This window comes from Streptomyces sp. NPDC096046, from assembly GCF_040303285.1.
Lineage (GTDB): Bacteria > Actinomycetota > Actinomycetes > Streptomycetales > Streptomycetaceae > Streptomyces.
The window spans coordinates 57,672-223,689 of sequence record NZ_JBEOSZ010000006.1; the positions used below are offsets into that span (position 1 = coordinate 57,672).

Annotated in this window: 147 protein-coding genes, 3 tRNA genes, 5 pseudogenes and 1 riboswitch (1 of these 156 running past the window's edge); of the genes and pseudogenes, 72 read left to right on the forward strand and 83 right to left on the reverse strand. The window is 70.9% G+C overall.

The window, feature by feature from the left end:
• A protein-coding gene (locus ABTX62_RS07465; RefSeq protein ID WP_352115289.1) for a response regulator crosses the window boundary here: on the reverse strand, positions 1–436 show its 5' portion. Its footprint begins 98 nt before the window's first position; only the first 436 of its 534 coding nucleotides appear in the window; its start codon is at positions 434–436; its stop codon lies off the left edge, out of view.
• Positions 437–563: 127 nt separating this feature from the next.
• On the opposite strand from ABTX62_RS07465, the gene ABTX62_RS07470 reads away from it, so the two are divergent.
• Positions 564–635, forward strand: a tRNA-Arg gene (locus ABTX62_RS07470).
• A gap of 35 nt (positions 636–670) precedes the next feature.
• On the opposite strand, the gene ABTX62_RS07475 is transcribed toward ABTX62_RS07470, so the two are convergent.
• Complete coding sequence (locus tag ABTX62_RS07475) at positions 671–1,294, reverse strand: site-specific integrase (RefSeq protein WP_352115290.1); 624 nt, start codon at positions 1,292–1,294, stop codon at positions 671–673.
• Between the two features lie 600 nt (positions 1,295–1,894).
• Here ABTX62_RS07475 and ABTX62_RS07480 point away from each other — a divergent pair.
• Positions 1,895–2,158, forward strand: coding sequence for a CopG family transcriptional regulator (locus tag ABTX62_RS07480; protein WP_352115291.1), 264 nt, complete (start codon positions 1,895–1,897; stop codon positions 2,156–2,158).
• Positions 2,155–2,568, forward strand: a complete 414-nt coding sequence (locus ABTX62_RS07485) for a PIN domain-containing protein (protein WP_352115292.1) — start codon at positions 2,155–2,157, stop codon at positions 2,566–2,568. The genes ABTX62_RS07480 and ABTX62_RS07485 overlap by 4 nt, the downstream gene beginning before the upstream one ends.
• A 261-nt stretch (positions 2,569–2,829) precedes the next feature.
• On the opposite strand, the gene ABTX62_RS07490 is transcribed toward ABTX62_RS07485, so the two are convergent.
• Complete coding sequence (locus tag ABTX62_RS07490; RefSeq protein ID WP_352115293.1) at positions 2,830–2,982, reverse strand: hypothetical protein; 153 nt, start codon at positions 2,980–2,982, stop codon at positions 2,830–2,832.
• 220 nt (positions 2,983–3,202) lie between these two features.
• On the opposite strand from ABTX62_RS07490, the gene ABTX62_RS07495 reads away from it, so the two are divergent.
• On the forward strand, positions 3,203–3,658 hold the full coding sequence (locus ABTX62_RS07495) for an Asp23/Gls24 family envelope stress response protein (RefSeq protein WP_352115294.1): 456 nt from the start codon (positions 3,203–3,205) through the stop codon (positions 3,656–3,658).
• A 381-nt stretch (positions 3,659–4,039) separates the two neighbouring features.
• Here ABTX62_RS07495 and ABTX62_RS07500 read toward each other — a convergent pair whose 3' ends face one another.
• Positions 4,040–4,897, reverse strand: a complete 858-nt coding sequence (locus ABTX62_RS07500; RefSeq protein WP_352115295.1) for an MBL fold metallo-hydrolase — start codon at positions 4,895–4,897, stop codon at positions 4,040–4,042.
• A 101-nt stretch (positions 4,898–4,998) separates the two neighbouring features.
• Positions 4,999–6,018, reverse strand: a complete 1,020-nt coding sequence (gene ku, locus ABTX62_RS07505; RefSeq protein ID WP_502962340.1) for a non-homologous end joining protein Ku — start codon at positions 6,016–6,018, stop codon at positions 4,999–5,001.
• Between the two features lie 63 nt (positions 6,019–6,081).
• On the opposite strand from ku, the gene ligD reads away from it, so the two are divergent.
• Positions 6,082–6,963: a non-homologous end-joining DNA ligase gene (ligD, locus tag ABTX62_RS07510; RefSeq protein WP_352115296.1), complete on the forward strand. Its 882-nt coding sequence runs from the start codon at positions 6,082–6,084 to the stop codon at positions 6,961–6,963.
• A gap of 157 nt (positions 6,964–7,120) precedes the next feature.
• On the opposite strand, the gene ABTX62_RS07515 is transcribed toward ligD, so the two are convergent.
• Entirely contained in the window at positions 7,121–7,924 is an 804-nt protein-coding gene (locus tag ABTX62_RS07515; protein WP_352115297.1) for a nuclease-related domain-containing protein, read from the reverse strand.
• A gap of 119 nt (positions 7,925–8,043) precedes the next feature.
• Here ABTX62_RS07515 and ABTX62_RS07520 point away from each other — a divergent pair, with 119 nt between their 5' ends.
• The 7 genes from ABTX62_RS07520 to ABTX62_RS07550 all read left to right on the forward strand — a co-directional run bounded on the left by ABTX62_RS07520 (position 8,044) and on the right by ABTX62_RS07550 (position 14,766).
• Positions 8,044–8,547: a protein-tyrosine phosphatase family protein gene (locus tag ABTX62_RS07520; protein WP_352115298.1), complete on the forward strand. Its 504-nt coding sequence runs from the start codon at positions 8,044–8,046 to the stop codon at positions 8,545–8,547.
• A gap of 268 nt (positions 8,548–8,815) precedes the next feature.
• The gene (locus ABTX62_RS07525) at positions 8,816–9,550 is read left to right on the forward strand and encodes a hypothetical protein (RefSeq protein WP_352115299.1); all 735 of its coding nucleotides are present in this window, start codon (positions 8,816–8,818) and stop codon (positions 9,548–9,550) included.
• Entirely contained in the window at positions 9,547–10,794 is a 1,248-nt protein-coding gene (locus tag ABTX62_RS07530; protein WP_352115300.1) for an ATP-binding protein, read from the forward strand. Before ABTX62_RS07525 ends, ABTX62_RS07530 begins: the two co-directional genes overlap by 4 nt.
• Before the next feature lie 114 nt (positions 10,795–10,908).
• The gene (locus ABTX62_RS07535) at positions 10,909–11,301 is read left to right on the forward strand and encodes an SH3 domain-containing protein (protein WP_352115301.1); all 393 of its coding nucleotides are present in this window, start codon (positions 10,909–10,911) and stop codon (positions 11,299–11,301) included.
• A gap of 52 nt (positions 11,302–11,353) precedes the next feature.
• On the forward strand, positions 11,354–12,718 hold the full coding sequence (locus ABTX62_RS07540; protein ID WP_352115302.1) for an FtsW/RodA/SpoVE family cell cycle protein: 1,365 nt from the start codon (positions 11,354–11,356) through the stop codon (positions 12,716–12,718).
• Positions 12,715–14,208, forward strand: coding sequence for a penicillin-binding transpeptidase domain-containing protein (locus ABTX62_RS07545; RefSeq protein WP_352115303.1), 1,494 nt, complete (start codon positions 12,715–12,717; stop codon positions 14,206–14,208). Before ABTX62_RS07540 ends, ABTX62_RS07545 begins: the two co-directional genes overlap by 4 nt.
• 45 nt (positions 14,209–14,253) lie before the next feature.
• Positions 14,254–14,766 carry a DUF3291 domain-containing protein gene (locus ABTX62_RS07550; protein ID WP_352115304.1) on the forward strand — a complete coding sequence of 171 codons (513 nt, stop codon included), beginning with the start codon at positions 14,254–14,256 and terminating at the stop codon, positions 14,764–14,766.
• A gap of 41 nt (positions 14,767–14,807) precedes the next feature.
• Here ABTX62_RS07550 and ABTX62_RS07555 read toward each other — a convergent pair whose 3' ends face one another.
• Positions 14,808–15,920, reverse strand: coding sequence for a ferritin-like domain-containing protein (locus tag ABTX62_RS07555; protein WP_352115305.1), 1,113 nt, complete (start codon positions 15,918–15,920; stop codon positions 14,808–14,810).
• 120 nt (positions 15,921–16,040) lie between these two features.
• On the opposite strand from ABTX62_RS07555, the gene ABTX62_RS07560 reads away from it, so the two are divergent.
• From ABTX62_RS07560 to ABTX62_RS07575, 4 genes are all read left to right on the forward strand, one after another.
• Entirely contained in the window at positions 16,041–16,979 is a 939-nt protein-coding gene (locus tag ABTX62_RS07560; protein WP_352115306.1) for an AurF N-oxygenase family protein, read from the forward strand.
• Between the two features lie 436 nt (positions 16,980–17,415).
• Positions 17,416–18,069, forward strand: a complete 654-nt coding sequence (locus ABTX62_RS07565; protein WP_283972365.1) for a TetR/AcrR family transcriptional regulator — start codon at positions 17,416–17,418, stop codon at positions 18,067–18,069.
• Between the two features lie 10 nt (positions 18,070–18,079).
• Positions 18,080–18,403, forward strand: a complete 324-nt coding sequence (locus ABTX62_RS07570) for a DUF8847 domain-containing protein (RefSeq protein ID WP_352115307.1) — start codon at positions 18,080–18,082, stop codon at positions 18,401–18,403.
• 106 nt (positions 18,404–18,509) lie between these two features.
• Positions 18,510–19,745, forward strand: a complete 1,236-nt coding sequence (locus ABTX62_RS07575; protein ID WP_352115308.1) for a C40 family peptidase — start codon at positions 18,510–18,512, stop codon at positions 19,743–19,745.
• Here ABTX62_RS07575 and ABTX62_RS07580 read toward each other — a convergent pair.
• The 5 genes from ABTX62_RS07580 to ABTX62_RS07600 are packed head-to-tail and all read right to left on the reverse strand — an operon-like array spanning position 19,709 to position 25,701.
• Positions 19,709–20,971 carry a styrene monooxygenase/indole monooxygenase family protein gene (locus ABTX62_RS07580; protein WP_352115309.1) on the reverse strand — a complete coding sequence of 421 codons (1,263 nt, stop codon included), beginning with the start codon at positions 20,969–20,971 and terminating at the stop codon, positions 19,709–19,711. The two genes, ABTX62_RS07575 and ABTX62_RS07580, sit on opposite strands and share 37 nt — an antisense overlap.
• Before the next feature lie 12 nt (positions 20,972–20,983).
• Positions 20,984–21,631: a GTP-binding protein gene (locus ABTX62_RS07585; RefSeq protein WP_352115310.1), complete on the reverse strand. Its 648-nt coding sequence runs from the start codon at positions 21,629–21,631 to the stop codon at positions 20,984–20,986.
• Positions 21,612–22,034, reverse strand: a complete 423-nt coding sequence (locus ABTX62_RS07590) for a DUF742 domain-containing protein (RefSeq protein WP_031140611.1) — start codon at positions 22,032–22,034, stop codon at positions 21,612–21,614. Before ABTX62_RS07590 ends, ABTX62_RS07585 begins: the two co-directional genes overlap by 20 nt.
• Complete coding sequence (locus ABTX62_RS07595; RefSeq protein WP_352115311.1) at positions 22,031–22,555, reverse strand: roadblock/LC7 domain-containing protein; 525 nt, start codon at positions 22,553–22,555, stop codon at positions 22,031–22,033. The genes ABTX62_RS07590 and ABTX62_RS07595 overlap by 4 nt, the downstream gene beginning before the upstream one ends.
• Positions 22,552–25,701 (reverse strand): sensor histidine kinase, encoded by a 3,150-nt coding sequence (locus ABTX62_RS07600; RefSeq protein WP_352115312.1) that lies wholly within the window; start codon positions 25,699–25,701, stop codon positions 22,552–22,554. The genes ABTX62_RS07595 and ABTX62_RS07600 overlap by 4 nt, the downstream gene beginning before the upstream one ends.
• 368 nt (positions 25,702–26,069) lie before the next feature.
• Between ABTX62_RS07600 and ABTX62_RS07605 the strand changes: the two genes are divergently transcribed.
• The gene (locus ABTX62_RS07605) at positions 26,070–26,855 is read left to right on the forward strand and encodes a protein phosphatase 2C domain-containing protein (RefSeq protein WP_352115313.1); all 786 of its coding nucleotides are present in this window, start codon (positions 26,070–26,072) and stop codon (positions 26,853–26,855) included.
• Positions 26,856–26,878: 23 nt separating this feature from the next.
• Here the strand turns inward: ABTX62_RS07605 and ABTX62_RS07610 are convergent, their stop codons facing one another.
• Both ABTX62_RS07610 and lon read right to left on the reverse strand, forming a co-directional pair.
• On the reverse strand, positions 26,879–27,370 hold the full coding sequence (locus tag ABTX62_RS07610) for a MarR family winged helix-turn-helix transcriptional regulator (protein WP_352115314.1): 492 nt from the start codon (positions 27,368–27,370) through the stop codon (positions 26,879–26,881).
• Positions 27,371–27,570: 200 nt separating this feature from the next.
• The gene (lon, locus tag ABTX62_RS07615) at positions 27,571–30,045 is read right to left on the reverse strand and encodes an endopeptidase La (RefSeq protein ID WP_352115315.1); all 2,475 of its coding nucleotides are present in this window, start codon (positions 30,043–30,045) and stop codon (positions 27,571–27,573) included.
• A gap of 178 nt (positions 30,046–30,223) precedes the next feature.
• On the opposite strand from lon, the gene ABTX62_RS07620 reads away from it, so the two are divergent.
• The gene (locus ABTX62_RS07620) at positions 30,224–30,883 is read left to right on the forward strand and encodes a GNAT family N-acetyltransferase (protein WP_352115316.1); all 660 of its coding nucleotides are present in this window, start codon (positions 30,224–30,226) and stop codon (positions 30,881–30,883) included.
• A 37-nt stretch (positions 30,884–30,920) separates the two neighbouring features.
• On the opposite strand, the gene ABTX62_RS07625 is transcribed toward ABTX62_RS07620, so the two are convergent.
• On the reverse strand, positions 30,921–31,721 hold the full coding sequence (locus ABTX62_RS07625; RefSeq protein ID WP_352115317.1) for a rhomboid-like protein: 801 nt from the start codon (positions 31,719–31,721) through the stop codon (positions 30,921–30,923).
• Positions 31,722–31,914: 193 nt separating this feature from the next.
• Here ABTX62_RS07625 and ABTX62_RS07630 point away from each other — a divergent pair, with 193 nt between their 5' ends.
• From ABTX62_RS07630 to ABTX62_RS07650, 5 genes are all read left to right on the forward strand, one after another.
• Complete coding sequence (locus ABTX62_RS07630; protein ID WP_352115318.1) at positions 31,915–32,592, forward strand: spermidine synthase family protein; 678 nt, start codon at positions 31,915–31,917, stop codon at positions 32,590–32,592.
• A 136-nt stretch (positions 32,593–32,728) separates the two neighbouring features.
• The gene (locus ABTX62_RS07635; protein ID WP_221758607.1) at positions 32,729–33,469 is read left to right on the forward strand and encodes a response regulator transcription factor; all 741 of its coding nucleotides are present in this window, start codon (positions 32,729–32,731) and stop codon (positions 33,467–33,469) included.
• Positions 33,466–34,578: a sensor histidine kinase gene (locus ABTX62_RS07640; RefSeq protein ID WP_352115319.1), complete on the forward strand. Its 1,113-nt coding sequence runs from the start codon at positions 33,466–33,468 to the stop codon at positions 34,576–34,578. The genes ABTX62_RS07635 and ABTX62_RS07640 overlap by 4 nt, the downstream gene beginning before the upstream one ends.
• 281 nt (positions 34,579–34,859) lie before the next feature.
• Positions 34,860–38,723, forward strand: a complete 3,864-nt coding sequence (locus ABTX62_RS07645) for a multifunctional oxoglutarate decarboxylase/oxoglutarate dehydrogenase thiamine pyrophosphate-binding subunit/dihydrolipoyllysine-residue succinyltransferase subunit (protein ID WP_352115320.1) — start codon at positions 34,860–34,862, stop codon at positions 38,721–38,723.
• Between the two features lie 86 nt (positions 38,724–38,809).
• On the forward strand, positions 38,810–38,989 hold the full coding sequence (locus ABTX62_RS07650) for a DUF6104 family protein (RefSeq protein WP_003992906.1): 180 nt from the start codon (positions 38,810–38,812) through the stop codon (positions 38,987–38,989).
• 298 nt (positions 38,990–39,287) lie between these two features.
• On the opposite strand, the gene ABTX62_RS07655 is transcribed toward ABTX62_RS07650, so the two are convergent.
• Positions 39,288–40,118, reverse strand: coding sequence for a hypothetical protein (locus ABTX62_RS07655; protein WP_352115321.1), 831 nt, complete (start codon positions 40,116–40,118; stop codon positions 39,288–39,290).
• Between the two features lie 149 nt (positions 40,119–40,267).
• Between ABTX62_RS07655 and ABTX62_RS07660 the strand changes: the two genes are divergently transcribed.
• Together ABTX62_RS07660 and ABTX62_RS07665 are read left to right on the forward strand one after the other, a co-directional pair.
• Positions 40,268–41,239: a DUF4097 family beta strand repeat-containing protein gene (locus tag ABTX62_RS07660; protein ID WP_352115322.1), complete on the forward strand. Its 972-nt coding sequence runs from the start codon at positions 40,268–40,270 to the stop codon at positions 41,237–41,239.
• 1 nt (position 41,240) lies between these two features.
• Complete coding sequence (locus ABTX62_RS07665; protein WP_352115323.1) at positions 41,241–42,320, forward strand: PadR family transcriptional regulator; 1,080 nt, start codon at positions 41,241–41,243, stop codon at positions 42,318–42,320.
• A 17-nt stretch (positions 42,321–42,337) separates the two neighbouring features.
• Here ABTX62_RS07665 and ABTX62_RS07670 read toward each other — a convergent pair whose 3' ends face one another.
• The 4 genes from ABTX62_RS07670 to ABTX62_RS07685 all read right to left on the reverse strand — a co-directional run bounded on the left by ABTX62_RS07670 (position 42,338) and on the right by ABTX62_RS07685 (position 45,890).
• Positions 42,338–42,910 (reverse strand): Clp protease N-terminal domain-containing protein, encoded by a 573-nt coding sequence (locus ABTX62_RS07670; RefSeq protein ID WP_352115324.1) that lies wholly within the window; start codon positions 42,908–42,910, stop codon positions 42,338–42,340.
• Positions 42,910–43,119, reverse strand: a complete 210-nt coding sequence (locus ABTX62_RS07675; RefSeq protein ID WP_352115325.1) for an HTH domain-containing protein — start codon at positions 43,117–43,119, stop codon at positions 42,910–42,912. Before ABTX62_RS07675 ends, ABTX62_RS07670 begins: the two co-directional genes overlap by 1 nt.
• A 101-nt stretch (positions 43,120–43,220) precedes the next feature.
• Positions 43,221–44,186 carry a zinc-binding dehydrogenase gene (locus ABTX62_RS07680; RefSeq protein ID WP_352115326.1) on the reverse strand — a complete coding sequence of 322 codons (966 nt, stop codon included), beginning with the start codon at positions 44,184–44,186 and terminating at the stop codon, positions 43,221–43,223.
• Between the two features lie 471 nt (positions 44,187–44,657).
• Entirely contained in the window at positions 44,658–45,890 is a 1,233-nt protein-coding gene (locus ABTX62_RS07685; protein WP_283972345.1) for an NAD(P)-dependent malic enzyme, read from the reverse strand.
• 625 nt (positions 45,891–46,515) lie between these two features.
• On the opposite strand from ABTX62_RS07685, the gene ABTX62_RS07690 reads away from it, so the two are divergent.
• Genes ABTX62_RS07690 through ABTX62_RS07700 form a run of 3 tightly spaced genes read left to right on the forward strand, consistent with a single transcriptional unit; the run spans position 46,516 to position 49,204 of the window.
• A complete protein-coding gene (locus ABTX62_RS07690; RefSeq protein ID WP_352115327.1) occupies positions 46,516–47,466 on the forward strand; it encodes an ABC transporter substrate-binding protein in 951 nt (316 codons plus the stop codon).
• A gap of 32 nt (positions 47,467–47,498) precedes the next feature.
• Entirely contained in the window at positions 47,499–48,446 is a 948-nt protein-coding gene (locus ABTX62_RS07695) for an amino acid ABC transporter permease (RefSeq protein WP_352115328.1), read from the forward strand.
• On the forward strand, positions 48,443–49,204 hold the full coding sequence (locus ABTX62_RS07700) for an amino acid ABC transporter ATP-binding protein (RefSeq protein WP_283972342.1): 762 nt from the start codon (positions 48,443–48,445) through the stop codon (positions 49,202–49,204). Before ABTX62_RS07695 ends, ABTX62_RS07700 begins: the two co-directional genes overlap by 4 nt.
• 65 nt (positions 49,205–49,269) lie before the next feature.
• On the opposite strand, the pseudogene ABTX62_RS07705 reads toward ABTX62_RS07700, so the two are convergent.
• A pseudogene (locus ABTX62_RS07705) lies at positions 49,270–50,072 on the reverse strand (class I SAM-dependent methyltransferase).
• A gap of 89 nt (positions 50,073–50,161) precedes the next feature.
• On the opposite strand from ABTX62_RS07705, the gene ABTX62_RS07710 reads away from it, so the two are divergent.
• Entirely contained in the window at positions 50,162–50,821 is a 660-nt protein-coding gene (locus tag ABTX62_RS07710) for a CGNR zinc finger domain-containing protein (protein ID WP_352115329.1), read from the forward strand.
• A gap of 65 nt (positions 50,822–50,886) precedes the next feature.
• On the opposite strand, the pseudogene sodX reads toward ABTX62_RS07710, so the two are convergent.
• Positions 50,887–51,372: pseudogene (sodX, locus tag ABTX62_RS07715) on the reverse strand (nickel-type superoxide dismutase maturation protease); the annotation flags it as partial.
• On the opposite strand from sodX, the gene sodN reads away from it, so the two are divergent.
• Complete coding sequence (gene sodN / locus ABTX62_RS07720) at positions 51,284–51,679, forward strand: superoxide dismutase, Ni (protein WP_020123534.1); 396 nt, start codon at positions 51,284–51,286, stop codon at positions 51,677–51,679. The pseudogene sodX and the gene sodN overlap by 89 nt on opposite strands.
• A 318-nt stretch (positions 51,680–51,997) precedes the next feature.
• Here the strand turns inward: sodN and ABTX62_RS07725 are convergent, their stop codons facing one another.
• Complete coding sequence (locus tag ABTX62_RS07725) at positions 51,998–53,152, reverse strand: inorganic phosphate transporter (RefSeq protein ID WP_352115330.1); 1,155 nt, start codon at positions 53,150–53,152, stop codon at positions 51,998–52,000.
• Positions 53,153–53,255: 103 nt separating this feature from the next.
• Between ABTX62_RS07725 and ABTX62_RS07730 the strand changes: the two genes are divergently transcribed.
• Positions 53,256–53,990, forward strand: coding sequence for a VOC family protein (locus ABTX62_RS07730; protein ID WP_352115331.1), 735 nt, complete (start codon positions 53,256–53,258; stop codon positions 53,988–53,990).
• Here ABTX62_RS07730 and ABTX62_RS07735 read toward each other — a convergent pair.
• The 5 genes and pseudogenes from ABTX62_RS07735 to ABTX62_RS07760 all read right to left on the reverse strand — a co-directional run bounded on the left by ABTX62_RS07735 (position 53,987) and on the right by ABTX62_RS07760 (position 58,239).
• Positions 53,987–54,223 (reverse strand): hypothetical protein, encoded by a 237-nt coding sequence (locus tag ABTX62_RS07735; RefSeq protein WP_352115332.1) that lies wholly within the window; start codon positions 54,221–54,223, stop codon positions 53,987–53,989. The genes ABTX62_RS07730 and ABTX62_RS07735 overlap by 4 nt on opposite strands.
• A gap of 145 nt (positions 54,224–54,368) precedes the next feature.
• Positions 54,369–54,515, reverse strand: a pseudogene (locus ABTX62_RS07745) (dihydrofolate reductase family protein); the annotation flags it as partial.
• A gap of 57 nt (positions 54,516–54,572) precedes the next feature.
• Positions 54,573–55,187, reverse strand: a complete 615-nt coding sequence (locus ABTX62_RS07750; RefSeq protein ID WP_352115333.1) for a GNAT family N-acetyltransferase — start codon at positions 55,185–55,187, stop codon at positions 54,573–54,575.
• Between the two features lie 364 nt (positions 55,188–55,551).
• On the reverse strand, positions 55,552–56,721 hold the full coding sequence (locus tag ABTX62_RS07755) for a family 2 encapsulin nanocompartment cargo protein polyprenyl transferase (RefSeq protein WP_352115334.1): 1,170 nt from the start codon (positions 56,719–56,721) through the stop codon (positions 55,552–55,554).
• Between the two features lie 111 nt (positions 56,722–56,832).
• On the reverse strand, positions 56,833–58,239 hold the full coding sequence (locus ABTX62_RS07760; protein WP_352115335.1) for a family 2B encapsulin nanocompartment shell protein: 1,407 nt from the start codon (positions 58,237–58,239) through the stop codon (positions 56,833–56,835).
• Between the two features lie 253 nt (positions 58,240–58,492).
• Between ABTX62_RS07760 and ABTX62_RS07765 the strand changes: the two genes are divergently transcribed.
• Positions 58,493–59,401 (forward strand): 1-aminocyclopropane-1-carboxylate deaminase/D-cysteine desulfhydrase, encoded by a 909-nt coding sequence (locus ABTX62_RS07765; RefSeq protein ID WP_352115336.1) that lies wholly within the window; start codon positions 58,493–58,495, stop codon positions 59,399–59,401.
• A 15-nt stretch (positions 59,402–59,416) separates the two neighbouring features.
• Here ABTX62_RS07765 and ABTX62_RS07770 read toward each other — a convergent pair whose 3' ends face one another.
• Positions 59,417–61,015: a Na+/H+ antiporter gene (locus tag ABTX62_RS07770; protein ID WP_352115337.1), complete on the reverse strand. Its 1,599-nt coding sequence runs from the start codon at positions 61,013–61,015 to the stop codon at positions 59,417–59,419.
• Positions 61,016–61,077: 62 nt separating this feature from the next.
• Here ABTX62_RS07770 and ABTX62_RS07775 point away from each other — a divergent pair, with 62 nt between their 5' ends.
• The 3 genes from ABTX62_RS07775 (at position 61,078) to ABTX62_RS07785 (ending at position 63,163) form a co-directional block, all read left to right on the forward strand.
• Positions 61,078–61,338, forward strand: coding sequence for a UBP-type zinc finger domain-containing protein (locus ABTX62_RS07775; RefSeq protein WP_352115338.1), 261 nt, complete (start codon positions 61,078–61,080; stop codon positions 61,336–61,338).
• A 260-nt stretch (positions 61,339–61,598) separates the two neighbouring features.
• Positions 61,599–62,012, forward strand: a complete 414-nt coding sequence (locus tag ABTX62_RS07780; protein ID WP_003992877.1) for an ATP-binding protein — start codon at positions 61,599–61,601, stop codon at positions 62,010–62,012.
• 17 nt (positions 62,013–62,029) lie between these two features.
• A complete protein-coding gene (locus ABTX62_RS07785; protein ID WP_352115339.1) occupies positions 62,030–63,163 on the forward strand; it encodes an RNA polymerase sigma factor SigF in 1,134 nt (377 codons plus the stop codon).
• A 3-nt stretch (positions 63,164–63,166) separates the two neighbouring features.
• Here ABTX62_RS07785 and ABTX62_RS07790 read toward each other — a convergent pair whose 3' ends face one another.
• Positions 63,167–63,616, reverse strand: coding sequence for a hypothetical protein (locus ABTX62_RS07790; RefSeq protein ID WP_352115340.1), 450 nt, complete (start codon positions 63,614–63,616; stop codon positions 63,167–63,169).
• Positions 63,617–63,732: 116 nt separating this feature from the next.
• Here ABTX62_RS07790 and ABTX62_RS07795 point away from each other — a divergent pair, with 116 nt between their 5' ends.
• Complete coding sequence (locus ABTX62_RS07795) at positions 63,733–64,701, forward strand: diacylglycerol/lipid kinase family protein (protein WP_352115341.1); 969 nt, start codon at positions 63,733–63,735, stop codon at positions 64,699–64,701.
• Positions 64,702–65,023: 322 nt separating this feature from the next.
• Positions 65,024–65,281 (forward strand): WhiB family transcriptional regulator, encoded by a 258-nt coding sequence (locus ABTX62_RS07800; RefSeq protein WP_003992873.1) that lies wholly within the window; start codon positions 65,024–65,026, stop codon positions 65,279–65,281.
• Between the two features lie 204 nt (positions 65,282–65,485).
• On the opposite strand, the gene ABTX62_RS07805 is transcribed toward ABTX62_RS07800, so the two are convergent.
• Together ABTX62_RS07805 and ABTX62_RS07810 are read right to left on the reverse strand one after the other, a co-directional pair.
• On the reverse strand, positions 65,486–66,952 hold the full coding sequence (locus tag ABTX62_RS07805; protein WP_283971544.1) for a sensor histidine kinase: 1,467 nt from the start codon (positions 66,950–66,952) through the stop codon (positions 65,486–65,488).
• A gap of 352 nt (positions 66,953–67,304) precedes the next feature.
• Positions 67,305–67,994 carry a TetR/AcrR family transcriptional regulator gene (locus ABTX62_RS07810; protein WP_352115342.1) on the reverse strand — a complete coding sequence of 230 codons (690 nt, stop codon included), beginning with the start codon at positions 67,992–67,994 and terminating at the stop codon, positions 67,305–67,307.
• Between the two features lie 96 nt (positions 67,995–68,090).
• Here ABTX62_RS07810 and ABTX62_RS07815 point away from each other — a divergent pair, with 96 nt between their 5' ends.
• Both ABTX62_RS07815 and nagB read left to right on the forward strand, forming a co-directional pair.
• Entirely contained in the window at positions 68,091–68,843 is a 753-nt protein-coding gene (locus tag ABTX62_RS07815; RefSeq protein ID WP_352115343.1) for an SDR family oxidoreductase, read from the forward strand.
• 609 nt (positions 68,844–69,452) lie between these two features.
• Positions 69,453–70,238: a glucosamine-6-phosphate deaminase gene (gene nagB, locus ABTX62_RS07820; protein WP_352115344.1), complete on the forward strand. Its 786-nt coding sequence runs from the start codon at positions 69,453–69,455 to the stop codon at positions 70,236–70,238.
• An 84-nt stretch (positions 70,239–70,322) separates the two neighbouring features.
• Here the strand turns inward: nagB and ABTX62_RS07825 are convergent, their stop codons facing one another.
• The 6 genes from ABTX62_RS07825 to ABTX62_RS07850 form a co-directional block, all read right to left on the reverse strand.
• A complete protein-coding gene (locus ABTX62_RS07825; protein WP_352115345.1) occupies positions 70,323–70,868 on the reverse strand; it encodes a hypothetical protein in 546 nt (181 codons plus the stop codon).
• On the reverse strand, positions 70,865–71,113 hold the full coding sequence (locus ABTX62_RS07830; protein ID WP_283971521.1) for a helix-turn-helix transcriptional regulator: 249 nt from the start codon (positions 71,111–71,113) through the stop codon (positions 70,865–70,867). The genes ABTX62_RS07825 and ABTX62_RS07830 overlap by 4 nt, the downstream gene beginning before the upstream one ends.
• Before the next feature lie 424 nt (positions 71,114–71,537).
• Positions 71,538–73,094 (reverse strand): glycoside hydrolase family 3 protein, encoded by a 1,557-nt coding sequence (locus ABTX62_RS07835; RefSeq protein WP_352115346.1) that lies wholly within the window; start codon positions 73,092–73,094, stop codon positions 71,538–71,540.
• Positions 73,095–73,103: 9 nt separating this feature from the next.
• Entirely contained in the window at positions 73,104–73,949 is an 846-nt protein-coding gene (locus ABTX62_RS07840) for a carbohydrate ABC transporter permease (RefSeq protein ID WP_352115347.1), read from the reverse strand.
• Positions 73,946–74,935 carry a carbohydrate ABC transporter permease gene (locus tag ABTX62_RS07845; RefSeq protein WP_352115348.1) on the reverse strand — a complete coding sequence of 330 codons (990 nt, stop codon included), beginning with the start codon at positions 74,933–74,935 and terminating at the stop codon, positions 73,946–73,948. The genes ABTX62_RS07840 and ABTX62_RS07845 overlap by 4 nt, the downstream gene beginning before the upstream one ends.
• 88 nt (positions 74,936–75,023) lie before the next feature.
• The gene (locus tag ABTX62_RS07850) at positions 75,024–76,304 is read right to left on the reverse strand and encodes an extracellular solute-binding protein (protein ID WP_352115349.1); all 1,281 of its coding nucleotides are present in this window, start codon (positions 76,302–76,304) and stop codon (positions 75,024–75,026) included.
• Positions 76,305–76,615: 311 nt separating this feature from the next.
• Between ABTX62_RS07850 and ABTX62_RS07855 the strand changes: the two genes are divergently transcribed.
• The 5 genes from ABTX62_RS07855 to ABTX62_RS07875 all read left to right on the forward strand — a co-directional run bounded on the left by ABTX62_RS07855 (position 76,616) and on the right by ABTX62_RS07875 (position 83,189).
• A complete protein-coding gene (locus tag ABTX62_RS07855; RefSeq protein ID WP_283971516.1) occupies positions 76,616–77,380 on the forward strand; it encodes a GntR family transcriptional regulator in 765 nt (254 codons plus the stop codon).
• Positions 77,381–77,537: 157 nt separating this feature from the next.
• On the forward strand, positions 77,538–77,804 hold the full coding sequence (locus ABTX62_RS07860) for a DUF3311 domain-containing protein (RefSeq protein WP_352115350.1): 267 nt from the start codon (positions 77,538–77,540) through the stop codon (positions 77,802–77,804).
• Positions 77,801–79,429, forward strand: coding sequence for a monocarboxylate uptake permease MctP (gene mctP / locus ABTX62_RS07865; RefSeq protein WP_352115351.1), 1,629 nt, complete (start codon positions 77,801–77,803; stop codon positions 79,427–79,429). Before ABTX62_RS07860 ends, mctP begins: the two co-directional genes overlap by 4 nt.
• A 151-nt stretch (positions 79,430–79,580) precedes the next feature.
• A riboswitch (cobalamin riboswitch) is annotated at positions 79,581–79,706 on the forward strand.
• A gap of 124 nt (positions 79,707–79,830) precedes the next feature.
• Positions 79,831–82,182 carry a ribonucleoside-diphosphate reductase subunit alpha gene (locus ABTX62_RS07870; RefSeq protein WP_352115352.1) on the forward strand — a complete coding sequence of 784 codons (2,352 nt, stop codon included), beginning with the start codon at positions 79,831–79,833 and terminating at the stop codon, positions 82,180–82,182.
• Entirely contained in the window at positions 82,182–83,189 is a 1,008-nt protein-coding gene (locus tag ABTX62_RS07875; RefSeq protein ID WP_352115353.1) for a ribonucleotide-diphosphate reductase subunit beta, read from the forward strand. Before ABTX62_RS07870 ends, ABTX62_RS07875 begins: the two co-directional genes overlap by 1 nt.
• Here the strand turns inward: ABTX62_RS07875 and ABTX62_RS07880 are convergent.
• Positions 83,102–83,344, reverse strand: a complete 243-nt coding sequence (locus ABTX62_RS07880; RefSeq protein ID WP_352115354.1) for a hypothetical protein — start codon at positions 83,342–83,344, stop codon at positions 83,102–83,104. The two genes, ABTX62_RS07875 and ABTX62_RS07880, sit on opposite strands and share 88 nt — an antisense overlap.
• Before the next feature lie 94 nt (positions 83,345–83,438).
• Here ABTX62_RS07880 and ABTX62_RS07885 point away from each other — a divergent pair, with 94 nt between their 5' ends.
• The gene (locus tag ABTX62_RS07885; protein WP_352115355.1) at positions 83,439–84,401 is read left to right on the forward strand and encodes a GlxA family transcriptional regulator; all 963 of its coding nucleotides are present in this window, start codon (positions 83,439–83,441) and stop codon (positions 84,399–84,401) included.
• A gap of 12 nt (positions 84,402–84,413) precedes the next feature.
• Here the strand turns inward: ABTX62_RS07885 and ABTX62_RS07890 are convergent, their stop codons facing one another.
• The 10 genes from ABTX62_RS07890 to ABTX62_RS07935 all read right to left on the reverse strand — a co-directional run bounded on the left by ABTX62_RS07890 (position 84,414) and on the right by ABTX62_RS07935 (position 94,554).
• Positions 84,414–85,784 carry a bifunctional albaflavenone monooxygenase/terpene synthase gene (locus ABTX62_RS07890; protein ID WP_352115356.1) on the reverse strand — a complete coding sequence of 457 codons (1,371 nt, stop codon included), beginning with the start codon at positions 85,782–85,784 and terminating at the stop codon, positions 84,414–84,416.
• Complete coding sequence (gene cyc1, locus ABTX62_RS07895) at positions 85,781–86,866, reverse strand: epi-isozizaene synthase (RefSeq protein WP_352115357.1); 1,086 nt, start codon at positions 86,864–86,866, stop codon at positions 85,781–85,783. Before cyc1 ends, ABTX62_RS07890 begins: the two co-directional genes overlap by 4 nt.
• Positions 86,867–87,161: 295 nt before the next feature.
• Complete coding sequence (gene def / locus ABTX62_RS07900; protein WP_352115358.1) at positions 87,162–87,812, reverse strand: peptide deformylase; 651 nt, start codon at positions 87,810–87,812, stop codon at positions 87,162–87,164.
• 132 nt (positions 87,813–87,944) lie between these two features.
• Entirely contained in the window at positions 87,945–88,925 is a 981-nt protein-coding gene (locus ABTX62_RS07905; protein WP_352115426.1) for a tetratricopeptide repeat protein, read from the reverse strand.
• Positions 88,926–89,042: 117 nt separating this feature from the next.
• Positions 89,043–90,290, reverse strand: coding sequence for an HD domain-containing protein (locus tag ABTX62_RS07910; protein ID WP_352115359.1), 1,248 nt, complete (start codon positions 90,288–90,290; stop codon positions 89,043–89,045).
• The gene (locus ABTX62_RS07915) at positions 90,287–91,624 is read right to left on the reverse strand and encodes an HD-GYP domain-containing protein (RefSeq protein WP_352115360.1); all 1,338 of its coding nucleotides are present in this window, start codon (positions 91,622–91,624) and stop codon (positions 90,287–90,289) included. Before ABTX62_RS07915 ends, ABTX62_RS07910 begins: the two co-directional genes overlap by 4 nt.
• A gap of 152 nt (positions 91,625–91,776) precedes the next feature.
• Complete coding sequence (gene rsrA, locus ABTX62_RS07920; RefSeq protein WP_283971504.1) at positions 91,777–92,088, reverse strand: mycothiol system anti-sigma-R factor; 312 nt, start codon at positions 92,086–92,088, stop codon at positions 91,777–91,779.
• Entirely contained in the window at positions 92,085–92,771 is a 687-nt protein-coding gene (gene sigR, locus ABTX62_RS07925) for an RNA polymerase sigma factor SigR (RefSeq protein WP_283971503.1), read from the reverse strand. The genes rsrA and sigR overlap by 4 nt, the downstream gene beginning before the upstream one ends.
• A 256-nt stretch (positions 92,772–93,027) precedes the next feature.
• Complete coding sequence (locus tag ABTX62_RS07930) at positions 93,028–93,702, reverse strand: alpha/beta hydrolase family protein (protein ID WP_352115361.1); 675 nt, start codon at positions 93,700–93,702, stop codon at positions 93,028–93,030.
• 36 nt (positions 93,703–93,738) lie between these two features.
• Positions 93,739–94,554, reverse strand: coding sequence for an SOS response-associated peptidase (locus ABTX62_RS07935; RefSeq protein WP_352115362.1), 816 nt, complete (start codon positions 94,552–94,554; stop codon positions 93,739–93,741).
• 103 nt (positions 94,555–94,657) lie between these two features.
• On the opposite strand from ABTX62_RS07935, the gene ABTX62_RS07940 reads away from it, so the two are divergent.
• From ABTX62_RS07940 to ABTX62_RS07955, 4 genes are all read left to right on the forward strand, one after another.
• On the forward strand, positions 94,658–95,380 hold the full coding sequence (locus ABTX62_RS07940; RefSeq protein WP_352115363.1) for a M50 family metallopeptidase: 723 nt from the start codon (positions 94,658–94,660) through the stop codon (positions 95,378–95,380).
• 111 nt (positions 95,381–95,491) lie between these two features.
• Positions 95,492–96,808 carry a 3-phosphoshikimate 1-carboxyvinyltransferase gene (aroA, locus tag ABTX62_RS07945; RefSeq protein ID WP_352115364.1) on the forward strand — a complete coding sequence of 439 codons (1,317 nt, stop codon included), beginning with the start codon at positions 95,492–95,494 and terminating at the stop codon, positions 96,806–96,808.
• A gap of 17 nt (positions 96,809–96,825) precedes the next feature.
• Positions 96,826–97,836 (forward strand): ribosome small subunit-dependent GTPase A, encoded by a 1,011-nt coding sequence (rsgA, locus tag ABTX62_RS07950; protein WP_352115365.1) that lies wholly within the window; start codon positions 96,826–96,828, stop codon positions 97,834–97,836.
• A 155-nt stretch (positions 97,837–97,991) separates the two neighbouring features.
• Positions 97,992–98,315, forward strand: a complete 324-nt coding sequence (locus tag ABTX62_RS07955) for a DMT family transporter (RefSeq protein WP_283971498.1) — start codon at positions 97,992–97,994, stop codon at positions 98,313–98,315.
• Between the two features lie 7 nt (positions 98,316–98,322).
• On the opposite strand, the gene ABTX62_RS07960 is transcribed toward ABTX62_RS07955, so the two are convergent.
• Positions 98,323–98,931 (reverse strand): TetR/AcrR family transcriptional regulator, encoded by a 609-nt coding sequence (locus tag ABTX62_RS07960; protein ID WP_352115366.1) that lies wholly within the window; start codon positions 98,929–98,931, stop codon positions 98,323–98,325.
• Positions 98,932–99,153: 222 nt separating this feature from the next.
• Positions 99,154–99,385, reverse strand: a pseudogene (locus tag ABTX62_RS07965) (hypothetical protein); the annotation flags it as partial.
• A gap of 221 nt (positions 99,386–99,606) precedes the next feature.
• Between ABTX62_RS07965 and hisN the strand changes: the two are divergent.
• A complete protein-coding gene (gene hisN / locus ABTX62_RS07970) occupies positions 99,607–100,407 on the forward strand; it encodes a histidinol-phosphatase (RefSeq protein WP_283971496.1) in 801 nt (266 codons plus the stop codon).
• 129 nt (positions 100,408–100,536) lie between these two features.
• Positions 100,537–100,929: a CBS domain-containing protein gene (locus ABTX62_RS07975; protein ID WP_352115367.1), complete on the forward strand. Its 393-nt coding sequence runs from the start codon at positions 100,537–100,539 to the stop codon at positions 100,927–100,929.
• A gap of 71 nt (positions 100,930–101,000) precedes the next feature.
• Here ABTX62_RS07975 and ABTX62_RS07980 read toward each other — a convergent pair whose 3' ends face one another.
• Positions 101,001–102,452, reverse strand: coding sequence for a catalase (locus ABTX62_RS07980; protein ID WP_352115368.1), 1,452 nt, complete (start codon positions 102,450–102,452; stop codon positions 101,001–101,003).
• A gap of 145 nt (positions 102,453–102,597) precedes the next feature.
• On the opposite strand from ABTX62_RS07980, the gene ABTX62_RS07985 reads away from it, so the two are divergent.
• Entirely contained in the window at positions 102,598–103,014 is a 417-nt protein-coding gene (locus ABTX62_RS07985) for a Fur family transcriptional regulator (RefSeq protein WP_352115369.1), read from the forward strand.
• A 150-nt stretch (positions 103,015–103,164) separates the two neighbouring features.
• Here ABTX62_RS07985 and ABTX62_RS07990 read toward each other — a convergent pair.
• The 4 genes from ABTX62_RS07990 to ABTX62_RS08005 all read right to left on the reverse strand — a co-directional run bounded on the left by ABTX62_RS07990 (position 103,165) and on the right by ABTX62_RS08005 (position 108,798).
• Positions 103,165–103,238: transfer RNA gene (locus tag ABTX62_RS07990), tRNA-Met, on the reverse strand.
• Between the two features lie 435 nt (positions 103,239–103,673).
• Positions 103,674–105,497: a tetratricopeptide repeat protein gene (locus ABTX62_RS07995; protein ID WP_352115370.1), complete on the reverse strand. Its 1,824-nt coding sequence runs from the start codon at positions 105,495–105,497 to the stop codon at positions 103,674–103,676.
• A gap of 236 nt (positions 105,498–105,733) precedes the next feature.
• Positions 105,734–105,807 (reverse strand) — tRNA-Met (locus ABTX62_RS08000).
• Positions 105,808–105,864: 57 nt separating this feature from the next.
• Positions 105,865–108,798: a UPF0182 family membrane protein gene (locus tag ABTX62_RS08005; protein WP_352115427.1), complete on the reverse strand. Its 2,934-nt coding sequence runs from the start codon at positions 108,796–108,798 to the stop codon at positions 105,865–105,867.
• Positions 108,799–108,961: 163 nt separating this feature from the next.
• On the opposite strand from ABTX62_RS08005, the gene ABTX62_RS08010 reads away from it, so the two are divergent.
• On the forward strand, positions 108,962–109,504 hold the full coding sequence (locus ABTX62_RS08010) for a PPA1309 family protein (RefSeq protein ID WP_283971492.1): 543 nt from the start codon (positions 108,962–108,964) through the stop codon (positions 109,502–109,504).
• A gap of 69 nt (positions 109,505–109,573) precedes the next feature.
• On the opposite strand, the gene ABTX62_RS08015 is transcribed toward ABTX62_RS08010, so the two are convergent.
• The 4 genes from ABTX62_RS08015 to ABTX62_RS08030 all read right to left on the reverse strand — a co-directional run bounded on the left by ABTX62_RS08015 (position 109,574) and on the right by ABTX62_RS08030 (position 112,721).
• Positions 109,574–110,665, reverse strand: coding sequence for a YlbL family protein (locus ABTX62_RS08015; RefSeq protein WP_352115371.1), 1,092 nt, complete (start codon positions 110,663–110,665; stop codon positions 109,574–109,576).
• A gap of 100 nt (positions 110,666–110,765) precedes the next feature.
• Complete coding sequence (locus tag ABTX62_RS08020; RefSeq protein WP_283971490.1) at positions 110,766–110,930, reverse strand: hypothetical protein; 165 nt, start codon at positions 110,928–110,930, stop codon at positions 110,766–110,768.
• A gap of 115 nt (positions 110,931–111,045) precedes the next feature.
• Positions 111,046–111,507: a molybdenum cofactor biosynthesis protein MoaE gene (locus tag ABTX62_RS08025; RefSeq protein ID WP_352115372.1), complete on the reverse strand. Its 462-nt coding sequence runs from the start codon at positions 111,505–111,507 to the stop codon at positions 111,046–111,048.
• A 92-nt stretch (positions 111,508–111,599) separates the two neighbouring features.
• On the reverse strand, positions 111,600–112,721 hold the full coding sequence (locus ABTX62_RS08030) for an SDR family oxidoreductase (protein ID WP_352115373.1): 1,122 nt from the start codon (positions 112,719–112,721) through the stop codon (positions 111,600–111,602).
• Between the two features lie 192 nt (positions 112,722–112,913).
• Here ABTX62_RS08030 and ABTX62_RS08035 point away from each other — a divergent pair, with 192 nt between their 5' ends.
• Entirely contained in the window at positions 112,914–114,374 is a 1,461-nt protein-coding gene (locus ABTX62_RS08035) for a zinc-dependent metalloprotease (protein ID WP_352115374.1), read from the forward strand.
• Positions 114,371–114,898: an NUDIX hydrolase gene (locus tag ABTX62_RS08040; RefSeq protein WP_352115375.1), complete on the forward strand. Its 528-nt coding sequence runs from the start codon at positions 114,371–114,373 to the stop codon at positions 114,896–114,898. The genes ABTX62_RS08035 and ABTX62_RS08040 overlap by 4 nt, the downstream gene beginning before the upstream one ends.
• Positions 114,899–115,074: 176 nt before the next feature.
• Here the strand turns inward: ABTX62_RS08040 and ABTX62_RS08045 are convergent, their stop codons facing one another.
• The 4 genes from ABTX62_RS08045 to ABTX62_RS08060 form a co-directional block, all read right to left on the reverse strand.
• On the reverse strand, positions 115,075–115,830 hold the full coding sequence (locus tag ABTX62_RS08045; protein ID WP_352115376.1) for an AIM24 family protein: 756 nt from the start codon (positions 115,828–115,830) through the stop codon (positions 115,075–115,077).
• A gap of 16 nt (positions 115,831–115,846) precedes the next feature.
• Positions 115,847–116,527: an AIM24 family protein gene (locus ABTX62_RS08050; protein WP_234845832.1), complete on the reverse strand. Its 681-nt coding sequence runs from the start codon at positions 116,525–116,527 to the stop codon at positions 115,847–115,849.
• 11 nt (positions 116,528–116,538) lie between these two features.
• The gene (locus ABTX62_RS08055) at positions 116,539–118,302 is read right to left on the reverse strand and encodes a TerD family protein (RefSeq protein ID WP_352115377.1); all 1,764 of its coding nucleotides are present in this window, start codon (positions 118,300–118,302) and stop codon (positions 116,539–116,541) included.
• Positions 118,303–118,444: 142 nt separating this feature from the next.
• Entirely contained in the window at positions 118,445–119,053 is a 609-nt protein-coding gene (locus ABTX62_RS08060) for a M48 metallopeptidase family protein (RefSeq protein ID WP_352115378.1), read from the reverse strand.
• A 314-nt stretch (positions 119,054–119,367) separates the two neighbouring features.
• Here ABTX62_RS08060 and ABTX62_RS08065 point away from each other — a divergent pair, with 314 nt between their 5' ends.
• Positions 119,368–120,579: a ThiF family adenylyltransferase gene (locus ABTX62_RS08065; RefSeq protein WP_352115379.1), complete on the forward strand. Its 1,212-nt coding sequence runs from the start codon at positions 119,368–119,370 to the stop codon at positions 120,577–120,579.
• A complete protein-coding gene (locus tag ABTX62_RS08070; RefSeq protein ID WP_352115380.1) occupies positions 120,572–121,939 on the forward strand; it encodes an ABC1 kinase family protein in 1,368 nt (455 codons plus the stop codon). Before ABTX62_RS08065 ends, ABTX62_RS08070 begins: the two co-directional genes overlap by 8 nt.
• Positions 121,940–122,177: 238 nt before the next feature.
• Here the strand turns inward: ABTX62_RS08070 and ABTX62_RS08075 are convergent, their stop codons facing one another.
• The 4 genes from ABTX62_RS08075 to ABTX62_RS08090 all read right to left on the reverse strand — a co-directional run bounded on the left by ABTX62_RS08075 (position 122,178) and on the right by ABTX62_RS08090 (position 125,813).
• Positions 122,178–122,501, reverse strand: a complete 324-nt coding sequence (locus tag ABTX62_RS08075; RefSeq protein ID WP_352115381.1) for a putative WhiB-interacting protein — start codon at positions 122,499–122,501, stop codon at positions 122,178–122,180.
• Positions 122,498–122,866 carry a WhiB family transcriptional regulator gene (locus ABTX62_RS08080; RefSeq protein ID WP_283971479.1) on the reverse strand — a complete coding sequence of 123 codons (369 nt, stop codon included), beginning with the start codon at positions 122,864–122,866 and terminating at the stop codon, positions 122,498–122,500. The genes ABTX62_RS08075 and ABTX62_RS08080 overlap by 4 nt, the downstream gene beginning before the upstream one ends.
• Before the next feature lie 173 nt (positions 122,867–123,039).
• On the reverse strand, positions 123,040–123,366 hold the full coding sequence (locus ABTX62_RS08085) for a hypothetical protein (RefSeq protein ID WP_352115382.1): 327 nt from the start codon (positions 123,364–123,366) through the stop codon (positions 123,040–123,042).
• Between the two features lie 164 nt (positions 123,367–123,530).
• Positions 123,531–125,813, reverse strand: a complete 2,283-nt coding sequence (locus ABTX62_RS08090; protein ID WP_352115383.1) for an ATP-dependent DNA helicase UvrD2 — start codon at positions 125,811–125,813, stop codon at positions 123,531–123,533.
• A gap of 96 nt (positions 125,814–125,909) precedes the next feature.
• Here ABTX62_RS08090 and ABTX62_RS08095 point away from each other — a divergent pair, with 96 nt between their 5' ends.
• From ABTX62_RS08095 to ABTX62_RS37865, 5 genes are all read left to right on the forward strand, one after another.
• Positions 125,910–126,167 carry a mycoredoxin gene (locus tag ABTX62_RS08095; RefSeq protein ID WP_352115384.1) on the forward strand — a complete coding sequence of 86 codons (258 nt, stop codon included), beginning with the start codon at positions 125,910–125,912 and terminating at the stop codon, positions 126,165–126,167.
• A 252-nt stretch (positions 126,168–126,419) separates the two neighbouring features.
• Entirely contained in the window at positions 126,420–126,626 is a 207-nt protein-coding gene (locus ABTX62_RS08100; protein WP_352115385.1) for a hypothetical protein, read from the forward strand.
• A complete protein-coding gene (locus ABTX62_RS08105) occupies positions 126,610–127,125 on the forward strand; it encodes a DUF6879 family protein (protein WP_352115386.1) in 516 nt (171 codons plus the stop codon). The genes ABTX62_RS08100 and ABTX62_RS08105 overlap by 17 nt, the downstream gene beginning before the upstream one ends.
• The gene (locus tag ABTX62_RS08110; protein ID WP_352115387.1) at positions 127,122–127,955 is read left to right on the forward strand and encodes a helix-turn-helix domain-containing protein; all 834 of its coding nucleotides are present in this window, start codon (positions 127,122–127,124) and stop codon (positions 127,953–127,955) included. Before ABTX62_RS08105 ends, ABTX62_RS08110 begins: the two co-directional genes overlap by 4 nt.
• Positions 127,956–128,263: 308 nt before the next feature.
• A complete protein-coding gene (locus ABTX62_RS37865) occupies positions 128,264–128,470 on the forward strand; it encodes a DUF7848 domain-containing protein (RefSeq protein ID WP_502997917.1) in 207 nt (68 codons plus the stop codon).
• Positions 128,471–128,697: 227 nt separating this feature from the next.
• Here ABTX62_RS37865 and ABTX62_RS08115 read toward each other — a convergent pair whose 3' ends face one another.
• Both ABTX62_RS08115 and ABTX62_RS08120 read right to left on the reverse strand, forming a co-directional pair.
• Positions 128,698–129,282, reverse strand: a complete 585-nt coding sequence (locus ABTX62_RS08115) for a recombinase family protein (RefSeq protein ID WP_352115388.1) — start codon at positions 129,280–129,282, stop codon at positions 128,698–128,700.
• A 1,258-nt stretch (positions 129,283–130,540) separates the two neighbouring features.
• Positions 130,541–132,244: a recombinase family protein gene (locus tag ABTX62_RS08120; RefSeq protein WP_352115389.1), complete on the reverse strand. Its 1,704-nt coding sequence runs from the start codon at positions 132,242–132,244 to the stop codon at positions 130,541–130,543.
• Between the two features lie 52 nt (positions 132,245–132,296).
• Here ABTX62_RS08120 and ABTX62_RS08125 point away from each other — a divergent pair.
• Positions 132,297–132,389, forward strand: a pseudogene (locus tag ABTX62_RS08125) (NrdH-redoxin); the annotation flags it as partial.
• Between the two features lie 219 nt (positions 132,390–132,608).
• Here the strand turns inward: ABTX62_RS08125 and nudC are convergent.
• From nudC to ABTX62_RS08150, 5 genes are all read right to left on the reverse strand, one after another.
• Entirely contained in the window at positions 132,609–133,553 is a 945-nt protein-coding gene (gene nudC / locus ABTX62_RS08130) for an NAD(+) diphosphatase (RefSeq protein WP_352115390.1), read from the reverse strand.
• 156 nt (positions 133,554–133,709) lie between these two features.
• Positions 133,710–135,113: a dipeptidase gene (locus ABTX62_RS08135; RefSeq protein ID WP_352115391.1), complete on the reverse strand. Its 1,404-nt coding sequence runs from the start codon at positions 135,111–135,113 to the stop codon at positions 133,710–133,712.
• Between the two features lie 10 nt (positions 135,114–135,123).
• Entirely contained in the window at positions 135,124–138,726 is a 3,603-nt protein-coding gene (locus tag ABTX62_RS08140) for an ATP-dependent helicase (RefSeq protein WP_352115392.1), read from the reverse strand.
• 90 nt (positions 138,727–138,816) lie between these two features.
• A complete protein-coding gene (locus ABTX62_RS08145; protein WP_352115393.1) occupies positions 138,817–142,182 on the reverse strand; it encodes an ATP-dependent helicase in 3,366 nt (1,121 codons plus the stop codon).
• 266 nt (positions 142,183–142,448) lie between these two features.
• Entirely contained in the window at positions 142,449–142,838 is a 390-nt protein-coding gene (locus tag ABTX62_RS08150) for an MGMT family protein (RefSeq protein WP_352115394.1), read from the reverse strand.
• 186 nt (positions 142,839–143,024) lie between these two features.
• Between ABTX62_RS08150 and ABTX62_RS08155 the strand changes: the two genes are divergently transcribed.
• The 3 genes from ABTX62_RS08155 to ABTX62_RS08165 all read left to right on the forward strand — a co-directional run bounded on the left by ABTX62_RS08155 (position 143,025) and on the right by ABTX62_RS08165 (position 149,280).
• The gene (locus ABTX62_RS08155; RefSeq protein WP_352115395.1) at positions 143,025–145,754 is read left to right on the forward strand and encodes a lysylphosphatidylglycerol synthase domain-containing protein; all 2,730 of its coding nucleotides are present in this window, start codon (positions 143,025–143,027) and stop codon (positions 145,752–145,754) included.
• Between the two features lie 375 nt (positions 145,755–146,129).
• Positions 146,130–147,677: an alpha/beta hydrolase gene (locus ABTX62_RS08160; protein WP_352115396.1), complete on the forward strand. Its 1,548-nt coding sequence runs from the start codon at positions 146,130–146,132 to the stop codon at positions 147,675–147,677.
• 133 nt (positions 147,678–147,810) lie between these two features.
• Complete coding sequence (locus tag ABTX62_RS08165) at positions 147,811–149,280, forward strand: alpha/beta hydrolase (RefSeq protein ID WP_352115397.1); 1,470 nt, start codon at positions 147,811–147,813, stop codon at positions 149,278–149,280.
• A 71-nt stretch (positions 149,281–149,351) separates the two neighbouring features.
• On the opposite strand, the gene moeZ is transcribed toward ABTX62_RS08165, so the two are convergent.
• The 7 genes from moeZ to ABTX62_RS08200 all read right to left on the reverse strand — a co-directional run bounded on the left by moeZ (position 149,352) and on the right by ABTX62_RS08200 (position 158,668).
• Complete coding sequence (gene moeZ / locus ABTX62_RS08170; RefSeq protein ID WP_352115398.1) at positions 149,352–150,530, reverse strand: adenylyltransferase/sulfurtransferase MoeZ; 1,179 nt, start codon at positions 150,528–150,530, stop codon at positions 149,352–149,354.
• A gap of 63 nt (positions 150,531–150,593) precedes the next feature.
• Positions 150,594–151,343, reverse strand: coding sequence for a spherulation-specific family 4 protein (locus ABTX62_RS08175; RefSeq protein WP_352115399.1), 750 nt, complete (start codon positions 151,341–151,343; stop codon positions 150,594–150,596).
• Positions 151,331–152,290 carry an NAD-dependent epimerase/dehydratase family protein gene (locus tag ABTX62_RS08180; protein WP_352115400.1) on the reverse strand — a complete coding sequence of 320 codons (960 nt, stop codon included), beginning with the start codon at positions 152,288–152,290 and terminating at the stop codon, positions 151,331–151,333. Before ABTX62_RS08180 ends, ABTX62_RS08175 begins: the two co-directional genes overlap by 13 nt.
• A gap of 120 nt (positions 152,291–152,410) precedes the next feature.
• On the reverse strand, positions 152,411–153,757 hold the full coding sequence (locus tag ABTX62_RS08185) for a hypothetical protein (RefSeq protein ID WP_352115401.1): 1,347 nt from the start codon (positions 153,755–153,757) through the stop codon (positions 152,411–152,413).
• The gene (locus ABTX62_RS08190) at positions 153,754–155,466 is read right to left on the reverse strand and encodes a DUF3492 domain-containing protein (RefSeq protein ID WP_352115402.1); all 1,713 of its coding nucleotides are present in this window, start codon (positions 155,464–155,466) and stop codon (positions 153,754–153,756) included. Before ABTX62_RS08190 ends, ABTX62_RS08185 begins: the two co-directional genes overlap by 4 nt.
• A 350-nt stretch (positions 155,467–155,816) precedes the next feature.
• A complete protein-coding gene (locus ABTX62_RS08195) occupies positions 155,817–157,082 on the reverse strand; it encodes a DUF3152 domain-containing protein (protein WP_502997918.1) in 1,266 nt (421 codons plus the stop codon).
• Between the two features lie 539 nt (positions 157,083–157,621).
• Entirely contained in the window at positions 157,622–158,668 is a 1,047-nt protein-coding gene (locus ABTX62_RS08200) for an alpha/beta fold hydrolase (protein WP_352115404.1), read from the reverse strand.
• Between the two features lie 256 nt (positions 158,669–158,924).
• On the opposite strand from ABTX62_RS08200, the gene ABTX62_RS08205 reads away from it, so the two are divergent.
• The 4 genes from ABTX62_RS08205 (at position 158,925) to ABTX62_RS08220 (ending at position 160,863) form a co-directional block, all read left to right on the forward strand.
• Positions 158,925–159,149, forward strand: coding sequence for an Rv3202a family protein (locus tag ABTX62_RS08205; RefSeq protein WP_352115405.1), 225 nt, complete (start codon positions 158,925–158,927; stop codon positions 159,147–159,149).
• A 207-nt stretch (positions 159,150–159,356) separates the two neighbouring features.
• Entirely contained in the window at positions 159,357–160,004 is a 648-nt protein-coding gene (locus ABTX62_RS08210) for a TetR/AcrR family transcriptional regulator (RefSeq protein ID WP_031132394.1), read from the forward strand.
• Positions 160,005–160,139: 135 nt separating this feature from the next.
• The gene (locus ABTX62_RS08215) at positions 160,140–160,367 is read left to right on the forward strand and encodes a DUF3107 domain-containing protein (RefSeq protein WP_030854792.1); all 228 of its coding nucleotides are present in this window, start codon (positions 160,140–160,142) and stop codon (positions 160,365–160,367) included.
• Between the two features lie 226 nt (positions 160,368–160,593).
• Positions 160,594–160,863 carry a hypothetical protein gene (locus ABTX62_RS08220; protein ID WP_352115406.1) on the forward strand — a complete coding sequence of 90 codons (270 nt, stop codon included), beginning with the start codon at positions 160,594–160,596 and terminating at the stop codon, positions 160,861–160,863.
• Between the two features lie 70 nt (positions 160,864–160,933).
• Here ABTX62_RS08220 and ABTX62_RS08225 read toward each other — a convergent pair whose 3' ends face one another.
• Positions 160,934–161,683, reverse strand: a complete 750-nt coding sequence (locus ABTX62_RS08225; RefSeq protein ID WP_352115407.1) for a ferritin-like fold-containing protein — start codon at positions 161,681–161,683, stop codon at positions 160,934–160,936.
• Between the two features lie 475 nt (positions 161,684–162,158).
• Here ABTX62_RS08225 and ABTX62_RS08230 point away from each other — a divergent pair, with 475 nt between their 5' ends.
• Positions 162,159–164,816, forward strand: coding sequence for a DEAD/DEAH box helicase (locus ABTX62_RS08230; RefSeq protein ID WP_352115408.1), 2,658 nt, complete (start codon positions 162,159–162,161; stop codon positions 164,814–164,816).
• 96 nt (positions 164,817–164,912) lie between these two features.
• Positions 164,913–165,785, forward strand: coding sequence for an alpha/beta fold hydrolase (locus ABTX62_RS08235; RefSeq protein ID WP_352115409.1), 873 nt, complete (start codon positions 164,913–164,915; stop codon positions 165,783–165,785).
• Positions 165,786–166,018 lie beyond the last annotated feature (233 nt).

Consider the following 166,018-nt stretch of genomic DNA (forward strand, 5'->3'; position numbering starts at 1 on the left):
GGCCCTCGCTCCGGGCCCGCTCCACCAACAGCAGCACCATGCGGACCAGTTCGGCGGGCTCGAAGGGCTTGGCGAGGAAGGCGTCGACGCCCACTTGGAGACCGGCCTCGACCTCGTGATGGCCACAGGCGCTGACGATGGCGAGGGGCATGTCGCGGGTCCGCGGATCGGCCCGGAGGCGAGCGGCCGTCCGGATCCCGTCCAGCCGGGGCATGACGACGTCGAGGGTCACGACATCGGGCCGCACCTGATGAACGACATCAAGACACTCGGCACCATCGGCCGCGGTCACCACCTCAAGCCCCTCAAGCTCGAGGTTGACCCTGATCAACTGCCGGATGACCTTGTTGTCGTCCACAACAAGCACCCGGCCCGACGCGCCTGGCACAACTCGAGAGTAGGTCGGCCCCGGCCGTCGCGTCCCGGTTTTCCCCACTTCCACCCCGCACGAACGACCCGCACGCCCGCCCCGACCCCCGCGCCCGACAGCGGAAACCCGTTCATGACCACCCCGAGGGAGCTGGTAGTGTTCTACCCGTCGCCGCGAGCAACGCGACGAACACGCCCCCGTAGCTCAGGGGATAGAGCAACGGCCTCCGGAGCCGTGTGCGCAGGTTCGAATCCTGCCGGGGGCACTCCGGATCAAGGCGCTGAACTGCAGAAATGCAGATCAGCGCCTTTCTTGTGCATGCCAAAACCGCAACGGCCAACCTGTTCGTGATCGCCCGACGCCCTGGGCACGCTGACCTGAGGCTTCACGACACCGAATCGGTGAATGCCCATTTGTCCGGCACTTGACGTATCGGGTCATGAGGACCTCAACACTGTTGCCGGCGCGTTCGGCGACCTCGGTGGGATTCGCTCCGGCATTCAGCCAGGTAGGCAGGACCGAGTGGCGGAGGTCGTACGGGCGGGCCGCGAGCGGCGAGTCCGCCACATCGGGCGGGAGGGCAAGGGCACGGGCTTCATGCCAGACCCCGTAGTGGGTGTTGGAGCGTACGATGCCGCCGTGCTCGTTGAAGAACAGCTGTCCGTCCTCCGCAGTGCCGAAGGTCTGGATGCTCTCCCGCCACAGCACCACCAGCTCGGGCGGCAGCGGCACCGGTCGGGTCCCGCCCGGCTGGCGGCTCTTCAGACCGCGCTCGCCGTGGAGACGTCCGGTGTCGGTCCACTTCTTGCCCGCCAGGGGCCGAGTGACGTGCAGGATCGCCCTGCCCCAACCCTCCGTAAGCAGAACGCAGTCCGGCAGGGACACTGCAACCACCTCCGCAGGCCGCAGGCCGGCGTAGTACATGCCAGCGAACGAGCCGGCCAACCGCCGTTCGCGGGAACGCCGGTAGCCACGACGCAGGAGAGAGCGCACAACAGGTAGCGCGCCTGGGTGGGGTTGGCGACTACCCCCGTGGATCGGCCTGCTTTACGGTCTTGGCGAGTCGCCAGTTGATGGGGGGGGGCCACGGGTCGGTGCGGCGTCCGCCCCGCTCGATCGCGTACCGTGCCGCGTTCACGAGGGGCATGCGCTTGTGTCCCTGGGGCTCGGCGGCTGCGATCGTTCCGTCCTGTTTCGGCTACGGGGCTTGCATCACCGCCCGCATGACGACCGGGTAGGTCGGCCAAGGGGCGTGACGTCCACTCCCCCAGCGCGGAGCAAGCCGCACACCGGCGGGCGCCATACGCGGCTCCGGCCGGAGCATGACGAACGCCCAGTCCCGCAGCGCCGGCCGCAGCAACTCGTCATCGGGTCGGCCTCGTACGTTTCGGAGCATCGCCTGGGTGATCGCGCACAGTGCGTCGTCGATCTCGTTGCGGGTTTTCGCCGCGACCTGCGGCCAGCGCGTCTCCAGTAGCCGAGGGCTCCGACCCACAAAGGGGGATGCGAGGTAGGATAAGTGGCATGAGTGAGCCTACCGGCAAGTACTCGATCACTATGCCGCGCGACATCGCCGAAGCCGCCAAGGCCCGCAGCGGCCCCTCCGGGCTGTCCGCCTATGTGGCCGCCGCCGTGGCCCGTCAGATCGAACGCGACAATCTGAACGAGCTCATCCAGGTCGCCGAGGCCGAGCACGGTCCCGTCACGGACGAGGAGATCCAGGCTCTCCGCGACCAGCTGCACCAGGCGCGATCGGAGCAGACACCCGACGGGGCGAACGTCGCGTGACCCGCTCTCCCGCCGTCCCCGGTGGCACCCTCGTCCTGGACAGCGAAGGGCTGGCCAAGGCCGTGCTGCGCGATCGCACAGTCACCGGCTGGCTCGCCCTCGCACGCGCCGACGACCTGCGAGTGATCACCTCTGCGGCAACCCTCGTCGAGGTGGTCCACCCCCGGATCAACCGGCCGGCCCTGGAGTGGACACTGCCCCGCCTTGTCGTCGAACCGGTCACCGAACCCATCGCCCGCCACGCCGCCGCCCTCCTCGCCGACGCCGGCCTGCACGGCCACAAATACGCTGTCGACGCCATGCTCAGCGCCGTCGCCCTCGCCGCCCCCGCCCCAGTCACGATCCTGACCTCCGACCCGGAGGACCTCACCGCCCTCTGCGGTGGAGGCGCCACCGTCATCAAGATTTGACCGGCACCCCGGGGGTCACCGACGAGGATTCGACGGTGTAGCGACGCTCGTGAGATCCATGGCGGGACAGGCCGCATCAGCCCGTACACGGTTCACTCATGCGCATCCACGTTGCACTCGGCGCTGAGCGAGTGCGTCGGGGTGGTCGCGGCGGACGTCGAACCGGACTGGCCAGGCGGTGCCGTCCGGATCACCGGGTGGACCGTAGGGACCCACGCGGCGCATGCCCTCCTGCACGAGGGGACGCGCCGCGGCGTTCGCTCAGGCGCAGAGGTTCCGGCCGTTGCAGTCCCGGAACGCGTCCTTGGTCGCCGGTCCGGCGATCCCGTCGAGCGGGCGTCGGCCGACGGCGAACGCGAGTGCTTCGAGGCCCGCGTGAGCGGGGGCCGCCGCCACGACCCGGCCCGTCCTCACCTCAGTAGCCTCAGGCCCTCGCGACTAGCTTCCACACTGCCTTTCCAACCTGCTTCGGCAGCTTGCCGCCCGTCTGCGGCAGCGTCGCCGTGCTCTCGGCCCCGGGGAGGGTGGCGCCCGCAAAGGAACGCGACGGCACTTTCGCCCCATACGCACCATTGTTCTACCGTGGAAGAGAACGATGCTGCTCATCCCCTCACCGATCATCGAGGTGACGGTCATGACGGAGACCACTCAGCGCAAGAACGAATCTCAGGACGGAGCGGCTGCTCCCGGCGCCCGGGGAAGCACCTCCATCGCGGATCCGGTCGTCGCGAAGATCGCGGGCATGGCGGCCCGGGAGATTCCCGAGGTGCACCACCTCGGTGGCGGCATGTCCAAGGCCTTCGGGGCTGTGCGTCAGCGGGTGCCGGGCGGAGGCGGGGGCGGTGGGGTCACCCAGGGGGTCAAGGTGGAGGTCGGGGAGCGTCAGGCTGCCGTTGATCTCGACTTGGTCGTCGAGTACGGCGCGGCCATCACCGACACCGCCGCCGATGTCCGGACCAACGTCATCAACGCGGTGGAGCGGATGACCGGTCTCGACGTCGTGGAGGTCAACATCGCCGTCGGCGACGTGCATCTGCCGGATGACGAGGAAGAGGACGAGACCGAGCAGGAGGGACGGCGGGTGGCCTGAGCGCTTGAGGGCCGACGGGTGACCGAAGGGCCACCGGGTGACCGGAGCGACCGGAGGGCCAGCGGGCGACAGGAGCGACCGGAGGGCCAGCAGGGGACCGGAGCGCCAGCGGGCGACCGGAGCGACCGGAGGGCCAGCAGGTGACCGGAGCGCCAGCAGGCGACCGGAGCGACCGGAGGGCCAGCAGGGGACGGAGCGCCAGCGGGCGACCGGAGCGACCGGAGGGCCAGCAGGGGACGGAGCGCCAGCGGGCGACCGGAGCGACCGGAGGGCCAGCAGGGGACCGGAGCGCCAGCAGGCGACCGGAGCGACCGGAGGGCCAGCAGGTGACCGGAGGGCCGCGGAAAGCCAGAAGGGCCGGAGGGCGCCGGAAGGCCGGGGTCAGTGGACCTTCGGGGGCTCCCCGGGAGCGCACGGCACGCGGGCGTGTCCGCCGTGGCCGCAGTGGACGACTCGTTCGCCGAGGCCGATGCGATCGGCCTCGGCCAGGAACGCGGACAGGGGTGAGCGCATCACCGTGTAGTCCCCGTAGTGGACGGGCAGCACGAGCCGGGGGGCGAGGCGGCGGGCCAGTTCGGCGCCCTGGCGGCCGTCCATGGTCACGACGAAGCCGCCGGGCAGGCGGGTGCCGCCGAGGTGGAGGACGGCGAGATCGGCGGACGGGAAGCGTTCGGTGATCTCGTCGAGGCCGTCGTACAGGAGCGTGTCGCCCGACAGGTAGAGCCGCATGCGGGGCGGTCCCCCGGCGGGGCCGAACTCCAGCATGCTTCCCATCACCGGCGGCAGCATCCTGCGCAGTAGGGCGTGGCCTGCGTGCCGGCCCGGCAGGGCGGTGATCGTGACCTGGGCTCCGTCCCGCTGGAGGGTGAGCGCCTTCCAGGTGCGCAGTCCCGCCGTGCGGTGGAATCCGTGCACCACCCTCAGGCGGCGGGCCGCGTGCGGTGTGGTCAGGATCGGCACGGTGTGATCCAGGTGCCGGCGTGCACGGCGGTCCCAGTGGTCGCCGTGCAGGTGGGACAGCACGATTCCGTCGAGGCGTGGCAGCTCGTGGACGTCGAGGGCCGGTTCGGTCAGACGGCGGCTCAGCAGGCCGTAGCCGAGGTAGGCGTACTGCCCGCGGTGCAGGAAGTTCGGGTCGGTGAGCAGGGTGAGCGGGCCGTACGACAGCAGCACCGTCGCGTTGCCGATGAAGTGGATGTCGATCGCGTCGTCGGTGTGGTGGTCCGGGCGCTGCGGCATGGTGCCCCTCCGGTCTCCCCCTCCGGTCTCCCCCTGCGGTCTCGCCCGGCGGTGGTGTGCGCCTCTCCCTTCGAGGCGGAGTACCCCGTTGAGCGAGGAGGTCAGGCCGAGCGTTTGCGGGACGCCGACTTCTTCGCCGTCGTCTTCTTCGCGGTGTTCTTCGACGTCGTCTTCTTGGCCGTCCCCTGGCCCGACTTGGCCGTCGACTTCTTCGCCGCCGTGGTCTTCTTGGCCGCCGTCTTCTTCGCGGTGGACGTCGACTTCTTGCCGCCGCTCTCCTTGGGGGCCGCGCGGGCCGTCTTGCGTTGCGGGAGCGACTTGACCTCCGCGTGCTCGCCCTCCTCGCCCCGGGACTCGCGGGCCGCGCGGACGCTGCTCTCCAGGGCCGCCATCAGGTCCAGGACCTTGCCGCCCGTGGCCGGTTCGGGGGACTGAGGCGGGGCCTCACCGGCGGCCTTGGCGGCGATGACCTCCTCCACGGCCTCGCGGTACTCGTCGTGCAGGTCCTCCAGGTCGACTTCGCCGAGGGTGTCCATCAGCGCGTCCGCCAGGTCGAGTTCCTGGTCCCGGATGGTGACGTTGGTGTCGGGGGCCAAGCCCTCGGGGGCGCGGACCTCGTCCGGCCAGAGCAGGCCGTGCATGGCGATGGCCTCGCCGACGACCCTGAGCATGCCCAGGCGTTCCCTGCCGCGCAGGGCGAACTTGGCGATCGCCACCTTGTTGCTGCGCTTCAGCGCCTCGCGCAGCAGGGTGTACGGCTTCGCCGCCGGGGTGCCGCCGGCCTGGAGGTAGTAGGCGGCGTCCATCTGGAGCGGGTCGATCCGGTCGGCCGGGACGAAGGCGACGATCTCGATCGTCTTGGCCGTCGGGAGGGGGAGGCTGGACAGGTCTTCCTCGGTGATCGGGATGATCGTGCCGTCCGCGTCCTCGTAGCCCTTGCCGATCTCCCCCTGGGTGACCTCGCGGTCCTCCAGTTCGCAGAATTTGCGGTAGCGGATGCGACCGCCGTCCTCGGTGTGGATCTGGCGGAAGGAGATCGAGTGGCTCTCGGTCGCGTTGACCAGCTTGATCGGAATGCTGACCAGGCCGAACGAGATGGCGCCGTTCCAAATGGATCTCACGTGCAGCACCCTTCCGGTCACGCTCGGGAGTGTTCGTCACGGTTTGCGTGGGATTCTTATCGTATGGCGCCCATCACAGAGGTGGAGGGGCGACGGCTCCCTCTCAGCAACCTGGAGAAGGTGCTGTATCCCGCCACCGGCTTCACCAAGGGCGAGGTGCTGCACTACTACGCGACCGTCGCCGAGGTCCTGCTGCCCCATCTGCGTGACCGGGCGGTGTCCTTCCTGCGGTACCCGGACGGACCGGACGGGCAGGTGTTCTTCACCAAGAACGTGCCGCCGGGTACGCCCGAGTGGGTCACCACCGCCGAGGTGCCTCGGGTGGAGGGGCCCTCGCGGATGGTCCTGGTGCAGGATCTGCCGAGCCTGATGTGGTCGGCGAACCTCGTCACCGAGTTCCACACCCACCAGTGGCTCGTCGATACGCCGAACGAGGCCGACCGGATCGTCTTCGACCTCGATCCGGGGGCGCCGGCGAGCATCGTGCAGTGCTGCGAGGTGGCGCTCTGGCTGCGGGAACGGCTCGCGCGGGACGGCATCGAGACCTACGCCAAGACCTCCGGCTCGAAGGGGCTGCACCTGCTCGCCGCCGTGCGCGGGTCGTCCTCCGAGCGGGTGTCCGAGTACGCCAAGGCGCTCGCGGTCGAGGCCGAGAAGGCCATGCCCCGGCTCGCGCTCCACCGGATGACCAGGAGCCTGCGGCCCGGGAAGGTCTTCGTCGACTGGAGCCAGAACGCCGCCCGCAAGACGACGGCGACCCCCTACACGCTCCGGGCCCGCGCCGAACCGACCGTCTCGGCGCCGGTGACCTGGGCGGAGATCGAGGAGTGCCACGCGCCGGGGCGGCTGGACTTCCGTGCCGGGGACATCGCCCCGCGGGTGCAGGACTACGGCGACCTGCTCGCTCCGCTGCTGGACGCGGACGCGGCCGGGACCCTGCCGTAGCGGCACAGGCGGTGGGGAGGGGCGCGGCGTCAGCCGGAGACCGGGAGGCCTTGGGGCCAGGGAGCCGCGACCCGCACGGGGCGGCGCCGTGCATCGCCCCGGCGTGGAGGGCGCCTGCGTCACTACGCGGTCGGGCTGCCCGCGTCCCTCTGTTCCCTCACACCCGTGCCCACGTGTTCCGGTCCCGGGCCATGGCGTGCAGGGCCTCCACATCCGCCGGTTTCAGGATCCCGCCCCGGTGGGCCAGTGCCTCCACCTCCGTGGCCGTCAGGACCTGGACCGCTCGTGGGGCGGTCGGGACGGACACCCCCGCCGGATCCACCAGGACGAGTACCGGGCGGACCTCCGCCGTCAGGGCGTAGGAGGCGCGGTCGGCGTCGGTGCGCAGGCGGCGGAGCAGCGGGTCGGGATCGTGGCGGCCCACCGCGATCACGGGGTCGGTGATCCGGACGCGCTGCTTGCGGGCGTAGAGGGTGTGGACGGCGTAGAGGCCGCCGGGGCCGATCAGCAGGTGGTGGATGCGGTCGCCGCCGGGGAGCGGCACGGAGTGCAGGGCGTGCCAGCCCGCGCCGTCGAGGCCGTCCAGGGCGTCGCCGACCGTCTGCTCGGCCGCCAGGGCCCTGCGGCGCGGGTCGGGGCGCAGCCGGTGGTTCGGGCCGGGGTCGCGGTCGAGGGCGACGAGGAGGGCCTCGCCGGGGCGGTTGGGGGCCAGGTCGTCGTCGGGGTGGAGGGCGAGTCGGGCCAGTTCGGCGGGGGTCGGCACGGGGGGCGGTCCCACCGTCACCTGGCCGGTGAGGAAGGGCCTGAGCGCCCGCAGGACCTCGTCCTCGTGGTCCTGGCCCAGCAGGTTCACCCGGGCCGCCTCACGGTCGTACCAGGCGATGTTCCTGCCGTCCGGGAGGCAGACGTAGAGCCACTCCCGGCCGTGCCGCCAGGTCGGTATGACGCGCAGTCCGTTCATGCACCATCACCCCAGTCCATGGGAACAGGCGGGGTGCTGCGGGGGCAAGAAGCCAGTTACCTTTGAGAGGAGTTGGGCCTGCCCGCGGACCCTCGGGCGGTGATGGTGGGGAGGCGCCGTTGCGTGCCCGCAGTAAAGCCGACGTACCCGCTCCGGAGAGCCCCTGGAGCGAGGTCGTCCCAGGGCTCTGGATGGGCGGTCACGAGTTCACGGGGGCCTTGGGGCATCTGGAGTTCGCCGTCGTGCGCGACGAATTCGATCTCGTGCAGACGCTGCTGCGGCTGCCGGGGCACGGGCCGGATCCGGGTGTGCGGCACCATGTGTGGCCCATCCCCGACGGGCCGCTGGACGGGACGCAGCTCGCCGGTGTGATCCGGCTGGCCGAGGCCGCGTGTGAGGCACTGGACGAGGGCCGCAGGGTCCTCGTCCGCTGCTACCACGGGTACAACCGCTCCGGCCTCGTCGTCGCGCACGCGCTGATGCGCCAGGGCAGCTCCGCCGAGGCGGCGATCCGGCTGATCCGGGCCCGCCGGTCGCCCTGGGCGCTGCACAACGACCTGTTCGTCGCGTACCTGAGGGCCGGGCTGGCCACGGCCCGGCTGCTGGAGGAGCTGACCGAGTAAAGCGGACCACACGAGCTCACCGAGCGGCGGCGACCGCGGCGCCGACCGGGACCACACAAGCTCACCGAGCAGCTCGCACCACACGGCCACACGGCCACACGGCCGCGCGGCCGCGCGGCTGCGGCTGCGGCTGCGGCTGTCGCGAACGGTCGCCCTCTCGCGCAAATGGGACTTCCCCGCGAATAAGGTGTACGCGGCCGACGGTCGCGTCCGTCGTGTGTCCGCCCGTGTGTCCGCCGCGTCATCCCCACGAACCGCCAGGAGTGCAGTGCCCCTCACCCGCCCCGGACGGGCCGCCCGTCGCCTCTCCGTCGTCGCCCTCGTGCTGGCCACCGCCGTGGGCTGCGAGGACGCCGGCGGTCTGGAGGGCGCGGGGTCGGCCCCGACGGCGCGGGGGCCTGCCAGGCTCTGGCCGGAGCTGACCCCGGCGTCCAGCCCGGCCTTCGAGATCGGCGAGGTGAACACGGAGGTGGTCGAGGGGGTGAAGGTCCCCGGCGACGACATCCGCCGGGTCGACCCGGTCGCGATCGTCCGGGCCGAGATCGCCGGGAACCCGGGCGACTACGACGGCGACAAGGCGCCCTACCGCGGCACGAGGCGCCAGATGGCCGACTGTGCGAAGGGCCCGGGGCACGGGAAGTGCCCGGTGCTCAGGCCGTACTACCGGGACCTGACCGGCGACGGGCACGACGACCTGACGCTGGGTTTCCCCTTGCTCCCGGGCAGCACGACCGCGGTGCGCGTCTACACCGTCGAGAGGCACCGGCTGGTGCAGGTGATGGCGTGGGAGGACGCGCTCAGCGGTGTCGAGCTGGCCGGGCGTTCCCTGGTCATCCGCTCGCCGTCCGAGGTGGCGGGGTACGAGTACCGCCTGCAGTGGACCTGGGACCGGGACCAGCGGGCCATGCTGCTGACCCACGACGAGATGCTGCGCACCGGTCCGCGCACGCACCCCCCGCGCCGTCCGGCCCCCACCGTCTCCCCCTCGGCGAGTGGCGGATGAGGCCCCTGCTCCCCCCGTGGTCCGGGACGCTCGCCGCGAAGGCCGCCGCCTTCATCACGGTGATGTGCTGCGCTCTCGCGGCGCTGCTCGGCGTCCTGGTCCATGTGCAGGTGACGAACCAGACGGTCGGCCAGGCCCGTGACCAGGCGTTGCAGCGGCTGACGCAGGCGACGGAGCGGTACGAGGCCGGGGACACGCTCCGGCGGGGTGCCGGGGTGGATCCGCCGGGACTGCCCGGTGAGCTGCGGGAGCTGGCGGTGGCGGGGAACCGCGGCACGATGGTCGCCGAGCGCGCGGGGCGCCCCGCGATGTGGGCGGCGGCTCCCGTGGACGGCGGCCGGGCGCTGGCCGTGGCGGTCGACTACTCACAGCAGGCCCGCACGATCGACGGCCTCGACCGGGCGATCGTGTGGTCGTCGGGCCTGGCGATCGGGGTGACGCTGCTGGTCGGGGCGTTCGCGGTGACGCGGGTGACGCGGCGGCTGCACACCACGGCGCTGGTGGCCCGGCGGATCAGCGCGGGCGACCTGGACGCCCGCGTGAACGACCCCCGCTCGGGCCCGCGCACGAAGTCCGGTCCGCCGGACGAGGTGGCCGCGGTCGCCGCCGCGCTGGACTCCATGGCGGCCTCGCTCCAGGGCAAGCTGCTCGCCGAGCAACGGTTCACGGCGGATGTCGCGCATGAGCTGCGCACACCGCTGACCGGCCTGCACGCGGCGGCCGAACTGCTGCCGCCGAGCCGTCCGACGGAGCTGGTCCGGGACCGGGTGGCGGCGCTGCGCACCCTCACCGAGGACCTGCTGGAGATCTCCCGGCTGGACACCGGGCGGGAGCGGGTGGAGCTGGACACCGAGCAGTTGGGGCCGCTGGCCGAGCGTGCGGTGCGGGCGGCGGGGGACGGCACGGAGGTCAGGGTCGTACGGGATGTGGCGGTGGAGACGGACCGGCGGCGGCTGGAGCGGGTGCTGGGCAATCTCGTCGCGAACGCCCACAAGCACGGGCGGGGGCCGGTGGTGGTGACCGTGGACGGGCCGGTGGTGACCGTCCGGGATCACGGGGACGGGTTTCCGGAGTACCTCGTCGCGCACGGGCCACAGCGGTTCCGCACGGAGGGCGGCACGCGGGGGCACGGGCTGGGGCTGACCATCGCGTCGGGGCAGGCCGAGGTGCTGGGGGCGCGGCTGGAGTTCGCGAACGCGCCGGAGGGCGGGGCGGTGGCCACCCTGAGACTGGCGGCGGAGTGAGGGTTCGGGGCACGTCCTCCTATGGCCCAGTGTGAGGGGCGGCGCCCACCGGGCGCTCCTAATGTGGCGATTGGTCAGCTTCGGCCATTCCGCCCCCACATGGAGGTATCTCCCATGTCCCTGCGTTTCCGCATCTGCATAGCCGCTGCCGCCGGACTCCTCGCCGCCGCGGCCGCCGTCACGCCCGCCGCCGCGTACGACGACTGGGACCCGAGCGGCGGCAACGGCAACAGCCACCACGACCCCAGCGGCGGGAACGGGCACCACGACCCGAGCCTCTACAAGGGGGTCGTCACGGCGGACACCCTGGCGCTGCGCAGCGCCCCGAACCGCGGTTCGCAGATCATCCGCTACGCCCACCGGGGGGACGTCGTCAGGATCTACTGCAAGACGGGCGGCGAGACCGTCCAGGGCAATCCGCTCTGGTACCTCCTGGCGGACGGCACCTGGGCCTGGGGCGCGGCCCGGTACATCGACACCGTCGGCCCTGCCCCGCGTCGGTGCTGACAACCTGTCACCCAAAGGCAGATAAGACGCCCGGTTTGGGTAGGTTTCGGATATGAGCAAGGCCGGAATCACCGTGGCGACGGCGGACCCGCCCGCATCCGCCGTCCGCCCCCTCCCCCGGCGCCGGGGCGTCGAACTCGCCCTCATCGTGCTGGCCGTCCTGCTGTCGGTGTACGGCTACTGCGCCGTCGGCCTGGCCCGGCACGGAGCGCTTCCGCCCGGTGCCGCCGGTTACGGCGCCGGGCTCGGCGTGCTGGCGCTGCTGGCCCATCTGGCGGTACGCCTGCGGGCCCCGTACGCCGACCCGCTGCTCCTGCCGATCGGGGTGCTGCTCAACGGGCTCGGCCTGGTGCTGATCTACCGGCTCGACCTGGAGACCCCCGGCGACCGGGCGGCACCGGCCCAGCTGGTGTGGTCGACCCTGGGCGTGGCGCTGTTCATCCTGGTCGTCCTGCTGCTGCGTGACCACCGGGTCCTCCAGCGCTACACGTACGTCTGTGTGGTCACGGCCCTGGTGCTGCTCACCCTGCCGATCCTCTTCCCGGCGGTGAACGGGGCCCGCATCTGGATCCGGATCGCGGGGTTCTCCATCCAGCCGGGCGAGTTCGCGAAGGTGCTGCTGGCGGTGTTCTTCGCCGCGTACCTGGCGGCGAACCGCAACGCCCTCGCCTACACCGGCCGCCGCGTCTGGAAGCTCCAGCTGCCGACCGGCCGCGTGCTCGGCCCGATCGTCGCCGTCTGGCTGGTGAGCGTGGGCGTGCTCATCCTGGAGCGCGACCTCGGCACGTCGCTGCTCTTCTTCGGCCTCTTCGTGGTCCTCCTCTACGTCGCCACCGGACGCACCGGGTGGATCGCGGTCGGCCTGCTGCTGGCCGCGCTCGGCGCGGTCGCCGTCGGCCGGCTGGAGCCGCACGTGCACGGCAGGATCGAGACCTGGCTGCACCCCTTCGCCTCCATCGAAGCGGGCGAGGGCGCGAACCAGCTCGCCCAGTCGCTGTTCGCCTTCGCGGAGGGCGGCGTGCTCGGCACCGGACTCGGACTCGGCCACTCGTTCCTCATCGGCTTCGCCGTGAAGTCGGACTTCATCCTGGCCACCGCAGGCGAGGAACTCGGCCTGGCCGGTCTCTGCGCCGTCTTCCTCCTCTACGCGCTGCTGGTGGAGCGCGGCTTCCGGGCGGGTCTCGACCAGCGCGAGCCCTTCGGCCGGCTGCTCGCGGTGGGCCTCGCCTCACTGGTGGCGTTCCAGGTCTTCGTGATCGCGGGAGGCGTGACCGGACTGATCCCGCTGACCGGCATGGCGATGCCGTTCCTGGCCCAGGGCGGGTCGTCGGTGGTCACCAACTGGGCGATCGTGGCGCTGCTGATGCGGGTGAGCGACTCGGCCCGGCGCAGTCACGACGGGCAGGACGTCCGGTGACGCGGCAGATCCGGCACGCCGGATACTTCTGCGTCCTGCTGCTGGTGGCGCTGCTGCTGAACGCGGCCCGTGTCCAGGTCGTCCAGGCCCCCGCGTACGACCGCAACCCGGCCAACCGGCGTCCCGACATCACGCGCTACGAGCTGCCCCGCGGGGACATCCTGGTCGGCGGGCAACCCGTCACCGGGTCCAGGGACACCCGCGAGCACCTCCGCTACGAACGGACCTACGCCGACGGGCCCCTGTACGCCCCCGTCACCGGCTTCGCCTCGCAGCTGTACGGGACGACTCTGCTGGAGAGCACCGAGGACGGCGTGCTGTCCGGCGCGGACCCGATGCTCGCGCCGTTCCCACTGTGGAACGACTTCACGCGCGCCCGCAACGCCGGCGGGGACGTCGTCACGACGCTCCACCCGGCCGCGCAGCGGGCGGCGTACCAGGGGCTCGCCGGCCGCAAGGGCGCCGTGGCGGCGCTGGAGCCGTCGACCGGCCGGATCCTCGCCCTGGTGTCCGCGCCGTCCTACGACCCGCAGCCGCTGTCCGGCAACGGCTCCGCGGCGGCCGAGGCCTGGACGCGGCTCAACGCCGACAAGGACCGGCCGATGCTCAACCGGGCGGTGCGGCAGACGTATCCGCCGGGCTCGACCTTCAAGGTCGTCACGGCCGCCGCCGCGCTGGACGCCGGTGTGGTCACCGACCTCGAAGCGCCGACCGACTCCCCCGACCCCTACCGGCTGCCCGGGACGCGCACGCGCCTGACGAACGCGTCGACGGGCTGCGCGGACGCTTCCGTGCGGGAGGCCTTCACTTTCTCCTGCAACACGGTGTTCGCCAAGCTCGGTGTGAAGGTGGGGGTCACGGACATGACGGCCACGGCGCACGCCTTCGGCTTCAACAACGGGCAGTTGAGGATTCCCTTCCCGGTGGCCCGGTCCACCTTCGACACCACCCTCGACAGGGCCCAGCTGGCCCTGTCGTCCATCGGCCAGTACAACACCCGCGCCACACCGTTGCAGATGGCGATGGTCGCGGCGGCCGTGGCGAACGGCGGCCAGGTACGGGACCCCTATCTGGTGGAGCGCACGATCCGGCCGGGCGGCGGCACCCTCGCGACGGCCGGCTCGCGGGCGACCCGCCAGGCGATGTACCCGTCCACCGCGGTCCGGCTGCGGGCGATGATGCGGGACGTGGTCGAGAACGGTACCGGGCGCAACGCCGCGATCCGCGGTGCCAAGGTCGGCGGCAAGACCGGCACCGCCCAGCACGGCCTCGGCAACTCCGGTACCCCGTACGCCTGGTTCGTCTCCTGGGCGCAGGGCGACCGGGACCTGGCGCCGCGGGTGGCGGTCGCGGTCGTCGTGGAGGACGCCGAGGCGGACCGCGGGGAGATCAGCGGGGGCGGCGACGCGGCACCGATCGCGCGGGCGGTGATGGAGGCGGTGCTGAAATCCCCTGAGCCGTCCACCGGCTGGCGGCCGACCGGTGGATGAGACGGGGGTGGTGGGAGGAGGATCTCCCGACCTACCGTTCGGTCCATGACTGAGCCCTCCGCCGCGTACGAACTCGCCCAGGTCAACCTCGGTCGCCTCAAGGCCCCGCTGGAATCGCCTCAGTTGAAGGACTTCGTCGACCACCTCGACCCGGTGAACGCGGACGCGGACCGGGCCGACGGTTTCGTCTGGCGACTGCAGGGCGAGGCCGGCGACGACGCCACGGACGTGCCCGTCTTCGGCGACTCCTGGCTGATCATCAACATGTCGGTGTGGCGCGACACGGACGCCCTGACCGCGTACATGTACCAAGGCCGGCACCGGGAGATGCTCGCCCGCCGCCGCGAGTTCTTCGAGCGTGTCCAGGAGGCCATGGTGGCCCTCTGGTGGGTCCCGGTGGGTTACCGCCCCACGGTCGCCGAGGCCGAGTCACGCGTGTTGCACCTGCGCACCCACGGGCCGACGCCGTATGCCTTCACCCTGCGGACGTCGTTCCCGCCCCAGGGGGCGACGCCGCTGATCGGTGAGGTGCCGGAGGGGCTGGGCTGCACGCTCTAGCGGGGCTCACCCGGCGGTTCCGCTCACGCTCCGGCGGGAGCTCACCCGGCGGTTCCGCGCCCCGCGTCGATCGCATCGCGCACCTCGGCGACCCGCTCCCTCTCCTCCGCCGCGAAGCGCTCGGCGTCGAGCTTCTCGGCGATCTCCTCGTCCTGGGACATCAGCAGGTCGAGGCTGGAGTCGCCCATCTCCAGCACGCCCATGTCGACGTAGGCCCGCTGGAGGCGTTCGCCCCACAGGCCGATGTCCTTGACGCAGGGGACGATGCGGCTGAAGAGGAGCTTGCGGAACAGGGTGAGGAACTCGGACTGCTCGCTGTACTCCTCCGCCTCGGCCTTGGGAATGCCGAAGTTCTCCAGGACCTCCACGCCCCGCAGCCGGTCCCGCATGAGGTAACAGCCCTCGATGACGAACTCCTCGCGCTCCCTCAACTCGGCGTCGGTGAGCTGCCGGTAGTAGTCGCGCAGGGCCATCCGCCCGAAGGCGACGTGCCGGGCCTCGTCCTGCATGACGTAGGCGAGGATCTGCTTCGGCAGCGGCTTGTCCGTCGTGTCCCTGATCATGCCGAAGGCAGCGAGCGCGAGTCCCTCGATCAGCACCTGCATGCCCAGGTACGGCATGTCCCAGCGTGCGTCGCGCAGCGTGTCGTCCAGCAGGGACTGGAGGTTGTCGTTGATCGGGTACAGCATCCCGATCTTCTCGTGCAGGAACCGGCCGTAGATCTCGGCGTGCCGGGCCTCGTCCATGGTCTGGGTCGCCGAGTAGAACTTCGCGTCCAGGTCGGGGACCGACTCCACGATCCGCGCGGCGCAGATCATCGCGCCCTGCTCGCCGTGCAGGAACTGGCTGAACTGCCAGGAGGCGTAGTGCCGGCGCAGGTCGCCCTTGTCCTTCTCCGTCAGCTTCGCCCAGTGCCGGGTTCCGTGGAGGGACATCGCCTCGTCCGGGGTCCCGAGCGGATCGCAGGGATCCACCTCCAGCTCCCAGTCGATGCGCTTCTGGCCGTCCCACTGCTTGTCCTTGCCCTTCTGGTAGAGGGCCAGGAGACGGTCGCGGCCGTCGTCGTACTCCCAGGTGAAGCGGGCCGCGCCGCTCGCCGGGACCTGCCGGACGGGCTCTTCCGGTTCCATGGCGTACAGGTCGAAGGTCGGCATGCCCGCAGGCTCACACGAGGTAGACACCGGGTCAACAAGTAGCGCGCAGGGGATTGACGAGCTTACTGACAGGCAGTCTCATAAGAACAACAGTGACGTGTGCACAACGAGGTGGCAGCCATGACGACCCTGACGGAAGCCGACGCGCTCGACGGACTGCGCGATGCCCTCGGCCTGCTGAAGGACCGGGAGCAGGTGGCCCAGCGGCTGCTCGACTCCTCAGCCAAGCACTCCTTCGACCCGGACAAGGAGCTGGACTGGGAGGCGCCCTTGGAGGAGGGCAAGTGGTTCTGGCCGCCGGAGCTGGTGTCCCTCTACGACACCCCGCTGTGGAAGCGGATGGGCGAGGAGCAGCGGATCCTGCTCTCCCAGCACGAGGCGGCGGCCCTGGCCTCCCTGGGCATCTGGTTCGAGATCATCCTGATGCAGCTGCTGGTCCGGCACATCTATGACAAGGCGGCGACGAGCGCGCACGTCCGTTACGCGCTCACCGAGATCGAGGACGAGTGCCGGCACTCCAAGATGTTCGCCCGGCTGATCGCCCGGGGCGACACGCCCTGGTACCCGGTCAGCCGCGCACACCAGCAGCTCGGCCGCCTGTTCAAGACCATCTCCACCACTCCGGGTTCCTTCACGGCGACCCTGCTGGGCGAGGAGGTCCTCGACTGGATGCAGCGGCTGACGTTCCCCGACGAGCGGGTCCAGAGCCTCGTGCGCGGTGTCACCCGCATCCACGTCGTGGAGGAGGCCCGCCACGTGCGTTACGCCCGCGAGGAACTGCGCCGCCAGATGGTGACGGCCCCCAAGTGGTCGCAGGAGTTCACCCGCGTCACCTCCGGCGAGTTCGCCCGTGTCTTCTCCGTGGCCTTCGTGAACCCCGAGGTCTACACGAACGTGGGCCTGGACCAGCGCGAGGCGCTCGCCCAGGTCCGGGCCAGCGGGCACCGTCGAGAGGTCATGCAGAACGGCTCCAAGCGCCTGACCGACTTCCTCGACGACATCGGGGTGCTGCGGGGGGTCGGCCGCCGGTTGTGGAAGTCGTCGGGGCTGCTGGCGTAGCGGGGCGGGCGGCGGGTCGGCCCACTCGGTGGGTCCGGTGGGCGTGCCACCCCGGCAGGACCGGGCGGGCGGCCCACTCGGTGGGTCCGGTGGGCGCCCCACGCCGGCAGGACCGGGCGGGCGGCCCACTCTGCGGGGCCGGCGGGCGCCCCACCCCGGCAGGACCGGGCGGGCGGCCCACTCTGCGGGTCCGGCGGGCGCCCCACCCCGGCAGGACCGGGCGGGGCGTCGTGAGGTCACTGCTCAGGGCCAGGGCGCGGCCGAGCCGACCACCGAGGCGGCCCGGATCACCGCCCCCGGCCTCCCGCACGGGACGCCGGGCGGTGCCAGAGGCCGTGTCGCGCGGCCCCGGCCCTTCACCCGCGAGAAGGCGCTCCGCGCACCCGCCCCGTTCTCCGCTACGCAGCCCCCCGGCCCCCCGATTACCCTGCGGAGCATGACTCCAGCCGCCCCCACCCCCGCCTACCGGCGACTCAGCGTCGAGGAACGCCGCAGTCAGCTGCTCACCTCCGCGTTGGGCCTCTTCGCCCACCGCGCCCCGGAGGAGGTGTCCCTCGACGACGTGGCGGAGGCGGCCGGGGTCTCGCGGCCCCTGGTGTACCGGTACTTCCCGGGCGGCAAGCAGCAGCTCTACGAGGCCGCCCTGCGCTCCGCCGCCGACGAGCTCCAGCACTGCTTCGACGAGCCCCGCGAGGGCCCCCTCCTCCCCCGGCTGTCCCGCGCCCTCGACCGCTACCTCGCCTTCGTCGACGAGCACGACACCGGCTTCAGCGCCCTCCTCCAGGGCGGCAGCGTCGTGGAGACCTCACGCACCACCGCCATCGTCGACGGCGTCCGCCGCGTCGCCGCCGAGCACATCCTCAGCCACCTGGGCGTCACCGGCCCCGGCCCGAGCCTGCGCATGACCATCCGCATGTGGATCACGGCCGTCGAGGCGTGTTCGCTCATCTGGCTCGACGAGGACAAGCGACCCCCCGCCGGGGAGCTGCGCGACTGGCTGGTCGAGCAGTTCATGGCGATGCTGACCGTGACCGCCCGCCGCGACCCGCAGACCGACGCCCTGGTCCGGGCGCTCGCCGAGGATGTCTGACACTGGTCCCGTGAGAAGCGAAGAGACCCCCTTCGAGGGCGGGCCCATGGACGGCAGGGCCCTGCCCGTCCTCCTCGGCATCACCGGCCACCCGCCCAAGACGTACCGCATCCCCGTCCCGGACCCCGACGGCGGGCCGGACACCGTGCTCGTCTACTGCCGTGTCCCCCGGGGCCCGGGCAAGGTGGGCCTGACCAACCGCTGGAAGTACGAGTACGCCCCGGAAGGGGTCCCGCCCCGCCGGCTCAACTGGCCCTGGTCGAAACCGGACACCACACCCCCCGGCAAGCCAGACGCCACGCCGCCCGGCAAGCCGGAGGACGCCGACGGGTGAACCCGTTGCGCCGAACCGCGCACACCCACCGCGCGCACCGCGCGCACACGCCTGATCCTCACGATGTCCGGCGGCACCACGCCGCCCCCGCAACGGAGGTGATGGCATGTCAGGAAAGCTTCTGCGTCTGGTCTGCATCGCGGCGACGGCGGCCGGAACCGTCCTGGCACCCGTCCCGGCCGTGGCCGTGCCCGAGCCGGACACGGAACAGCGCGACATCGCCGGGCTTCTGACGGATCTTCGGTCGCTGTACCGGAAGGCCGAGGAGGCCACCGAGGCCTACAACGCCACCGAGGAGAAACTGAAGAGGCAGCGCGCCGAGACCGACCGTCTGGACCGGGCCCTCGCCCGCGCCCGGCTCTCCCTGCACGACAGCCGGGGCGCGGCCGGCCGGCTGGCCCGGCAGCAGTACCAGAGCAGCACCGCCATCTCCCCGTACGTACGCCTGCTCCTGGCCCGCGACCCGCAGCGCGCGGTCGAGCAGGGCCATGTGATCGGCCGGATCGCACGGGAGCGGGCGGACACCACCGGCCGGCTGACCGGCCACGAGCACAAGGCCCAGGAACTGGCCCGCAAGGCCCGCAAGGCCCTCGACGAGCAGCTCGCCCTCACCGAACGGCGCGGGAAGGAACGGGACGAGGTCCGCTCCCGCCTCCACGACGTCGAGGAAGCGCTCGCCTCCGTCGGCCCCGACCGGCTCACCGCCCTGGCCGAGTTCGAGCGGAACGGCGTCACGAAGGCGCAGGAGAAGTTCATGACGTCCGGCGCGCTCGGCCCCGCCGGGAGCAGCGGCGTCCGCACCCCGTCGGCCGGAGGAGCCCGGGCCGTGCGCTACGCCGTGCGGCAGCTCGGCAAGCCGTACGAGTGGGGCGCCGAGGGCCCGCGGGCGTACGACTGCTCGGGGCTGACCTCGCGGGCCTGGGCCGCGGCAGGGACGCCCATCCCCCGGACCAGCCAGGAGCAGTGGGAGCGGCTCGAGCGGATCCCGCTGGACGAGCTGCGCCCTGGCGACCTGGTGCTGTACTTCCCCGAGGCCACGCACGTCGCGCTGTACCTCGGGGACGGCATGGTCGTCCAGGCGCCCCGTCCCGGCGCGAAGGTGAAGGTGTCACCCATCGCGGCCAACCCGGTCCTGGGCGCGGTACGGCCGGACCCGGACGGGGAGCCCCTGTGGCATTACGAGCCGCCGGAGCTCCCCGAGGGCGCCACGGACGGCTCGGACGAGGGCTATGAGGGCGACGGGAGCGAGGCCGGCGATGCCGCGGGCGATGCCGGCGATACGGGGGACGCGGACGACAAGGGGGACTATGCGGCGCCCGCGCCCGACACCTCGGTCAGGTAGGCCTGCGTCTTCGCCGGGTCGTAGAAGAAGTTCTCGAAGTCGGCCGGGTCGTTGAAGCCGTTGGCGAAGCGGTCGGCGACCGGCTGGATCTCACCGGCGGCGCCGATGAGGTTCAGAATGTGCTCCGGCGGCGGCGCGAGCATCGCATTGGTCCACTTGGTGACGTGCTGGGCGGTGTCCCAGTAGCGGTCGAAGGTGGCCCGCATCCACTCCTCGTCGAACGGCTTGTCGCCGTGCTCGACGATCGCGGAGAGGTACGCGGCGGCGCACTTGGACGCCGAGTTGGAGCCCTGCCCGGTGATCGGGTCGTTGGCGACGACCACGTCGGCGACGCCGAGGACCAGCCCGCCGCCCGGGAGGCGGCCGACGGGGTTGCGGACGGTGGGGGCGTAGCGCCCGGCCAGCGTGCCTCCGGCGTCGGTGAGTTCGACCTTGGTGGCCCGCGCGTACTCCCAGGGGACGTACCGCTCCATGAGTTCCAGGGTCAGGGAGAGGTGCTCCGCGGGGTCCTTCACACCGTTGAAGGCGTCGAGCGGGCCGCCGGGTATGCCCTCCCAGAACAGGATGTCGGCGCGGCCGGAGGTGGTCAGGCAGGGCATGACGAACAGTTCGCCGACGCCCGGGACGAGATTGCAGCGGACCGCTTCGGTGCCGGGGTGCTCGGGACGCGGGCCGAGGCCGTGGACGTACGCCACGGCCAGCGCGCGCTGCGGCTCGCTGTAGGGGGAGCGCTCCGCGTCGCGGCCGAACATCTGGACGAGCTCGCCCTTGCCGGCCGCGACGAGCACCAGGTCGTAGGTGCGGGAGAAGTAGTCGAGGTCGCCGACGGCCGCGCCGTGGATGACGAGCTGGCCGCCGCGCTGGGCGAACGTCTCCATCCAGCCGGCCATCTTCACGCGCTGGTCGACCGACTGGGCGAATCCGTCGAGCTTGCCCAGCCAGTCGATGGCACGGGCGGACGGGCCCTCGGCCCAGGAGCCGGGGGCGGCGACCGAGACGCCGAGTCCTTCGATCTTCGGGGCCTGGGACTCCCAGAAGTTCAGCTGGAGATCGCGCTCGTGCTGGAGTGCCGTGTGGAACATGCACTGCGTGGACATGACCCGGCCGGTGCGGATCTCGTCCGCCGTCCGGTTGGACATCAGGGTGACCTCGTACCCCTGTGACTGGAGGCCGAGGGCGATCTGGAGCCCGGACTGACCGGCTCCGACGACGAGTATCTTCCGCATGCGGGCTGTCCTCTACTCGGGGGTTTCGTCGAGCGCGTGGCCCACGAGGGCCAGGAGGGTCTCGATCACGGAGATCCGGCGACGCGCGTCCATGATCATGACAGGTATGTGTCGCGGGATGGTCAAGGCCTCCCGCACGTCCTCCGGCTCGAACAGCTCGCTGCCGTCGAAGTGGTTGACCGCGACCACGTACGGCAGCCCGGAGCTCTCGAAGTAGTCCAGGACGGGGAAGCAGTCCTTCAGACGGCGGGTGTCGGCCAGGACGACGGCGCCGATCGCGCCGCGCACGATGTCGTCCCACATGAACCAGAACCGCTGCTGGCCCGGCGTGCCGAACAGGTAGAGCACCAGGTCGTCGTCGAGCGTGATGCGCCCGAAGTCCATGGCGACGGTGGTGGTGGTCTTGCCGGGCGTGGCGGTGAGGTCGTCGGTCGCCTCGCTCGCCTCGGTCATCAGCGCCTCGGTCTGCAGGGGCGTGATCTCCGAGACGGCGGTGACCAGGGTGGTCTTGCCGACGCCGAAGCCGCCCGCCACCACGATCTTCGTGGCGATCGGGGCACGGGTGCGGTCCGTCTCCCAGGCGTGCATGCTCTCGCCGGGCTGGACGAACGGGGATGAACCAGATACGCCGTGAGCGGCGTCAGAGACGACGGAGTCCACTCAGCACCCTTTCCAGCAGAGCGCGGTCCGGGCGGCCCGTGCCATGGCCGGTGCCCGTTCCGTACACACGGATCTTTCCCTGGTCCGCGAGGTCGCTCAGGAGCACGCGGACCACGCCGAGCGGCATCTTCAGCAGCGCGGCGATCTCGGCCACCGTACGCATCCGGCGGCACAGTTCGACGATGGCCCGCAGCTCCGGCATGACGCGGGTGGAGAGGTTGCCGTTCGTCAGTTCCCTGCGCTCCTCCGGGGCGTCCAGCGCGGCCGTGCTCGCCACGAACGTCTCCACGAGGAGGACGTGGCCGAACCGGGTGCGGCCGCCGGTGAGCGAGTAGGGGCGGACCCGGGCGGGTTTGCGGTCACCGCCGCGGACCGGGAGGTGGTGCTTGGGCGTACTGCTCATCGGGCACTCCCCGTCGTCTGGGACTCCTCCAGGGATTTGCGGAGTTCGCTGCGGAGTTCGGGCGTCAGCACATGGCCGGCCCGGCCGACGAACAGGGCCATGTGATAGGCCACGACGCTCATGTCGCAGTCCGCGGAGCCGTGGACGCCGAGCAGCGAGCCGTCGCTGATCGACATCACGAACAGGCTGCCCTCGTCCATCGCGATCATCGTGTGCTTGACCCCGCCGAAGTCCATCAGCTTCGCGGCGCCGATGGTGAGGCTGCCGATGCCGGAGACGATGGTGGCCAGGTCGGCGGCGGAGCCGCGCGGCCCGGTGCGCCGGGTCCCGGCGGCGTGCAGGGCCGCCCTCGCCTCCTTGTTGCGGGTGTCGTCGGAGGAGAGCAGGAGCAGTCCGTCGGACGAGACGACAGCGACCGAGAGGATGCCGGGCACCTCCTCGACCAGATTGGTCAGCAGCCAGTGCAGGTTGCGGGCCTCACTGCTCAGTCCGATCAGTCCGAAGGTACTGGGAGCGGTCAACTGCTTGCCTCCTCGACTGTGCCCCCCGTGGCTTCTTCGGATTCAGCTGGTCCTGCGGTGCCGGTGGCCGGCCGCTGGTGCGAGGCCGTCCTCTCGGCGATCTCCGCCTCCACGTCGCGGTAGCCGGCCTGCGCCCCCTGGCGGAAGCCGCCGAGACGGCGGCGCAGGGCATCGGCGTCGACGGAGCCGCTGCGCTGGCGCGGGGCGGTGGTCGATGCGGTGATCTTCGGAGTGCGCTTGGGGAGGCCCTTGTCGGTGACGCGGTCCTCCTCCTCGTCGGGAGCGCGCTCGTGCTCCGGGCTCTCGTCCGCGTCCGCATCACCCTTGCGGGGTGCGTCCTCGGGTGCGAGCGGGCTCCGAGGGCCGGTCCCGCCCTCGGCTGCCGCCGTCTCGCCCCGGGCCGGGTCCGGCGCCCCCTGCTGCGCCGGGATGAGCAGTTCCATCGTGGTTTCCGCGGGGGACTCCACGGGTGCCGCGCTTCCGGCCGGTTCGGCGTCCGCGGCGGGTTCGGCGGGCACCGGTTCGGTGGGTGCCACCGGTTCCGGGGATGCCACCGGTTCCGGGGATGCCACCGGTTCCGCGGGTGCCGTCGTTTCCGCGGGTGCCACCGGTTCCAGGGATGCCACCGGTTCCGCCGGTGCCGTCGGTTCCGCGAGTGCCGCCCGTTCCGCGGGTGCTTGCGGCTCGGCCTGGGCCGCCGGTACGGCCGCCTCGGCCGTTCCCGTCACCGCAGCCGCCTCCGTCGCCTCGGCCGGTTTCCGCTCCCCGGCCGGTTCCGATTCCCCGGCCGGTTCCGATTCCCCGGCCGGTTCCGATTCCCCGGCCGGTTCCGATTCCCCTGGCGGTTCCGGCTCCCCTGCCGGTTCCGGGTGCTGGACGGCACCGGTGCTCTCCGTGGTCTCGTCCCGCTGCACCGCCTTCTCCGCCAGGGCGACCAACGGGTCGTCACCGGCCGTGCGGCCGGGCAGCACGTTGGAGTTGGCCTCGGCGTCGGCACCCGGGAAGGAGAAGGAGTGGGTCGCGCCGGCCGGGGTGCCGGAGGTCGGAACGGCCACGGGCGGGGCGGCGGCGAGGAGCGTGCGGGGCAGGACGACGACCGCCGCGACACCGCCCTGCTTCTGCTCGCGCAGCTGGACGCGCACGCCGTGGCGGTGGGCGAGCCGGGCCACGACGTACAGGCCGAGGCCCAGACCGTCCTCGCCCTCCTGGTCGTACGGCGCCTCGGGGTCGAAGTCGGTGAGGCGGGAGTTGAGGCGCTGCAGCCGTTCCTCGGTCATGCCGATGCCCTCGTCCTGGACGGAGAGCATGACCTCGCCGTTCTCCAGCAGCCAGCCGGAGATCTCGACGGGCAGGTCGGGCGGGGAGAACGAGGTGGCGTTCTCCATGAGTTCGGCCAGCAGATGGGAGAGGTCGTCGGCGGCGAACCCGGCGATGTGCGCGTGCGGTGGCAGCGCGGCGATCCCGACCCGCTCGTACCGCTCGATCTCGCTCACCGCGGCACGTACGACGTCCACCAGCGGCACCGGCCCGGCGGCGTGCTGGACGTGCTCGGTGCCGGCGAGGACCAGGAGGTTCTCGCTGTGCCGGCGCATGACCGTCGCGAAGTGGTCGAGCTTGAACAGCGTGGCGAGCCGGTCCGGGTCCTGCTCGCGTTCCTCCAGGTTCTCGATCACGGCCAGTTGCCGCTCGACCAGGCCGAGGGTGCGCAGCGCGAGGTTGACGAACGTCCCGCCGATGGCCGTGCGCAGCCGCTCCAGCTGGGCGGCGGACTCGGCGAGTTCGCCGCGCAGTTCCTCACGTGCGTCGGCCATCTTCTGGCGCTGGCCGACGAGGTGCTTGCGGTCGGACTCCAGCGTGGTGATGCGCTCGGTGAGGGCGGCCGTGTGCGCGTGCAGGGCGTTGACGGAGCGGACGACCTGGGCGAACTCGTCGTTGCGGCCGGTGAACTTCACCGGCTCCTCGGCCGCCGGGTCGTCGGCCTCGGCGAGGCGCTTGGACCCCAGGCGCAGGACCGCGAGGGGGCGGGTGAGGCTGCGCGCCATGCCCGTGGCGACACCGACGGCGAGCAGCATGAGCGCGCCGAGGACGGCGATGCGGATCTCCAGCGCGGTGACGTCGTCGTCGCGCAGCGCCTCCAGGTCCTTGGTACGCCGGTCGTAGAGGGCCGACTCCACGCCGCGCATCAGGTCCACACGGGCGGACAGGGCCGCGTCGAGCTCCTTGGTGCTGGTGGCGAGGTCGCTGCGGGAGAGTGTCGGCTGGTCGGTCAGGGCGGCGAGGTACTTGTCGGCGGAATTGACCTCGGTGCCGGTGACCGTGGAGTCGAAGGAGGCGCGGGCCGGCTCGGGGGCGATGCCGCGGAAGTCGGCCAGGGCCGCGTCGGAGCGCAGCCGGGCCTGCTGGGCGGCGGCGCTCAGGAGGTCGCGGCGGCGGGTGTCGGCGTCCGAGGAGGTGCTGGTCTCGGTCGGCAGGCCGGTGAGGGGATCGATGACCGTCTGGGTGCTGCTCGGCACGCTGAGCGCGGCGAGCAGCAGCCCGCGGGCCGCGGCGGCCTGCTGGACGGCGGAATCGAGCTCGGCCAGGGCGTAACCGCCGTCACCCGCGCGCGGCGGCGTCTGCTGCGCCAGCCGCTCGGCGAGGCGGTGGAGTTCGGTGATGGTAATGGAGTACGCCTGGTGCGCTTCGAGGGCGCTGCTCTTGCCGGTGAGCGCCGCCCTGCGCACGGCCGCTATGGCGTCGAGGTCCGAGCGGAGCGAAGCGGGGGTGTCGGTGTCGGACCGCAGTTCCTCGACCTGCCGGTCCACCCGGGCGCTGCGCTGTTCGGAGGGCGCCTTGGTCTTGGGGCGCCCGGCCGCGATGTAGGAGGTGACGTCGTCCCGCTCGTCGGCGAGGGAGTGTGCGAGGGTCAGCGCGTCCTGGGTCTGCTCCGCGAGCGTCACCAGTTCCTGGGAGTCGTGGAGTTGTCCGGAGGCGGCCAGGACGGACGGGGTGCCGGCGGCGGCGATGGCCGCGGCGACCACGGCCACGGCGACGATCAGCCGATTGCGTACGTGGGTGGGGCGGCCCTTGCCGGTGGGGGGCGTCGGCTCAGCGCCCTGAACAGGGGCCGTCTGCTTGCCTGTGCGACGAGGCCGCGTCTTCTGCACCGGTGCTCGCATTCCTGATTCGTGAACCCTTGGGCCCGGATGACGCTCCGTCAACTGGTGCGTACTCCCGGTACACTTCCCGACCCTCCCAGCGCCGGTGGGCAGCGCACGCGCATCACCTGACCCGCCACCCGAAGGAGTGAACCTCGGACGGGAGTTGAGGGGCAAGTTCCGCAAGCTTGCGCAGCGGACTTGCGCAGCTCGCTGGTTGGACGACGGGGACGGCCGGTGGCAGTATTCGCCACCACGCCTTCCCGGAACAAATCATTCCAGCCCAAACCCGGCGTCCGGCCTGCGTCGCCGCGTCGGCCTCGCGCCCCTTGTCGGCCCTTTGCGGGCCCTGTGAAGGGCTCGTGCAGACTGGCCGGATGCGAACCGAACTCGCCTCGGAGCCGGGAGACGCCGACCGCCCCAACGAGGACTTCGCCAGTGTCGGACTACCGGCCTCGGGACAGGGCGGTTCGGTCGTCGTCCTGGACGGGGTCACGCCACCGAGGACCGGGACGGGTTGTCTGCATTCCGTCCCCTGGTTCACCGCGCGCCTCGGTGGGGCACTGACCGAACTGACCGTTTCACTCCCGGATGTCCCCCTGGTCGACGCCTTGTCCCGCGCCATCGCGCGTACCTCCGAGGCACACGCCGCAACCTGTGACCTTTCTCACCCCCGGACGCCTCAGGCCACGGTGGTGGCGGCCCGCTGGAATCCGGACACGGTGGAGTACCTGGTCCTGTCGGACTCGGCCCTTCTCCTGGAGTCCCCGGACGGTGGGGTGACGCCCGTCCTCGACGACCGGCTGGCCCTGCTCCCCCGCTCGGCGCTGGCGACGGACGCGCTGGTGGACTCCACGCTCCGCAACAGGGAGGGCGGCTTCTTCACGGCGGCCGCGGACCCTTCGGTGGCCCGCCGAGCGGTGACCGGCACCCTGCCCCGCAGCGAGGTGCGCGCCCTGGCCGCGCTGACGGACGGTGCCACCCGCTGGGTGGAGCGGTTCGAGGAGGGCGACTGGGCGGACTGCTTCCACGTCGTCCGCAAGGAGGGTCCGCAGGTACTGCTGGACCGGGTCCGGGCACGGGAACGGTCGGAGGACGCCGTGACCTCGCCGGGCAGGGGCAAGAGGCACGACGACGCGACCGTGGTGTTCGTCGAGTTCTAGTCGGGTTACAGGGGGTGTCCGGTCTACTTCTCCATGCCGCGGTTGAGCTGGTGCAGCAGTCGGGCCAGTTCGGTGACCTCGCGGGAGTCCCAGCCGGCCAGGCGGCCGGCGTAGCGGGCGCGGCGGGCCTCCCGGACCCGGCGGACGCGGTGGTGGCCCTCCTCGGTGAGGGCGACGAGCCAGGCGCGTCCGTCGGCGGGGTCGGGCTCGCGCGCGACCAGTCCGAGGTCCTCCAGGGCGCGCAGCTGGCGGGACATCGTCGCCTTGCCGACCCCGATGTAGGCGGCGAGCTCGGTGGCCCGCTGCTTTCCGCACTCGTCCAGCCGGACCAGCAGACCGTACGCGGACGACTCCAGGTCGGGGTGGACCTCGCGGGCCATCTCGCCCTGGCTGGCCCGGGCGCGCCGCAGCAGCACGGTCAGCTCGCGCTCCAGCGCCAGGAAGGCGGGCTGATCCACCCCGCTTCCGGCCACACCGGCGTCGCGGTGTCCGTCGTCGTTGCCGCCCTCGTGCACGTCAGCCCCTGCCTCGGTCGTCGCCCGGCCGTGAGAATGCCGGTGATGGGATTTTCCGCCATCTGCCGTGATCACCGCAGTTCGGCAAGTATTCCGCAGGTCAGGGCGCTCCTGTCCACACGGCCACCCCATCGTGAAGGCCCGGGCCTCCCTCACGGGAACCCGGGCCTCCTTCATCCGGCCACGTCCTCCCCCAGTGCCTAAAGCCTGGGAGGTGCCCCCATCGCCGCGACCGGAACCTCCGGCGCCGCCTCGCTCGTCGCGGGCGCGAGCGCCAGTTCCAGGACCTGGCGGACGTCGGTGACGGCGTGGACGTCGAGCTTGTCCAGCACCTCCGCCGGGACGTCGTCCAGGTCGGGTTCGTTGCGCTTGGGAATGATCACCGTGGTGACACCGGCCCGGTGCGCCGCGAGCAGCTTCTGCTTCACACCTCCGATCGGCAGGACCCGCCCGGTCAGCGAGACCTCACCGGTCATCGCCACGTCCGTGCGGACCAGCCGTCCGGACAGCAGCGACGCGAGGGCCGTGGTCATCGTGATGCCGGCGCTCGGGCCGTCCTTGGGGACCGCGCCCGCCGGGAAGTGGATGTGCACGCCCCGGTCCTTCAGGTCCCCCACCGGCAGTTCGAGCTCGGCGCCGTGGGAGCGCAGGAAGCTCAGCGCGATCTGCGCGGACTCCTTCATCACCTCTCCCAGCTGACCGGTCAGGGTCAGTCCGGCCGCGCCCGTCTCCGGATCGGCCAGCGACGCCTCGACGTACAGCACGTCACCACCCGCCCCGGTCACCGCGAGCCCGGTGGCCACGCCCGGCACGGACGTCCGCCGCTCGGCCGGGTTCTGGGCGGACTCGGGCACGTGGTGCGGCCGGCCGATCAGGTCACGCAGGTCCTCGTCCCGGACGGTGAACGGCAGCTCACGCTCGCCCAGTTCGTGCTGGGCCGCGATCTTGCGCAGCAGCCGTGCGACGGACCGCTCCAGGGTGCGGACCCCCGCCTCGCGCGTGTACTCGCCGGCGAGCTTGCGCAGCGCGCCCTCGTCGATGGTCACCTCGTCCTGGTCGAGTCCGGCCCGCTCCAGTTGGCGCGGCAGCAGGTGATCGCGGGCGATGACGACCTTCTCGTCCTCGGTGTAGCCGTCCAGGCGGACGATCTCCATCCGGTCGGCCAGAGCCTCCGGGATCGCCTCCAGGACGTTGGCCGTGGCCAGGAAGACGACGTCCGACAGGTCCAGCTCGACCTCCAGGTAGTGGTCCCGGAAGGTGTGGTTCTGCGCGGGGTCGAGCACTTCCAGGAGGGCGGCGGCCGGGTCGCCCCGGAAGTCGGAGCCCACCTTGTCGATCTCGTCGAGCAGCACGACCGGGTTCATCGACCCGGCCTCCTTGATGGCCCGGACGACCCGGCCCGGCAGGGCGCCGACGTACGTACGCCGGTGACCGCGGATCTCGGCCTCGTCGCGGACGCCGCCGAGGGCGACGCGCACGAACTTGCGGCCCATGGCGTGGGCGACGGACTCGCCCAGGCTGGTCTTGCCGACGCCGGGCGGTCCGACGAGCGCGAGCACGGCACCGCCGCGCCGCCCGCCGACCACGCCCAGACCCCGGTCGTCACGGCGCTTGCGTACCGCCAGGTACTCGGTGATGCGTTCCTTCACGTCCTCCAGTCCGGAGTGCTCGGCGTCCAGGACCGCCTTGGCGCCCCGGATGTCGTAGGCGTCCTCGGTGCGCTCGTTCCACGGCATCTCCAGGACCGTGTCGAGCCAGGTGCGGATCCAGGAGCCCTCGGGCGACTGGTCGGAGGACCGCTCCAGCTTGTCGACCTCCTTGAGGGCGGCCTCGCGGACCTTCCCGGGCAGATCGGCGGCCTCCACGCGGGTGCGGTAGTCGTCGGACTCCTCGCCCTCCTGCTCGCCGTTGAGCTCGCGCAACTCCTTGCGGACGGCTTCCAGCTGGCGCCGCAGCAGGAACTCGCGCTGCTGCTTGTCGACGCCCTCCTGGACGTCCTTGGCGATGGACTCGGCCACGTCCTGCTCGGCGAGGTGGTCGCGCAGTTGCTGCGTGGCGAGCTTGAGCCGGGCCACCGGGTCGGCGGTCTCCAGCAGCTCGACCTTCTGGTCGGTGGTCAGGAACGGCGAGTAGCCGGAGTTGTCGGCGAGCGCCGAGACGTCGTCGATGGCCTGGACCCGGTCGACGACCTGCCAGGCGCCGCGCTTGCGCAGCCATGCGGTGGCGAGGGCCTTGTACTCCTTGACCAGTTCGGCGACCTGCCCGGGATAGGGGTCTCCCCTGTTCGAACGAAGTTGAGAACTTGGGGAAGGCTCCGGCACGGCCTCGTCGACGCTGGTGCCCTCCACCCAGAGGGCGGCGCCGGGGCCGGTCGTCCCCGCACCGATGCGCACCCGGCCCCGGCCCCGGATCAGCGCACCGGGGTCGCCGTCGGCCAGCCGGCCGACCTGCTCGACGGTGCCGAGCACACCGGTGTTCGCGTACGTCCCGTCGATGCGTGGCACCAGGAGTACCCGGGGCTTTCCGGGCGTTGTCCGGGCAGCGGCCTGGGCGGCCTCCACCGCGGCACGGACCTCGGAATCGCTCAGGTCCAGCGGGACCACCATCCCGGGCAGCACGACCTCTCCGTCGAGCGGCAGCACGGGCAGGGTGAGCGGTGTGGACGTCGAAGCCATGATCTCCCCTTCGGCAGTCAAGTTGAGCTATGTCGACTCAATGCTTGGGTGGTGCCGGTTGTTCCCGGCTCGTTGTTCGCTGTCAGCGATCACCCGTGACGCCGGGAGCCGAAGGCCGCGTAAGGTCCCCCCAAGTAAGGGATGACAACATCGCGCACTCATTACGGGGGGGGATGGCATGGACGGAACCGTGCAGGCCTGGGTGAACGGATGGGTCGTGTCGCGCGGGGCCGCTCCACCCCTGGCCGAGCCGTGGGGCTGGACCATCGACATGGGGATGTACGGCCACGTCACACGGCATGTGTTCGGCGCGACGGGCGAGAGCCTCGACGAGACGACCGTCCGCAAGGTGGCCGGCGGGGTGACCGGCCGGGGTGTGTGGCTGAAGGCCTTCCGGGACCCCTCGGTGGTCTCCGGCTGGCTCGACGACACCTGGTGGATCGATCCCGAGCCCGGCTGTCTGATGACGGTCCCCCTGAAGGCGGGCGGCGCTCCGGTCGTCCCCGAGGGCTTCCGGCTGCGCGCGTGGTCGCGCGGTGGGGTGACCCGGCTGATGGTGGCCGCGCCGGACGGGTCGCTGGCGGCCCGCGGACAGGTCACCCCGACGGGCGAGACCGCCGTCGTCGACCAGATCGAGACGGCCCCCGAGCACCGCCGCAAGGGTCTGGGCAGCCTCGTCGTGCGGACGTTGCAGAACGCCGCCGCCCGGCAGGGAGCCCGGACCGGGGTCCTGGCCGACACCCCCGCGGGCCGAGGTCTCTACGAGGCGCTGGGCTGGGAGATGGTGGCCCCGCTGACCAGCGCCAAGCACGGACCGCCGACCTCCGCCCGGGCCTGAGCCGTCGACCTCCGCCCGGGCCTGAAGGGCCTCGCGGTCAGCCCCCGGCCGGGCCGAGGCGCGTCGCGTACCACCGCCGGACCACCGGCCAGGTCGCGATCCCGATACCCAGGGCGATCGGATGCCCCCAGTTCGTCAGCGGGTCGGTGAAGGCGAGCAGGTCCTGGAGCAGCATCCAGCCGAAGCCGGCCAGCAGCGGCAGGCGTGGCCACAGCGGCAGCAGGCCCGCCAGAGCGCCGATACCGGCGGCGACGCCGAAGCTGACGCCGTAGTCGAGGCGGTGCAGGGAGCTGTGGGGCAGATGCCCGGCCAGGACCGCGACGCCCACCGGGACCTCGGTCGCGAGGGTGGCCGACACGTGCCCGAGCAGGAAGACGCCGGCCGTGCGCACGGCCCCGATCCGTCGTTCCAGCGCGGTCAGCACCAGCACGAAGGCGAGGGCGAACGGCGAGGTCACCCCGCCCGCGACCCACAGCGCGCTGCCGATCAGCACCAGTCCCGGCGTGCGCGCCAGGTGCGTCACATCCGTGCTGGAGCCCTGGAGCAGGGCGTGCACCAGAGCCGGGTTCGCGTAGGCGGCGATCAGCGAGGTCAGGCAGAGGGCGAGCGCGTATCCGAAGGTGAACGGCGTCCCGGTGGGAGTGGGCAGCAACCGCCAGGGGCGCGGTGACCGCCGCGGCGCCGCCGCCGCCGGGGTGGCCTCCCACAGCGCCGCGTCCACCGGCTCGCGCGTACTGCGCTGCCGCGGCACCCCGTCCAGCAGCCCGGACACCTCCCGCACGGGCGCACCCGTCGGCGTCGGTGTGACCGTCCCGTGGGGCGGCGCGGCGCGTTCCACGACGGGCGCTCCTTTCCCTCATGTCCTTCATATCCCTCGTGTCCCAGCCTTCGCACCGGGCCCTCCGCTGTCTGTGACCCGCGCCACGCGAGAGCGGATTCACAGCAACCCGAAAGCCTCGCCCCGCGTCCCCTCCCGGGACCACAGCCGAATAGCGAGGCGCCGCACCCTCCTCTCCTGCCAGGATGTCCCCATGCCTACCCCTTACGACATGCCCGATGTACTGGACCGTCGCGAGGGCCCGCACGGTGAGGTGGTGCTGCGGCGGCACGACGATCGACTGGAGATCATCTCCAACGGCTGTTTCCTGATGGACACCTCCGACGGCCGCTCGGAGCGGCGGCTGGTCGACGCGGCACTCGGCGCCCTGGCCGGCCGGGACCGCCCCGACGTCCTGATCGGCGGCCTCGGCGTCGGCTTCTCCCTGGCGCACGCCGCCGCGGACCCGCGCTGGGGCGGGATCACGGTGGTGGAACGCGAGCACGCGATCGTCGAGTGGCACCTCGACGGCCCGCTCTCCGCGATCTCCGCCCAGGCCTTGGCGGACCCTCGCACGACCATCGTCGAAGCCGATCTCGTCGCCCACGTCAATGAGACATCCGACACGTACGACGCCCTGTGCCTCGACATCGACAACGGGCCGGACTGGACCGTCACGGAGGGCAACGGACATCTGTACCGGGAGGCCGGACTGGCAAGCTGCGCAAGGGTGTTGAGACCCGGCGGGGTTCTCGCCGTCTGGTCCGCCCAGCCGTCTGCGGAATTCGAGGAAACTTTGCGGAATGCCGGGTTCCGGCAGGTGCGTACCGAAGAGATCCCGGTTGCCCGGGGCGTTCCGGACGTCGTGCACCTCGCCATCAGCCCTGGATAGCAAAGGTGTACTGACTCCCCGTACGCTGCTCCCCTGACGCCGATCATTCAAGCGTCAATCGCAACCATGCGCAGGCATAGCCAGTCAGAAGGAATCACCCCACTGATTCCGGGAAAGCACACCCCAGGGGCGGGCGATGGAGCAGACACAGACCTCCCACAACGGTTCGGCGACGGCTACTCCGGGCGCACAGCGCCGGGTCCTGGTGGTCGAGGACGACGCGACGATCGTGGACGCCATCGCGACCCGCCTGCGAGCCGAGGGATTCCTCGTGCAAACGGCGGGTGACGGCCCGTCCGCGGTCGACACGGCCGAGGCGTGGCAGCCCGACCTGCTGATCCTCGACATCATGCTGCCCGGCTTCGACGGCCTGGAGGTCTGCCGGCGCGTACAGGCCGCCCGTCCGGTGCCGGTGATGATGCTCACCGCGCGCGACGACGAGACCGACATGCTGGTCGGGCTCGGCGTCGGCGCCGACGACTACATGACCAAGCCGTTCTCGATGCGGGAGCTGGCGGCGCGCGTGCACGTCCTGCTGCGCCGGGTGGAGCGGGCCGCCATCGCGGCGGCCACCCCCCGCTCCGGCATCCTGCGCCTGGGCGAACTGGAGATCGACCACGCCCAGCGCCGGGTCCGGGTGCGCAGCGAGGACGTCCACCTCACGCCCACCGAGTTCGACCTGCTGGTGTGCCTGGCGAACACCCCGCGCGCGGTGCTCTCCCGTGAGCAGTTGCTCGCCGAGGTCTGGGACTGGGCGGACGCCTCCGGCACCCGCACGGTCGACAGCCACATCAAGGCGCTGCGCCGGAAGATCGGCGCCGAGCGGATCCGCACGGTGCACGGCGTGGGTTACGCGCTGGAGACGCCGACGCCATGAGCGGCGGGCCGGCCGGACGGAGAAACCCCGGGGAGCCGGATCCCTGGGGCGGGGTGAGCCCGTTCTCGATCAAGACCAAGCTGGGCGCGCTGGTCGTCATCTCGGTGCTGATCACCACAGGTCTGTCGGTGATCGCGGTGCACACGAAGACGGAACTGCGCTTCATCACGGTCTTCTCGATGATCGCCACGCTTCTCATCACGCAGTTCGTGGCCCATTCACTCACCGCGCCCCTGGACGAGATGACGGCGGTGGCCCGTTCCATCTCGCAGGGCGACTACACCCGCAGGACGCGGGAGAACCGCCGTGACGAGCTGGGCGACCTGGCCGTGACGATCAACGCCATGGCCGACGAGCTGGAGGCCCAGGACAGCCAGCGCAAGGAACTCGTGGCGAATGTCTCGCACGAGCTGCGCACGCCCATCGCGGGCCTGCGCGCGGTGCTGGAGAACATCGTCGACGGCGTCACGCAGGCCGACCCGGAGACGATGCGCACGGCGCTGAAGCAGACCGAGCGGCTCGGGCGGCTGGTGGAGACGCTGCTGGACCTGTCCCGTCTGGACAACGGCGTCGTCCCGCTGAAACAGCGGCGGTTCGAGGTCTGGCCGTATCTGTCCGGTGTGCTGAAGGAGGCCAACATGGTGGCCTCGGTGCGCGCGGGCATCGCCACCGGCTCGGGCAGTCACACCCGTACCGACGTCCATTTGCATCTCGACGTCCATCCGCCCGAGTTGACCGCGCACGCGGACCCGGAACGCATCCACCAGGTCGTCGCCAATCTCATCGACAACGCGGTCAAGCACAGCCCGCCGCACGGCCGGGTGACGGTCAAGGCGCGGCGCGGCCCGCTGCCGGAGTCGCTGGAGCTGGAGGTCCTGGACGAGGGGCCGGGCATTCCGAAGTCCGAGTGGCACCGCGTCTTCGAGCGGTTCAACCGCGGCAGCGCCAAGCGGCCGCAGGGTCCGGGCAGCGACGGTGGCACGGGTCTCGGCCTGGCGATCGCCCGCTGGGCGGTGGACCTGCACGGGGGCCGGATCGGAGTGGCCGAATCCGAGCGTGGTTGCCGGATTCTTGTCACCCTTCCGGGACTGTCATCTCTGCCAAATTGACGTAAAGTTCGAAGCGGAGCCACAAGATCCACGGGCGTCCGCGCTGACAGACACGTGTGATCAGGCACAGGCCCGCGCCATCGGCGCCCGGGGCCGGGCCCCGCCCATCCCTGCTGAAGCGGAACCACGCTTGTTTCCCGCCATTTCAAGGCCCGAAACGCGGTTCCAGATGTGACTTGCACGACGTTGGACGGGCCCGGCCTGACCTTCCCCGTCCGGGGGGCGTAGCCTTGATTCCCGCTGTCCATCATCTTGTGAAGCGGAAGAGGGCGGTTGCCGCCGTGTCGCCACAGTCCCCCAGTAACTCGAGCATCTCGACCGACACCGACCAAGCGGGGAAGAACCCTGCCGCGTCGTTCGGTGCCAACGAGTGGCTCGTCGACGAGATCTATCAGCAGTACCTCCAGGACCCGAATTCGGTAGACCGAGCCTGGTGGGACTTCTTCGCCGACTACAAGCCGGGGGCGGCCGCCGCCTCGGCTCCGGCGGGTACCGCGGCCGCGGGGGCCGCGGGGACCTCCCCCACGCTCGAATCCACTCGCGCGGGGGGACCCCCATCCGCTCAGCCGGCCGCTCCGGCCGCTCCCGCCCAGGCCCCCGCCCCGGCGGCCGAGAAGCCCGCCGCCGCGCCGGCTCCCGCCCCGGCTCCGGCCCCGGCGAAGCCCGCCGCGCAGGCCCCGGCCCAGGCCCCCGCTCCGGCGCAGGCCGCCCCGGCCGCCAAGCCGGCCGCCAAGCCCGCCGCCGCGAAGAAGGCCGAGCCGGCCGCCGAGGCCCCCTCGGGCCCCGAGCAGGTCGTGCTGCGCGGTCCGGCCGCGGCGGTCGCGAAGAACATGAACGCCTCGCTGGAGGTGCCCACGGCCACGTCCGTGCGCGCGGTCCCGGTGAAGCTGCTGTTCGACAACCGCATCGTCATCAACAACCACCTGAAGCGCGCCCGGGGCGGGAAGATCTCCTTCACGCACCTGATCGGCTACGCGATGGTGCAGGCCATCAAGGCCATGCCGTCGATGAACTACTCCTTCACGGAGAAGGACGGCAAGCCGACCCTGGTCAAGCCGGAGCACATCAACTTCGGTCTCGCCATCGACCTGGTCAAGCCCAACGGCGACCGCCAGCTCGTGGTCGCGGGCATCAAGAAGGCCGAGACGCTGAACTTCTTCGAGTTCTGGCAGGCCTACGAGGACATCGTCCGCCGCGCCCGCGACGGCAAGCTCGGCATGGACGACTTCACCGGTGTGACGGTCTCCCTGACCAACCCCGGCGGCCTCGGCACCGTCCACTCCGTGCCGCGCCTGATGCCCGGCCAGTCGGTGATCATGGGCGTCGGCTCCATGGACTACCCGGCGGAGTTCCAGGGCACCTCCCAGGACACGCTGAACAAGCTCGGCATCTCGAAGGTCATGACGCTCACGTCGACCTACGACCACCGGGTGATCCAGGGCGCCGCCTCCGGCGAGTTCCTGCGGATCGTCGCGAACCTCCTCCTCGGGGAGAACGGCTTCTACGACGACGTCTTCGAGGCGCTGCGCATCCCCTACGAGCCGGTCCGCTGGCTCAAGGACATCGACGCGTCGCACGACGACGACGTCACCAAGGCCGCCCGCGTCTTCGAGCTGATCCACTCCTACCGGGTCCGCGGCCACGTCATGGCCGACACCGACCCGCTGGAGTACCAGCAGCGCAAGCACCCCGACCTGGACGTCAACGAGCACGGCCTCACCCTGTGGGACCTGGAGCGCGAATTCGCCGTCGGCGGCTTCGCCGGCAAGTCGATGATGAAGCTGCGCGACATCCTCGGCGTCCTGCGCGACTCGTACTGCCGCACCACCGGCATCGAGTTCATGCACATCCAGGACCCCAAGCAGCGCAAGTGGATCCAGGACCGCGTGGAGCGCCCGCACTCCAAGCCGGAGCGCGAGGAGCAGCTGCGCATCCTGCGCCGGCTGAACGCGGCCGAGGCCTTCGAGACGTTCCTGCAGACGAAGTACGTCGGCCAGAAGCGCTTCTCCCTGGAGGGCGGCGAGTCCGTCATCCCGCTGCTGGACGCCGTTCTGGACTCGGCCGCCGAGTCCCGCCTGGACGAGGTCGTCATCGGCATGGCGCACCGCGGCCGGCTGAACGTCCTCGCCAACATCGTCGGCAAGTCGTACGCCCAGATCTTCCGCGAGTTCGAGGGCAACCTCGACCCGAAGTCGATGCACGGCTCCGGCGACGTGAAGTACCACCTGGGCGCCGAGGGCACCTTCACCGGTCTCGACGGCGAGCAGATCAAGGTCTCCCTGGTCGCGAACCCCTCGCACCTGGAGGCGGTGGACCCGGTCCTGGAGGGCGTCTCGCGCGCCAAGCAGGACATCATCAACAAGGGCGGCACCGACTTCACCGTCCTGCCGGTGGCGATCCACGGCGACGCGGCCTTCGCGGGCCAGGGCGTGGTGGCCGAGACCCTGAACATGTCGCAGCTGCGCGGCTACCGCACCGGCGGCACGGTCCACATCGTCATCAACAACCAGGTCGGCTTCACCGCGGCCCCCGAGTCCTCGCGTTCCTCCATGTACGCGACGGACGTGGCCCGCATGATCGAGGCCCCGATCTTCCACGTGAACGGCGACGACCCGGAGGCCGTGGTCCGCGTCGCGCGGCTCGCCTTCGAGTTCCGCCAGGCGTTCAACAAGGACGTGGTGATCGACCTCATCTGCTACCGCCGCCGCGGTCACAACGAGTCGGACAACCCGGCCTTCACCCAGCCGCTGATGTACGACCTGATCGACAAGAAGCGCTCGGTGCGCAAGCTCTACACCGAGTCCCTCATCGGTCGCGGCGACATCACCCTGGAAGAGGCCGAGCAGGCGCTGCAGGACTACCAGGGCCAGCTGGAGAAGGTCTTCACGGAGGTCCGTGAGGCCACCTCCCAGCCGGCGACGGTCGAGTCCTCGGACCCGCAGGCCGAGTTCCCGGTCGCCGTGAACACCGCGGTGACCACGGAGGTCGTCAAGCGGATCGCCGAGTCCCAGGTCAACATCCCCGACCACATCACCGTCCACCCGCGTCTGCTGCCGCAGTTGCAGCGCCGGGCGGCGATGGTCGAGGACGGCACCATCGACTGGGGCATGGGCGAGACCCTCGCGATCGGCTCCCTGCTGCTGGAGGGCGTCCCGGTCCGCCTGGCGGGCCAGGACTCGCAGCGCGGTACGTTCGGCCAGCGCCACGCGGTCATCATCGACCGCAGCACGGGCGAGGAGTACACGCCGCTGCAGTACCTCTCCGAGGACCAGGCGCGGTTGAACGTCTACAACTCCCTCCTCTCCGAGTACGCCGCGATGGGCTTCGAGTACGGCTACTCGCTGGCGCGCCCCGAGGCGCTCGTGATGTGGGAGGCGCAGTTCGGCGACTTCGTCAACGGCGCGCAGACGGTCGTGGACGAGTTCATCTCGTCGGCCGAGCAGAAGTGGGCCCAGACGTCCGGCGTCGTCCTGCTCCTGCCGCACGGCTACGAGGGCCAGGGCCCGGACCACTCCTCGGCCCGCCCGGAGCGCTTCCTCCAGATGTGCGCCCAGAACAACATGACGGTCGCCATGCCGACGTCTCCGTCGAACTACTTCCACCTCCTGCGGTGGCAGGTGCACAACCCGCACCACAAGCCGCTGGTGGTCTTCACGCCGAAGTCGATGCTGCGCCTGAAGGCGGCGGCGGCCAAGGCCGAGGAGTTCACGACGGGCCAGTTCCAGCCGGTCATCGGCGACGCGTCGGTCGACCCGGCCGCGGTGAAGAAGGTCGTCTTCTGTGCCGGCAAGGTCTACTACGACCTGGAGGCCGAGCGTCAGAAGCGCGGTGTGACGGACACGGCGATCATCCGCATCGAGCGCCTGTACCCGCTGGCGGGTGCCGAGCTCCAGGCGGAGATCAAGAAGTACCCGAACGCCGAGAAGTACCTGTGGGCCCAGGAGGAGCCGGCGAACCAGGGTGCCTGGCCGTTCATCGCGCTCAACCTGATCGACCACCTGGACCTGGCGGTCGGCGCGGACGTCCCGCACGGCGAGCGGCTGCGGCGCATCTCGCGCCCGCACGGCTCGTCCCCGGCGGTGGGTTCCGCGAAGCGGCACCAGGCCGAGCAGGAGCAGCTGGTGCGCGAGGTGTTCGAGGCGTAATCGCCCACCCACGTCCCGTGTGACCGGGCCGCACCCCCGCCTCGGGGGTGCGGCCCGGCCGTTTGCGCGCACCTATCCTTGGGGGCATGTACTTCACGGACCGTGGCATCGAGGAACTGGAGAAGCGGCGCGGCGAGGAGGAAGTCACCTTCGAGTGGCTCGCCGAGCAATTGCGGACGTTCGTCGATCTCAATCCCGACTTCGAGGTTCCGGTGGAGCGGCTGGCGACGTGGCTGGCGCGGCTGGACGACGAGGACGACGAGTAGGACACACACCGCCGCCAAGGCGTGAGGGCGTCGGGCCGTGAGGGCGTCAGGCCGTGAGGGCGTCAGGCCGTGAGGGCGTCAGGCCGTGAGGGCGTCAGGCCGTGAGGGCGTCAGGCCGTGACGGCGTCAGGCCGTGACGGCATCAAGCCGTGACGGCATCAAGCCGTGAGGGCGTCGGTCAGGCGGCTCAGCCGCCAGTCAGGCGGGCCCTCAGGCCGTGTCAGGCGGGCCCTCAGGCCGTCAGTCAGGCGGGCTCCGTCAGCCCGTAAGGGCGTCAGGCGGGCAGGCGGGCGGGCCGTCAGTCCGGCGGGTGCGTGAGGGTGTACGCCAGGCCCAGTGCGCCGTGCGCGAGGAGCAGCACTCCTGCCGCGGTCCAGCCGCCACTGCGCCGCCTCAGGCCCCAAGCGATGAGCGGGAGGCCCACCGCCACCTGGGCGAAGGCCAGGGCGCGGGCCCGCGGGCCACCGGTCCAGGGCATCCAGGGGCCGAGGCGGCTGTGTTCGACGGTGTCGCGTTCCGCGACCGCCTCGCGCCGGTCCGGCCATGCGACGGGCACGGTGTCAGGCCGACGGACGGCGGCCTCCCGGAGTCGGTCGGCGGGTTCGCCGGGGGCGAGTCCGGCGGGCAGGGAGACCCCCACGCGCGCGAGCACCGCGAGCAGGCCGCGCAGGCGGGCGCCGACGTCGGCCGCGGAGTCGGGTTCGGTCAGTCGCCCAAGGTCCTGGACGTCCAGGACGGGGTCGAGGCCCAGGCGTGCCGCGAAGGTGCGCATCGCCTCGTCCTCCCCCACCGGGACGCCGCTCGCGAGCCATACGAAGCCGACCGGGCGGCGGAAGCCGGACGCGAACGTGAATCCCGCGTGCTCGGTGTCCCACCACAGGGCGAGGACGGGCCAGGGCGCGCCGACGGCGAGGGCCGTGGCCCAGCCGGTGACCACCCGGTCGACGGGATCGGCGCCGTCCCGCCAGGGACGGCCCTCGGGGACGAGAGCACTCCACTCGTCGCCCGCGCCGGTGAGTTGCATCGGTTCGCCCAGCAGATGCGCGACGGGGGCGACGGAGCCGGGCGACGCCCGGCACAACAGCAGCGCCCCGGGGGCGGGACCGGTGCGGTCAGCTTCCGTCGACATGCTCATAACGCTAGGACGATTTGCCATACTTTGATGATTTTTGCGCACCCGGCCGTCGCCGGAACGAGTGCCTTGACTTTCCCGCACCGCGATATATCGTGAATACGAGACGACGCGATATGGCGCGTCGAGTCGGGGAGGTCTGCACCATGTCCGAGTGGTCCGTCACGGAACCGAGGAAGCTCACCTTCGACGAGCCCGTGAGCGATCTGCACGTACGGCTCGTCAACGGAACGGTGAACGTGGTGGGCACCGACGAAGGTTCTGCCCGCCTGGAGATCTCCGAGATCGAGGGGCCGCCCCTGGTGGTGACCCAGCAGGACGGCGCCCTCACGGTGGCCTACGAGGACCTGCCGTGGAAGGGCTTCCTCAAGTGGCTGGACCGCAAGGGCTGGTGCCGCAGCGCGACGGTCTCCCTGGCCGTCCCGGCCGGCACCCGGGTGGAGGTAGGGGTGGTCGGCGCGGGTGCCGTGATCTCCGGGGTCCAGGGCCCGTCGGTGGTGAAGGGCGTCACCGGCGACACCACACTGGTCGGCCTCTCCGGCCCGGTCCGCGCCGAAACGGTCTCCGGCGATCTGGAGGCCCAGGACGTGACCGGCGACCTGCGGTTCAAGTCGGTCTCCGGCGACCTCACGGTGGTCGAGGGTTCCGGCCCCTCCGTGCGGGCGGAGTCGGTCAGCGGCTCGATGATCGTCGACCTCGATCCGAACGGTCCGACGGACGTCCGGCTGACCAGCGTCTCGGGCGAGATCGCGATCCGGCTGCCGTACCCGGCGGACGCGGACGTCGAGGCGAACACGGCGAGCGGCTCCGTCTCCAACGCCTTCGACGGACTGCGGGTGCACGGCCAATGGGGCGCCCACAAGATCACGGGCCGCCTGGGCGCGGGCACCGGCAAACTCCGGGCCACCACCGTGTCCGGCTCGATCGCCCTGCTGCGACGCCCGGCCCGGGAGGACGAGGACGAGGAGCCGTGGGACACGCGGCCCGGTGGCAGTGGGTCGGCGGCGGACCCGGCGGACGACCCCCGGAGCGGCTCGGGAGACAATTCCGTCTCCGGCCCCGGAGATGACCCCACCACCGCCCCGGCCGACGGCACGACCGACAAGAAGGTGCTCTGACATGCCCCCCGTCTTCGCCCACGGCCGCCTCCGTCTCTACCTGCTGAAGCTGCTGGACGAGGCCCCCCGCCACGGCTACGAGGTGATCCGCCTCCTCGAAGAGCGCTTCCAGGGGCTGTACGCGCCGTCGGCCGGCACGGTCTACCCCCGCCTGGCGAAGCTGGAGGCCGAGGGCCTGGTCATCCACACCACCGAGGGCGGCCGCAAGGTCTACTCGATCACGGACACGGGCCGGGCCGAACTGGCCGACCGCAGCGGTGAACTGGCCGATCTGGAGCTGGAGATCCGGGAGTCCGTGGCGGAGCTGGCCGCGGAGATCCGGGCCGATGTGCGCGGAGCGGCCGGCGACCTGCGCCGCGAGATGCGCGCGGCGGCGACCGAGGCCCGCCAGGACACCGGTACCAGGACCGACGGCCAGGCGGGTGCCCCGGGCGGTGACTTCTCGCAGCACGGCGACAGGGAGACCTGGCGCATCGCCAAGGAGGAGATGCGCCGCGCCCGGCAGGAGTGGAAGGAACAGGCCCGGCGCGCCAAGGACGAGAGCCGCCGCGCGCGGGAGGACGCCCAGCGCGCCCGCCGCCAGGCGAAGGAGGCCCAGGAACAGGCCCGCGCCCAGGCCCAGGAGCAGGTGCAGCGCATCACCCGCCGCGTCCAGGAGCAGGTGCAGGACCACTTCGCCCGCGGCGACTGGCCGACGGGCCTGCGGGAGGGCCTGAGCGAACTGGTCAAGGAGGCGGGCGAGTTCGGAAAGGACTACGGCAAGGACTTCGGCAAGGACTTCGGCTTCGACTGGACCGGCACCGGCACCGGCACCGGCAAGCCCGCGGAGCCGACCCTTTCATCACCGCCCCCGGAGGACTTCCCGGCCGCTTACGAACCGGCCTGGGCCCACGAGGACGCCGCGGACTCCACCGGCGACCCTGCCCGCGACCTGGACCGCCTCCTCGACCGCTTCCGGGACGACATCCGGGACGCGGCCCGCGACCACGGCGTCTCCCCCGACCAGCTCCGTGACGCCCGCCGCCACCTGTCGACGGCGGCGGCTCACATCGGAGCCCTCCTGCGCACGCAGAAGAAGTAGGCCCCGGGGCGCAGCCCTCAGCCGGCCTTGGCCTCGCCACCACTGCCGTACAGCACCCGCATCAGTGACTCGTACGTCACCCCGTGGTCGGCGAGGACCTCGGCCGGCACATCGGGGCGCAGGGTCAGGGCCAGCAGGATGTGCTCGTCCCCGATGTTCCGGTCCCGCCGGGCGAGTGCGACCCGCAACGAGCGCTCCAGCACGTCCTTGGCGCCCCGGCTGAAGGAGACCCGCCCCGACCACGACCGCTTGTCCCTGCGGTCGCCGGCCAGGGCACCGATCCCGTGCACGTCCTCCACCCGGGCGACGATCTCCTCCACGTCGATCCCCAGCCCGGCCAGCGCATCGGTCTCGGCCTGTGTCAGCCCGGCCCGCCGCCGCGCCTCGAGCAGCGCCTCACGCACTGAGTCCCGCCGCTCACCGAGCCCGAGGGTCGTGAGCGCGAAGGAGCCGCGACTGTCCTCCCGGTCGAGCAGTGCCAGCAGCAGATGCTCCGGCTCCACACACCGTCCGCCCCCGCCGCTCCCCTCCACCTGCTCGTACGCACTCTTCACCACGTCACGGGCGTCCTTCGTGAACCGCTCGAACATCAATGCCTCCCGTACTTCTTGTGCACGGCCTGCCTGCTCACACCGAGTTCGGTGGCGATCTCCTGCCAGGACCAGCCGTGGTTGCGCGCATTGCGCACCTGCACGGCTTCCAACTGCTCCAGCAGCCGGCGCAGCGCGGCGACGGCCCGCAGGCCGACCCGGGGGTCACGGTCACCCGCGCGCTCGGCCAGTTCCGTTGCTTCGGTCATGACGTCAACCTACGTTGACATCGCGTCCACGTCAATCCAAGTTGACACACGTCAACGGCCGGCCCGCTCCGGACCGGCCGTCGACGCACCCTCAGCCGTGCTCACGGGTTCGTCAGCACGACCTTCCCGAACTGTTCACCCGAAGCCAGCCGCTCGAAGCCCTCCCGCGCGCGATCCATGGGCATGACCTCGTCGATGACGGGCCGCACACCGGTGGCCGCACAGAAGGCGAGCAGGTCCTCCAGCTCGTCCTTGGTGCCCATGGTGGACCCGACGACCTTGAGTTCGAGGAAGAAGATCCGGGTCAGCTCGGCGTGCGAGGGCCGGTCGCCGCTGGTGGCACCGGAGATCACCAGCGTGCCGCCGGGCTTCAGCGACTTCACGGAATGCGACCAGGTGGCGGCCCCGACGGTCTCGATCACGGCGTCGACCCGCTGCGGCAGCCGCGCCCCGGACTCCAGCGCCTCCACGGCCCCGAGCTCCACGGCCCGCTTCCGCTTGGCCTCGTCCCGGCTGGTGGCGAAGACCCGGAGACCGGCGGCCCTGCCCAGCACGATGGCAGCCGTGGCGACACCACCGCCGGCGCCCTGCACCAGCACGGAGTCGCCGGGGCGGACACCCGCGTTGGTGAAGAGCATCCGGTACGCGGTCAGCCACGCCGTGGGCAGACAGGCGGCCTCCTCGAAGGAGAGCTCCTTGGGCTTGGGCAGGATGTTCCAGGTCGGCACGGCGACCTGCTCGGCGAAGGTGCCCTGGTAACGCTCCGTGAGGATGGACCGGGGTTCCTTCGGGCCCACCCCGTGCCCGCTCTGTCCGATCACGGAGTGCAGGACGACTTCGTTGCCGTCCTCGTCGATGCCGGCGGCGTCACAGCCGAGGATCATCGGCAGCTTGTCCTCTGCGAGGCCTACGCCACGCAGGGACCAGAGGTCGTGGTGATTGAGGGAGGCGGCCTTGACCGTGACGGTACTCCAGCCGGGACGGGCCTCGGGAGCCGGGCGCTCTCCCAACTCCAGGCCGGACAGCGGCTGGTCGCGGTCGATTCGGGCGGCGTAGACGGCGAACATGACCTTGACGATAGGTTCCGCGAGGGACCGAAGGAACCATCCGGCCCTGTGAGACACGCCCTCTTGCCAGGGACGGGCGGTGTGCTGCCGAGCCGGACCCGGCGCGCACCCGCAGCCGCCGGACGACGCGAGGGGACCTGTCGGGGGGTGTCCGCCCGCAGCGGTTGGCGCGTCAACGCCAGTCAGTCGGCGTGAGACCCCATGGCGCCCTTCCGGGGACGGACACCCCCCCTGTGCGGCCCTGACCCGCCACCGTCGCGCAGGCGCCATGCGCACCCCCACCACCGCGGCACCCGCACCCCACCGCCGGAGGTACCCACACACCACCACCGGAGTCACCGCCGGAACCACCACCGGAGACACCCGCACACCACCCGAACAGCCCCGGCCCCACCCGCACGGCCTCACCCGGAACGCAAAGAAACGGCCCCGCCCGATCCCGGGCGGGGCCACCTCACACCAGCGTCGGCATCAGCGCCGGGCCACACCCTCGGCCCGGGCCGCGGCCGCCACCGCGGCGGTGACCGCCGGAGCGACCCGCTCGTCGAACGGCGACGGGATGACGTAGTCGGCGGCGAGATCGTCCCCGACCACAGCGGCCAGCGCCTCGGCGGCGGCCAGCTTCATCCCCTCGGTGATCCGCGAGGCCCGCACCTGCAGCGCCCCGGCGAAGATCCCGGGGAACGCCAGCACGTTGTTGATCTGGTTCGGGAAGTCCGACCGCCCGGTCGCGACGACCGCCGCGTACTTGTGCGCGACCTCGGGGTGCACCTCGGGGTTCGGGTTCGCCATGGCGAAGACGAACGCGCCCTCGGCCATCGTCGCCACCGCGGACTCCGGGACCGTCCCGCCGGACACGCCGATGAACACATCGGCTCCGTCCAGCGCCGACTCCAGCGACCCGGTGATGCCGGCCTTGTTCGTGAACCCGGCCAGCTCCTGCTTCACCGGCGTGAGGTCATCACGGTCGGCCGACACGACACCCTTGCGGTCGGCCACCGCCACATCCCCGATCCCGGCCTCGACCAGCATCTTCGCGATGGCGACACCGGCCGCGCCGGCGCCGGAGATGACGGCCCGCAGCTCGCCCAGCGCCCGCCCGCTCAGCCGCGCGGCGTTCCGCAGGGCGGCCAGCGTCACCACGGCCGTGCCGTGCTGGTCGTCGTGGAAGACCGGGATGTCCAGCCGCTCCTGCAGCTTGCGCTCCACCTCGAAGCACCGGGGCGCCGAGATGTCCTCCAGGTTGACTCCGCCGAACGACGGCGCGAGCCGCACCACGGTCTCGACGATCTCGTCGACGTCCGTGCAGTTCAGGGCGATGGGAACCGCGTCCACGCCGCCGAACTGCTTGAACAGGATCGCCTTGCCCTCCATCACCGGGAGGGAGGCTTCGGGCCCGATGTCACCGAGCCCCAGCACGGCCGTACCGTCCGTCACGACGGCCACGACCGATGACTTCCACGTGTAGTCGTGCACGAGCTCCGGCTGCTCCGCGATCGCGCTGCACACCTTCGCGACGCCGGGCGTGTACGCCAGGGACAGATCGTCCTTGTCCCGGACCGGCACGGTGGCCTGCACAGCCATCTTGCCGCCGCGGTGCAACGCGAACGCCGGGTCGAAGGAGTCGAGGGGCTCCGCACCGCCCTCGTGATCCGTATCGCCGGTCCTGCTCTCGCTGCGAGGATTGACAATCTCCGCTGCCACTTCGTTTTACCCCTTAAATCTTCATTGGTTTGAGGGTGGCCACTCCTGGTGAGGGGTGGGCGGGCACCGCGTAGACCCATGTCGTGCTTGTACGTGTATACGTACGGGCGCGTACGCGACGGGCGCGCCGCACACGCGCCCTGAGCCCCGGATGAGGGGTGTAAGGACCCTTCTTACCGGACGGACGGCACCGAGGACGAGTCCATAACGCGAAGGTCACATGACGGGGCCTTGACTATTCGTCCAAAATCAGGACAAGACCTGGACAAGCCGGATGCAACCACTCAACCACTGACGAAGGCCGCGGCCCCCGTATCGAAATCCCGGGATTTACCGAAGTTCTTCCGGCTGGAAGGGGTGATTCCCATAGAAGGTCCGGCCGTGATGTACCGGAGTGGTGCGGTTCGGGGGTCGCCCGTTATCCGATTTTGACATGACTGGCCCCCAGAATCGCCCAGTCCGAATGGCAAGATGCCGTAATCACACGAGGTCGCGACACTCGAAGACGTGTGCACTCGTCGACCCGCGGCACTGCCGAGACCTTCGGCGTGCCACGGCCGCGTCGAACTCATCGGCAGCGGCCCGCCCCATCGGCAACTCCACCCATCCGCCGGAGGAACCCACCATGACCGCAAGCTCCACCCGTCGTACGACCGCCGCGCACTCCCGGCTAGCAGCGGTCGGTGCGATCGCGGTCGCAGGCGCGCTGATGCTCACCGGATGCGGTGACCAGACCAAGGACACCGGCTCGAGCGACACCGCGGCCTCGGCCCCGCTCGCCGACAAGCTGCCGAAGGCCATCCGTGACAAGGGTGTCGTCAAGGTCGGCTCCGACATCGCCTACGCCCCGGTCGAATTCAAGGACAGCTCCGGCAAGGTGGTCGGCATCGACCCCGACCTCGCCGCCGCCATGGGCAAGCAGCTCGGGGTCGATTTCCAGTTCGAGAATGGCACCTTCGACACGCTGATCACGGGTCTGCGCTCCAAGCGGTACGACATCGCCATGTCCGCGATGACCGACACCAAGGACCGCCAGGAGGGCATCGACTCCGACACCGGCAAGAAGGTCGGCGAGGGCGTCGACTTCGTGGACTACTTCACCGCCGGTGTCTCGATCTACACCAAGAAGGGCGACGACCAGGGCATCAAGACCTGGTCCGACCTGTGCGGCAAGAAGATCGTGGTGCAGCGCGGCACCGTCTCCGAGGACCTCGCCAAGGCGGAGTCGAAGAAGTGCCCGGCCGGCAAGAAGATCGCCATCGAGCCCTTCGACAACGACCAGCAGGCCCAGACCCGCCTGCGCGCGGGCGGTGCCGACGCCGGCTCGTCCGACTTCCCGGTCGCCGCGTACGCCGTGAAGACCTCGGGCGGCGGCAAGGACTTCCAGCTGGTCGGCGAGCAGGTCGAGGCCGCTCCGTACGGCATCGCGGTCGCCAAGAACCAGACGCAGCTGCGGGACGCCCTCAAGGCCGCTCTCGACGCCATCATCGAGAACGGCGAGTACGAGAAGATCATGAAGAAGTGGGGCGTCACCGAAGGCTCCATCGACGAAGCCACGATCAACGGCGGCAAGTGACCGCGACGCAGCGGCACTGAAAGGCAACACCCGTGACTGTTGACATCGACAAGACGTCGGGGCCGTCCGACACGCCCCCGGCCGGACCGGAGGCCATCAAGGCCATCCCGGTCCGGCACTACGGGCGGTACGTCTCCGCCGTCGTAGCGATCGCCCTGCTGGTCGGGGTCGTGTACGCGTTCTCCCAGGGCAAGATCAACTGGGGCGCGATCCCGGACTACTTCTTCGACGACCGCATCCTGGACGGCGTCGGCAAGACGCTCCTGCTGACCCTCCTGTCCATGGCGATCGGCATCGTCGGCGGCGTCCTGCTCGCCGTGATGCGCCTGTCGAAGAACCCCGTGACCTCGTCGATCGCATGGTTCTACATCTGGTTCTTCCGCGGCACCCCGGTCCTGGTGCAGCTGATCGTCTGGTTCAACCTGGGCCTGGTCTTCGAGTACATCAACCTCGGGCCGTTCTACAAGGACGAGTGGTCGGACTTCATGACCCCGTTCCTGACGGCGCTGCTGGGCCTCGGCCTCAACGAGGCCGCGTACATGGCGGAGATCTGCCGGGCCGGTCTGCTCTCGGTCGACGAGGGCCAGACGGAGGCGTCGCACGCGCTGGGCATGAGCCACACCAAGACGCTGCGCCGGATCGTCATCCCGCAGGCGATGCGCGTGATCGTGCCGCCGACGGGCAACGAGGTCATCAACATGCTGAAGACGACCTCCCTGGTCTCGGTCGTCCAGTATCCGGAGTTGCTCCGTGCCGCTCAGGACATCGGGCAGACTTCCGGCGCCCCGGCCGAGATGCTGTTCCTGGCGGCGGCCTGGTATCTGCTGATGACGTCGATCTTCAGCATCGGCCAGTACTACCTGGAGCGGTACTACGCGCGTGGCTCCAGCCGTTCGCTGCCGGCCACGCCGCTCCAGAAGATCAAGGCGAACGTGCTGTCCCTGTCCAACCGCTCGGCGTCGACGGGAGGCACCGCATGAACGCCATGGTGAAGGCCGAGGGCGTCCACAAGTCCTTCGGTCCCGTAGAGGTCCTCAAGGGCATCGACCTGGAGGTGAAGTCCGGCGAGGTGTTCTGCCTCATCGGCCCCTCCGGCTCCGGCAAGTCGACCTTCCTCCGGTGCATCAACCACCTGGAGAAGATCAACGCCGGGCGCCTGTACGTCGACGGCGATCTGGTCGGTTACCGGCAGAAGGGCGACAAGCTCTACGAGCTGAAGGACAGCGAGGTCGCCGTCAAGCGCCGGGACATCGGCATGGTCTTCCAGCGCTTCAACCTGTTCCCGCACATGACGTCCGTGGAGAACGTCATGGAGGCGCCGGTCCAGGTCAAGGGCGTGAGCAGGGCCAAGGCCCGGGAACGCGCCCTGGAACTGCTGGACCGGGTGGGCCTCGCCGACAAGGCGGGCAACTACCCCTCGCAGCTCTCCGGCGGCCAGCAGCAGCGCGTCGCCATCGCCCGGGCCCTCGCCATGGACCCGAAGCTGATGCTGTTCGACGAGCCGACCTCGGCACTCGACCCGGAGCTGGTCGGTGACGTCCTGGACGTCATGCGCGACCTGGCCGAGTCGGGCATGACGATGATCGTCGTCACCCATGAGATGGGCTTCGCCCGCGAGGTGGGCGACAGCCTGGTCTTCATGGACGGCGGTGTGGTGGTCGAATCCGGTCACCCGCGCGAGGTGCTGACGAACCCGCAGCACGAGCGGACGAAGTCGTTCCTGTCCAAGGTGCTCTGAGGGTACGCACGGCGAGGGGCGGTACGGAATCTCCGTGCCGCCCCCTTCGCGGTCCGTCGCGCGGCCTACTTCATGGCGAGGAGCAGGGTGTCCGAGGGGGAGCACCACACCGGCCTGGCCTCGCCGAACCCCTTTTCGCGCAGCACGCCCGCGTGCCACTGCACCGACGGCATGGCACCGTCGGCGTGGTCGCCGTAGATCTCGTAGCGCCGGGCCGTCGGTCCGGCGAGGACGGGGTCCTTCGCGGCCAGCTGCCACCACTCGGTCCAGCCGAGGATGCCGGATTGCCTGGCCTGTTCCATGCGGGCGTGGCGCTGCGCGCGCTCGGCGGCGTTGATCCGGGGCGTCGTCTCGTCGATCATGTGGTCCGCGTTCATGAAGACCCCGCCGTCGCGGACAAGTCCCGCGACCCGGCCGTACAGCTCCGCGAGAGGTTCCCGGTGCAGCCAGTGCAGGGCCGTCGCGGTCAGGACGGCGTCGTACGCGTCGTGCGGCAGCCGCGCCGGCCAGTCGGGGTCCTTGAGGTCGGCGGTGACCAGGGTGACCCGGTCGTCGCCGGCGAAGGTGCCCTCGGCGATGGCGAGGAGCGCCGGGTCGAGGTCGACTCCGGTGCTGGTGGCGTCCGGGAACCGGGCGAGCAGCCGGGCGGTGATGCTGCCCGTGCCGCAGGCGAGGTCGAGGACGCGCGGGGCGGTGCCCACGACGGCCTCGACCTCCCCCATAGCCCGAAAGGCATGGGGGGACCCCCACCCAGCATGATCCGGAACCGCTCCTCGCGGTCGGGCATGTACCACTCCTGCTGCCGGTCCCAGCTCTCCTGCCAGGCCTGCCAGTCGGCGGCGGTGGTCTGGATGTCCGCGTCCGTCATCGAGCCCCTCCCTCGTAATACCCTGGATACGCCATCAGCTGTTACCAGTGCGCGCTCACGACCCTAAAGCCCTTCCGTAAGGACTACAAGTGGAACTGGCCTATTACTCGGACTACGCCGTGCGTCTCGTCAACACCGAGGAACCGGCCCGGGGCAAGGACGCCCTGACGTCGGTCGAGGCCATCCGCGACCTGTTCGGCGGCCAGCAGTCCGCGGCCCGCCGCGCCACCGACGCGGACGTCACCCGCTTCCGCTCGGTCCGGGCCCGGCTGCGCGCGGTCTTCGAGGCTGCCGACAGCGGCGACGAGCAGCTCGCGGTGGACCTGCTGAACTCGCTGCTGCTGGAGTTCCCGGTCAGCCCGCAGATCTCCGGGCACGACGTCCGCGACGACGACGGCCGCCCCCTGTGGCACATGCACCTGGCCGACCACCCGTCGAACGCCACCGCCGGCTATGCGGCGATCGCGGCGATGGGCCTGGCGTTCCACCTGACCGAGTACGGCGTGGACCGCCTCGGCCTGTGCGAGGCGGCGCCCTGCCGCAACGCCTACCTCGACACCTCCACCAACCGCTCGCGGCGCTACTGCTCCGACCGCTGCGCGACCCGCGCCAACGTGGCGGCCTACCGCGCCCGCAAACGCCTGGAGGCCGCCCGGCCCGACCTGCCCGAGAGGACCGGCCTGGCCGCCGACAGCGCCCAGCCCAGCAGCGCCCACGGCGACCGCCGGTCCGGCCTGCGCGGCCGGTAGCGGAACCGGACCCGCCCCAGGACCAGTTCGTCGGGCACGACGCCGTAGTCGGTGCTGTCGCCACCGGCGTACGCGTTGTCCCCGAGCACCCACCAGCCGCTCTCGCGCCGCTGGGCGACCCGCTTGACGACCAGCAGGTCCTGCTGGAAGGGGTGCCGCAGCACGACGACGTCCCCGGGCCTGACCCTGGCCCCGTAGTGCACCAGGAGCCGGTCCCCGTGGTGCAGCGTGGGCACCATGGACGGCCCGGTCACCTCGGCCAGCCCGAAGGGCGGGGCCTGCCTCCCCCGCTCGGACTCCTGCGACAGCTCCGGCATCACCCGGCACCTCCCCGGTTCTTCGTCCACCAGTCTCAGTCTCGCCCCGGACTTTTGTCCTAAGCCCATGGGGGCACCCGCCAAAAGCCGTCCCTCACGGAGTAATGTCCCCTGTGAGAAGACGATCACGAGGAAGGAATGCTCCATGCTTTCCCGCCTGTTTGCCCCCAAGGTCAAGGTCAGTGCGCACTGCGACCTTCCCTGCGGTGTGTACGACCCCGCCCAGGCCCGCATCGAGGCGGAGTCGGTGAAGGCCGTGCAGGAGAAGATGGCCGCCAACGACGACCCGCACTTCCAGGCGCGCGCCACCGTCATCAAGGAGCAGCGCGCCGAGCTCGCCAAGCACCACGTCTCGGTGCTGTGGAGCGACTACTTCAAGCCCCCGCACTTCGAGAAGTACCCGGAGCTGCACCAGCTGGTCAACGACGCCCTGAAGGCCCTCTCGGCCGCCAAGGCGTCGACCGACCCGGCCACCGGCCAGAAGGCGCTGGACTACATCGCCCAGATCGACAAGATCTTCTGGGAGACCAAGAAGGCTTGACCGCCTTCGTACGACGCGGGGGCCCGACCGAGAACCGGCCGGGCCCCTTCGTCGTGGCGCCCCCTGAGGGACGATCGGGTATGCCCCGTATGCCGACGCCACCACGGCCGTGCGGGCGAGAAGGCCCAGGGCGGCCTGGTCGAGACCGGGGACGGACGCGCCCGCCCCGCTCTGTTCGCGGCCGCCCTCCAGCCGGGCGAGGCCGAGGACGCCCAGCGCGAGGACGACTGACGGCCCCGGTGGCGGTAACTTCCACGCTCACCGAGGCCACCCGGCCGGATGCGGTCCGGTGCCGACGCGGGTCCGGCTCCCCGTCCCTCAGGCGGCCGTGCCGACCTTGGCCGGCGGCTCGATGCCGATACCGACTTCGTGCGCGTCGTTGACGTTGCGCGCGTGCACCGGGTTGCGGCGCGAGATGACCACGATGCCCGCGGCGAGGGCCGCGCCCACCAGCGCGACGACCGCCGTGCCGGTGTCCCCGCCGTGCTGCACGACCGCGGCGGCCAGGCCGCCGACCAGTGCGGCGGCGGGCAGGGTGACCGCCCAGGCGATCGCCATCCGGCCCGCCACGCCCCAGCGGACCTCCGCGAGCCTGCGGCCGAGCCCCGCGCCCAGGATGCTGCCCGAGGCCACCTGGGTGGTGGACAGGGCGAAGCCGAGATGGGCGGAGGTCAGGATGACGGTCGTGGAGGCCGTCTCGGCCGCGAAGCCCTGGGGCGACTGGATCTCGGTGAGGCCCTTGCCCATGGTGCGGATGATCCGCCAGCCGCCCAGACAGGTGCCGAGGCCGATGGCCAGGCCGGCGGACGCGATGACCCACAGGGGCGGTCCCGCGTCGTGGCCGAGCGCGCCGGCCGAGATCAGGGTGAGGGTGATGACGCCCATGGTCTTCTGCGCGTCGTTGGTGCCGTGGGCGAGGGAGACCAGCGAGGCGGAGGCGATCTGGCCGATGCGGAAGCCCCGGGTGACGGAGTCCTCGCGGGCGCGGCCGGTGAGGCGGTAGGCGAGGCAGGTGGCGAGCAGCGCGGCGACACCGGCCACCACCGGCGAGGCCACCGCCGGCACCAGCACCTTCTCGACGACCTTGCCGACGTCGACGCCGTGGCTGCCCGCCCCGACCCACACGGCCCCGATCAGCCCACCGAACAGGGCGTGCGAGGAGCTTGAGGGCAGCCCGACCAGCCAGGTCAGCAGATTCCACAGGATCGCGCCGACGAGCCCCGCGAAGATCAGGCCCGGGGAGACGAGGGTGTCGTCCACGATGCCGCCGGAGACGGTCCTGGCGACCTCCGTGGACAGGAAGGCACCGACGACGTTGAGGACACCGCTGATCAGGACCGCCGTACGGGGAGCGAGCGCGCCGGTGGCGATGGACGTGGCCATCGCGTTCGCCGTGTCGTGGAATCCGTTGGTGAAGTCGAAGGCGAGTGCCGTGACGATGACGACCGCCACGAGGAACGTGATGTGGTCCATCCCTGCATGCAAACAAGCGGGGACCGATGCACGGGGAACGGTGCGCGACGGCTGATCAGGGTTCACGCGGGTGGCCGTGGCGCGCGCCCTCTACGATCCGCCCATGAGGATCAGCTGGACGTACGCCTTCATCGACCGCCCGCGTGAGGCCTTCGGCGCCGCCTGCGCGTTCTGGACGGCGGTCACGGACACCCGACTGTCCGAACTGCGCGGAGAGCACGACGAGTTCGTCACCCTGCTGCCCGACGGCGCCGACGCATGCGCGAAGATACAGGCGGTCGGGCCGCTTTCCGGCGGCGCGCACATCGACTTCTGTGTGGACGACGTACCGGAGTTCGCCGCCGCGGCGGTACGGCTCGGCGCGAGTGTCGTGGCGGACCTCGGTTCCCTCGTCGTGCTGCGTTCGCCGGCCGGGCAGTTGTTCTGCGCGGATCCCTGGCGCGGGCAGTCGTCGCGCCCGGGCGTGGTGCGGGGCAGCCGGCTCGACCAGGTGTGTGTGGACATCGCGCCCTCGGCCTTCGACGCCGAGGTCGCCTTCTGGAGCACGCTGCTCGTCGGCTGGGAGTCGCTGCCGGGCTCCCTGCCCGAGTTCCACGTGGTCAAGCCGCCGCCCGGCCTGCCGGTCCGTCTGCTCCTGCAACGGCTCGACGAGGAACGTCCGGCCTCCGCCCACCTCGACCTCGCCTGCGCGGACGTCACGGCGACGCGGGCGCGGCACGAGGAACTCGGAGCCGCCGCCGTGTCCGCCTTCCCCGGCTGGACGGTGATGCGTGACCCGGCGGGCGGCATGTACTGCCTGACCAGCAGGAATCCGGTGACGGGCGGGCTGGACGGCTAGCGGGCCCCGAAGGTGCCGTAGGCGCAGGCGACGGCCAGGCCCTCACCCCTTATCGGACAGGGCGGCAGGTCCCGTGGCCCGTCGGGGTCCGCGTTCTCCCAGACGTACGGCCCCCCGGGCTTCGTGGAGTCCTGCATCCACAGCGTCAGCGCGCCCGCGACCGCCACGACCAGCAGCCACACGATCACCGCCATGCGCCACACCCTGCCGCGGCGCTTCCCCGGTCCGCCCATGCCGCCCACGCTAGTCGATCAACCGTGCGACCCGGGACCGGAGTAGCGCTGCTCGGGCGTGCTGAGGGTCCGGTCGGCCACCGACTCGTACGCGGCCCGGTCGGCTGCGGGCTCACCGGCGCGCTCCAGGAGATGCCCTCGTACGGCCGGAGCCGAACATCGGCATGCCCGAGCCGTACATCATGGGGGAGGTCTGAACGATGATCTCGTCGATCTCGTCGAGCGGTTCACCGGCGACCTTCGAACCGCCGCACAGGTGGATGCCGAACTCGTTGTTCTCCGCCTTCAGTTCGGGACCGGCCCGACGAGACCCGAGACCCCAGGCGCGTGGGCCTGCCGTTTGGAGCAGCTACTCGGGCCGGTGCGGTCCGGGCTCGCGCCACATGGGCCACATCGCCGGGCCGTCGGGGAGGTCGAGGGCCGGGCCGGCCGGCTTGAACCCGAGGCGCTCGTACAGCTTGCGGCTGCGGGCGCTGCTGGCCTCCAGGTAAGCGGGCAGACTCTCGCGGTCGCAGCGGTCGAGGACGTCCTCGATGAGCGCGGTGCCGAGGCCCTCGCCCTGGCGGCCGGGGGCCACGCCGATCATCCACAGGTACTCGTGCGCCCGCCCGGTGGGATGGACGGCGGCCGTCAGCCGGCCGATCATCTCGATGCGCTCGTTCTCCGGGTCGACGGCCTCCCGCACCTGGGCCGGGCCTTCGTCCTCTGCGTCACCGTCGTGGTCCTCACCCGCGGGCACGGAAAGCCACAATGCGCAGGCCGAGCCGTCCGTGGTGACGTCGATGCGGCCGGCCGCGAGCACGATGTCGGTGAAAGCGGCCATCAGGCCGGGGTGTTTGGCACGGCGGTCCTCCGCCCCGGGGAAGACCCAGCCACTCACGGGGTCGTCCTGGAACGCCTCGTCCAGAAGCCGGACGATCAGCTCCCTGTCCCCGTCGCCCGCTGTCCGGATGGCCACGCCCATGTCCCGCCCCTTCGCTCGTCCCGACGGGCGTCGATCGTAAGGCGGTTGACCCAGGCGCATCGGTACGCGCAGGATCTTGGCGGGATTCGATCGAACGTTTGCCCAAACTCGACCGGTACGAGAAGCAGGCGGGCCCCGCACACCGTGGGGCAGTGCGGGACCCGCCGACCGGAGGCCGGTGACCGTGCGGGGTCAGGACCCGCACGGCCCCGGCACTCCGGGGTTCTTCGCCCTTCGGTCGCCCGAAGGCCGTCACATGCTGCCGCTCAACGGCCGGCCACCGCCTGCCGCCGCCCGGCAACTGGTCGCCCCGGCCATCACCGGCGCCCTTCGGCCGCTGCCGCCCGAACGGCGCCGCCGGTCGTCAACTGGTGCGCCGGGTCACGAACTCGGCGAGGGCCAGCAGCCCGCCCGCCGCCTCCGGGTCCGGCACCGCGCGGGCCAGCTGCTGCATCGCCCGGGCCATCCGGTCGCCCGCCTGACCCTGTGCCCAGTCTCGGCCGCCCGCGCGCTCCACGGCCAGGGCGATGTGCTCCAGGTCCTCCTTCTCGCTGGGCCGTGCGTACAGTTCGGCGACTTCGGCCGCCGCCGGGGTGCCGGAGGTGAAGGCCGCGACCACCGGCAGCGACTTCTTGCGGGCGGCCAGGTCGGCACCGACGGGCTTGCCGGTGCGGCGCGGGTCGCCCCATATGCCGATGACGTCGTCGATGAGCTGGAAGGCGAGCCCGGCCTCCCGGCCGAACGCGTCCAGCGCCGCCACTTCCGCGTCCGAGGCCCCCGCGTACAGCCCGCCGATCGCACAGGCGCCGCCGAGCAGGGCGCCCGTCTTGGCCTCCGCCATCGCGAGCACCTCGTCGAGCGTGACCTCGGTCGGGCCACACCGCTCCAGGGCCGTGTCCGCGTGCTGCCCGGCGCACAGTTCGACCACACAGTCCGCGAGCCGGGCGGCGGCGGCCGGGGACGCCGGATGCGGGTCCTGCGCGAGCAGCCGCAGGGCCAGCGCCTGCAGGGTGTCTCCCGCGAGGATGGCGTCGGTGTCGCCGAACACCGTCCAGGCGGTGGGCCGGTGCCGACGGGTGGTGTCACGGTCCATCACGTCGTCGTGCAACAACGTGAAGTTGTGGATCAGCTCCACGGCCGCTGCCGCCCGAGCCGCCCCCGCCCGCGCCTCGGGCCCCCCGAGGGCGGCTGCCGCGGCGAGCACCAGCGCGGGCCGGATCGCTTTGCCGGAACCCCCGTTCGCGGGGGTCCCGTCGGCCTGCTCCCAGCCGAAGTGGTAGAGCGCGATCCGGCGCATCGGCCCGGGCAGCGAGCCGAGCGCCGCCCGCAGCACCGGGCCGACCTCCGCCCGGGCCCGCTCCAGCAGCATGACCGCCTCGTGCCCTCCGACCGGCTCCGGCCCGTGGTCCGGCTGCGTACCGGTGGCCCCCCGCCTTTCCGCGGCCCCGGCCGCCTGCCGGGGCTCGGCGCCGCGCTGCCCACCGGGGACGGGCAGCGTCGTCTCCGTCCTGGACTCCGTGAGGGACTCACCCATGGGACCGCCTCGGAGAAGGAGCGGACGGTGGCGCTTCCGCTGCCGCTGGGCTCGCACCCCGAGGGTGTACCCGCCCTGACGGGCGGGAACACGGCCGGCATACCGGGAGCGTCACCGCCAGCGGCCGATCTCGACGTTCTCCAGGACGCCGAGCGCGTCCGGTACCAGCACCGCGGCCGAGTAGTAGGCCGTGACCAGGTACTTGATGATGGCCTGTTCGTTGATGCCCATGAAGCGCACCGACAGGCTCGGCTCGATCTCGTCCGGGATGCCGGAGGCGCGCAGGCCGATGACCCCCTGGTCGGCCTCGCCGGTACGCAGAGCGATGATGGACGTCGTACGGGCGTCCGACACCGGGATCTTGTTGCACGGGAAGATCGGCACACCCCGCCAGGTGGGGATGCGGTTGCCGCCCATGTCGATGGTCTCGGGGACCAGTCCGCGCTTGTTGAGCTCGCGTCCGAACGCGGAGATGGCGCGCGGGTGCGCGAGGAGCATCTTGGTGCCGCGGCGCCTGCTGAGCAGTTCGTCCATGTCGTCCGGGCTGGGTACGCCGTCGTGCGGCTGGATCCGCTGGTCGTACTCGCAGTTGTGCAGCAGCCCGAAGTCGCGGTTGTTGACGAGCTCGTGCTCCTGGCGCTCCTTCAGCGCCTCGACCGTCAGCCGGATCTGCTGCTCGGTCTGGTTCATGGGCTGGTTGTAGAGGTCGGCCACGCGCGTGTGGATGCGCAGCACGGTCTGGGCGACGCTCAGTTCGTATTCACGGGGCCGGGCGTCGTAGTCGACGAAGGTGTGCGGGATGTCCGGCTCGCCGGAGTGGCCGGAGGAGAGGTCGATCTCCTTCTCGCCGTACCTGTTGGAGCGTTGCGAGGGGATGGAGCGGAGCTGCTGGAGGTGTTCGCGCAGGGTGTCGGAGCGCTCGGCGATCTGCGCGAACTCCTGGCGGGGCAGCACGAGCACGGTGCACGAGGTGAGCGCGCGGGCCGTGTACTCCCAGATGGCGTCCTCGTTCAGCAGCGCGTCGTCGCCGAAGTAGGCACCGTCGGCGAGGACTCCGAGGGACTCGTCTTCCCCGTACGGGCCCGTGCCGACCTTCTCCACCCTGCCGTGCGCCAGGAGGTACACCTCGTCGGACGCGCTGCCGAACGAGACGATGACCTCACCCGCCGGGATCTCCCGCTGCTCGCAGCGGCGGGCGATCTCGAAGAGCACCTCCTCGTCGTCGTACGACCGCAGTGCCGGCAGCTCGCCCAGCTCCGCGGGGATGATCTCGACGCGGTCGCCGGTCTTCACGAACGTCAGCCGGCCATCGCCCACGGCGTACGTCAGCCGTCGGTTCACCCGGTACGTGCCACCCTGGATGTCGACCCACGGCAGCATCCGCAGCAGCCAGCGGGAGCTGATCTCCTGCATCTGTGGCACGGACTTGGTCGTGGTGGCCAGGTTCCGCGCGGCCGCCGTGCCGAGACTCTGCTGCGGCTTGGTCTGCTCCGTGCGGACCTCTTCGCCTACCGACATAGAGAACTGCCCTCCCGGTTGTGACCGACGCCCATATGCCTCGGGCATCGATGTGCACGGGCAAGCCTTCCTCACTCAGCGTCGTGGTGCTATTACCCGAAAGAGCGGGAATGGATCTTTGCCCGACTGGGCAGAGGGGCCCGTTCGCGGTTCGGCAGCGCACGCCTCCCGACGCCTGACCGGGGCGTCCTTCCGTCGACAAGCGCGTCAGCCCCGAGCCTGCGTCTCCCACGTCACGGGTGACAATGGCTCGGTGACCAGCCCCGACATCCCAGGACTCGCCGCGCTCGGCCCCCGGCTGCCCTCGCCGGTGCAGGAGGTCGTGGACGACCGGTTCGAGCGGCGGGGCGTGCGGCTGCTGCTGAAGCGGGACGACCTGATCCACCCGGAGCTGATCGGCAACAAGTGGCGCAAGCTCGCGCCGAACCTGACCGCGGCGGCCGGCCGTACCGTCGTCACGTTCGGCGGCGCCTGGTCCAACCACCTGCGCGCCACGGCCGCGGCCGGCCGCCTGCTCGGTATTCCCACGGTCGGCGTAGTACGCGGCGACGAACTGGCCGGCCGGCCCCTCAATCCCTCACTGGCACGCTGCGCCGCCGACGGCATGCGGCTGCACTTCGTCGACAGGACGACGTACCGGCGCACGTCCGAGCCGCTGACCCTGGCCGGCATCCTGCGCGCGGCGGACGCGGAAGGGGCGTACGTCGTCCCGGAGGGCGGCAGCAACGCCGAGGCCGTGCGCGGCTGCCGGGCTCTCGGCGCCGAGCTGCGGGGCCGCGCCGAGGTCGTCGCGGTGGCCTGCGGCACCGGCGGCACGCTCGCGGGGCTGGCCGCCGGCCTGGCGCCCGGCCAGCGGGCCCTGGGGGTGCCGGTCCTCAAGGGCGGGTTCCTGGCCGCCGAGACGGAAGCCCTGCAGCGTGAGGCCTTCGGTGCCCGGCGCGGCGCCTGGAGCCTGGACGACCGTTTCCATGGCGGCGGCTACGCGCGCGTGCCCGCGGAGCTCGACGCCTTCGCGGCGGACTTCGAGGACCGGCACGACCTGCCCGTCGAACGCCTGTATGTCGCCAAGCTGCTGTACGGACTCGTCGCTCTGGCCGGCGAAGGCGCCTTCCCTCGCGGGACGGCAGTCGCGGCCGTGGTCACCGGCCGCCCCTTCCCCTGAGGCGGCGCTCCGCCCTCACGCCGCTTCCCGGAAGGCCGCGGCCTCCTCAAGGTCCAGTTTGCGCAGCAGGGTGCGCAGCATCTCGTCGTCGATGTAGCGGCCGTCCCGGAGTCTGACGAACACCTCACGTTCGGCGCTGATCATCTCCCGCGACAGCCGCCGGTAGGTGTCGTCGACGGACTCGCCGGTGATCGGGTTGGCCTGCCCGAGCCGTTCCCAGACGGCGTTGCGGCGGCGTTCCAGGACGGTGCGGAGCCGGTCGGCGAGCGGGGCGGGCAGGGCGTTGCGCTCGTCGGCGAGGAGTTCGTCCAGGCGCCCTTCGGCGGCCCGGGAGGCCTGTGCCTGGGCGTTGGCCTCGGCGAGCGTCTCGCTCTGCGCGTCCCGCCCGGGGAACTTCAGCAGCCGGATCAGCGGGGGCAGGGTCAGTCCCTGCACGACCAGCGTCCCGATGACGGTCGTGAAGGTCAGGAAGAGGATGATGTTGCGCTGCGGGAACGGCTCCTCGCCGTCGTGCAGGGTGAGCGGGATGGAGAAGGCGATCGCCAGCGAGACCACGCCCCGCATGCCGGCCCACGCGATGACGAACGGCCCCTTCCATGTCAGCGGCCCCTCCCGCTCCCGGATGCGCGCCGATATCAGGCGCGGCAGGAAGGTCGCCGGGTACACCCATACGAACCGGGCCGCGACGACCACCAGAAAGACGGCGACGGCGTACCACGCGGCCTCGACGCCCGCGTACTCGCCGAGGCCCCGGAGCACCACCGGCAGCTGCAGCCCGATCAGCGCGAACACCGCGGACTCCAGGACGAAGGCGACCATCTTCCACACCGCCTCCTCCTGCAGGCGCGTGGCGAAGTCGACCTCCCACGCGCGGTGTCCCAGGTAGAGCGCGACCACGACGACCGCGAGAACACCGGACGCATGCACTTGTTCGGCGACGGCGTACGCGACGAACGGGATCAGCAGCGAGAGCGTGTTCTGCGGCAGCGCTTCCCTCACGTGCGTGCGCAGCCAGTGGATCGGCGCCATCAGCACCAGTCCGACCCCGACGCCGCCGATCGCGGCCACCAGGAACTCGCCGATGCCGCCGGCCCAGGTGGCGCCCTCCCCGACGGCGGCGGCCAGCGCCACCCGGTAGGCGGTGATCGCGGTGGCGTCGTTCAGCAGGGACTCGCCCTGGAGGATCGTGGTGATCCGCGACGGCAGCCCGACCCGGCGGGCCACCGCCGTCGCCGCGACCGCGTCCGGGGGCGCCACCACCGCGCCGAAGACCAGGGCCGCGGTCAGCGGCAGGTTCGGCACGATCACGTACAGGGCCCAGCCGACGGCGAAGGTGGCGAACAGCACGTACCCGACGGACAGCATCGCGACCGGCCGCAGTTGCGCCCGCAGGCCGAGGTAGGAGCTGTCGATCGCGGCCGTGTGCAGCAACGGAGGCAGGAGGAGCGGCAGGACGATGTGCGGGTCGAGCGTGTACTCCGGGACCCCGGGGACGTAGCTGACCGCGAGTCCCACGGCCACCAGCAGCAGTGGCGCCGGCACCGGGGTGCGCCGTGCGGCTGTGGCGATCGCCGCACTGCCCGCCACGAGCAGCAGCAGTGGCATCACGTCCATCGTTCTCGCCCACCCTCATTTTCCGACGCGGTCTTCGGCCCGACCGTCGTAACCTGGCAATCATGAAACAGTGCACGCACGCCGACGCGCTGCCGCACCCCGAGCCCGGCCCGCTCAGCGAGACGTGTCCGGAGTGCTTGGCGGAGGGCGTGGATCCGGTGCAACTGCGGCTGTGCCTCAGCTGCGGTCACGTCGGCTGCTGCGACTCCTCGCCGGGGCGGCACGCGGCGGAGCATCATAAGGAGTCGGGTCACCCCGTGATGCGGACCCACGAGCCCGGGGAGGCCTGGCGCTGGTGCTTCGTCGACCATGTCCTGGTGTGACGCGACGTGCCGCTGGCGTCGGACGGTTCGACCGTCTGACGTCTGGGTACGTCAACCCGGCGCGCGCTCTTCCCATTTGGGCCCGCCCAACCCCTAGACACGGAGCGTATCCACAGGTTTACTGTGAGTAACGACAGGGGTTGGGGTCCCGGGGACAGGATCGTCGAGAGCGCGATAGCGTCACCGCTGAACCACGTATCGCGTTACCCCCGGGGGGCGACCCTCGGCCCTGAAACGCTTGTACCACCATGGAGGTGAGGGTGTCCCAGATCGCAGGCGAGCCCGCGACCCAGGACTTCGTCGAAGTCCGGCTGCCGGCCGCGGGTGCCTACCTGTCGGTGCTGCGTACGGCCACGGCCGGTCTCGCGGCCCGTTTGGACTTCACCCTCGACGAGATCGAGGATTTGCGCATCGCGGTGGACGAGGCCTGCGCGATCCTGCTTCAGCAGGCCGTGCCCGGCTCAGTGCTCAGCTGTGTGTTCCGCCTCGTCGACGACTCGCTCGAGGTCACCGTCTCGGCACCGACCACGGATGGCCATGCCCCCTCGCGGGACACCTTCGCGTGGACCGTCCTGTCCGCTCTCGCGGGCAAGGTCTCCTCCGCCGTGGACAAGGACAAAACCGTTTCGATCAGCCTCTACAAACAGCGCGGCGCGGGACCCGGGCCGGCGTGAGGAGCGAGGACGGGCCGGTGCGGGACGAAGAGCGCGGCACACGAGAGCGGCCGGCCGAGGCCACGGGCACGAGCGGCCCGAGCAGTGCCCGGCGCATGGCGGACGGCATCGACGGCATCCCCGAGCAGGCCCGCCCGCATCCCGAGGACGACTCCGCGGGGGCCGTCCTCCCGGGCGGCGGGCGGGAGGGGGACGGTGCCGTGCGGAGCGCTCCTCCGGGCGGGGACATCGCCGTACACCCGGCCCAGGGGGGTCCCCCCACTCCCGCGGAGTCGAGAGTGGCGGAGGAGGCGAGGGCTCGGGGAAGGGCGACGGGCGGGACGATGAGCGAGCACGAGCGACACTCCGAGGATCAGGCGCCGCGCAAGCACCACGCGCAGAATGCGCACCACGGCGCCACCGACCGCAGCGGGGCGCGCGAGATGTTCCTCAAGCTGCGCACCCTGAGCAGCGGCAGCCCGGAGTACGCGGAGCTGCGCAACCAGCTGGTCCGAATGCATCTGCCGCTCGTGGAGCATCTCGCCCGCCGCTTCCGCAACCGCGGGGAGCCGCTGGACGACCTCACCCAGGTCGCCACGATCGGCCTGATCAAGTCGGTGGACCGTTTCGACCCGGACCGCGGCGTGGAGTTCTCGACGTACGCGACCCCCACGGTCGTCGGCGAGATCAAACGGCACTTCCGCGACAAGGGCTGGGCGGTGCGCGTCCCCCGCCGGCTGCAGGAGCTGCGCCTGGCGCTGACGACGGCCACGGCCGAGCTCTCGCAGATGCACGGCCGCTCCCCCACGGTCCATGAGCTCGCCGAGAAGCTGGCGATCTCGGAGGAGGAGGTCCTGGAGGGCCTGGAGTCCGCCAACGCGTACTCCACGCTGTCCCTGGACGTCCCCGACACCGACGACGAGTCCCCGGCGGTCGCGGACACCCTCGGCGCCGAGGACGAGGCGCTGGAGGGCGTGGAGTACCGGGAGTCCCTCAAGCCGCTGCTGGAGGATCTCCCGCCGCGTGAGAAGCGGATCCTGCTGCTGCGGTTCTTCGGCAACATGACCCAATCGCAGATCGCGCAGGAGGTCGGCATCTCGCAGATGCACGTCTCCCGACTGCTGGCGCGCACACTGGCGCAGCTGCGAGAGAAGCTCCTCGTCGAGGAGTGACGGCTACTTCTCCAGGTTGCCGGGGGTGCCGGGCCCGCGGATTCCGAGGGCCCGGGTTGTCTCGGGGTTCACCAGCAGCACGAGCGAGGCGACGGCCACGACCGCGAGGGCGATCCCTGCCGGAATGGCCATGCTGTCGGCCTGCAGCAGGTTGTAGGCCACCGGCAGCGCCAGGAGCTGGGTGATCACCGCCGGACCGCGGCTCCAGCTGCGCAGCGCGAGCAGGCCGCGGGCCGCGATCAACGGCAGCAGCGCGAGCACGACCAGAGTGATGCCTCCGGTGACCGCCTGCTGCCGGTCGTCCGGATGCCCTGTGAGGCCGAGGACGAGAATCCAGACGCCGCCGACGGCCAGCGCGAGCCCTTCCAGCGCGGCCAGCAGTGCGGCATACGTCAGACGCCGGGGGCGGGGGCCGGTGGTTTCCTCGGTGGTGGGGGTCTGCTCACTGCTCACCCCTGAAGGGTAGCCCTCGCCGTACACGCCCCCCGTGGCGCGGTTCACCCCCACTCTCTTACTCGATCCCTACCTCGGTATGGGCCGGGTACCACCCAGTAGGTACGCTGCCAGTCATGCGTGCACTTCTCGTGGTCAATCCGGCGGCAACCACCACAAGTGCGCGCACACGCGACGTACTGATCCATGCGCTCGCCAGCGAGATGAAGCTGGAGGCGGTCACCACCGAGTACCGCGGCCATGCGCGCGACCTGGGGCGGCACGCGGCCGACAGCGACGACATCGACCTGGTGGTGGCCCTCGGCGGCGACGGCACGGTCAACGAAGTGGTCAACGGCCTTCTGCACGCCGGTCCCGCTCCCGGGCATCTGCCCCGTCTCGCCGTGGTCCCGGGCGGTTCCACGAACGTCTTCGCCCGCGCCCTGGGCCTGCCCAACGACGCCGTGGAGGCCACCGGCGCCTTGCTGGACGCCCTGCGCGACGGCAGCGAACGCACCGTCGGCCTGGGTCTGACCTCGGGCACTCCGGGCACGGAGGACGAAGCGGTGCCCTCCCGCTGGTTCACCTTCAACGCGGGCCTCGGTTTCGACGCCGGTGTGGTGGGTCGTGTGGAGCAGCACCGCGAACGCGGCCGGAAATCCACACACGCCCTTTACGTGCGTCAGGTCGTGCGCCAGCTGCTGGGCGAGCCGAACCGCCGCAACGGGACGATCACCTTGGAGCGGGCCGGCCACGACCCGATCACCGATCTGGTGCTGTCCATAGTCTCGAACACCTCGCCCTGGACGTTTCTGGGGAATCGCCCGATCTACGCGGCACCTAAAGCCTCGTTCGATACCGGGCTCGATCTCTTCGGTCTCAGCCGCCTGTCCACCGCGGCGGTTGCCCGGTATGGCACCCAGTTGCTCACTTCGTCCCCCGAGCGGGGACCCCATGGCAAGCACGCCACCTCTCTGCATGACTTGACAGAGTTCACCTTGCATTCGAAGGTCCCGCTCCCCCTCCAGATGGACGGTGACCACCTGGGCCTGCGAACAAGCGTGACGTTCACAGGCGTACGCCGTGCACTGCGTGTGATTGTGTGAGCAGAACTGGCTAAAGTCCTTTCACTCGAACGTTTAGGCCAGGATCCACCCCATGGAAGTACGGCTGTGACCTAGTCGACACCGAAGAATCAAAAAAAACTTTCCAGAAGGGGTTGTATCCGCCGCTGAGGTTTGCGAGTCTCTACGTGGCGATCGAGACGGCCCGCAACACCGGCCTCCACTGATCACCAGAACCCCTCTTCAACTCACAGGACCTTTGCCGGGGAACCTGGCAGTCGGCCCTTCACTTGTTGAGGGATTCGTGAAAGCGTTCACATTCACAAGCAAGCCCTGCATGTAATACCAAGGAGAGGTAGCAGCCATGGACTGGCGTCACAACGCCGTTTGCCGCGAGGAAGACCCCGAGCTCTTCTTCCCCATCGGCAACACCGGTCCTGCGCTGCTGCAGATCGAGGAAGCCAAGGCCGTCTGCCGTCGCTGCCCGGTGATCGAGCAGTGTCTGCAGTGGGCGCTCGAGTCCGGTCAGGACTCCGGCGTCTGGGGTGGTCTCAGCGAGGACGAGCGCCGCGCCATGAAGCGCCGCGCCGCCCGCAACCGGGCTCGTCAGGCCTCCGCCTGACAACCCACCCCTGCTGACAGCCTGAGCTTGGCGGCGCGTACAGCGAGTACGCATCTCCCGCCCCCGAGCCGCAGCGCGCAGTTCCCCCGATGCGCTTAGTTAAGCAGCAACGAGCTTTAGCCCCGGACCACTTGGTGGTCCGGGGCTCATCGCTTTCCGGGCCCTCTTCGCCGCCCGGCGCCTCGTCCGGGACTGTGGTTTCCGCTACTTCTGCGCTCGCACGGGGAGGTCGAGGATGACGCGGGTGCCGCGGTCCGGGGCCGGGACCATGTCGAAAGTGCCTCCCAATTCGCCCTCCACCAGAGTCCGCACGATCTGCAGGCCGAGATTGCCGGCGGTGTGCGGATCGAACCCTTCCGGCAGGCCGACCCCGTCGTCCTGGACCGTGACCAGCAGCCGGGCTTCCTTGGTCGTGCCGCCACGGACCGCCGAGACCTCCACCGTGCCGGTGTCGCCCTCACGGAAACCGTGCTCCAGCGCGTTCTGCAGCACCTCGGTCAGCACCATCGACAACGGGGTGGCGACCTCGGCGTCGAGAATGCCGAAGCGGCCGGTGCGCCGACCTGCGACCTTGCCCGGGGAGATCTCCGCGACCATGGCCAGCACGCGGTCGGCGATGTCGTCGAACTCGACCCGCTCGTCCAGGTTCTGGGAGAGCGTCTCGTGCACGATCGCAATCGATCCGACGCGCCGCACCGCCTCTTCGAGGGCCTCGCGCCCACGGTCGGACTCGATACGCCGGGCCTGGAGGCGGAGCAGCGCCGCCACGGTCTGGAGGTTGTTCTTGACCCGGTGGTGGATCTCCCGGATGGTCGCGTCCTTGGTGATCAACTCGCGCTCACGGCGACGCAGTTCGGTGACGTCGCGGAGCAGGACGAGGGAACCGATCCGGGTGCCCTTCGGCTTGAGCGGGATGGCGCGGAACTGGATCACTCCGTCTGTGGCCTCGATCTCGAACTCGCGCGGCGCCCAGCCGCTGGCGACCTTGGCGAGCGCCTCGTCCACCGGGCCCCGGGTCGGCGCGAGTTCGGCGGTGGTCCTGCCCAGGTGCTGCCCGACGAGGTCGGAGGCGAGGCCGAGCCGGTGGTAGGCGGACAGGGCGTTCGGGGAGGCGTACTGCACGATGGCGTCCGCGTCGAGCCGGATCAGGCCGTCGCCCACCCGGGGAGAGGCGTCCATGTCGAGCTGCTGGTTCGCGAACGGGAAGGATCCGGCCGCGATCATCTGCGCGAGGTCGGACGCACTCTGCAGATAGGTGAGCTCCAGACGGCTCGGAGTGCGCACGGTGAGGAGGTTGGTGTTGCGCGCGATGACGCCGAGGACGCGTCCTTCCCGCCGTACGGGGATCGACTCGACCCGGACGGGTACCTCCTCGCGCCACTCGGGGTCGCCCTCGCGCACGATGCGGCCCTCGTCGAGCGCTACGTCCAGCATCGGGCGGCGGCCGCGCGGGACGAGGTGGCCCACCATGTCGTCCTGGTACGAGGTCGGGCCGGTGTTGGGTCGCATCTGGGCGACCGAGACGTACCGGGCGCCGTCGCTGGTGGGGACCCACAGGACCAGGTCGGCGAAGGAGAGATCGGAGAGCAGCTGCCACTCCGAGACCAGCAGGTGCAGCCACTCGAGGTCGGTGTCGTCGAGGGCGGTGTGCTGGCGTACGAGTTCGTTCATGGAGGGCACGTGTGCGAGCGTACCCGGGGGTTCGTACGGCCCTGAAACACCCGCGGGCCGCGGCGCCTGAGAGGGACCCTCAACCCTCCCGGCACCGCAGCCCGGAGCAACATCGGCCGTGGGGTGTGCGGTCCCGGTCGGCCGAAGGATGAGGATCCGGGGCAGTCAGGGCAGAGAGCCTCGGTTCCTCGGTCCGCCTTCCTGTGCGGGGAAGACGGAGTCTGGTGCGCGTTGCACACGCGCGCTCGTTACGCATTGTGGACTAGACCACTTGTGAGTGTCCATGCGTGGGAGGCTGTTCGTCGTTGTCTTTTCTGCGGCACGTCGGAGACACCGCCGCCCAGCAGGCAGCCTAACCCGTATGGGTTCCCGTGCGGGGCCAGATGGACAGGGCAATTTCCGCGACGGCCTCCAGTTCCTCCCGGCTCGCCCCGTCGCGCGCCTGTTGTGACATGCCCTGGATCATCGCCCCGGTGTGGCGGGCCAGTGCGGCGGCGTCGGTGGCCGGCGGCAGCACGCCGGCGGCGATATCGGCTCTGATGCGGCTCTCGAACGCGGCGATGTTGGCGTTGCGACGGTCCCGCAGCGACTGCTCCACCTCGGGGTTGGAGCAATTCGCGGCCGCGTGGACGACGAGACAGCCGTGCGGGTGGCCGGGTTCGGTGTAGACGGCGGCGGCTTCGCGGAGGATGCGCTCGACGGCGGCCCGCGCCGTGGGCTCCTCGGCGAGGGCGCGGTCGGTGAAGGATCCGTGTCGCGTGCCGTACACGCGGACGACCTCGTCGAAGAGGGAGCGCTTGTCCCCGAAAGCCGCGTAGAGGCTGGGCGCGCCGATGTCCATGACACGGGTGAGGTCGGAGACGGACGTGGCCTCGTAACCGTGCTCCCAGAAGGCCAGAAGAGCTTTCTCCAGCGCGGTCTCGCGATCGAAGGAGCGGGGGCGGCCACGAGGCCTGGCCTTGGTCTTGCCACCACCGATGACCCTCGCACTCGTGGCGTCGGGCTCCTTCGGGGCCTTCGCGGTTCCGTCGTCGTTCACCATGGGATGCATTTTATAGCGGGCACTAGAGAAATGTCGCCGGGCTGCTGTACGGTCATTTCTGTAGCGACCGCTAGGTAAATGAGAAGGGGGCCCGTCATGGGCGTACTCACGGGCAGGACGGCACTCGTCACAGGGGCGAGCAGGGGCATCGGGCGAGGAATCGCCGAGCGGCTGGGGCGTGACGGCGCACGGGTCGCGGTGCACTACGGCAGGAACGAGACGGCGGCGAAGGAGACGGTCGCGGCGATCGAGAGGGCCGGGGGCTCAGCGTTCGCGGTGGGCGTGGAGCTGGGCCTGCCGGGGGACGCCGAGGCACTGTGGGAGGAGTTCGACCGCTACGCGGACGGGCTGGACATCCTGGTGAACAACGCGGCGATCGCTACCACACGGCCGATCGGGCAATTGGAGGAGCGGGAGTACGACGAGGTCTTCGCGGTGAACGTGAAGGCGCCGTTCTTCATCCTCAAGCACGGCATGACGCGCCTGCGGGACGGCGGCCGGGTCGTCAACATCTCGTCGGGGCTGGCCAGGACGGCGGTGATGCCGGACTACATGACGTACGCAATGACGAAGGGCGCGCTGGACGTTCTCTCGCGAGACCTGTCCAAGGTGCTGGGACACCGGGGCATCACGGTGAACTCGGTGGCCCCGGGCATCATCGACACGGACAACACGGCAGAACTGCTGCACGGCAGCCCTGACGGCTGGGCGAAGGCCGCGGCGATATCGGCACTGGGCGGGGTCGGCGAGCCCGCCGAGGTCGCCGACGTGGTGGCGTTCCTGGTGTCGGACGGTGGGCGATGGATGACGGGGAGTTGGGTGGATGTGACGGGGGGTTCGCTCACGTAGGCGTGGAGGGGTGGGTCGTGGTGGCGCGGTGACCGTGCGAGCCCGGGTGGGGCACTGACCGTGACAGCCCGGGCGGGGCACTGACCGTGACAGCCCGGGCGGGGCACGGTGTTCGCGACAGCCCGGGCGGGGCACGGTGTTCGCGACGACCAAGTAGCGCGGCCCGCGGTGGCGCTCTGGACCTCCCCGTCCTGAGTGCGTCTCCGTCACCTTCGCCGGCGCCCGGGGCGCGTCCGGGCCCTGGCCCCGGGCGAGGGTGACCACGTGGGCCAGGAGCTGGCGGGGGCCGGACACGAGCCGGCGTAGGACGGCCGGTTGTTCCGCCATCGCCCGGGCCATCGTCCGGCCGGGAAACTCGCGCAGGTGGTCCGGCGCCTCCCAGGGCACTGCCTCCTGGGGCACTGCCTCCGAGGGTGATGAGCAGAGCGCTGTTCACCCCCTGGTGACCTGGTCGGCACGGTGGCGTCGCCCCCGCGGGAGCGCCGGTGCCGACCCTGGGAGGGGCAGTCCCCCTCTGTTAGATTGGTCTAAACCACGTGACCCTAGCGGGTCCAGTCCCACTGAACACTCCCCTCAGATCGGCACTCCTCTCAGATCGGCAGGCCCAGCGTGGAAGTTGTCATCGTTCCGGACGCCAAGTCGGGCGGCGAGCTCATCGCCGAGGCCATGGCCCAGCTGCTCCGACGCAAGCCCGGTGCCCTGCTCGGCGTGGCCACCGGCTCGACGCCGCTGCCCGTGTACGAGGCGCTGGCGGCGAAGGTGCGCTCCGGTGCCGTGGATGTCGGTCGGGCTCGGATCGCGCAGCTCGACGAGTACGTGGGGCTGCCCGCCGATCACCCGGAGTCCTACCGCTCGGTGCTGCGGCGTGAGGTGCTGGAGCCGTTGGGGATCGGGATGGACCAGTTCACGGGCCCGGACGGCACGGCGGACGACGTGCCGGGGGCGTGCGAGGCGTACGACAAGGCGCTGTCGAACGCCGGAGGCGTGGACCTTCAGCTGCTGGGGATCGGGACCGACGGGCACATAGGGTTCAACGAGCCGTGCTCCTCGCTGGCGTCGCGGACCCGGATCAAGACGCTGACCGAGCAGACCCGGATCGACAACGCGCGCTTCTTCGACGGCGACATCGACCAGGTGCCGCACCACGTGATCACGCAGGGCATCGGCACCATCCTGGAGGCCCGGCATCTGGTGCTGCTCGCCACCGGCGAGGGCAAGGCCGACGCGGTCGCGGCGACCGTGGAGGGGCCGGTCGCCGCGGTGTGCCCGGCGTCCGCGCTCCAGCTCCACCCCCATGCGACCGTCGTCGTCGACGAGGCCGCCGCGTCGAAGCTGAAGCTGGCGGACTACTTCCGGCACACCTACGCCAACAAGCCGGAGTGGCAGGGGATCTAGCCAGGGTCTCCCGACCGAACCGGTCGGCATCGTCACGTCCTTGCCGCCCGATCCGACGACAGGCCTGGCGACCGAGAGCCCTGCCTAGCGGCCGAGTATCTCCGCCTCCAACACGTCGTCCTCGGCCGGTTCGTCCTGAGCGCGCCAGCCGGCCATCCACAGGGGCATCACCCAGTGGACGACGAGGACGGCGATCAGCAGGGGTGCGGCATAGGCCTTCGGGGCGTCGCCGGCGACCCCGCCCGTGATCAGCAGCGTGACCACGACCGCTGCCAGAAGCAGGGTCGTCACACGGTGAGCCCGGGCCAGGGCGTGGCTGCGTTCTGCCGACTGGCGCTCGTCCAGCGCGCGTTCGCGCAGCTCCAGCACACCTCGGGTGGCGCCGTTGATCACGCCGGTGGCCACCATCCAGGGCAGCAGCAGTACTGCCGTGACGGCCACGGGCCACAGTGGCTCGCCCTCGGCGAGGAAGAAGTGGGTCATCAGAGCGCCGATGGCCACGGTGAGGGTGACATGGGCGGCGACGGCCAGGCGGCGGCGCGCCGCCGTGGCGTACCAGGCCGCCGCGCGGCGGTCGTTCATCAGCCGCAGCATGCTCCGGTCGTAGCGGGTCAGGCGTGTCGTCGTCATGGCTGGTTCCTCCCGTAGACCTCGTGCGTGAGCGGCCGGAACGGTTCGAGGGAGAAGAGGGCCTCGACCGGCAGACCGAAGAACCTGGAGATCTTCAGCGCCAGGTCGAGGCTCGGGTTGTACTGCCCCCGCTCGATGTAGCCGATGGTCTGGTAGTGGGCTCCCACTGCCTCGGCCAGGCTCTGGCGCGACACCTTGTGCTCGGCCCGCACCACGGCCAGCCTGTTGTGAACCTGCTCGCTCATGTATAACAAGTACTACATTCGGACGCAGCCTTACAACCATGCTTCCGATTGCGGCCGCCGCGAGCGAAGACGGGTCGGTGGTGAAGGCCGCATCGGCCGAGGGTCTCCATGGCATCCGCATCCGCGCCTCGGCGGGTCCACTGCGGTAAGGGCACCCAACCAAGGGCACGGCGAGGGTGTCCTCGGCCGGGCCGGCACGGAGTGCAGCGGACCGGCCGGTCCACCCGCCCACTCTCACCTCAGCCGGACCCACACCCAGCGCAGCCGGACCGGCCGACTCATCCACCCACTCCCACCAACGCCATGCCCCCGCCGATCACCTCGGCCGGACCACGGAGTGCACCGAACCGGCCGGTCCACCTGCTCGCTCTCACCTCAGCCGGACCACGGAGCGCCGCGGAGCAGCCGGCTCACCCGCCCGCTCTCACCACCCCTTGACCCCGGCGATCACCTCGGCCGCCGCCCGGGCGCAGACGCGGGCCGCGCCGTGGGTGGCGAGGTGCAGGGCGCCGCGCGGGGCGGCCTGGGGGACGCCCATCTCGACGACGATGGTGTCGGGGCGGGCCGCCAGCAGGGCGTCGAGGGCGGAGGCCATCCAGGGGTGGCGGTGTTCGTCGCGGACGACGGCGACGATACGGCGCGGGCCGGCCGCCTGAAGGGCCGCCCGGCCCGCGCTCTCGCCTGCCTCGGTCTCCGGGCCGTCCCCGGCGGAGAAGCTGCCCGTCACCGTGCCCGGCAGGAGGTGGACGAGTTCCGCGGCGACGCCCCACGGGGTCTCGTCGCCCACGGCGATGTTGGCGACGGGGGTGAAGGCGGCGACGTAGGGCGGTTCGGTGAGGGGCTCGAAGGCATCGGGGCTGTTCAGGCCCGGGGCGGCGGTCACGGTCAGGGCGCGGCGGGCGGCGTGCAGGCCGACCTCGGTGCCTTGGGTGCCCTGGGCCCCCGGGGTGCCGTCGGCCGGGCGGCCCGTCGTGCCCGCCCAGCGAGCCAGGGCGCGTACCCGTTCGGCGGCCTCGGCCAGGCGCTGCTCCGGGAGTTCACCGACGCGCACGGCTCCGACGAGAGCGTCGCGCAGGCGCTGTACGGTCGCCTCGTCGGCCAGGCCGCCGCCCACGCAGATCGCGTCGGCGCCCGCGGCGATGGCGAGGACGCTGCCGCGTTCGATGCCGTAGGTGCCGGCGATGGCGCGCATCTCCATGCCGTCGGTGACGATGAGGCCGTCGTAGCCGAGCTCGCCGCGGAGCAGGCCGGTGAGGATGCGCCGGGACAGGGTGGCCGGACGGTCGGGGTCGAGGGCGGGGACCAGGATGTGGGCGCTCATGACGGCCCGGGTGCCGGCGGCGATGGCGGCGCGGAACGGGGTCAGTTCGCGCTCGGCCAGCACGTCGGCGGAGATGCCGATGCGCGGCAGGGCGTGGTGGGAGTCGACGGCCGTGTCGCCGTGGCCGGGGAAGTGCTTGGTGCAGGCGGCGACTCCGGCGGACTGCAGGCCGGTGACGTAGGCGGCGGTGTGCCGGGCGGTCAGTGCGGTATCGGCGCCGAAGGAGCGGACGCCGATGACCGGGTTGCGCGGGTCGGAGTTGACGTCGGCGGAGGGTGCCCAGTTGAGGTTGACGCCGCAGGCGGCGAGGCGGCGGCCCAGCTCGTGGGCGACCTGCTGGGTCAGCTCCACGTCGTCGACCGCGCCGAGGGCGTGGTTGCCCGGGAAGGAGGAGCCGCTGCGCACCTCCAGGCGGGTCACGTCACCGCCCTCCTCGTCGATCGCGACGAGGACGTCGTCGCGCTCGGCCCGCAGCTGGGCGGTCAGGGCGGCCAGTTGGCCGGGGGAGGCGATGTTGCGGCCGAACAGTCCGACGGAGGCGAGGCCCTCACCGAGCCGCCGCAGCAGCCAGTCGGGGGCGGTGGTGCCGGTGAAGCCGGGCTGGAGGACCGTCAGGGCGTCGCGGGTGAGTGTGTCGGTGCCGCTGGCGAGTGTCGTCATCGGGTGGGGTCATCCCTTCACGGCGCCCGCGGTCAGGCCCGCGGCCATCTTGCGCTGGACGAGGAGGAAGAGGGCGACGATCGGCACGGCCATCATCGTGGCGCCGGCCATCATCGGGGCGTATTCGGTGCCGTGTTTGGTGGTGAAGTTGCCGAGCCAGACGGTCGCGGTCTGGTTCTTCTGGCTGAGCAGCATCAGGGCGTAGAGGTACTCGTTCCAGGCCTGGATGAAACCGTAGACCGAGGTGGCGACCATGCCGGGGGCCAGGAGCGGGAAGACGACCCGCAGGAAGGCGCCGGTGCGGGAGCAGCCGTCGACCATGGCGGCCTCCTCCAGTTCCTTCGGGATGTTGACGATGAAGCCCCTCAGCGTCCACACCGTGAACGGGAGGATGAAGGTCAGGTACGTGATGATGAGGCCGGTGAGCCGGTCGTACTGGCCCAGGTCGTTGAGGAGCAGGAACACCGGGATGATCATGGCGACCAGCGGGACCATCTGGACGGCGAGGATGCCCACGATCACGATTTTCCGGCCGCGGAAGGCGAACCGGGAGATGGCGAGCGCGGCCAGCAGCCCCACGACGATGCCGATGACGACCACGGCCAGCGACACCACCAGGCTGCGGCCCACCGGGCCCCAGAAGTCGGCGATGTCCAGTGCCCGGCTGAAGTTGTCGAGGGTGACGCCGGTCGGCAGCAGGCTCGGATCCGCGTCGATGGCGTCCTCGGCGGGCTTGAACGCCGTGTTGAGCATCCAGTAGAGCGGGAAGCCCGCGGTGACGAAGACGAGGAGGCCGAGGAGGTTCCAGCCGAGCCGCGAGTTCCTCCGGCGGCCGGTTCCGGCGAGCGTGCTCATTCGACCTCTCCGATCTTCAGCATCTGCCGCATGTAGACGGCGACGACGCCGAGCAGCAGCAGGACGGTGATCAGCGCGATGGCCGAACCCTGGGCGTAATCGTTGACCACGAAGGCCCGGTCGTAGGAGTAGGTGTTGAGGACCTGGAACTCCGGCTCGGGGTGGCCGTTGCGCATGACGAACACTTGGGGGAAGACGCCCATGTCCCAGATGACCGACAGGGTCGTGAGCATCACGATGATCGGCTTGAGGACGGGCAGGGTGACATAGCGGAAGACGCCCCAGGAGCCGGCGCCGTCCAGGCGTGCGGCCTCCTCCAGTTCCTTCGGGACCTGGGTGAGGCCGGCGCTGAGCGTGATGACCACGAACGGCACGGCTCCCCAGATCACCAGCAGCATGATCACCGCCAGGCCCTCGGGACCGCTCGCGAACCAGTTGTGGCCGATCATCTCGACGCCGGGCAACTTGCTGAGCAGGGCGTTGAAGACGCCGTAGTCCGAGTCGAAGAGCCACTTGAACACCGTGGTCGCGACGATCACCGGCATGCCCCAGCTGGCCACCAGCACGATGCTGATGAGGATCTTCAGCCAGCCGGAGACCCGCTGGAGCAGCAGGGCGAGCGCCATGCCGATCACCATGGTGAAGACGACGGCGCCGCCGGCGAAGACGATCGTGCGCAGGACGACGGCCCAGAACTCGCCGTCGCCCAGCACCTCGGCGAAGTTGTCGAACCCGACCGTCTCGGCCGGCTGGAAGCCCCACAGCTGGGACTGACCGAACTTCTGGAAGGACAGGGTGACCAGCCGGACCAGCGGATACCCCATGACCAGGGCGAGGATCAGCAGGCAGGGCGCGAGCAGCAACCAGGGGGCATGGGCCCCGCCGGACGTGCGCTGCCCGCGGGGCCGCCGGTCCCTCGGGAGCGGCGGTGGTGCCTGCCGCGGTGGCGGCACCTTGGCAGGTGTGGTGGTGTCTGCGGCACTCATCGCGCGCTCCTTGGCGGTCCCTCAAATCGTACGAGAATCAGGGCCCCGTCCCCGGACTGCGGGGAGGTGACGGGGCCCTGGGCTCAGGTCACTTGGTGTTGATGACCTTGTCGATCGCCGCGTCCGCGTCCTTGGCGGCGGCCTCGACGGACTTCTTGCCGGTGCCGATGCTCTGCAGCATGGTCTGCAGGATCTGGGCCTTCTCGACCTGGCCCCAGCCGGGAGCCATCGGGACGAACCAGTTGGACTCGGCAGCGGTGGCGGGCACCGCCGTCTTCGGGTCGTTCTTGAGCGTCGCGAGGTCGGTCTTGTTGTTGGGCAGGTTGCCCTTGGCCATCAGGCCCTTCTGTCCGGAGGAGCCGGTGAACGCGTTGATCCACTCGGCGGCCAGGGCCTGCGCGTCGGACTTCACCGGCACGGCGAGGTCGGAGCCGCCGAGGAAGACGGGCATGTTCTTGCCGGACGGGCCGGGCATCACGAAGTTCTCGAGGTTGCCCTTGAGCTTGCCGGTCTTGTCGTTCTTCGGGTCCTCGGCGGTGGCGCCCTCCCAGGCGGCCGCGAAGATCATGGCGGACTTGCCCTGGCCGTAGACGATGTAGCGGTCGGCCTCGTCCTTGGTCTTGTCGCCGTGCATGTAGCGGTCGATGACGTTCTTGAACTCGGTGAGGCCCTTGAGGGACTCGGGCGAGGAGAGGGAGGCCTTCCACTGGCCGCCCGACTCGGTGGCGATGGCGCCGCCGGCGTCGTAGACGAAGGACATGGCCGCGTACCAGTCGCGGGTGGGCTGGTACCAGGCGTTGTACTGGTCGCCCTGCTTCTTCTGGATCTTGTCCAGGGCGTCGGTCAGTTCCTTGTACGTCTTCGGCGTGGACTTCACCCCGACCGAGGCGGCCACGTCCTTGCGCCAGTTGGCGACGCGGCCACCGGCGTAGTAGGGGACGCCGTAGGTCTTGCCCTCGTAGGTGACGGAGGCCTTGAGGCCGTCCAGCCAGGCGTCCGCGTTGTCGAACGTGCCCTGGTCGAGGGGGGCGAAGGCGCCCTTGACCATGTAGCCGAGCATCTCGGTGTTGCCCATCTCGACCACGTCGGGCACCTTGTCGGTGGCGAGGACGGCGTCGAGCTTGGCGTTCTTGTCGGGCCAGCCGTAGTACTCGTGGTTGATCTTGACGCCGGGGTGCTTCTTCTGCACCGCGGCATCGGCGGCCTTCACCAGCTCCGGCCAGTTGTTCTGGGCGTCGACGGTGAGCCAGACGGTCAGCTCCTTGGCGTCCGCGCCCTTGTCGGAACCCCCGCCCCCCTCGCCGCCGCACGCCGCGATGGAGACCATCATGCCCGCGATACCGATCGCGGCTGTCAGCTTGCGCTTCACGCCACCCTCCTCAGGGATCCCACAACCCCCCTGGCTCCCCGCAGTGAACGTGGGGCCGGGCCTGGACCAATGGTGTAGACCATTACGGGGAGCTTGGACCAGACCGGCAGGCCTGTCAAGGCTGCCCATACAGCCCTGACCAGCCGTTATGCGACCTACATATGCAGGAACCTTTAAGTAAGAAGCCAGCGAAAACCCGGGTGCACACGGCATACTGCGGGTAGACCACAGGGAATGGTGGACTAGACCAAAAGAAGCGCCGACGGTATACAAGTGGGATCGTGTCGGCGGACGAGCCGGGAAGGCGGAGCATGAGCACCGAGGTCAGCAGTGCGGAGAACGAGAACGGGGTGCCCGTCCGTACCGCGCGCGTGCCCAAGTACTACCGCCTGAAGAAGCACCTGCTCGACATGACGGAAACCCAGGCGCCCGGCACGCCGGTTCCGCCCGAGCGCACGCTGGCGGCGGAGTTCGACACCTCCCGCACGACCGTGCGCCAGGCGCTGCAGGAGCTGGTCGTCGAAGGCCGGCTGGAGCGCATCCAGGGCAAGGGCACGTTCGTCGCCAAGCCGAAGGTCTCGCAGGCGCTGCAACTGACCTCGTACACCGAGGACATGCGCGCCCAAGGCCTCGAACCCACCTCGCAGCTGCTGGACATCGGCTACATCACCGCCGACGACCGCCTGGCCGGGCTGCTCGACATCACGCCCGGCGGGCGCGTGCTGCGCATCGAGCGGCTGCGCATGGCCAACGGCGAGCCGATGGCCATCGAGACCACCCACCTGAGCGCCAAACGCTTCCCCGCCCTGCGCCGCTCCCTGGTGAAGTACACGTCCCTGTACACCGCGCTGGCCGAGGTCTACGACGTCCGACTCGCGGAGGCCGAGGAGACCATCGAGACGTCCCTGGCCACCCCGCGCGAGGCCGGACTGCTCGGCACGGACGTCGGCCTGCCGATGCTGATGCTCTCCCGGCACTCGCTGGACCGGGACGGGCAGCCGGTGGAGTGGGTGCGGTCGGTATACCGGGGCGACCGGTACAAGTTCGTGGCCCGGCTGAAGCGGCCCGCCGACTAGCCGCCCCGGACAGGGACTTGGCCGCCGCCGAGGGCTGCTGCGGGACCGGCTTCCGGTTGGGTACCGCATTGCGGACGAGGGGTTCCGCTGTCGCCGCACCCTGACCTAGATTGCCTGCGCATCGCACAGGTGATCACCAAGGGGACGGAGCCGCCTGATGTCGCAAGCCCCAGAAGTCAGCAGAGGGCCGGTGGTGACGCCCATGCGCGTCGTCATCGCCGTCTGCCTCGTAGCGCCGTTCGTGGCCATGCTGTGGGTCGGCTCGTACGCGAAGACCGACCCGGCCTTCATCGGGATCCCGTTCTTCTACTGGTACCAGATGGCGTGGGTGCTCATCTCCACCGCCCTGACGATGATCGCCTACAAGCTGTGGCAGCGTGACCAGCGCGCCCGCTCGGCCGCGAAGGGCGGTGCTGCGCGGTGAAGGACGGCGTGAACGGCGTCGCACTCGGCGTTTTCATCTTCTTCTTCCTGGCCGTGACGGTCATGGGCTTCCTGGCAGCGCGCTGGCGCAAGGCCGAGAACGAACACAGCCTCGACGAATGGGGCCTGGGCGGCCGCTCGTTCGGCACCTGGGTCACCTGGTTCCTGCTGGGCGGCGACCTGTACACGGCGTACACCTTCGTCGCCGTCCCGGCCGCGATCTACGCGGCGGGCGCGGCCGGCTTCTTCGCGGTGCCCTACACGATCCTGGTGTATCCGCTGATCTTCACGTTCCTCCCCCGCCTGTGGTCGGTCTCCCACAAGCACGGGTACGTCACGACGTCCGACTTCGTACGCGGCCGCTTCGGCTCGAAAAGCCTGTCGCTCGCTGTGGCCCTGACCGGCATCCTGGCGACGATGCCGTACATCGCGCTCCAGCTCGTCGGTATCCAGGCCGTGCTGGACGTGATGGGCGTCGGCGGCGGCGAGAACACCAACTGGTTCATCAAGGACCTGCCGCTGCTGATCGCGTTCGGCGTCCTGGCGGCGTACACGTACTCGTCGGGTCTGCGGGCCCCCGCGCTCATCGCGTTCGTGAAGGACACGCTGATCTACATCGTCATCGCGGTGGCGATCATCTACATCCCGATCAAGCTGGGCGGCTTCGACGACATCTTCGCCAAGGCCGGCGAGGCCTACAGCCAGACCAACCCGGCCACGGGTGCGCCGCGCGGCGCGCTGGTGCCGTCGGAGGCGGGCCAGTGGACCTACGCCACACTGGCGCTGGGCTCCGCCCTGGCCCTCTTCATGTACCCGCACTCGATCACGGCGACGCTGTCCTCGAAGAGCCGTGACGTGATCCGCCGCAACACCACGATCCTGCCGCTGTACTCCCTGATGCTGGGTCTGCTCGCGCTGCTCGGGTTCATGGCGATCGCGGCCGGCATCAAGGTGCAGAACGGCCAGCTGGCCATTCCGCAGCTGTTCGAGACGATGTTCCCGGACTGGTTCGCGGGCGTGGCGTTCGCGGCGATCGGCATCGGCGCTCTGGTGCCCGCGGCCATCATGTCCATCGCGGCCGCGAACCTCTTCACCCGCAACATCTACAAGGACTTCATCAAGCCGGACGCCACACCGGCGCAGGAGACCAAGGTCTCCAAGCTGGTCTCCCTGCTGGTGAAGGTGGGCGCCCTGGCCTTCGTGCTCACCATGGACAAGACGGTCGCCATCAACTTCCAGCTCCTGGGCGGCATCTGGATCCTGCAGACCTTCCCGGCCCTGGTCGGCGGCCTGTTCACCCGCTGGTTCCACCGCTGGGCACTGCTCGCGGGCTGGGCGGTCGGCATGATCTACGGCACTGCCGCCGCGTACGGTGTGGCCTCCCCGACCCAGAAGCACTTCGGCGGCAGCGCGAAGGAGATCCCCGGCATCGGGGAGATCGGGTACATCGGCCTCACGGCGTTCGTCCTGAACGTCGTCGTCACCGTCGTCCTGACCTTCGTCCTGAAGGCCGTGAAGGCCCCCGAAGGCATCGACGAGACCAAGCCGGAGGACTACACGGCGGACGCGGGCGACCCGGGGGTCCAGGTGGAGCTCCCGCCCGCGACCGCCGGTAGCGCCCATTAGGGGCGCGGGAAACCGCGCGAACGACCGCACACCACCCGCAGCGGGCCGCCGTGAGAAGGATTCACGGCGGCCCGCTGTCATGTGGAGTTGACGCTCTGACACCAGCACGACACAACATCTGGGGGTGCCATGCGCGCCCGGCACAAGATGTATGCTCATGCTCGCTGTCGCCGCAGGGGAATCCGGTGCGAATCCGGAACTGTCCCGCAACGGTGTACTTGTGCACGTTTCGTGCACACGAATCAGTCCGAGGACCTGCCGACAGCGCACCCGGCCACCCGGCCGGTGTGCTCCGACGTCCGGGCCTCGTGGAATGGGCCGGTGGACGCGACGCCGCGTGCGCTCGTGTGCTGCCCCCTGCCCTCGACGAGGCCCCGTGCCGAGCGAGGGAGAGCCCCCACGTGACCATCGCGCCAGCCGAACCGGTCTCAGCCGCCGAAGAAACGCAGGACGCTCCCGGAGCCGCGTTGCTACGGACCCTGACCGAGCTGACCGCCGACCTCCCCGACACCGACCCCGGCCGGGTCGCCGCCGCCGCGCTGCGCGGCCGGTCCGCCCAGGGCGACGAGACGGAGTTGCGGGAGCTGGCGACGGAGGCCGCGGCCGGTCTGATCTCCGAGGAACCCGCGTACTCCCGGCTGGCCGCCCGGCTGCTGACCATCGGCATCCGCGACGAGGCCGCCTCGCAGGGCGTCACCTCCTTCACCGAGTCCGTCGCGGCCGGCCACCGCGAGGGCCTCATCGCCGACCGCACCGCCGAGTTCGTGCGGCTGCACGCCGCCCGGCTCGACGCGCTCGTCGACACCGGCGCCGACGACCGCTTCGGTTACTTCGGCCTGCGCACCCTGCACAGCCGCTACCTGCTCCGGCACCCGCTCACCCGCAAGGTCGTCGAGACGCCCCAGCACTTCATGCTGCGCGTCGCCGCCGGTCTGGCCGAGGACGACACCAGCCGCTCGGTGGACGAGGTCGCCGCGCTCTACGCGCTCATGAGCCGCCTCGACTACCTCCCCTCCTCCCCCACCCTCTTCAACTCGGGCACCCGGCACCCGCAGATGTCGTCCTGCTACCTCCTCGACTCCCCCAAGGACGAGCTGGACTCCATCTACGACCGCTACCACCAGGTGGCCCGGCTATCGAAGCACGCCGGTGGCATCGGACTGGCCTACTCCCGCATCCGTGCCCGCGGTTCGCTGATCCGCGGCACCAACGGGCACTCCAACGGCATCGTCCCGTTCCTGAAGACCCTCGACGCCTCGGTCGCCGCCGTGAACCAGGGAGGCCGCCGCAAGGGCGCCGCCGCCGTCTACCTGGAGACCTGGCACTCCGACCTCGAGGAGTTCCTGGAGCTGCGCGACAACACCGGCGAGGACGCCCGCCGTACGCACAACCTGAACCTCGCGCACTGGGTTCCGGACGAGTTCATGCGGCGTGTGAACGCCGACAAGCAGTGGTCGTTGTTCTCCCCCTCGGACGTGCCCGAGCTGGTCGACCTGTGGGGTGAGGAGTTCGACGCCGCCTACCGGGCGGCCGAGGCGAAGGGCCTGGCGAAGAAGACGCTCCCGGCGCGCGAGCTGTACGGCCGGATGATGCGCACCCTCGCGCAGACCGGCAACGGCTGGATGACCTTCAAGGACGCCGCCAACCGCACCGCCAACCAGACGGCCGAGCCCGGCCACGTCGTGCACTCCTCCAACCTCTGCACGGAGATCCTGGAGGTCACCGACGACGGGGAGACGGCGGTCTGCAACCTCGGCTCGGTCAACCTGGGTGCCTTCGTGAGTGACGGGGACCTCGACTGGGAGCGCCTGGACGATACCGTCCGCACGGCCGTGACCTTCCTCGACCGGGTCGTCGACATCAACTTCTACCCCACCGAGCAGGCGGGCCGCTCCAACGCCCGCTGGCGTCCGGTCGGCCTGGGCGCGATGGGCCTCCAGGACGTCTTCTTCAAGCTGCGCCTGCCCTTCGACTCGCCCGAGGCCAAGGCCCTGTCCACCCGGATCGCCGAGCGCATCATGCTCGCCGCCTACGAGGCTTCGGCCGACCTCGCCGAGCGGAGCGGTCCGCTGCCGGCCTGGGAGAAGACCCGCACGGCCCGGGGCGTGCTGCATCCCGACCACTACGACGTGGAGCTCACCTGGCCCGAGCGCTGGGCGGCCCTGCGCGAGCGGATCGCGACGACCGGCCTGCGCAACTCCCTGCTCCTCGCCATCGCGCCCACGGCCACGATCGCCTCGATCGCGGGCGTGTACGAGTGCATCGAGCCGCAGGTGTCCAACCTGTTCAAGCGCGAGACGCTGTCGGGTGAGTTCCTCCAGGTCAACTCCTACCTGGTGGACGAGCTGAAGCGGCTCGGCGTGTGGGACGCCCGCAGCCGGGAGGCTCTGCGCGAGGCCAACGGCTCGGTGCAGGACTTCGCCTGGATCCCCGAGGACGTCCGCGCCCTCTACCGCACGGCGTGGGAGATCCCGCAGCGCGGCCTGATCGACATGGCGGCGGCCAGGACCCCGTTCCTGGACCAGTCGCAATCGCTGAACCTCTTCCTGGAGACGCCGACCATCGGCAAGCTCTCCTCGATGTACGCCTACGCCTGGAAGTCCGGGCTGAAGACGACGTACTACCTGCGCTCGCGCCCGGCGACCCGTATCGCCCGCGCCGCCCGGGCCACCGTCCCCGCGCAGGCCACCGCCGATCCCGAAGCGGTCGCCTGCTCCCTGGAAAACCCCGAGTCCTGCGAGGCCTGCCAGTGATGAGCACCCAGAACCTTCTCGACCCCGGCTTCGAGCTCACCCTGCGTCCCATGCGCTACCCGGACTTCTACGAGCGCTACCGGGACGCCATCAAGAACACCTGGACGGTGGAGGAGGTCGACCTCCACTCGGACGTCGCCGACCTCGCCAAGCTGTCCCCCGCGGAGCAGCACCTGATCGGCCGCCTGGTGGCCTTCTTCGCGACGGGGGACTCGATCGTCGCGAACAACCTGGTGCTGACGCTGTACAAGCACATCAACTCCCCCGAGGCGCGGCTGTATCTGAGCCGGCAGCTCTTCGAGGAGGCCGTGCACGTCCAGTTCTATCTGACCCTGCTCGACACCTACCTGCCCGACCCGGAGGACCGTGCGGCGGCCTTCGCGGCGGTGGAGAACATCCCGTCCATCCGCGAGAAGGCCTCGTTCTGCTTCAAGTGGATGGACTCGGTGGAGAAGATGGACCGGCTGGAGACCCGGTCCGACCGCCGGCGTTTCCTGCTCAACCTGATCTGCTTCGCCGCGTGCATCGAAGGCCTGTTCTTCTACGGCGCCTTCGCCTACGTGTACTGGTTCCGCAGCCGGGGCCTGCTGCACGGCCTGGCCACCGGCACCAACTGGGTGTTCCGCGACGAGACGATGCACATGTCCTTCGCCTTCGACGTGGTCGACACGGTCCGCAAGGAGGAGCCGGACCTGTTCGACGACCGGCTCCAGCAGGAGGTGACGGACATGCTCCGGGAGGCCGTCGAGGCCGAGCTGCAATTCGCGCGCGACCTGTGCGGGGACGGTCTCCCGGGCATGAACACCGAGTCGATGCGGCAGTACCTGGAGTGTGTCGCCGACCAGCGGCTCACCCGCCTGGGCTTCGCCGCGGTGTACGGCTCCGAGAACCCCTTCTCCTTCATGGAGCTCCAGGGGGTTCAGGAGCTGACCAACTTCTTCGAGCGGCGGCCCTCCGCGTACCAGGTGGCGGTCGAGGGGACCGTCGACCTGGACGAGGACTTCTGAGCCGGTTCGCTCTCCCGGGCCTCCTGGGCCTCCCTGATCCGACGGTCGATGCGCCGCTCGCGCGCCAGGCCGATCACCGACGGGAGGACCAGGAGGACCAGCGTCCCGAGTACGAAGATCATGGCGATGAGTGTCTGCGTCTGGTTCGTGTCCATGGACACCACTGTCACCCCGCACACTCCTTACCGTCAGTGGCAGTACTGCCGTAGACCCTCGAATTACTGCCACTGGCGAGGCACACTGGGAACCATGCTGCAGAACGTGGCCGTCGCCCTGCTCGACGGCGTGAACCCCTTCGAACTCGGTGTGGTGTGCGAGGTTTTCGGCACCGACCGCGGTGATGACGGCCTGCCGGTGTACGACTTCGCCGTCGCCTCGGCCGAGGGTCCGGTCCTGCGCATGAACTCGGGCTTCTCGCTGCACGTCGAACACGGTCTGGAGCGGTTGGAGAGAGCCGATCTGATCGCCGTGCCGGCCGGGCAGAGCTATGCGTCCCGCGAGTTCCCGCCCGAGCTGCTGGACGCCTTGCGGCGCGGGGTCGACCGCGGCGCCCGGGTGCTCAGCGTCTGCTCGGGCGCCTTTGTGCTGGCCGCCGCCGGTCTGCTGGACGGCCGCCGCTGCGCCGTGCACTGGAAGCACGCGAAGGACCTCGCCCGCCGGTACCCGCGCGTGGCCGTCGAGCCGGACGTGCTCTACGTCGACGAGGACCCGGTGATCACCTCCGCCGGCACGGCCGCCGGGATCGACGCCTGCCTGCACCTGGTGCGCAAGGAGCAGGGCAGCGAGGTCGCCAACAAGATCGCCCGGCGGATGGTGGTGCCGCCGCACCGCGACGGCGGCCAGGCCCAGTACATCGAGCGCCCGCTGCCGCCCTCCGAGGCCGACACGATCGGCGAGGTCCTGGCCTGGATGGAACGGCACCTGGACGAGGAGGTCACCGTCGAGCAGCTGGCCGAGCGCGCCCTGATGTCCCCGCGGACCTTCGCCCGCCGCTTCCAGCAGGAGACGGGTACGACGCCCTACCGCTGGATCCTGCGCCAGCGCGTGCTGCTGGCCCAGCGGCTGCTGGAAGCGACGGACGAGACCATGGACGCGATCGCCGGCCGAACGGGGTTCGGCAACGCGGCCGCACTGCGCCACCACTTCGTCCGGGCGGTCGGGACCACCCCGAACGCCTACCGGCGGACGTTCAAGGGCCCGGAGGCGGCCTGAGGCCAGGGACTCTCACCTCTCCACCGGCCGCACCCGCAGGTCGTGCGGCCGGAGCGTGATCCCCACCCGTGTGTCGTCCCTCGACCCCGCCACCTGCTCGAAGCGGTACCTGGTCGCCAGCGCCGCCGTGACCAGCGTCAGCTGGGCCATCGAGAAGTGGTCGCTCGGGCACTTGCGGTTGCCCACACTGAAGGGGCTCATGGCGTGCTTGGGGAGGTCCTTGACCCGGTCCGGAAGCCAGCGGTCGGGATCGAACTCCAGGTGCCGCTCGTACGACTCGGGGTCGCGCTGGATCGCGTACGGGCTGTAGATGATGTCCGCCCCGGAAGGAATACGGTATCCACCGAGTTCCGTGTCCCGTACCGCCCGGCGCGTGAGAATCCAGACGGCCGGACTCAAACGCATGGACTCGACGACGACATTGTTGGTGTGCCTGAGTCCTCGGACGTCTGCGAATGCCACCGGCCTCCCACCGGTGACGGCCTGCACTTCGTCCCGCACGCGGTCGGCGTGTTCGGGGTGCTCCGCGAGCATATGCAACAGCCACATGATCGTGGAGGCGATGGTTTCGCTGCCGGGGGTGAGGATCGCGACGACCTGATCATGGATCTCCTGTTCCCCGATCGGGTCGCCATTCTCGTCCTTCGCCTCCAGCAATGCCGTCAGCAAATCGTCCGGCTTTTGACCGGATGCCCGGCGCTCGGCGACGATCTCGTCGACCAGGAGATGCAAATCGGCCAAGGCACGGTTGAATTCGCGGTTGGCCGGGAGCGGGAGGTTGTAGAGCGGTCCGAGCGGGACCACCATCCGCCGGTACATCCCGCGGAAGACGGTGGCGAGGGCGACGCACAGCCGCTCCGCCCGCTCGTCCATGAAGTCGCCGCGCAGCAGGCAGCGCGCCGCGATGCGCACGGCCACCCGGAACGACTCGGAGGTGCAGTCGATCGTCTCGCCGGGCTTCCAGCGCTCGGTGAGCGCGTGCGCCTCCTCCTCCATGATCGGGCCGTAGGCCGGGATGGCGTCGAGCCGGAAGGCGGGCTGAATGGTGCGCCGCTGGCGCCGGTGACGCGGGCCGTTGGCCGTGGCCACGCCCTCCTTGCCGAGCAGGCCCTCCAGGGACTCCCACAGCGGCCCGGCGATGATGAAGTCGTTGCTCAGCGCCAGGGCGCCGGTCAGGTCCGGGGTGGTGACCGCGTACACCGTCTTCGGCCCGAGCTTCAGCCGGACGACGTCGCCGTGTTCGCGCAGCCGGGACATGAACGCCAGCGGGTCACGCGCCAGCTTCCAGCCGTGGCCGAGGACGGGGACCCCGCCGCCCGCCCGGGGCGGGGTCCCCGGCCCCACCGCCGGCGGGGTCTCGGGCTTCACAGACTCGACGGTCATTTCTCACCTGCCGCTTCGTTGTTGACGTACGGGGGCGTGGACCGGTCGTCCCAGCTGTCGACCATGTACCGGCCGGACTCGTGGTGGAACCAGTAGACGGAACTGAACCAGTTCCGCATATTGCTCAGGCAGGCCCCCACGGCGGCGCTCAGTTCTTTTCCCCGCACGGTGCCGTCGGCGAGTTCTTCGGCGAACCGTAAGGCCTGGTGCTCGGCATCGATGAAATCGGCGATGCTTTTCTCGACGCGACCCCTCACGTCCACGACCGCCTGTTCCAGAGTCAGCCCCTCATGGGTGATGAGGCTGATTCCGAGATTGTGCACTTCATCGCCCGCTATCTCTTTCGGGAGCGAGCACAGATCGTTGTACCAGGCGGCGAATTCCTGGCTCAGCAGCGCCGCCCGTCGATATGCCGGGTGTTTCCGGACGGTGTCGGGAAGTTCACAGCCGGCGGTCGGCTCCAGCAGGTCCGTCCATATCCAGTGCGCGAAGGTGAGCCGGCGCAACCGGAGGTATTCCTCGACCATCGGCACGATTCCCCGGGTGCGATTGTGGAACTCCTGGTCGTACGCGTCGATCACCGCGTGGAAGTGCCGGGCGAACCGGAGGTTCCACGTCTGGGAGAGGAAGCCGTACAGCCGCAGCAGGCTGTCCGCGAACCCGGCGACCAGTGGGTCCTCGTGGTGCAGGTGCTCGCCCGGGGAGTCGAGGGCCGAGTGCAGCCGGTCCCGCAGCAGCCGCCAGGCGGCGGGTCGGCCGTGCACGATGTCGCGGTCGTGACGGTCGTCCCAGACGAAGAACCATGCGCTGTAGTCGGCGATCGCCTGCATGACCTCATCGGAGGCGCCGATGTAGTACCCGGCCATGAGGTCCGTGTAGCAAAGACCGTCGGCATATTCCTCCACCTTGTCCGCCGGCATGAGTCGCTTTTCGAGCAGCCAGGCCCGCGTCTTCTCCTGGCACTTCGGCCAATACGGGTGGAGTTGCCGGGGAAACGCCGCCTCGATCACCGGGAGAGAGAGCGACGGTGGAACTGCGATCGTGGCCTGTGCCGGTGTGGTTCCGTGTGACAAAGCATGCACGAACTAACCCCTCTCAGCCGCCGGTTGGCGCGGGCGCCCCTCCCTTCGTGCCGGGCGTGCGCCGTTGCATACCCCGCTCATCCCATTCAGCACCACAACTGGCCGTTCTGGGAACGTATTTGCTTCATTCGCTATCCCACAGTGCCGGGAATCTCCCGTTGTGTGACTACCGGTGGATCGCCAGGAGAGCAGAAGCGATCGAATGTGCGACGGACAGGCGAACGGCACAGACGAACGGCGCCTGTTCAGGGTGGGGAACCCGAACAGACGCCGTGCGCCTGGTGAAGCCGAGGTCTCAGTCGTTGGCCACCACGGGGTAGCGGGGCTCGTTCTCGGCCATGTGCCGCAGCGCGTCCTTGCGCTCGCGCTTGGAGAGCCGGTCGATGTACAGATAGCCGTACAGGTGGTCCGTCTCGTGCTGCAAACACCGTGCGAAGTATCCGGTGCCGCGCACCTTGATCGGGTTGCCCTTCTCGTCCTGCCCGGTCACCTCGGCGTAGTCCGGCCGGGCGAGCGGCGCGTACGCCGTGGGCACCGACAGACAGCCCTCGTTGCTGTCGTCCAGGCGGCGCTTGTCGGCGGGCAGTTCGACGAGCTCGGGGTTGCAGACCACGCCGGTGTGCCGGACGCCCTCGTCGTCCGGGCAGTCGTAGACGAAGACCTTCGCGTCGACCCCGATCTGGTTGGCGGCGAGACCCACGCCCTCGGCCGTCCGCTGGCTGGCGAACATGTCCGCGACGAGTTGCTGGAAGTCGTCGCCGAAGTCGGTGACGTCCTTGCACTCCTTGTGCAGCACCGGGTTCCCCACCACTGTGATCGGCCGCGAGGTCCCCCGCTCACGCCAGGCCGCCTCGCGCTCCTCGCAGTCCTCCGTGTCGATCACGTACCCCTCGTCATCCACGGGGAGCACGCCCGAGCGCTGCTGATCGGTGTCCTGCTGAGCCATGACGTTACGTACGCCTTCCTGAAACTGACCGGGCTGAGATCCTGATACAGGGTACGCGGGTGAAACGTCCTGCTTTCAGGGGCGCGGGGAACCGCGCGAGCCACCACGGCACGGCCGCCCCCGGCAACGGCGCTAGCACACCTCTTCCAGATCCCGCCAATCCCGGGAATCCGGACTGTCGGCCACCCACCCGTCCAGCAACCCCCGAACCAGCGAAGCCGGCGCGGCCAACCCGCACTCCCGCTCCGGCACCCACAGCTGCCCATCCGTCCGGTGCCCCAGCGGCCCGGGATGCCCCGGCTCACTGTGATCGTGCGGGTCGAGATGCTCCCCGTCGCCCTCGTCGGACGGCATCCGGGACTCCGAGCACATCCGGCACAGCAACCGCACCGAAGAGGACCAGTCCTCAGCGGCGAACCCGGCGTCCCCGGCGAGCTGCTCCAACGCGTCCCGGTCCGCCTCCGTCCCGGCCTCCAGCAGCACCACCCACGTCGGCACGGGCGACGGCGCCCACAGCTCGATCTCGTCGAACACCGGGTACGTGTGCCCGGCGGCCGTGGTCCGCTCCCCGTGCGGCACACCGTCGTGCAGGACGACCTCGCCCCAGCGGCGCCCCGACGAGGGCAGGGGAATGGACAGCACCTCGATCCGGGCGGGATCCAGCCGCCGCCCCCACACGACCTCGGCCTCCCCCTCCGGGGAGAGCCGTACGGCCGCGCTGCCGAGGTCCATGCCGACGGGCTCACCGGAGTCGTTGGCCGCACCCGGCACCCGCAGCCCGTAGGCCTGCCAGGCGCGCCGGGCCAGCGGCCAGTCCTGGAGCGCGGTCGCGGCGATGCCCACGTTCCACCAGTCGGGCGCGCCCGTGTCCCGGTCGAGCAGGGCCACGGCCCGCAGGCCCGCGGCTCTGGCCTGCTCCCAGTCGTGCCGGAACTTGTGCAGCAGGGCGAGGTTGAACCAGGACTCGGACAGCCAGGGCTCCAGATCGGCGGCACGTGTCAGCAGTGCGCCCGCGTCCTCGTATCGGCCGTCGCCGATGAGGGTGAACGCCCGGTCTGTGGCCTGCCGCCAGGAGGCGGAGGGCCGGTGCCGTCCCTTGCCGAAGATCCTCACGATTCCCGCCTGCCAGTTCCGTGCGGTGGGCTGGCCGTAGCTGTGTTTCGAGCCCCCGGACACCTTCTCCTTCGCATCCAACCACGTACGGCCTCGAGGGCGCTCATTACCCATGGGTTACCCAGCCACGGGCAGGGTCAGACTGCTCCTTGCCAGTACCCGGGCCAGTGATTCCACCACCTCCGGGGCGTATGTGCCGGCGGTGGCGAGCCGGAGTTCCTCCAGCGCCGTCAGCGGCCCGCCGGGCCCTCCTTCCCGGGACTTCTCCTCGTACGCGTTCACGGCCCGGACGATGCGCGCGGCGAGCGGCTGCTCGGTGTAGGGGTCGGCCTGCCGCTCCACGACCACGGCCACCGCTTCGTCGACGCCGGTCTGCCGCACGACAGCCCCGCCGAGCAGCGCGATCCGCCGCTGCTCGGCGGCGGGCAGCGCGGCGGTGGCGCCCGCCGGCACCGGGTCGACGAGACTCAGCTGGCCGATGTCGTGCATGAGGGCGGCGTACTCCAGCACGCCCAGTTCGGGCTCGGTCAGCCCCAGGTCCCGGCCCACGGCCCGGCTGAGCGCGGCGACGCGCCGGGCGTGCCCTGCCGGGGTGTAGCCGGCGACCTCGGTGGCCCGGGCGAGGGAGGCGATGGTCTGCCGATAGGTCGCCCGGACCGCGGCGTAGCGCCGGAACGACATCTGGGCGAGCAGCAGCGGCACGGAGAAGACGGGCAGCGCCCACAGCCCCACGACGGCGACCGCCAGCGCCATCACCGCCCCGGTGGCGATGACGGCGGACCCGATGCCGCACAAGCCCCGCAGTTCGTCCCGCAGCACCGGCCCGAAGGGCCAGCCGGTGCGGGTGCGGGCCAGGGCGGCGGCGAGCACCGCGTCGCACAGCGCGGTCAGGGACAGCAGCGCGAGCAGCAGCAGCGCGTAGGCGGGGCCGCCCCAGTCGTCGAACATGCCCCGGTTGTAGGGGGGCTGGAAGCACACGGCGACGAACCCGACGGTGAGCACACGGCGCGCCAGGTGGTCGAGCGTGGGCCCCTGCCCGCGAGCGATGTGCGGCACGCTGCCGAGCAGTGAGGCGGCCAGCACGACGGCGACGACCTGGGCCGGGCCGTGATGCGTGGCCCGCCCGCCGGCCTCCCCGAGCAGCGCGTAGGACAGGGCCGCGGCGGCGCCGAGCGGTGCCGGCTCCCGCACCCGGGCGCCGTTGCGGCGGCTGAGCTCACCGACGGTGACGAGGACGCCGAAGGCGAGGGCGACCCGCCGTTCCTCCAGGCCTTGGTGGAGGGTGGCGGCGAGGGAGGCGACGGCGAGGAGGGCGGCGCAGGCGTGGACGAGGGTGAGGAGCGGTGGCGGCCGGTCCGCGCTCATCGGTGTGCCCCCGGGCGGCTGGACAGGGGCGCGCCGGGCGGGGGCACCCGGGCCGGGCGGTTCTCCTCGTCGTCGGCGGTCACGGCGGGGTGCCATCCCGTGCGTCGGACGGCCTCGACGAGGGCCGTGACCATCACCGGGTCGAAGTGGCTGCCCGCGCACCGCTCCAGCTCCGCCAGGGCCACAGCGACGGGCCGGGCCCTGCTGTAGCTCCGGGTGGAGGTCATGGCGTCGAAGGCGTCCGCGACGGCCACGACCCGTGCGGACTCGGGAATCTGACGGCCCACCAGGCCGTACGGGTAGCCGCTGCCGTCCAGTCGCTCGTGGTGGTGCAGCACGGCGGCGCGGGCCTCGCCGAGGAAGCCGATGCCGCGCACCATCTCGTGCCCGTACTCGGGGTGCAGTTCGATCACCCGCCGCTCCTCGGGTGTCAGCGGCCCGTCCTTCCTGAGCAGCCGGGTGGGCACGCCCAGCTTCCCCACGTCGTGCAGGATCCCGGCGAAGCGGAGCACCTCGACGCGCTCGTCGTCCATGCCCAGCTCGCGCGCGATCATCAAGGAGGCCTGGCCGACCCGCTCGCTGTGCCCGCGGGTGTACCCGTCCTTGATGTCGACGGCCTGGACCAGCGCCCGGATGGTCGCCTGGTGGGCGGCCCGCTCCCGGTGGTACTGCGCGAACGCCCACCACGAGACGCACATGGGCAGCAGCACCAGCAGCGCGGCGACAGGACCGTACGGGCTGCGCCACAGCACGGCCATCATCAGCCCGGCGAGGCCGTGCACGGCGATCGGCGCGAGGGAGCGCGTCACCAGTCCCCGCCAGGCCCGCCGCACCGGCACCCGCTCCGCCACGGCCAGGATTCCGCCGTCCAGCAGCGCCAGCACCAGGCAGAACACCAGCACGGCCGCCCCGGCGGGCCCGAGGGCGTAGGGGACGTCGCCCGCGACGACCGCGTCGCGCCCGCCGAGCAGCCGATGCGTCGTGGCCGCGGCCCACACCCCCAGGACGAGCTGGGCGGCCCGCCAGGTGCGCCGCAGCGCCACGGGCCGCTGCCCGGCCTGCGAGAGCAGCGCCCCGGGGACGGCCACCAGCGCGGCGGCGGGTGCCGGCAGCAGGAAGGCACCGGCGAGCAGTACGGGGTAGAAGGTCCCGGCGGGATGGGAGAGCCCCACGAACCGGGACCGGGCGACGCGTTCGCAGCCGGCGTACAGCGCGGCGAGCAGCGCAACCGCCCACCAGGGCGTGCGGACGCCCGGCAGTGGCAGCAGACAGGAGAGCGCGGCCATCACGACACAGGCGATGTAGACCCGTGCCCGTGCCGGTACCGCTTCCATGAGCCCCTCCCCCGGCCATGTTCGTCAGGCCCGGAGCCTAGGGCGGCGGCAGGGGGTCCGCGGGTGGATGACCCGCGGGTTAGCACGTTCGAGTGACGCGTTCGAGGGGACTACCCCCCTCAGAGCGTGGGTAGTTGAAAAGCGCAGGAGTGTCAGGACTCCTGGGGCGCGGCGGGCGAGGCCGTGACGTCCTGGTCGGGGACGGCCTGGCCGGAGCGGATCAGCTCGATCCGGCCCATGACCTTGTCCCGCAGGTCGCCCGGCACGTCGTCATGCCCACAGCAGCGCTTGACGAGCTTCTTCACAGCCTGCTCCAGCCCGTACTTCTCGAGGCAGGGCGAGCACTCCTCGAAGTGGTGCTCGAACTTCACGCAGTCCGAGTCCGGCATCTCACGGTCGAGGAACTCGTAGAGATGATCGAGGATTTCGCTGCAATCCGTCTCGTGCGGCTCTCCGCAGCTCATGACCCCGAGCCTTTCGCTTCGTTCGACTCTCCGGCACCGGCCGGGACCATCCCGCGGTCACGGGCGTAGTCCTGCAGCATGCCGCGCAGCTGACGGCGGCCCCGGTGCAGCCGGGACATCACCGTACCGATGGGTGTCCCCATGATGTCGGCGATCTCCTTGTAGGCAAACCCCTCGACGTCCGCGAGATACACGGCGATGCGGAACTCCTCGGGGATGGCCTGGAGCGCCTGCTTCACGTCCGAGTCGGGCAGGTGGTCGAGCGCCTGCGACTCCGCGGAGCGCAAGCCGGTCGACATGTGCGACTCGGCGCGGGCGAGCTGCCAGTCCTCGATCTCCTCGGCCGCGGAGCGCTGAGGTTCGCGCTGCTTCTTGCGGTACGAGTTGATGAAGGTGTTGGTGAGGATCCGGTACAGCCACGCCTTGAGGTTGGTGCCCTCGCGGAACTGGTGGAAGGACGCGTACGCCTTGGCGTACGTCTCCTGCACCAGGTCCTCGGCGTCGGCCGGGTTGCGCGTCATGCGCAGCGCGGCCGAATACATCTGGTCGAGGAACTCGAGCGCGTCCCGCTCGAAGCGCGCACTGCGCTCCGCGGCCGTCTCCGCGCCCGTGCCGCCCTGGCCCTCGGGCTGCTCCGCCTGGCCGTCTTCGGTCCCTGCGTCGGTCCCAGTGACCGGACCCACCTCCTCGAGTGTTCTCGTGAGACCGAGACCGGTCTCACCCGAATCGGAGGATAGACGACGATCCGGTCCGCCCGCCGCCCGAACAGGGGCGGTCCTGGCCGCGTGCAGCACCGTCCAGTCCAGGTCGGCGCGGCTGCTGCGGGTCGGGCAGATGGTCGAACCCATGCGGCGGACTTCCTCTCCTACGACGTCGGTGCTGGTCTCCAGCACGTACGTCCCGCACAACAGTGACCGCCGCCCCGGCATTCCCGAAGCTTTACCCGAGTGACCCGGTCCACCGCACGACCGCGTCCGTGATGAGGGCCACGGCCGCGTCCTGCGTGATCTCCGCACGCTTCGGCACGGCGAAGCCGTGATCTCCGTACGGGATCTCCACGAGTTCGTACCGTCCTTCGGGAAACTCCTCCGGCTTCCCGAACGGGTCGTTGCCGCCCTGCACGACCAGGGTGGGCACCCCGGAGCCCAGCAATTCGTCGGCGCGGGACTTCTCCGGCTTGCCCGGCGGGTGGAGCGGGAAGCTGAGCGCGAGCACGGCGTGGGCCCCCAGCCCGGTGGCGGTACGGCAGGCGACCCGGGCCCCCGCGCTGCGCCCGCCGGCGACGACCGGCAGCCCCGAAGCGGCCAGCGCGGGCCAGATGCCGCGCCAGCCGGTGTCCAGGGTCCTGGGGGCGGGTGCCAGTTTCCTCCCGGCCACCCGCCAGGGCTGCTCCACCCGGGCCACGGTCACCCCGTGCGCCGGCAGGACCTCGGCCAGGGCCTTCAGGTCACGGGCCTCGATGCCGCCTCCCGCGCCGTGGCCGACCGCGAGGACCAGCCGGGCGTTCCTCGCGGGGTGCCATGTGATGCGGGCGGTTCCGGCCTCGGTCTCGACGGTCCCGGTCGTCTCACCGGTCGCCTTCGTCACCTTCGCCATGTTCGTCACGTTCGCCATGTCGTCATGTTCGTCATGTTCGTCACATTCGTCGCGTCAGAAGAGTGTGCCCTCTTCCGGTCCTTCCAGCTCCTTCAGCAGCTCCGGCCCGTTGTTGCGGACGTTGCTGACGGCCGTGGCGACCGGGTAGGCGCGCATCAGCCCGGCGGGCGGCGGGGCGAGCAGTTCGCGCAGCTCGTCGGCGTCCGTGCGGGACGGGTCCAGCCAGGCGTCCCAGCGATCGGGCGTCAGCATCAGCGGCATCCGCGGGTGGATCTCGGCCAGCGCCCGTGGCCCGTCGGCCGGGGACACCGCGAGCGGGCTCTGCTCGGCCTCCGTGGTGATGACCGAGCACGTCACCCACCAGGCCCGCGGGTGGTCGTCCGGCAGCGTCCTGTCCCGCCAGAACTCGTACAGCCCGGCCATGGCGAAGACCGACCCGTCCGCCGGTGTCACGAAGTACGGCTGCTTGCGGGGTCGCTTCTTCTTGCCCTCGACCTCCAGCTCGCGCTCCTGGCTGCCGGTGACCCACTCGTAGTAGCCGTCGGCGGGCAGGATGCAGCGCCGGGAGGTGAAGGCCCGACGGTAGGACGGCTTCTCGTGGACGGTCTCCGCGCGGGCGTTGATCATCCGGGCGCCGCCCTCGGGGGTCTTCGACCAGGACGGGACGAGCCCCCACTTCAGTGTGCGCAGCTGCCGAACCGGCCGCGGGTCGTCCGCGTCTTTCAGGGGGCGGTCGAGGACGGCGTAGACCTCTTTGGTGGGCGCCACGTTGTAGTCCGGCTCGAGGGTCTCCTCGGGCTCCCACTTCTCGACCTCAAAGATTCCTGCGAGATCCTCTGGCCTACGACTCGCTGAATACCGTCCGCACATACGTGCCACACTGCCAGGCCCACCCGCCACCCGGCCACCACCTCTCGACGACGGCGCTGCGCGCCACACCCATCGGATCGACCACAGGGAGCCGACGCCACCCATGGACAGCACCGCAATCGCCTCGCTCCCCTCCCTCTGGGACGAGGTGTCCGGCACGCAGCCCGACCCCGACCTGTGGGTGGTGATCGCGACCCTGGGCGCCGCGCTCGCCGTGGTCCTCCCGCACGGCCTGTGGCGCCTCTCCCGCAACGCCATCACCATCGCCCACGAGGGCGGCCACGGTCTCGTGGCCCTGCTCACCGGCCGCACCCTCACCGGCATACGGCTGCACTCGGACACCAGCGGCCTGACCGTGAGCCGCGGCAAGCCGCACGGCATCGGCATGATCCTCACCGCCGCCGCCGGCTACACCGCCCCGCCCCTGCTGGGCCTCGGCGGTGCCGCCCTGCTCGGCTCCGGCCGCATCACGCTCCTGCTGTGGCTGGCCACGGCCCTGCTGCTCGCCATGCTGGTGATGATCCGCAACGCCTACGGCGCACTGACCATGCTCGTCACCGGTGGCATGTTCGTGGTGGTGTCCTGGCTGGCCGGCCCGCAGGTGCAGGCGGCGTTCGCGTACGCGGTGGTGTGGTTCCTGCTGCTCGGCGGGGTCCGCCCGGCCTTCGAACTCCAGGCGAAGCGGGCCCGGGGCGGGGCCGGCGACTCGGACGCGGACCAGCTGTCGCGGTTGACGCACGTACCGGCGGCGCTGTGGTTCTTCCTGTTCCACGCGGTGTCGCTGTGTTCGCTGCTCGGTGGCGGGCGCTGGCTCCTGGGCCTGTGACAGCCGGCCCGAGGGGTGGGGGGGCCGCCCCCGCGCGCGGCTGCGCGCTCCGGGCGCCACCGTCCCCGACGGCGCCGCACTCGGAGCACGGCCTGCTTATAAAGTGAAGGCATGGCCCCGAACACCGCAGACACCGCCCTCTGGCCCGCCCCGCACGCGAGCGGAGCCGTCGACGCGACGGTCCACGTGCCCGGGTCCAAATCCGTCACCAACCGTGCCCTGGTCCTCGCCTCGCTGGCCTCCGAGCCCGGCTGGCTGCGCCGGCCCCTGCGCTCCCGCGACACCCTGCTGATGGCCGGGGCGCTGCGCGCGATGGGCATCGAGATCGAGGAAGGCGTGGGCCCCGACGGCACCGGCGAGGCCTGGCGCGTGCTCCCCACGGGCCTGCGCGGCCCGGCCCAGGTCGACGTCGGCAACGCCGGCACGGTGATGCGGTTCCTGCCGCCGGTCGCCGCGCTGGCCGACGGCTCCGTCCGGTTCGACGGCGACCCCCGTTCCTACGAGCGTCCGCTGAACGGCGTCATCGACGCGCTGCGTCAGCTCGGCGCCCGCATCGACGACGACGGCCGCGGCGCGCTGCCGATGACCGTGCACGGCAGCGGCGCCCTGGACGGCGGCATGGTAGCCGTCGACGCCTCCTCCTCCTCGCAGTTCGTGAGCGCCCTGCTGCTGTCCGGCCCGCGCTTCAACCAGGGCGTCGAGGTCCGCCACACCGGCGCCACGCTGCCGTCCATGCCGCACATCCGCATGACCGTCGACATGCTGCGCGCGGTCGGCGCCCAGGTGGACACACCCGAGTCGGGCGGTGAACCGAACGTCTGGCGGGTCTCGCCGGGTGCTCTGCTCGGCCGGGACCTGGTCATCGAGCCGGACCTGTCGAACGCCCAGCCGTTCCTGGCGGCGGCGCTGGTGACCGGCGGCAGGGTCGTCGTCCCGGACTGGCCCTCCCGTACCACGCAGCCCGGTGACCGGCTGCGCGAGATCTTCACCGAGATGGGCGGCTCCTGCGAACTGACGGACTACGGTCTGGCGTTCACCGGCTCCGGCTCGGTGCACGGCATCGACGTCGACCTGAGCGAGGTCGGCGAGCTGACGCCGGGCATCGCCGCGGTCGCGGCCCTCGCGGACTCCCCGTCGACCCTGCGCGGCGTGGCCCATCTGCGGCTGCACGAGACGGACCGGCTGGCCGCGCTGACGAAGGAGATCAACGAACTCGGCGGTGACGTCACGGAGACCGCCGACGGTCTGCACATCCGCCCGCGCCGGCTGCACGGCGGGATCTTCCACACCTACGACGACCACCGCATGGCCACGGCCGGCGCGATCATCGGCCTCGCGGTCGAGGGCGTGCAGATCGAGAACGTGGCGACGACGGCCAAGACCTTGCCCGGCTTCCCCGACCTGTGGACCGGGATGCTCGGGGCGTAGGACGCAGGGATCACGTCATGCGCCGCTATGGCAAGCACACCGACGAGGACGACATCCGCACCCGTCCGGGCCGCCGCAACACCCGGCCCCGGACGAACCTCCGCCCCAAGCACGAGGACGCCGCCGAGGGCCTCGTCCTCACCGTCGACCGGGGCCGCCTGACCTGCCTCGTCGAGGACCGCGTGGTCATGGCGATGAAGGCCCGCGAGCTGGGCCGCAAGGCGGCCGTGGTCGGCGACCGGGTGGCTCTCGTGGGCGACATGTCAGGCAAGAAGGACACGCTCGCGCGGATCGTGCGCATCGAGGAGCGGACCTCGGTCCTGCGCCGCACCGCGGACGACGACGATCCGTACGAGCGCGTGATCGTCGCCAACGCCGACCAGCTGGCGATCGTCACCGCCCTGGCCGACCCGGAGCCGCGCCCCCGGCTGATCGACCGCTGCCTGGTCGCGGCCTACGCCGGCGGCCTGGACCCGCTGCTGGTCCTGACCAAGTCGGACCTCGCCCCGCCCGACAAGCTCCTGGAGCTGTACGGCCACCTCGACATCCCGCACGTCGTCACCAGCCGCGAGGAACTGCAGAACGGCAGCGCCGTCGCCCGTGTGCGCGAGCAACTCGACGGTCAGATCACGGCGTTCGTCGGTCACTCCGGTGTCGGCAAGACGACCCTGGTCAACGCACTCGTCCCGGAGGAACGACGACGTACGACGGGACACGTGAACGCGGTGACGGGCCGGGGCCGGCACACCACCACCTCGGCACTGGCGCTGCCGCTGTCGGGCGGTGACGGCTGGGTGATCGACACCCCGGGCCTGCGGTCCTTCGGACTGCACCACGTGGATCCGTCCCAGGTGATCCACGCCTTCCCCGATCTGGAGCCGGGCACCGAGGGCTGCCCGCGCGCGTGCAGCCACGACGAGCAGGACTGCGCGCTGGACGCGTGGGTGGCCGCGGGGCACGCGGATCGGGCGCGCCTGTACTCGCTGCGGCGGCTGCTGGCCACGCGGGAGCGGACGGAAGGCGACTGACCTCCGCGTTGTTTGTCCTGGCGTGGAGACGGTAAGTGCATAATCGCACCCAAGCCGGATGCGGCCCGGGCCGGAGCCGGACGAGCGTCGGATCGTCGTGCACGCGGTGAAGCCGACGAAGCGGTCACTGATCGTGGGATACGGGAGGACGACTCATGGCGTGGCTGCTGGTCATCGTGGCCGGACTGCTCGAGACCGGCTTCGCCGTGTGTCTGAAGCTCTCGCACGGCTTCACCCGGCTCTGGCCCACGATCGCGTTCTGCGCCTTCGCGCTCGGCAGCTTCGGACTGCTGACCCTCGCGCTGAAGAAACTCGACGTGGGCCCCGCATACGCGGTGTGGACCGGCATCGGGGCGGCGGGGACGGCGATCTACGGCATGGTCTTCCTCGGCGACGTGGTGTCGACGCTGAAGCTCGTGTCGATCAGTCTCGTCATCATCGGCGTGATCGGGCTCCAGTTGTCGGGGTCGGCGCACTGACCCCCTGTCAGCCCGGCTGCCGCTGAAGGGCGCCGCGGACCAGCTCGGCCACACCGCCCTCGCCCGGCGGCGCCGCCACACACGACAGGGCCAGCCTGACGGCGAGTTCGCAGGTGCGGGCCAGCTCGGCGGTGTCGGACGTGAGCGCGCCGGGACCGGCCAGGACGGTGACGGCCCGGTCACGCACGAGGGCGACGAAGTCGCCGGGCGAGGGCAGCGGCCCGTCGGCACGGCGCTGGGCCGGTACCGCCGAGGTGGGCGGCACGGACAGCGGGGCGGGGGCGGGCAACCGCTCACTCCAGCAGCCGGTGAGCATGGCGCGCACGAGGAGGCTGTCCCGGGCCGCGGAGGTGGTCCACTCGGCGGTGGCGGCGAGCCGGTCGCGGGGATCGCCGTACCCGGCGAGAGCGCGGTCCACCCCGGCGAGATATCCGTCGGCCTCTCGTCGCACGAGCGCCCGGGCGAGGCCGTCCTTGCTGCCGAACTCGTTGTAGAGCGTCTGCCGGGACACTCCTGCCGCCGCGGCCACGTCGACCATCCGTACGGCGGACCACGGCCGGCGCGCCAGCGCCGTGTACGCGGCGTCCAGTAGAGATTCCCGCGCTGCAGGCATCATCGCCTCCCCTTGGGGCGAGCGGCTCTGCGCCCAGATTTGACGCGTGCGACACCACTGTCAAGGGTTCGCGAGTGCGCGCGGGGGCGCGTTTCGGCCTTGCCGCGCGGCCTGTTGACCCATGGGCCGTGCCTCGCCCGAGTCCGCGAACGCGCGGCGCACTCCGGCGGGGCGGCGGTGAACGCCGCCCCGGGGCGGAACGTCGGCGCGAGCCCGCCCACGCGGTCACGGCAACTCCTTGGGGTCGTCGTCGCACATCGAGGTCGACCAGAAGAAGCCGAGCACCGCGAACCCCAGGCACCGGACAAGGCCCGAGCACCACGAGCCCCAGGCACCGGACAAGGGCGGCCATGCGTGGCCCGATACCGGTGCCGAGCAGCAGGCCGCGCAGGGGCTCGATGGCCGGGGGGAACGGCTGGCACTCGGCGATCGGCTGGAACCAGACCGGCATCGCGTCGTGGTCGACTCCGTCCAGGACGGTCTTGTCGCTCTCGGACCTCCGCAGCCCGTTCCCCGCGACGGCCGGGCCGGTCACGACCAGGCACGAGACGGTGCCGGCGGCACCCCGGACCCGAGCCCGGATCACCGTCCCGAGCGCGCCCCCGGCGACGGGCCCCCGCCCCCACCCTCACAAACCCCCTGTAGCCCCACCCCCACCTCGGCAGATAGATTCGTTGCATGCCCGACTACCTCGACGATCTGCGTCTCGCCCACGTCCTCGCCGACGCCGCCGACGCCGCGACGACGGACCGGTTCAAGGCCCTCGACCTCAAGGTCGAGACCAAACCGGACATGACCCCGGTGAGCGAGGCGGACAAGGCGGCGGAGGAGCTCATCCGTGGCCAGCTCCAGCGCGCCCGCCCCAGGGACGCGATCCTCGGCGAGGAATACGGCGTGGAGGGCACCGGCCCCCGACGCTGGGTGATCGACCCGATCGACGGCACCAAGAACTATGTGCGGGGCGTCCCCGTCTGGGCCACGCTCATCTCCCTCATGGAGGCCGGCGAGGGCGGCTTCCAGCCCGTGGTCGGCGTCGTCTCCGCCCCCGCCCTGGGCCGCCGCTGGTGGGCCGCCAAGGGCCACGGCGCGTTCTCCGGCCGCAGCCTCACCAAGGCCTCCCGGCTGCAGGTCTCCCGCGTCTCCAAGCTCTCCGACGCCTCCTTCGCGTACTCCTCGCTCAGCGGCTGGGAGGAGCAGGGCCGCCTGGACGGCTTCCTGGACCTCACCCGCGAGGTGTGGCGCACGCGGGCGTACGGCGACTTCTGGCCGTACATGATGGTCGCGGAAGGCGCCGTCGACATGTGCGCCGAGCCGGAGTTGTCCCTGTGGGACATGGCCGCCACCGCGATCGTCGTCACCGAGGCCGGCGGCACCTTCACCGGACTCGACGCCCGCCCGGGCCCGCACAGCGGCAACGCTGCCGCGTCGAACGGCCTGTTGCACGACGAGCTGCTCGGATATCTCAACCAGCGCTACTGAGCCCCCCGTTGTTACCGAGCGCCCCCTTGTTGACCCACCCTTTACCTGCCACCCTGAAAGTCCCCCCACTTGTGAATTTGTGAAACCCTGAACGAACGGCGGGGAGACTCCCAGGAGGTGGCTCCATCCATGCTCGTCCGTGACGCCATGAGCACTGTCGTCCTCACCATCGGCCCGACCCACACGCTGCGCCAGGCCGCCGCGCTGATGTCCGCACGCAAGGTCGGGGCGGCCGTGGTCCACGACCCCGACGCCGGCGGCATCGGCATCCTCACCGAACGCGACGTCCTCAACTCCGTCGGTCTGGGCCAGGACCCGGACACCGAACGCGCCCACGCCCATACCACCACCGATGTCGTCTTCGCCACTCCGACCTGGACCCTGGAGGAGGCGGCGAGCGCCATGGCACACGGCGGCTTCCGGCACCTCATCGTGCTGGACGGCGGGGAACCGACCGGCATCGTCTCGGTCCGCGACATCATCCGCTGCTGGGCACCCGCGCGTCAGCGCGTTCCGGCCTGAGCGCGCGGACGGGCCGGGCCCCCGAAAGGGACCCGGCCCGTCCGCCACAGCAAGCGGTCCAGCGCTGGAGTTCAGCCGCGCAGGGCCTGGACCGCGACCTCCAGCCGCTTGCCGTAGTCTCCGTCGGCCCGACGGAAGTTGTCGATCGCCCGCTCGACGATGTCGTCACGCGAGACCTTGGCGATGAAGCCCGCCAGGTTGGCGATCAGGCGCTCCTTCTCGTCCTCGCCCATCAGGCGGTAGAGGTTGCCCGCCTGCACGAAGTCGTCGTCCTCGGCGTGCACCGGAGCGGGGTGGTTGCCCGTCGCGCCGCTCACGGCAGTGGCGGACCACAGCGGACGGTCCGTCTGCGACGGGCCGCCGAAGCTGTTCGGCTCGTAGTTCTTCGCACCCGCGTGCCGGCCGTCGTAGAGGTACCCGTCACGGGCGTTGGTCCGCGCGACGGTGGCGTGCGGGCGGTTCACCGGCAGGTGGTCGGCGTTGATGCCGACGCGGTAACGGTGGGCGTCACCGTAGGCGAAGAGGCGGCCCTGGAGCATCTTGTCCGGGGAGGGCCCGATGCCCGGTACGAAGTGGGCGGGGCTGAAGATCGACTGCTCGACCTCGGCGAAGATGTTCTCCGGGTTGCGATTGAGCTCCAGCTTGCCGATCTCGACGACCGGGTAGTCCGCGTGCGGCCAGACCTTGGTCAGATCGAACGGGTTGAAGCGATAAGTCGCCGCGTCGGCCACCGGCATGAGCTGCACGCCGACGGTCCACGTCGGGTACTCGCCCCGCTCGATGGCCTGGCGCAGGTCGCGCTGGTGGGAATCGGGGTCCTCACCGGCGAGCCGGGCGGCCTGCGCGCCGGTCAGGTTCCTGATGCCCTGGTCGGTCTTGAAGTGGTACTTCACCCAGAAGGCCTCACCGGCCTCGTTGCTCCACTGGAAGGTGTGCGAGCCGAAGCCGTCCATGTGGCGGTAGGAGGCCGGGATGCCCCGGTCGCCGAACAGCCAGGTCACCTGGTGCGTGGACTCGGGCGACAGGCTCCAGAAGTCCCAGACGTTGTCCGCCTCGGTCGAGCCGGTGTACGGGTCGCGCTTCTGGGTGTGGATGAAGTCCGGGAACTTGATGGCGTCCTTGATGAAGAACACCGGGGTGTTGTTGCCGACGAGGTCGTAGTTGCCCTCCTCGGTGTAGAACTTCAGGGCGAAGCCCCGCGGGTCGCGGACCGCGTCCGCCGCGCCCAGGTTGCCGGCCACCGTCGAGAAGCGCAGGAAGATTTCGGTCTGCTTGCCGATCTCGGAGAGGAACGCGGCGCGCGTGTACGGGGTCACATCAGCGGTCACCGTGAACGTGCCGTACGCACCCGCACCGCGGGCGTGCACCACGCGCTCCGGGATGCGCTCGCGGTTGAAGTGGGCCAGCTTCTCCAGCAGGAGCTGGTCCTGGACGAGCACCGGGCCGCCGATACCCGCGGTCTCGCTGTTCTGGTTGTCGGCCACCGGGGCCCCGGCCTCCGTCGTGAGCGGTCCCTGCGTCACGTGCGCCTCCTGCACCATTCCTGACCAGTCCTGTTCCCTTGGTCAAAGCCGATCCGATCCTACAATAGACAATGTCTAAAGCAAGTGAGGCTCTAAACTCACACCTGTTCGGGACCTGGTCCCCTTAGCTGTTAGGCTGGTGGCCATGAGTGACCTTCTGGAACGCCTGCGCGGACGCGGATGGCGGATGACCGCGCAGCGGCGCGTCGTGGCCGAGGTCCTCGACGGCGAACACGTCCATCTGACGGCCGACGAGGTCCACGCCCGGGCCGTCGCCAAGCTCCCCGAGATCTCCCGGGCGACCGTCTACAACACCCTCGGTGAGCTCGTGACCCTCGGCGAGGTGCTGGAGGTCTCCACAGACCAGCGCGCCAAGCGGTACGACCCGAACGCCCACCAGCCGCACCACCACCTGGTCTGCGCCCGGTGCGGCGCGATCCGGGACGTCCACCCGATCGGCAACCCGCTGGCGGACCTCCCCGACACCGAGCGCTTCGGCTTCACGGTCTCGGACGTCGAGGTGACGTACCGCGGCGTCTGCCCGAACTGCGCGGCCGCTTAGCACTCCGGCTGACACGCCCCGGCACCGATGGGTGCCGGGGCTTTGTGCTGCCCGCCGATTCGGCACTCGTCAGGCCGGCGGCGACGGGGGCATGACCGTGGAAAACACCTGAGGCCGGAACCCTTTCGGATTCCGGCCTCAGGCCTTCAGTAGCGGGGACAGGATTTGAACCTGCGACCTCTGGGTTATGAGCCCAGCGAGCTACCGAGCTGCTCCACCCCGCGTCGATGAATGCAACGTTACGTCAACGACGAGGACGGATGCAAATCGCTTCGCGGCGAGCGGTTCGCCGCGCTGCGAGGACACCGGCCCGGCCCGGCTGCGCTCGCTTCGCGGCGAACCGGACCGCGCAACCCGCCGCCGGTCTCGGTACGGCTGCTGCCGGGTGCCGGTGCAGGTGCCTGCACCGGCATGGCACATGCGCCTGCACGGGCTCGGGCGCGTCACGGCCGCCTGCACTGGCGCTGGCACTGGCACTGGCACTGGCACTGGCACTGGCACTGGCACTGGCACCACGCTGCCCGACCTTCCTAGCGACGTCGAGCACCGCGCAGCCCAGCCCTCATCCGACACCGGGCGGCCCGACCCCCGTGCCTACATCCAGCACCGAACAGCCCAGCTCTCACACCGACACCGGCACCATGCGGCCCGGCCCCGCCTCAGGCCGACAGCTCCTGGCGCAACGCGTCCCTCAACCGCTCCGCCCTCTCGGTGACCGACGCCGGGCCCAGTGACACGGCCCGGTCCGCCCAGCGCTGCCCTTCCGCCAGCTCACCCCGACGCGCGTAGACCAGGGCAAGCCGCAACGCAGCCCGTCCGTGCCCCGCGTCAGCCGCCCGTGTCCACCAGACCGCCGCCTCCGGCTCGCTCCCCTCCCGGGCCAGCAGCAGCCCGAGATTGAACGCCCCGTTGCGGGACCCGGCCTCGGCCGCCTCCCGGTACCACCGAGCCGCCTCGACGACATCGCCCCGGGCCGCCGCCAGCATGCCGACCCGGACCTGCGCCCGTCGATGCCCCTGGGAGGCCGCCCGCTCGTACCACTCCTCACACTCACTCCGCCGGTGCACGGGCTCCCCGAGCTCGTGCGCGGGCTCCGGTGGCCGACGCGCGTCGAGCACGGTCGCCAGCCGGTACGCGGCCTCGGCGCTCCCGCCCCCGGCCGCACACCGCAGGTGCCGCTCGGCCTCCTGCTCGTCGCCGCCCCGCAGCCTCGCCATACCGACCTGGAGCGCCGCCTCGGTGTGCCCGGCCGCGGCGGCACGCTCGTACCAGCGCAGCGCGGCCCGCTCCTCGCCCCGCCCGGCATGCAGGATGCCGAGGTTGAAGGCGGCGTCCACGCTCCCGGCCTCCGCGGCCTTGGAGAACCAGGGCTCCGCGCCCGTCTCGTCACCGGCTCGCAGCAGCAGGATCGCCAGCGCGTTCGCGGCCTCCCGGTGCCCGGCGTAGGCCGCGCGCCGATACCACTGCTCGGCCTGCGGGGTGCGCCCCTGCTCGGCGCAGAGCAGGCCGAGGTTGTACGCGCCGTTGACGTCGCCCGCGTCCATCGCGGCCCGGTACCAGCGCTCGGCGGTCTGGGTCTCGCCCCGCTCGGCGTGCAGCGCGCCCAGCGCGTTCGCCGCGTTGCCGTCACCGTCCTGGGCGGCCCGCAGCCACCAGACGGCGGCATTCTCGGTGTCACCCGCGTCCCGCAACAGGAAGCCCAGCGCGCAGGCGGCCCTTGCCTCGCCGTCCTTGGCGGAGGTCAGGTACCAGCGCCCGGCCTCCTTGAGCTCGCCGCGCCGCTCCAGGATCGTCCCGAGGTGCAGCGCGGCCCGCCGGTGTCCGCGCGCGGCGGCCTGCCGATACCACTGCTCGGCCCCGTCGGCCCCCTGGACACCGTTGTCGCCGTCGGCCTCCCGCGTCGCCTTCCGGTCCAGGGCCCGTGCCAGCCGGTAGGCCGCCTCCCGGTGCCCGCGCTCGGCCGCGACCCGCATCCACTGCTCGGCCGCGGCGTCCCCGCGGTGCTCCAGCAGATCGGCCAGCGCGTACGCGCCCAGGGTGTGGCCCTGCTCGGCGGACTGGCGCAGCCAGTACTCGGCGGCGGGCTCGTCGCCCCGCTCGCGGTGGTGCCGGCCGAGGGCGTGCGCGGCCGCCGTGGATCCGGCGACGGCGGCGATCCGCCACCATCCGGCGGCCTCGTCGGCGTACCCCCGCTGATGCAGGAGGACTCCCAGATTGTTGGCGGCCGCCCGGTCGCCCGCGGCTGTGGCGGCACGCAGATGCGGCTCGGCACCGTCGAGATCACCGCGGCGCAGCAACATGGCCCCGAGGACACTCATCGCCTCGACGTCGCCGGCCTCCGCGGCGAGCCGCTGACGCAGCTCCTCGGCCGCCTCGTCGGCGATCTCCCCGGTCTCGTCCGGGGTGTCGGTGTCCTCCCGGCTGGAAGGCTGCACAAAACGCCCTGTCTCGAACAGAGTTGCCTTGTCCCCCATAACGTCCATCGTCGCACCACCTGCAACCTGGGTACACCTCGTATACCGCAGCCAGTGAGGTCACTTCAGCGTTTTGTCGACATGCCCACAGAGAGACAAGTCAAACACAGATTGCCCAACTCCCCCCGGCGGCACGGCCGCAGCCTGCGCCAGCACATGCGTTCACACACATCACGAAGGCCCGGATTCCTGTGTGGAATCCGGGCCTTCGGTGTCACTCTGTCGCTCGGACATCGCGACTTCAGTAGCGGGGACAGGATTTGAACCTGCGACCTCTGGGTTATGAGCCCAGCGAGCTACCGAGCTGCTCCACCCCGCGCCGTTGTGTTCACAACCGTATCACGGCGCGGGATGGGCATTTGACCAGGCCAGAGCGCTAACTGCTCGGCTTGGGACTCGGACTGCCGCTCGGCTCGTCGCCGGGCTTGCTCTCGCCGCCCCCGGCGCCGCCCACCCGGCTCGCCTCGGCCTGCGCGTCCTCGGCCCGCTGCAGGGCGTCCTCGAGGTCCTTCTGCGCCCGGCCGTAGGCCTCCCAGTCGTTCTTCTTCAGGGCCTCCTGGCCCTCGTCGAACGCCTTCTGGGCGTCCTCCAGGGCCGCTTGCACCGACGGGTTCTCGGACGTCGGCGGTGGCGTGTCGCCCGTGTCCGGCGGCTCGGGGGCCGGGTCGTCCGCTCCGAAGATCTTGTTGAGGGCCTCGTCGAGGGTGTTCTCGAAGGCGGTCTCGCCTCCGTAGGTGACCAGGACCTTGCGCAACAGCGGGTACTTCAGCCCGCCACCGCGTACGTAGACCGGCTCCACGTACAGCAGTCCTCCGTCGAGCGGCACCGTCAGCAGGTTGCCGTACTCGACCTCGGAGTCACCGCCTCTCAGGAGCCTGATGGACTCGGCGATCTCCTCTTGGGAGTTGAACTGGCTCTGGACCTGCTTGGGTCCGTTGACCGTGGTGTTGGTCGGCAGTTTCAGGATTCTGATCTTGCCGTAGTCACTGGTGCCCGCCTCGGCGTCGACCGCCATGAACGCGCTGAGGTTGTCCCGGCCGTTGGGCGTGAAGGTCGTCGTCAGTGAGAACGCCTGTGCCTTCTGGTCGGGCATCCTCATGCTCAGGTAGTACGGCGGCACGGCGCTGCCCGACCGGTTCGTCGGGTCGTCCGGCACCTGCCAGACCTCGCTGCCGCTGAGGAACGTCGTCGCGTCCTTCACGTGGTAGCGGGTGAGCAGTTCCCGCTGGACCTTGAACAGGTCCTGGGGGTAGCGCAGATGATCCATCAGCGCCTTGGAGATCTCGCTCTTGGGTTCCACCGTGTCCGGGAAGGCCTTCATCCAGGTCTTCAGGACGGGGTCCTTGGTGTCCCACTGGAAGAGCTTGACCTGGCCGGTGTACGCGTCGACGGTCGCCTTCACCGAGTTGCGGATGTAGTTGACCTGGTTCTGCTGGGCCACCACCGCTCGGCTGTCGTTGGTGGCGGTCAGCGAGTCGGCCGTGGTGTCACCGAGCGTCGTACGTGAGGAGTACGGGTAGCCGTTCGTCGTCGTGTACGCGTCGACGATCCACTGGATCCGGCCGTCCACGACCGCCGGGTAGGCGTCGCCGTCGATGGTCAGCCAGGGGGCGACCGCCTCGACGCGCTCCTTGGGCGTGCGGTTGTACAGGATCCGCGAACCGTCGCCGATGGCTCCGGAGTACAGGATCTGCGGCTCGCCGAACGCCACGGCGTACGCCGCCCGGTTCATCGGGTTGGAGAGGTCGACCCCGCTGTCGCCCTTGTAGCTGGTGGTCTTCTCGCCGTTGTCGTCGGAGTAGTCGATCTCCTTCTGGGGACCGCCGACGATCGAGTACGTCTCGGTCTTCTCGCCGTAGTAGATCCGCTGCTCGTACGTGCCGAGGTCGCCCTCGGAGGGCAGGTCGGACTCCGTGAAGTTCGGCCGGCCCTGAGCGTCGGCGCTGGTGCCCTCGGCGGCGACCACTCCGAACCCGTGGGTGTACCGGAAGTGGTTGTTGATCCAGTTCTTCTTCGGGATGCCCGCGAGGTTGATCTCACGCAGGCCGATGACCGTGTCCTGGTCCTTGCCGTCCTTGGTGTAGCGGTCGACGTCCAGGTTGTTCGGGAACGCGTAGTAGTTCCTGATCTGCTGGAGCTGCTGGAACGTCGGCGAGACGATGTTCGGGTCCATGATCCGGATGCTCGCCGTGGAATCGACGTCGTCGCGGAGCTGGCTCTTGTCCTCGGTCTCCCTCGTGCCCGAGTAGTCGGTGACCTGGGTGCCGTCGATGCCGTACGCCTGGCGCGTGGCCTCGAGGTTCTTCTCGACGTACGGCGCTTCTTTGGCCTGCTCGTTCGGCTGCACCTGGAACTTCTGCACGATCGCCGGGTAGAGGCCCCCGATGAGGATCGCGGAGAGCACCATCAGGCCGAAGCCGATCACGGGCAGCTGCCAGGTGCGCCGCCACAGGGTGGCGAAGAACAGCAGCGCGCAGATGACGGCGATGCAGAACAGGATCGTCTTGGCCGGCAGGTAGGCGTTGGCGTCGACGTACCTCAAGCCCGTCCAGTTGTCGGTCGCCCTGAAGTCACTGGACTTCACCGCGAGCCCGTACCGGTCGAGCCAGTACGCGACCGCCTTCAGCGCCACGAAGACGCCGATGAGCACCGACAGGTGCCCGGTGGCCGCGGCCGTGGCCCGGGCACCGGGGCTGGTGACGCGCAGACCGCCGTACAGGTAGTGCGTCAGCGCGGCGGCGATCACGGACAGGATCGCCGCGGCGAAGCCGAAGCCGAGCAGGAACCGGTACCAGGGCAGGTCGAAGGCGTAGAAGGCGACGTCCAGCTTGAACTGGGGGTCCTTCTGGCCGAAGGGCACGCCGTTGACCCACATCAGCCAGGTGCGCCACTGGCCGGACGCGGAAGCGCCGGCGATGAGGCCCACCAGGGCGGTGATTCCGAGCAGGAGCCACTTCTTGTAGGGCGCGATGCTCATCCGGTAGCGGTCGAGGTTCTGCTGCTCCATCGACATGGCGCTCAGTGGCGGACGCAGCCGGTGCGCCAGCCAGATGTTGAAGCCGACGGCCAGGGCCATCAGCAAGCCGAAGACGAAGAAGAGCCCGATCTTGGTCCACAGGGTGGTGGTGAAGACCGAGGAGTAGTTCACCGACCGGTACCAGAGCCAGTCCGTCCAAAAGCCCGCGAACATGGTGAACGCCATGCCGAGAACGGCCAGGACGCCCAGCGTCATGAGCAGGGTACGGACACGCCGGGACGGGCGGCCCACTCTCATCCGCGGCCCTGTCGGGCCTCCGCCGCGGTCCGGCATCTGGAAAGCCAAGGTGCGCACCTCGAAGTTCGCTGTTGATTCGTCAGACCCGCGTCTTCACGGGCCGTGCGTGGCCCGCGTGATCGTGGGCCCCCACCTATGCAACTTACTCACCGTTTACTCGGTTCCCGATTCCGGCCGGGAACGAGGCAGGATTGTGACCATGTCCAACACTCCCATGGCTGCGAACCCGCTCACCCGGGCCGTTCTCGAGATCGACGAGTACGTCTCCGGCCTCGGCTGGGACCAGTCAGCCCGCCTTTTCGCCCTCGTCGACACCGCACGGCTTCGGGCCGAACAGCCCTCCCTCGCGGACCGGCTCGGCCTGGGTGACGAGCCGGAGAAATCCGGGCTCACCCCGATCGAGCAGGACGAAGTTCCAACGGGCAAGCCGCTCGATGAGTTCCTCGCCACCATCGCCTGGCCCGACGCGGTGGTCGGCTGCGCCCTCGCCGTGGAGCGCCTGATGCTGCCGCCGTCCGCGGAGGCGCAGGTTCCGAAGGGCCTGAGCGAGGCCGCGCTCACGAAGTGGGTGGCGGATCACCCCGACCGCCAGGAGGTCCGCATGACGGTCGGGGTCCTGCGCGACGGCACACGTGAGTCGGCCCTGCGGCTGCGCGAGAAGGACTCCCCCACCGAGGTCCTGACCGGTTCCGACCTGGTCCCCGGGCTGGCGGAGGCACTGGCGGCGACGTTCGAGGAATAGCCCGAGAGCCGGCAGGGTCCGGTCGGCCGGGCCCTGGGCGCCGAATCCCGGGTCCATGGACTACTGGGACTACTTACCGCACGTCGGCAGATCCGCGGTGTCGCCGCTGCGGATGTCCTTGAGCGCGCCGAGGGCGTCCTGGATGGTTCCCACCTTGACGAGGGTGAGGCCGTCGGGGGTGTCCTCGGCGGCGGCCGCGCAGTTGTCGGTGGGCGTGAGGAAGTACCGCGCGCCCTTGGCCCGCGCACCCACGGTCTTCATCTCGATGCCGCCGATCGGCCCGACCTTGCCGGCGTCGTCGATCGTGCCGGTGCCCGCCACGAACCTGCCGCCGGTCAGGCTGCCCGGGGTGAGCTTGTCGTAGATGCCGAGCGCGAACATCAGCCCGGCGCTCGGCCCGCCGACATCGGCCAGCTTGATGTCGATGGTGAACGGGAAGGTGTGGTCGGTCCCCGCCGAGATCCCCACGATGGCGCGCTTCTCGCCGTCGTCGTCCGACGTCGTGGTGGTCATGGTGACGACCTCTGTCCTGGTCGGCATCCGCTTCTCCTTCTCCGCGGCGGCCTGCTCCTTGGCCGGCACGATCGTGAAGCGGACCTTCTGGCCCGGCTTGTGCTCGGTGACGAGCTTCGCGACGTCGGCCGGCGCCTTCACCGTCGTACCGTCGACGGCCTTGATCACGTCCCCCGCGTGCAGCTTCCCCTCGGCCGGGGACTCCTTGACGACCGTCGAGACGATCACCCAGGACTTCACCGGAACGTCCAGTTCCTTCAGGGCTGCGACCTTGGCGCTCTCCTGGGACTGGCTGAACTCCTCGGCGTTCTCCTGGGTGGACTGCTCCTCGGTCTTGCCGTCGGGGTAGAGCGTCTCGTGCGGCACGACCTTGTTGTCGTGCGCGAGCCAGCCGTAGACGGCCTCCACCAGGTTCATCCGGTAGTCGGCGCTCGTGACCCGGACCGTGGTCATGTTCAGGTGGCCACTGGTCGGGTACGTCTTCTTCCCCGCGATCTGCAACACCGGCTCACCGTCGTGATCGCCCAGCGTGTTCACCGTCGGCCCCGGGGACATCTCCGCATAGGGCACGGGGATGAACACTCCCGCGCACAGGAGCGCGATCAGCATCAGGGTGGAGGCGAGCATCGTCGCGGTGCGGCGTGGCATGACTCGACATTACGGGACGGTCCTGTCAGCGCACCGTCAGGGCCGCCCGTCCGGGCGGCCCTGTGCTCTCAACCGTCTGTGACCTGCTGTTCTTCGGCCGTCAGCCGCCCGGCCGGGGCTTCTCCATGGCCTCCCGGAAGCGGGCGTATCCGGTGAGCTCCGGGCCGTCGTTGCGTACCTTGCGGGTCCGGTTCGCCCAGCTTCCCCAGAGCCCCGCGCCGATGGCAGCCACAAGCGGAATCAGCAACCAGGCGAGCGCCGCCATGCCGACCTCCAACCCCTTTGAGCGTCCGCAACTGACTGATCAGCAGATTAACCATCCGCAGTGACAACGCTCACGCCGGGGGTGCGGTTACGCAACCGGAAGACGGCTTGGCGGATCAGCAGGCGCCAACCCATTCATCGGTGCCGTCGGAGAACTTTTGGTGCTTCCAGATGGGCACCTCGTGCTTGAGGTCGTCGATCAGCTTCCGGCAGGCGTCGAAGGCCTCCCCGCGATGCGGGCAGGAGACGGCGACGACCACGGCGAGGTCCCCGACTCGGAGGTCCCCGACGCGGTGCACGGCCGCCAGGGCCCGCACCGGGAACCCGGCGGCGACCTTCTCGGCGATCCGCCGCATCTCCGCCTCTGCACTGGGGTGGCAGGAATACCCCAGCTCCTCGACGTCTGCGCCACCGTCGTGGTTCCGCACGGTGCCCACGAAGAGCGCGGTACCCCCGGCCGCGTCGTCCCCGACCGCCCGGAACACCTCGTCCAGCGAGAGGGCCGTGTCCCGGATCCCGATCAGCTTGATCGGGTCCTGCGTGGCCTGCTCGCCGGGGTGATCATTCGTGGTTGCCATCCCTCCATCGTGCCGCACGCGACCGACAGCGCGGAATAGAGCTATCGACCGGCACGCGCGTTTACGCCTTTGGACTCTCCTACAGGGACCTCTCAGATCCGCCGCCGGGCCTTCCGCGCCCGCCGTACCACCGCCGCCGCGCCCAGCAGCGCCACCGTGGCACCCGCGGCGCCCGCGGCCGTGGCGTCCTTTCGGCCCAGCCGCCGCCCGGCGACCGTGTGCCGCCCGGAAACCTCCTCCAGCAGCTCCGCCAGCACCTCCTCGTTGGTGTACCGCGGCCGCCACCCGGCGTCGTGCAGCCGGCTGCCGCTCACCACCCAGGGGTACATCGTGTACGCCAGATCTCCGGCCGGGGACGGCGTCAGCCCGATCCGGTGCAGTCGCGCCGCCGCGCCGAGCGCGACCGCCGACGGCAGCTCCATCCGCCGGATGCCGCTGAGGTCCTCGACCTCCTCCTGCTCCAGCCAGCCGTCGCACCCGACGGTCAGTTCTCCGTCGACCTTCTCCAGGACGGCGTACTCCAGCGCGCTGCACAGGTCCTCGATGTGGCAGAACTGCCACGCGGGCCGCGACCCGGCGACTACGAGCAGCCGGGGAGACTCGAAGTACCTGGTCAGCGCGGTGTCGGTGCCGCCCACCAGCACGGCCGGCCGTACCACGGTGACATTGAGCCCGGGATGCGCCCGGGGCGCGCGCCGGGCCAGCCGTTCGATCTCCAGCAGGTCGCCCACGCCCGTCGCCTCCGCCGTGGCCCGCAGCTCGGCGTCCTCGGACAGCGGCAGCTCGTTGTCCGGGAGCGCCCCGTAGACCATCGCCGAGGTGCACAGCACGACCCGGTGCACTCCGGCCGCCGCGGCCGCCGTCAGGACGGTCTGCGTCCCCCGTACGTTGTAGGCCGTTCGGGCGGCGGCGTCGGTTTCCAGATCGAGATCCAGTGCCAGGTGCACCACCACGTCGGCGCCACGCAGCTTCTCCGCGATGGCCGGATCCCGTACGTCCAGGATGTGCCACTGGGCCGCCGCGCACTCGCCGCGCCGCTCATCGATGGCCACGACCTGCTTGACCTCGTCGGATGCCGCGAGCTGCTCCGTGAGCAGGGCTCCTACGCCGTACGCGGCGCCGGTGACCGCGACGACGGGTCCACGCGCCGCGGAGCTCGCGGAACTGGTTGACTGGTTTCGCGCTGCGCGAACCTGCGGATCTGGGGAACTCACCGGGCGTCTCCAGCGGTTGTCTTCAGTACGAGCGCGTCCGACGCGTGCGTACCAGGTGGCATCCATCCTGCCGCAGGCCGTCAGCCGGCGAAGCACCGAGGCCCGATCCGCCCCAGGTGTCTACGCTGGGTGGTGTTGTCGGGCAGCCGTGCCGCCGGAAAGAACCGGCGGCCCTACCAGCCGAGGAATCCCGTGAGTGACACCCCATTCGGATTCGGCCTTCCGCCGGAGGAGCCGGACGACGGCGACGAGGGCAAGAAGAAGGACCAGCAGAGCGGTGGTGGTCAGGGACCGGCCAACCCGTTCGGTTTCGGCGGCCTGCCCGGAGCCGGAGGCTTCGGCGGAGGCCCTGGCGGTCCCGGCGGCCCCGGTGCGGACAATCCGTTCGCAGCCATGTTCGGGTCGCTGAACCCCACCGACCTGGGCGCCGCGTTCCAGCAGCTCGGCCAGATGCTCTCCTACGAGGGCGGCCCGGTGAACTGGGACATGGCCAAGCAGATCGCCCGCCAGACGGTCTCACAGGGCAGCCCTGACGGCACCAAGGACGCCAGCGTCGGCCCCGCCGACCGCAAGGCCGTCGAGGAAGCCGTCCGCCTGGCCGACCTGTGGCTCGACGATGCCACCTCCCTGCCGTCCGGCGCCGCCTCGGCGGTCGCCTGGAGCCGCGCGGAGTGGGTCGAAGCCACCCTGCCCGCCTGGAAGGAGCTCGTCGACCCGGTCGCCGAGCGCGTGGGCACCGCCATGGGCGACGTCCTGCCGGAGGAGATGCAGGCCATGGCCGGCCCGCTGATCGGCATGATGCGCTCGATGGGCGGCGCCATGTTCGGCACGCAGATCGGGCAGGCGGTCGGCGTGCTCGCCGGTGAGGTCGTCGGCTCGTCCGATATCGGCCTCCCGCTCGCCCCGGCCGGGAAGGCCGCCCTGCTGCCGGTGAACATCGAGACGTTCGGCAAGGACCTGAGCGTCGCCCAGGAGGAGGTGCGGCTGTATCTCGCGCTGCGGGAGGCCGCCCACCAGCGACTGTTCGCGCATGTGCCCTGGCTGCGCTCGCATCTGTTCGGCGCGGTCGACGGCTATGCCCGCGGGATCAAGGTCGACACGGCCAAGCTGGAGGACGTGGTCGGGCAGTTCGACCCGCAGAACCCGGAGCAGTTGCAGGAGGCCCTGCAGCAGGGCATGTTCCAGCCGGAGGACACGCCCGAGCAGAAGGCGGCCCTGGCCCGTCTGGAGACGGCTCTGGCGCTCGTGGAGGGCTGGGTGGACGCGGTGGTCCACGCTGCCGCGAAGCCGCGCCTGGCATCCGCCGACGCCCTGCGCGAGACGCTGCGCCGCCGCCGCGCCTCGGGCGGTCCGGCCGAGCAGACGTTCGCCACGCTGATCGGCCTGGAGCTGCGCCCGCGCCGTCTGCGGGACGCCTCCCGTCTGTGGGCCTCGCTCACGGACGCGCGCGGTGTCGACGGCCGGGACGCCCTGTGGCACCACCCGGACATGCTGCCGACGGCGACCGACCTGGACGACCCGGACGGCTTCGTGCACCGTGAGCAGATCGACTTCTCCGAGCTGGACAAGATGCTCGGCGAGGCGGCGGACAGGCCCGACCTCAAGAAGAAGGACGAGGGCGAGGACGAGAACAAGGGCGACGGCGCCGGGTGAGCCTGTACGACGACGCGGTCCTCGTGCTGAAGGGGTACGAGGACCAGACAGCGCTGCGCCAGGCCTATCTGGACCACCTGGCGCGGCATCCGGACGGTCTGTGGAAGGCCTGCCACGCGGGTCACCTCACGGCGAGCGCCCTGGTGATCGACCCCGAGGGCGGCCGGGTACTGCTCACCCTGCACAAGAAGCTCCGGATGTGGCTCCAGACGGGCGGCCACTGCGAGCAGGGCGACGCGTCTCTGGCGGGGGCGGCTCTGCGTGAGGCGACGGAGGAGTCCGGTGTCCCGGGGCTCTCCGTGCTGCCCGGCGGCCCGGTGCGTCTGGACCGGCATCCGATCCCGCCGCCGTGCCACTGCCACTTCGACGTGCAGTACGCCGTCCTGGCGCCGCCGGGCGCCGCGCACGCGATCAGCGACGAGTCCCTGGACGTGCGCTGGTTCGGCTACGACGAGGTTCCGAAGGTGGCGGACGCCTCGGTCGTCCGGCTGCTGGAGGCGACGCGTGCGAGGCTCGCGCTCTGACCACGTGTAAGGGGCGGCCGCTCGTGCGGCAGCCCCTTAACACGTAGTCCCGACATGTAGTCCCGACCGTGAGGTGCGCGCCCCGTCAGGGGCGCGGGAAACCGCGCGTCCGGCCCGGACGGCCTGCAGCCCGAGGCGGGACCAACAGTCCCCGATCGGCCGAACCGGCGGAGCGCTCAGCTCCAGGCGTTGCCCTGGTTCTGCCCGTGTGCTCCCTGCTGGCCCATGCCGTACTGCGCGGCGAGGCCCGAACCGATCTGGGCGTTCTGCGGCGGCAGCAGTTCACTCGGCTGGACGAGCGCGAAGCCGGTGCCCATGAAGCTCAGCTCCCAGCCCTCACCGGTGCTGCCACGCCGCCGCCACACCCCGGAGGAGTGCGTCTGGGCCTGCATCTGCACCCGTAGGCCCGTGGACCAGGCGACGATCGCGTCGGCGTCGCAGTTGACGTACTTGTCGGGCGTCACCTGCAACAGCAGCGGCATCCCGGAGGTCATCAGGGCGACCTTGCCCCGGCCGGAGATGTTGAGCTGGTACTTCCCGGAGCCGGAGATGCCGTACAGGCTGTCCACGGCGATGACCTCGTGGTGCAGTGAGGAGTCCATCGCCAGCACATAGCTGCTGTCGACGGTGAGGCCGTCCTGGTCCACGTCCATGACGTGGACGTGCTGCTTGAGGTTGGCGAGGTAGACCGTGCCCTGCCCGTGGCAGCGCATCAGGTCGAGACCCTCCCCGGTCTGCGCACGCGCGCGTGACTGCTGGTTGCTCTGGTACTCGACGTCGAACTCGACGAGGCCCTGGTAGGCGACCATGGTGCCCTTGCGGGCCAGGATGTCGTCGTGGCTCTCCAGGATGACGCGCAGCATCTGCTTGTTCTGCAGGCTCCAGCGTTCCTGGGTCTGCTGCTCGTTGTAGGCGAAAATCGGGCTCTGCATGGCGTGTGGTTCCCCCTCAGCCCCGGAACCGGAGGCGGTCGGTGCTGTCCTCGCTGGGCTGGACGACGACGATGCCCTGACCGGAGAAGGCCATCTGGTAGGCCTCGCCGCTGCCGCGGCCGATCAGCGACTGGGCCCGGAAACTGCGCTTGCCCTTCACCTTGAGGTTCGGTGACCAGGCGACGAGCGCGTCGGGGTCGACGTAGGTCTCGTCCTCGCCGCCTCCGCAGTCGACGACGATGGGCTTGCCCCGGGACGTCAGCGCGACCCAGCCCTGCCCGGAGATCTTGGTGTTCCACAGGCCCTGGCCGGCGAACTTCGCCAGGCCCTTGACCCGCTCCACGCCCCACGTCAGATGGGCGTCGAAGGCGAGCAGGTTGGTGGCGTTGACGGAGATGCCGTCGCCGTTGAGGTTGATGACGACGACGTTCGCCCCGTAGTCGGCAAGGTAGAGCAGGCCGTCGCCGGAGCACTTCATCAGAGGCGCACCCTCACCGGTGAGCCAGTCCTTGGCGATCTGGCGCACGGCCGGCGGGTTGGGCTCGTACTGCACGAACCCTTCGTAGGCGACCATTGATCCCACGCGCGCGAGGAGGTCGTTCCCGGTCTGCATGGCGACCTTCAGCATGTGATTGCCGTGGTTCTCCATGCGGGCGGTGACGGGTGCGGGGGCGTGGCCCGCGAGCTGCTGTGTCATGACGGGCTCCCTCAGACCTCGTACGGCTGGACGACGATGAAGTTCCCGGGCGCTCCCCGGAACTGCAGGTTGACGCTCTCCCCCGTGTCACCGGGGTAGGCGTTGCGGCGCATCCGCACCTGGCTGGAGACGACGACCTGGGCGGCGGCCGACCAGGCGACCACGGCGTTGCAGTCGGCGAAGGTGGTCGGCGTGACGGGCAGCACCACGGGTGTGCCGTGCGTCTTCAGGACGATGGTGCCCGTGCCCTGGAACTGCATGGTGAACAGCGCGCCGCCGGGGATGCCGTGGCCCTCGATGCGGCGGATCTCGTAGGTGAGGCTCTCGTCGAACGCGAGGACGTTCTCGGCGGAGACGCAGACGGCGTCACCCTGCAGCTCCACGGGGTGCAGCATGGACGAGTTCTCGGCGAGGAACACCTGCCCCTGGCCCGTGCAGCGCATCAGCTGCATCTCCTGGCCGGTCGCGTTGCCCACGATCCGGCCGGCGAACCCGGCGCCCTTGTAGCTGAAGTCGACTTTGCCCTGGTAGAGCACCATGCTGCCCTGCCGGGCCAGCACGGGCTGTCCGCCGATGCCGAGGTCCACGCGGACGAGCTTCTTGTTCTGCTGCGTCCAGCGCTGGCCCGTGGGGGTCTCCTTGAACTGCTGGAGCGCGGCGGACACACCGGCGCCCTGAGGGGCGCCTTGCGGAATGCCCTGCGGCGCTCCGTAGGGAGCCTGCCCGAAGGGCGGCTGCTGACCGTAGCCGGCGGGCGGGGTGTGCTGACCGTAGCCGGGAGGCGGGGCGGGGGCCTGGGGTGCCTGCGGCATGTGGGGGGCCTGGGGCTGACCGTAGCCGGGGGGCGGCGGAGCCGTCTGGCCGGGGACCTGGCCGTACGGCGGCTGCTGGCCCGGCTGGCCGTACGGCGCGGGCGCCGGGGCCGGGGGCGGCACCGGCGAGCCTCCGGGCGGGGTGTGCAAGGGCGCGACGATGGTCGGGGCGGCGTGCACCTGCGGTGCGGGAGCCGGAGCCGGAGGCGGAGTGGACCCGGGCGGGGGCGCGAAGCCCTGGGCGGGCTGGGGGGCGGGAGCCGGAGGCGGAGCGGACCCGGATGGGGGCGCGAAGCCCTGGGCGGGCTGGGGGGCGGGAGCCGGAGGCGGTGCGGCGGCGGATTCCGACGTTCCGGGGACGCCGAACGCGGGCGGGGCGAAACCGGGGGCGGCACCGGTCTGCGGCTGCTGCGGCGTGGGCGCGGGCGTCTCCTCCTCGGCGACCTCGCCGCCGAAGTTCTTCAGCAGCGCGTCCAGGCCTCCGTCGAAGCCCTGCCCGACGGCGGCGAACCGCCAGACGTCCTTGAGGTAGAAGTCGCCCAGCATCACGGCCCGTTCGGTGGAGAACTCCGAACCGGTGAACGAGTAGCGCGCCACCTCCTGGCCGCCCGCGACGATGCGGATGTAACCGGAGGCGATCTGCGACATCTGCCCGGCACCGTCGATCGTCGCCGTGAAGGACAGTTTCCGGATCTGCGGCGGGATGCGGTCGAGCGTCACCCGGAAGGACTCCGTGTCGCCCGCCTGGGCGCCCAGGAGCTGAAGGGACTCCTCAGGGGACTTCGGCTGGTTGAAGAAGACGAAGTACCGGTCGTCCGAGAGCCGTTCATCGGCGTCGAGGCCGAAGCAGCTGATGTCGAAGCTCAGCCCGGGGCCCTCGATCTGTACACCTACGTACAGATCCGTGCCCGGGGTGAGGTCACTGATCCTGGCCTTGTGGCCGCGTTGGAATTCCCTGGCCATGCGTAACGACCGTCCCCCATCCAGAACGTGAGTGCGTCGCGCCAGGCTAACGGCAAACTCGGACACCGGACGAGGTCGGTACAGAGCCGGTACACAACGCCCACTCGGTCGTATCGGCTGTTCGCTCGCGGAAAGCGGTCGGTCACCCCGCGGGGCTTTCACCTCGCGCGCCGGGTACGTGGGGCAACCTCTCGGCCGCGACGACTCCTTCGAGGTAGCCGCGGGCTCGCTCCGTGCGCGGATAGGCCTCCAGCAGTGCCCAGAAGCGAGGTCCGTGTCCGGGTACGAGCAAATGGGCGAGTTCGTGGACGAGGACGTAGTCGACGACGTACTCGGGCATGCCCTGCAGACGGTGCGACAGGCGGATACTGCCTTCGGAGGGGGTGCAGGAGCCCCAGCGGGTGTTCTGGTTGCTCACCCAGCGCACCGAAGCCGGCCTGGCCCGTCCGTCGAAGTACTGGTTTGACAGGCGCCGGGCCCGCTCGGCCAGCTCCGCGTCGCCCAGAGCCCGCTTGCCCTCCTGGGCGGCGAGCTTGTCGAGCATGACGTGCACCCAGCGCTGCTCCTCCGCCTCGGACATACGGGCGGGGATGAGCACCACGGTGCGATCGCCCTCGCGGTACGCGGAGACCGTTCTGCGTCGGCGGGCGCTCCTGCGGACCTCGATCGCGCTCGCCACCGAGCCGCTCGGCGGCTGGCTCGTCGTGCTGCGCGGTGGCTTTCCGGCGCGGTGCAGTGGGTCGGCGGGCACGCCCCGACGTTACCCGCTGCACACGGGGAAGTCCCGGCTCCGGGACGGTTCGGTCCCGTTGGCCACCACCGGGCGCCGGATTTGTACGACGAACGTCCGGGCCTGTGGACAACTTTCGGCAGCCGACGGCGGGTTTGGGCATGCTGGATCTCGTCGGCGAAGCGATCGCGGGGCCGGCCCGGGACCAGGGCCGCCTTGCGCTGGTGGACGCCCGCTCACGGGCTGCGCCTGCGACCGGCCTCGGCGCGGCCGACCGGGGCTGCGACTCGCTCCACCTACATACGGGGACGATCTATGGCATACGGGGGCCTGTCATGCATCCGATGGTGAAACCTGCGCTGAGGCGCGGGTGGCGCGACCTCAACACCGTGCAGTTCGGGATGACTCCGGCGCACGCGATGACGCTCGGTCCGATGGACCTGGCGACGGGCAGTTTTCTCGACCTCCTGAACGGCACGCGAGGGCTGGAGCTGCTGCGCGAGGAGGGACGCCGCATGGATCTGCCCGACGGTCATGTCGACGCGCTGGTGCGCAGGCTCGCGCGAGCCGGGCTCCTGGACGACGCCCGGGGAGGCGGGCCGGCCGCTGACTCCCTGCGGAAGAGGAAGGAGGTCCTCGACCGGCTGCGACCCGATCTGGCTTCCCTCTCGTTGACGACCTCGGCTCCCGGCGACGCGATGGGGCAACTGGCCGCCCGGCGCTCACAGCGCGTGCAGGTGCGCGGCGCGGGCCGGGTGGGCGCCGTACTGGCCTCGCTCCTGGCGGGGGCCGGTGTGGGCGGGGTGGACGTGCTCGACGGTGGCCGTGTGGAGCCGTGGGACGTCGGGCCGGGCGGACACCCCGCCGAAGCGATCGGCGACCGCAGGGACGAGTCGGCCCGCCGTGCCGTGCGCCGGGCGGCCCCCGACCGGCCGCCGCGCCGCACGCCGCAGGCATCCCCGGAGGAAGGCGAACCAGGGTTCTCGCTGGTGATCCTCGCCCCGCGGGACGATGTCGCCGTGCACGCGCCCGACCCGGCCGACGCCGAACCGTTGATGACCTCCGGGACACCCCATCTGTACGCCGGTGTCGTGGAGGGCACCGGCGTGGTCGGTCCTCTCGTCCTGCCCGGGGAGACGAGCTGCGCGGGATGTCTGCACGAGGGCCGCGCCCAGCGGGACCCGACCTGGCCGCGCCTGGTCGCCCAGTGGCGTTCCGGCAGGCAGCGGCAGGTGCACCCGTGCGATCTGACGCTGGCCACGACCGTCGCCGGACTGGCGGCCGCCCACGCGCTCGCCTTCCTGGACGGCCGGATCCCCTCCAGCGCAGGGGCACGCTGGGAGGTCTCCGTCCCTGGTCTCCACTGGCATGCGCGGCCGATCTGGGCACATCCGGCATGCCCGTGCGCGGCGGCGGAGAGAGGAAAAGGGGAGCACCCCTCCGAGGACGGGGCGTCGCACGAGACAATGGCGGTGCAACGGCCGTCGGAGCAGTGCCGTGAGGCAGAGGCGGAGCGGCCGGCTGGGACTTGGAGGGCGCATGTCTGATCTTCCCCGGAAGGCGGTTACCCGGACCGCCAAACTCGCCGCGCTCCCGCTCGGCATCGCCGGGCGGGCGACCTGGGGATTGGGCAAGCGGATCGTCGGTGAATCCGCCGAGCTCGTGGGCCGCGAACTCCAGCAGCGCACGGCGGAGCAGCTGTTCAAGGTGCTCGGCGAGCTCAAGGGCGGCGCGATGAAGTTCGGCCAGGCCCTCTCCGTCTTCGAGTCCGCGCTCCCCGAGGAGGTGGCCGGCCCCTACCGGGCCGCGCTGACCAAGCTCCAGGAGGCGGCACCGCCCATGCCGACCCGGACCGTGCACGCGGTGCTCGAGGAGCGGCTCGGCGAGGGCTGGCACGAGCTGTTCCTGGAGTTCGAGGACAAGCCCGCCGCGGCGGCCTCGATCGGCCAGGTCCACCGAGGGGTCTGGCACGACGGCCGCGAGGTGGCGGTCAAGGTGCAGTACCCGGGCGCCGGCGAGGCTCTGCTGTCGGACCTGAACCAGCTGAGCCGCTTCTCGCGCCTGCTCGGTCCGCTGATCCCCGGCATGGACATCAAACCGCTGATCGCGGAGCTGAAGGACCGCGTCTCGGAAGAGCTGGACTACGGCCTGGAGGCCCAGGCCCAGCAGGCCCACGCGCAGGAGTTCACAGACGATCCGGACGTGGTCGTGCCACTGGTGGTCCACCAGTCCGACCAGGTTCTGGTCACCGAGTGGATGGACGGCATCCCGCTGTCGGAGATCATCTCGGACGGCACCCAGGAACAGCGCGACCGTGCCGGTCAGCTCCTGGCCCGCTTCCTGTTCTCCGGCCCGGCCCGCACGGGCCTGCTGCACGCCGACCCCCACCCGGGCAACTTCCGGCTTCTGCCCGGTGGCCCGGAGGGTGAGGACGACTGGCGGCTGGGCGTTCTGGACTTCGGCACGGTCGACCGGCTTCCGGGCGGCCTGCCGGCCACCATCGGCGAGTCCCTGCGGATGACCCTCGACGGGCAGGCCGAGGCGGTCTACGAGCTGCTGTGCGCGGAAGGGTTCGTCAGGGAGACCATAGAGCTGAACCCGGACGCGGTGATGGACTACCTGCTGCCGATCATCGAGCCGGCGCAGGTCGAGGAGTTCACCTTCACCCGGGGCTGGATGCGCAGCCAGGCGGCCCGGGTCGCCGACCCCCGTTCTCCCGCCTACCAGCTCGGCAAGCAACTCAACCTGCCCCCGTCCTATCTGCTGATCCACCGGGTGACGCTGAGCACGATCGGCGTGCTGTGTCAGCTGGGGGCGACGGTGCGGCTGCGCGAGGAGTTGGAGGGGTGGCTGCCGGGGTTCGTCCCGGAGGATCCCGCGGACGGCGAAGAGGCGGCGGAGGCGTAAGTCCCGGCCGCGAGTCTCACCACCAGTCAGACGCCAACACCCCCGGGGCATCGGACCCGTCGCCCCGGCTCGGCGGCCCAGCACGCCGGCCTCGGTGTGCGCTCCATTCCGGCGGGCCGGCGCCGTGCGTTTTCCTGGCCCCCAACGCGCCGCGGGGCCGGTCCGTTCGGCACGGACCGGCCCCCACGTCGCATACTCGGCCCCCTGGGTGGGAGGCCCGCGCTTCAGGTACGGCGGGTTACTGCATGACCGCCATGGCGAGCGCCCGGCGGGCACGCAGTGAAGCGCGCTCCGCCCTGCGCTGCATCCGGCGGGCGGCCACCAGGCGAACGGCCTGTCGGTCTCGCTCCGCCTCCTGCAGTCGCTCGTGCATATGCGCACGGGCCATGGCTTCGGGAATGAGTTGCATCTCTCGGGTCCTGTTCTGACGCGAGTCCTTCGCGCCGCTCATGGTGAAGTCTTGGTTCGCGGAGCTTGTGGGCTCGTAAGTGGACGGCTTCATCGGGGCCTGCTTCTGGGGGTCGTGCGTGAGGGGACGGTCGATCGTTCCTGCGGTGTTCATGCCGAGACCGGGTTCTTGCGCGGGCGGCCACGCGGCCGCTTCCGGGCGACGACGACCCCCTGGACGAACAGCTCGCCACCCCAGACGCCCCAGGGCTCACGCCGCTCCTTGGCACCGGCGAGGCAGGCCTCGACCAGCGGGCAGGTGCGGCAGAGGGACTTGGCGTACTCGACGTCCGCGGGCGACTCGGCGAAGAAGACCTCCGGGTCGTAGGAGCGGCACGGGACGGGCACACCCAGGTTCTCGATGGCGTCATCGAGCGCGGTGAGCGCGGTGAGCGGGGTCAAGGCGGGGTCCTCCGTGGAGCCGGGCTTGGGGATCGTGTCGGAAGGCGGTACGGACGGGGCGTGCGCTTCGAGTTGCACGGTTCGTCTTCCTCGTCTTGTCGTTCCGGCCTGTTGGCCGGGGGGTGGTGGTACCGGGTTCTTTTCTTGTCCCGAGGCTCCTTCGGTCCGTCATCCCTGTTCAGGGACAAACAGAAGGGCCGCGGATCCCGGATGGGGTTCCGCGGCCCTGAAGGCGCCGGCCTGATCGGCGATCAGGCTGGATCACTCCAGGGTTCTGGCCCACGGAAGGCCCACATCTGGTGGTGCTGCGTCGTCTGCTTCCGGCATCCGGCACCGGTCGCCGTAAAGGCATAGGCCTGCGCCTGTGCCTCTACTGCCGCTTCCAGTGCCTTGGTCGGTCGCTCATTGCGCTCACGAACGGGAAGGCCCGCGGGAGCAGCGGAGGAGGACGCCGGAAGGGCGGCACGAATGCCGGACAGACCGGTGCCCAGGGTCGAAACGCCGAGCATGCACGCGGAGACGGCCGAGCGATCGGTCATTTTCACGATGCTGACGGAGCTGGTGTTGATGCTGATCACTGGACTCGCCTCCTCTCGGCGTCTCGGGGGACTGGGTGAACCAGTCCTACGGATATGCAAGTACAACACGGAATCAGCGCCTCCGAGAAGGCCGCTGCTCTCGTGCCTAAGAACCTATGGGGATTGCTGGGGCATGCGCAAACTATTTTTTCGACGAGTTCGTGTCAGTCCTGATCTGTGTGCTCCTGGCCTGACTGGCCTGCGCAGATGGCCAGGACATCGGCCCCGTAACGGGTGAGCTTGCGCATCCCTACACCCGGAATGCGGGCGAGCTCGCGTTCGTCGTCGGGAGCGGTCTCGGCGATCGCCATCAGAGTCCTGTCCGTGAACACGCAGAACGCGGGCTGACCGCTGCTGCGGGCCTGGTCCGCCCGCCACTCGCGCAGCCGCTCGTACAGGCTCTCGTTCATGTCGGAGGGGCAGTCGTCGCAGCGCATCAGCTTCATCTCGCCCGGGTCGGTCAGCGTGCGTCCGCAGACCCGGCAACGGGCGGGGACTCGCTGGGTCCGTCTCGGGGCGGACCCCCTGGTTCCGGGGATTCCGCGCTCGATTCCGCCCGCTCCGCCGGTGGTGATGCGGCCCGTGGTGGCCGTCGAGCCGGGACGCAGCCCGTCGAGGAAGCGACTGGGGCGGCGGTTGGGACGGCCGCCGGGTGAGCGGGAGAGTGCCCACGAGACATGGAGGTGTTCGCGCGCGCGGGTGACCCCGACATAAAGGAGGCGGCGCTCCTCCTCGATCTGCTCGTCGGTCCTCGCGTAGGTGATCGGCATCATGCCCTCGGCGACGCCGACCAGAAAGACGACGTCCCACTCCAGGCCCTTGGCCGAGTGCAGTGAGGCGAGGGTGACGCCCTGCACGGTGGGGGCGTGCTGGGCGTTCGCCCGTTCGTCGAGCTCGGCGACGAGGTCGGCCAGTGTGGCGCCCGGTTGGGCGGCGGCGAAGTCCTGGGCGAGGTTCACCAGGGCGGCGAGGGACTCCCAGCGCTCTCGCACGGCACCGGAGCCGGCCGGTGGCTGCGGCGTCCAGCCCTCCCCCGACAACACGGCACGCACCTGGGAGGGGAGGTCGACGATGTCGTCGAGAAGGGAGTCGTTGCCCCCGAAGCGAGCCGCGCCGCGCAGGGCGACACCCGCCTTGCGCACCTCGGGGCGGTCGAAGAACCGCTCGGCGCCGCGCAGCTGGTAGGGCACCGCGGCGTCGGCCAGGGCCTGCTCGTAGGTCTCCGACTGGGCGTTCGTGCGGAAGAGGACGGCGATCTCGGAGGCCGGGACTCCCGAGTCGATGAGCTCGCGGATCCGGCGGGCCGCGCCCTCCGCCTCTGTCGGCTCGTCGGTGTACTCGGCATAGACCGGCTCGGGCCCCGGAGCGCGTTGTGAGACGAGCTCCAGGCGGTGGTCGGCGGCCCGGCCCCGGGCCTGGGCGAGCAGGCCGTTGGCGAGGTGGACGACCTGGGGGGTGGAGCGGTAGTCGCGGACCAGTTTGACGACGGTGGCGCCGGGGTGGCGGGTGCGGAAGTCGAGCAGGTGGTCCGGGGTCGCTCCGGTGAACGAGTAGATCGTCTGGCTGGCGTCCCCGACCACACACAGGCTGTCCCGCTCACCCAGCCACAGTTCGAGCAGGCGCTGCTGGAGAGGGCTCACGTCCTGGTACTCGTCGACCACGAAGTGCTGGTACTGGGCGCGGATCTGCTCGGCGATGTCGCGCCGGTCCTGCAGGACGGCCACGGTCAGCAGCAGCACGTCCTCGAAGTCGATGACGGACCGCTCGCGCTTGACGTCCTCGTAGGCGGCGTAGAGCTGGGCGATCTCGGCGGGGGCGCGGGGGGACTCGCGTCCGGCCTTGGCGGCGGCGGGCGCGTAGTCGGCGGGGACGGTCTGGGTGACTTTGGACCACTCGATCTCCGCGGTGACGTCCCGCAGCTCGCCCCGGTCGAGCCGGATACGGCAGGCGGCCGCCGCGTCGGCGACGAGTTGTATCTTGCGGTCGACGAGCCGGGGCATGGAGCCACCGATCGCTTTCGGCCAGAAGTACTGGAGCTGGCGCAGGGCGGCCGAGTGGAACGTACGCGCCTGGACGCCGCCCGCGCCGAGCTGGCGCAGGCGGCCGCGCATCTCCCCGGCGGCGCGGTTGGTGAAGGTGACGGCGAGGATGCTGGACGGGTGCAGGATGCCGGCGCGCACTCCGTAGGCGATGCGGTGCGTGATCGCCCGGGTCTTGCCCGTGCCTGCGCCCGCCAGGACGCACACCGGACCGTGCAGGGCCGTGGCCACCTCGCGCTGCTCGGGGTCGAGCCCTTCGAGCACCGCGTCGGCGGAGTCCGGTACCTGCGGGAACAGGGTGGAGTGCGTTGCTGCTGTCACACAGCCATGCTGCCAGGTCGCGAGAGACGGCCGCGCCGGTTGTCCACAGGCGGGCACTGATAGTCGTACCAATGCGGCAGGCGTCATGTCGGGCCGGTGCCGGGGCACGGGAATGGTGGACCTTTCGCATGCGTTCCCTCACTGCGACCACCCGCCCCGAGCCAATGAAGGAGCACGAGCGACATGCTGGGCACTGTGACGATGTACAGCACCACGTGGTGCGGCTACTGCCGCCGGCTGAAGAGCCAGATGGACCGCGAGGGCATCGCGTACACCGAGATCAACATCGAGCAGGACCCGGAGTCCGCCGCGTTCGTGGAGAAGGCGAATGGCGGAAACCAGACGGTGCCCACTGTTCGGGTAGTTCCCACCAACGGTGGCGACGAGGTCGTCATGACGAACCCGAGCCTTGCCCAGGTGAAGCAGGCGCTCGCGGTCTGACGCTCTCCAGCGCTTCGCCCCCTCTGGTCAAGGTCACCGGAGGGGGCGCTCTGCATGTAGGGGAAGCGGACAGCGAGCCCGCGCACAGCCAGTCCCCCGCCGTCACGACAGGCCGCCGCAGTCCTGTGCGGCGCCTCGCCGGGGCACTTCATGCAACAACGTGCATACCCACGAACGTGCATGGACGACCGACCGTGTCCCTCGTACGGTCTTGTTCAACGCCCCGACCGGGGCCGAACAAGGGGGTTTCGCATGGCCCGTGAAGAGCTGACTCGGCTTACCGGCAACGGCAACGGTGAGTGCGGCGAAGACGACTGCCCGAACGTGTACCGCACCGAGCGGGGAACGTTCGTTGTGCAGGGTGACCTGTCTGGCGCCTTTACCCCACCGCAGGGGGAAGGGCTTGTTGAGATTCCCGAGAGCGTTCTTCGGGAGGCTGTTCGTGCTCTTGGATGGTGACGAGTGGCGGGCGATGCTCCGGGGATTTCAGTCGGAGGCTTGGCGACTGGAGACCCTGCCCCAGTACCTCGTACCGCAAGAAGCCGGAGAGCTTGAATCCTTCCGAGCCGGTAGGCGAATGGATCCGCACACATACTCATCCGCGTACACGGAAGACTTGAAGCGACTACGCGGTGAAGGGAAACGCAAGGGGCGCGTGCACATCGTGACTCGGCCGCTCTCCGAATACCTGCGCTTCGAGTTCTCCCGGTACTACGCCCCGCACGTACTTGCCGGGGAAGACGTGCGAATCCTTGACGTGACGGACCGAGAGAATCCGTTGTCAGGCGTCCGGGACTTCTGGATGTTCGATCGCTCGACGATCGTTCTCATGCACTACGAGAACGATGGAACGCAGATCAGCCGTGAACTGTACGAGGGCGAGCCGGCGGACTTCATCGAGTACCAGCGAATCGCCATCACTGAATCGATTCCTTTCCTGGAGTACGTGAAGGAGTGACGTTCGAAGCCGAGCAGCTTGGCGAGTCCGGTCCGGAACTTGCTTCGCTACTCCGAGATCTGCGCAAGCGAGCCGGTCTCTCCGGGGATCGGCTCGCAGCGCGCTGCAACATGTCTCAGTCCAAGGTGAGCCGGATCGAGAACGGCAAGACACGTCCATCCCTTGTCGACGTAGAGCAGATCCTGAGAGCCCTTGAAGCGCCACCGGAACTTGTCGCCGAAGTCTCCGCACTTGCCAGGTTGGCCAACACGGAGTGGCGGAATCTGCGAGAGCTACGCCGTAAGGGGTTGGGGACACGGCAAGCGGAGTTGAAGGCGCTCGAAGCGTCCTCGGCGCACATGCGCTACTTCCTGCTCTCGATGGTTACCGGGCTACTCGCCACGCCGGAATACGTGCGGGCCAGCCTTGCTCACTCCCCGGCAGATACGAGCAAGGCGGTAGCGGGGAAGCTGGAACGGCAAGCCATCCTCTACGACACGTCGAAGCGATTCACGTTCCTCCTGACCGAGCAAGCGATTCGCTGGCCGGTCGTCTCTGCGTTGGCGTTGGCCGAACAGATGGATCGCCTGTCTTCCCTGTCCTACCTTCCGAACGTACGTATCGGAGTGATTCCGCTCGGGGCGGTAACGCCCAGAACTCCACTGAATACCTTCACCATCTACGACACTTCCTTGGTCACCATCGAAACCTCGGCGGGGAGTCTTGTCCTACGCGACGGCCGAGATGTTCAGGGCTACTCGAAGGAGTTTGAGGGGTACGAGGAATCCGCTTTGTTCGGGGAGGAATTCCGAGTAAGGCTTGCCGAGTGGTCGACTGCATGCCGTTCATGATCTTCAGTCCACAACGCGCATGAAGCGCGGACCCGTGCGTATTCCAAGGGATCATCCTTCGGTAGATACCCAGTCGGGAGGCCGTACGGGATGAGCACACCAAAGACGACGATGACGGGGCCGGTGCACCTGACAACTCCGGTCGGGGAGCCGGACTCTGTGGCAGGTTGCGGCGTATGTCTCGGCATCGCTGTGACTCGAACCAACGCCCGTTCGGTCGGGGACTACCCGAAGGTGTCCGATGCGAACGTGGTTCTCCGTACACACCTGCGGGAAGAACACGGGGCCGAGTGATGGTGCGCTCCCTCATGCGGTACGTGAAGCACAGGATCACGCAGCACCCGGACACTGACGTGACTTTCGAAGCGGAGTGCCTTCACTGCAAGTGGGCGGCCAGGCCCGCCACGGACGGCGCGGCGGTCGACGTGGAGTGCATGAGCCACACGGGCCGGAGCGGACACAAGGGCTTCCGGCGTGTCTGTACGTCGTTCGCGATGGTGGTCCGGGACGAGTGACTGACAGGCCCCCGGCGCACTGAGGGACGGCGAGCACCACGACCGAGGAGCGCCGGAAGGGGGAGCGGTTCGAGCGACCTGCACCCCCTGTGCCTGCCTCTGTCGACTCCCCCCGTGGTCGGCAGGGGCAGGCATCGTTACGCCTGTCGGACGGCGTCAGACACCCATGCATGACAGTGGCCCCCGGCGTGAGCCGAGGGCCTGTCGTAAGGGGCTGTGCGCCTGCCTCAGGCACTCTCTCCGAGATGGCGGTAGAGCGTAGCTCGGGAAATCCCGAGAGCCTTGGCGATGGCGCTCACGCTCTCGCCCTTGGCTCTCCTCGCACGGGCCACGGTGAGCACGTCCTCATCAACCACAGTCGGCCGTCCGCCGGTACGCCCCTGCGCCTTGGCTGCGTCCAGCCCTGCGCGGGTGCGCTCCTTGATCAGGCTGCGCTCAAACTCCGCCATGACCCCGACCACCTGAAGCATGAGACGGCCGTCCGCCGTACCGGGGTCGATGTTGGCCAGCGCACCCGTGAGCACCTTGAACCCGATGCCCCGCTCTCGAAGGGTGTCGACCATGGTCACAAGGTCGATGAGGGAACGGGCGAACCGGTCCAGCTTCCACACGCACAGGGTGTCGCCGGGCCTGGCGTAGTCCAGCGCGGCCGTGAGCTCCGGTCGGTTGGTGTTCTTCCCGCTGGCCTTGTCCTCGAAGATCCGGGCACAGCCAACGGCCGTCAGTGCGTCGCGCTGGAGCTGTGCTTCCTGGTCATCGGTGGAGACACGGGCGTATCCGATGAGCTGACCAGTGATCGTGTTCGTCGTCATGACACGGACTGTCTCAGAACTCGTCTCGAAAGGTCAAGCCTGAGACGGGAGTTTCGAGACGAGTTTTGAACAGTGCTGCGCCCCCTTCATGGCGCCTGCCGCGTCGTCTCACAAACCTTGGTTTTCGAGACGGCTGTCACTGGTCACGCTGCGCCACAGTCGGGTGCGCCGCGTCTGCCTTGCGTCGGCCAGCGCTGCGCCTGGTTGGCCACGGCCACGGGCGTGCGCCTGTCTGCCTGCCTGTCGCTGTGCTCTCGCCTGCCTGCCAGGGGCGCGACCTGCCAGCCGCTCACGCTGGCGCACAGCCGTTCGCCTGTCCATGTGGCGCGGGCCGACCTCGCGACGGCGGACGGATGGTGCGGTGAAGGGGTGGGGGTATGACCCCCTGGGGGTCCTTGCTCGACCGCCATGTCTTGGCGGCTCAAATCCTGCCACGGTTTCGGGGTCCTTCTGAGAGGCGCTTCACATGCGGTGACCTGCTCTTTTGTGGACGGGGCCTGTAGGTTTTGAGGTCCTTGTGAGTCCTGAGAGAAGAGGAACCCGCGATACAGGAGCACGTATGGCGTCGTGCGCTGGTGCGCTCGAACATGAAGCACGCAGAGAAGCTGGTCGGCGTCGCCATGGCGTTGTACGCGGACTACGAGACAGGCGAGAATGTGTGCCCGTCGAACGGGACGATCGCCAGGGAACTCGGCTACGGCGGAAGGCTCCGGAGCAGACGGTCAACAAGATCGTTGGCAGGCTGCGTAAGGCTGGCTGGCTTACGCAGACGGGCAAGGTGCCGGACGGTCCGGTGATCTACCGACTCACCTTGCCGAAGCAGGGGGGTATGGCTGAGGAGCCATACAACCTACATACCTTCAAGAGCGACGGCGGTAGGAGTGAGGAGCCAGCGGCGAAGAGCAAGCCGGTAGGCGAAGAGCGGCCCCCCTTCGGGGGCCGACAGGGCGAAGACGAAGAGCGCAAGCAGCCGGCGAAGGTGGGCCGCGTAAGCGGCCCCCAGCAGGAAGATGAAGGGGCTGGCTCCCTTGGGGGGCCTTCGGCCCCCACCTTGTCCTTCGTAGATCTTGGCAAGGTCAAGCAAGAGGAACAGCGTCGACGCTGGTTCGGAGACACGTACTCATCTCCCTTGCCGGTGGACTTCGACTACGACAGCTTGACCGATGCGCTCCCTGTGCGAGAGCAGGAGCCGCCGCCCTTCTGACCGGAAGACAGAAGGCCCCCAGGTCGGGGGCCTTCCTTGGTTGCTCAGCCTGCATCAGGCAGAGGTCAAAACCCTCTCGGCTCCCTCTGCGCCCTTCGCTTTCTCCTCAGCCTTCGCCTGCTGCGCTGCCCGTTCCGCTTCGAAGTCCTCCCAGCGGCTGACAATCTCCCACTCCACACCCGTAAGCGGCTTCGGCTTCTCGTACGGCTTTCCCGGCAACGAGATCGGCGTGATCGGTGAGAGCACCTGAGAAGACCTGGAGGGCACATCCCAGTACGTGATGCCCTGCTGCTTGATGTTCTCGATCAGGTCGCCGGGATCGACGGCCAGGACGTCATGTCCGAAGTACGCCTTGACCTTGTGCTTCTTCAGCCATTCACGCCGTTCGTCGACACTCGACCGCTCCCACCACTCCGCGTAGCTCTCGCCCGTACCCGTCCACACGGTCACCGGCTTCGGCCCCTCCTGGTTGGTGACCTTCTCTCGATCCTGGGCAAGGCTGGCGACTTGCGAGGCGTACGCGACGGCGCTGAGCTCGTCCTGCTGGAGTTCCTTCAGGAGCTGGTTCATCTTGCCGTCAATCACGGCGAGCTTCGCCGCACGGCTGTCGTCGATGGTCGTCTTCGACTCCATCCGTTCCAGGTGGCCGATCTCGCCCAACAGGGTCGACTCCAGCCAGGGGTACAGGTCTTCGGCCCAGAACCTCTGCTTCGGGCATGCCTGGATGCCCTTGCTCTTGTTGCCGTGACAGCGGTACCGCTCGCGCTTGCCCTTGGCCGGGTCGCCCTTCACGAAGTAGAGGGCGCTCCCGCACAACAGGCAGAACGTCACGCCCACCGTCGGCGATGTAGAGCCCTTCTGCTTCTTGTACTTGACCGAGGCGACGGCTTCCGACAGCTTCGTCCACTCCTCCTCGTTCAGTACCGGCTCAGAGCGCATGACAGGTGTGCCGTCGTCGTTGCGGGCTACGGCCCCACTGGCGCGTACGTACTCCCCGAGCAGGGAGCGGCTGATCAGTACGGCTTGCACTGTGGTCGGCGTCCACCTGGCTCCCCGAGGCTTCGGATCGGCCAGCCGAGTTGTGCTCTCGCCTGCCGCCGCGCGGATGCGAGCGATGTCCTGAGCCGTGGGTACGCCTTGCTCGTTCAACCAGTCGGCGACGGCCGAGAAGCTCGGCTTCTCGATGAAGCGCCGGATCATCTCAATCAGCGTCGGGCCGTACTCGGGGTCGAGTTCCAGAGTGAAGCCTGCGTCGCCCTTCACTGCTCTACGTCCGAACGGGACAAGGCCACCCGGCCAGCGGCCGGTCTTCCGCATGGTTTCCCGGGAAGCCTTGTTGCGGGCCTTGATGGCGTCCAGCTCGGCCTCTGCGACCACAGCCAGGATCTTGGCGATGGTCTTGCCCCACGGCTTCGAGAGGTCGAATCCCTCCTCGCAGGAGATGAGGCCCTTACCGTTCGCCTCGCACCACTCGATGATGTCCGAGAGGTGGCGGACCGACCGCGCGATGCGGTCGATCTTCAGGATGATGATGTGGTCGAACTGGTCCTTCTTGTTGTTGAGCCAGTCGCCCAGGGACGGGCGTACCCACGGCGAGATGGACGCCGACACGTCGATGTCGACGGCGAAGTCGACCAACTCCATTTCCTCCGCGTCCGCACGCTTGCTGATGCGGGTGCGTTGCGTCTCCTCCCCCGTCCGGTTCTCGTTGCCGACTGACAGACGGACCACGCCAAGAGCCCTGGGCTTCTCGCTCACGCTCTTCCCTCCCCCACAAGGGGCGGCCCTCCCTGGCCGCCCTCACGTAGCGGGAAGTCTACAGACGGTGCCCACTGTTCTGTTCCCCGGTTCGACGCTCACGAACCCCTCGCTGGCTCAGGTGAAGCAGAAGATCGGCGCCTAGTCGCCGTGCGCTGTGCCGGGAAGGCGGCTCCTGAGGCAGCTCAGGGGCCGCATTTTCGTGGGCGGTCCCGCACCCCTTTTCGTGGGCGGTCCAACACCACGGCGTAGCGCCACGGCAGTGTGCGACGCACGTCGCAGCCGGGCAGGAGGCGGCGGAGGGTCCGCCGGATCTCCGCCTGGGACATGTTCCTGTACGGGTCGGTCACCGGGGCGGCTCCCGTCAGGCCGCGCTCCGCGACGGGAGCGGCTTGCCGTACCAGAGTTCGATCAGGCGGGCAGCGATCGAGATGCCGTACGGCGGGAGCACCTCGCCGGACTCGAAGGCGGCGCGAAGTTCGTCGCGGGAGAACCAGCGGGCTTCGTGGATCTCGTCGCCGTCGACATTGATCTCGGTCGAGGTGGCGCGGGCCATGAACCCCAGCATGAGGCTGGACGGGAAGGGCCAGGGCTGGCTGGCCACGTACTCGACCTGGCCGACGGTGATGCCGACCTCCTCGTGGACCTCGCGGCGCACGGACTCCTCGATGGACTCGCCGGGTTCGACGAAACCGGCGAGCGTCGAGAAGCGGCCCTCGGGCCAGTGGACCTGGCGGCCGAGCAGGACGCGGTCGTCCTCGTCGGTCACAGCCATGATCACGGCGGGGTCCGTGCGCGGATAGTGCTCCGCACCGCAGGCCTGGCAACGGCGGATGTGCCCGGCGGCTGCGATGACGGTGCGCTCCCCGCAGCGCGAACAGAAGCGGTGGGTGCGCTGCCAGTTCTCCAGACCCACGGCGTGCACCATCAGGCCCACGTCGCGGGCCGACAGCAGCGCGCCCGCCTCGCGCAGGCCCGCCGGGCGCGCGGACTGGTCCATGCGCCCGGGCAGGGAGTCCTTCTGGAGGGCGAAGTAGCTGACGCCGTCCTCGTCGATGCCGAGGAAGTAGCGGTGTGCCTCGGTGAGGGGGGCCTCGAAGGAGGGGGTCGTGACGAGTTCGGTGCGCCCGTCCGCCGTCTCGTCGATGAGGACCTGTCCGCCGGAGACCACGAAGCAGCGGGTGGTGGGGTGGCTCCACGCCGCCGCGAGCCAGGCCTCGTCGAGCCGGTGGTGGGCGGCCCGGTCGATGCCGCTCGGGGCGGTGAGCGAGATGGGGCGGTCGGCGTTGTGGTCGGTCCAGGTGGTCACGGGTGCTTCCAACTCCCCGGTGGGACGGTCGGGTTCGGCAGGCGGTTCAGCGGGACGGACGGCGGGAGGCGACCGGGTCCGGCGGGCTCGGGCGGTGCGGGGCGGCACTCCCGGTGTGCCCCCGCACGTGTGGCCGGTCCGGGCGGCTGGGGACGTTCAGGGTGCATGGCGCCAGTTCTCGGCGAGGTCACCCCACAGGTACGCGGTGGTCTCGACGCCTTTGAGGAGCAGGTCGAGTTCGACTTTCTCGTTCGGGGCGTGCCAGCCGTCCGAAGGGACGGAGATGCCCAGGAACAGCACCGGGGCGCCGAGGACGTCCTGGAGGTCCGCCGCCGGTCCGGAGCCGCCCTCGCGCGTGAAGCGGACCGGCTCCTCGAAGGCACGGCCCATGGCGCGGGTGACCGAGCGCAGGGCCGGGTGGTCCAGTGGGGTCAGGCACGGGCGGGTGGCGCCACTGAACGCGATGTCGCAGCGGATCCCGGGCGGCACCTGCTGCTCGGCCCAGGCGCGGACGGCCTTCTCCACATGGCCGGGGTCCTGGCCGGCGACCAGGCGGAAGGACAGCTTCAGCACGGCTGAGGAGGGGATGATCGTCTTGCTGCCGGGGCCCTGGTAGCCGCCGCCGATGCCGTTGACCTCCGCGGTGGGCCGGGCCCAGATCCGCTCCAGTGTGGTGTACCCGGCCTCGCCGAGGGTGGCGTAGGACTTGGCTGTGTGCAGCCACCGCTCCTCGTCGAAGGGCAGTTCGGCGAGCAGTTCGCGCTCGCGGTCGGTGAGTTCGATCACGCCGTCGTAGAAGCCCGGGATCGCCACGCGCGCGTGCTCGTCGTGCAGGGCGGCGACCAGGCGGGCGGCGGACGTCGCCGGGTTGGGCACCGCGCCGCCGAAGGAACCGGAGTGGATGTCCTGGTCGGGGCCGTACAGGCGTATCTCGCATTCGGCCAGGCCGCGCATGCCGGTGCACACCGTGGGGGTGTCCTCGGACCACATGCCGGTGTCGGAGACGATCACCGCGTCGGCCGCGAGCCGCTCGGCGTGCTGTTCGACCAGGGCGCGGAAGTGCGGCGAGCCGGACTCCTCCTCGCCCTCGATGAGCAGCTTGAGGTGCACGGCCGGGGTGGTGCGGCCGGTGGCGGCGAGGTGGGCACGGACACCGAGGGTGTGGAAGAACACCTGGCCCTTGTCGTCGGCCGCCCCGCGCGCGTAGAGGCGGTTCCCGCGCACGACCGGCTCGAAGGGTTCGCTGTCCCAGCCGTCCTCCCGGGCGGCGGGCTGCACGTCGTGGTGGCCGTAGACCAGCACCGTGGGCGCCTGCGGGTCGTCACAGGGCCACTCCGCGAAGACGGCGGGCGCGCCCGGGGTCGGCCAGACCTCGGCCGTCGGGAAGCCGGTCTCCGTCAGCTTGGCGGCGAGCCAGTCGGCGCTGCGTCGTACGTCGGGCGCGTGGTCCGGCTGGGCGGACACCGACGGGATGCGCAGCCACTCGGCGAGGTCGTCGAGGAAGGCGGCGCGGTGCTGCTGGATGTACGTACGGACGACGCTGTCCGGGGTCTGGCTCATGGTCACGAGCCTATCGGCCCGCACGGACGTCCTCGGAGTGCGGTTCCTCACCGGGCCCGGCCACGGTCCGCGCTGCGCGCTGCGCGCCGGACGGCTCCTCCCGCAGCAATCGCTCCAGGGCGGCTCGGTCCGGCAGCTCCGCCGGGCGTACGACCTCTCCGCTGCGCACGTACAGGAACGCGGCCGTGACCGACTCGGGTGGGACGCCCTGCTGCTCGGCCCAGGCGAGGCGGTAGACGGCGAGCTGGAGCGGGTCGGCGGTGTGGGAGCGGTTGGTCTTCCAGTCGACGATCTCGTACGTCGCGTGCTTCCCGTCGCCCTGTTTGTAGACGGCGTCGATGCGGCCCCGGACGATCCGGCCGGCGATCTCGAGCTGGAAGGGGGCCTCCACCCGGTGGGGGGTGCGGTGTGCGTACTCGGTGCGCTCGAAGGCGTCCTTGAGGGCCTCCAGGTCCCGTTCGTCGGCGATCTCGGCCTCGCTTCCGGGCAGTTCCTCCGGCTCCAGCATGGGCAGCGTGAGCTCTTCGAAGCGGGCCTCGACCCAGGCGTGGAAGCGGGTGCCGCGCCGGGCCGCGGGCTGGGGCGGGCGGGGCATGGGGCGGGCCAGCTCCTGGGCGAAGCCGTCCGGGTCGGCGGCCAGGCGCAGCAGCTGGGACGCCGAGAGCGACGCCGGGAGGGGGACGTCGGTGACGCTGTCGCGAGCCCCCAGGAGTTCGCCGGTGAGGGCGTCGAGGTCGCGGTCCCAGGAGGCGATGGTGCGGGCTTCCTCCGGGGTGAGGCGCCGGTGTTCCGGGCCGTGGGGGCGCGGGTGCTCGGGGGGCCCGGGGTGCGGGCGGGCGGCCGGGGGATACGCCGGGGTCGGCTGGTGGGGGACGGTGGGGCGGGTGTTCCGGTCGGCCGGGTCTTCGTCGTAGGCGTCGACGAAGGGGTCCCCGTCGAGGGAATCCACCTCGACGGGGTCCTCGTCGAACGGGTCTTCGTCGAACGGGTCCGGTTCGTCGTACAGGGGTCCTTCGTAAGGAGGCCGGCCGTCGTCCGGGGGCGGCGGCCACTCCGGGTCGTCGAGGGCGTCGGGATCGTGAACGGCCGCGGGGTGTCCGTGCTCGTGGGACGCGAGGTCCTCCAGGTGGGCCAGGACGGTCTCGGCGGCCGCCCGGCGCCGGGCGAGGGCCGTCTCGTCCAGGGGCAGCGGCCAGAACTGGTCCGCCGTCGCCCGGTGCAGGGCCGGGTTCTCCTCGTCCTCGGCGGGTTCCTCCGCCCAGGCATCGATCTCGCCGTACCCGGCTTCGCAGTGCTCGCGGAGGGCGTGGAGGAACGCGGAGGGTCCGCGGCGCTTCTTCTGGGTGGGCCCCCACCAGTGGCCGGAGCCCAGGAGGAGCGAGCGGGGGCGGGTGAAGGTGACGTAGCCGAGGCGGAGCTCCTCGGTGTGCTGGTGGTCCTTCATGGCCTCGTGGAAGGCCTTCAGCCCTCTGGCGTCCCAGGACGTCACATCGGGCAGGGTGTCGGCGTCGCCGCGCAGGGCGTGCGGCAGAACCTTGCCCTGGGAGGTCCACTTCTCACGCCCCTGGCCGCTGGGGAAGGTGCCGGTGACCAGGCCGGGGACGACCACGACGTCCCACTCCAGGCCCTTGGACTTGTGGGCGGTGAGTACCTTGACGGTGTTCTCGCCGCCGGGCAGGGCGTTGTCGAGTCCCTTCTCGTGCTGCGCGGCCGTGCGCAGGAAGCCGAGGAAGGCGAGCAAGGACGCCTCGTTGTCGCCGGCGGCGAAGGAGGCGGCGACGTCCAGGAAGTTGGACAGGGTCTCGCGGCGGCGGGCGGCCAGGGCGTGCGGGGACGCCGACAGCTCCACTTCCAGGCCGGTGACGGCGAGGACGCGGTGCAGGACGTCCATCAGCGGGTCGGCCAGGGAGCGGCGCAGTTCGCGCAGTTCCGTGGCCAGCCGGGCGAAGCGCACGCGCGCGTCGGGCGAGAACGGCAGGCCGTCGTCGTCCCCGCGGCCCTCCAGCGGGGTCTCCAGGAACGTGTCGAGGGCGTCCGCGAGGGAGATCACCTCGGACGGGTCGACGCCTTCGACGGCCTCGGCGAGGCGGCGGTCCTGGTCGTCGTCGTCCGTCACGCGCGCGTGGGCCACGAGGAGCCGGGCGCGCCGGCCCAGCAGGGCGAGGTCGCGCGGGCCGATGCGCCAGCGAGGGCCGGTCAGCAAGCGCACGAGCGAGGCGTTGGCGCCGGGGTCCTGGAGGACCTCGCAGACGGCGACGAGGTCGGCGATCTCCGGCAGGTGCAGCAGCCCGGACAACCCGACGACCTCGACGGGGACGTCCCGGGCGACCAGGGCGCCCTGGATCTCGGCGAAGTCGGTCGCCGTGCGGCACAGGACGGCGATCTCGCCGGGTGCCGTCCCGGTCCGGACGAGGTGGGCGACGGAGTCGGCGGCCCAGTCGATCTCCTCGGCGTGGGTGGGCAGCAGGGCGCAGCGGACCATGCCGTCGCGTTCGGCGCCGGGGGCCGGGCGTAGGGCCTCCACACCCGCGTGCAGGGCGCGCAGGGGCTCCGCGAGGCCGTTGGCGAGGTCGAGGAGGCGGCCGCCGCTGCGGCGGTTCTCGCTGAGGGCCTGACGGGTCGCGGGGCGGCCGTCGGCGTGGGCGAAGTGCTCGGGGAAGTCGTCGAGGTTGGCGACGGAGGCGCCGCGCCAGCCGTAGATCGCCTGGCAGGGGTCGCCGACGGCGGTGACGGGGTGGCCGGTGCCCTCGCCGAACAGGCCTGCCAGGAGGACGCGTTGGGCGACCGATGTGTCCTGGTACTCGTCGAGCAGGACCACCCGGAACTCGTCGCGCAGGGCGCGGCCCACCTCGGGGACCCCGGCGAGCCGGGCCGACAGGGCGATCTGGTCGCCGAAGTCGAGCAGGTCCCGCTCGCGCTTGGCGGTCCGGTAGCGGGTGACCAGTTCGGCGAGCTCCCGCCGGGCGGCGGCCGCCTCGGGGACCTTGCGCAGGTCGGCGTTGCTGAGTTTGGCGCCCCGCAGCGTCAGCAGCAGTTCGGCGTCGTACGCGCGCAGTGCCTCCGGGCGTACGAGGTGCTCGGCGAGCTCGGCATCGAGGGCGAGGAGGTCACCGACCAGGTCCGGGAAGGAACGGGTCAGGGCCGGGTAGGGCCCGGGCGCCTCGCGCAGGACGCGCGCGGCGAGCTGGAAGCGGGTGGCGTCGGCGAGCAGCCGGGACGTGGGCTCGAGACCGATACGCAGGCCGTGGTCGGTCAGCAGGCGGCCGGCGAAGGCGTGGTACGTGGAGATCACCGGCTCGCCGGGCGGGTTGTCCGGGTCGATGGCGTCGGGGTCGGTGACGCCGGCCTTGACCAGCGCCTTGCGGACACGCTCGGCGAGTTCGGCGGCGGCCTTGTTGGTGAAGGTGAGGCCGAGTACCTGCTCGGGGGCGACCTGGCCGGTGCCGACCAGCCACACCACGCGGGCCGCCATCACCGTCGTCTTGCCCGAGCCGGCTCCGGCCACGATCACCTGCGGGGCGGGCGGCGCGGTGATGCAGGCCGTCTGCTCCGGGGTGAACGGAATCCCGAGGAGCTCCTTGAGCTGTTCGGGATCGGTGATTCGGGCGAGCACAGCGAAAGGCTAGCGGCGGCCACTGACAGGAGTGACCGGATCGGCCTCCGGGAGGGAAGAAGCGCAGGTCGGCACAGGTGGTGCGATACCTCACTCGATGACGTGACGCCCCTCCTGCCGCGCGCTGCAGGAGGCCCGGAACGCACAGTGTGTGCAGTGCTGCCCCGCGGTCGGCGTGAACCGTTCGTCGAGGACCTTGCCGGCGGCGGTGGCCAGCAGATCACCGACCCACTCCCCCTCCAGGGGCTCCTGGGCCTGCACCTTGGGCAGGCTCTCACCGCCGTCGCGCTTGGCCGCCCCCTGCCGAAGGTGGACGAGTTCGGCGCCGCCCGGCTCGGGGCGTACGCCGTCGAAGGCCTCGTCGACGGCGCCCTCGCGCACGGCCAGCTGGTAGACGGCGAGCTGCGGGTGGCGCTCCACCTCCTTGGAACTGGGCGCCTGCTTGCCGGTCTTGAAGTCGACCACGTAGGCGCGGCCGTCGCCGTCCGTCTCGACCCGGTCCATCTGGCCGCGGATGCGCACCTGGTAGTCGCCCGCTTCGAGGGTGACGTCGAAGTCATGCTCGCTGGCCACCGGGGTGCGCGCGGTGCGGTTCATGACGTGCCACTGAAGGAACCGTTCGAGCGCCACGCGCGCGTTGTCCTTCTCCTGGGCCGACTTCCACGGCGCGTCGAAGGCCAGGGCGTTCCACACGGAGTCGAGGCGTTCCATGAGGACGCCGAGGTCGGCCGGAGTGTGCCCGGAGGCCACCTCGTCGGCGAGGACGTGCACCACGTTGCCGAAGCCCTGGGCGGCCGTCGCGGGCGCGTCGGCCTTCACCTCGCGGCCGAGGAACCACTGCAGGGCGCAGGTGTTGGCCAGTTGGTCGAGGGCGCTGCCGGAGAGCACGACCGGCTGGTCCCGGTCGCGCAGTGGCACCTTGGACTCGGTCGGCTCGAACATGCCCCACCAGCGGTAGGGGTGGGCGGACGGCACCAGGGGGCGGCCGTCGTCGTCGGCGAGGGCGGCGAGCCGGGCCAGGCGGTGGGCGGCGGCCTCCCGGAGGGTGTCGGAGACGCGTGGGTCGACCGTGGTGGCGCGCAGTTCCGCGACGAGTGCGGCGACGGACAGCGGGCGGCGGGGGCGTCCCGTGACGTCCTTGGGTTCGATGCCGAGTTCGGTCAGGAAGCGGGAGGGCTGGTCGCCGTCGTCCGCGGGGGCCTTGACCGCGGTGACGACGAGGCGTTCACGCGCGCGCGTGGCGGCCACGTAGAACAGGCGGCGTTCCTCGGCGAGCAGGGCGCCGGGGGTGAGCGGCTCGGCGAGTCCGTCGCGGCCGATGCGGTCGGCCTCCAGGAGGGAGCCTCGGCGGCGCAGGTCCGGCCACAGGCCCTCCTGGACGCCGGCGACGACCACGAGGCGCCACTCCAGACCCTTGGAGCGGTGCGCGGTCATGAGGCGGACGGCGTCGGGTCGCACGGCACGCCGGGTGAGGGTGTCGGCGGCGATGTCCTCGGCGTCGATCTCCTCCAGGAAGTTCAGGGCCCCCCGGCCGCCGGTGCGCTCCTCGGCGCGGGCGGCGGTGGCGAACAGGGCGCAGACGGCGTCCAGGTCGCGGTCCGCGTTGCGCCCGGCGGCGCCGCCCCGGCGGGCGGCCCGCTCCAGCCGGCCGGGCCACGGCGTGCCTTCCCACAGGTCCCACAGCGCCTCCTCGGCGGTCCCGCCGCCGGCCAGGCGCTCGCGGGCCCTGCGCAGCAGCGCGCCGAGGCGCTGGGCACCCCGCGCGTACGTGGGGTCGTGCACGGCGAGCCGCTCCGGCTCGGCGAGCGCCTGCGCGAGCAGCAGGTCGGAGGGAGGAGGCAGCGGGTTGCCCGCGGCCCGTTCCTCGTCGCGCAGGGCACGGCCGAGACGGCGCAGGTCGGCGGCGTCCATGCTCGCGAGGGGGGAGGTCAGGAGGGTGAGGGCGGTTTCGGTGTCGAGCCAGCAGCCGTCCTGCCGTGCGGAGGGGGCGTCGTCGGAAGAAGCCTCCTCGGACTCCCGAGAGGGAGTGACCTCCTTGGGCTGCCGGGGCTCGGGGGATCCCGCCTCCGCCGCTGCGACCGCCCGCAAGGCCGTCAGCAACGGTGCCACCGCCGGTTCATGCCGCAGCGGCACGTCATCACCGTCGACGTCCACGGGGACGCCCGCCGCCGTGAGGGCGCGGCGGACCGTGGGGATGGTGCGGGAACCGGCGCGCACCAGGACGGCCATGTCGCTCCACGGGACGCCGTCCTCCAGATGGGCCCTGCGGAGGATGTCGGCGATGTTGTCCAGCTCGGTCCCGGATGTCGGATACGTGTACGCCTCGACACGGCCGCCGTCCCGAACGGGGGCGAGTTCGCGATGGGCGCGCACCTTCTCGGCGGGCAGGCGGGTCAGCGGCATGCGCTGCGTGAGCAGCCGGGTGGCGGCCAGCAGGCCGGCGCCGGAGCGGCGGGACGTGCGCAGCACCGAGACGGGGGCGGGGCGGCCGTCCGCGCGCGGGAAGGCGTGCGGGAAGTCCAGGATGCCGTTCACGTCGGCGCCGCGGAACGCGTAGATCGACTGGTCGGGGTCCCCGAAGGCGACGAGGGTGCGGCCGCCGCCGGCCAGGGCGTCCAGCAGCCGCACCTGAGCGGGGTCCGTGTCCTGGTACTCGTCGACGTACACGGCGTCGTACCGGGCGGCGAGCCACGCGGCGACCTGGGGGCGGCGGGCGAGGAGCACCGCGCGGTGGACGAGCTCGGCGTAGTCGATCACGCCGTGCAGGTCGAGCACGTCGAGGTACTCGGCGAGGAAGGCGGCCGCGGCGCGCCAGTCGGGGCGTCCGGTGCGGCGGGCGAAGGCGTCCAGGGCGTCCGGGCCGAGGCCCAGTTCACGACTGCGGGCGAGTACCGCGCGGACCTCGTCGGCGAAACCGCGGGTGGTCAGGCAGGCGCGCAGTTCGTCCGGCCAGCGCACGTGTGCGAGTCCGAGCCGTTCCAGATCGACCTGCCCCGCGAGCAGCTCCCGCACGGAGACGTCCTGCTCGGGGCCGGACAGCAGCCGCAGCGGCTCCACGAACAGGTCGCTGTCCTGATGGGCGCGGACCAGGGCGTAGCAGAACGAGTGGAAGGTGGTCGCCTGGGGGGCGCGGGCCGCCCCGGTCCGCAGTGCCAGGCGGTCACGCAGTTCGACGGCCGCCCGGCGGCTGAAGGTGAGCACCAGCACACGCTCGGGGTCCCCGCCCCGGGCGACGCGCTCGGCCACCGACTCCACGAGCGTGGTGGTCTTGCCTGTGCCCGGACCTGCGAGGACGAGCAGCGGGCCCCCCGGGTGGTCAACCACGGAGCGCTGGGAGGCGTCCAAATGAGGGGGGTCCACCCGAGCAGGAGGGGTACGTACCAGTCGGTAGGCGCCACGACTCCCCCGCCGCACCCGGGGGTGCGACAGGCCGCTGGTGAAGGAAGAGGAGCTCACGTGGTTCGCCGGTTCTGGTGGAAGTGCTGGGTGGCGGGCCACCGCACGAGACGGGCGGTGACCGCGGGGTGACGGGGGCGCGCGGAGGCGACGCTACGCCGACCAGTGACGCGGAAGCAGGGCTTCCCCTTCTTCCCGCCGCTCACTCGTGGCACTCGCGGCACTCACGTCCCTCACCTCTCGAACGTACGTCATGTTCCCGATGTGCCCCGATTCCCCCGTACGGATCACGGGTCCCACGACAGGCCGTCGGATGGCGGAAGCTGTCAGGTGTGACCGTCCGCGCGACCGCCGCCGTCCCACCGCGCCCGTCTCATGTCGATGCGCGGCAGGTGACCCTCGGCCGAGCGGCCCGCCTCCTTCAGGGGCGTGCCCTCCGCCCGGTAGTGCCCGAGCGCCCGCCGCTCGTGCCCGGGCAGCAGAACGCCGTCCGCACGGACGACCCGCCACCACGGCGCGGCTCCCCCGTAGAGCGCCATCACACGGCCGACCTGCCGCGGACCGCCCCGCTCCAGCCACTCGGCGACGTCCCCGTAGGTCATGACACGACCCGGCGGGATCAGTTCGGCGACGTCGAGGACCCGCTCGGCGTACTCGGGGAGCGCTTGCGCGGGCCCACCCTCGTACCCGCCCCCCTCGGGGCTCTGCTCACTCATCCGCCCCATCCTGCCCCACCCCACCGACAACGGGCCGGGCGTGATCCCGGGCATTTCCCTCATCCGGCGGGAGCGCGTCGGGCAGACTGTCCGCCCCCGCATGTGCACCCTGATTGTCCCGTGTGCCGGTGCGGCATGCCACCATCGTGCGGGCGGTGATCGGTGATACGAGACCAAGAAGAGACGATGAAGCAGCAGGGTGCGCACCCCGAGGGCACGGAGGGCACCTCTGACGCTTCGTCGCGCCCGGGCACCCCGGCGGACGGCCCGAAGGGGGCGGCGAAGAAGCCCCGGGCGGCCGCCGAGGAGCCCGATGTCGCGCACATCGACGAGGTGGAGGGCGACGAGCCGCTGCTCCCCGCGCGCGTGCACCGCCCGTCCGACCTGATGCGCCTGCTGGTGGGTGTGCTCGGCGTCGTGATCCTGATCGGCATCGCCGCGTTCGCGCACGGCACCACCTCGGGCCTCGAACAGGACATCAACAAGGGCACCGGGCAGGCCCCCGACGTGCTCATCAAGATCGCGGGGCTGGCCTCCAGCATCGCCATCCTGCTGGTGCCGGTCGCCTTCGCCATCGAGCGGCTCATCAAACGGGACGGGCTCCGCATCGCCGACGGCGTCCTCGCGGCGGTCCTGGCGCACGGTGTGACCCTCGCCACCGACCTGTGGGTCGCCCGGGCCGCCCCCGACTCGATCCAGGAGGCGCTCACACAGCCCTCCCCCGGTGACATCCACGCGCTGACCGATCCCGTGCACGGTTATCTGGCCCCGGTCATCGCGTACATGACGGCCGTCGGCATGTCGCGCAGACCGAGATGGCGCGCGGTGCTGTGGGTCGTGCTGCTCCTCGACGCCTTCTCCATGCTCGTCACCGGCTACACGACCCCGTTCTCGATCGTTCTGACGGTGCTGATCGGCTGGACCGTGGCCTACGGCACGCTGTACGCGGTCGGTTCGCCCAACGTCCGGCCCACCGGGCAGACCCTGATGGCCGGCCTGCGGACCGTCGGCTTCCACCCGGTCAGCGCGTCACGCGAGGACACCTCGGACAACCCGGACGCCGGAGACCGGGGCCGGCGCTACTTCGTCACCCTCGAGGACGGGCCGCCCCTGGACGTGACGGTGGTCGACCGGGAGCAGCAGGCGCAGGGCTTCTTCTACCGCGCCTGGCGCAATCTCACCCTGCGCGGCTTCGCCACCCGCAGCAGCCTCCAGTCGCTGCGGCAGGCACTGGAGCAGGAGGCGCTGCTGGCGTACGCGGCCATCGCGGCCGGGGCCAACGCCCCCAAGCTGATCGCCACCTCCGAGCTCGGCCCGGACGCGGTGATGCTCGTCTACGAGCACAGCGGCGGGCGCACCCTCGACTCCTTGTCGGACGAGGAGATCACCGACGACCTGCTGCGCGACACCTGGCACCAGGTGAGGTCCCTGCAGTCGCGGCGTATCGCGCACCGCAGGCTGGTGGGCGAGGCGATTCTGGTGGATCGTTCCGGCACGGTCATCCTCACCGACCTGCGCGTCGGCGAGATCGCGGCCGGCGATCTGCTGCTGCGTATGGACACCTCCCAGCTGCTCGTGACCCTCGGCCTCCGGGTGGGCGCCGAGCGGGCCGTGGCCTCGGCGGTGGGCGTGCTCGGTCCCGACGCGGTGGCGGACTGCCTGCCGATGCTCCAGCCCATCGCGCTCAGCCGCTCCACGCGCGCGACGCTGCGCAGACTGGCCCGGGAGCGGGCACAGCGCGAGCGCGACGCGGTGCTGGAGGCCTCCCAGCAGGCCAAGCAGGCCCGCCTGGAGGAGACCGCGGACGACTCGAAGCCCGTCCTGGACAAGCCCGACAAGAAGGCCGTACGAGCGGAGCAGCGGGCCGAGAAGCGGGCGATCGACGAGGCCCTGGAGGAGGCCCGCGAGGAGGACCTGCTCACTCAGATCCGGCACGCGGTGCTGCGGATCAGGCCACAGGCGCCCGTCGAGCCGGCCCGGCTGGAGCGGGTACGTCCGCGCACACTGATGAGCTTCATCGCCGGCGCGATCGGCGCGTACTTCCTGCTGACGCAGCTCACGCACATCGAGTTCGGGCCGCTCATCGCGAACGCCGAATGGGGCTGGGTCGCCGCGGCCGTACTGTTCTCGATGTGCAGCTACGTCGCGGCGGCGATGGCCCTGCTGGGGTTCGTGCCGGAGCGGGTGCCGTTCGTGCGGACCGTGGCAGCGCAGGTCGCCGGGTCGTTCGTGAAGATCGTCGCCCCGGCGGCGGTCGGCGGAGTCGCGCTGAACACGCGCTTCCTGCAGCGGGCCGGGGTGCGGCCGGGGCTCGCGGTGGCGAGCGTCGGCGCGTCGCAGCTGTTCGGGCTCGGCTGCCACATCCTGATGCTGCTGTCCTTCGGCTATCTGACCGGCACCGAGAAGACGCCGTCGCTGTCGCCGTCCCGGACGGTCATCGCCGGCCTGCTGACGGTGGCGGTGCTCGTGCTCGTGATGACGTCGGTGCCGTTCCTGCGGAAGTTCGTCGTCACGCGCGTGCGGTCGCTGTTCGCGGGGGTCGTGCCGCGCATGCTGGACGTGCTCCAGCGGCCGCAGAAGCTGGTCACCGGCATCGGCGGCATGCTGCTGCTGACCGCCTGTTTCGTCATGTGCCTGGACGCGTCGATCCGCGCCTTCGGGGACGAGTCCACCTCGGTCAGCCTCGCCAGCGTCGCGGTCGTCTTCCTCGCGGGAAACGCCCTGGGGTCCGCGGCGCCGACACCGGGCGGCGTGGGCGCGGTCGAGGCGACCCTGACGGTCGGCCTCATCGCCGTCGGCCTCCCGAAGGAGGTCGCGGCACCGGCGGTCCTGCTGTTCCGCCTCCTGACGCTGTGGCTCCCCGTGCTGCCGGGTTGGCTGGCCTTCAATCACCTCACGCGCAAACAGGCCCTCTGACCCGCCCGGGCCGCACCGGGCCGGCCGGCTCCTCTCCGTCGGGGGTGCCAGGGTCCGTCGGGGGCGCCCGGGAACATCGCCTCGCAAGCGGACCCCTCGCACCGCAGCACCGCAGTTCCGACGGACAGCGTTGGGCACCACCGGCCGACAGCCTTGGGCACCACAGGCCCGGGCCCAAGACACCGCCGACCCGGCTTCCGCACCACCGTCCGGGGCCCGGACAACCCCCGACCAACAGCCTCCGCACCACCGGCCGGACAACCGACCTTCAGTGCCGCCGGCCCGACGAGGAGGCACTTTGGCCTCCTCAAACCCTCCTACCTCGTACGGCACGCGTCCCGCGCGTCCCGCTCGGTACCGCCGCAGGATGGAACCATGCCAACCCCGCTCCGGCTGCGTGCCATCGCCCTGACCGCCTCCGCCCTGCTGCTCTCGACCGTCCTGGCGGGCTGCGGCGACGACGGCGCCAAGGTAGAGGACCTCGGCCGGCAGGAACTGAGCTGGAAGGCCTGCCCGGCCCCGGACGAGGCCCAGGGCGGGGGCGCCTCGCCCTCCCCGCTGCCGGACGATGGCGAGTGGCAGTGCGCCACCATGAAGGCCCCGCTCGACTGGGGCGACCCAAAAGGCGACACCATCGGCCTTGAGCTGATCCGGGTCGGGACGACCGGCTCCGAGAACCAACGCATCGGCTCACTCATCTTCAACTTCGGCGGGCCCGGCGGCTCGGGCGTCACCTCGCTGCCCGCGTTCGCGGAGGGCTACGAGACCTTGCGCACCCGCTACGACCTGGTCAGCTTCGATCCACGCGGAGTCGGCCGCAGCAACCCCGTGCTCTGCGAGAACGACCAGCAGCTCGACGCCTACTTCCAGCAGGACGCCACGCCCGACGACGCCACCGAACGCGCCCGGCTGGTGGACAACACCAAGGACTTCAACGACGCCTGCGAGCGGAACTCCGAGAAGATCCTCCCGCACCTGCGCACCACCGACGCAGCCCGCGACCTGGACCTGATGCGCCAGGTCCTCGGCGACGACAAGCTCCACTACTTCGGCATCTCCTACGGCACCGAGCTGGGCGGCGTCTACGCCCATCTGTTCCCCGAGCGGGTCGGCCGGGCCGTGTTCGACGCCGTCGTCGATCCCACGCAGAACTCCGAGCAGGGATCGCTGGGGCAGGCCAAGGGCTTCCAACTGGCACTCGACAACTTCGCCGAGGACTGCGCTTCGAAGGCCGAAGAGTGCCCGATCGGCGACAGCGCCCAGGACGTGAAGGACCGTATCGCCAAGCTGCTGAACGACCTCGACCGCGACCCGATCCCGGCGATTTTCCCGCGCCGGCTGACCCAGACGGCGGCGACCAGCGGCATCGCGCAGGCGCTGTACTCGCAGGACTTCTGGGAGTACCTCACCGAGGGCCTGGAGAACGCGTACAACGGTGACGGCAGTATCCTGCTGGCGCTGTCCGACTCGATGAACGGACGCAGTGAGAACGGCGAGTACAGCAACATCATCCCCGCCAACGTGGCCATCAACTGCGCCGACGACAAAGCCCGCTACGACACCGCCCACGTCGAGCGGAAGCTGCCCGAGTTCCGGGCCGCGTCCGACCTGTTCGGCGACTACATGGCGTGGTCCATGCTCAGCTGCGCCGACTGGGCCGTGGCGGGCGCCGCCGACCATCCGAACGTGAGCGCCGCGGGCTCGGCGCCCATTCTGGTCGTCGGCAACACCGGTGACCCGGCCACGCCGTACGAGGGCGCGCGGGCGATGGTGAACGCGCTGGGCAAGGGAGTCGGGGTCGAGCTGACGTACCGGGGCCAGGGACACGGCGCGTACGACAGCGAGAACAAGTGCGTGCGGAGCGCTGTGAACGGCTATCTGCTGGACGGAAAGGTGCCGCCGGCGGGGAGCGTCTGCTCCTGACACCGGCAGCCGCTCCTGAAAGCGCAGGTCAGATGGTTATCCACAGGCAGAAGCGGTCGACGCGGGATCTGCCTACCATGGCCTGACCGCCATCCGCGGCACGGAGCGGACGGCCTGCGAGGGGGATGTGGCAATGACGCGCTTCGTTCGGTGGACCGCTCTGGCGGCCGCCTCGGCCCTGCTGGCCGCCGGCTGCGGCGGCGGTGCGTCCGACGACGACAAGAGCGGGCTCGCATGGGGCCGTTGCAAGGCCACCGCCGACGCTCCCGCGCCGAGCAGCGAATGGCAGTGCGCGACGCTGAAGGTGCCGCTGGACTGGTCGAAGCCGGACGGCGAGACGATCGGGCTGGCGCTCATCCGCGCCAGGGCCCGCGGGGACGACCGCGTCGGCTCGCTGCTGTTCAATTTCGGCGGCCCGGGCGCTTCGGGCGTGTCCATGATGCCGTCGTACGCCCCCACCGTCTCCGCACTCCGCGAGCGATACGACCTGGTCGGCTGGGACCCGCGCGGTGTGGGCGCCAGCGAAGGGGTGCGCTGTCGCGGCGACGACGAGATCCAGGCCGCCGAGTCGGTCGACGTCACCCCGGACACCCCGGCCGAGGAAAGGGCGTACTTCGAGGACGCCGCCGACTTCGGCAAGGGCTGCCGGAAGGACGCCGGGAAGCTGATGGCGCACGTCTCGACCGCCGACTCGGCCCGCGACATCGACCGCATCCGGAAGGTCCTCGGCGACAAGCGGCTGAACTACTTCGGCATCTCCTACGGCACCGAGCTGGGCGGCACCTATGCCCATCTCTTCCCGAAGCGCGTGGGACGCATGACGCTGGACGCGGTCGTCGACCCCGCCGCCGACACCGTGGGCCACGCCCAGAACCAGGCCAGGGGGTTCCAGCGCGCGCTGAACGGCTACCTCGAATCCACGGGCCAGGACCCGCAGGAAGGCTCCCGCAAGATCGCCGGCCTGCTGCGGCGGATCGACGAACGGCCCCTGGCGACGGGCACGCCCGGGCGGAAGCTGACGCAGGCCCTCGCGGTCACCGGCATCATCCTGCCGCTGTACAGCAAGGACAGCTGGCCGACCCTGACCGGCGCCCTCGACGCGGCCGAGAAGGGCGACGGGTCGCAGCTCCTGGCCCTCGCCGACCGCTACAACGAACGCGACCCGTCGGGGCACTACGGCACGACGACCCACTCCCAACGGGTCATATCGTGCCTGGACGACAGGCAGCGGCCGACGCCGGCCCGGACGAAGGAGCTGCTGCCCCGGTTCGAGAAGATCTCCCCCGTCTTCGGGACTTTCCTCGGCTGGGACACGGCCGGCTGGTGCCACGACTGGCCGGTGCCCGGACAGCACGACACCCCGGAGGTGAGCGCCCCCGGCGCGGCTCCGGTCCTGGTGGTCGGCAATACGGGCGACCCCGCCACCCCCTACGAGGGCGCGCGCAGGATGGCCGACGAACTGGGCAAGGGCGTCGGAGTGATGCTCACCTGGCGTGGCGAGGGGCATGGCGCCTACGGCAGTGGGAGCGACTGCGTCGACTCCACGGTGAACGCGTACCTGCTGGACGGCTCGGTGCCGAAGGACGGCAAGGTCTGCTCATGACGACGGCGGGGGCTTCGGGCACCCGTGGTGCGCGAAACCCCCGCCGCTCGGAAAGGGAGGCCGGATACGGCTCAGTAGACCGGCTTGGACGGCTCGATCTGGTTGACCCAGCCGATCACGCCACCACCGACGTGGACCGCGTCCGAGAAGCCCGCGGACTTCAGGACCGCGAGGACTTCCGCACTGCGGACACCCGTCTTGCAGTGCAGGACGATCTTCTTGTCCTGCGGGAGGCTCTCCAGGGCGGACCCCATGAGGAACTCGTTCTTCGGGATCAGCCGGGCGCCCGGGATGGAGACGATCTCGTACTCGTTCGGCTCGCGGACGTCGATGATGTCGATGCTCTCGCCGTCGTCGATCCACTCCTTGAGCTGCTTCGGAGTGATCGTGGAGTCGGCGGCCGCCGCCTGGGCCTCCTCGGAGACGACGCCGCAGAAGGCCTCGTAGTCGATGAGCTCGGTGACGGTCGGGTTCTCGCCGCAGACCGCGCAGCCGGGGTCCTTGCGGACCTTGACCTGGCGGTACTGCATCTCCAGGGCGTCGTAGATCATCAGTCGGCCGACCAGCGGCTCACCGATGCCGGCGAGGAGCTTGATGGCCTCGTTGACCTGGATGGAGCCGATGGACGCGCACAGCACGCCCAGGACGCCGCCCTCGGCGCAGGAGGGAACCATGCCGGGGGGCGGGGGCTCCGGGTACAGGCAGCGGTAGCAGGGGCCGTGCTCGGACCAGAAGACGGACGCTTGACCGTCGAAGCGGTAGATCGAGCCCCACACGTACGGCTTGTTCAGCAGCACGCAGGCGTCGTTGACCAGGTAGCGGGTCGCGAAGTTGTCCGTGCCGTCGACGATCAGGTCGTACTGGCTGAAGATGTCCATCACGTTGTCGGCCTCGAGCCGCTCCTCGTGAAGGATCACGTTCACGTACGGGTTGATGCCCTTGACGCTGTCACGGGCGGACTCCGCCTTGGAGCGGCCGATGTCCGCCTGGCTGTGGATGATCTGGCGCTGCAGGTTCGACTCGTCGACCTCGTCGAACTCCACGATGCCGAGGGTGCCGACGCCCGCGGCGGCCAGGTACATCAGCGCCGGCGAGCCCAGGCCGCCGGCGCCCACACACAGCACCTTGGCGTTCTTCAGCCGCTTCTGCCCGTCCATCCCCACGTCGGGGATGATCAGGTGGCGGGAGTACCTGCGGACCTCGTCTACGGTGAGCTCGGAAGCCGGCTCGACCAGGGGTGGCAGCGACACGGGGACTCCGTTGGTCGGTCAATCACTACGGTTGTTCTCCCCGTAACAGTGCCATGCGCTTTTTCATTCCGAGACACCTGTTCCGATGCGCGAGACGAATTCGTCCCAGTAGCCGGGCATCGCCTCCCAGGGGTCGGTGTGACCGCCCCGGTCCGTGTGGTCGGTGATCCAGACCGTCCCCGCGCCCTGCCATCGGGCGATGCGCAGTGCCTCCGCCAGGTCGGTGCGGGGTACACCGTGCACGAAGTGGCAGAAGCGCCCGGGCGAATGGTCCCCGGTCCACTCGGCCACCTGCGACCAGCGGTAGTCGCTCCAGGGGCCGGAGAAGGTGACCAGCTGGTCGGCGAGCTCGACGTAGCCGGGGTGCGGGTGGATGCCGTGGCCCAGGACGATGTGGGCAGCGTCACGGATCACACGGAGTGTGGCGACCGTGCGGCGGACCTCGGGCAGCCCGGCGTGGTCCGCCGGGCAGCGCTTCAGGAGGAACCCGTCGACCTGGTACCAGTCGACGAACCGGTGGGCGTCCGAGACCAGCTCGCCGAAGTTCCGGGTGCCGTACCGGATGTCGAGATGGCCGAGGATGCGGATGCCCGCGTTGCGCAGACGGCCGGCCGCCTCCAGACAGTGCGGGTCGGGGCGGCTGCCGGGGCCGTCGGCCACATTGAGGACCACCCAGTGCAGGGCGGTGCCGGGGCGAGTCAGTTCGCCCCACTCGGTGGGCGCCAGAAGGGGATGCGCGTAACCGGGGACGCCGACCCCGGGTCGGAGTTCCGTGCCCGAGGTGCGCCGCCGGGTGCTGGTCAGATGCGGCACGCCGCCTCCATCCAGATGTCGGCGAGGGACTCCTCCAGACCGATGCGCGGACGCCAGCCGAGCCGGTCGCGCGCGGTGCGCACATCGGCCTGCTGCCAGCTGCCGCAGCCGTCCGGGTACGGGTACGCGACGGGCGGCGCGTGGTCCGGGTCGGGGCGTGGGTGGCCGATGGCCGAGCGCAGGGCCCCGGGCGGGCCGTCGAGCTCGTGGAGGGCGCCGCCGTACCCGGCGACGCGGGCGAGGACCGCGGCGGCGTCGCGCAGGCGTACGGCGCGGCCGGAGCCGATGTTGATGACGCCCTGTGCGGCGGAGAGCGAGGCGGCGTGGACGGCACGGGCCACATCGCGGACGTCGACGAAGTCGCGCTGTGCGCCGAGGCCGCCGAGTTTCAGCTCGCCGTCGCCGCACTGCATGGCGCGGCGCATGGCCTCGGCGAGACGGCCCAGCGGGGAGCCGGCGGGGGTGCCGGGCCCGGCCGGTGAGAAGACGCGCAGGACGACGGCGTCCAGGCCGGAGCCGAGGACCAGTTCGGTGGCGGCGAGCTTGCTGACACCGTACGGGCCGCCGGGCCGGGGTACGGCGTCCTCGGCCGTGGAGGAGCCGGGCTGGCTCGGGCCGTATTCGGCGCTGCAGCCGATCTGCACCAGCCGGGCTCCGCAGCCGCTGCGGCGCAGGGCCTCGCAGACGGTGGCCACGGCGACGGTGTTGTGGCGGGTCAGTTCCCGGGCCCCGCCACGGGTGGCGCCGGCGCAGTTGACGACGACGCCCGGGTGGACCGCGTCGAGGAAGCGGGTGAGGGCGCCGGGGCTGCCGGAGGCGAGGTCGAAGCGGACGTCGGCGTCGTCGCCGCGCCCGAGGGCGGTGAGCTGCACGGCGGGGTCGGCGAGCAGGCGGTCGGCGACGAAGCGGCCGATGTAGCCGTTGGCTCCGATCAGCAGGACTCTCATCGCGCGGCTCCCCGTGTCGCCGGGGTTCCTGGGTGGGTGGTCATGCGGGTTCTCCTCGAGGCGGGACGGAAGGGGTGGGACGGGTGCTGCCTGCGCCGGTGGGGCCGGCGCCCGCGGCGGTCACCGTGCGGGCTCCGGCGGTGCGTGGGCCGAGGCCCGGGTCAGCTTGCGGATCGTGTGCACCAGGAGGGCCAGGGCCGCCGTCCCGCAGGCCAGGGTGGGCACGCTGCCGGCGCCCCAGGTGGTGACGAGGGTTTCGGCGGGAGTGGCCAGGAAGCCGAAACCGGGAAGACGTGCGGCGAAGAGGGTGGCGAGGGCGGCCGCCTCGGCCGTGGCCGTCGCGGTGAGGACCACGGCGGGCGCATAGGTGAAGCCGTGCGTGGTGAGGAGGCGGGCCAGGAAGAGCAGGGCGCCCAGGGTGAGTGCCTCCGCATGGGCCGCGGGCTCGTCGAGGAGTGCCGTGCAGAGGGTGAGCAGGGCCGCCAGGGCCCCCAGGAACAGGGCGATCGTGCCGAGCAGGAGGGGGCGTACGGCGGCGGCGAAGTCCTCCAGGCCGCGGCTGGCGGCGAGTCTGCGGCGGGACCGCGCGGTGAAGAGGTGCGCGGTCCAGGCGGCGGGCGCGCAGGCCAGGGCGAGGGCCAGCACTGGGGCGGCGGTGACGGGCCAGGGGCCGTCGGCCGTGCCGGTGGGCAGGGCGTGGGGGCCTCCGGTGAGGACACTGGAGAGCAGGCCGTTGCCCAGCAGGGAGTAGGCGACGAGCCACACGGTCCATGGGGTGGTTCGGCCGTGGGCGGCGCCCGGACGTGGTCCGGGTCGGTCCGGGCCGGTCCTGCTCAGGGGACCTCGGCGCAGGGCCGCCCGGAGGGCCAGGGCCACGGCGAGGGCACCGGCCATGGCCGCGAGCAGCCGCGCCTGCCCGTGGGTGAGGTGCACGGCGGTCACAGCGGCGGCGCACAGCGCCCCGGGCAGGAGGGTCAGGAGAGCCCAGCCGGCGCGTACCCGGGGTGCGGCGGGCGCCGCGGGCGGGGGTGCGTCTCCGTCACGGGAGACCCGTGCGTACATCTCCTCCGCGAGGGAGAAGACGTCCCGGTGGCGGAAGCGGGCGGCGGTCCGGTCGGTGATGCCGTGCGCCTCCAGGCCCGCGGCGATCTCAAGAGGGTCCACCGCACGGGCGCAGAGCTCGCGGTGCCGGTGCATCAGCGCCTTCACGGGGTCGGCGGCCCCCGGGCGCGGGGTGGAGGTCTTGCGGCCGGTGGCCGACTCGTGCTTCACGGGTGCCTTGTGGCCGGTGGTCTGCCCTGGTTCGGGGAGCACCGTCTCGTCAGCGGCCGTCGCCCGCTCGGCATCGGTCCCAGGACAGGGCGAGCCCGTGGTGGCCGGATCCGGATCCTTCTCCGAGCGGGCGTCCGGCGCCCCGGGGCCGGTCAGGGTGCGCGGACGGCGGCCCAGTGCGCCCAGGTCGTTCATCGCGCTGCCTCCGGGGCCGGGACGGGAGTGGTGGCGCGTACGGGGCTGCCCGCCGCCCAGCCGGGGCCGCCTCGGCTGAGGCGGGGCGACGCGGCGGTCCAGCGGACGGGCACGTGGGCCTCGGCGGGGACCGCGAACGGCAGTGGCTCTCCCGCTCCGTCGAGGAGGCAGCGGCGGACGGGTGCGCGGGAGACGATCTCCAGGTAAATGCTGTGAAACGCCTCGATGTTCCGCTCGACCGTGAACAGTTCGAGGGCACGGGCGCGCGCGGCGGCCCCCAGCCGTGCACGGCGCTCGGGGTCGCGCAGCAGCGCCACGCACGCGTCGGCGAGCGCCCGCGGATTGCGCGGCGGTACGACGAGCCCCGTGCCGCCGATGACCTCCACGACCGCGCCGACGTCCGTGGACACCGTCGCGCGCCCGCTGAGCATGGCCTCGACGAGGCTGAGGGGGAAGCCTTCGACGACGCTGGAGAGGACGGTCACGGCGCCCGAGGCGTAGGCGCCGGCGGCGGTCGGCAGGTCGGGGCCGCCGACTTCCTCGAAGGAGACCGGGTTGTCCCCGGCGGCGTGCGGGCCTTCGGCCTCGTCGGGGAAGAGCTGGGCGGCCAGTGTCCTGCAGTGGCCGAGGTAGGCCGCACCCTCGGGGCCGGCGGGGGCACCGACGATACGCAGGCGCGTCCTCGGTTCCTGCTTGCGGATCTCCGCGAAGGCATGCAGCAGCGAGACCAGGTCCCGGGCGGGCTCGACCCGCCCGGCCCAGACGACTGTGCCCGGGTCCGCGCCGTCCGGGGACTCGCCGACCTCGGTGAAGGGCCGGGCGTCCATGCCGGGGTAGACGGTGCGGAGCTTCTCGCGGTCGGCACCGCAGCGCTCCTGCCAGCGGCGGGCGTGCGTGTTGCCGGCGGTGACCACTTCGGCCTGCCCGTAGGCCTCGGCCGCGAGCCGGCTCTGGAAGGCCGCCAGCAGGGACCGCACGGCGGGCGGGGCGTCCGGGGCGGTGAGGTAGTGCGTCCGCAGGCGCACGCCGTACTCGGTCACCACCAGGGGTACGCCGGTGAAGTGCCGGGCCAGCAGGCCGGACAGGGCGGCGGTGCCGCCGGACGCGGCGTGGCAGACGTCGACCGCGCCGAGTCCCTCGTCCTCGTACCAGTCGAGGGAGAGGGGGCGCAGGGCGCGTTCCAGATGGGCGGCGACGGCGAGCAGATCGGGGACGCGCGCCTCACGCGCCGCGCGATGGGCGCCGGGTGCACGACAGGCGCGTTCCAGAGTGCGTACGGCGGCCTCCGAACGGAGGGCGCCCACCAGTCCCCCCGCCTCGCGGGCGAGTTCCGCGAGCCCGTACAGAGCGCTGGCGAAACGGTCCGCCTCAGAGGTCGGCACACTTTCGGAGAGCCCTCCGAGGGAGGCGCTCCCGGGCGTCCCGCACAGGACGGCTGCCAGTTCCCCGAAGCACTCGGCGAACCGCCGGCGCGCACGGCGCCCGAGCACCACCTCGTCGTCCTCAGCCATCCACAGCGGTGCGGTGCGCACCCGGCGGACGTTCGGTGGCAGCGGGATCCAGCCCTCGTCCTCCTGGCGCTGGCTGCGGCTGAGCGCGTGGACGTCGAACTCGTGCTGGGCGAGTCCGTGCACCAGCCGGTCGCACCAGAGTTTGGCGTCACCGCTCACGTACGGATAGCCACCCTCCGTAAGCAGTCCGATGCGCACGAGTGCACCCCCGATCTCCCGTATGGGGAGCCGCCGTTGCCCGGCGGCTCGCAGCGGGACGAACGTATGCGGACAAGGCGGTGGTGCGGCGGACGGTTGTCCGTCGCACCACCAAAAGGGGTGAACGGTCGTAACTTTCCCGTGCGGGTCGCGTTCTGTCGCGCTAGGGGATCAAGCGGACACGCATCGTCATGCCGCGACCAACTCCCGTCGCTGCGCCCGGCGTCGCGTGCCGGCCTCCGCGTCGCGCGCCGGCACGAGGGCCGGCGGCCGCCTGGCGTACGGGCCGCGGGGCGCCAAGAGGTCGTACGGCGTGTACCCGAAGGACTCCACACCCCTGGCGAGGCCTGTCAATTCCCGGGATAGGCCCAGGGGTTGGGGCGGCAGCGGATGCCGTCGTGGTCGAGGAACTTGGTCTGTTGCTGCATGACCGGCGCGAGGTCGCCGTCCTTGTCGCAGGTGACGTGGCCGTAGCCGAGGCGGTGGCCGATCTCGTGGTTGATCAGCATCTGCCGGTAGGCGTGGATCTTGCCGGCGCCGTAGGTCTCCGAGCCCTGTGCCCACCGGTAGGCGTTGATCATCACGCGCTCGGTCGCGGCCGAGTCGCAGGAGACGTTGTCCTGGGTGGTGTCCAGGCCGGACTTGGCACACCAGTCGGCGGTCGTGCCGGGGCTGGCCAGCGTGATCACGAAGTCGGGCTTGCCGGAGTGGATGCGCTCGAAGGTGCGCGCGCCGTTGTGGGCCCAGCTGCGCCGGTCGTTGAGTGTCTTCTGCACGGCCTCGGCGAACAGCGCGCCGTCCAGCCCGAGCCCCTGCTCCACGTCCACGCGGTAGGTGAACTTCTGCCCGGCGCCCGGGGCCTTGGCGATGCCGGGGACGGCGTCGAACTTCCCCGAGCCCTTGAGCTCGGCGCCGAGCGGGTACGTCCGGTCCATCTTCTCGTCGTAGGTCAGCGGCGCGGCCTCGGGGGCCGGGCCCCGGCCTTCCGCGCGGGACGCGGTGTCCCGGACGTCGCGGGCCTGATCGGTGGCCGACTGTGACTGCACCTCGCCGCCGGCGTGGTCGTCGGTGACCTGGCCGGCGACGATGACGGCCAGCACGGTCGTGACGGCGGCGGCCGCGATGCCGGTGAAGGTGCGACCCTTGCCGCCCCTGCCCGGCACCGGCGTGCCGGTGGGCCCCGCGTCGTCGTGACCGGACCCGGAGTCGGCCGGCGTGCCGACGTTCCAGTCCGTGACGGAGGTGCAGGCGTCCGCCGCATGGGCGGAGGCGGGCGTACGGGGCGCGAAGACGTCGTCCTCGTCTGCGACGAAGGCGTCGAGGTAGTCCTGCCGCGGCCCGGGCACGGAGGCCCGGCGCTGCCGCGGTAGGGGAACACCGGCACCGGCGGGTCCACCGCCCGTCCCGCTCGACTCACCCCAGCCGCCTCCGGCTTCCCGCTGCTCGGGGTGCCCACCCCGGGCCTCCCCGAAGCCGTGGGCGGTCGCGCCCCCGGGCACCCGGGGCATCCCACGCGAGGGAGTCCCGTCAGGCATGCGCGGAACACCGCGCGCAGGCGTCCCGTCCGGAAACCCCGGACCCCCGCGTGCGGGCGTCCCGTCCGGAAACCGCTGCATTCCACGCGCGGGCGTCCCATCAGGCAACCGCGGCATTCCGTGCGCCGGGGTGCCGTCAGGCATGCGCGGAACACCGCGTGCGGGCGTCCCGTCCGGAAATCGCGGAACACCTCGCGCCGGAGTGCCCTCGGAGAAGCGGGGTACCCCATGCCCCGGCGTACCGTCCGGTGGCAGCCGGGGAACCCCCTGGGCCGGAGTGCCGTCAGGCAGCCTCGGCACACCACGCGCCGGAGTGCCATCAGGCAGCCGGGGAACGCCACGCGCGGGCGTGCCGTCCGGTAGCCAGCCGTCCGGCAGACGTGGCATGCCGTGCGGCGGTGTCCCGTCCGCGGGGGCCTGCCGGGGTCCTGGCAGTCTGCGTGACCCCGGTGGCGGTGCCGTACGGCCGCCACGGCTCCTGTCCGGCGCCTGGCCCTGGCCTGGTCTCTGAGCCTGCTCGGACCCGGCCCGGCCGTCCTGACGGTTCCGATCTGCGGTTGTGTCCGCGCTGTCGCCCTTGGCGACCGGCCCGCGGCGGCTGTGGCGTCCCACGTCGCGCCTCAGCCCCCCATGCTCTCGTCGGTGCCTTCTCTGTCGACGGCGTCACCCCCGGCATCCGCCCGGCGGCCCCGTCTTGCCCGCTGCGCGCCCAACTCTCCCGCATCCGGGAGCAGTTCGCGAAACGCCATGGCCACCGTCTCCGGGTACTCCATCATCGCCACATGCCCCGCGTCCGGCAACGTCATCAGCCGCGAGTCACGGAAGGCCCGGGCCGCCTTCTGGGCCATTCGGAAGCCGACGAGCTGGTCACGGCCGCCGTAGACGAGGAGGGTCGGCGCGAGAACCCGTTCGGCCTGGCGCCACAGACCCTGCTGGCCGCCCAGTGTGTACGCGTTGACGATCCCGCGTGCCGAGCGCGCCATCGCGTCCCAGAAGTACGGCAGCCGCAGCCGCCGCTCCATCTCCTGCACGGCGTTGCTGAATCCTTCCGGCGTCACCCGCCCGGGATCCCCGTAACACAGCGCCATCACGCCGCGGACGCGCTGCTCCGCCGTCCACTGCCGGGTGAGCCGGGTGAAGAGGAGGGCGACGCCCGGCACCGCCAGCAGCCCCGTGGGCACGGCGGCGCGCTGCACTCGGATTTCCGGCAGGGCGGGAGACACAAGCGTGAGCGTACGGACCAGATCGGGCCGGACCGCGGCGACACGGGTGGCGACTGCGCCCCCGAGCGAGTTCCCGAACAGGTGCACGGGACCGCGCCCGGAGGAGTCGAGGTAACGGATGACCGCGCGCGCGTGGCCCGTGACGGAGTAGTCGCCGTCGTCCGGCGGCGGGGAGTCTCCGAAACCCGGCAGGTCGAGGGCCTCGCTGTCGACGGAGCCGTCCAGCAGCGCCATCAGCGCCGACCAGTTCTGCGAGGAACCGCCGAGCCCGTGCACGTACAGCGCGGGAGGCAGTCCGTCGCGCACGGGAGGTCGCGACCGGACCGTCAGCGTGACCCCGGGGAGCTCGACCGACCGCAGGCGCTCGCCCTCCGCGACCCGGACGGTCCCCACCTTCGGCAGCACATTGGCGGGCGGCACGAACGGCAGCTCGGTCGAAGACATGCGGCAATGTTACGAGACGATCACACAGTGGCTCATGCGTTCGCCTGTGTTCGCCGTCACAGCTCTCGGCCTGTTGAGGGGGGTGGAAGAGAAGGCACTCGGGCACACGTGGGTAGCAGTCAACGGGATGAGCAGCGCGTCACGTCCCGGACGCGGATCGCATAGCGTCCGGAACGGGTGTCTCCTAGGCTCGTACAGAGGGCACCCGCGTGTGGCCCCTGCATCCCCAGGGACGTTCGTAGGAAGGGAGCCCATCATGGCCGTAGACCCCACCGACCCGGAGACGTTCGAGGCGGAGGACGCGCAGGAGGCGCAGGAGTTCGACGTCGAGGCCCCCGAGGTCGACGCGGCCGAGCAGCAGGCGGACATCACGCCGACTCGCGACGACCCGCTGACCGCCGTCGACCCGGACCGCGCCAACGAGGCCGACCTGGTGGAGCAGACCAGGATCGTCTCGCTCGACGAGGACGACTACCGGTGACGTTCGCCGCCGACGGGCGACGAGCAGCTCGGGAGAACAGGAAAGAGGCAGCATTTTGCCCGCTCTGACCCTGTTTGAAACCTTCGCAACCGCTTTCGCAACTGTCCGGTCCGTGAAATTCTGCGCTCTCACCGCGCACACCACGGTTACCGAAAAGTACGATGGCGACGCGGCCAGATCCGCATGTGGACGAAAATGGGAGGCGGCGTGACAGCCATCGAGCAGACAGAGGCGGTTCGCCCGCGGGGCACACGCCTGCCGCGCCGTGCCCGACGCAACCAGCTTCTGGGCGCCGCCCAGGAGGTCTTCGTGGCCCAGGGCTACCACGCAGCCGCGATGGACGACATCGCGGAGCGGGCCGGCGTCAGCAAGCCGGTGCTGTACCAGCACTTCCCGGGCAAGCTCGACCTCTATCTCGCACTGCTGGACCAGCACTGCGAGTCGCTCATCCAGTCCGTGCGGAACGCGCTCGCGTCGACGACCGACAACAAGCAGCGCGTCCGGGCGACGATGGACGCCTACTTCGCCTACGTCGAGGACGACGGCGGCGCCTTCCGCCTGGTCTTCGAGTCGGACCTGACGAACGAGCCCGCCGTGCGCGAGCGCGTGGACAAGGTCACGAACGAGTGCGCCGAGGCGATCTGCGACGTCATCGCCGAGGACACCGGTCTGTCGCGTGCGGAGTCGATGCTGCTCGCCTCGGGCCTGGGCGGTCTCGCCCAGGTGGTGGCGCGGTCCTGGCTGCACAGCGACCGCAGCGTGCCGCGCGACCAGGCGGTGCAGCTGCTCACCTCGCTGGCGTGGCGCGGTATCGCGGGCTTCCCGCTGCACGGCATGGACCAGCCGCACCACTGACGGGCGCCTTGTTCCCGCCCGATGTTCGCTCGTGGCGTTCTCGGGCGGAGCATGTACGTCCCCTCACCGGGCTAATGTGTGCTGCGTACGGCGCGGAAGGCCGCGCACATCACTGACCGTCGGAGGGACAAAGCCGTGGAGGTCAAGATCGGCGTGCAGCACGCGCCCCGCGAGATCGTTCTGGAGAGCGGTCAGACTGCCGAGGAGGTCGAGCGCGTGGTCGCCGAGGCACTGGCCGGGAAGTCGCAGCTGCTGAGCCTCGTGGACGAGCACGGCCGCAAGCTCCTCGTCCCGGCCGACCGTCTCGCGTACGTCGAGATCGGTGAGCCGGCCCCGCGCAAGGTGGGCTTCGGAGCGCTGTAGGCGCATGCGCGAAACGGGGCGGGAGGGCTGTCGGCCGACCCGCCCCGTTTGCGTTGTCTTCCCTCGGACACCCCTCCCGCACAGCCTCCGCTTCTCCTTGCGGCACACCGGTTCCTTCACGGATGGAGCACAAGTCGCCCCCAGGGGTGGATTGGATTCCGCAGGTCAGGGGTAAGACGGGCTACGACCGATTTGGGCAGGCCGGCCATGTGGGAGGGACCCCGACATGCTCCTGGAAGCGCTGAGCTCCGCGATTCTCGGCCTTGCTCTGGCATGGGCGGCCGCACACCGCCTGGCGCACCGACTTCCGAACCGCTCCCTGGTCCTGTCGACCGGTGTCGCCGGCGCGCTCTTCGGGGCCTTCGTCATGCACAGCGCGCTGGACGCCGGGCACGTGCTGATCGTCCTGCTCGGCGCGGTGATCGTCTCGGTGGCCTCGCTGTCGCTGCTGCTGCGCCCCGCGGGAAGACTGCGCCGCCGGTCGGCGACCGCCTGAGGGGTCACCGAGAGCGGCGGCACCGATGACGACCCGCCGGACCGCGGGAAGCCAGGGGGTGCTCCCCTGGCTAGGCGGCCAGCCCCAGCGCGGCCATCCGCTTCGTGTGGGCCTCGGTGATGCGGGAGAACATCTTTCCGACCTCGGCGAGGTCGAAGCCGTCCGCTACGCCGCCCACCAGCATGGTCGACAGCGCGTCCCGGTCGGCGACCACCCGCTGGGACTGCGACAGGGCCTCGCCCATCAGCCGCCGCGCCCACAGCGCGAGCCGTCCGCCCACACGTGGGTCGGCGTCGATCGCGGCCCGCACCTTCTCCACGGCGAAACCGCCGTGACCCGTGTCGTCGAGGACGGCCAGCACCAGCTTGCGGGAGTCGGAGTCCAGCCGGGCGGCGACCTCCCGGTAGAAGTCGCTGGCGATGGAGTCGCCGACGTAGGCCTTGACGAGTCCCTCCAGCCAATCGGAAGGGGCCGTCTGCCTGTGGAACCCGTCGTACGCGGCGACGAACGGCTCCATCGCCCGCGTCGGCTCCTCCCCGATCTCGGCCAGCCGGTCGCGCAGCCTCTCGAAATGGTGGAACTCCGCCGACGCCATCTTCGCCAGCGCCGCCTTGTCCGCCAGCGTCGGCGCCAGCTTGGCGTCCTCCGCGAGCCGCTCGAACGCCGCGAGCTCCCCGTACGCGAGCGCGCCGAGCAGGTCCACGACCGCGGCACGGTACTGAGGGTCGGCGGAGGCCGTCACCCAGTCCCGGGCGGCGACTGAGGTGGGTGCGGCGGCGTCGGTGTCCTTGGCGTTCTCAGGCTTGTCAGAGCTCGTCATGAAGCGCACAATAGCCCGCCCACCGGGCGGCGTAAGGCCCTGGTCGATCACTGTGGCGATGACTACGTGACCGAATCGGCCATCACATGTGCGGGATTCCGGGGTATGGTGGTAATGCGCCTGCTGGTACGTTGACGTACCTCGACAGGCCGCACGTATGAGGATGCCCGGTCGGTGGCCCGATCGGCTCCGACCCGACAGCCCTCCCCGGCCGTCCGCCGCAGTGCGTACGAGACCCGGAGGGGGACACCCTCAGCGGCACGAGCGCTAGAGCGTCGGCGCGGTCCCGTGCTTTTCGGCCCGCCCGTAAGCAGCCGACGTCCCCGGCACGGTCTGACACGACCCCGCGCTCGCCTCGCGCCGCCCACACAGAAGAGGCAGCACCCTGACTACGTTCCGAGAGCTCGGAATCCTCCCCGAGACGGCCGAGGCCCTTGAGGCCGTCGGCATCATCACCCCCTTCCCCATCCAGGAGATGACGCTTCCGGTCGCCCTCTCGGGCACGGATGTCATCGGCCAGGCCAAGACCGGCACCGGCAAGACGCTGGGCTTCGGCCTCCCGCTCCTCGAGCGCGTCACCGTCCCCGCGGACGTGGAAGCCGGACGCGCCAAACCCGAGGACCTCACGGACGCCCCGCAGGCACTCGTCGTCGTCCCCACGCGCGAGTTGTGCACGCAGGTCACCAACGATCTGCTGACCGCGGGCAAGGCACGCAACGTGCGCGTCCTCGCCATCTACGGCGGCCGGGCCTACGAGCCCCAGGTCGAGGCCCTGAAGAAGGGCATCGACGTGGTCGTCGGCACCCCGGGCCGGCTGCTCGACCTCGCCGGGCAGAAGAAGCTGAACCTGAAGCACGTGAAGTGCCTGGTCCTCGACGAGGCCGACGAGATGCTCGACCTGGGCTTCCTGCCCGACGTCGAGAAGATCATCAACATGCTTCCGGTGCGGCGTCAGACGATGCTGTTCTCGGCCACCATGCCGGGCGCGGTCATCGGCCTGGCCCGCCGCTACATGTCGCAGCCCACGCACATCAGCGCCACCTCCCCGGACGACGCGGGCGCGACGGTCGCGAACACGAAGCAGTTCGTCTACCGCGCGCACAACATGGACAAGCCCGAGATGGTCTCGCGCATCCTCCAGGCCGAGGGCCGGGGACTGGTCATGGTGTTCTGCCGCACCAAGCGCACCGCGGCCGATCTCGCCGACCAGCTCAAGCAGCGCGGCTTCGCCTCCGGCGCCGTCCACGGCGACCTCGGCCAGGGCGCTCGTGAGCAGGCCCTGCGCGCCTTCCGCAACGGCAAGGTGGACGTGCTCGTCTGCACCGACGTCGCCGCCCGCGGCATCGACGTCGAGGGCGTCACGCACGTCATCAACTACCAGTCGCCGGAAGAGGAGAAGACGTATCTGCACCGCATCGGCCGGACCGGCCGCGCGGGTGCGAAGGGTACGGCGATCACGCTCGTCGACTGGGACGACATCCCGCGCTGGCAGCTGATCAACAAGGCGCTGGACCTGGGCTTCGGCGACCCGCCGGAGACGTACTCCACCTCTCCGCACTTCTACACCGACCTCGGCATCCCCGAGGGCACCAAGGGCGTCCTGCCGCGCTCGGAGCGTACGCGCGCCGGGTTGGAGGCGGAGGAGCTGGAGGACCTGGGCGAGCCGGGCGGCCGTGGGCCGCGCGGGCGCGGCGGCCGTCCCGGCCGCGGCGACCGGGACGAGTCCCGCTCGGCCGACCGCGAGCGGTCGCCGCGTACGCCGCGTCACCGCCGCCGTACACGCGGCGGGGCCGTACTGGACGGGACGCCCGAGTCCGCCGGCAGCACCGCTCCGGAGACCGCGGCCACCGGCGGCGCCGCCGAGGCGGATGCCGTCACGGCTCCTCGCACCCCGCGTCGCCGTCGCCGCACCCGCGGCGGGGCCCGGTCCGAGCCGGCTCCGGTCGCGGCGGTCGAGACCACCGCGTCCGAGCAGGCAGTGGACGCCGTCGCGTCCGAGCAGGCGCTGGACGTCGTCGCGTCGGCCGAGGGTACGACCGCTGAGGCGCCCGAGGCGACCCCGAAGTCGCGTCGCCGCCGCACGCGCCGGTCGGAGACGTCGGCCGTCGAGACCGAGGCCGCGGTGACGCCGTCGGCCCCGGAGACGACGGTCGTCGCCGAAGCCACGGACGCCGCGTCGCCCGAGGCGGCCGCCGCACCGCGCCGCCGCACCCGCACTCGCAGGGCCACGGCTGCGTCCGCGGCCGAGTCGGCGGTCGACACGGCCGAGGGCACCACCGAGTCCGCGCCGGAGCCTTCGGAGACGAAGCCGCGCCGCACCCGCAAGACGGCCGCGAAGGCCGAGGCGGGCGTCGACACGGCCGAGGCGGCGGGGGACACCGTCGAGCCGGCGGAAGCGAAGCCCCGGCGTGCGCGCAAGGCCACGGCGGCGGAGTCCGCCGTCGACACGGTGGAAGCCACCGAGGCCGCGCCGCGCCGCCGCACCCGCAAGACCGCCGAGACCGCCGCCCCGGCGGAGGAGCCGGAGACCGTCGAGGCCAAGCCGCGTCGCACGCGGAAGACCGCCGCGGCGGCCGAGACCGCCGTTGACACGGCCGAGGGCACGGAGGCGGCCACGCCGCGCCGCCGCACCCGCAAGACCGCGGAGACCGCGCCTGCCGTCGCCGAGATCCCCGCCCAGGCGGATCAGGAGCCGGAGACCGCCGCCAAACCGCGCCGCGCGCGCAAGGCGAGCACCGCCAAGGCGGAGGCAAGCGTCGACACGGCCGAGGCGACCGAGGCCAAGCCCCGGCGCGCGCGGAAGACGGCTGCCGCCGCTGTGGAGACGGAGGCCGTGGAGGCCAAGCCGCGTCGCACGCGGAAGACCGCCGCGGCGGCCGAGACCGCCGTCGACACGGCCGAGGGCACGGAGGCGGCCACGCCGCGCCGCCGCACCCGCAAGACCGCGGAGACCGCGCCTGCCGTCGCCGAGATCCCCGCCCAGGCGGATCAGGAGCCGGAGACCGCCGCCAAGCCGCGCCGCGCGCGCAAGGCGACCGCGGCCGCTCCGGTTTCGGAGGACACGGCGGAGGCGAAGCCCCGGGCCCGCCGCACCCGCAAGGCCACGGCCGCCGCGGAGCCCACGGAGGGCTGACACCCTCCCCGACGGCCCGGCCCCTCGCACAGGGGCCGGGCCGTCGGCGTTTCCCAACGGCCCGGGGCCGGTCCCCCGCCCGCTATCCTCGCCCCCGTGACGAGCCACCCCGCTTTCCCTCCTCCCCCTGGCGCCCGCGCCTACCGCCTGCGCACCTCACGCGGCGAGTTCGCCGTCGTCGACTCGTCACCGGCGGCGGGCGTGGAGGCCAGGGGAGCCGTCCTAATGCTGCCCGGGTTCACCGGGAGCAAGGAGGACTTCAGGCTGCTGCACGAGCCGCTCGCGCAGCGGGGATACCGGGTGATCGCCGTGGACGGGCGGGGACAGCACGAGTCGGGCGGTCCCCTGGACGACGAATCGGCTTACGCGCAGCGGGAACTGGCGCGGGACGTGCTCGCGCAGGCCGAGGCCCTCGGCGCGCCCCTGCATCTCGTCGGGCACTCGCTGGGCGGGCAGATCGCCCGTGCGGCCGTGCTGCTCGACCACTCGCCCTTCCTCTCGTTCACCCTCGTCTCGTCCGGTCCGGCGGAGATCTCCGTCTCCCAGCAGCAGCGCGTGAAGCTGCTGCGGGACACGCTCGCCGTGCTGTCGATGGACGAGGTGTGGGATGCCATCCGGGCCATGGGGCCGCCTGAGGAGGTCGGGGGACCCGCCCGCGGCCTCGGTGACCAGGAGCAGTTGCGCCGCCGCTGGCTGGGCCACAGCCCTGCCCAACTGCTGGCCACCGGGCGCCAGTTGTGCACCGAGCCGGACCGCGTCGCCGAACTCGCCGCGGTCCCGCTGCCGTTTCACGTCCTGTCGGGCGCGCACGACGACACCTGGCCGGTGGCGGTCCTCGACGACATGGCTCTGCGGCTGGACGCGCATCGCACGGTCGTCACGGGAGCGGAGCACTCCCCCAACGCCGACCGTCCCCTGCCGACGGCCCACGCCCTCGCGGACTTCTGGGACGGCATCGAAACGGCCTAGGTGTGTGTCCCGCTCCGGGCCGGTCCTCGCCGTCGCCCGGCGGGGCACCGGAGCACGGCCCAGGGGTGTCCGGCATCGGGATGGTCCTCGCCGTCGCCCGGCGGGCACCGGAGCACGGCCTAAGGGTGTCCGGCATCGGGATGGTCCTCGCCGTCGCCCGGCGGGCACCGGAGCACGGCCTAAGGGTGTCCGGCATCGGGATGGTCCTCGCCGTCGCCCGGCGGGCACCGGAG

What these genes read in the sequence shown, in the direction of transcription:
- ABTX62_RS07475 (WP_352115290.1), bottom strand. Translation starts at nt 1,294, where the DNA reads ATGTACTACGCCGGCCTGCGGCCTGCGGAGGTGGTTGCAGTGTCCCTG.
- ABTX62_RS07480 (WP_352115291.1), top strand. Translation starts at nt 1,895, where the DNA reads ATGAGTGAGCCTACCGGCAAGTACTCGATCACTATGCCGCGCGACATC.
- ABTX62_RS07495 (WP_352115294.1), top strand. Translation starts at nt 3,203, where the DNA reads ATGACGGAGACCACTCAGCGCAAGAACGAATCTCAGGACGGAGCGGCT.
- ABTX62_RS07500 (WP_352115295.1), bottom strand. Translation starts at nt 4,897, where the DNA reads ATGCCGCAGCGCCCGGACCACCACACCGACGACGCGATCGACATCCAC.
- ligD (WP_352115296.1), top strand. Translation starts at nt 6,082, where the DNA reads ATGGCGCCCATCACAGAGGTGGAGGGGCGACGGCTCCCTCTCAGCAAC.
- ABTX62_RS07515 (WP_352115297.1), bottom strand. Translation starts at nt 7,924, where the DNA reads ATGAACGGACTGCGCGTCATACCGACCTGGCGGCACGGCCGGGAGTGG.
- ABTX62_RS07530 (WP_352115300.1), top strand. Translation starts at nt 9,547, where the DNA reads ATGAGGCCCCTGCTCCCCCCGTGGTCCGGGACGCTCGCCGCGAAGGCC.
- ABTX62_RS07535 (WP_352115301.1), top strand. Translation starts at nt 10,909, where the DNA reads ATGTCCCTGCGTTTCCGCATCTGCATAGCCGCTGCCGCCGGACTCCTC.
- ABTX62_RS07540 (WP_352115302.1), top strand. Translation starts at nt 11,354, where the DNA reads ATGAGCAAGGCCGGAATCACCGTGGCGACGGCGGACCCGCCCGCATCC.
- ABTX62_RS07550 (WP_352115304.1), top strand. Translation starts at nt 14,254, where the DNA reads ATGACTGAGCCCTCCGCCGCGTACGAACTCGCCCAGGTCAACCTCGGT.
- ABTX62_RS07555 (WP_352115305.1), bottom strand. Translation starts at nt 15,920, where the DNA reads ATGCCGACCTTCGACCTGTACGCCATGGAACCGGAAGAGCCCGTCCGG.
- ABTX62_RS07560 (WP_352115306.1), top strand. Translation starts at nt 16,041, where the DNA reads ATGACGACCCTGACGGAAGCCGACGCGCTCGACGGACTGCGCGATGCC.
- ABTX62_RS07565 (WP_283972365.1), top strand. Translation starts at nt 17,416, where the DNA reads ATGACTCCAGCCGCCCCCACCCCCGCCTACCGGCGACTCAGCGTCGAG.
- ABTX62_RS07575 (WP_352115308.1), top strand. Translation starts at nt 18,510, where the DNA reads ATGTCAGGAAAGCTTCTGCGTCTGGTCTGCATCGCGGCGACGGCGGCC.
- ABTX62_RS07580 (WP_352115309.1), bottom strand. Translation starts at nt 20,971, where the DNA reads ATGCGGAAGATACTCGTCGTCGGAGCCGGTCAGTCCGGGCTCCAGATC.
- ABTX62_RS07590 (WP_031140611.1), bottom strand. Translation starts at nt 22,034, where the DNA reads ATGAGCAGTACGCCCAAGCACCACCTCCCGGTCCGCGGCGGTGACCGC.
- ABTX62_RS07605 (WP_352115313.1), top strand. Translation starts at nt 26,070, where the DNA reads ATGCGAACCGAACTCGCCTCGGAGCCGGGAGACGCCGACCGCCCCAAC.
- lon (WP_352115315.1), bottom strand. Translation starts at nt 30,045, where the DNA reads ATGGCTTCGACGTCCACACCGCTCACCCTGCCCGTGCTGCCGCTCGAC.
- ABTX62_RS07620 (WP_352115316.1), top strand. Translation starts at nt 30,224, where the DNA reads ATGGACGGAACCGTGCAGGCCTGGGTGAACGGATGGGTCGTGTCGCGC.
- ABTX62_RS07630 (WP_352115318.1), top strand. Translation starts at nt 31,915, where the DNA reads ATGCCTACCCCTTACGACATGCCCGATGTACTGGACCGTCGCGAGGGC.
- ABTX62_RS07635 (WP_221758607.1), top strand. Translation starts at nt 32,729, where the DNA reads ATGGAGCAGACACAGACCTCCCACAACGGTTCGGCGACGGCTACTCCG.
- ABTX62_RS07640 (WP_352115319.1), top strand. Translation starts at nt 33,466, where the DNA reads ATGAGCGGCGGGCCGGCCGGACGGAGAAACCCCGGGGAGCCGGATCCC.
- ABTX62_RS07650 (WP_003992906.1), top strand. Translation starts at nt 38,810, where the DNA reads ATGTACTTCACGGACCGTGGCATCGAGGAACTGGAGAAGCGGCGCGGC.
- ABTX62_RS07655 (WP_352115321.1), bottom strand. Translation starts at nt 40,118, where the DNA reads ATGTCGACGGAAGCTGACCGCACCGGTCCCGCCCCCGGGGCGCTGCTG.
- ABTX62_RS07660 (WP_352115322.1), top strand. Translation starts at nt 40,268, where the DNA reads ATGTCCGAGTGGTCCGTCACGGAACCGAGGAAGCTCACCTTCGACGAG.
- ABTX62_RS07665 (WP_352115323.1), top strand. Translation starts at nt 41,241, where the DNA reads ATGCCCCCCGTCTTCGCCCACGGCCGCCTCCGTCTCTACCTGCTGAAG.
- ABTX62_RS07670 (WP_352115324.1), bottom strand. Translation starts at nt 42,910, where the DNA reads ATGTTCGAGCGGTTCACGAAGGACGCCCGTGACGTGGTGAAGAGTGCG.
- ABTX62_RS07675 (WP_352115325.1), bottom strand. Translation starts at nt 43,119, where the DNA reads ATGACCGAAGCAACGGAACTGGCCGAGCGCGCGGGTGACCGTGACCCC.
- ABTX62_RS07680 (WP_352115326.1), bottom strand. Translation starts at nt 44,186, where the DNA reads ATGTTCGCCGTCTACGCCGCCCGAATCGACCGCGACCAGCCGCTGTCC.
- ABTX62_RS07690 (WP_352115327.1), top strand. Translation starts at nt 46,516, where the DNA reads ATGACCGCAAGCTCCACCCGTCGTACGACCGCCGCGCACTCCCGGCTA.
- ABTX62_RS07700 (WP_283972342.1), top strand. Translation starts at nt 48,443, where the DNA reads ATGAACGCCATGGTGAAGGCCGAGGGCGTCCACAAGTCCTTCGGTCCC.
- sodN (WP_020123534.1), top strand. Translation starts at nt 51,284, where the DNA reads ATGCTTTCCCGCCTGTTTGCCCCCAAGGTCAAGGTCAGTGCGCACTGC.
- ABTX62_RS07725 (WP_352115330.1), bottom strand. Translation starts at nt 53,152, where the DNA reads ATGGACCACATCACGTTCCTCGTGGCGGTCGTCATCGTCACGGCACTC.
- ABTX62_RS07730 (WP_352115331.1), top strand. Translation starts at nt 53,256, where the DNA reads ATGAGGATCAGCTGGACGTACGCCTTCATCGACCGCCCGCGTGAGGCC.
- ABTX62_RS07735 (WP_352115332.1), bottom strand. Translation starts at nt 54,223, where the DNA reads ATGGGCGGACCGGGGAAGCGCCGCGGCAGGGTGTGGCGCATGGCGGTG.
- ABTX62_RS07750 (WP_352115333.1), bottom strand. Translation starts at nt 55,187, where the DNA reads ATGGGCGTGGCCATCCGGACAGCGGGCGACGGGGACAGGGAGCTGATC.
- ABTX62_RS07755 (WP_352115334.1), bottom strand. Translation starts at nt 56,721, where the DNA reads ATGGGTGAGTCCCTCACGGAGTCCAGGACGGAGACGACGCTGCCCGTC.
- ABTX62_RS07760 (WP_352115335.1), bottom strand. Translation starts at nt 58,239, where the DNA reads ATGTCGGTAGGCGAAGAGGTCCGCACGGAGCAGACCAAGCCGCAGCAG.
- ABTX62_RS07770 (WP_352115337.1), bottom strand. Translation starts at nt 61,015, where the DNA reads ATGGACGTGATGCCACTGCTGCTGCTCGTGGCGGGCAGTGCGGCGATC.
- ABTX62_RS07775 (WP_352115338.1), top strand. Translation starts at nt 61,078, where the DNA reads ATGAAACAGTGCACGCACGCCGACGCGCTGCCGCACCCCGAGCCCGGC.
- ABTX62_RS07795 (WP_352115341.1), top strand. Translation starts at nt 63,733, where the DNA reads ATGCGTGCACTTCTCGTGGTCAATCCGGCGGCAACCACCACAAGTGCG.
- ABTX62_RS07800 (WP_003992873.1), top strand. Translation starts at nt 65,024, where the DNA reads ATGGACTGGCGTCACAACGCCGTTTGCCGCGAGGAAGACCCCGAGCTC.
- ABTX62_RS07805 (WP_283971544.1), bottom strand. Translation starts at nt 66,952, where the DNA reads ATGAACGAACTCGTACGCCAGCACACCGCCCTCGACGACACCGACCTC.
- ABTX62_RS07810 (WP_352115342.1), bottom strand. Translation starts at nt 67,994, where the DNA reads ATGGTGAACGACGACGGAACCGCGAAGGCCCCGAAGGAGCCCGACGCC.
- ABTX62_RS07815 (WP_352115343.1), top strand. Translation starts at nt 68,091, where the DNA reads ATGGGCGTACTCACGGGCAGGACGGCACTCGTCACAGGGGCGAGCAGG.
- ABTX62_RS07825 (WP_352115345.1), bottom strand. Translation starts at nt 70,868, where the DNA reads ATGACGACGACACGCCTGACCCGCTACGACCGGAGCATGCTGCGGCTG.
- ABTX62_RS07830 (WP_283971521.1), bottom strand. Translation starts at nt 71,113, where the DNA reads ATGAGCGAGCAGGTTCACAACAGGCTGGCCGTGGTGCGGGCCGAGCAC.
- ABTX62_RS07835 (WP_352115346.1), bottom strand. Translation starts at nt 73,094, where the DNA reads ATGACGACACTCGCCAGCGGCACCGACACACTCACCCGCGACGCCCTG.
- ABTX62_RS07840 (WP_352115347.1), bottom strand. Translation starts at nt 73,949, where the DNA reads ATGAGCACGCTCGCCGGAACCGGCCGCCGGAGGAACTCGCGGCTCGGC.
- ABTX62_RS07845 (WP_352115348.1), bottom strand. Translation starts at nt 74,935, where the DNA reads ATGAGTGCCGCAGACACCACCACACCTGCCAAGGTGCCGCCACCGCGG.
- ABTX62_RS07855 (WP_283971516.1), top strand. Translation starts at nt 76,616, where the DNA reads ATGAGCACCGAGGTCAGCAGTGCGGAGAACGAGAACGGGGTGCCCGTC.
- ABTX62_RS07860 (WP_352115350.1), top strand. Translation starts at nt 77,538, where the DNA reads ATGTCGCAAGCCCCAGAAGTCAGCAGAGGGCCGGTGGTGACGCCCATG.
- ABTX62_RS07875 (WP_352115353.1), top strand. Translation starts at nt 82,182, where the DNA reads ATGAGCACCCAGAACCTTCTCGACCCCGGCTTCGAGCTCACCCTGCGT.
- ABTX62_RS07880 (WP_352115354.1), bottom strand. Translation starts at nt 83,344, where the DNA reads ATGGACACGAACCAGACGCAGACACTCATCGCCATGATCTTCGTACTC.
- ABTX62_RS07885 (WP_352115355.1), top strand. Translation starts at nt 83,439, where the DNA reads ATGCTGCAGAACGTGGCCGTCGCCCTGCTCGACGGCGTGAACCCCTTC.
- ABTX62_RS07890 (WP_352115356.1), bottom strand. Translation starts at nt 85,784, where the DNA reads ATGACCGTCGAGTCTGTGAAGCCCGAGACCCCGCCGGCGGTGGGGCCG.
- def (WP_352115358.1), bottom strand. Translation starts at nt 87,812, where the DNA reads ATGGCTCAGCAGGACACCGATCAGCAGCGCTCGGGCGTGCTCCCCGTG.
- ABTX62_RS07910 (WP_352115359.1), bottom strand. Translation starts at nt 90,290, where the DNA reads ATGAGCGCGGACCGGCCGCCACCGCTCCTCACCCTCGTCCACGCCTGC.
- ABTX62_RS07915 (WP_352115360.1), bottom strand. Translation starts at nt 91,624, where the DNA reads ATGGAAGCGGTACCGGCACGGGCACGGGTCTACATCGCCTGTGTCGTG.
- rsrA (WP_283971504.1), bottom strand. Translation starts at nt 92,088, where the DNA reads ATGAGCTGCGGAGAGCCGCACGAGACGGATTGCAGCGAAATCCTCGAT.
- ABTX62_RS07930 (WP_352115361.1), bottom strand. Translation starts at nt 93,702, where the DNA reads ATGGCGAACGTGACGAACATGGCGAAGGTGACGAAGGCGACCGGTGAG.
- ABTX62_RS07935 (WP_352115362.1), bottom strand. Translation starts at nt 94,554, where the DNA reads ATGTGCGGACGGTATTCAGCGAGTCGTAGGCCAGAGGATCTCGCAGGA.
- ABTX62_RS07940 (WP_352115363.1), top strand. Translation starts at nt 94,658, where the DNA reads ATGGACAGCACCGCAATCGCCTCGCTCCCCTCCCTCTGGGACGAGGTG.
- aroA (WP_352115364.1), top strand. Translation starts at nt 95,492, where the DNA reads ATGGCCCCGAACACCGCAGACACCGCCCTCTGGCCCGCCCCGCACGCG.
- rsgA (WP_352115365.1), top strand. Translation starts at nt 96,826, where the DNA reads ATGCGCCGCTATGGCAAGCACACCGACGAGGACGACATCCGCACCCGT.
- ABTX62_RS07955 (WP_283971498.1), top strand. Translation starts at nt 97,992, where the DNA reads ATGGCGTGGCTGCTGGTCATCGTGGCCGGACTGCTCGAGACCGGCTTC.
- ABTX62_RS07960 (WP_352115366.1), bottom strand. Translation starts at nt 98,931, where the DNA reads ATGATGCCTGCAGCGCGGGAATCTCTACTGGACGCCGCGTACACGGCG.
- hisN (WP_283971496.1), top strand. Translation starts at nt 99,607, where the DNA reads ATGCCCGACTACCTCGACGATCTGCGTCTCGCCCACGTCCTCGCCGAC.
- ABTX62_RS07975 (WP_352115367.1), top strand. Translation starts at nt 100,537, where the DNA reads ATGCTCGTCCGTGACGCCATGAGCACTGTCGTCCTCACCATCGGCCCG.
- ABTX62_RS07985 (WP_352115369.1), top strand. Translation starts at nt 102,598, where the DNA reads ATGAGTGACCTTCTGGAACGCCTGCGCGGACGCGGATGGCGGATGACC.
- ABTX62_RS07995 (WP_352115370.1), bottom strand. Translation starts at nt 105,497, where the DNA reads ATGGACGTTATGGGGGACAAGGCAACTCTGTTCGAGACAGGGCGTTTT.
- ABTX62_RS08005 (WP_352115427.1), bottom strand. Translation starts at nt 108,798, where the DNA reads ATGCCGGACCGCGGCGGAGGCCCGACAGGGCCGCGGATGAGAGTGGGC.
- ABTX62_RS08010 (WP_283971492.1), top strand. Translation starts at nt 108,962, where the DNA reads ATGTCCAACACTCCCATGGCTGCGAACCCGCTCACCCGGGCCGTTCTC.
- ABTX62_RS08015 (WP_352115371.1), bottom strand. Translation starts at nt 110,665, where the DNA reads ATGCCACGCCGCACCGCGACGATGCTCGCCTCCACCCTGATGCTGATC.
- ABTX62_RS08020 (WP_283971490.1), bottom strand. Translation starts at nt 110,930, where the DNA reads ATGGCGGCGCTCGCCTGGTTGCTGATTCCGCTTGTGGCTGCCATCGGC.
- ABTX62_RS08025 (WP_352115372.1), bottom strand. Translation starts at nt 111,507, where the DNA reads ATGGCAACCACGAATGATCACCCCGGCGAGCAGGCCACGCAGGACCCG.
- ABTX62_RS08045 (WP_352115376.1), bottom strand. Translation starts at nt 115,830, where the DNA reads ATGCAGAGCCCGATTTTCGCCTACAACGAGCAGCAGACCCAGGAACGC.
- ABTX62_RS08050 (WP_234845832.1), bottom strand. Translation starts at nt 116,527, where the DNA reads ATGACACAGCAGCTCGCGGGCCACGCCCCCGCACCCGTCACCGCCCGC.
- ABTX62_RS08055 (WP_352115377.1), bottom strand. Translation starts at nt 118,302, where the DNA reads ATGGCCAGGGAATTCCAACGCGGCCACAAGGCCAGGATCAGTGACCTC.
- ABTX62_RS08065 (WP_352115379.1), top strand. Translation starts at nt 119,368, where the DNA reads ATGCATCCGATGGTGAAACCTGCGCTGAGGCGCGGGTGGCGCGACCTC.
- ABTX62_RS08070 (WP_352115380.1), top strand. Translation starts at nt 120,572, where the DNA reads ATGTCTGATCTTCCCCGGAAGGCGGTTACCCGGACCGCCAAACTCGCC.
- ABTX62_RS08075 (WP_352115381.1), bottom strand. Translation starts at nt 122,501, where the DNA reads ATGAACACCGCAGGAACGATCGACCGTCCCCTCACGCACGACCCCCAG.
- ABTX62_RS08090 (WP_352115383.1), bottom strand. Translation starts at nt 125,813, where the DNA reads ATGACGCCTGCCGCATTGGTACGACTATCAGTGCCCGCCTGTGGACAA.
- ABTX62_RS08095 (WP_352115384.1), top strand. Translation starts at nt 125,910, where the DNA reads ATGCTGGGCACTGTGACGATGTACAGCACCACGTGGTGCGGCTACTGC.
- ABTX62_RS08100 (WP_352115385.1), top strand. Translation starts at nt 126,420, where the DNA reads ATGGCCCGTGAAGAGCTGACTCGGCTTACCGGCAACGGCAACGGTGAG.
- ABTX62_RS37865 (WP_502997917.1), top strand. Translation starts at nt 128,264, where the DNA reads ATGCGGTACGTGAAGCACAGGATCACGCAGCACCCGGACACTGACGTG.
- ABTX62_RS08115 (WP_352115388.1), bottom strand. Translation starts at nt 129,282, where the DNA reads ATGACGACGAACACGATCACTGGTCAGCTCATCGGATACGCCCGTGTC.
- ABTX62_RS08135 (WP_352115391.1), bottom strand. Translation starts at nt 135,113, where the DNA reads ATGAGCCAGACCCCGGACAGCGTCGTCCGTACGTACATCCAGCAGCAC.
- ABTX62_RS08150 (WP_352115394.1), bottom strand. Translation starts at nt 142,838, where the DNA reads ATGAGTGAGCAGAGCCCCGAGGGGGGCGGGTACGAGGGTGGGCCCGCG.
- ABTX62_RS08155 (WP_352115395.1), top strand. Translation starts at nt 143,025, where the DNA reads ATGAAGCAGCAGGGTGCGCACCCCGAGGGCACGGAGGGCACCTCTGAC.
- ABTX62_RS08160 (WP_352115396.1), top strand. Translation starts at nt 146,130, where the DNA reads ATGCCAACCCCGCTCCGGCTGCGTGCCATCGCCCTGACCGCCTCCGCC.
- ABTX62_RS08165 (WP_352115397.1), top strand. Translation starts at nt 147,811, where the DNA reads ATGACGCGCTTCGTTCGGTGGACCGCTCTGGCGGCCGCCTCGGCCCTG.
- ABTX62_RS08180 (WP_352115400.1), bottom strand. Translation starts at nt 152,290, where the DNA reads ATGAGAGTCCTGCTGATCGGAGCCAACGGCTACATCGGCCGCTTCGTC.
- ABTX62_RS08185 (WP_352115401.1), bottom strand. Translation starts at nt 153,757, where the DNA reads ATGAACGACCTGGGCGCACTGGGCCGCCGTCCGCGCACCCTGACCGGC.
- ABTX62_RS08195 (WP_502997918.1), bottom strand. Translation starts at nt 157,082, where the DNA reads ATGCAGCGGTTTCCGGACGGGACGCCCGCACGCGGGGGTCCGGGGTTT.
- ABTX62_RS08200 (WP_352115404.1), bottom strand. Translation starts at nt 158,668, where the DNA reads ATGTCTTCGACCGAGCTGCCGTTCGTGCCGCCCGCCAATGTGCTGCCG.
- ABTX62_RS08205 (WP_352115405.1), top strand. Translation starts at nt 158,925, where the DNA reads ATGGCCGTAGACCCCACCGACCCGGAGACGTTCGAGGCGGAGGACGCG.
- ABTX62_RS08220 (WP_352115406.1), top strand. Translation starts at nt 160,594, where the DNA reads ATGCTCCTGGAAGCGCTGAGCTCCGCGATTCTCGGCCTTGCTCTGGCA.
- ABTX62_RS08225 (WP_352115407.1), bottom strand. Translation starts at nt 161,683, where the DNA reads ATGACGAGCTCTGACAAGCCTGAGAACGCCAAGGACACCGACGCCGCC.
- ABTX62_RS08230 (WP_352115408.1), top strand. Translation starts at nt 162,159, where the DNA reads ATGACGCTTCCGGTCGCCCTCTCGGGCACGGATGTCATCGGCCAGGCC.